Below are 230,686 nucleotides of genomic sequence, written 5' to 3' on the forward strand. Positions count from 1 at the left end.
TCTAAGGCAATCATTGAGCATCGTGCCCGGAGTTCGGGTGGCGAAGAACGCTAGCGAGCGCGAGAACGCAGCAGCTGGACGCACTGGAGAAAGTGGTTAGGCCACGTCGACGCGAGTCGGTCTCCAGGTGCGATGGACGCACCCACAATTTCTCGGTGGTGAAATCGAAGAGGCCACACCCGATCCCATCCCGAACTCGGAAGTTAAGCTCTTCGGAGCCGATGGTACTGCTAGGGCGACTTAGTGGGAGAGTAGGACGCCGCCGGGGTTTTTTTTGCCTGCATCAAGTCTTCTTGATGCAGGCTTTTTTTTTGCGTTTTTTACGACTAGTCAGGGCTCCACGTGATGGTCTCGAAACGTCTCCCTCTCTTCCTCGCCGCACTTGGACTGGGCTGTGGTCCTGGTGTTTCATCACCAGCTTCGCTCGGCACCTCTCCTCCGCCAGTGCAGCCACGTCCTTCCAGCGTAGAGCCGGCGGTCTTCAAGACATCCCTCGAGAGCGTCGGCCTTGATGGGGCATCGCTCGACCGAACAGCCAATCCGTGTGGCGATTTCTATCAGTTCGCTTGTGGGGGCTGGCTTGCTGCAAACGAGATCCCTGGGGACGAGGCCTCCTGGATGCGCAGCTTCAGCGAAATCGCGAAGCGCAACGAGCAGGAGCTTCACCGCATCCTGGAGGAGGCTTCAAAGCAAGCGTCTGCCGACGAGCTCAACCGGAAGGTCGGCGACTTCTATGGCAGCTGCATGGATGAATCCGTGCGGGAGGCAGGTGGGAGTCGACCGATTGCAGCGCTTCTCGCCCGCGCAGGCAGAGTCCAGAGCCCAGCGACCATTGGAGCTTTCATCGGAGAGCTGCATTCTCAGCGAATCTGGGCTCTTTTCGATATCGCGTCGGCGCAGGACTTCAAAGACGCGACGAAAGTCATCGCTCAACTGGATCAAAATGGGCTCGGCCTACCTGACAGAGACTATTACCTGAAGGATGATGAGCGCTCGATTGAGCTGCGTCGCAGCTATACGACGCATGTAGAGAAGATGATGCAGCTCATAGGCCTCTCGGAGCGGGGGGCGAAAGCTGCTGCAGTCGACGTCATTGCCGTGGAGACCGCACTCGCTCGGGTGTCGAAGACCCGGGTCGAGAGGCGAGACCCCAAGGGCCTGTATAACCCCGTGGATCGCGCGCAGCTTTCGAAGCTCGCTCCTGAATTCCCGTGGGCTGCATACTTCAAATCCCTCGGCGTGGCGACGACGCCTCAAGTCAATCTGACGAGCATTCCTTTTTTCGAGGGAATGAGTCCGCTACTGCGAACGGTCAAGCCTGTGGCCTGGCAGAGCTATCTCAAGTGGCAAATCGCTCGCTCTTTGGCCCCTGCTCTGTCCAAGTCATTCGCGGATGAGAGTTTCCGGCTGACCTCGACACTGACTGGGCAAAAGGAAGACCTTCCTCGCTGGAGGAAGTGCGTGCGATCGACGGATGCCGCGCTCGGGGAGCTGCTTGCTCAGCCGTTCATCCGGTCCAACTTCGCAGGCGAGAGCAAGCAAGCCGCTGAGCGCATGGTGCATGAGATCAGCCGCGCTTTCGCGACCGAGCTGGGACGCCTCGATTGGATGGATGATGCGACGAAGCAGCGGGCTCGAGAGAAACTCGATGCGATGGCGTACCTGATCGGATATCCCGATCGATGGCGCACCTATGACTTCACCGTCAATCGTAAAGAATACGGTGCCAATGTGCTCGCGGCGCGTGCCTTCGAGACACAGCGTGACCTGGCCAAGGTGGGCAAGCCACTCGATCGTGATGAGTGGCAGATGAGCCCCCCCACGGTCAATGCCTACTACGACCCGCAGCGCAATCACATGGTGTTCCCTGCGGGCATTCTGCAGCCGCCCTTTTACAGTGTGAAGTCGAGCATCCCGGTGAACCTGGGCGGTGTCGGTATGGTGGTGGGCCACGAACTCACCCATGGATTCGACGATGAAGGTTCCCAGTTCGACGGCAAAGGCAATCTTGCCGACTGGTGGTCGCCGACGGTGGGTGAGGCGTTCAAGAAGCGCACCGGCTGTGTGGCGTCTCAGTTCGCGGAGTTCGAAGCCCTCCCTGGCCTCAAGCTGAACGGCAAGTTGACGCTCGGCGAGAACATTGCCGATCTGGGCGGCCTGAAGCTCGCATTCCAAGCCTACCGAGCCATGAGGTTCGGGGCTGCAGAGGTCACCGAAGCCAGTGGCTTCAGCGAGGACCAGCAATTCTTTCTAGCCCACGCCCAGGCGTGGTGCGGCCAGATGCGGGACGAGGCGCTGCGCGTCATGGTGGCGACGAATCCTCATTCGCCGCCACGCTTCAGGGTGAACGGGCCGCTGATGAACATGCCGGAGTTCACGGAGGCCTTCCAGTGCACGGCGGGAACTCCGATGAGACCCGCCAACACATGCTCTGTCTGGTGAGCGCTCGCTCGCTCAGGCCAGCGCGACCCAGACCGACTTGAGCTGGGTGAGCTCTTCGAGCACTGCTCTCCCGTTTTCCCGACCAAAACCAGACTGCTTGACGCCTCCATAAGGACTGGCGGCGTCAAAGCGATTGAACGTATTGATCCACACCGTGCCGGCTCGCACCCGTGATGCCAGTCCGTGGGCTTTGCTGACGTCGCGGGTCCAGATTCCCGCAGCGAGCCCGAACTCGGTCGCATCGGCGATGCGCGCTGCCTCGTCCACGTCATCGAAGGGAATCACGGCCAGGACAGGCCCGAAGATTTCCTCGCGCGCGATGGTCATGTCCTCACGAACCCCTGAGAACACGGTGGGTTCGACGTAATACCCCGGTCCCCGCGAACTGCCCCCGATCTCTCGGCGTGCCCCTTCCGCCTGGCCCCGCTCGATGTAGCTCAACACCCGACCCAGGTGGGCTTCCGAGACCAGCGGACCCATCTGCGTCCCGGGATCGAGCGGGTCACCAGGCTGCATCTTGCTCGCCCCCTGCGACACGACCTCCAGCACCTGGTCATGAATCTTCCGCTCGACGAGCAGCCGGCTTCCCGCCGTGCAGATCTCGCCTTGGTTGTAGAACGCAGCGAGGACTGCAGCGCGGGCCGCAGCCGTCACATCCGCGTCGGCAAAGATGATGTTCGGACTCTTGCCCCCGAGTTCCAGCGACACCTTCTTCAAGGTGTCCGCCGCCGACCGCATGATCACCCGCCCTGTCTCCGTGCCACCCGTGAACGAGATCTTGGCGACGTCGGGGTGCTGCACGAGCGCTGCGCCGGCCTCCTCCCCGTGCCCGGTGACCACATTCAGCACCCCAGGAGGGAGACCCGCTTCGGCCAGGATGCGTCCGAGCTCCAGCGAAGTCAGGCTCGACTCCTCCGGTGGCTTGAGCACCACCGTGTTTCCCACGGCAAGCGCTGGCGCGACTTTTCGAGCCGCGAGCAGCAGCGGGAAGTTCCACGGGATGATGGCCCCGATGACGCCCAGCGGCTCGCGCAACGTATAGTTCAGGAACGGGCCGCGCACGGGGATCGTCTCTCCGTGCAGCTTGGTAGCCCAGCCCGAGTAGTAAAAGAACGTATCTGCCGCGCGAGGCACATCGATCGTCTTCGCGTTGGTAATGGGCTTGCCCGTGTCGAGTACCTCGAGGTGCGCGAGTTCCTCGAGCCGCGCCATGATCAGCTCTCCTGCCTTCCACAGGACGCGTGCGCGCTCGTTCGGATCCGTCTTCGCCCAGCCGGGGAACGCGGCGCGTGCCGAGGCGACGGCGGCCTCGACGTCCTCGCGTCGCCCGCGCGCATGGGTCACGAGGAGCTCACCCGTGGCCGGATTCTTCTTCTCGAAGGTCTCACCAGCGCGGCTATCCGCTTCCTGGTTGCTGATCCAGTGCCGCCTGGCGGACAGCGGCAGGGATTGAATGGAGCGCTCTACCATGAAGTCGATCCTATCGCTGACAAGCCCGCTCCCGTGCGAGATACTGACCCACCGCATGGACAGCACCGAAGAGCGCGCGAACGCTGCCTCTCCTCGTCAGGTCGTCACCGACCTCCCTGGTCCGAAGGCTCGCGCGCTCATGGCGCGCGGCACCTTCGACATGCAGTCCCGCTACCGGGCCGTCGTCATGGACGAAGAGCGCAGCCAAGGCTGCTGGCTGGCGGATGTGGACGGCAACGTCTTCCTGGACCTCTTCGCCAACTTCGCGCTGGGCGCGCTTGGGTACAATCACCCCGCGCTCTTGGAAGTCGCGCGGAGCCACGCCTTTGCGGCCGCGGCAGCCAACCCTACCTCCACCCCCTTCATCGCCACACCAGCCTGGTTCGATTTCATCCAGGCGATGGAGCAACAGTATGCGCCCCGCGGCATGGGTCGCATCTTCTGCGTCGATGCAGGGGGCGAAGGCGTGGAAGCTGCCCTCAAGGCGGCGTTCATCCAGCATGGCGAGCGGCAGCGCGTGGCAGCAGGGCGCCCAGCGAACCCCCTCTTGCTGCCTGACGAAGAGCAGCAAGCCATCCTCCAGGGAACACGCCGCAGCGACGCCGTCGTCGTCTCGTTTTCGGGTGCCTTCCATGGCCGCGGTCTGGGCCCCCTGTCAGCCACCCACTCCAAGGTCATCCACAAGGCGGACCTCCCCTCGTTTCCCTGGCCCGTGGCTCCCTTCCCTGCGAACCGCTTTCCCAGGGAGCGCCACGAAGAGCACAACCTCCGCCTCGAAGCGGAAGCCCTCGCCGAACTCTCCCGCATCCTCGACCAGCATGCAGGCAAGGTCGCCGCCATCCTCGTCGAACCCGTGCAGTCCGAGGGAGGAGACCGCCACGCGAGCCCAGCGTTCTTCCAGCGCGTCCAGGCCCTCGCAGCCGAAGCGGGTGCCGCGTTCATCCTCGACGAAGTCCAGACCGGCATGGGCATCACGGGCACCCTCTGGGCCCACGAGCAGCTTGCGCTCCCACGCCCCCCGGATCTCGTCTGTTTCGGCAAGAAGATGCAGATGGGAGGCTTCTTCGCCGCCCCGGCCCACGACATCTCCCAGTTCGGTCGCATGTACCAGACCCGCAACGGCGACCGCACCCGCGCAGCACTCGCGCTGGCCACCTTGCGCACCATCGACGCCGAGAACCTGCTCACCAACGTCACCGAAACGGGCGCCTACTTCCTCGCGCAACTCCAGGGACTCGCCGAACGCTACCCTGACCTCGTGACCGAGCCTCGTGGGCGAGGCTTCCTGCTGGCCTTCGATCTACCGACGCCTGCCACGCGAGACGACTTCCTCGCGCGGTGCCAGCGACAGGGCGTCTTCGCCACCTACACGGGCACGCGCTCCGTGCGGCTCCGACCGCACCTCATCACCCGGCAAGCAGAAGTAGACGAAGCCGTGTCCATCTTCGACGCCACGCTCCGAGAGATGACCCGATGATCGCCCCCGACGACGTGCCGAAGACCGACGGCGGTGACAAAACCCGCGCTGCGCTGGAGCGGTTCGCACTCGAAGCCGCTGCGGACGCTGCAGCCTTCGACGAGGGCTACCACGCCCTGAACGCCGTCTTCGGCCCTCGAGGAGAGATCGAGCGCGCCGAGGTACTCCACCGCTGGTCCTCGGGCCCCCGCTTCCCCCCCGAGGCGTGGCCGGCCCGCATCCAGAGCAGCTACCACATGGTCCTCGCCCGCGATCGCACCCAGCAGGGAGCCCTCGCCGGCGTACGCGACTGCTTCGTCACGCTCGACCTGGCCGCGCGCCGCTGCGTCGCCTTGCTCTCCCACACCCTCGTCTTGCCCCCGTACCGCCGCTCCGGCCTCGCCGCCCTGCTCCGCGCGGCGCCTGTCGGCCTTTGCCGCCAGGCCCTCACCGCGGCCGGCCTCGACCCCTCGACCTCCGAGATCATCCTCTTCGCCGAGATGGAGCCGGCCGTCGCCGAGGAACCGGACACCATCATCCGCCTCCTCGCCTACGGCAGAGCGGGCTTCTCGGTCATCCCTCCCGCCCTCTTCCCCTACGTCCAGCCCGACTTCCGTGACCTCGTCACGCTCGGCGTCCCGCCAGCGCCGATCCCCCTCCTCGCCGTCATCCGCCAGGTCGGCGAAGAGACCCGCCGCACCATCCCCCGCGCCCGCGCCGAGGGGTGCCTCCGCCAGATCCACGCCATCCACGCCTGCGACAACCGCCCCGAGGACATCCAGGCCTTCCAGGACCACACCGCCCGCGCCCTCTCTCGCGCGAGCGGCAAAGAAATCCCGCTCCTCCCCCTCCCCGTGGGGACCGACGCCCTCGCCGCCCTCGGCCCCCTCGTTCGCAGCGAAGTCCTCGCGCGCTACCCGGAGCGCTGGCGCCGCGTCGAACTCGAAGACCCCGCAGACGAACGCGCCGCGATCGCCGCCGCCTGGCCTCGCCTCACTTGAAGATCCACGCCGCCGTCTCGCCCATCTTCCCGCGGAACTCTTCCTCCCACCGCGACAGCCGGATCGACAGGAACAGCGCACTCACCGCCAGCACCACCCCGGCCACCACGTCGATCGCGTAGTGCCAGCGCAGCAGCATCGTCGAGATGATGATGTTGCCCGAGAAGAACGCCGTCACCACCGCGAGCGGCAAGAACCGCTTGTCGTACCGCGCGCTGTTGAACGCCCACAGCGCGAACCACAGCGGCGACGCCGTGTGCAGCGAAGGAAAGATGTCCTTCATCGCGCCACCCGCCTGCACCGTGTCGATCACACACTTCCAGAAGAACCCCCCATCCACGGGCCCCTGGTACATGTGCTGCAGTGCGCCGATCGGCCCGTACCCGGGCACCGCCATGTACCCGAGCTGCCCCACGCAGTAGACGATCCCCGTCCCGATCGCGAACTCCGTCGTGTGCCGGCTCGGGCGACGCAGCCACACCGCCAGCAGCATGTAGAAGCCACAGATGAAGAAGTAGCTGAAGTAGAAGAACGCGAACCACTCCACGATGGGCCGCTGATTGAACCGCTCCATCCAGAGCGCCGGCTCCACCCCGAACAGCATCAGATCGAGCTGCAAGAGCTGCAAATCGAGACTGTCTGTCCTCACGATCGGCAGCACGTCCCGCAGCGTCAGGTAGTTCATCAGCACGATGCCCGGCATCACCATCCGGTACACCGTCCTCCGGATGGCCGGCGACACGCTCGTCGCGCCGCGCGCGAAGATGCAGCCCAGCACCAGCACCAGCACGCTGGCCATCGTGCGCCGCAGACATTGCGCCTGGATCTCGCTCGGCTCCGACCGCGCGACCAGCGCCGTGATCGCGAACAGGTACCCTGTCAGGACCGCGTCCTGGATGGTGAACAGCGTCAGGATCCCCTTCAGGGCCGACGCCCCCGGCAGCTCCGACGTGCCCGGCAGCTCCGGATGCCCACCGCTCTTTGGACCGTGATCCCCGGGGGCCTTGGTGATGTCGCTCGTGAGTCTCTCGTACATAGTGATTCCCCCTACGTGGTTCGGCGAGGGCACCGGCCTCGACACAGCGCGGGGTGAACAGGGGGCTCCCCGGCGGCGACGCCTGTCTGCCACAACAGAGCAACCGCGGGGCCATCTCAGCGTCGAATTTTTCGACAGCCATCTCCCCCGAGTGCGGCGCTTTCCGAAGGATCCCGCCGCCGAGGTGAGAAGGCCGCGACGCACTTGCTGGGAAGTCGCCTCCCCAGCGCTGCGTCATCACCGCTCCGAAGAAGGCGGAGACGCCCAGGCATGCGCCTCCCCGGACCCGTCACTGCGCTCCTGCACCTCGGCCGACCACTCGTCGTCGAGCTCGGGAGGCCCTGGCCGGTCCGTATCGAGCCGCTCCGTGTCGGGCCCGTCCGTTTCGTGCTCCGGAGGCGAAGGCGCGAGCGGCGTCCCCTCCCACGTGAAGTCCTTGTCCCGGCTCCCGTACACGTACCCCCGCGGCCGACCCTCCAGCTCCCCCGCGATCCGCGTGAGCTGCTCGTCGAGGAAGCGCGGGTTCTTCACCTGCTCCCGCATCGGCCCGTTCAGGTAGCTCGCGACGATCGGGTCGTTCGGATAGTAGCGATTGAACACGTTGTACCTGAACAGCGGCTTCAACCGGTGCAGCGTGCTCGGCCCGCTGGGCAGCGGCAGAAGCTCCACGTACTTCTTGCGCTTCGCTCGCTCCTCCAGCCGATCCAGCACGAGCTGCAGACTGTTCTCCAGAAACTCGGGCGCACAGTGGTCGGCGAAGTCGTCGTACAAGAGACGCATCAGCGCCCGTGCCTCATCGATCGGGAGCTGCGCTTGCCGCTCTCGCCCCATCCGCCGCACCAGCAACATCAGCGGCAACGGCCGGTTCCCCGTCTCTTCAATCTGCTCCGGATCCCGGAAGTCTGGCTGCCGATACGGGAAGTGACGCGGATTGATCGCGTCGAATCCACCGCGCCCGTAGAACAGCACCCGCTGCCACGACACCGGCTCCTCCGGCGAGAAGTACTCCGACTCCGCCGTCAGATTGAGCCGCATCCCGAAGTACTTCCCCGGTGAGTTCGGCGCGGGCAGCGTGATCTTCCCCATCGTGTGCAGATCGAGCAGGTACTGCATCGCGATCTCCACCGGCGAGATCCGCAGCCAGTACGACAGCACCGTCCCGCGCGCCTCGGGTCGCATGTAGATGTGCGCCAGGTACACCACGCACAGGTCCGGCGAGTACGCCGGGTTCACCAGGATCGTCCCGTCGCGCACCCCACGGATCTTCCCGTCGGCGCCGCGCGCGACCAGGAAGAAGTACCGCATGTAGGTTCCTGAAGGCTCGGGCTCGAAGGGATCGTCGCGCAGGAACTTCCGGAGCACATCCTTGCGCTCCATCTCGGCCGTCGGACCGAACGTGTCCCACAGGAGCTGGTAACCCTCGTCGAACTCGGGCGCGTCGGGGTTGTCGACCGACCACAGCTCGTACTTGCGCGTCTCCCTCTCGATCATCTCCACCACGTCCTGGTGGAACAGATCCTTCATGCACAGCCGGACGCGCTTTTTCACAGGTGCTCCCTGGGCTCCCGATGGTGATGGATCGCCAGAGCGAGCCATCCATCGGGTGCCTACCAGGCCGCGGCATCGCCCCCGCAGCGACAGGTCTTCTCCTGGAAGTATGCCAAACTCGCAGAGAATTCGCGACAGGTCCTGTGCTAGCCTCACGCCTCGTGAGCCGCGCCATCCAGCAGATCCTGGAGATCGATCCGGCGCAGAGCGTGTGGACGGCCGACGGCCGACCTGATGAACCCTCACCACCGCTGCGCGACGACATCAAAGCAGACGTCGCCATCATCGGCGGCGGCTTCACCGGCATCTCCACGGCCTACCACCTGAGCCGTCGCTTCCCTGACCTGCGCATCGTCGTTCTCGAAGCGCGACGGCTCGCCAACGGGGCCAGCGGCCGCAACGGCGGCATGATGCTCAACTGGATCAACGGCGTCGGCACCGACGATCCCGCGCTCACCCGCCTGGTCTACGACACCACCCGGAGCGGCATCGAGGACATCGTCGCCCTCATCCAGCAGCACGATCTCTCCGTCCGCCACAGCCGCGACGGCTGCCTCGAGGTCTACACCGACGCCCGCCGCGCCGAAGCCGCGCACGCCCGGGTCGAGCGCCTCAACGCCATGGGCATCCCCGTCGCCTACCTCGACCGCGCGACGCTCGCTTCACGCCTCGGCATGGAGACCGCTGCCGGCGCCGTCTACGACGCCTCGGAAGGCCACCTCCACGGCGTCGACTTCCTCCGCGCGCTCAAGCCCGTCCTCCTCTCCCGGGGCGTCGCCATCTACGAACAGACCCCGGTCTGCCTCGTCACCGAGGGCTCCACCATCACCCTCACCACCCCGCACGGCACCGTCCGCGCCGCTGCCATCGTCCTCGGCACCAATGCCTACACCCCGGCGCTCGGCTACTTCCGCACCGGCCTCTTCGCCATGCACTCCCACGTCCTCGCCACCGCGCCCCTCACCCCCGAGCAGCGCGCCGCGATCCCCTGGGGCAAGGTCACCGGCTTCACCGACGACATGGATCGCATCTCCTACGGATGCATCAACCACGAAGGCGCCATCGTCTTCGGCGGTGGTGGCAACGACGCCTACGCCTACCGATACGGCGGCAGCCCCAACTTCACCGGCTCCACCGAGCGCGCCGCGCGCACCATGCAGCGCCTCCTCCACAAGTATTTCCCTGCCCTCGACGGCGTCCCCATCGCCCAGCGCTGGAGCGGCCCCCTCGGCATCACCATGAGCCGCGTCTGCAGCATCGGCGTCACCGGCGAGCACCGCAACGTGTACTACGGCGTCGGCTACAGCGGCCACGGCATCACCCTCGCGAACCTCGCCGGCCGCGTCATCACGGATATTTACGCTGGTGAAGGCGAACGCTGGGAAGGCCTGCCCTTCTACAACAAGCGCCTCACCGGCGTTCCCCCCGAACCTTTCCGCTGGGTCGGCTACCAGGCGTACACCCGCCTCACCGGCCGATCGCCCCGCCGCACCGACTGACGCACACCCGCGTCCCGCCTCTCGCTCCTTCAGCACCGACGCAACGGCCCCTGGCCTCGCCCCCGCTCCGACGATCACCCCCGCAGCTCCAGCGGTGACGACGCCGGTTCCGATCGTAAGATCGAGGAGCGAATGTTCTGCGCGCGCTGTCACCGGGAGTATGACGCGGCCCGCTTCTGCCCCTACGACGGCGCAGAGCTCCACGACGCCCCCCAGACCACCCTCTTCGCCTCGCGCCCCACCCGCCGACGCGGCGAGATCCTCGGCGACCGCTACATCATCTGCGGCTACCTCGGCCGCGGCGCCATGGCCAAGGTCTACCTCGCCGAGGACCGCCAGAACCTCCGCCCCGTCGCCATCAAGATCCTCGAACCCGCTCACGCCGGCGCCCAGCGCACCCGCGAACGCTTCCTTCGCGAAGCCCAGGCCGCCGCCATGATCGGCCACCCCAACATCGTCCGCGTCTTCGACGTCGGCCAGCGCAGCGACGGCAGCCCCTACCTCGTCATGGAGTACCTCTTCGGCGAGTCCCTCGGCGACTGGCTCCGCCGCGAGCGCGTCATGGACGCCGAACTCGCCGTCCCCGTCCTCCGCCACGCCGCCAACGCCCTCGGCGCCGCGCACCGCGTCGGCATCATTCACCGCGACGTCAAGCCCGACAACCTCTTCCTCGTCGGGCAACCTGGCGACCCCTACGCCGTCAAAGTCCTCGACTTCGGCCTCGCCAAGAACACCGCCCAGGCGGGCCTCACCGTCACCGGCTTCGCCGTCGGCACCGTCGAGTACATGTCCCCCGAGCAGGTCGTCAGCGACCTCCACGACCAGCGCACCGACATCTACGCGCTCGGCATCGTCATGTACCGGACCTTCACCGGCAGCCTCCCCTTCGCCCGCATCGAGGACGACACCGACATCCTCGCCCAGCACCTCCTCGTCGCGCCCCCGCCCCCCTCGCAGGTGAAGCCCGAGCTCGACCCCCGCATCGAGTCCGTCATCCTCAAGGCCGCGCGCAAGCACCCCGACAACCGCTACCCCACCATGGACGCCCTCGTCGAAGACCTCGACCGCCTCGCCAGCGATCGCCCCCTCCTCGCCGACGCCCCCCTCCAGCTCACCGACACGTACGAACCCCGGGGCGTCTTCGCCCGCCGCGCGACGACCTATTTCTACAAGCGCCTGGGGATGCTACCCCGTTCCCTCCAGGGCTGACCCGCCCGACCCTTCGCCATGCCCTACAACGCCGCGTTTCGCTGCTTCGCCGGCTGCCCGGGCCGCTACCCCCTCACGCAGCCCCTCTACCGCTGCCCGACCTGCAACGGCCTCCTCGACGTCGTCCACGACCTCGACGCCCTCCGCACCCGCAGCGCCGACACCTGGAAGCGCCTCTTCGAAGAGCGCTTCCGCCGCGGCCCCTGGCCCCTCGGCTCCGGCGTCTGGGGCAAGCGCGAGTGGGTCGCCCCGGGCCTCCCCGACGACGCCATCGTCTCCACCGACGAAGGCGGCACCAGCCTCCTCCGCGCCGACCGCCACGGCCGTGCCCTCGGCCTCGACGAGCTGTGGATCAAGCAGTGCGGCACGAGCCACACCGGGTCCTTCAAGGACCTCGGCATGACCGTCCTCGTCTCCGTCGTCAACCAGGCCATCCGCCAGGGTCTCCGTGTCCGCGCCGTCGCTTGCGCCTCCACGGGCGACACCTCCGCGGCCCTTGCCGCCTACGGCGCCGCCGCCGGCCTCCCCGTCGCCGTCTTGCTCCCGCGTGGCAAGGTCTCCACCGCCCAGCTCGTCCAGCCCATCGCCGCGGGCGCCCTGGTCCTCGCCCTCGACACCGACTTCGACGGCTGCATGACCATCGTCCAGCGCCTCGCCGAAGACGGCGTCGTCTACCTCGCCAACTCCATGAACCCCCTGCGCATCGAGGGCCAGAAGACCGTCGCCATCGAGATCGCCCAGCAGCTCGGCTGGAGCGTCCCCGACTGGGTCGTCCTCCCGAGCGGCAACCTCGGCAACGCCTACGCCCTCTACGCCGGCTTCCGCATGCTCAAGGACCTCGGCCTCACCGCTCGCATGCCCCGCCTCGCCGTCGCCCAGGCCGAGCGCGCCGACCCCCTCTACCGCGCCTGGACCGCGGGCCAGCGCGACGTCGCCCCCGTCGTCGCCGGCGAGACCGTCGCCACCGCCATCCGCATCGGCAACCCCGTCAGCGCCCCGCGTGCCATCAAGGCCCTCGACGAGATGGACGGTGTCGTCGAAGCCGCCACCGAGGCCGAGATCTGCGACGCTGCCGCCCGCGCCGACCGCACCGGCCTCTACACCTGCCCGCACACCGCCGTCGCCCTTGCCGCCCTCGAAAAGCTCGAACGCCGCGGCATCGTCCGACGCGGCGACCGCGTCGTCGTCGTCTCCACCGCCAGCGCCCTCAAGTTCACCGAGTTCAAGGTGAAGTACCACGAGCGCGCCTTGCCGGACGTCGAGAGCACCTGGGCCAACCCCCCGGTCCACGTCGCTCCCGACTACCACCGCGTCCTCGACACCCTCGAGCGCCACGCCGCCGCCATGACCTGAGTCCCCGCGGCCTCCATGACCCGAGGCCCTGCGGCCTTCACGAACCCCTCACCGTTCCCTGTGATCTCGACCGATTCATGACCGCCCCGCCGCGCCTCTCGAGAAGCGCTGCCCGGGCACGACCAACAGCGCGCGGGGGGAACCCACGACCTCTGAGGATCCCATGAAAATCGCCACCATCATCGCCCGCGTCTTGCTCGGGCTCATGTTCCTGGTCTTCGGCCTCAACTTCTTCTTCAACTTCCTCCCCATGCCGCCGCCCCCCGAGGTCGAGACCCCGGCCACCCAGTTCGGCGCGGCCCTCTACGGCAGCGGGTACATGCACGCCGTGAAGGTCTTCGAGATCCTCGGCGGCATCGCCCTCCTCTCGGGCTTCTTCGTCCCCCTCGGCCTCGTCTTCCTCGGTCCGATCATCGTCAACATCGCCTTCTTCCACATCTTCCTCGACAAGAGCGGCTTCGAGATGACCTTCGCCATCGTCGCCCTCGAGCTGTTCCTGCTCTACGCCTACCGCACGAGCTTCGCCCCGCTCTTCCAGGCCAAGCCCCCGAGCGATCCGCAGGCTGCGTCGAAGCCGACCCCCGCCGCGTGAACCGCGCCTTCTGAGCGCATCGGGGAGCGCCCGGCTTCCCGCCTCTGTCTCGCACGCACCCCCCTCCCGCGCGCTCCTGTCTCGCACGCACCTCCTGGCGCGCGCTCCTGGCGCGCGCTCCTGTCTCGCACGCACTTCCCGCACGTTGCCGACACCGATCGTACGGCGCGCCCATTGACGTTGCTTTCCGCGAGGTCATGAAGAGATCAGGAACCCGTCGGACGCTTCGACATCGACCCGCCACCGCGTGGTGATCGTTCGTCCTTCTCACGCTGCGCGTCCGTCCTGTCACGAACGGAGGGCCACCATGAGGATCCTGCCTGCCCAGTTAGCGCTGCTGAAGGCGAGCTTGAACGCGCGTTTTGCGCAGCACCTCGCCGAGATTCTGCGCGCCGAGCACCCCACCAAGGTGGCCGACATCTCGCCCGCCACCTTGCAGCGCGAGCTCCTCTCGCTCATCGAGCGCGCCCATGGCTACGGCCTCACGCTCGACGAGGATCTCATCGCCTTCGCCGAGCTCTCCTTCGTCGTCGGCCGCGGCTTCGACCGCCACCCGTTCATTCACGGCGTGCTGACGGACGAGACCGTGCATCCCGACGAGCGCATGGAGCGTCTCTTCGAGATGGCCGAGCCCGAGGACTGGAGAGAGGCGAGCGAGATCTACACCCTTCCTCGCTCGGAGCGGGCCGCGTGACCGGGCCGGACAGTGCCTCCGCCGACGAAGACTTCCTCCTCGCCCTCGCCGGGCTTCAGCACCTGGAGATTGTCTCGGAGAGCAGCACGGTGCCCGATGTCGCCGTGGCAGCGCAGGACGTCGGGAGGTCGCGCGTGGGGAAGCGGAGGCGGTCTTCGGCGGAGGAAGATCCTCGTGAGCAGGACTCACGATCCACCAAGCGCAGCACCCTCATCGCCGCCCCCTGCGAGGCGCCAGCGAGGAAGCCCATGCCGCACGCAAATCCTGCGTTTTTCGTCGCCTCGTTCGACTCGGACGCTTCCGACTCGGAGAGCGAGCTGGAAGACGAGACGAGAACCTTCGTCGAGCCCGTGAAGCGGAAAAGCGAAGAGGCAACGACGAACACCGAGCGGACGGTGTTCAACCACCGGAGGATCTTCAACTCGACGAAGGCCGATGGGCGGACCGTGAAAGACGGCGAGAAGGTCACGATGCGCGACGAAGACGGAAAGCGCAAAGTCCCGCCCGTGAACAACCGCATCAAGGGTCAGGCCGAATGGGACAACCTCGACCTGGAGGCGGACGCGAAGGCGATTCACGACGTGATCCCCAGGACGGTCATGAGGAAGGGTCAGGTGCGCGCCAATCAAACACATGGCGCGACCACCATCCTCTGCACCGTGATGGAAACCGAGACCGCATATCGAAAGCTGGTGTTCTGGAACAGGGATGGGCGCATGCCGCCGGCCATGCGGAAAGTGGCGCATGCGCGGGGCTACCACGCCATTCAGGCGCCCGCGGCCCATGCCGAGGGCGAGATGGTGGAGTACGTGCACAACTACAAGTTCCGAACGCTGGTCATCATGGGCTGCGACAAGCCGCATTGCGCAGAGTGCAGGGTGCTCGTGACGGGGTATCTCGAGCGCCCCTATCTCAGCCATTCGGAGAGTTCGACGAAGGTCTTCAGGACGTACAACATGAACACGCCTTTGAAGGAAGCCACGGGACGCTCGGTGCGACCGCGTGATGAGCCAGGCTTCGATCCCAACCAACGGTGAGTGGCACTGCCCAGCGGGCCGGTGCGCGGGAGGTGATGAGCGAGCTCTTCGACGTGTGCGTGGTCGACAGCCCAGCGCCAAAGGTGAAGGCGCCGGTTGCGCGCTGGCGGCCCGTGCTTCATGACCATCCCGCGGGGGGGCTTCGCCGGAGGCCGCAGCATGAAGCTCTCGATCGTCGACATCTCCCCCGTCCCTCCCGGCGCAACGCAGGCCGACGCCCTCGCCCACACCATCGCGCTCGCGCGCCATGCCGAGCGCCTCGGCTACGAGCGCTACTGGCTCGCCGAGCACCACGGCACCGCTTCCATCGCCTCGCACGCGCCCGAGGTCCTCATCCCCGCCGTGGCCGCGGCCACCAGGAGCATCCGCGTCGGCTCGGGCGCCGTCCTGCTCAACCACTACAGCCCTTACAAGGTCGCCGAGCAGTTCCGCACCTTGCACGCCCTCTTCCCGGGCCGCATCGACATGGGCATCGGCCGCGCCTTCGCCGGCCGCATCCCCGAGGTCGCCTTGCAGCGCCACCGCGCCCAGCGCCGTCCCGTCGACGACTACGGCGAGCAGCTCGTCGAGCTGATCGCCTGGGTCGGCCAGGAGATGCCCCCGAACCACCCCTTCGCCGAGGCGCCCATCCTCCCCGACGTGCCTGGCGCCCCCGAGATGTGGCTCCTCGGCTCCAGCCCCTCCAGCCCGCACGTCGCCGCCCAGCTCGGCCTCCCGTACGCCTTCGCCGGCTTCATCTCGCCCGACGGCGCGCTCGCGGCCCTCCGCACCTACCGCGAGGAGTTCGAGCCGACCGCGGCCGAGAAGGTCGGCGTGAAGGCCCCGCGCGCCATCCTCGCCATGCACGTCGTCTGCGCCGACACGCAGGCCGAAGCCGAGCACCTCGCCATGACCGTGCGTTGCATGTACGCCCGCCTCAGCCGAGGCGACCTCGGCAGCCGCCTCGCCACGCCCGAAGAGGCCATCGCCGAGCTGGGAGGCCTCCGCCACGCGACCGACGAGCCCTGGCCACGCTTCGTCATCGGTGACCCCGAGCGCGTGCGCACCGCGCTGGAGCGCATGGCGCGCGAGACGCATGCCGAGGAGATCGTCATCCAGGACATCATCCTCGACCCGGCCGCCCGCGCCCGCTCGTACGAGCTGCTCGCGCGTGCGTTCGACCTCACCCCCCGCGCGGCATGAGCGCTCGACGCGGGGGGAGGGCAGGGATCACGGCGTCGCGAAGGTGAGCGTCACGCCGCGGCCGAACTGGAGGGAACCCGAGAGCGACACGGACCCGTCGTTCTCGATGGTGCCGGAGATGGCGGTGCTGTTCAGCGCGTCCATGTCGACGGAGACCGGACCGGAGGTGCTCCCCAGGGTGTAGGCCCCGTCGACGTTGACCGCCGTGCTGAAGGGGTAGAGTTCGAAGTCGCCGGTGGTGATCGCGTAGGTCGCCCGCGTCGGTTCGAGGAGCTGGAGGCTCATGTCGCTCGACGTGAAGGCCACCGGGCCCGAGGTGAACGGCCAGATGCCGGTCACCGGCGACACCAGATCCACGGACAGCGCGTCGATCATCATGGCGCAGCTGCTGAGCGTCGAGGGGCAGTCGTACGTCGAGTAGGTGATCGTCCCGATGAACGAGGCGGGGACGGCGTGGGTGCTGAAGTTGAGCGCGGCGTTCAGCTGCAAGGACACCGTGGTCGGCCCGAGCAGGGGCGGAAGGAGAGGGTGATTCGCGCACAGTGACCCGGCGACGAAGCTGCTGCAGTTGTCGTGGAGGATGCGTGCGGAGCCTGGATCCGAAGGGTTCTGGTGCTCCAGTTCGCGCTGGGCGACGACCTCCGAGCAGAAGGTCTGGCACATCTCATCGTCGGTCAGCCCGAGGCCCTCGTAGTAGATGGTGGGGACCTCGTAGCCACAGCCCGAGTTGAACAACTCGAACTTCGCCGTGGGGTGCCAGTCGCCGAGCTCCAGCTGCTCGACCCAGTAGGAGATCAACAGATCGTTGAAGTCATGCGGCGTCGCGCCCGAGGGCGTCGAGGGATCCGCCGTGCCGTGACAGTACACGGACGGCAGACCCGACCCCGGGGGCACGGGAGGAGGCAGCTCCGGGTCGACGTTGTCCGACTCGGGACAGAGAAACTCCGGGTCGTAGACATAGGGGATCTTCGCCATCTCCTTCGGATCGCAGACGAGTGGCTCGTCGTTTTCCACCCAGGTCTCGACCTCGACGGTGACGTGCTGACAGAGGTGAGCGATCTCCGTCGCCGAATAGCCACTCTCCTGACCGGCGATGATGCATTGATCGACGCAGAATTGCTCTGCATCCACGAGCGATGCGTCGCAGAAGGTCTGGAAGCCGTAGGGATCGTTGATGCTGTGGCCATTGCAGAGCCAGAGGTAATCGGGGAGGCCCTCCTCGGGTGCGGGAGAGGGAGCGCGGCACGTGTAGATCTTCCCGCAGCTCGGGCCGTGACAGATCGTGGGATCCGGGCACGCCGAGGAGACGTAGCCGGACTTGCACGTCGGGGGCGTGGGCGGGTCGCATCCGGCGACGAGGGCGAGGGCGAGCCCGAGCGCGGTGCGCGGTAGATGGTGGAGGAAAGGCAGGGGCATGATGGACCTCTTCGGACGTGGGGAGGCTGTCGGATCGCGCCGCACGCCGACGTCGCTCTCCGCCGTCTCGTCAGCGTCGCTTCGCAGGTGGGGCGCGCGCGTCCACGCAGCGCTCCTGCGGGAGCAGGTCACCTGGGGATGGCGATCACCTGAGAAACCAGGACGTCGGACGTCGGTGGAGGCAAAGCACTCGGCGGTGTCGGTGCGACGTGCGTCATCGCAACGCGCATGCCACGCCGGAAACCCAGCAACGAACCGACGTGCTTTCAGCGACCGGCGTGGCGAAAGAAGCCCGCTGCGAACGAGCGCACCTCCGGCGTCCAGCAACGAGCGCGCAGGCGTGCGGCGTCCAGCAACGAGCGCGCAGGCGTGTGGCTTCTGGCATGACGTGAGCGCCCAAGGCGGTGGACGATGCCCAGGCATGCGCGGTGTGCACGATGCGCTGTTCCGCGCCGGTGACACGGCGTCCGAGCACCGACGTCATGAGGGCATGACACCTGTCACACGCGCGAGACAGCGGAGCTGGCCGCGCACGCCCGCACGGGTGTGCCCCCCTTCGTCGCCATGACCTCGCCGGGCGACCTGTCGAGGCGCTCACGCGCGATGGCGGTTTTTGCGGTGCACCGTCGCTGCCGCGGGCACCCCGACGTGCGCCGTCGCCATCAAGCAGTATGCCCTCCTACATCCTGCACGCTGCCGTGGGCTCCCCCGCGCGTGCCGGGGTCGATGCACGGTATGCCCTCCTACAACCGGGATCTTGCCGCGTGCATCCCCGCGCGTGCCGGAGGTTTGCCATGTGTTCCCTCCTACAACCGGGATCTTGCCGCGTGCATCCCCGCGCGTGCCGGAGGTTTGCCATGTGTTCCCTCCTACAACCGGGATCTTGCCGCGTGCATCCCCGCGCGTGCCGCGTGCAACCCCGTCGCTGTTCTGGATGCCCCGCAGCGGTCGTGGAGGCTCCCGCGGGCGCCGTCTCCCTTGCCGTGGTCGCCGTGGTCGTCGCGAGCGCCGTCACGCGCGCCTCTGCGCGACCCTTCAGCTCACCTCGAGCAGCAGCGACGACCAGGCGAGCCCCGAGCCGACGACGACGACGGCCACGAGGTCGCCGGCGCGCAGGTCGTCCCAGCGCTGCGACAGCACGATGGGCGCGCCCGCTGCGCACTGATTGCCGTATTCGACGATGTTCGCGTAATGCCGCTCCGGCGGGATGCCGCGGCGCCGGCAGACGCTCTCCAGCATCGGCAGGTTCGCTTGATGACCGACGTAGATCAGCCGTGAGGCCTGGTCGGCAGGGACCTCTTGCTGAATCTCTTCGAGGAGTGACGCCATCCGCTTGATGGCGAACTTGTGCACCGCTGGACCATTCTGCGAGAAATAGCCCATGCGGGGGATGCGCACGTCGTCACAGCCGCTCGGGCTCGCGCCGAACTGGGTCCGCGTGACGCGCACCCGCGAGGGGACCCGGGTCGACACCACGGCGGCACTGCTCCCATCGCCGAACAGGACGGCGGTGTTGCGGTCGGTGTAGTCGACGATGCGCGTCGCGTTCTCCGGGGAGACCACCAGCACGAACTCTGGCGCGGCGGGGCCGAGCTGGCTCACGAAATGGAGCTGTGTGCCGAAGGTGCTGCACGCGGTATGCAGGTCGAACGCCGGCACTTCGAGGCCCAGTGCGTGGGCGACGCGCGACGCTTCGGCGGGGATGCAGGTGTCGGGGGAGCAGCCGCCCGCGATCACCATCCCGATCTGGGAGGGCTCGATGCCGGCGCGTTCGATGGCCATCTGTGCGGCGCGGCGCCCCGTCTCGGCATTGCTGTAAAGGGCGGCTTCCTGTGCGGCGCGCAGGTCGAGGTTCCGCGTCTCGCGGATGTAATCGAGGGGCAGCACGGTCCGGCGCCGGCGGATGCCGACGCGCTCGACGATCCACGCGTCGTTGGTGCCGATGTCCAGCGCCTCCAGGAAGGCGTTGTCGATCTCGTTCTCGGGATGGAAATGACCGATTCCGTGGATGTGGAGCATGGGACGGCGAGGGGACGCAGGGACGCATGTCGTACGTCGCGCGTCGCGCAGGATGCGCAGAAGACGCGGGGCGGGCGACGAATTCGGAGTCGACCTAGCACACGGAGCGCGAGCGGGGAAAGCGCCGAGCCCGATCCCGCGCGACGCCATGACCCGTCCGTGACACGGAGGCGTGACGCGGCGCGTCCGCCGCAGTAAGCGAGGCGCATCGGTGACGGGCGAAGGGCGCGGGAGAGGCGCCCGAAGGGCGCGGGAGAAGTGCCCGAAGGGCGCGGGAGAGGCGCCCGAAGGGCGCGAGAGAAGCGCCGATCGACGCAGAGCGGCGTCGGGACGGCGGTGAGCGACGGGTCGTCGAGGTGGCCTCGGACAGCGTCGGGGCGAGCCAGGAGGAGGCGGGGCGAAGCATGGATGCAGGGATTGCGCGAGGGACGACGGACGAGGTTCTCGGTCGGCTGGAGCGGGCGTTCGCGGGGTGGTCGGAGGACGACGGGCCGCGGGTGGTGGCGACCGATGCCGATCAGACGCTGTGGGACGGGGACGTGGGCTTCGATCTCTTCGAGGCGCTGCTCGATGCGCGAGGGACGCGCGCGGAGGCGCGGGCGGCGCTCGCGGTGGAGGCGGAGGCGTGCGGGCTGTCCGTCAAACCTGGGGACGACGCGCACGCGCTGGCGGCGCGGCTGTACGAGGTGTTCGAGGCAGGCGGCTACGAGGAGTCGCGGGCGTTCGCGATGATGGCGTGGGCCTTCGCGGGCTGGTCGGAGGACGAGGTGCGGGGATTCGCGGATCGCACGTTCGCGCGGCTGCGGCTGGAAGAGCGCGTCCGGCCCGGGCTGCTCGCGGTGGTGCGCTGGGCGCAGGCGCACCGGGTGCGGGTGCTGGTGGTGTCGGCGTCGCCGCAGCTCGCGGTGGAGCGCGCGGTGGTGGCGTTCGACATTCCTCCTGCGGACGTGATGGCGATGTGTCCGAAGGTCGAGGCGGGGATCGTTCAGCCGTCGATGGCCGCGCCGCCGACGTACGGGCGCGGCAAGGTGCTGGCCGTGGAGCGGGCGCTCGGCGCTCGGGCTGGAGGGGCGACGAAGCTGCTCGCCGCCTTCGGCGATAGCGTCTACGACGCCGACATGATGCGTCTTTCCGTGGTGCCGGTGGCCGTGACCCCGGCGCCGAAGCTCCTCGCCGTGTGCGGCTCGATCCCGGGGGTCGTGGTGCTGGACCAGCCCGTGGCGCCCGTCGGTCAGAGGTAAGGGCGTGGCGTCGATCGCGCTGCGGGGGCTCAAGCGGCATTTCCCTGGCGCGGCGCGGGCCGCACTGGAGGGGCTCGATCTGGAGGTGGCGAGCGGGGAGCTGCTCGTCTTCGTCGGGCCTTCGGGGTGCGGGAAATCGACGGCGCTGCGGCTCGTGGCCGGGCTCGACACGCCGGACGCAGGAAGCATCCTGCTCGATGGGCGGGACGTGAGCCGGGTGCCGCCGCAGGAGCGGGACGTGGCCATGGTGTTCCAGGGCTACGCGCTGTACCCGCACATGACGGTGGCGGAGAACATGGGGTTCCCGCTGAAGATGCGGGGCGTGTCGCGTGAGGCGCGGGCGAAGCGGGTGGAGGAGGTGGCGGGGACGCTGGGTCTCGCCGGGCTCCTCGGGCGGCGGCCAGGGGAGCTGTCGGGCGGAGAGCGGCAGCGGGTGGCGATGGGGCGGGCGATCGTGCGGTCGCCGAAGGTGTTCCTGTTCGACGAGCCGCTGTCGAACCTGGACGCGGCGCTGCGCACGGAGCTGCGGGTGGAGCTGGCGGCGATGGTGCGGCGGCTGGGGACGACGTCGATCTACGTGACCCACGATCAGGTGGAGGCGATGACGATGGGGGATCGCATCGCGGTGATGCGCGCCGGGGCGCTGCTCCAGGTGGGGGCGCCGCGGGTGATCTACGAGGATCCGGAAGACCTGTTCGTGGCGGGGTTTCTGGGGTCGCCGGCGATCAACCAGGTGGCGGTGCGGCGCGAGGGGGATCGGTACGTGGCGGAGGGCGGGGCGCTGAGTTTGCCGGCGGGGACGCTCGGGGGCGAGCAGCTCGTCGCGGCGGTGCGGCCGGAGCACGTGCGGGTGCTGAGGTCGGACGAGGATGCTGAGAAGATGGCCTGCGTGGTGCGGGGTCGGGTGACGGTGGCGGAGCCGCTGGGCGCGGAGACGTTCGTGTACCTGGAGGCGGGAGCGCTGCGGCTGCGGGCGCGAGCGCGCGGGTTTGCGCAGGTCACAGCGGGGGATGTGGTGCAGGTCGGCCTGGAGACGGGCGCGGTGCTGTGGTTCGACCCTTTGTCGGGGGCGCGGGTGCGTCCGGTGTCAGGGGCGTGAGGCGCAGCGGCGTGGGGCGCAGCGGCGTGAGGCACAGCGGCGTGGGCAGCAGCGGCGTGGGGCGCAGCGGCGTGGGGCACAGCGGCGTGGGCAGCAGCGGCGTCGTGGGCAGCAGCAGCGTGGGCAGCGCGGGTGGGGTGAGATGGCCCTGGGCGCGGCGTGACGTGCTGCGAGCGATCGCCGGCGGGATCGCGCTGTCGCTGTCGGGGACAGGGACGGGGTGCGCGCGGCGGTCGAGCGATGGGCGGGTCGTCGGGTCGCTGTGGTTTGCGTACGGGGGGAAGAACCGGGAGGTGCTGCTGTCGCTCGTGGAGAAGTTTCACGCGAGCCAGGGGCGCTACCGGATCGAGCCGGTCTACCAGGGGGACTACTTCGAGTGTCTGGCGAAGCTGCGGACGGCGATCGCGGCGCGGGCGGCACCGGCGGTGACGCACGTGGTGGGCGAGGTGGTGCCGTACCTGGCCGAGGCAGGGGTGCTGGAGCCGGTGTCGCGGTGGCTGCCTGCGGCGGCGCAGGATCTGGTGCCGGCGCTGGCGCAAGAGGGAACGTTCCTCGGGGGCGGGGAGCGGCCGCTGGTGAGCTTGCCGTTCAACCGGTCGACGCCGATCGCGTACTACAACCGCGGGGTGTTTCAGTCGCTGGGCCTTGCGCCGCCGACGACGTGGGAGGGGCTGCGGGAGACGGCGAAGGCGCTCGTGGTGCGGCGGGGGAGCGAGACGGTGCGCTGGGGGTTCGGCTGTCCGGTGGACTGGTGGTTCTGGGCGGCGCTGGTGGGGCAGGCGGGGGGGAACGTGGTGGAGCCGAACGGGGTGGTGTCGCTCGGGGGTGAGGCCGGGGTCGCGGCGCTGCGGCTCTGGCAGACGCTGGTGCACGAGGACCGGACGATGAAGCCGCCGCCAGGGCGCGACTACAACGCGTGGCAGGCGACGAACACGGACTTTCTGGCCGGGAAGCTGGCGATGATCTGGACGTCGACGGCGTTCCTTCGCTACCTCGAAGAGAACGCGAGCCAGGCAGGTGCCGGGCGCTTCGAGGTGGGGGCGGCGCCGCTGCCGCGCGGGGTGCGGGCGTCGGTGCCGACGGGCGGGACGTTCTTCGTGATGCCGAAGGGAGCGGCGCCCGAGGCGCAGGAGGCCGCGGCGGCGTTCCTGGGGTGGATGATGGAGCCGGCGCAGGCGAACGAGTGGGCGACGCGGACGGGGTACTTGCCGGTGTCGCGGGCGGGGCTCGGGCTGCTGGAGCGTGAGGGGTTCTATGCGGCGCACCCGAACGATCGGGTGGCGGTGGATCAGCTCGCGGACGCTTCGGCATGGCCCTGGTCGAAGGAGCTGTTCCGGGTGCAGCGGGAGGCGGTGCAGCCGCGGCTCGAAGAGGCGGTGCTGATGCCGCGGGACGCCGGGGAGGCGCTCGCAGAAGCGCGGCGCGCGGCGGAGAGGCCATGAGGCCGCGTCATCCGTGGGTGCCGTACCTGCTCTTGCTGCCGACGGCGGTGTTCCTGGGGGTGTTCTTTCTGTTGCCGCTGGGGATGGCGGCGAAGGACAGCTTGTACACCTGGGATCTGCTGACGCCGCCGGTGTGGGTGGGGTTCGAGAACTACCGGGCGCTCGTCGCGAGCGGGGAGCTGTGGGGGACGTTCTCGCGGACGCTGGGCTACAGCGCGGTGGTGGTGAGCCTGTCGGGGGCGCTGGGGCTGGGGCTGGCGGTGGCGCTGGATCGGCCCGGGCGGGTCTACGCGTTCGTGCGCGGGGCGGTGTTCAGCGCGTACGTGGTGTCGTGGGTGGCGGTGGCGCTGCTGTGGATGTTGATCCTGGATCCGGACGGGCTGCTGTCGGCAGGGCTGCGGGCGGTGGGGCTCGAAGGGCGGGCGTGGCTCGGGGATCCGGCGACGGCGCTGTGGGCGCTGGCCGGGGTGAGCGTCTGGAAGATCACGGGCTACGCGATGGTGATCTTCCTGGCGGGGCTGCAGGACATCCCGCGCGGTCTGTACGAGGCGGCGGCGCTCGATGGCGCGGGGCCGTGGCGGCGGTTCCGGTACGTGACGTGGCCGCTGCTCCGGCCCTCGGCGGCGTTCGTGGGGACGACGAGCTTGATCCTGTCGTTCCAGGCGTTCGACGTGGTGCGGGTGATGACGCAGGGAGGGCCGGTGCGCTCGACGACGATCTTCGTCTACGCGATCTACGAGCACATCTTCATGAACCTGCGGGTGGGGCGCGCGAGCGCGCTGTGCATCGTGTTCTTCGTGCTGCTGCTGGGGCTGACGGGGATTCAGTTGCGGGTGATGCGGGGGGCGTCGCCGCAGGCGGGGCGGAGGGCGCGATGATCGGGGAGCGAGGCGCAGGGGCGGCGCATGTCGTGCGGTCGGGGGTGCTGGTGGCGGTGGCGCTGCTGTGGCTCGGGCCGTACGCGTGGATGACGGTGACGTCGCTGAAGACGCTGCCGGAGATCATGCGGGCGCCGGCGTATCCGTTGCCGCAAGCGGTCCAGCTCGGGGCATACCGGGAGGTGCTGGAGGTGGTGCCGGTGGGGCGCTACCTCCTGAACTCGGTGGTGATGGCGGTGGCGATCGCAGGGCTTCAGATCGCGCTGGCGCTGCCGGCGGGCTACGCGCTGGCGAAGCTCCGGTTCGCGGGGCGCGGGGTGGCGTTCGGGCTGGTGCTGGCGTGCTTGCTCATCCCGGCGCAGGTGACGTTCGTGCCGGTGTTCACGCTGCTGGGCGCGGCGGGGCTGGTGAACACGTTCGCGGCGCTGATCCTGCCGTTCGGGGTGAGCGCGCTGGGGACGTTCCTGGTGCGGCAGGCGCTCTTGTCGGTGCCGGACGAGATCATCGAGGCGGCGCGGATGGACGGGGCGGGGGAGCTGCGGATCATCTACGGGATCCTGGGGCCGATGCTGCGGCCGACGCTGGCGGCGCTGTTCCTGTTCAGCTTCGTGTTCCACTACAACGACTACTTCTGGCCGCTGGTGATGACGACCGACGACGCGGTGCGGACGCTGCCGCTGGCCGTCGCGTTGCTGCGGGAGCAGGGGACGGGGGTGCGGTGGCACGTGGTGATGGCCGGGAACGTGATCCTGAGCCTGCCGGTGCTGGCGCTGTTCGCGGTGGCGCAGCGTCACCTGCTGCGGGCGGTGACGGCGCGGGTGTGAGGGTCGAGGTCGGGTGACGTCGCCCGAAGCGAGGAGCGGTGCAGGGGTCGAGGTGCTGGAGGCGCGACGCGGCGCGGGGGAGAGAGGTGCTGCCGTGGTGTGGCCGGCGAACCCTCAGCGCGGGGGGGTGGAGTCAGGCGGAGGCGGGGCACTGCCTGAGGGCGGGACGCTGCTCGGCGCCGGGGGGCTGACCGGCACCACGCCGCCCACGGGAGGCGGGGCGTCCACGGGGGCAGGGGGACGTGCGGCGGGGTTCTTCACCGGGTCGTGCCGCGGGTACATGCGGACGTAGGTGTCGACGGCCCACACGGCCATGGCAGCGACGATGGGGCCGATGAAGATGCCCGCGGCGCCGAAGAGCTCGATGCCGCCGAAGATGCCGAGCAGGGCGAGCAGGGGGTGCATGCTGCCCTGGGAGCTCTGGGCCCAGGGGCGGACGATGTTGTCGGAGAGGCCGACGATGGCTGCTGCGACCATCATGCCGACGCCAGCGCCGTAGCGGCCGACGACGAAGAGGTAGATGGCCGACCCCACGGTGACGGGCGTGGTGCCGATGATGGGGAGGAAGGACATGAGCGTGGCCGCGACGCCGAGGAGGAAGGCGTTGGGGACGCTGAAGATGTAGAGCGCAGCCAGGGTCAGGCCGCCTTGCACGAGGGCGGTGGCGATGAGGCCGAGGATGGCGCCGTTGACGGTCTCGCGGACCGAGGCGAACAGCTCGCCGGTCTGGGGGCCGGAGAAGGGCGAGACGCGGAGCATCCAGCGCTGCAGCTCGTCGCCGTCGCGCAGGAAGTAGTAGAGCGCGACGAGGAAGAGGAACAGGTTGACGATGAAGTTGGGGACGCTGGTGGCGAGGCCGGCGATGAGGCCCGCGAGGAACGTGGCGGTGCGCTGTCCGACGTCCGAGAGCACGGACTGGATCTGCGGGCCGCCGATGTGGACGCGGTGGCCCCAGATGTCGATGCCGCTCGTGACGAAGGTCTGGAGGCGGTTGAAGGTCGCCGTCCAGTCGCGTGTGAGGAACTCGCTGACGGACCGCACCACCTCGACGGAGATGAAGACGAACGGGATGACGATGAGGACCAGCGAGGAGACGGTGACGGCGAGGGGCGCGAACCCCTTGGCGCGGCCGAGGCGCCGCTCGACGTGCGGGAGCAGCCGCGAGAGGAGCAGCGCGAAGAGGGCGCCGAGGACGATGGGGATGAGGATCCCCTCGGTCATCCAGATGAAGAAGACGACCAGGCCCGTTCGGAAAATGACGGCAAGCCAGCGTTCCCGGTCCATAGGTGAGATGGCCATCGGTCGGGAAGGTGGGCGCGTCAACGGTGGAGGGGTCGTGATCCAGGGCGAGAGGTCGCCGCCGCGCGCGGCTCTCCCCCAGCAGGGCGCCGAGCCGCTCGGGTCATCGGCTGTGCAGCGATGGCGATGCGGACCCCTCCGGTGCTCGGGGCGCGGAGCTGAGGTACAGGAGGGGCGATGTTTGCTCCCCTGAGCCCTGAGCATCTGTCGTCACCGCGGGTCTCGGCTTCCGTGAGGTCGTACGAGGAGATGCGCGCAGCGCTGGGGACGACGACGGATGGCGCGCTGGCGGTCGAGGTGCTCCAGGCAGGGAAGCATCTGCTCCTGGGTTTGGTCGAAGCTGGCCTCGTGAGCGCCGCCGCTTCGGGCGAGGCGGCGGCCGGAGCGGCGCTCGCGGCCGACGTCGAGGCGGTCGCGACGGACATGGTCGACATCGCGCTGCGCTGTCGTCAGGGGAAGGTCGACCACGCCTGGGCGATCGCGGTGCATGACGTCATCCGAACGCTGCCGCACGCCGCGCGCCTGGCGCTGCTCTCGTGCGCCGAGCGGTGGGCGGAGGGGAGCGCGATGGTGGGCGCGGCGGCCCACGTGGGGCGGTTCTACGGAGACGCGATGACCGCGAGCGCGTACGCCGAGCCTCGCGCGCTGCTGGAGGACATGGCGCGGATGCGCCGCTTCGCAGGGTCGAGCGAGCCGCTGACGAAGGCGTACGTGAGGAACCTCGTGGAATCGGCGGGGCTGCTGAAGGCGCTCCATGCGCGTGATCCGCGAGCATGCGAGGTCGGGCGTGCCCTCGTCGTCGAGTTCACGGCCTTCGTCGCTCAGGGGGTCGAGCCCGCCCTCGGCGAGACCCTCGACGCCCTGCGGGCTGCGTTCTCGGAGGGGGACTGGGAGGGCTCCCGCGAGGCGACGATCTCCGCCCGCGAGCAGGATGCGGTGGGCCGTGCGCTGGAAGCCGCCCTCGTCGAGGCCGGGTTCCCGACGCCTCCGCGTGAGCGCGTGTCCGAGGACGATCTCGCCCTGCGTGCGCCCTGGTTCCCGTTCGCGCGGCGAGGCTGGCTGGTGTGCTTCGACGCGGAGACCGGCTTCGCGCCGCACCAGGAGCACGGGGAGACCTTGCGTGTGATCGCCCGGACGCTCGGGCGTCCAGTTGAGATCGAGGAGGATGGGTTCGTCGAGGGGAGCGGCTGGCGGCTCGTGTTTCGTACCCCCGAGCGCCATGAGCTTCTCTCACCCGCCGAGGAGCCGGATGACTGGATCGATCTGGATCTGCTCTACCGCGCGGCGCAGCTCGTGGCGGGGGACGTGCCGCTGTGGAGCCTGGACACCGGCGATCAGACGGTGGCGCTCCTCTGTGCGCCGGCCGCGGCGTCCGTGGCCCTCGAGCGGGGTGGCTGGTTGAAGCATGCTGCGGTGCGCGCGCGCCGGGTGGGCGCTCGCCGCAAGCAGGGGGCATGAGGTGGTGAGGGGGCGCGTCAGTTGAGCGCGCGGCTGGCCTGCGCGAGGCTGAGCCGCTGCAAGGCGAGGGCGTCCGTCACCTGCTGGACGCGGGCGTCGACCTCGAGGGTCTCGAGGGCGGTCTGACGCTCGCTGGGGTCGAGCAGCAGGTAGTGGGCGCAGAGGTCGGCAGAGAGGCCGAGGCTCGCGTCGGGGGGGAGGCGTAGATCGAACGACTGGTCCTGGTCCCGCACCATGGCGGCGTACGCGGAGGCGGTCGAGAGCAGGGCGGCCTGGGCGGTGGGGTCGATCGCGCCGCCTCGGTCCTCGAGGAGAGTGGCCTGCGCGGTGCGGTAGGGGGGAATGAAGGGCTGCTCGGCGAGGCGCACCCGTGCCCGTCCGCGAACGAGGATGTTGTAGCGGCCTCCGGGGAGTTCGACGTGCTCGATGATCTCTCCGACCCCGGCGACGTGGTGGATGGCGGGGTGCCCGTGCTCGTCGACGCGGTTCGGGTCGGCGATGAGCACGACCGAGAGGCAGCGGTGGGTGGCGAGCGCGTCACGGACCAGCGTTTTGTAGCGCGGCTCGAAGACGTGCAGCGGCAGGAGCGCCCCCGGGAAGAGCACGACCTGGGGAAGCGGGAAGAGCGGCAACCGGGACAGGGCCGCAGCGAGATCCGTGGGAGGCGTGGCCGGCGTGGTCACGGCCGGAGGCTAGCACACCGGGACGGGAGGGCGCCCGCCATGCACAGACGTCGGCGCCTCTGTCCGGGGGCATCCTGGCGCCGTGCCGGTGGGAGACGCGCGGTGCCGAGGAGAACGCACGGTGCGGGGGGCGGGCCCGATGGGGAGGAGGTACGAGGGACGCGTGTCCGAGGCGTCCGCGCTGGCAGGCGTCGCTGACGTGCTCGTGCGCGTCGCTGATCGGCTGGTGCGCGTCGAGGGGGCGCTAGCGGAGGAGGGCGGCGATGGCCAGCTCGCGCTCGGGCGAGGGGCGCGCGAGGAGGCCGGCTGCGGCCAGGGTCTCCACGATGGTGCCCGCCTTGCGCTCGCCGCGCGCGATGAGGCAGGTGTGCGTGAGCGACAGCTTGCAGAGGGCGCCGCGGGCTCCGAGCTCATCGACGAGGAGGTCCACGAGCTGTCCTCCGATGCGCTCCTGGAGGGTCAGGCGGCGGGAGAGGGCGTCGACGACGCGGGCGATGGCGCCGATGCCGGCCACGCGGTCGCCGGGGAGGTACGCGACGATGCCGGTGCCGTGACCCGGGAGGAGGTGATGAGGGCACATCGTGGTGATGTGCAGGTCGCGCAGGATCACCAGGCCGCGCTCGTGGGCCCCGGCGGCGATGGCGCCGTCGCGGAGGAGGGCGGCCGGGTCGAGGGCGTCCCCTTGCAGGAGGTCGTCGGCGAAGGCGTCGGCCACGCGCTCCCCGGTGCCGACGAGGTCTCCCTCGATCTCGTGGCCGAGCGCACGGAGGAAGTCCTCCACGGCGCGCGCGGCGGCCTTGCGATCGATCACCTTGCGCATGGTCGGAGCCTCCGGCGGTCGGTCTGCCTCACGGGATCTCGAGGGCCGCGTGCTGGGTCAGGAGGGCAGCGGCGGTGTCCGCGGTTAGGCGGAGGGGAGGAGGGCGTCAAGATCCGAGGCGGTGTCAGGAGCGACCGGAGACGCGGCGCGGCGACCGGAGAGCGGTGTCGCAGAGGTGTGGCGAGGCTGGAGCCCGCGGTGGTGCCGAGGTGCGGCCCGCGCTCGAAACAAGGCGCGCGTGGCGCCGAGCGTGGTTGCGTTGGCTGTTGCGTGGGGGCTAAGCTCGCCGCCCCTGCCGCTCTGGCGGGTCCGATGCGACGATGAGACTCCGGACGCCCTCGGGCATGAGGCTGGTGAACCTGCTGCTCGGCGGCTGGACTGGCCTGGTCTTCCTGTTTCTCTACCTGCCCATCGTCCTGCTCATCGCCTACTCGTTCAACGCTTCCCGGCTGGCGATCGTGTGGGAAGGGTTCACGTTCCGTTGGTACCAGGACCTCTGGGGACAGCTCGTGGCCCACCTCGCCGACGAGCGGCGCTCGCCGCTCATCGAGTCGATGGGCAACAGCCTGATCATCGCCAGCGTCACCACGATGCTGGCGGTGGTGCTGGGAACGGCGGGGGGGTGGTTGCTCCACCGCTACCGCTTTCCGGCCCTGCGGACGATCTCCACGCTGATCTTCATCCCGATGATCATCCCCGAGATCATCATGGGCATCAGCCTGCTCATCTTCTTCAAGACGGTGGAGCTGGAGCTGGGGTTCGTCACGGTGATCATCTCGCACGTGACGTTCTGCTTCCCGTTCGTCCTCGTGGCGGTGCAGGCGCGCCTCGCCGGGCTGGACCCGTCGCTCGAAGAGGCGGCGATGGATCTCGGGGCGACGCCGCTGAAGGCGTTCTACCACGTGATGGTGCCTTACCTTCTGCCAGCGATCATCTCGGGGGCGTTGATGTCGTTCACGCTGTCGATGGACGAGCTGATCGTGACTTATTTTACCCGTGGACCGAAGTCGGAGACCTTGCCGATCAAGGTGTTCGGCATGGCCAAGGTTGGGCTGAACCCCATCCTCAACACCATCTCCACGGTGTTCATCATGGTGACCGCGATGCTGGTGATCTGCGCGGAATGGCTCAAGGGGACGGCGCGGCGCTCCCCGGAGTCGAGCTAGGCGCCTTACGCGCAACGAAGGAGACCGATAGGAACATGAAGCGCATCGGAGGTTGGCTGTATCTCCTGGCGATTGCCGCCGTCACGCTCCTCTTCGGGTGTGGTGAGAAGAAGAACCAGCAGGCGGCTCCCGCCGGCAGCGGGAGCGCGCAAGCCGCGGCGCCCGCGCTGAAGGAGCTGAACCTGTTCGCATGGTCCGAGTACATCCCGGACGAGGTGATCGCCGGCTTCACGAAGGAGACCGGGATCAAGGTCAACTACGAGACCTACGGGTCCAACGAGGAGATGCTCTCCAAGCTTCTCGCCGGCGGGACGAAGTACGATCTCATCCAGCCTTCGGAGTACGTGATCGAGGCGCTGGTGAAGCAGGGCAAGCTCGAGCCGCTCGACCACGCCAAGGTGCCCAACCTGAAGAACATCGTCGCCGATGTCAGGGACATGCCCCACGATCCGGGGCTGAAGTACAGCGTCCCCTGGATGGTCGGGTTCGTCGGCATCGTGGTGAACACCGACAAGGTGAAGGACCCGATCAAGGGCTTCAAGGACGTGTTCCAGGACAAGTACAAGGGCCGGATCGTCGCGCTGAACGACAACCGCGAGATGGTGGCGTGGGCGCTGATGCAGGAGGGGATCGACGTCAACCAGATCACCCCGGAGAACCTGGCCAAGGTGCGCCCCATCCTCGAGAAGTGGGTGAAGCTCGTGAAGGTGTTCGACTCCGACAGCCCGAAGACGGCGATGCTGAACGGCGACGTCGATCTCGGTGTGATGTGGAGCGGCGAGGGCGCGATCCTCGTGAACACCGACAAGAAGTTCCAGTTCGTGGTCCCCGAGGAGGGCGCGCGTCAGTACATCGACAACCTGGCGATCCCCAAGGGCGCGCCGAACCTGGCCGGGGCGCACCTGTTCATCGACTACACGCTGCGTCCCGAGGTCAGCAAGCTGATCAGCGAGAAGTTCCCCTACACGAACCCGAACGGGGAAGCGCGGAAGCTGCTCTCGGAGGCGGAGCTGAAGAACCCCGCGAGCTACCCGGACATCAAGACCAAGCAGACCTTCCGCGACATCGGCAAGGCCGCGTCGGACCTCGACAAGATGGTCACCGACCTGAAGGCCGCCTCGAACTGAGCCGTCGATGACACCGACCGCCGGGCAGCTTCCCGAGATCCAGGGCGCGCATCGCAGGCCAGGGCTTCGCGGGTGGCTGCTCTTCGCTCCGCTCATGCTCTGGCTGGGGGCGTTCGTGATCGCGCCGACCGCGATCATGCTCGTCTACAGCTTCTGTCAGCGCGACGAGCTGGGGCAGGTGGTCTTCGAGTTCTCGCTGTCGAACTACGCGCGCGTCTTCGACACGACGTACCTCAAGATCTTCACCACCTCGATCAAGTACGCCGCCATCACCACGGTCATCTGTCTGATGGTGGGCTATCCGGTGGCGTACCACATCGGCCGCGCGCGGGAGGGGATCCGGAACAAGCTCCTGATGCTGGTGATGATCCCCTTCTGGACCAGCTTCCTCATCCGGACCTATGCCTGGATGTCGATCCTGAAGGAGGAGGGGCCGCTCAACGCGATGCTCCTCTACACCAGGATGATCGCGGCGCCGCTGGACATCCTGTACACGCCGACCGCCGTGATCATCGGCCTGGTGTACTCGTACCTGCCGTTCATGATCCTGCCGATCTACGGGAGCGTCGAGAAGCTGGACAACGCGCTGATCGAGGCGGCGTTCGACCTGGGGGCAGGGCCGGTGTCGGCCTTCTCCCACGTCATCGTGCCGCTGACGCGGCCGGGGATCTTCGCGGGCGTGCTGCTGGTGTTCATCCCGGCCATCGGGATGTTCGCCATCACCGATCTGATGGGCGGCGGTCGGGTGCCCATGATCGGCAACGTGATCCAGAACCAGTTCGGTCAGGCGCGCGACTGGCCCTTCGGGGCAGCTCTGGGGATGACCATGCTGCTGCTCTTCGCAGCCTGCTTCGCGCTCAGCATGCGCAAGAGTGACGCCGCGTGAGGGCGGTCGCCGGGAGTCGAGTCGGATGGACGTGATGGTCGAGCTCAAGCGGGTGACCAAGCGATTCGCGGGCACGACCGCGGTGAACGAGGTGGACCTGACGATCCGCGCCGGTGAGTTCATCACCCTGCTCGGGCCGTCGGGGTGCGGGAAGACCACCCTCCTGCGGATGATCTCGGGGTTCGAGACGCCGACGGAAGGCACGGTGCTGCTGGAAGGGAAGGACGTGACGCACGAGCCTCCCTACCGGCGCGACGTGAACCAGGTGTTCCAGAGCTACGCCTTGTTCCCGCACATGACCGTGAAGGAGAACATCTCCTTCGGTCTGAAGATGAAGAAGGTGGCGCGCTCGGAGATGGACGAGCGGGTGCGGTCCGCCATCTCGATGGTCTCGCTGGAGGGGATGGAGGCGCGCAAGCCGACGCAGCTCTCGGGGGGTCAGCGTCAGCGGGTGGCGCTGGCGCGGGCGATCGTCTGCAGGCCGAAGGTGCTGCTCCTCGACGAGCCGCTGTCGGCGCTCGACGCGAAGCTGCGTCACGCAATGCAGGTGGAGCTGAAGCAGCTCCAGAAGAAGCTCGGGATCACCTTCGTGTTCGTGACGCACGATCAGGAAGAGGCGCTCACCATGAGCGACCGGATCGCGGTGATCAACAAGGGCAAGATCGAGCAGCTCGGGGACGCGGGGGCGATCTACCACCGCCCCAAGACGACGTTCGTCGCCAACTTCATCGGGCAAGCGAACATCCTCCACGCCTCGGTCGTGGCGCGTGAGGGGAGCCAGGCGCGGGTGCAGCTCGAAGGGGGGCTGGAGCTGCTGACCAGCGGGGAGGTGCCCCAGGGGATGGACAGCGTGCTGGTGTCCATCCGGCCCGAGAAGATCTGGATCCAGAAGGAGGCGGGAGAAGGGGAGAACTGGTTCGAGGCGACCATCGAGGACGAGCTGTTCCAGGGGCCGACCGATCAGCTCCGCCTGAAGACGGCGGGGGGGCTGACCTTGACGGCGCTGGTGGCGAACGAGAGCGCGAGGCGATCCCCCGTCCACGCCGGGGATCGGGTGTGGTGTCACCTGCACCTCGACGACATCGTGTTCGTTCACGAGGATTGACGCGGGGGCAGTGTTTGACGCGCGGCGTTGGTGATGACGGCGCTGGTGATGAGAGCGCTGGTGATGACGGCGCTGGTGATGGGCGCGGGGTGAGGTCGGGGATGCCCAGGGGGGGAGGGGTCGGGTCACCGTGGCGCGAGCGCTGCGAAGGGCGTGACCCGCAGGGTGTGTGGTGTGTGGTGCCGGCACCTCATGAACGTGGGTTCGCTGCGCGCCGGTGCGAGGTGCCCGCCGACGTGGAAACAGGCGTACGATGGGAGGCATGGCCCTTGCGAATGGGGGCAACGTGCTTCCACGTCGATTCGCACTCCTCGCCTTCACACCGCTGACCCTCGCCGCGCTTCCCGGGGACGCTCATGCGAGCGGCGCCTGGTTGCCCAGTGCTGGGCAGGCCCCGGTCGAGCAGCGGGTGGCCGTCGCGGTCGGGCCGTCTCGGACCACGGTGTGGACCAGCATGCGCTTCGATGGCAGTGCGGGGCCGGTGGGCGTGGTCATCCCGGTGCCGTCGCTCTCGAGCCTGGATCTCAGCTCGGATGCATGGCTGGAGGCGCTGGACGTGGCGACGGCGCCGCGCATCTTTCCTCCGGCGGGTGAGCGTGGGACGTGTCCGGCAGATCCCGCTGCACCCGACGCGGTGCATGTCGTGTGTGACGAGGACCCTACCCAGACGCTCTCGCCGACGGAGATCACGGTGCTGGAGGATGCGGGCGCCGTCGCGTTGTGGGCAGCGCAGGGGGGGCTCACGCTCTCGCCCGGGACCGCCTCGGCGCTGGGAGGGGTGCAAGGAAAGCGGTTCGTGGCGGCGCGGTTCGTGGCACCGGGGGGCGCGGCGCTGACGCGGACGCTGCGCGTGGTGCTGCCCGGCGTCGAGCCGGTTCTGCCGCTCGCGCTCACCCAGGCGACGGCGGGTGATGTGCTGGTGACGGCGTGGTTCATCGGGGAAGGTCGCGCAGCCCTGCCGGAGTCGATGCCGGTGTCGGTGAACGAGGAGGCACTCACCTGGAACGCCGCGACGCTGGAGTCCGACTACGAGGACGAGCGGATGGCTGCTCTGGTGGCGGCGGGCCCGGAAGGCGCGGTGCTCGAGTGCTCCAGCCACGACGCGCTGGCGAGGAACGTGTCGCTCGGTGGCGCGGTGTCGATCGAGGGGGTGGTGACGTCGTACTTCGAGCGGGCGAAGAGCTATGGCGATGGCGATGCGTCGTCGTCCGCCTGTACGGCCGCGGCGGCGGTGGCGCTGAGCTCCTCGGCGAGGGTGTCGTGGAGCTGTCCCCGGGCCGCGCAGGGGGTGGTGGACGGGATGGACTCCTGCGTGGAGAGCGGGGCACCCGGCGAGATCGATCCCGAGCGGCTGCGCTGCGGGGCGGGGGCGGATGATCTCGCGGTGGCGCTCTCGGGGATGGCCGGGCAGGAGGCGAGGCTGACGCGCTACACCCTGCGGATTCCGTCGAATCAGCGAGGGGTGGACCAGCCGCTGGACTTCACGCCGGGTCCTCCGGTGAGCCCGGTGCTCACCGCCGACAGCGTGAGTACGGAGGACTGCGAAGGGGGCGTGAGCAGTAGCTCGAGCAGCTCCAGCAGCACGGGGGGCTCGAGTTCGGGCGGCGGGACGGGCGTTCCGTCGGGGGGCGCAGGGGGTACGATCTTCTACGACGAGACGTTCGTGCCGACGTACATGGGCTGCGGTTGCTCCGGAACGGCCGATACGGCCGACACGACGTACGACGACGGGGGGTGCAGCGGGGACACCTCCGACGGCTACGAGGGGACGGAGAGCGACGACGGGTGCAGCGGCGATTCGTCGGATGGGTACTACGAGGAAGACGACGGGTGCAGCGGGGACTCGTCGGACGGGTACGAGGGGACGGAGAGCGACGACGGGTGCAGTGGCGATTCGTCGGATGGGTACTACGAGGAAGACGACGGGTGCAGCGGGGACTCGTCGGACGGGTACTACGAGGAGGACGACGGATGCAGCGGGGACTCGACCGACTCGACCAGCAGCGATGGCTGTTCGAGCGACACGTCGGACGGGACGAGTGCGGATGGGTGTAGCTCCACCGAGGGCGGGTCGAGCAGCGACACGAGCTGCGATTCGGGGTCGAGTTCGGGCAGCACGGAGTGCTCGATCGCATCGGCGAAGCAAGGCGCGCAGAAGCGGCGTGGGCCGCGGTTGTCGCCGATGGGGCTGGGGATGATGGCGGTGATCGCGCCTCTGCGGCGGCTGTTGCGGCCCCGGCGGCGGGGGGACGTGGCGCCCGGCGCGCGTGAGCGGGGGACCTCCTGACGCAGGTTCCACGCTAGGCTCAGGGCGTGGAGAGTCCGGGAGCGAGGCGCCGTGATGTGCGCATGCGCGGCTTTCGAGCGCGGATCTCGGTGACGGAGGCGCTCGCCGCGCTGGAGCGTCGGGTCGGGCAGCTCGATGCGGAGGAGGTGGCGCTGGCAGAGGCCTCGGGGCGGGTGGCGGCCGAGGAGGTGATCGCGGCGGTGAGCGTGCCTCATTTCGCTCGTGCGGCGATGGACGGGTACGCGCTGCGGGGCGAGGCGACCTTCGGGGCGTCGGGGTTTGCTCCGGTCGCGCTGCGGGTGGTGGGAGATGCGCGGCCCGGGCGGCCGTTCGCGGGCGCGCTGGGGGCGAAGGAGGCGGTGCGGATCACCACGGGGGCGCCGGTGCCCGAGGGCGCGGATGCGGTGCTGATGGCAGAGTATGCCGACGAGGGGGAGCAGGAGGGGGAGACCACCCTGTGGGCGCGGGAGGCCGTGCCTCCCGGCAAGCATGTGGCCCCCGTGGGGGAGGATCTGCTCGCGGGGGCGCGCGTGGTGGCGGCAGGGCGGAGGCTCCGGCCGCAGGATCTGGGGGTGCTCGCGTCGACGGGGGTGGCCAGGGTGCGGGTGGTCCGGCGGCCCGAGGTGCGGGTGCTGGTGACGGGGGATGAGCTGCTGCCGCCGGGGAGCATGCCGCAGGGGGCGTGCATCGTCGACGCGAACAGCCTGATGCTCGCTGCGCTGGTGCGGCGGGATGGTGGCGCGGAGGTCGTCGTGGAGTACGTGCCGGATCGCCGCGAGGCCGTGCGCGAGGCGATGCGCTCGGCGAAGGAGCAGGTGATCCTGGTTTCCGGAGGCAGCTCGGTGGGGCCGGAGGACCACGCGCCGATGGTGCTGGACGAGCTGGGGGAGCTCGCGGTCCACGGGGTGGCGGTGCGCCCTTCGAGTCCAGCAGGGTTCGGATTTCTGGAGGGAGCGCGTCCTGTGTTCCTGTTGCCGGGGAACCCGGTGTCGTGTCTGTGCGCGTACGAGCTGTTCGCGGGGCCGTCGATCCGGGCGATGGGCGGGCTGCCGTGGGCGTGGCCGCACCGGCGACGGCGCTGCGTGGTCGGGCGCAAGATCGTGTCGGAGATCGGCCGGATGGACTACGTGCGGGTGCGCATCGAGGCCGAGCGGGTGATCCCGATCATGACCAGCGGGGCTTCGATCCTGTCGTCGACGACGCGAGCCGATGGGGTGGTGCTCGTGCCGGCCGATGAAGAGGGATACGCCGAGGGGGCCGAGGTGGAGGTGCTGCTTTACGAGTGAGCGTTTCGAGAGGGGGGGAAGGGCAGTGCGCGGGGCGCTGCGCTGGCGTGATCACGGAGCGGGGCCGTGCTGGGGTGACGATGAAGCAGGAGCAGTTCCTGAGCGTGGTCGACCGGGACGAGGCGGAGCGGCGTTTCCGGGCGGCGCTGGAGCCGCTCGGGCCGCTGGGGGTCGAAGAGGTGGCGCTGGCGGGGGCGCTCGGTCGGGTGCTGGCGGAGGACATCGCGAGTCCGGTGGATGTGCCCGGCTTCGATCGGTCGAACATGGATGGGTTCGCGGTGAGGGCCGAGGACACTTATGGCGCGAGCGAGCAAGCGCCGAGGCGCTTGCGATGCTTGCCAGAGCCGGTGGTGATGGGGGTGTTGCCGGTCGGGGAGGTGACGGAGGGGACGGCGATGGCCATCCCCACGGGGGGCGTGGTCCCGCGTGGCGCTGACGCGGTGGTGATGGTGGAGCACACCCGGCTGGACGGCGATCACGTGCTGGTGGAGAAGCCGGTGACGCCAGGGCGGGCCATCACCTGGGCGGGGACGGACATCGCGCAAGGGGAGGTCGTGTTGCGGGCCTTCGATGTGCTCTCGTCACGAGAGACGGGGGTGCTCGCGGCGATGGGGGTGGACCGGGTGGGGGTCGTGCGTCGTCCACGGGTGGCGATCCTCTCGACGGGGGACGAGATCATCCGCCCCGGGACGCCGCCTCTGCCCGGGAGGATCTACGACTCGAACCAGGTGATCCTCGCGGATGCGGTGCGCGAGGCCGGGGGCGAGCCGGTGCCGTGTGGGATCACCCCCGATGCTCCCGAGGCCGTGCGCGCTGCGCTGCTCGACGCCCTCGCGGTTGCCGATCTGGTGCTGCTATCGGGAGGGACGTCCAAGGGGCCCGGGGATCTCAATGTGCAGGTGCTCGCCGAGGTGCTGGCGCCTCCCGGGATCCTGGCGCATGGCGTGGCGCTGAAGCCAGGCAAGCCGCTCTGCCTCGCGGCGTCCGGGCGGAAGGGGGTGGTGGTGCTGCCGGGGTTCCCCACGTCGGCGATCTTCACCTTCCATGAGTTTGTTGCGCCGGTCCTCCGCATTCTCGCAGGCCGCGCGCGCCCGGCTCGTCTGCACGGAGGAGAGGCGGACGGGGCGCGCACGTGGGCGCGGTTGCCGGTGTCGCTGGGGTCGGACGGCGGGCGGACGGAGTATGTGCTGGTGCGGCTGACCGAGGACGCGGAGGGGGCCGCGATTGCGTATCCCATCGGCAAGGGTTCAGGGTCGGTGACGACCTGGAGCCACGCGGACGGCTACTTCGTGATCCCCCGGGAGGTCGAGCGCGTGGAGGCCGGTGAGCGGGTCGAGATCCTTCCGGTCGCGGGGGTGCGGCCGCGGCGGGTGGATCTGGTGATCATCGGGAGTCACTGCGTGGGGCTGGATGTGGTGCTCGCGCGGCTCGCGCAGCGAGGGGTCAGCAGCAAGCTCATCGCGGTGGGTAGTGAGGGAGGGCTCGCTGCCGTGCGGCGGGGAGAGTGCGATGCGGCCGGCGTGCATCTCTACGATGCGCGGACGGACAGCTACAACACGCCCTTCCTGGAGGGTGGGCTGGTGCTGGTGCCAGGGTATGGGCGGCTGCAAGGGGTGGTCTTCCGGGCAGGGGACGCGCGCTTCGAGGGGCGTGAGGCCGCGGAGGCCGTGCGGGCAGCGGCGCAGACGCCCGGGGTGGTGATGATCAACCGCAACCGCGGGAGCGGTACGCGGGCGCTGGTGGAGCTGCTGCTGGAGGGGACAAGGCCCGCCGGGTACGCGGTGGAGGCGTCGTCGCACCATGCCATCGGCGCGGCCGTGGCGCAGGGGAGAGCGGACTTCGGCGTGGCCATCGACATCGTGGCGCGAGAGCGGGGCCTTGGCTTTCTGCCGGTGCGAGAGGAACGCTTCGATCTGGTGGTCGCCGCGTCACGGGTGGAGCGGCCCGGGGTGCGCGCGCTCATCGACGAGCTCGCCTCCGAGGAGGTGCGGGCAGCGCTGCGCGGGAGGGGGTTGCTGGCATGAGCGCGATGACGGCCGACGGGAAGGGGCGCGTCCCCGGACTGGGAGGGGTGGTGCTGTGCGGTGGGCAGAGCCGGCGGATGGGGCGTCCCAAGGCGTGGCTCGATTTCGGCGGGGAGCCGTTGCTGTCGCGGGTCGTGGGGCGGCTCGCGGAGGTGGCGTGGCCGATCGTGGTGGTCGCGGCGCCGGGGCAGGAGGTTCCGGCGCTCGCCGAGGAGGTCCTGATCGTCCGGGATGGGGTGGAGGGGCAAGGGCCGTTGCGCGGCATCGCGGCGGGTCTGGAGGCGCTCGCTCCACGTGCCGCGCGCGCCTATGTGTCCGCGACCGATGCTCCCTTCCTCGCGCCGGCCTTCGTGCGGCGCCTGGCGAAGTTGCAGGAGGGGGTCGACATCGCCGTTCCGCGTTCAGAGGGGCATCACCATCCGCTCGCGGCCATCTACGCGTGTTCGGTGCGTGCGGAGGCTGTGGCGCTGCTCGCGGACGACCGTCGACGGCCGTTCTTTCTGTTCGAGCGGGTACGCACGCGGATCGTGGCGCCAGAAGAGCTTCTCGCAGACGCGGCCCTCGTCGCTGCGGATCCGACGTTGCAGTCGCTGCGGAATCTGAACACGCCCGAGGAGTACAGGGCAGCGCTCGTCGATGCCGTGAGCCAAGCTAGTTCCTAGTCGCCTGTGGCTGTCACGCCGCGGGCACCTGGCCGATGGGCCCGTCTTTGCCGGGCACGCGCCGACGCTTCGGGGCGACGTCCGTCACTTCTCGGTGAAGCAGCGCGGGGGGGAGCACGCCATGCGCGCGGAATGCCTCCAGCACGCGCTCGGTCACGTCGGTCTGGAACTCCTGCTCGTACTTCACGTCGAGCACGTGCGCCTTGGCCCGTAGCCGCACGGCGAAGTAGTTCTCGTGGACCACCTGGTTGACCACGATCATCCATGGCTTCTTCAGGTACACGTAGCGGTTCGTGGTGAGCGACTCCTGAACCAGCTGCTTCGCGAGCGCGATGTCTTGATCGACCCCCACGAAGAAGTCGAGCTGGAGCATCATGTCGAGCGCGCCGTAGTTCCAGGACGAGACGGCTTCGGTCAGGAACTTGTTGTTGGGGATGGTCACCACGTTGTCGTCCAGGGTGATCAGCCGGACGGAGCGCAGGCCGATGGAGCGCACTTCGCCATAGGTGCCTCCGAACGTGACGCGATCACCGACCTGGAAAGGTCGATCCAGGATGATGGTCACCCCGGCCAGGATGGAAGCGGCGAGGTCCTTCAGCGCGAACCCGACCGTCACCGCCGCGGTGCCCGTCAGGGCGATGACGACCTCGCGTGACAGGCTGACCGACGCGCTGACCGCGAGGAGGATCCCCGTCAGGTAGATGGTGAACCCTGCCAGGGTGGAGATCTGGTTGATCAGCAGCCGCCGATGGGCGAAGCGATGGCCCACCCGTCCGAGCGTGCCGCGCACCAGACGCACCACGAACCAGGTGATGACCAGCACCGCCAGGCCCGTCAGGACGCCGCCGAGGCGGATGATCTCGATGAGGTTGGTGTCCTTGGGGATGTCCAGCGCGATCGTAGGATCCATCGTCGTCCCTCACGGCTCGATGAGGTGCTTGCGGAGCAAGAAGCCGTTCACGGCTCCCTGCCAGCGGGTGGTGACCCGGTAGCGGCGCTCGTCCTCGGCGAGGACACCAAGTTCCTCGAGCCGGACGAGGGCGGCCTCGCACTGCGAGACCGGATAGCGCAGCGAAAACTCGGCCTCCTCGGGGGAGACGTCGCCATGCCAGACGACGCTGGCGAGGACGAACCGCGAGGGCTCGTCGAGCGCCTCCAGATCGTCCTCGTACGGGCTGCGGAAGAGGCGCACGCGGACCTGTCCGTCGCCGTCGGGGACGAGGGAGCGAAGCCAGAAATGCAGCGCGACCCGGGGAGACCCGTTCGCGTGATCCCAGAGCAGGCGCATGTAGTCCTGCTCGGTGCTGACGAGGCGCGCCTCGCGCTCGTGCCCACCGACCTCCTCCAGCAGCAGGTCGTCGTACGAGATGCTGTAGCCGCTGCGCGCGTTGCGTGAGTGGACCAGTGCGGCGATCTCCTGCTCGGTCCAGCGGGGGAGATGCACCGTGGCGCGGAACGCTCCTTCACTCTGCCGAGCGAAGCGCAGGTAGTGGAAGGCGTAGAGGTCCATCGTGCAGAGCCAGAAGGCGCCGTCCCGCACCTGCTCGATGAGCCGTTCCAGGGCGTCCCAGGCCCCCCAGGCGCCGGTGCCGCGTAGGATGAGCCGCTCGGCGTGGTCGAGGACGATGAGCTGTGGCTCCTGGGCGCGAATCCAGGTGGCGAGAGCGTCTGCGCTCGTGCGTGCGTCGTGAGGAGCGCCGAGGGCGGCGCCGAGCTGTGCATACAGCTCTCCAGGGGAGGTGATGCGTCTGGGCAGGGGCACGCGGGTCTGGGGGACGCCTTCGGCACGCTGTGCCGCGGCGGCGAGCCAGCTCGACTTGCCAGCGCCAGCTCCGCCGACGATCAGCATCGAGCCGGTCCGGCCACCTCCACGCCAGGTCGAGAAGGTATGAGAGAAGCGCTCGAGGTCCGGGAAGCGATCGATCCCCTCGGAGGGGTCGGACAGCGGCTCCTCGGAGAAGCAGGCGACGAGATCGGGGGGAAGTCCGAGCGCGGTGAAGCGCGGGGCGTCCTCCTCGGCGCGCCGTTCCAGGCGCTTGCGGAAGAGGTAGGCGAGTACCTTGCGCGACTGCTCGAAGCCGAGGACGAACCGTCGCGCTGCGCTGCTCGCGCCAGCCAGCAAGATGACGCCGAAGGCGGCGACGGCGATGAAGAAGCCGTACCAGCGGTCGCGTGTCGAGCGTACCGCGTCCGCGAGAGCTCCCTTCGTGATCAAGCGCAGGTAGGCGTCGGCGATGTCGCCGCGCCACCGCCTGATCAGCGTCAGGAAGATGGGGATCGCGCCGAGCCAGGCGAAGCGGCGCACCTGGTGGTGGATGAACGCCTCGCCCACCAGGGCGGCCGTGAGGGACAGCACGACCCGGACGCCGAGTGCATAGCGACCGACGAAGCGCAGCGAGCGCAGCACCTTCGCGCTGGTCGCCTCGCGGATGGGCGCGTTCGGGGTGCTCGACAGCCACTTGATCGAGCGGTGGGCCGCGTTCAAGCAGAGCCGATAGAGGCCGTACCAGATGAGCAGTTCGTAAGCGATCTGCGCTTCGGGAAAGCTCGCCACCGGGCCCAGCGCGCCATGGATGCCCCAGATGGCGGCGAGGAAGATCAGCTCCGGTGACAGCGCCGCGAGCACGTCGAGCGCACGCTGGATGGCTCTGAGCAGCGGGGGTCTCCGGATCACCCGGGACGCGGCCGTCCAGCTCCTGTCGACGATGCGCCGGCGCCGCCGGAAGGCGTAAAACGCCGCCGCGAGCACGAGCAGCACGGGCGCGCCGCGGGTGATCAGGGCACCGATGACATAAGGATCCCGCAGCGCAGCGCGAGCGCGGTGTCCGAGATCATCGCGGGTGAGGGCATACCAGCGTGCCCTCGCGCCCACATGCCACGCCTCCCAGCCGAGCTGCGCTCCGCCCTCTGGACCCAGCCCGAGCACCTCGTCCCGTCGCGTCTGGCTGAGCTTTCCCAGCAGCTGCACACGCGATCGGTTCAGCTCGCGTTCGCCGGCGAGCAGCTCGTTCATGCGCTCCGACGAGAGCCTCCGGGCCTCCAGGATCAGTGCGCGCTCTCCCTCGACGAGCGTCTCGGCCAGGGACAGCAGCTCCTGGCGCTCGCGACCGAGTTCCGTGCTGCCCGTGGGCAGATCGGCGGGGAGGTTGTAGCGGGGGACCTCCGCTCGGGACGAGACCTCTCGAAGCGCGGCTTCGGTGTCCGGCTTGAGGGCCTCGAGCTGGGACATGATCCGGCCGTAGAGCGCGTCGGTCGCTGAAGCCCCGGGCGTCGCCTTCTCTGCGGCGTCCACGAGTTCGAAGATCCGGGCTTGCCTCGCGCTCGATGCGCTCGCGTCCTGGCTGCGCCGGCTCGAGATCTCCTCGCGCATCCGTGCCTGATCGCGTCGCACCTGCTCGGCGCGCGCCCGCTCGCTGGCGATGGCGCGCTGCGCTGCGCTTCGGGCTTGTTCGGCCTCCACCAGGGCCCGTTGCCGTGCTTCCTCCGCGGCAACCGCCTCCTCGGCGGCCCGGTTCCGCTCGGCCTCGGCGGCTTCTTGCTGTCGAGCGTTCCGCGCCCGCTCTGCTTCCGCTTCGGCGATGCGCCGCCGCTCCCATGCGGGCTTGCTCAGTAGCGCGATCTGCGCCTCGGCGACCTCGCGCTCCAGCTGCCGGAGTTCCTGTTCTCTTCGTTCGACCTCGGGCGATCGCGGTGGTGGCGCTTCGTGAATACCCCCGTCTGTGCCGGCGTCGCTCCCGGCGTCCACGAGTTCCGGCGTGCGTTCGGTATTCTGTTTCGCTTCGAGTTCGCGTCCGAGCTCCAGCCGTCGCCGCGTGACGGCCGCGTCGTCGGTCAAGTCGATGCCGAGCAGCGCCGTGCAGGTGAGATCCCGCTCCGGAAGGGTTCCACGGCCCAGCGCTCGTAGCGCCTGGAGCTGCTGGTCGAGCAGTTCCAGGCGCTGTGCGAGTGCGTCGAGGGCCGTCGCTTCTGGAGCGTCGGTCCCCGTTTCGGGGACGCCTCCGTCGACCACCTCGTCCTTCGAGGCTCCTGCGTCGGTGGGTATGCCCGCGTCCGACGCCCCCTTGACCGTCCCTGTATCGCCGGGAGCCGCCGATCGTGCAGTCGCGGCGAGGGCGACGAGCAGCAAGGTCGTTCCGAGGGTCGCGAGACCCCTGTGCACCGTCATCCGCCGTACCATTCCCAGCGCCAACCCCAGCAGTCTCCCCCCTGTTTTGCAAGCGCTGCGATGTCTCGCGGTGGCCGCGGGAACAACAGGACTGCATCTTGGCTCGATGGGGCCGGCCAGGCCCGAGCGCGTGTGCCTCCGCGTGGAGGCGGATCAGCCGAAGCGCATCGGCTGGAGTCGTCCCACGAAGGGGTCGTCGCTGGCGAGCTGCGCATGCGCCACCGGATCACGAGTCTTCAGCGTGCTCAGAAGCTGCTCCAGCGCGCGCGCCGAACCGAACACGTTCGACCGCGCTTGCTCTGCTGCCGAGACGCAACGCCTCACCAGGTTGCGCGAGATCTCGGGCAGCGCGAGGGCCGTGAGCGTCATCGACCACAGGCCGTCGAGTACGTTTTGAGCGGCGGGCACCTCGAGCAGACCCGCCAGCGTGAGCAGGAGGGCTCCGCGCTGTCCCGCTGGACTCGCCAGGGGGCCCTCGGCGGGCAAGTATCCGAGGTCGAGGGCACGACGCAGAGCGTCCGCTGCGCACAAGAGGGATTTCACCTCCTTTGCTGCGTGGCTGAGGAAGCTGTGGAACAGCACTTCTGCGACGAACCCTCCTTCGACTTCCGGCGCCGGGAGGAAGCGTACGAGGGCCGGTAGTTTGTCGAGGTCCTGCGGTGGTGCCGTCCCTGTCGGTACGTCTTCAGGGGGTTCCCGGTGGCTATAGAACCCACCGGAATGAAACGGGTAGAAGAGTTCGCTCAACCCCGGGAGGCCGACCCACAGCTCCGAGTACTGGGCGACTCGGTTGAGGCTTCCAGCTGCCCAGCTCAGCCCGTGTGCGGCCTCTCCGCTCACCTGCGAGACGAGGACGCCTGGGTCACGCGCTTCCAGGGAGGCGTGGACGTCCTCCGCGATCTCCGTCAGGTGGAAGTCGAGGAATCCGTCGTAGTAGTCGGCTCGCCCGTCCTGGTTCACGTCGCTGTACCGAGCGACGACCAGCGGGTGCGAAGGACCCACGAACTGCACGAACCCCGGCGAAGATTGATGCGGGTGACGCCACTGGGCCTTGCGGATTCGCTCGCTGATTTGCTCGTGTGTTTCGCCGTGACGCATCCCCTCCAGGACGGCGAGGAAGCAGTCCAGGCCTTCCGATGCGCTGACCTCGCCCTGAGCATCCTTCTTGAAATAGGTCGAGTCCCACGACGAGTAGATGTCGGCATCCGGAAACATGCGCGAGATGGCAAAGCGTGTCGTCAGCCCCGCGCACTGCGAGTTCATCATCAGTTTGTACCCCGCCTGGAGCACCCGCACCGTCGCGGCTCTCATGTCGAAGGCTCCGAGCTGGGCATGACGGTTGATGAGGAGCCCGGTGAAGAAGGGGCTCCCCATCTCCATGTGCTCGTCCCTGGGAAGCGCCGTCCGTACGAAGAGCCGGATGGGTTGGCCTGCAGGCGTGGTGAAGGGCGCCTCGAACGCCCGATAGCTCGACCTGTGGGTCGGCGGGGGTGGTGTCCCTTCAGGCAGAGCGATCTCTCGGAATCCGAGAGCGTTCACCAGAAGCCGGTTCTCACCCTCCACGAACTCGCTGGCCGAACAGATGGCGAAGTTCCAGGGGCCTCGCAGCTCGGCATAGGGAGGGGCTTCACGCAGCAGACGCCGGACCAACGTTTCCGTCTCTCGCCGGTGAGCCTCCGTGAGCGCAGGGGCGCGGAGCTGGAGCAAGTGGATCGCATGCGCGCGCAAGGCGGGCCGTGCGGTCTCGTCGTCCTGTTCGGCGTGCAGGAGCCGCAGCATCTCGGCCGTCGCTTCCTCGGCCAGGTCAGTGAAAGAAGGATCTCGTAGCGCGGTGGCGACCAGGTGGGAGAGGACCGTCAGCCCTGCCGAGCGTATCTGCGCGGCGTCGAGCACATCTCGGCGGGCCACGGGGCCACCCACGGCTGCAACCTCGAGCGCGCCACGCACCTGCGTCAGGAGGCCGGCGCCTTGCCGCGCCGAGAGGCGCTCGGGTCGTGTCGAGGTGCTCGGCTGGAGCGAGGACGTCGGGAACAGGCGTTCGAAGCCCGTCTGACGTCGTGACGAGATCCAGCGTGCGGCCGTCACCAGCGCCTCGCGTGCGTCCGTTCCTCGAGGCGCGAGGGAGGGGGTATGGCTCAACGCGCCGCTCGGCAAGAGCCAGAGCGGTGCCGCGTCTGCGCGTCCTGCCGTCAGGTCGACGGGATGAGGGGTGGTGGGGGGTTCGTCGTGCGCTTCAGGGGCTGCGACCGTCCAGGTCACGAGGTGCTCGGTAACGCTCGCGTCGCTGGCCCTGGCTCCCTTCATGATCCACCAGCGTGTACGCGCGAATTCCTGTCAGGCAACAGGATTGCGGCGCTCAGGTGTGCTCAGGGGGGTGACGGTGCTGCCGCGCAGCGAAACGTCGCTGCGGGTTCCGTGCTCGCAAACGGGTAGGGGCTGTTGTTCACGGCAGCCGACGCCTGCGTCCACTCTTCCTGGGAGGGTAGCCGCTTGCCTTCGGCCCGGCAGAGCGCCTCCGCGGCGTCGCGACGTACGCAGCGGGCTGCAGGTTCCGCTTCCGCCGGAGGACTGGCGGCACAGGGCGCTCCACTCGGGGCTGGGGCATGAGCCAGACACTGGCCTCGTTCTGCGCATGCGGCGTAGCGCGCGGCCGTGACCTCACGCTCGTCGAGGCACAGCTGTTCTCCGACCTGCGCCATCCCCTGGGGACAGGAGCCTCCTGGTGTGGGCCGCTGCCACCACAGGATGAGCGCCGAGCCCACCATCAGGATCGCGGCGCCTCCCAGGAGTGAGGTCCATCGCTGGGGCGGTGCTGCCGGCGTCGCGTCTCCTGGCCGATGAGTGCCTTCCGAATTCTGGTGAAGTGCGGTCGGGGGCTCGGGCCTTCGCGAGCTTGCGACCTCTTCGATCTGCGCGGTCGCGGCGGTTGCGGCGATTGCTGCCGTGGTCACGTCGGCCACCGAGGCGGCCGCCGTCACGGTGGTTGCGGCGTTCGAGGTGGCCACGGCGGGGGAGCTGGAGACTGGGCTTGCTGGGGACGCCTCGCCCTCGTCGGGGAGGATACCGACGGCACCGAGCTCGCTGCGCGAGAAGCCTCCTGGCTCGGAGAACCTTCCTGGGTCGGAGAACCTCCCTGGTTCCGAGAAGCGGTCGGTGGCTGCCCCTTCGTCGACGTGGCTCACCTCGTCATGGAGTGATGACGACGCGGTTACATCCGGCAGGGGGGTCCCGTCCCCTGCGACGCCCGCCGACGAGACGGACGACGGCTCTTCTCGGAGGCCGTTCACCAGCGCGAACTCACCTGAAGCCGTCCGTGCGCGAGCGGGTGGGCCGAAGGGGCGGAACGTCACGTTTCCGAAGCGAACGAGTACTTTTCCGATCTCCTGCAGAGATGGACGCTGCTCTCGGTCGACGGTGAGCATCTTCTCGAGCAGCAAGGCGATGATCGAGGGAACTTGCGGCGCGACCAGCCGGACGCGTGTGACGGTTCCGGCCAGGATCCGCTTCAGTATCTTCTCCGTGCTCGAGCCGTCCAGAGGGCGCACGCCGGTCAGCGCTTCGTACAGGACGACACCCAGCGACCAGACATCGGCGCGGTAGTCCACCTCGGGCGTTCCGAGGATCTGCTCTGGTGCCATGTAGTGTGGCGTTCCCAGGAGCGTTCCGGGCTCGGTCTGGCCTGCAATCCGAGCCGCTTCTCCTTCCACGGCGGTGATCCGGGTGATGCCGAGATCGAGCACCTTCACCCGAGCGCTGCCGACCTGTCCCAGGCCCGGCTCCACCAGGAAGATGGTCTCCGGCCTGAGGTCGCGATGGACGATCCCCAGGGAATGGGCTGCGCCCACGGCCGAGATCACCGGCAGCATGATGCGCGACATCTCGGGGAGATCGATCCGTCGCTCTCGTTGCAAGCGGGTGCGCAGGGTCTCGCCGTTCAGCAGATCCGTCACGATGGCTGGTGTCCCGTCGGCGAGCACCAGCACCTCGTGAATGGTGATCGCGCTCGGGTGCCTCAAGGCGGCAGCCGCGCGTGCTTCTCGCAAGAGCCGCTGGTTCACCTGAGAGCCGCGGGCGGCGGTGGGGGAGAAGAGTTTGATGGCGACAGGAGGGCCACCGTCGAGACGGACGGCGGACCAGACCGTGCCCATATCGTTCTCGGCGATGACGCGCGCGAGCCGATAACGCCCTTCGATGATGCTGCCGTCGTTGAGCTCGAGCCCCACGTGATCCGTCCCTCGTCGTCGCTGGCGTACCCCTCAGGGAGGGTTACGCCGTGCCTTCGTCATATGCCCGCCCACACGGTTCCGGTGCGACGGCGCTCGTTGTAGGCGTCGACCGTGAGGGCATAACGCATCAGCTCGTTGGTGACCGGGTGCTGGAGTAGCACGCGCGGCTCCTCGGTGGAGCGGCCGATTTCCCGGTCGAAGCGGCGCAGGTAGTCGATCGCCGCCAGCAGGTCTCCGGACAGGATGTACGCGATCCGGTACTCGCTGCGGCGGACGCCGATGGTGAACGAACGCGGATCGAACGCGGCGCTCACCTTGCCGACGAGTTCTTCGAGCTGCTTCCGCTGTCGCCTGCCGATGGCCCGCTGTACCGAAGGCAACATCTGCTGGGCAGCGTGCTCGCGTGCATGGGTCAGCTCGCCGGAGAAGAAGCTCGGCTCCAGGGTGCGCATGGCTGCGAGCAGCATTCCGTCGGCAGCCTCGATCGAGATCTCGTCGAGGAACGTGAAGCCGAGGGCGACGCGTGAAAGGAGCCGACCCAGCGCGAACGCCTGCTCCAGTTCTGGCAGTTCGACGAACGAGGTGGCTGCGACGAGTGCCGGTGGATCTCCGGGGTACACGCGCGCGGCCCCTTGCCAGGCTGGCGAGAGGTACAGCTCGAACGCCTCCACGCCGAGCGCGCGGGCCATCCGCTCTGCGAGGATTCTCGTGGGGTGACCGTCTCGCGGGCTCACCCGCTCCCGCGAACCAATCCCGAGGTTGCTCAGCTCGAACCGGATGGCCTTGGCTGCCACCGGTGCCAGCGCTACCGCGACGTCGACCATCGCGTTCTGTGCCTCGGGCACCAGAAGATCGTTCACCTCCTTGCCCGCGAGGACGCCGGGCGGGAGGGCTTCCGCCGGCAGCCGCCTGGAGCGCAGGCGCATCACCCGGTCCGGTCCGACCTCACCGAGGCAGGCCCGCACCTCCTCCACTGCGAGCCGTTCTTCCGCGCGCCCCTCTTTCGCGAGCGACGACTCCATCGACGCCAGCGCGAGGCTCAGGTCCGTCGCGCGGGCGAACACCTCGGGATCATTGGAGAGCGCCTCGCGCAGGACCTGCACGGCCTCGCCGTTCCGGCCGGCGGCCTCCAGGCCTCGTCCCAGCGCCGTGCGTGTTTCCGGCGGTGCTCCGGGCAGCATCGTCGCTTGTTGCAGGTGCGCGATCCCATCGCGCGTCCGCAGCAGCGAGTTCACCTCGAGCAATCCCAGGGTGGTCAACCAGCGTGGCTCGATCGCCTGTCGCCGTGACGCTGCGAAATCGAGCAGCTGTTGCAGCGCCTTCGCGTAGCTGGCCGCACCGTCCGGCGTGTCGAGGCGGTACATCCGCGAGAGCGCCGTCCACGCGCGCTGGTCCGCCGGGACGCTCACCACGGCGTCGCACATCGAGCGGATCATCCCCGCGGTGTCCCCTGCGTCTCGGCAGGCATCCGAGAGTCGCAGGGCGGCCTCTGCGCGGCTGGGGGCGTCGGGGGCGATGTCCACCAGGCGGCTCAGCGCGTGGAGGGTCACCGTGTGATCCCCACGCGTCGTCCCGATCTTGTGCAGTCGCTCCAGCGCCAGCCGGTTGTTCGGCTCGAGGAGCAGCACGGCCTGCAGCGCCTCCTGCGCGAGGGGAAGATCGGCGAGAGGCCCCTCGTACAGGTCCGTCAGCAGGAAGTACGCGGTGACCTTCGCCTCCACGTCGGGTGCGGCGATCACGGCGCGCTTCAGTGTGTCGCGCGCCTCCGCCCACACCCGCTGCATCGTCAGCAGTCGCGCCAGCAGCAGCAGCGCTTCGGGATCGTCAGGCGTGACCTCCACCACGCGACGCATCGCGGCGATGCCGATTCCTGGCTCGGGGGCTCCACCTCGCCCCTGGTGTCGCAGGATCGCCCTCCCGATCTCGGTGCCGAGCAGCACCACGGCTTCCGGGTGCGACGCCTTCTCCAGCGCTCCTCCCAGTCGGTCGGCGAGGCGGGCCGGTTCGGCCACCAGCATGTGGGCCACCGCGCGCCCGGCAGCGACGCTGTCCGGGTGGAGGCGCAACGCCTCTTCGTAGAGGTCCAGCGCTCGCCCTTGCGCCTCGGCGCTCTGCTCGTCAGCGGTCAGCTCCGCGGCGCGCACCAGGTGCTCGGCTTGCGCAGCGCCGCCGGAGGCGAGCCGTGACAGGGATGTCTGGGCGAGGATCCGGCTCCCACGATCCCCGAGCAACTGGGCCAGCCGATCGAGCCCGCGCGCCGCCAGCAAGCTTTCTGGCCAGAGGGAGAGCGCGCTCCTGTAGCCCGCGAGGGCGGCTCGGGCTGCGGAGGCATCCGAGTCCGCCTGCGCTTCTGCCAGCACCGCCTCCTCGATGTGATAGAGCGCTCGCCCCACCGGATCGTTGGTCAGCTCCTTGCGCGCGCGCAGTGCATCGAGCAACAGCGTGCGCGCCCCCAGGGCCGTCGGGTGCGCCACCGAGCCGCCGCCCACCTTGCCGGCCACGCGGATCATCGCTGCCAGCGCTGCGGTGTCCCGCGGGGCGTCGCGCAGGATGCGCTCCAGCGCCTCCATGGTCGTGCCCGGGCCGATCTGCTCTTCGAGGCTCACCACCTCCCAGAGCGCGCCAGCGCGCGCGACGCTCGACATGAACACGTCCGCCTCCGCACGCAGTACCGCTGCGAGCGAGGTCGGGGCGTCCACGATCCGGTGGAGCTGCTCCAGGAGCCGCAACGCTGGAACGTGGGAAGGCACCACGGTGATGAGGCCCTGCAAGATCTCCACGGCTTCGCGCGGGTCCGTCGCGGCGAGGACGTGCGCCAGGGAGACCCGGATCGCGTGATCCACGGACGCGGGGGGCTGCCGCTCGAGCCACCGTCCGTAGAGGGCCGCGAGCTCTGCCTCGGCGCGCGGTGCTGCTTGCGACGGTGGCCGTCCCCAGACCCCAGGGCCGTGGCCATCGGCGCGCACGTGGATGCGCTCCATCTGCTCCAGGATCGCCCAGTCCACGTCCCGCTCGGTGAGCGCGCTGTCGGCGCGCGACAGGCTCCGGAGCGCTTCGTCGTCTCGCCCCAGGACCAGCTCTTGTACCTCGGCGGCTTGCACCAGCAGCCGGGCTGCATCCTCCGGGTCCTGGGCCTCGCCCGCCAGCCCACCGAGCACCCCCACGAGCTGCTCGTAGTCCCCTGTCTCCCGCAGCAGCCGCGCAATCTCCAGCCGCGGCAGGGGGTGCCTCGGTCGCAACCGCGCGGCCTCTCGGTACGCTGCCACCGCCGATTTCGGTCGCACCAGTCGGCGCTCGTCCAGGTTCGCGATCTCGATCCAGAGTGCGAAGGTCGCCTCGGCGTCGGCCGGCGCAGCGCCGTCTCGCGTTCCCCGCATGATCAGTCGCAGGAGCGCTGCGCGCGCCTCCTCGAAGCGGCCGCCGCGCTCGTTCATCCTGACGCGCGCTCTCAGCGCGTCGGGGTCGTCCGGGTTGATGGCCAAGGCCCGCTCGATCAGCGCCGCGGCGCGATCCCGATCGCCGAGCCGCCCCTCGGTGATGTCGGCTGCGCGAAGCAACAGGCGACGCTCCAGCTCCCGGTCGCCGGTCAAGTCCGCCTCGGCGCACAGCGCTCGCGCCAGCCGCTGCGCGTCACCCGCCCGCGCCGCGTTCCGCTGCAGCGCCAGGATCGCCGTGCGGCGCTGGGGATCGATCTCCAGGATGCGCTCGACTTCCTCGATGGCGCGCGCCGGTTGACCCAGCTCGTCCTCCCAGATGGCGACGAGCTTCTCCAGGAGCCCCACCTTCCGGGCGCCGTCTTGCGTCGTCGCGGCTGCCTGGGTGTACAGGTCGATCCGCGCCCGCACGCCGCGTGGATCCTCATCGGTTCGCCAGGCCCCCGAGCGGGAGCGCGCCGGGTTCTCGTCCTCGGGCACGGGGACGGGTCTCGGGGACAGGAGCGCGGAGAGCGCGTCGAAGACCGTCGCGTTGCCGGGCTCGATCACCCAGGCAGCCCTCAGGTAGGCCACTGCCTCGTCGGGTCGCCGGAGCTGCCGCTCGCAGATCTCTGCGGCGCGGACCAGGGCCGTCACCCGCAGCGGCGCGGGCCGGTCCGAGCTGGCGACATCGATCCAGGTCTGCACACGCTGGTCGTCGCGCCCCAGCCGCGCGAGCGCCCGGTCCAGGCGCTCGCGCGTGGCCATGTCGTTCGGGTCGCGCGTGAGTGCCTGACTCGCGTGCCTCGCGGCTTCCTCTGCTTCGCCGAGTGTGTCGAAGATCTCGGACAGCCGCACGTGCTCGTACACGATCGCGTCGTGATCGGTGAGCAGCGCGAGCTGCTTCAACCGCACCCCCGCCGCACCCTCCGTGGAGCCGCTCGCTTCCAGGAGGCGGCACAGCTCGGCCAGCGCCCGGCGTGCCGTCGGCGACGACGCAGGCGCCCGCGCGGCGGCCCGTGACAGCAGCGCGATCGCGTCCGCTGGCGCCTTCAGCTTGTCGACGAGCAGCCGCCCGGCCGTGTAGAGCAGCCGCGACCCGCGCGCCTCATCGCGCTCCTGTTCTGCCTCCACGCTGAGCGCGGTCACCAGCCCCACCGTTCCGTTGTGACGGATGAGGTGGCGTCGGAGGGCGTCACGCACGGGTCCCGGGGTCGGTTCGAGCGCGACCGCAGCCTCCAGCGCAGCCAGTGCCAGCTCTGGCTTGGTCAGCTTGCGATCCAGCGTCAGGGCCCGCTCGACGTGCAGCCATGCCGACAGCCGTGTGTCGCCGTCGGTCCGCTCCCGGCCGGGCGCATACGCATCCGCGAGGCGCTCCAGGTGGCCTGCGAACTCGCCGGCGAGCGCTGTATCGCGCCCACGCGCCACCTCGCGCCGCAGCACGACCTCCAGCCCCCGCAAGGACGCGGCGTGCATCGGTGACAGCCGCAGCGCCTCGCTGAACGCCTCGCGGGCCTCATCAGGACGACCCAGCCCGTCGCAGAGCCTCGCCCGCTCCGCGAGCAGGTCGGAGCGCATCGCCTCGCTGTCCACGATCCGGAGCTGATCCTCCACCAGCTCCAGCGCCAGAGGCAGCTCCGCTCGGCTCTCGACCTGCCGACGCAGACGCGTCAGCGCTGGCTCCAGCGTCCTGCAAAGCTTTCGCGCCCGCTCGTAAGAGCGCCGCGCGCCAGGACGGTCTTGCAGCACCCGCTCTTCGTGGATGCCCAGCTCCACCAGGGCACGCGCGGCCGCGACCGGGTCGGACTCGCGCAGCCGATCGGCGCGAGCGCGCAGCTCGTCGATGATGGGAAGCTCCCCGGCGGTCCCTCGGCGTGGCGCGCCGTCCTCCGTCGGCGTCCTGGGCGAGGCTGGCGCGTGGCCCGACTCCGGCGGCTTCACGGCGGAGGCCTCGAAAGGCGACGCTGGTGCCAGCAGGGTCGCTTGCGTGCCGAGCTTCGTCGCTTGCGTGCCCATCGTGGTCGGACCGAGCCGCCCGCCTTGCAGCGTGCGCGACGACAGCCCGGGTGCCCGCGCCGGCAGCCCAGTCGGTGCTGGCGCTCCTGGTGCTGGCGCTCCTGGCGCCTTGGGAGGCGGAAGCGAGCCGCTCGTGGCGTCATCGTGCGCGCCTTGCGCCTTCGGTACCGTGAGCGCCCGCGTCGTCGTTGCGGCCGCGTCGGGGGCGACCGAGCCCGCGTTCGTCAGCGGCTTCGGGGGCATTTTCGGGGGCGGCAGTGGCGGCGGTAGTCCTGGCTGTCCACCCGCATCACGGCGAGGCGGGGGCGGCGGTCCAGGCGGCGGCTGCCCGAGCGGTCGCTGGGCCTGGGGGCCGCTCGGTGCACGGACCTGAGGCCGTTGATCGCTTCCCGGCTTCTCCTCCCAGCCCACCTCCGACACCAGGTCTGACAAGCTCAACCGTTCAATATCGTCGTGCTGGTCGTTGCCCTGGCCCACGGCGCGGATGCTACACAACCCCCCCCTGGCCGATCCAGGATCGGCTTTCGCCGGTGCGCATCAAGCCTTCGCCCACTCCCTCCCACCCGTCCCCGTTGCGTGCCGATGCCCGAGGAAGGGCTCCCTGGCGTCTGCGCGACTACACTGCACTCCTCCCCGCACCGAGCGCTTTCAGGGATTTCCTGGTGAGGCCTCGTCCGTGGCCCTGGGTTGTCCCACGTCGTCGGCGCTCGCGGGGATCGAGGGCTCTCCCTCTCCGGCCGCGCGTGCTTTTTCCCCTCGGGCACAGCGCAGGACTTCGAGCTTGACCGCCGTGCCCGCCGGACGGGCCAGCATGAGCGCCCCTCCGTTCGCTGCGATGGCCTCTCCTGCGCCCAGCGCCTCCTCGGGTGCCAGCTGATCCAGGATCTCTCCACGAGGTCCCAGCGCAGCGAGCCGCGTGGCGCCCGAGATGTTCGCGACCGTCAGCCATCCCGGCAACAAGGAAGGCACCCCGCTTCCCACGCCCTGCGCTGCGCTTCCTGGCGCCGTCCGTTCATCCCCGGCCACCACCATGGCCTCGCCCACCATCCCCAGCCCCACGAACTGCACGCTGACCTTCCCACCACTGGAGCCGCTCGGCGTGTCGTCGTCGCGGTACGCCAGCAGCACCCCGCCATCGTCTCCGCTCGCCAGATCGAAGGCCAGCACGTGTCCGCTGCGCGGCGTGATCGCGCGCGCGCTCGCCACCGGAGAGCCCGTCTCGTCGAGCGGCATCACCTCCAGCCACTGGTGCGTGATCATCTCGCCCGGGGCCTCGGTGTCCTCGTCGAGGACCTCCTGGTTTCGCTGAAGTCTGGCGGGCGTACCGACCTTCTTTGCGCCTGGTTTCGCCCCTGCGCCCCTGCTGTCGTCGTCGGCGCGCTCCTCGCCGCGGGCGACGTAGGCGAGCCAGTACCCTCCGGGGCGCGAAAGGAGGCGAGGTGCTTCCGCGTCTCCCTTCGGAGACGAGATCGGTCGAGGGCTCGTCACGGAGCGCAGGGTGGCGGTGTCCAGCGATGCCATCATGATGCGCGACTGTTTCCCGTCGCGCGTGACGTCATCCCACACCACCACGGCCCGCTCCCCGGAGGCGGCGACATCGAGCGCCAGCGACTCGTCCCTCCCCTCGGCCAGCTCGGCGCCCCACGTCACCTGGTCGCCGTCGACCTTTGCGACGCGGATCGCTCGGCCTCCCGCGTTGGGTTCCAGCATCGCGACGATCACGGCCCGCCCGGCGCTCGTCACCGAGGGCGGCTCCAGGTCCCCTCGTGAGCGCGCCAGCTTCACGAGCCGGCCCCCCGATCCATCGGCCCCCACGAAGGCGACCATCGCCATCGCGCCGGCCTCGCTCTCCTGCAGGGCCCCTACCGCGAACCCGCCCTCGAAGGCAGCCCCGCGCCCGACCTCCACCGCGAACGGCGCGAGCTGATCTTGCGCTTCTTCGCCTTCCGCCTGGACGCGCCGCTTCTCGGTGTCGATCACGAATGCCGCGCCAGCGGGTGCGCAGCGTGGTGGAGCAAGCGCCGCCTTGTCCCCGCTCTCGGCGGAGCGTGGCCCTGACGAGGCGCCCGGCGTGTCCTCCTCCGCCCCGGGGGAGCACGTCCGCCACACCACGAGCCCGGTCACCAGGGCCGCCACCACCGCTGCGCCTTTCCAGGCGAACCGATCGGGCTCCTCGTCGGGGGAAGTCGTCCCCGTCTTCGAACCAGGCATCCGGAGCTTCTGCTGCGGAGAGGGCTCGTCGGCCTTGGTGCGCTTGGCTCCCGGCTTCATGCCGCGGGTGTTAGCCCGGATTGGCGTCCGGATCGATGAGTCCGCGTCAGCACAGGGATCCCCTCGACGGGGGGTCTGCCTCGACCAGACCTCGCCTCCCGTGGAGAGTGTGGCTATCCTTACGTCGAGCCTGGGTCGCGATCATGCCGGTGGGTGTGAGCGTGCCTCAGGGTGAAGGGGCATCGCGCGCCAGCGACCCGCTGGCCGCCTCACCGCCCCGTGATCGATGTTCCAGGACCTTCTCGATCTGTTGCGCGACCTCGACGGTGTCCGGCAGGATCCTCGCTGGCACCCCGAGGGCGACGCCCTGTTCCATTCGCTGCAAGTCTTCGATCATGCTCGACGCGAGACGAGCGACCGTGTGCTGTGGCTGGCCGCCCTGGTCCATGACGTGGGAAAGGCGTTCGCCGGAGCGGAACACGCCGAGGAGGGCGCCGAGCTGCTCTCCCCGATCATCTGCCCGCGGGCCGTCTGGCTCGTGCGTCACCACCTGCACTTGATGCGCGACCCGGGCGCGACCATCCGGCGCCTCAAGGGGACGAAGGCCCTCGCCGATCTCCGGCGACTGCGGCGCTGGGACGTCGCGGGTCGTTCGCCGCACGCGACGGTGATGGCGCCAGAGGAAGCGCTCGAGCTTCTCTTCCACGGCCACGAAGGAGACCTCCACGCCCACAGCGACGAAGTCGCCCCCTGCGATGACCTGCGAAAGGAGCCGCTGGCCTGAGCGCGAGGGGCGGAAGCGTGAGCTGGGGCTTCCCCGCGCGCGCCGCGAGATCCTCCGCGCCGACATCGATCGCTGGAGTGACGAGCGCGGGCTCTGGACCCAGGAGGTCGAGCCCCCAGGGCACGCCAGGCTCTGCATGGCTGTCCGCGACGCCGTCGCGACGTCGCTGACCGACAAGCAGCGCGAGGTCGTCGAGGCTTACTTCTTCGAGGGGCTGTCTCAGGGAGACATCGCACGTCGCCTCGGGATCACCCAGCAGGTCGTGCAGAAGCGGCTCTTCGGTGCACCACGTGGCGGCCGGCTGATCGGAGGGGCCATGCATCGACTCCGCCAGGCGCTCGAAGGGATCGTCGAGCCCGCTCACGACGAGCCATGAGCGCAGAGCGATCCGGAGGCGTCCGGGGACGCATCACGTTCGAAGCTGCGCGCCTCATGGTCGAGGAGGGCGTGGACCAGTATTTCACGGCGAAGCGCATCGCAGCCAAGCGCGTCCTCGGGCGGGTGGAGGGCCGGCGCACGCGCTACCGGCCGGCCGACTTGCCCTCGAACGGCGAGATCCGTGATGCGGTGCTCGTCCTCTCCGAGCATGCCGAGGGGAGCCTCCGGACGCGCCGCCTCTTCGCGCTGCGCATCGTCGCTCTGGAGGCCATGCGCGCGCTCGCCGCGTTCTCACCACGGCTGATCGGCTCGGTGTCCACCGGGCATGTGCGGCGGGGCAGTGACATCGACCTCCATGTCTTCCCCGCCAGCGAGGAGATGCTGGAGCGACATCTGCGCGAGCTCGGATGGACCCAGGAGCGCGAGCTGGTATCCATCCACAAGGGTGGGGAATTTCGTGACTACGTGCACTACCACGTGGCGGACGTCGCCCCGATCGAGCTGACCGTCTACGAGCCGCGCGAGCTGCGCTCCCGTCCGCGCAGCAGTACCGACGGCAAGCCCATCGTGCGGCTGAGCGTCGGCGCGGTCGAGTCCCTGTGCGAGCGAGAGCACCCCGAGGCGTACCAGCGGTACCTCGCGACGGGCGCTGTGGAAGGCATGGAGCTGCTCCACAGCGCGGAAGAAGCGCCTCGGCCAGGACCCTTCGATGGTCTCCTCGACGAGGAGGACGACGCTCCCGCCCTGCCGGAACCCGGGGAAGAGGACGATCCGGAGCAGCTCTACGACCCACTGCCCGGCTTCGAGTCCATCGGCTGAGCCAGCGCCAGCGACGGCCTCGACACTGTGGTTCCGGGCACCCGGGACGATGTCGGACACAGCCGCGATCGAGGCCCTTTTCCTCGGAGCCGCCAGGGGGTACTCCCTCGGACATGCCGCTCCGCCCCGCGTCGCTCGCCGTCCGCGCTTACGACACGGTCTTCCGCCAGATTCCCGTCGACGACGCGTGGATCGAGGCGATCCGCGCGCTCGTCGCGCGAGGGCCGGTCGTCTACGTCCTGCGCAACGTCTCGCTCGTCGATCTCCTCGCACTGCACGCCTTCACGCGACGCTTCGGGCTGCCCTCCCTCGGCTTCGCGAACGATCTCGGCGCCTGGGTGCAGGCCCCTGGGCTGAGCTTCCGCCAGCCGACGCCTGGAGAGCGCATCCGTCAGGCGCTCGAGGCGGGGCACTCCGCGGTGCTCTTCTTGAAGCGCCCTCCGGAGCGGTTGTTGCCTCGTCCTGGCAGCGTCCAGCGCGGTCGCAGCGAGGGTGACGCGCCCCTGCGCGCGCTCATCGCGCTCCAGCGGGAGGCCAGAGCGGCGGGCAGAGCGCTCGACATCCCCCTCGTTCCGCAGACCTTCCTCTGGACGCAGCGGCCTGGAAATCTGCGGATCTCGTTCACCGATACCCTGTTCGGGCCCGCCGAGTTTCCAGGCGAGCTGCGCGCTGCGGCGCAGGTGCTGCTCAACTACAAGCACTGCGTCGTGCGCGCTGGTGAGCCCTTGTTTCTCGGCGCGTTCCTCGCCGAGCAAGAGGAGGCCGCGAGGACTGCGGTGGCCACCGCCGAGCCGCAGAAGCCGCGTGATGAAGACGCCGCGGAGAGGGAACTGGGCGAGGGCGGCGTCGACGGGGTACTCGCACGGAGGCTCACCTACGCCTTGCTTCGCCGTCTGGAGCGGGAGCGGCGGTCGATGGTCGGGCCTGCGCAGAAGCCCGCCGACCGGGTGCGAGAAGAGGTGCTCAGGAGTCCCAAGCTCCAGGCGGTCATCCGTGAGCTTGCGGGCGCTGGCGAGGAGGGGCGGGTACTCCTGGAGCGCAAGGCGCGGCGCACCCTCCGGAGCCTCCAGGCCGATCCCGATCCGGCGACGCTGCGTGCTCTGGAGTTGCTCGCGGACACGCTCGCGAGCCGCGTGTACACGGGCATCGATGTCGACAAGGAGGGCATCGAGCGTGTGCGGGAAGCGGCGAAGAAGGGCTCGCTGGTGCTTCTGCCCAGCCACAAGAGCCACGTCGATTACCTGCTGATGTCGTGGGTCCTGCGCAAGCACGCGCTCCAGCTCCCGGTGATCGCTGCTGGGGACAACCTGGCGTTCTTTCCGCTGGGGCCGCTGTTCCGGCGCGCGGGCGCGTTCTTCATCCGCAGGAGCTTCAAGGGGGATCGGCTCTATGCCTCGGTCGTGGACGCGTACATCCGCCGCCTCCTCCGGGATGGGCACGCCATCGAGTTCTTTCTGGAGGGGGGGCGATCGCGCACGGGCAAGGTGCTGGCGCCGAAGCTCGGCCTGCTCAACATGGTGGTGGAGGCAGGGCTCGGTCTGGAGAACCGCACCATCTCCTTCGTGCCGATCAGCATCGGCTACGAGCGGATGATGGAAGAGGGGTCGTTCGCGCGTGAGCTGTCCGGCGGCGTGAAGCAGAAGGAGAGCGTGGGGGAGCTGCTGAAGATCGGCGGTGTCCTCCAGGAGAAGTACGGACGCGCGAACATGGCGTTCGGCCAGATCCTCTCCCTCGACGAGCTGCGTGAGGCCGTGGGGCTCGCCCCGGGGGAGGTGGCGTCACCGGCCAAGCGGCGCGCGCTGGTGACCCGGCTCGCCCACCGGGTGATGAGCGAGATCAACCGCGCCACCTTGGTGACGCCTGGTTCGCTCGTCGCGATGGCGTTGCTCTGTCACAACCGGCGCGGCCTTCCGCATGCGGCGCTGCTCGCGCAGTGTGCCCGGTTGACGACGCTGGTGCAGCGTCTCGGGGCCCGGACGACGCCGTCCCTCACGCGTCCTTCGGGGGAGATGCGCGAGCTTGCCATCCGTGACGCGGTCTTGCTCTACGTGCGCGGTGGGCTGGTGCGCCAGCACGTGCCGGGCGACACCCTCACGGGCAAGGCGCGCAAGCGAGGTCGCATCTACACCGGGGACGACGTCATCTACACGGTCCCTCAAGAGAGCCGCATCCTGCTCGACCTCTCGAAGAACATCATCGTCCACCTGCTGGTCGACCGGGCGCTGATCAGCGTGGCGCTGCGCGCCGGCGCCGTGTCGGAGTCCGGCGAGGCGTGGCGACCGCCTTCGCTGAGCGAGCTGGAGGAGCGGGTGCGGTGGCTGTCCAGGCTCTTCAAGCTGGAGTTCATGTTCCGCGCCGACGCCCCCTTCGAGCAGATCTTCGAGGAGACGACGCGGGCGATGATGGTCGACGGGGAGATCGCCATCGACGCGGACGTCGTACGCTTCGGGGTGGGTCATGATGGGCTCGATGGGCGTGGCTGGGTGGGGTTCTACGCCGCGGTGCTGCGCAATTTCCTGGAGGGCTACCGCATCGCCGCCAGGGCGACGCGGGTACTGGTGCAGGAGTCTCTCCCCGAGAAAGAACTGGTGACCCGCGCGCTGCAGGTCGGCGAGCAGATGTTTCTCGGCGCCGAGATCGAGCGGAGCGAGGCGGTGAGCCGCCCCGTGATCGAGAACGCGCTCGCCGCGTTCGTCGAGCAGGGCTATCTGCGGCGTGACGATGGCAAGCTCACCCTCTCCGACGCGTTTCGAGCCGAGGAGACCGTGCCCGTCATCGAGGCGCGCATCGCCGGTTACTTGCAGCGCCGCAGTGGAGATCTCGGATGGTGATGGTCGTCTCGAAGCGCGGGTTTTCGTGGCTCGCTCCTCTGGTGTGCGCCGTGTCGCTCGGGGCGGCGGGGCTGGGTTGTGCGAGTCCGACCCCTCTCGCGCCAGCACTGCGTGGCTCGGTGGGCCTGCCGCACCGTGGCGTGCTCACCGACGGCGTGGAGCTCCCGCGCAAGGGGGACGGGTATGTCCTGCTGCGCAGCAAGGGGGCGCGCTGGGGACATCCGCGGCTCGTGGCCGCGATCCAGCGTGCAGCCGCCGAGGTGGAGCGGCTCCGCCCTGGGGCTCCTCCCCTCACCGTGGGCGATCTGTCGGCGGAGCGAGGCGGGCAGATCCGAGGTCACCGCTCCCACCGCACGGGCCGTGACGTGGATCTCCTGTTCCATGCGCTGACGCCCGAAGGAAAGCCGATCCGATCTCCCGGCTTCGTCCGATATGGCCGCGATGGCCTGGCCGAGGTCGAGGAAGGCGGTAAGACCGTGTTCTATCGGCTCGACGTGGAGCGGACCTGGTTGCTCGTGCGGGCCCTCGTCGAGTCACCGGAAGCGGCTGTGCAGTGGCTCTTCGTGGCGCGCTGGCTCGAGGCCTTGATCACCGAGTATGCGCGCGCCCGCGGCGAGGACCCGGAGATCGTGTGGCACGCCGAGTCGGTGTTGCTGCAACCCGGGGACAGCGCTGCCCACGATGATCATCTGCACCTGCGCATCGCGTGTACGCCCGAGGACGCGGTTGCCGGCTGTGAAGGCGGCGGCCCGCAGTGGTCCTGGCTCTCGCCATTCCCGGTCCTGGCGCCGCCACCCGACGAGGAGCTGGGCCTGGCGATGCTGGAGGACCTCTTCCCGTTCCCGAACCTTGGCTCGGAGGAGACCGCTCTGCCTTCAGCATCGCCCATGACCCCCGCTCCGCCGGCTTCACCCGGTGCAGGGGGCAGTGCTGCATCGACTCGTTCCGGCGCTGCCCCGTGAGCAACCTCCTCGCTCATGGCGACGCACTCTCCGTGTGCGCCGCGCTCCCTCCGGACCTGCGCTTCGATCTCGTCTACCTCGATCCTCCCTACGGCCTGGGTACGACCATGAGCGCGCGGAGCGAAGGCGGGCAGAGCCGAGGTCGGAAGTCTGCCAGGAGCGGCCCCAGCGCCTACGACGACCCCTCCGGCGCCGACGCGTTGCTCTCGATGCTGGAGCCGCGTCTCGCGGCGATCCGTGAGCGCATGGCCACCCACGCGACACTCTGGCTCCACCTCGACCACCGCGCCGTGCACGAGGCGAAAGGCCTTTGCGACCGTCTGTTCGGGCGAGGAGCTTGCCTGGGAGAGGTGATCTGGGCGCCTGGCAACGGCAGCCGGGGGGCGCGGGGTTTTGCCATCACCCACCAGACCCTGCTGCTCTATGCGCGCTCACCCAAGGAGCGCGGCCTGGTCATCTACAATGCCGATGATCCTGCGCTGCGTGAGCCTTATGCGGCGACCAGCTTGGCCATGCACTTTCACCATGAAGACGAGGCAGGACGTCGTTACCGAGAGCGCGTGATCAACGGGAAGGCCTACCGCTACTACGCGGATGAAGGACGGCGCATGGGGAGCGTGTGGACCGACATCCCGGCGATGGTGGCGAACACGCCGCTGCGTCGCGAGGCGACGGGCTACCCGACGCAGAAGCCAGAAAAGCTCCTGGAGCGGATCATCCGCGCGACCAGTCACCCGGGACAGGTGGTGGCCGATCTGATGTGCGGGAGCGGGACGAGCCTCGTGGCCGCGGCGCGGCTCGGGCGACGTTTCGTGGGCGGTGATCGCGGCGAGCTGGCCTTCGAGACCACGCGCGCGCGGCTGTCGCGGGAGAGCGTGCCGGTGGAGATCGTGCCGTGCCCTGGCTAGACACCGGACACGCGGGCTCCTCCAGCGCTCCTGTCCGAAGGTGACGCTGGTCCCCGCGGCATCCACTCGGGCTGGAACGGTCGCGGGGCGTCGCATCGGGGCACGTTGCAGGTGGCGTCGAACCTCCGTTACGCTCGGCGTTGCCGCCCGTGTCAAGCGAACCTGCGCTGAACCTCGAGACCCTGGCGCGGATCAACGCGCGAATCCAGGCTGGCGTCCCGCGCAAGCGTGTCCTCGCCGAGGCTGGGATCTCGCGGAAGACCCTGACGCAAGCGCAGACCACGTGGCTTGCGCGAATGGCCCGCGAAGCTTCGCGCAGCAAGCGCTCATTACACGAGCGATACCATGCGCTGCTCGATGCCTACCGCGTCGAAGCGCTCCTCGAGCAGAGCGAGACCGCGGACGAGACCCCACGTGCTGCTCCCCGCCCGGCGGTTGCCCGCCTTTCACCCCTCGCCACGCAGCCCCGCGTCGGCGCTCCTCCCGTCGCTTCGCCTCTCGCTGTGCAAGCGCCCGTCGCGCAAGCGCCTGTTGCGCAAGCGCCCGTCGTCACGGCGCCCGAAGGCGTGCGCAATGCGTCCGTCCCCGCAGGAGATCCCCTTTCTCACACGGTCGTCGGCGCCCTGCGCATGGGCACGGAAGCGCTGCCCTTCAAGCCTGCGCGCGCTTCAGCCCAGTCGATCTCCTCGACCCCACCGCCGGGACCTGGCCCGAGCCCTCTCCTTCCCCTGCAGAGGCTTGCCACGGCCCTCGAGGCGCCTGGAGGGGCCCGCCCCGCGGAAGACCCTCTCTCGGATACGGTCGTCGGTGCCCTGCGTATGGAAACGGAAGCGCTGCCCTTCAAGCCTGCGCGCGCTTCAGCCCAGTCGATCTCTTCGAAGCCACCGCCAGGACCCGCCCCGAGCCCTCTCGTTCCGCTGCAGAAGTCCGCAGCGGACGACGATGATCCTCTCGCTCGCACGATCGTCGGTGCTGGTCTCACGGCCGAGCACATCCTGCCGTTTCTTGCGCCTCGCTCGGGTTCGGCGGGCGCTGCCGTGGGCAGGACCAGCCCGGGTGATCCTGCCGCAGCGTCGAACGCGCCGCTCCCGTTCCGCCAGGTGCAACCGGCTCAGACCGCGGCATCCAGTCAGCTCAAGGAAGACCCGCTCAACAAGACCACCGTGGGAGCGCTCGCTCCCTCAGGAGACCCTCTTCCCTTTCAGGCCGCCGCCTCCCGGCCAGCGGTTGCGGAAGCGCCTCCACGGGCTCCGGCTCCCAATGCTCGATCTGCCACGGCATCTCCTCGTGGCGCGGTCCCAGCGCCTCTCCCAGCGCCCGCGCCGGCAGCGACGCCGCCTCCACCACCACCGAGGGCCCAGGGGGCAGACCTCGACATCTACCAGTACGCCGCCCTCTGCGCCGAGCTCGCCGTCTTTCCTGGCGCGGTCGAGGCCACCTTCCAGCGCTACGGTCTGCACGAACCGGCGCGCCGGGCTGCCGTCGATACCGCATGGAAAGCGCGGCTCCAGGCCGATGCGCGCGCGTACGCCACGTGGCAAGAGCACTACCGGCGCATCCACGCCTACTGGACCGCGCAGGTCCGCCAGGGAGGTCGTTGAGGCGTCCTGACGGCGTGCAGTGCGCCCTCGATGCCTCGGTTCGGCGGGCACGACGGAGACTCCCTGTGGGGAGCGAGAACCGATAGGATCCCAGCATGTCTGCGTCGAACGCCATCTTCACGCTGGAAGGCGACGCGCTCCCGGGGGACGCCGTCGCGGCGCATTTCGAGGCCCACGAAGCCATCTCCGAGCCCTACGCCGTCACCGTCGTCTTCAGCACGCGCGATACCTCGTTCCGGGCGGGGGCGTGTCTGCGCACGCGCGTCTGTCTGCTCGTCACGGCCGCGTCGGGGGAGACACGCTTCTTCGATGGCATCGTCGACCGAGCGCGGTTCACGCGCGTCGTCGCCGAGGAGCGCCAGTTCGAGCTACGACTTCGGCCCGCGCTCGCTGCGCTCGAGCACCGTGAAGGCTGCAGGATCTTCCAGGAGAAGACCATCGTCCAGGTGGTCCAGACCCTCTTCGAGGAGGCAGGGTTCGGCGCCAAGGTCACCTGGAACATCGCCCGCGAGTACGAGCCGCGCGAGTTCATCGTCCAGTACAACGAGTCGCACCTGAACTTCGTGTCGCGTCTCCTGGAAGACAACGGCATCTTCTACTTCTTCCGGCAGGGACCCGACGGGCACACGATGGTGCTCGGTGACGATGCGAGCGCCTTTGAAGGGGACGCTCCCGTTCACCTTGGCCTGGCGCAAGGTCTGGACCTTCCAGGCGTCGAGCCTCTCGCCCGCTTCTCGAGGACACGCGCTCTCCGCACGAGTGACGTGCACCTGCGCGACCATGATTTCCAGCGCCCTGCCGTTCCTCCCGAGGGGCAGTTAGCTGGCCAGGACGTGGTGGCGATGTCCTACTTCGAATACCCCGGCGGCTTCACCCAGGGCGCCGTGGGCTCGCGGCTCGCGGAGGTCAGGCTGCGGGAGCTGCGCCGCGACGCGGAGACCTGTGAGGGAGAGAGCGGCGCGACGGGCCTGTCGGTGGGGGCTCCCTTCACCGTCGAGGGGGCCGCGGAGCCCGGGCTCGATGGCGAGTATGTCGTCACCCACCTGACGACCCGGGGGAGTCAGACGCTCGTCGGTGGAGAAGAGAACGTCGCCCTCCGCAACGAGTTCGAGGGCATCCCCCGCGCCGTGGCCTATGGCCCACCGCGCCGCGCGCGCAAACCCAGGATCCTCGGCGTGCAGACCGCCGTCGTCACGGGCTCCAGTGCGCAGGAGCAGGCGCTCCACGTCGACGAGTACGGCCGCATCAAGGTACGCTTCTTCTGGGATCGGGTGGGGCAACAGGACCACACCGCGAGCTGCTGGCTGCGCATGGCCCAGGTGGCGCTGGGAGGCTCGATGAGCCTGCCGCGCGTCGGCTGGGAGGTGGCCGTGGCGTTTCTCGATGGTGATCCAGACCGGCCTCTCGCGCTCGGCCGCGTGTACAACGTGGAGAAATCGCCACCGTACGCTTTGCCCGGCGCGAAGACGACGAGCGCGCTGAAGAGCATGTCGTCGCCAGGAGGCGGTGGGTACAACGAGATCAAGATGGGCGACAGCGCCGGGGGTCAGGGCGTCGGCGTCCATGCGCAGAAGGATCTCAACGTCATCATCCGCAACGACAAAGTCGAAGACGTCGGCGCCGATGAAGAGCGCTCCATCGCCGTCAACGGCAGTCGCAGCGTGAAGGTGGATGACTCGGTGCAGGTGGGAGGCAACCAGCGCGTCGACGTCGGCGCTGTCCGCTCCCAGAACATCGGCGCCAACCAGGACATCACCATCGGTGGCAACGACACGAGCAACGCCACGGCGAACTTCATCGAGAAGATCGGCGGAGACCGGGCTCATTCGGTGGGAGGCAACTGGATCACGATCTGCAACGGGCTAACCCAGTCGGTGCAGGGCAACTTCACGCGTGACGTCGGCTCGCTCGAGCTCCAGGGGACGATCGGTTCGATCCAGGACAATGTCGTCGGCTCGCTCGACGAGACGGTGGGTGCCGTGAAGATCCAGCTCGTGAATGGCAGCCATGGCGAGCAGGTGAGCGCCGACAAGCAGGAGACGTACATGGCCGGCAAGCTGCACCTCACCAAGGGGCCCATGGAGGCCACGGCGGGCGGCTCCGTGACGAACCTCGTCGGCGGTTTGCACTACCGCAAGCTGGGTGGCGATCTTGTGGTCAATGCGCCGATGATCACCTTGCTGGGGGCTGTCGGCTCGCTCCGGGCGGGGGACAGTGAGTTCAAGCTCGGTGGGGGGCCGGTGGTGCTGAGCGCACCAAAGATAGAGGTCAAGTCCGCGCTCGTCGTGAAGATGAGCGCCTCGATGAAGCTCGGTTGAGCAGAGGAGAAGGGTCCCGAGCATGAGCGATCCGCACGTCCGCGTTCTCTCGACCCTCGCTGTGGAGGGCAAATCGTACCGGGTGCTCGCCTACGAGCTGGTCGAGGCCCTCGCCGAGCCCGGCTTCGCCGCCTGCGAGGTGTATGACGACGACGCTCCGCTTCCGCTGCCGGAGGAGGTCATCGGGCGACGCGCGCGCCTGACCCTCTCGCGCAGCGATGGGGCGCAGGAGCGCGCCTTCGACGGCACCATCGTCGAGGCCGAGCTCGCGCCGGACGAGGACGATGTTCCTGCTTTACGCCTGCGTGTCGAGCCGCTGCTCTTCCGGCCCGGCCTGCGCGCCGACTGCCGCATCTTCCAGGACAAGAGTGGTCCGGATCTGGTGAAGGAGGTGCTCATCGAAGCGGGTGTCCCTGCCGGTCGGCAACACTGGCTTCTCGTGGAGTCGCACCCCGTGCGCCCCTACACCGTCCAGTACCGTGAGACGGATCTCGATTTCATCCAGCGGATCCTCTTCGAGGAGGGCATCTACTACGCGGTCCGGCCGGGCGATGGGGGCGAGACGATCGCGTTCTGCGATCACCCGGACGGGATGGGCGAGATCGCGGGCGCCACGACGCTCACCTTCTTCGAGGACTTCGGTTTCGAGGGGGGGGCGGACCGTGTCGTTCACGTCTCCCAGACGGCCGCGGTCCGCAGCGACAAGGCGTACTTGCGTGACTACGATCCCGAGCGTCCCTCGTTCACGGTGGAGGGCAAGGCGGAGGGGACCGACGAGGGGCCGCACACGCTCGAGATCTACGAGTACCCCGCGCGCAGCACGGACGACGCGGAGGTCGAGCGTCGCACCCAGGTGCTGCTCGAGTCGGTGCAGGCGGAGCGGGACGTCATCCAGGGAGAGACGGGCTCGCTCGCGCTCGCTCCCGGCTTGCGCTTCACCCTGGAAGGGCACCCGTACGAGCCCCTCAACCAGGAACTGATGGTCACCCGTTCTCGCATCACGGGCACGGATCCCAGCTCCTTTCAGGCGCATGTAGGCCGCAAGCCGACGTACGCCTGCGCCTTCTGGGGCGTCCCCACGAAGACCACGCGCTACCGGCCTCCGCGTCGGCTCCGGAGTGCAGCGCTGCCGGGCGCGCAGACGGCCGTCGTGTGTGGAGCGGGTGGCGAGGAGATCCACACCGACGGTTCGGCGCAGGTGAAGGCGTCGTTCCACTGGGATCGATCGGGCCAGAAGGACGAGAACGCGAGCCGCTGGATCCGCACGAGTCAGCTCACGCTGGGCGGGTCGATGCTGCTGCCGCGGGTGGGGTGGGAGGTGGCGGTGCGGCACGAAGGGGGGGATCCGGACCGCCCGATGGTCATGGGCCGGATGTACAACGCCCTCACGCCGCCTCCGTACGCCTTGCCGGGGGGGGCCGCGAAGAGTGCGCTGCAGACGGCGACCAGCCCTGGAGGCGGCAGCGCGAACGAGCTGCGCATGTCCGACACCAAGGGGGCCGAGGAGATGTTCCTCGGTGGCTCGCGTGACATGTCGACCGACGTCAAGAACAACGCCACGGAGTCGGTCGCCAACGACCACAAGAAGACGGTCGGCGGCAACCAGACCGAGAGCGTGACCAACAGCCTGACCTCCGCGATCGGCGCCAACCAGAGCATCGAGATCGGTGGAGACCAGTCGATCAACATCGAGACGTTCCACGTCGACGAGGTCATGGGGGACCACACCCTCACCATCGGTGGTAACCGTGATCTCAAGGTCGGTGGCGACCACCGGGTCAGTGTCGGCGGCAGCAGCACGACCGAGACGGGGAGCAACCACATCGAGCTGGTGGTGGGCGCGGTCTCCCACGAGACGCTGGCGTCCCTCGATCACACGGTCGGCACCGCCCTCGTCGAGCTGGCCGTGGGGACGCGCACCGTCAACGTCGGTGGCGATCGCAGCGAGGCGATCGGCCTTGCGAAGCTGATCGCTACGAGGTCGGGGCGGGGCGTGGACGTCGGTGGGTCGCTGGACGTCAAGGCCGTGGGGGCGGTGGCGCATGTCGGTAGCGCCGACCGCGTGGAGCAGTCCGGAGGGACCTTCACCGAGCTGGCGGTCGGCGCGCAGATCGTCAAGGCCGGGGGCAACGTCACCTTCGAAGCGAGTGGGTTGCTCACGCTGGTCATGGGGGCGTCGGTCCTGTCGCTCACGCCCGCCAGCGTGGCGGTGCTCGGCCTGTCCGCGAAGCTCGACGGCGAGGTGACCGACCTGTCGATCGTGGTCATCGACAACTGAGGCGAGGGGCGCATGGCGAGACAGTTCCAGGCAGAGCTCATCCTCCCCGACATCGCGACGTTTCACGTCGCGCGGTTCGTCGCGACGCACGAGAGCGGGCGCCCACCCGAGGTCCAGGTCGAGGCCATCCTCGAAGGGGTCGTCGAGCTGGATGCGCTGGTCGGTCGAGCTGGCGCCCTGCGCTTCGGCGTGCTGGGCGAGGAGTCCCGTACCTTCCCGGGCATCATCGAGAGCGCCACGATCGTCGGGGGGACGGAGCGTGGTCTCGGCGCCCGACCCACGCACTATCGCCTGCGCCTCGTCTCCGTCCTCTGCTTGCTGGCGCGCAGTGTGGACTCGCGCATCTTCCAGCACCTCTCGGTTCCGGAGATCGTCACGCAGGTGCTCTCGGAGCATGGCGTCACCCGGGTGGAGCAGCGCCTCGTCGACACGTACGAGCCGCGCGAGTACTGCGTGCAGTACCAGGAGAGCGCCCTCGATTTCGTCTCGAGGCTCTGTGAGCACGAAGGGATTCACCTCCAGAGCGAACCGGACGCGGAAGGTGCCGAGACGATCGTGCTGTGTGACGACAGCGAGACGGCGCCGTTCATGGCGGGTGATCCGGCGCTCGCGGCTCGTCCCCGCACGGCCTTGCTGGAGGCCGAGGATGCCATCTATGCCCTCCGGCCGAAGCGTCGCGTTCGCTCGGGCAAGGTGGTGCTGCGCGACTTCGACTTCGAGCACCCCAAGCTCGACCTGACGGTGACCGCGGCGGCCAAGGAGTCCCCGGAGCTCGCCGTGTACGACTACCCTGGTGGCTACTCCTCGCCGGAGCAGGGAGAGCGGCTCGCCCGCATCCGGCTCGAGGCGGAGCAGGTGGCGTCGCAGGGCCTCGAGGTCGATGCGGTGTGTGCTCGCCTCGTGGCGGGTCATCGCTTGCGGGTGATCGACGCCGGGGAGCTCGACGGGAGCTACTTCACGGTCTCGGTCACGCACACGTTCGATGGCGGCGTCGGCGAGGGCGCTGGCAAGGCCAGCTACCTGGCCCGCGCTCGCTTGCTCCCGGAAGCCATCCCGTTTCGGCCGCCGCGTCGCACGCCGATCCCCGTCATCGCCGGCCCACAGACCGCGACGGTCGTCGCCCCCGAGGGGGCAGCGCCGGAGAGCATCCATACCGACAAGCAAGGGCGCTGCAAGGTGCGGTTCCACTGGGACCGCAGTGGCATCCAGGATGAGCGCGCGTCCTGCTGGATGCGGGTCATGCAGCTCCAGACCTCGGGGTCGCTCGTTCTGCCTCGGGTCGACTGGGAGGTGATCGTCGAGTTCCTCGAAGGGGACCCCGATCGGCCGATCATCACCGGTCGGCTTTACAACGGGGTGTTCATGCCTCCGTACGCGCTCCCCGAGGGGAAGACCCGCACGGCGCTGCGCTCGGCGAGCACGCCGGGCGGAGGTGGCGCCAACGAGATCCGCTTCGAGGACAAGGCGGGCGCAGAGGAGATCATGATGCACGCGCAGCGGGACATGAAGGTCGCCGCCGCGAACAACGCGAAGAGGCGCGTCGGGAACAACGAGACCACGGTGATCGGCAACAACGCCTCGCTCCAGGTCGGGGGAGAGCAGACCACGAAGATCACGAAGGGCGAGCAGATCACCATCGGCGCCAACCAGGTGGTCACGGTGGGGGGCGATCGCAAGGTCGAGGTGAATGCCGTGAGCGCCACGACCGTGCATGGCAACGCGACCACCACGGTGGGGGGCAACCAGTTCGAGATGGATGGGAACCCGCTGGAGGCGCTGCTCGCTCTCGCGGCGCAGGCGGCAGAGCAGTTCGCTCAGTCCCTCGCGGACAACGCCGTCGCGGCGATCCAGGCGAACGTGGACGGTGCCGTGAACCAGGTCATGGGACCGATCAACGCCCTCAACGACCAGGTGCAGGGCATTTCGGATGCGATGAAGGCGGTGGGGGATGGCGATCTGAGCGGCATGGGGGCGATGGTCGCGGGGGCGAGCCGACTGCCGGGGGCAGGTGAGTTTGCTGCAGCGCTCGGAGGTCGAGGGAGCGCCGCGGGGCGGGGAGGGGGAGGCGGTGGAGGAGGCGGCGTGGGCGGCGGGGGCGGTGGCGATGCCCTCGGAGGGCTGACCACGGCAGCGAACGGTGCTGCCGGCCAGGCGAACGCGCTGACGGCGATGGCGGCTGGCGCTGCCCGAGGGGCGATGCATCAGGCCATCGGTCAAGGGGTCGGCGCCGCTCACCAGGCGCTCGCCAGCGCGCTCGGCGTCGATGGGGGTGGTGGTGGTGGCTCCTCGATGGCGAATCAGGGGGGGCCGGAAGGAGACGTCGCCGGGATCGATGCCACCGATCGGGAGAAGGGGCCGGGGCGCGCCACGGCCCGCGTCGTGGGGACCCACGAGGAGTCGGTCGGGTCGATGAAGATCCTCGCGGCGATTCAGGACATCGACACCAATGTGGGGGCTTCCAGGTCGCAGGACGTGGGCGTCGGGACGCTTCAACTCGCCATCGGTGACTATGCCGAGACGGTGGGGGGCTCGAAGGACGAGAAAGCGCTCGGCCTGATCGTCCTCAGCAAGGCGGGCGAGAGTGAGACGGTGGGGGGCTCGAAGACGACCATGGTGGGGGGCGCGATCATCGACAAGCTGAGCGGGTCGCAGGTCATCGAGGCGGGGGGGCCTGCGACGTTCGTGGGGGCTTTCCACAAGATCGAAGCGAAGGGGGCGATCACGTTCAAGTGTGGCGCGAGCGAGGTCGTCATCGCGGAGGAAGGGATCTCGATCACGTCTCCGCTCGTGGTCTTTCTGGCGCCGAAGATCCAGCTACCGAAGAAGGTGACGGAGCTCTGATGGCCGAGCATGGACGAGCGGACGCGGTGACGACGGTGGGAGCTGCCCTGGAGGAGGTCGAGTCCCCGAGAGCTTCCCAGGTGTCGATCGAGGAGTTGCTGAGTGATGTGCCGCTCCCGGCGGAGGCCTCCCCGCCGGTGGCCTTGGTGGCCGCACCGGTCGGTGTCCGGGTCGCGCGGCTTCTGCAGGTCACGGGTCGCGTGGCCTCGCTCTCGTTGCGGGGTGAAGCGGGGCCGCTGGAGGCTGACATTGCGCCGGAGGTGGAGGTCGAGCTCGTGCAGGATGCGCTCGTGAATGGCGACTCGGTGCTCGTGGAGGTGGGCCCGGGGATCGCGCCGCTCGTCGTGGGGGTGCTGCAGACGCGCCGTCCGCGAGAGCTTCATCTGCGCGCTGGGACGGTACACATCGAGGGGGACAATGAGGTGGTGTTGCGCTCGGGTCGAGGTGCGCTGCGCATCCGGGAAGACGGCGACATCGAGGTGGTGGGCAGCCGGATCAGCGCTGCCTCGCGCGGGCTGTTCCGCATCGTGGGGCGCTTGCTCCGCTTGAACTGACGTCACGGGAGACGATGGATGTCCTCTTCGCCGTCCACCATCACCGCGCTCGATGGCCGCTCCCTCGTGCGCACCCAGGTCACGGCGCGTCTCGACGAGCCGCTCAGCGCCGGGAGCAATTTGCTTTTTTGCTCCACGTTTCAGCTCGCGTGGAACGAGCTGCGTGCGGCGCTCGGTGGGGCCATCCGCTTGCAAGGGGATCCTTTGCTCGCGGTCGCGCTGGAGCGCGAGGGGCCGACGGCGGACGACCTCGATGTGGGGTCTTACGTCGCGCGCGGTGGGGTCGGTCCTGGCTTTCTCCGTGAGGTCGAGCGGGCGCTCCGTCAGACCTTCGGCGACCGGGATGACTTCATGCTTCCTGGTCGCCTCGAGCCTTCTGCCATCCTGGCTTACGCCTACCTGTCGAAGGACCTCGCCTTCCGGACTCCGTTCGAGGTCGAGCGGAAGCTCGGGATCGTGTTCCACGGGGGGGAGAGGGTCGCTTGTTTCGGGGTGTGGGGGGCGCAGGAGGATCCGCTCCGCGCGAAGCGTGCGGCGCAGGTCGTGGTGCATCACGTGAGCGAGGGGGGGTCTTTCGTGCTGGAGCTGATCACGGACGCGGAAGCGGACCGGTTGATCGTGGCCTGCATCCCGAGAGAGCCCAGCCTTCTTGCCATGGTGGACGAAGCGCTCGCCCGCGCGAACCACAAGCCAGGCCTCTGGTCACGTCTGCGCGGCGAGGTGGCGCTGGGGAAGCGGGACGTGGTGAAGATTCCGATGATCGATGTGGATGTCCTCCGCAACTACGCGGAGATCGGTCAACGGAAGGTCCTGGACCAGGAGCACGTCATCGAGGAAGCCAAGCAGCGAATCCGCTTCCGGCTCGATGAGAAGGGGGCGATCCTGCGGTCGGCGGGGGTCATCGTGGCGCCGCGTGGAGGGCCTCGGGGGCGCCACTTCGTCTGCGATCGTCCCTTCCTCGTGGCGATGGTCCGGGCGGGCCGGAGGTACCCGTATTTCGCGGCCTGGATCGAGGACCCGGAGCTTCTCGTCGCGGTGCGGCCCGAGCCCTGAGCGCGCGGTGATCACGGCGTTCCGGGCTGGGGCTGGATCCCGTTGACCCAGCTCCCGAAGCCGTTCACGCGCAGCCCCGAGGGGGGGGTGCCCGAAGGCATGCCGCTCACCAGGCCCGACCAGCCCTGGTTGCCGAGGAAGCTGCTGTTGAACAGGGCGCGCCCACCGGAGGTCGTGGCACCCGTCCGGTTCGCCACTGCTTGCGAGACGCTCTGGCCTCCTCGCGGTTTCGTTGCGCTGTTGCAGGCGATGACGTCGACCCGAGCGCCGGGGGCGCTGCCGTTGAACCCGGCGGCGTTCAGGCGGTCTCCCAGCTCCGTCCCGCTGATGTCCTGTCCCGCCCACTCGATCTGGCCGGGCACGCCATGCGTGTCGATCATCACCTCGGTCTCGCCGGCGAGGCTGCCAGGGGTCACCTGGGAGGGCGTCAGGATCGTGGCGCCGGGATACTGCGAGGCGTAGTTGCCGTAGTAGGCGTTGATCAGGGCCGGATCGTTCGACGCGGTGATGATCGTCAGCAGACCCAGCGGGTCGATGTAGAGCGTCGGGTTCGGGACGAAGCCCACGTCCTGGACCGAGCCGAGCATCCCGAGCGGGTCGGGGGTCAGGAAGACGTGAAGGTCCGGGGCGTAGTAGCGGTTGCGGTTGTAGTGCAGGCCCGTCGTGGCGTCGGCGCGCTGGCCGGCGAAGCGCAGCGCGCCGACGTCGCCCTGGGTGCGGGCGACCTCGCCCCAGGTCGAGAGATCGAGTTCAGCGGTCTCGCCCTCGTTCCCCAAGTAGAGGTACGGGGTTCCTGCTGCATCGGCTGCCACCAGGCGGAGACCCTGGCCTTCGCTTCCCTCGACGAGCGGCGTGTGGCCATCGTCGTGGAACACGCGCAGCACCTTTCCCCCGGTGCTCGTCTGCTCCTCGACGGGGGCGTTTCCATCCCAGCCGAACCAGGTCGTGGCGCCTCCGACGGTCTCGGCGAGGCGCCTGCCGAAGGCATCGTAGAGGTACTGCACGCGTACGCCGTCGCCGCGCACGGCCTCCACGAGGCGGTCGTCGTCGTCGTAGCCGTAGCGCCACGAGTGCTGCGGGTCCGGGGCGCGTCGCTCGACGAGCCGCCCGCACCGGTCCCAGCGCAGCAGCACCTCGCCGACGTGCGTGGGACGACCGCCTGCCCCAAGGGACCAGGTGGCACCCTCGGGCAGCGCGGTGCCGTGCGGCGAATACCGGAAGCGCTCGTTCGTGCCGAGTCCCTGGGCGCTGACGGGGCGCCCGAAGACGTCCAGCTCGTAGGACCGCATCCCGGCGGCCGTGTCGGTGACCGCGGCGACGGGGCCCCGCGCGTCCCAGCGGAACGAGCGCACCCGGAGGGAGGCGCCGTCTGCGTCCTCGACCACCACGTGCTCGGGGAATCCCAGCACGTTGCGCTGCGTGCGGAGGGCCAGGCCGTCGGTCTCGCGGCGACGCAGGAGTTCTCGTCCTTCCAGGTCGCGCTCGATGTGCAGGGTCTCGTTCCCGAGCGAGGAGGTGATGGCGATGGACTCGCCGTCCTTCTCGGCGCCGTAGCGTACGTGCCAGCCTGACGAGTAGCTCCGTTCGGCGATGCGCCCGTCCGGTCCGTACTGGTAGCGGACTTCGAAGCGGAACCCGCCGGCTGCTTGCTGCTCGCGCACGAGGCGTCCCGACTCGTCGTAGCCGTACTCCACGCGCGCGATGCCCGCTTCGGCGGAGAGCATCCGCCCTGCCTCGTCGTAGGCGAAGCGCGCGCTCGTCCTGCCGCTGTGCTCTCGGGTGAGGATGCGTCCTTGTGCGTCCCTGCGCTCGACGAGGCGCTTCTCTTCCGGGTTCAGGACCAGCGCGAGCCGGTCGGCGCCGTCGTACTCGAAGCCGTAGGTCAGTCCCGCGAACGTCTGCTGGCGGATGGGGTTGCCAGCGCCGTCGTGGCGGACCGTGAACCGCTCGCCGGCGGGGTTCTCGATCCACTGGAGGCGCAGGAGCGCGTCGTACCCCATCCGGTAGCGGCTGCCGTCGGCCTTGGTCTGCTCGACCAGCGCGTCGGCCACCCAGCGGTTGCGCTGCTCGCCGCCGCCGGTGTGCTGCTGCAGCTCGGTGCGCCGCATCCGGTCGGGCAGGAAGGCGGACCGCTGCCCGCCTGGGCCCGTGAGTGCGACGAGGTCGCCGCGGGAGTCGTAGTCGAGGTGGTAGGTCGCGCCGGTCGGTGTCTCCAGGGAGATGGGTTGACCCAGGAAGTCGAAGGCGTAGCGGTACACGGCGCCGCGGGCCGTCGTGTACTTCGCGAGGTTGCCGTGGGTGTCGTACTCGAGCAGGTCCTGGCCACCGTCGGGCCAGGTGATCGCCGTGTTCTTGCCGCGGGCGTCGTACGTCGCGAGGGTCTTCCGGCCCTGCTCGTCGAGGCGCTCGACCACCTTGCCTCGTACGAGCCGCACGGAGGCGCGCGTGCCGTCGGGTCTGATCAGGGTCCGGAGGCCGGTCTCGTCGTCGTGCTGGAAGCGAAGCGTGGCGCCATCGGCGAGGGTGATCGAGGCGATCCGTCCGGAGGCGTCGACCTGGCGCCGGGTGGCGCCGAGGGAGCCGTCCGACATGGAGACGACGCGGCCGAGGGCGTCGTAACGGAAGAGGGTCGCGTTGCCGCGTGGATCGATGTAGCGCTCCACGAGGCCGAGGTCGTTGCCTGCGTAGCGGTGCACGCTGCCTGCACCGTCGGTCACCGTGGCTTCTCGTCGGCCCGGGCCATAGGTCAGGCGGGTGTGGAAGATGCCGCGCGGCTTCGCCTTCGCGTCCTCGGTGACGGCGCCGAGCTCGGCGAGGAGGTCGCCTCCGGGGCGCTCTCCCCAGGTCTCGACGCAGCGCTTTTCTCCGTGGAACTCGGCGTGGACGAAGCGGAAGACGATGCCGTCGGGGCGGTGCTCGGCGAGCAGGTAGTGGTCTTCGTCGTACTCGTAGCGGGTCGAGACGCCGCCGGCGTCGATGACCTGGACGAGGTCGCCGCGCTCGTCCAGCTCGTAGGCGACCAGCAGCTTCTGCTGCGGTTCGCCCTCGTCGTCGAGCAGGTGGAGTTCCCAGGTCCGGAGCGCGCCGTCCCGCGTCAGCGTGGCCCGGCGCCCCACGGAGTCGACGATCTCGACGATCTCTTCGTTTTCCCAGCGCAGTGCAGCGTGGTTGCCGTGGGCGTCCCGCAGCGCGACCAGCGCGTAGTTCGTTCCCCCGGGGGAGGGGCGCAGGACGCGCAGCAGGCCGTCGTCGAGGTCCACGACGATGGCGTCTCCCTCGGCGTGGAGCTTGCGGCCGTGGGGGAGCAAGAGCGTTTCGTCACCCGTCGGCAAGACGAGCGTGGTCTCGCTGCCGCGGTCGTCGATGAGCGTGAACGTTTCGCCGTGGCGCTCGCCGCGCCAGGCCAGGTTGTGCGACCACCCCCAGCCCAGGCCGCAGCGCTGGCGTACGGCGGAGGTGCGGTAGCTGCGGATCCAGCGGACCCACAGGAAGCCGGGGAGGGTGAAGTCGACGCAGGGGGGGGTGAAGAGGGTCCCGGTGATCACGTCGACGGGGTGGCCGGCGCTGGCTTGACCCTCGGCGCCTGGAGGGGCGGGTGGGCTCGGTGGGGCGGCGCCGTCGTTGCTGCCGCCTCCGCCTCCGCCGCCGTTGCCTGGTCCATTCGGTCCACCCGCGCCGGGGCCTCCCGCGCCAGGGCCCGAGGGGCCGCCGCCTGCGCCGCCTGCGCCGCTTGCGCCCGAGGCCTTGGCGCCCAGGCCGAAGGTGAGGCCCTTGTTCATCTGTCCGAGGGAGCCGGTGATCCCCGCCATGCCCAGCTCGATGAGGATCAAGGGGGCGCCCAGCCAGGGAAAGCAGGGGCCGGTGATGTTCAGGCTGACCACCTCGCGGAGCGTGCCTGGCTCGTTTCCGTGGCAGGTCTTCATGCACCCGCCCACGGTCAAGATCGGTGCTCCTTCGATCTTGGTCCGCATGCAGGGGTCGGTGATCCCTTCGGCGGTGTTGCCGAAGGTGGGGTAGGGGATCGGTAAGGGCGCGGGGGCTGCCGGGGTGAGGCACACGCTGACGGCGAAGCCGGCCATGGTGTGGCCGGAGCGGTCGGTGATCGTGTCGAGATAGTAAGCGGTGACCTTGCCCATGGCGTGGTCGATGGTCTCATGCGCGCCGAGGGGTCGGCAATTCCCGCTCGCTCAGCGCATCGCGTGGCGGAACTGCGTGGCCAGGGCGTCGTCTTCCATCATCCGGGCCGTCCAGTGGTGCTGGCTGGCCATGACGTCGGCGAGGGTGAGGCCCATCCGCGCGAGGGCTTTCGGGGCGTCGTCGGTCCGTTGCAGGACCCGGGCGACCTCGATGAAGCGTTCGAAGGAGAGTACGGTCTTCGCGCGAGCGCGCTGGGCCTGGACGAAGGCGTCGGCGTAGGCGGCCATGAGGCGGGGGATGCCGGCTTCGTCTTCTTCGTCTTCTTCGGCGATGCGCGCTTGCCAGGCGTCGTCGAGTGCCTCCCAGCCGGCTTCGTCGAGGCCATGGGCCGACAGGATGGCCGCTCGGTTCGCGGACGGGCTCGCGAGCGCCACGGCGAGGGCGGCGTAGGCCTTCACGTCGCCGGCGAGGTCCGCGCGAGGAGCCATGGGCCGAGGGTATCATCGGGCTCGCTGGCGCTGTGGCACGTTGCAGGAGGGGCTGGTCTTCCCGCGCCACGGCGGACACGTTAACAAACCGGGTACCCGTGAGCCCCTCCGAGCCTCCCTTCGACCGGCCCGAGCAGCGTCCCTCGACCGCTGGTCACGCTGCGGATTTCTCTGCGTTACATCGCATTCTGGAGGAGGCTCACGCCGAGCTGCGCCGCGCGGCTGTGCTGCTCGAGCGTGTCGAGGAGCCGCCGTTCGACCCGGTTCCTCCTGCCCGCGCCATGGAGCGCGCGCTGGCGAGTCTCTACGATGCCTTCGATGCCCGTCGGGAGCCGGGGGATGCCAGCCAGCGCGTGATCGCACACGTCGACGAGGCGGTCGCGTTCCTGGAACGTACGCGCCTCGGTGGGATACCTGGGACTGCAAGCATGCCGAGCCACGGGGGGGTGGCCAGCGCAGACCGTGGCGCCGTGGGTGACGGCAGCGATCCGGTGACACGCATCGGTGAACATCTCGGCAATGCGCGCCGCGCCCTGGCCCGTGGCTTCGGTGTGGCCGGCAGTGTGCCTGGTCCATGGCCTCGCGCCCTCCAGCCGCTCCGGGCCAGCATCGATCTTCCTCGACTGCACGATGTGGCGCGGCCGTCGCTCGTGCCTCCCCTCGACGTCGAGGCGCTGACGCCCACCCATGCGGTCGCGCTGCCGCCGCCGATTCCGCCTCCGCGATCCTTCGACGAGCTGCGGGATGCGGTGGCCACCCTCAAGCAGCGTGCGCAGGCAGCGCGCGAGAAGACCGCGGAGCCCCCTTCGCTCCGTCCCTCGGTGCCTCCTCCGATCGCGACGGCGCCGACGCCTTCGCCGCCGGGTCTGGCGTTGCGCTTCGACCCCGCGCTCGACGAGGGGGCGTTTCTGCGCGAGCGCGCCCGCACGGCGTTCGACGAGATCGCGATGGCGGCCATGCAGCGGATGCCGCTGCCAGGAGATCCCTGGCGTGGGTCGCTCGTCCTCGAGCGTCGCCTCCTGGCCTCGCTCGATCTGCTCGCGTCGCTCGGGGCTCCGGCGATCGCGCATGTGCCTCGCTTGCTCGCCGACTTCCCGGTCAAGGATCCGAGCCGGGTGTTCGCTGCCAGCTTGATCCTCGGCTCGTTCGCTGGTCGCGATGCGCTGGCGGCCGCAGAGCGCGCGCTCTTCGGCGCCAGTGGGCTCGATGAAGACACGGCCGTCGCGGTGGGCGCGGCTCTCGCCGTCGCGCCGCACGAGCTCTTGCCGCTTGCGCTCCGCTCGTTGCTCCGGGACGCCGAGCCCTGGGTGCGTGCCGTGGCCGTGGATGTTCTCGGCCGTCGTGGCCTCGCGACCGCCGAGGAGCTGCACGCCGCAACCCGTGATGATCCTCGCGTCGCGGTGCATGCGATCGTTCACCTGGCGGTGAGCTTCGGGGTCGCTCCGCAGGGGGGCTTCGAGCCTCACCTCACCGCGGACGATGTCGGGCTGCGCCATGCTGCGCTCCATGCCGTGGCGCTCGCGGGGGATCCGGGGCGTCTTGCGCGGCATCTCGATGGCGCGCCCGAGGGGGCGGACGCGGGGATTTCGGCGCTGCTCCTCGCGCTCGCGGGGGACGAGATCGACGCCAGTCGCCTCATGGAGCGGGCTCGCCAGCGGCCGACGCCCGCGTTGCTGGCGGCCCTCGGCTGGGCTGGGGCCGTTCCGGCCGTGGGTCTGCTGCTGGAGATGCTCTCCAGTGCGCGTGAGGAGCTGCGCGTCGCTGCGGCAGGGGCGCTCGACCGGATCACGGGTGCGGGTCTCTGGGAGGAGGTGGAGGTCGCTGCCGAGAGCCTCGACGTCGCCGTGCCTCCGACGCCCGAGCTCGGGGAGCCTCGGCGTCCGCGGCTGGCCCAGATCGTGAGTGATCCGCGGGACCGACCCGAGGCGCCGGCGCCGGATCGCGTGGAGCGGCCTTCCACCGATCCGGTCCGCTGGCGCGCGTTCTGGGAGGAGCGGGGGGCAGCGTTTCCCGTGCAGGCGCGTCACCGGATGGGGCAGCTCTACACGCCGATGGTTTCGCTCCGGGAACTCGACGAGGCACCGCGCTCGGTCGAGGAGCGTCGGCTCCTTCAGGTGGAGCTGGTCGTGCGCACGGGGGGGGTCGTTCCTTTCGATCCTCGTGACTTCGTGGTCACGCAGGAGCGGGCTCTCGGTGCGTGGGGAGGTCCCGCCCGGGCGGCGTCCGGGAGCCCGGGGCGCTGGTCACGGCCCGCTCGAAAGCGCGTTTGAGCCGGCAGGGGCCGTCACGACCATGGCGGCCCGCTCTCCGCCATCGCTGCCGGAGAGCGAGAGCAGGCGGTGGTGGGGGGCGTGGCCTCGCCGGAAGCCTTCGACGCCCAGCGCCAGGTGGAGGGGCACCACGGCGGCGCCGAGATGGCCGAGGCGCTGCGCTGGGCTGTCGATGTGCTGCGGGGGGCCGAAGTGGGCCTGGGTCCGGGTGAGCACGGCCTGGTGCTCGAAGTGGCGGAAGGTCTCGAAGCCGAGATCGGTCAGGATCCAGCCGACGCGGTCGGTCTCGCTGGTGAAGGGGGCGAGGGCGCTGCGGACGGCGGCGGTCAGTCCGGTGGCGCGGAAGGCGGAGACGTCGTTGTCGGGTCGCGCTTCTTCGAATCCGGTCGCCACGGTGAGCAGGCGCGCGCGCTCTTTCCAGGCGAGGCGGCGCAGGTGCGCGGGGTCGGCGAGCACGACGAAGGCGGCGCCTTCGCCCGGGAGGACGGCGGAGAGATGGTCGGGGGGTCGGAAGAGGCGTCCCGCGCGTTCGAGGCGCGCGATCCGCGCGGGATCGTAGTCGGTGTGGACGCCGCCGAGGATGGCGAGGTCGAGCTGACCGGAGGTGAGCGCGGCGGCGAGGGCGGGCAGCAGGTATCCCGGTCCTGCGGGGCCGCGCGCCGAGACTTCCAGCTCGACGTGCAAGGAGCGCTGCCGGGCCTGGCGGACCAGATCGGAGGCGATCCAGCCGCCCTGGGTGGGGTCGACGTCTTCGTCGAGGCAGAGGGCGAGGCGTGCGCGCAGGGGAGGGGTCGCGGCGTTGTTCGCGCTGCTCGCGGTGTTCGCGCCAGGGTGCAGGCCGAGGCCGTCGAGGGCTTCGGCGAGCGCGGGGCCGGCGAGGGCGAGGGCGCGCGCTGCGCCGGTGAGCCGGGGGTCGAGGGTGGGCAGGAAGCACATGGTGATCTGCTCGCCCTCGGCGTCGACGAGCGCTGCTTCGCGCATGGCGGGCATGCCCGCGCGCACCGAGAATGCCGTCTGGGGTGCGTCCAGGCCGAGGGGGGTCCGCGCTCCGACCGAGACCACGGACGCGAGGGTCATCGGGGCACCTGGCGCTCTCGGACGCGCACCCGGGCTTCTCGCAGGCGTCTCGGGGCGGGCACGCTGGCGCGCCACACGAGTTCGACGGTCACGGGTTTCTCGGGGCCAGCTTCGTACAGATCGAGGAGCACGGTGTCGAGGTGGGGGGCGAAGGCGATGGGGTCTCGGTCGGGGATGCGGAAGTCGATCTCGAGGGTGATGCGCGGCAAGGTGAAGGACACGGCGCCTCCACCTCGGGTCAAGTTGAGCAGGCGCACCAGTTCGCCGCCGACGAGCGGGGGGTCGGCGATCAGGCCGGGGGATGCGCAGAGGTTGTGCCGGTCGTCGAAGTCGTCGGGCATGAGGGGGGCCTTGAACGACTGCCAGGTCTCGTCGTAGGTGCCGGCGTACTGGCGTCGGGGTTCCCAGCTTCTGCCGACGACGCCGAAGCCCGCGGGAGGGGGGCGGGTGCGCACCGAGCGGATGGGGTGCGCTGGGTCCTCGATCGAGGGGGCTTCCTGGTGGGTGAGGGCGGAGGGGTGACGGACGACGCCTCGTCCGATGGGGTTTCGTGCTTCTTCGAGGGGGGGGGCAGGGGGGTCGTCGTCGCGACCTCCCCAGGCGTGGTCGTAGCGGAGTTCCATCTCCAGCACGGGGGCCGGGGGGGTGAGGGCGCGGCCATCTTCGACCCAGAGGCGTCGGCCGAAGATCACGAGGGACTTTTTCAGCGGGCCGACCTCGACGCGGACGTCGAAGGACGGCACGGGGTCGTCGCCGGGGGCGTGTGCCTTCGCGACGAGGACCACGTCGGTGCCGGGTTTGCGGAGGCATACGTCCGCGGGAAACACGATGCTCTCCGGCTGGGTTTTCTCCCAGGGGATGTCGGCGAAGCGGATGCCGCGTGTTCGTGCGGGGGGGGCGAGTTCGAGGGCGCCGTCGTCCTGGAGTTCGAAGGTCGCTTTGACGATCGCCGCGAGCTTTTCGCCGTCGCGATCGAGCAGGACCTGCGGATGGACCACGAACTCGGTGGCATTGTCGACGCGCGGTTGGTCCACGGTCTGGTGGTACCGTAACCCTGCGGCGGGGTGTAGTGGAGGGTGGGGGAGCTTCCATTCCTTCCGGCGGGACGACCGGGAAGGGGACTCGAGGAGGGGGGCGAGTTCCTGGCTGGACGTTCCCGGAGTTTGCAGTGAGCCTCCCGGAGTTTGCAGCGAGCCTCCCGGAGTTTGCAGTGAGCCTCCCGGAGTTTGCAGTGAGCCTCCCGGAGTTTGCAGCGAGCCTCCCGGAGTTTGCAGTGAGCCTCCCGGAGTTTGCAGTGAGCCTCCCGGAGTTTGCAGCGAGCCTCCGGGAGTTTGCAGTGAGCCTCCGGGAGTTTGCAGTGAGCCTCCGGGAGTTTGCAGTGAGCCTCCGGGAGTTTGCAGCGAGCCTCCGGGAGTTTGCAGCGAGCCTCCCGGAGTTTGCAGCGGGCCTCCCGGAGTTTGCAGCGGGCCTCCCGGAGTTTGCAGCGAGTTTCCCTCGGTGGCGGGGGGGCAACGCTTCGACAGCAAGGGAACGGTAGCATCGTCCACCCGCCAGTCGAATCCTCGGCTCCTCTCCGTGCCTTCACCGCAAGCACCGCGGTCCTGCTGCTTCCCACCCCCTGCTCCACTTGCGGAGTCCCCCGGCCGTGAGGGGTCTCCTCCCCGCTGCCTTCCTCTCGTCTCCTTGCGCTCGGCGAGTCGTCACGATGCGCTCGGCGAGATGGCTCCAGATGCCCCGGCGAGGTGCCCCCCTCCGTCGCTGAACGGATGCCGCTTGCAGAAATTGCCGTGCCGAAGTGCTCTCCTGCGCCAGACTCTTGCGCGCCGACGGGGAGGCGCAGGTGATGTCGCCCTGGCAGGTGGTCGTCACGCCAGCAGGCGGGGCGAGGAGGAAGAGAGAATGTCGTACGTGTTTCTAGCGATTGCGATCATCGGGGAGGTGATTGCGACGTCTGCAATGAAGGCCTCGAACTCCTTCACCCGTCTGTGGCCTTCCGTGATCGTCGTGTGCGGTTATGCCGTGGCGTTCTATTCGCTCTCGCATGCGATCCGCACGATCCCGCTCGGCATCGCTTACGCGCTCTGGTCCGGGGTGGGCATCGTGCTCATCACCGTGGCGGCGTACCTGCTGTACTCGCAGCGGCTCGACACGCCGGCGCTCATCGGGATGAGCTTGATCATTGCCGGGGTGCTGGTGATCAACCTCTTCTCGAAATCGACGGCGCACTGACCTCGGCGCACTGACCTCGGCGTGCTGGGGGCTGCGTGCTGGTCGGGGGGAGGGGGCCGCCGCGTCAGAGGTTCTGGATGTGGACGCGCTGGACGTCGGGGAGTTTCTCGATCTGATCGACGAGGCCGCCGATGCCGATGCTGTCGGGGAGGAGGACTTCGAAGGTCACGGCGAGGCGACGCTTTTCGTCGAAGCGGCGCTCGTACTCCATCTTGTTCACGCGCATGCCCAGGGCGCCGACGGCGTCGACGAGCTGACTCGCCGTCTGGCCTCCGGCGCCCAGCACCACCGTCACGCGGTGGCGGGTGGCGCTGTCGTTCTTGTCTTCGAAGCGCCGCAGGACCGTGAGGGCGATGACGCCGAACAGGGTCACCGTGGTGCTGACGACGAACATGCCGGCGCCGGCGGCGAGCCCGATGGCGGTCACCAGCCACAGTCCGGCGGCCGTGGTGAGGCCTTGCACGGTGGCGCCCGTGCGCAGGATCGCGCCGCCCGCCAGGAAGCCGATGCCGGAGACGACGGAGGCAGCGATGCGGGAGGCGTCGACCTCGGTGAGGTCGTCCTTTCTGTAGCCCTGGAAGTAGACGAAATGGGCCGAGACGACCATGAAGGTGGCGGCGGTCATCGCGACGAGGAGGTGCGTCCGGAGGCCCACCGGTCGGCCGTGGCGATCGCGCTCGTAGCCGATGACGCCGCCAAGGGCTGCGCCGACGGCGATGCGCAGCACGAGATCGGCCGGGCCGACGGGCATCATGAGGGGACGCGCTCCGGGGGGGCGGGCGTCATGAGGGGATGCGCTGCGGGTGGGCGGGCATGGGCTCGGGGACGAGGGGCGACATGAGGGAGACGCCTCGCGTCGCTGCGGCGTGCGTGGGCCGACGCTGCTGGCTGCCCGCGCGTTGTGTCGTGTGCCGCGGTCGGCGCGTCGACGCATCCGGCTGACGAGCGGCCAGACGAGCGGCCAGACGAGCGGCCATCGGGCTCCATGGGTTCTGGTTGTCCCCGTCGGGGGCAGGGTTGTCAACCGCGGAGCCGATCGCGGCGGGCGGCGCCACGCGAGCCGCTCGACAGGATATCTGCCCGTGCGCTAGGGCTTTTGTGGTGTCGCTCATGGACGTCCTGCTGCTCGCTGCGCTCCAGAGCGTCGCAGAGGTCCTGCCGATCTCGGCGTCGGCTCACGCTCTGGCTGCGCGGATCTGGCTGGGTCTGGAGCACGATCCCACGCCGTTTCTCGCTGCCGTCCGGCTCGCGGCGGCGGCGGCGGTGATCGTGCTCGCGCGGCAGACGCTGCTCGCTGCGCTGGGGGAGGCGTTGCGGGCCATTGCGCGGCCCGCGCTGTTCCGGGCTTCACCAGGGGCTCGGGATGCGGTGCTGCTCGCGCTGGGGTCGGCGGTGAGTCTCGGGGTCAGTGCTTCGCTGCGGCCTTATGTGACGCTGTGGGCGGAGGCGCCGCTGGCGCAGGGGCTCGGTCTGGTGGTCTCGGGGGCGGCGATCGCGGGGGCTGCGCTGGCGCCGCCGGCCGAGGAGCGGGGGGAGAGTCCTTCGCTGCTCGGGATGCTGGTCGCGGGGGTGGCTCATGGGGTGGGTCTGGCGCCGGGGGCGACTGGGATCGGGGGGGCGCTCGTGGTGCTGATCTGGCTGGGGTTGCGGCCGGTGCGCGCGCTCGAGCTGGCGCTCGCGTTGACGGTGCCGGCATTGATCGTGGAAGGGCTGCAGGCGCTGGGGGCTCCCGGGATCGGTGTGGCTTCGTTCGCGGTCGGGCTCTGTGTGGCGTTCCTCGGGGCGCTGGGGGCGGGGGTGGTGTTGCGGGGTCTTCTGGAGCGGCGGTTCATGGCGGCGCTGTCGCTGTGGATGATTCCTCTGGGGCTCGCGACGACGGCGTATGCGCGGGCGTTGCCAGGGGTGGCTTCGGGCGAGGGGCTTCGTGGGGAGGTGGTGGCGGGCGCTGAGAAGGTCGGGCGCGAGGAGGCGGCGGTCGCGGCGACGGGTGGGGAGGCGCGGAGCGGTGCGGAGGGGCGGCGTTCGCTTCCGGTCTTCGCGTCGACGGGGGATCCGCGCTAATCGTCCCTGTCATGTCCGACCAGGCACCGACCGTCGTCGCTCTCATCCTCGCTGGTGGCGCAGGCACTCGTTTCTGGCCTGCTTCGCGCGCGGTGCGGCCGAAGCAGCTGTTGCCCTTGGTCGGGGAGGAGCCGCTGCTGCGGGCGACGGTGCGGCGGGTGCTGCCGGTGTGTCATCCGGAAGCGGGGAAGACGGCGTGGGGGCGGGTGCTGATCGCGACGGGGAGCCATCTGGCAGAGGCGACGCAGGCGTTGCTGCCGGAGCTGCCGGCCGGGAATCTGCTGGTGGAGCCGGTTCCGAGGAACACGGCGCCGTGCATCGGGTGGGCGGCGGCGCGCATCGCGAGCGAGGATCCGGAGGCGGTGGTTGCGGTGCTGCCGAGTGATCACCATGTCGCCGACGTCGAGGAGTTCAGGCGGGTGCTGGGGGTGGCGGCGCGTGCGGCGGGGCAGGGGACGATCACCACGGTGGGGATCCGGCCGACGCATGCGGAGACGGGGTTCGGGTACATCGAGACGGGGAAGGAGCGGGGGGAGGGGGTGCGGGGGGAAGGGGTGCTGGAGGCGCTGCGGTTCGTGGAGAAGCCCGATCGGGAGCGGGCGGAGGGGTTCCTCGCGAGCGGGCGGTTTCTGTGGAACGCGGGGATGTTCTTCTTCCGGGCGGGGGACATGATGGCGGCGATCCGGGCCCACATGCCGGCTCTCGCTGCGGGGCTGGAGGAGATCGTCGCCGCGGCGAAGCGGGGGCCCGAGGCGGAGCGGGAGGCGCTGGGGCGGGTGTTTCCGGTGCTGCCGGCGGTCAGCATCGACCACGGGGTGATGGAGCACGTGGAGACGCTGTCGGTGGTGCCGGGGGACTTCGGGTGGAGCGATGTCGGCAGCTTCAGGACGGCGTGGGAGCTGGGGGCGAAGGACGCGGCGGGGAATGTGGGACCGGAGAAGGCGGTGCTGCTGGATGCGCGCGACAACTTGATCCTGGATCTGCGGGAGAGCCGGGGAGACAAGCGGGTGATCGCGCTTCTGGGGGTCGCGGGGCTGTGCGTCGTGGAGACGGAGGATGCGCTGCTGGTCGTTCCTCGGGAGCGGGCGCAAGACGTGAAGCAGGTGGTCGACGCCCTGAAGGCGCGGGGGGACGGGGACCTGGTGTGAGCGGGCGGTGCTCGTCGTGGCGCGAGCGCGTGGCGTGAGCGCCGTGCGAGGCGTGCGTGCGTGAGCGTCGTGAGCGCGTGGCGTGCGTGAGCGTCGTGAGCGCGAGGGGCGGTCAGAGCACTTGCGCGATGATCTCGTCGAGGCTGGCTTCGTCGACGATGGCCGTCAGGTAGGCGGCGACCTTGCCCTCCTTGTCGAGGACGACGAGGGTGGGCAGCTTGTCGATGCCGTAGTGCGCTGACGCATTGCGTTCGTCGTCGACGAGGATGGGATAGGTGAGGCCTTTGCGGGCGGCGTACTGGCTGGCGACGGCGGGGGGGTCGTCGACATTGATGCCGAGGACGACGAGGCCCTTCTTCTCGTAACGCCTGGAGATGCGCTCGAGGATGGGGGCCTGGACGGCACAGGGGCCGCACCAGCTCGCCCAGAAATCCAGAATCACCGCCTGGCCCTGGAGGTCGCGGAGCTGCATTCGCGCGCCGGCGTCGCCATTGGCGGCGACGGGAAGCACGATGTCGGGTCCTGGCTTGCCGACCAGGGAATGACCTCCGGGCGCGAGCCGCGGGAGGACGGCGAGGCCGAGCAGGGCGCTGAGCGCCAGAAAGGCGGCGATCGCCGGGTACAGGAATTTCCCAGAGGCGTCGTCCTGGCGGTGCATCGTGGTCAAGCTCATAGCAAAACTTTCGGCCCGTGCCCGAGCGTCTCTGGTACGGTCTCGCCGGTTACCATGCAGGAACGCCCCACCCATTCTCGTGAAAACCCCTCGGCGTTGCGCAAGCGGCGCCTGCCGCCCGGTCTGCTGGCTGCCAAGTGGCCGCCGGACGACAATGACTTGCCGGAGGAGCCGCCGGGCCCGGGGGGTGGAGGTGGGGCGAACTTCGGGGACGAGGGGAACTTCAAGAAGGGGCGCTTCAACCCGGTGACGGTGTTCGTCGGGGTGCTCCTCGTCGCAGGTGCGGCAGCGGCCATCTGGTTCGGCATCCGTCAGGAGAGCCAGAAGATGACCGTGGAGCAGATCGCCACGGAGAAGAAGAACATCTTCGTGCTGCCGCAGAAGGATCAGATCCCGCTGTGGAAGAAGTGGGCGACGAGCCCGGTGGAGCCGAAGCTCCAGCAAGAGGCGTTGATCCAGCTGGCGTGGGCCGATGACCCGGAGGGGCCGGTGATCGCGACGAAGGCGCTGGAGCAGAAGGATCACCGGATCCGCGGTGTGGCGTCGCAGGTGCTGGCTCATTACGGGTCGCCGCGCGCGGACGGCGCGAAGACGATGCTGCTGCAGGTGCTGAAGGAGGCCGACGAGAGCGACAAGCCGCAGATCGTCTGGGCGCTGGCGGTGCTGAAGGAGCCGGCGGCGTTCCAGGACGCGATGGGGGAGTACCGCAAGGGGCACCTCGCGAAGGTGGAGCGGCTCGGCGGGGGTGTGGCGTTCGATCCGGAGAAGCTGGCGAGCATGGTGTCGCTGGACGAGCTGGCGAAGCTCGCGACGGACGAGAGCGCGTCGGTGCGGCAGCTGGTGGCGACGGTGGTGTCGCGGAATCCGGAGCCGAAGTGGACCGATACGCTGATCAAGCTGGTCGAGGACAAGGACATCGAGGTCGCGCGCGAGGCGGCCAACGGGCTGGGGCGCATCGGCGACGACAAGGCGCGGAAGCCGCTGCTCGATGCGCTGAAGGCCGCGGACAAGGACAGCCGTCAGCGGTTCCTGGAGGCGCTGCGCGACGGTATCGGGGGCGAGGGGCTGGTGCTCGCGCTGGACAGCGTGAAGAGCGATACGCCCGAGCAGCAGTGGTTCCAGACGAAACAGATCTTCGAGATGCTGCGGCAGCTCGCAGACCCGCGGTCGGCGGATGCGCTGGTGGCGTGGGTGGAGAAGACGAAGCCGCCGCTGCACTGGCAGGGTGAGGCGGGGACGCGGCTCGCAGAGGTCGGTGATGTGCGCGCGGCGAAGCTGCTCGGGGAGCGGATGCTGGCGGACCCGACGAAGCTCTATGTGCAGGAGCGGTTCTGGGAGGCGGACGAGGGGGGTCACCTCTCGCGCACGGATCTGCCGCGGGTGGTGGCGTCGCGCATGCTCGCCGACCTGGCGGTGATCCACGGGGACAAGCGGGATGACCTGAAGAAGGCGGCAGAGGACAGCGTGATCCTCTGGATCAAGGATCGTCCGCAGCCGCATGCGAACGGGCTGCGGTTCCTGGCGACGGTGCGGTCGGAGAAGATCAAGACCCAGCTGCGGGAGTGGGCGTTCCCGAAGGATCCGCTGCCGAAGGAGGGGGCGCAGCCGCCGTTCCCGATGGCGTTCGAGACGGCGCAGAGCGCGCTGCGGTACATCGGTCGGGCGCGGGATGAGGATTCGTTCCCCAAGCTGCTGGAGCAGTTCAAGCGCAAGCCCGACAAGCAGATGGACATCACCCAGGAGGGCCTGCAGGGCGCCGGGCTGGCGATGATGGGCATGGCGCTGCGCGCGGTCGCTTATGGCGCGGCGCAGGGGCTCGCGGAGTTCGGTGATGCGAAGGCGGTGAAGCCGCTGATCGAGTTCATCGAGGACGAGACCTGGCACGAGGAGGCGCGCTCGGAGGCGTGCCTGGCGCTGGGCTGGTCGGCGGACGAGAAGACGATGCTCGAGGTGGCGAAGAAGGCGAAGGACTTCGCTGCGAAGAAGGAGCTGCGCAAGCAGTGGATCGGGGCGTGCTACGCGAACGCGCTGTCGGTGCGGCCGGTGCCGGGCGCGGGATCCGATCTGGCGGATCTTCTGACCGCGGATGTGGATCTCGGGGTGCGGATGGCGATCTCGCGCGCGATTGGCGCAGGTGGGGTCGACGAGGCGCTGGCCGAGAAGCTGATGGCGAAGATCAAGGACGAAGAGGTGCGGAACGCGGCAGCGCTGGCGTTGATCCTGGGTGGGTCGACGGACATCGCGGCGCGGACCGTGGCGATGTTCGGTGACTACGACAAGAGCGCGCTCGACGACCTGAAGGACCACTACTACCGGGCGTTCGGGTACTGGTCGGACGAGGACTTCACGCGCGGGACGCTGTTCCGGTACGTGTCGAACGCGGAGTCGGTGGCGCGCATCAAGGTGCACGAGGTGCCGCAGGACTGGACGCGGCAGCGGTTGCAGTCGCAGTTCGACAACCTGCAGTACGACAACGGGCCGCACTCGGAGACGCGCGTGGTGCTGCGCTACCGGCTGTGGCAGGCGGCGAAGGGGGATGACGCGGCCCGGAGGAAGGGCGCGATCATGACGCTGAAGTTCATGAAGGAGCGCGGTGTGCTGATGGCGCTGCGTCAGGAGGCGGGCGAGGCCGGCGCGCTCGCGAAGCAGGCGTTCCACGAGCTGATGAACCCGAAGATGCTGCCCGCAGAGGATCTGAGCGGGCTGCAGCCGAAGAAGACCGACGGTGATGCCGTCAACGTCAAGATGAAGTAGAGGTGCATCATGGCGGGATGGCGGGACGAGCTGGTCGAAGCGGTCAAGACGAAAGCCGAGCGTGAGGCGGAGGAGGTCGCACGCCACAAGAAGCGGGTCGCGGAGGCGCTGAGCGCTGCTGAGCTGGCGCTGTCGCTCGGGTCGGAGGCGCTGCGCTTCACCGGGGAGAAGCTGAAGGAGAAGGAGCAGGCGGTGGAGCTCGCGGAGGAGGCGGACAAGATCCGGCTCGCGCTCGGCGAGGTCAGCGTGACGCTGGAGCTGCTCCGGGAGTCGGCAGTGGTCCGGGTGACGTTCGCGGATGGGAAGCCGCGGGAGTTCGACTTCGCGAAGGATCGGCACATCGCGCCGCCCGACGTGGAGGAGTACATCGGTCGGCGGGCGCTGGAGTTCGTGCGGGCAGCGCAGAAGGCGAATCCCTGGTGAAGGTCGTGACATCTCCTCGTCGTCGCTGGCTGCGGGCCGGCTTGCCCTCGCTCGGGTTGGTGGCGGTCCTCGCTGCTTGTTCGGCTCCGCCCGCTGCGTCTCCGCCTGCGGTCGCGCAAGCGCCCGTGGCGGGGTCCGCCGCGGTGCCGGGACCGGTGGCACTGGCCATCGGGCCGGATGCTGCGGGGGCCGCGCGGGTGAAGGCGGACGTCGTGGCGTTGACGACGCAGGAGATGGATGGCCGGGGGACGGGGACGGAAGGGGCGCGGCTCGCGGCGGAGTTCGTCGCGCGCCGGTTCGCAGAGCTCAAGCTGTCACCGCTGGGGGATGCGGGGCCCGAGGGGCAGGCGTTCCTGCAAGCGTTCGAGGCGCGGGTCGGCGCGGAGGTCGAGGCGCCGACGCTCTCGGTGGTGCGCGGCAAGCAAGCGACGCCGGTCGATGCGAAGGCGGTGACGACGGCGGACGGGAGCGAGTCGGCGACCGTCGAGGGGCCCGCGGTCTTCGTGGGGCACGGGATCTCGGCACACGCGCTCGGCTGGGACAGCTACGCGGGCGCGGAGGTGAGCGGGAAGGTGGTGGTGGTGCTCGCGGGGGCGCCGGCGATCGAGGGGGCGGGTCAGAAGGATCCGCTGCGCGATTTCGGGAGCGCTCGGTACAAGCTGCGCACGGCGCGGGAGCACAAGGCGGCGGGGGTGGTGCTCGTCGTGGAGGGGGAGGAACTGCCGAAGGCGCCGCACGATACGAGCGGGATGGGGGTGCCGGCGGTGGTGATCACGCGGTCGGCAGCGGAGAAGCTCTTCCCCACGGCGAAGCTGCGCGACAAGGGGACGTGGCAGGCAACGAAGGCGCAGCCGGCGAAGCCGCTCGCTGGGGTGCAGCTGCGGATCGCGACGAAGGTGACGCCGAAGCTGGCGAAGGCGTGGAACGTGGTGGGGCTTTTGCCTGCGCGGGAGGGGTCGCCGCACGCGGGGGAGTTCGTGGTGGTGGGGGCGCACTACGATCATCTCGGTCACGGGGGGTCGAATTCTCGGAAGCCGGGATCGACGGAGATTCATCACGGCGCGGACGACAATGCGTCGGGTACGGCGCTGATGATGGAGGTGGCGCGCCGGATGGCGGCGCTGCCGGCGCGTCCCGATCGAGGGGTGGTGTTCATCGGGTTCGGGGCGGAGGAGCTGGGGACGCTGGGGTCGCGTCACTTCGTGGAGAATCCGCCTGCGCCGGTGGGGGCGATCAAGAACGTGGTCGCGATGATCAACGCGGACATGGTCGGGCGCTTGCGTGAGGACAAGCTGCTCGTCGATGGGGTGGGGACGTCGCCGGGCTGGGGACCGGTGGTGAAGGGCGCGAGCGAGGGCTTGAAGTTCGAGCTGGCGCAGGGAGCCGAGGGGTTCGGGGCGAGCGATCACGCGCCGTTCACGGCGGCGCGGGTGCCGGTCGCGTTCCTGTTCACCGGGGTGCACGAGGACTACCACCAGCCGAGTGACACGGCCGAGAAGATCAATGCGGAGGGGATGGAGCGCATCGCGACGCTGGCAGGTCGGATGGCGCTCGCGGTGACGCAGCAAGGGGAGCGGCTTCCCTTCGTGGATGCGCCCGCCGATCCTCACCGCAAGGGCGGTCGGTCGGGTTTCCGTGTCTCGGTGGGGACCGTTCCCGACTATGCGTACCAGGGCAAAGGGCTGCGGCTGACGGGTGTGCGTCCCGACTCGCCGGGCGCCCGCGCGGGGATGCAGGCCGGCGATGTGGTGGTGAAGATCGGGTCCCACGAGATCACCAACATTCACGACTACATGTTCTCGCTCGGTGAACTCGAGCCCGGGCGAGAGGTGGTGATCGAGGTCGAGCGGGGCGGCGCGCGGGTGCCGCTCAAGGTGATCCCGGCTCCCGGCTCCCGATGAAACATCGCTTTTCTCCCTTCGCCACGGCCAGCGCCGTGGCAGGGCTCTCGCTTTTCACGTCACTGTCGGTGTTCTCGGGCTGCTCCCGGCAGGAGTCGGGCGACGGGGAACCCGTGGCGCCGGCGGCTTCGACCGCGCAGGTGGAGGCCCAGGTTCCTGCTGGGGCCAGCTCGGGTGGGACGGAGCCTGCGTCCTATGCCGGGACAGCCCGCGCGGGGGAAGGGAGCGCTGCGGAGCCTGCGGCCGCGGTGGCGAGCGCGCAGGCCATGGCTGGGCCGCCGGATGTCGATGGCGATGGGTTCCCGGGATCGTCGAAGGGGTGTCCCGCCGACATGGTGCTCGTGGAGGGGAACTACTGCCCCGAGGTGTTGCAGCGCTGTCTCCGGCACCACGAGGAGTTCGAGCGCGATCAGGCGAAGAAGAAGCGCCGCGAGGAGAAGGGGGAGCCAGCGGGGAGCTCCACGGTGAGTGAGCGCTGCCTTGAATACGAGGCGCCCTCGGTCTGTCTCTCCAAGACGAGGCGTCCGATGCGGTTCTGTGCGGATCGGTACGAGTGGCCCAACCAGAAGGGGGAGCTGCCCGCGCTGCTCATTTCGTGGACCGATGCGAAGAAGACCTGCGAGTCCGTCGGCAAGCGGCTCTGCACCGAGGAGGAGTTCAACTTCGCGTGCGAGGGGGAGGAGATGCTGCCGTACACGAACGGGTACGTGCGTGATCCTGCAAAATGCAGCATCGACAAGCCGTACCGCAAGCGTGAGCACAAACTCCGCAAGTACGATCGGTGCATGCAGGATCCGCGCTGCAAGGCGGAGCTGGAGAAGCTCGATCAGCGGCTGCCGGTCGGTTCGCTGCCGGAATGTGTGTCTCCGTTCGGTGTTTACGATCTGAACGGGAACATCAACGAGTGGGTGATGCGGCCTGGCAAGAAGTACCCGGATCGGAGTGGTCTCAAAGGCGGCTGGTGGGGCCCGGTGCGCGGTCGCTGTCGGCCGACGGTGGGGTTCCACAAGGAAGACGACTACGGGTACGAGGAGGGCTTCCGCTGTTGCAAAGAGGCGGAGCCGTAAGGTGAGCGGGCTGGCAGCGTTTTACGAGGCCGAGGAGGCCCTGGCGGGCACGCCGTCGAGGGGTCGTCGAGCGGCCATTGCAGGCAGGGGGCTCAGCCTCTGCACCGGTGGGAGAACTTCATGAAGCGAGCCATTTCTTCGCGAATCCTGGGAAGCTTGATGGTCGTCGTGGTCGGCGCGTTCACCGTGACGTCGATCGGCTGTCGCGGGCGGGATGCGGACGATCCGGCCGGCGCTCAGGTCCAGGGGAACGCGTACGGTCAGGCGGGGCAGCAGCCGTACGGGCAGCAGCCGTACGGGCAGCAGCAGCCGTACGGGCAGCAGCAGCCGTACGGGCAGCAGCAACCGTATGGGCAGCAGCAACCGTATGGGCAGCAGCAGCCGTACGGGCAGCAGCCTTACGGCCAACCGGCGCCCACGGCGACTGCGCCGGCCGCGGCTCCGGCCAATCCGCTGGCGTTGCCTTGTCAGAGCGACGTCACCTGCGGCACGCACAAGTGCAACCTGCAGACGGGCCGTTGCTCCTTCCCCTGCGCGGCCAGCACCGACTGCAACGCAGGCTTCGGCTGTGCGGCGGGCGTCTGCATTCCCGGCGTGCAGTGAGCCCTGGGCGCCCCCGGCGTCCCGTGGTCGGGGGGAATCACCCCCGACCGGGGATCGGGGTGTGCTCGATGCGTTCGTCCAGGTGATCGAGGAGATCCTGGATGGGCGCGAGGTGCTCCGAGGTGACCTCGATGAAGCCCTCGGCCCCGAGCAGCGCCGTCGCGGCGACGCGTAGTTCGTCCGATGGATGGAGGAGCGCCGTCTGGACGGCGCGGATCTTCTCGACGGGGGTGCGCACCGTGGCGGCGATCATGTCGCTGGGGATGGGGCCCGCGGTGGCGAGCATGCGCACGGGGACGTCACCCCAGCCTGCGCGTCGAGGGCGGCTGCGACGGGGGTCGAGGTGGACGAAGGAGGCGCCGACGTCGGCTGCGCCTTCGAGGACGGCTTTGCCCACGGCGGCGTGCGAGCCGTAGAAGGTCTCGCTCGCGAACAGGCGGTTCAGGTCGATGCCGCGCTGGCGCAGTGAGGCGCGGATGACGAGGTAGCCAGCGGCGCTGCTCTGATCGACCCAGGCGGCGTGGGCGCCGCGGAGCTGCGCGAGGTCGCGGATGCGCGAGCTGGGATGGGTGAACAGTGCGGTGGCGTAGAACGCCGTCCCTCCGCGCATGGGCAGCGCGATGGGGATCGCGCGGCCTCGTGCGGTGGCCCGGAGGGCGATGATCGGTGGCAACCACGCGATGTCCACGTCGCCGGCGTAGAGCGCGTCGATGAGGTCTCCGTAGTCGGCCAGGTCGTGCATGACGACCGGGTAGCCAGCGGTCTTGCCGAGGGCGGCGCAGAACCGGTCGAGTGCCGGTCCTGGCTGTGGTGTCCAGCGAGCGCCAGGTGGTTGTCGTTCCGTGGTGGAGAGGACGACGCTGGAGGGGCCTGCAGCGTCTTCGGGGGCTGGGGCGACTCCGAGCCGGATATCCAGCCGTACCGTGGTTCTGTTCATGGGTCCGGCTCCGGTCGCCGGCGGTGCAAGATTGCGCGCGACCCCGCTCCGGTCAAGCCGTCACGGGGGAGCGCTGATCGTCGAGTTTCGTCGTTCGTGGAACTGATCGTGCGGGTCGGGGAGGCTCGGTCGGGGAGGCTCAGGCGGTGACGCCCGGCTGGATGCCGTTGAGCGCCATCAGCCGCGAGCGCTCGGCGTCTTTGTTGAGGCCCTGGTAGCGAGCGTCGAGCTTGGTGACGTCGAGCTTCAGGATGCGGCCGTAGAGGTGGAAGGCGATGGCGAGCACGCCAGGGTAACACTCCGCCTTCACCCGCTCCTCGTAGTACGGGTACGCCGCTTCGTGGAAGCTGCGCAGGTTGTAGAAGGGGATGCCGGGGTACTTGTGGTGCTCGTTGTGGTAGCTGACGTTGTTCCAGAGGAAGTTGAAGAAGTGCGCGCTCGTGCCGTAGGTGCGTGAGCTGTAGGCGTCGTCGTCGTGAGGGAGCATCTCGTAGTGCTCGATCATCGACGTGAGGCTGGCGAGCGCGGCGCCGAAGAGGAACGGCACGCCGTAGAAGAAGACGAAGACCTGGAGCGGCAGCAGGTAGAAGGCGGTGGCGATGATGGCCCACCAGCCGACCAGCTCGAGGACCATCTGCACGCGCTGCCACGCGCTGAGACGCTTCACGTACCGCGACATCTGGGTCGCGAAGTAGATGGGGTACGCGAACGAGTAGACGACCAGCAGGAGGATCTTCGCGAGCAGCGGGTTGCGCGTGTAGTCCGTGACGACGAAGTTGTCGACGTCAGGGTAGCTGTTCGTGATGCGGTGATGGTGCAGGTGGTAGTTGCGGTAGAGCGTGACGCTCATGCCGCTCGGCGCCCAGCAGACCAGCGCGATGAGGTACGAGAGGCGCTTCGAGCGGGCGCAGTTGCCATGGACCGCGTCGTGCGCGATGGCGCCGAGACCGCGGATCAGGTTGGCGATGAAGAACCCGATCAGGAGGCCGATGGGGATGGCGAAGGCGTGATCCCGCGTTGCATAGAGGACCCACGTCGCCGCACCCCAGAGTGCGAAGTGAAGCGGGATCTTCAGCAGATGCAGGGGCTTTCTCTCGTAAGCTCGACGCAACAGCTCCTGCGGTACCGCTTCCATTCCGGCCATGATTCGGCTCCTTACGACGGCGCTCCCCCAGCGCGGGGCGGAACTTCTCAAATGCGCCCCGAGAAGACAAGAATGGACCGGCGCTTCAGCAAGGTCGTGAGCGCGAATCGAACTACGCAGCCGCCTTGAGGCGGCGCCCGTTTGCCGGTAGACCCCACGGATGCCGACCCGGACCGAGACCGACAGCTTTGGGCCGATCGAGGTGGACGACGGGAAGTACTGGGGCGCCCAGACGCAGCGCTCGTTGCAGAACTTCCCCATCGGGCGTGAGCGATTTCCCCGCGAGATGGTGGCCGCGCTGGGCCTCGTCAAGAAGGCGGCGGCGATGGTCAACCACGACCTCGGGCTTCTGCCCGAAGTGAAGTTGAACCTCATCGTCGCGGCGGCGGACGAGGTGATCTCGGGGCAGCTCGACGACCACTTTCCGCTCGTCGTCTGGCAGACCGGCAGCGGCACGCAGACGAACATGAATGTCAACGAGGTGATCGCGAACCGTGCGATCGAGCTGGCGGGTGGTGTGAAGGGGTCGAAGAAGCCGGTCCACCCGAACGATGACGTGAACCGGTCGCAGAGTTCGAACGACGTCTTCCCGACGGCGATGCACGTGGCCGCCGCGCTCCAGGTCGAGGATCACCTTCTGCCCGCGGCGCGTGTGCTTCGAGCGACGCTCGCCGAGAAGAGTGAGGCGTTTCGCGATGTGGTGAAGATCGGTCGGACGCACCTGCAGGATGCGACGCCGCTGACGCTGGGGCAGGAGTTCTCGGGCTGGGTGGCGCAGCTCGATGCTTGCATCGCGGGGGTGGAGCGCGCGCTGCCCGGGCTTCACGAGCTGGCGCTCGGTGGGACGGCGGTGGGGACGGGGCTCAATGCGCATCCGGAGTACGCGGTGCGCGTGGCGGCGCAGATCGCGACGCTGTCCGGTCGAGGTTTCGTGACGGCGCCGAACAAGTTCCAGGCGCTCGCATCGCACGATGCGCTGCTCCTCGCGCATGGTGCGCTCCGGACCCTCGCCGCGAGCTTGATGAAGATCGCCAATGATGTCCGGTGGCTCGCGAGTGGTCCGCGCTGTGGGCTCGGGGAGCTCATGCTGCCTGAGAACGAACCGGGCAGCTCCATCATGCCGGGCAAGGTGAACCCGACGCAGTGCGAGGCGATGATCATGGTCTGCTGCCAGGTGCTCGGGAACGATGTCGCGGTGGGGATCGGTGGCGCGAGCGGAAACCTGGAGCTGAACGTGCTGAAGCCGGTGATCATCCACAACGTGTTGCAGTCCATCCGGCTGCTGGCGGACGCGATGCTGTCCTTCGAAGAGCGGTGCGCTCGTGGGATCGAGCCGGATCTGGATCGCATCGCGCGCGGGGTGCGGGAGAGCTTGATGCTGGTGACGGCGCTGACGCCGAAGACGGGGTACGACGCGGCGGCGAAGATCGCGCGCAAGGCGCACACCGACAGGATCACGCTGCGCGAGGCGGCCATCGCGCTCGGGATCCTCTCGGGAGAGGAGTTCGACGCGATCGTGAGGCCGGAGGATATGATCGGGCCCGGATAGCGAGCTCGGAGAGGCTATGCGGACACTCTGTATCGATGTCGGTGGGTCGGGCATCAAGGGAATCGTTGTCGACGCGACGGGAGGGCCGCTCACGGAGCGGCTGCGGTTGCCGACGCCGCGACCTGCGACGCCGGAGGCCGTGCTGCGGGTCCTGTCGGACGTGATCAAGTCGCAGGGGGATTTCGAGCGGGTGTCGATCGGGTTCCCGGGGGTGGTGGTGGATGGGGTGATCCACACGGCCTTCAACCTGGATCACGCGGCGTGGAGCGGGTTTCCGCTGGGCCAGGAGGTCGCGAAGCGCGTGGGGCGGCCGGTGCGCGTGGCCAACGATGCCGACATCCAGGGGCTCGACGTCATCCAGGGGCAGGGGCTGGAGATGTTGATCACGCTCGGGACCGGGATGGGGGCGGCGCTCTACATCGAGGGCAAACTGGTCCCCAACCTGGAGCTCGGGCATCACCCGTTCCGGAAAGGGAAGACGTACGAAGAGCGGGTCTGCAATGCGGAGCGCAAGCGCATCGGGCACGCGCGGTGGAACAAGCGGGTGCGTCAGGTGATCGCCCAGCTGGAACCGATCTTCAATTACCGGCGCCTGTACGTGGGGGGTGGAAACGCGCGCCATGTGGATCCGGACGGGCTCCCGGAGCATGTGGTCGTGATCGACAACATGGCCGGGCTGCTCGGCGGGACGAAGCTCTGGGACTGAGCGGGGGCCGTCGGGTCAGGGAGGGGGGAGGGGGAAGCGCACGCCGAGGCCGGGGAGCACGCCGGTGTCCCACCGGCCGAAGGTGGTGCTCCGCTCTCGGAACACGACTGGCTCGGCGAACACGCGCACGGTTCGCCAGTGATGCAGGGTCGTGGTGTTGGGCTCGGGGACCTGCGCGGGGGCGCCGGGCTCACCGGGATTCGCCTGCGCCTCGGGTGAGGGCTCCCGTGCTGGTTCCTCCTGCGGAGGCACCGCTGCGGCGGCTTGCTGGGCGGCGCTGAGTTGTTGCCGCACGTCCTCTACGACCTCGACCCAGTCGCGGCCGAGCTGTCTGGGGGGGATCCCTTCGAGGACCGAGTCGCCTTGGAGCTTGACGCGTTGCTCGCTGGGGACCGTTGCCGCTGGAGCTGCTGGTTTGGTGGGACCCACCAGCGTCTTTTCCGTCTGCGCAGCGGCCATTCCGGCACCTGCAAGTGCCGCTGCGAAGAGCGCCAGACCGAGTGTCCTGCTCGCACCTACCATGCGCCTACCTCCTTTTCGAGCGCCCGCAGGCGCACGGGTGAGACCCAGTTCGTGGAGGCTGGCAGCCCGGACCATGCCGGTTGCCAAGCCCAGTCGAGGTGGGCGGTGACCCACTACGGCCGGGCTACAACTAGAATAGGCTGGAAGTCGGCCAGGGGAAGGGGAGCTTCCGGCCTGAGCGTCGAAAAGACATGGCCGGATGCGTCCGTGAAGGAAGGGAGCGACCGTGCGCGATCAGCCGCGCGCGGCCATGGCCTTCTGCAAGGTGACACCCATCTCGGCAGGGCTCGGCGAGACGAGCACGCCAGCGGCTTCGAGGGCCGCGGTCTTCTCGGCCGCCGTGCCCTGGCCACCCGCGATGATCGCGCCGGCGTGTCCCATGCGCTTGCCGGGCGGTGCGGTGCGGCCCGCGATGAAGCCGGCCACGGGCTTCTTCATGTTGTTCTTGATCCACTCGGCGGCGCGCTGCTCTGCGGTCCCGCCGATCTCGCCGATCAGGATGACGCCGTGCGTCTCGGGATCCTCGTTGTAGAGCTTGAGGACGTCGATGAAGTCGAGGCCCGCGACGGGATCGCCGCCGATGCCGACGCAGGTGGACTGTCCGATGCCGAGGGCGGAGAGCTGCCCGACGGCCTCGTAGGTCAAGGTGCCCGATCGCGAGACGACGCCGATGTTGCCCTTCTTGTGGATGTGGCCCGGCATGATGCCGATCTTGCACTCGCCCGGCGTGATGACGCCTGGACAGTTCGGGCCGACGAGGATGGTGGACTTGCCCTCGAGGAAGCGGCGGATCTTCACCATGTCGAGGACCGGGACGCCCTCGGTGATGCAGATGACGACGCGGCAGCCAGCTTCGGCGGCCTCGGCGATCGCGTCGGCGGCGCCGGGAGGCGGGACGAAGATGCAGGAGACATCCGCCCCTTCGCTGCGCACGGCCTGCGCGACCGTGTCGTAGATCGGGACCTTGTCTTCGAAGCGCTGCCCTCCGCGGCCAGGGACGACGCCCGCGACCACCTTGGTGCCGTACTCGATGCAGGCCCGGGCGTGCTGCGAGCCGAAGGCGCCCGTGATGCCCTGGAAAACGACCCGCGTGTCCTTGTTGACGAGGATGCTCATCGCTGACTCATTCTCCTGATCTCAAGCCTTCGCCGCGCGGGTCGCGGCCACGATCTTCTGAGCACCGTCGGACATCGACGACGCAGACTGGATGGCGAGGCCACTCTCGTCGAGCATCTTGCGGCCCAGCTCGACGTTCGTACCCTCGAGCCGCACGACCAGCGGGACCTTGAGCCCCAGCTCCTTGGTGGCCGCGATGATGCCGCCCGCCACGACGTCGCAGCGCATGATCCCGCCGAAGATGTTCACGAAGATGCCGCGAACGTCCTTGCTGCTGAGGATCATCTGGAACGCCTTGCTCACCTGCTCCTGCGTGGCGCCGCCGCCGACGTCGAGGAAGTTCGCGGGGCGACCGCCGTAGTGCAGGATGATGTCCATGGTCGCCATGGCGAGGCCGGCGCCGTTCACCAGGCAGCCGATGTCGCCTTCCAGCGAGACATAGGAGAGGCCGGCCTTCTTGGCCTCCAGCTCGACGGGATCTTCCTCGTCGGGATCCTGCAGGCTGTCCCACTCGGGATGACGGAACGAGGCGTTGTCGTCGAAGGTGATCTTCGCGTCGAGCGCGACGATGTCACCGGACTTGGTGACGACGAGCGGGTTGATCTCGAGCAGCGAGCAGTCCTCGCCGACGAAGGCCGTGTAGAGCGACGTCATGAGCTTGTGGAACTTGCGCTGCAGCTCCTTGGCTCCGAGGTCGAGCGCGAACGCGAGCTGTCGGATCTGGAAGCCGGAGAGGCCGAGGACCGGGTCGACGTGGATCCGGATGATCTTCTCGGGGGTGCTGTGCGCGACCTCCTCGATGTCCATGCCGCCAGCGGTGGAGGCGATGATCGCGATCCGGCGGAGATCGCGATCGACCAGCAGGGCGAGGTAAAGCTCGCGGTCGATGTCGAGCCCTTGCTCGATGTAGAGCCGCCGGACCTTCTGCCCCTCGGGGCCGGTCTGCGGCGTGATGAGCTGCATGCCCAGGATTTTCTCTGCGAGCGTTGTGGCCTCTGCGGCACCGCCGCGCGCGACCTTGACGCCGCCGCCCTTGCCGCGACCTCCTGCGTGGACCTGCGCCTTCACGACGACCGTGGAGTTGCCTGTCTCCGCGATGAGCCGCTCCGCGATGGGTCCCACGTCGCCGACGTTGAACGCGGCCTCGCCCTTCGGCACGGGGACGCCGTATCGGGCGAAGATCTGCTTGCCTTGATACTCGTGGATTTTCATGAGAGAGGGCGCGACGCTAGCACAGTCGAGGTGCCCGCAGGGCAGGAGGAACGGCCGCGTGACGAGATCGACACTGGCCCGTGTTCGGCGGCGGGCTGCTGAGGGCGCGAGCTGGTGCGGGCGCGTGCGATGGTGGAGTTCCTCTGTCTTTGCCGGGCTCGCGCGCACCTGCATGGCAATCGCCGCCCTCGCTCCCCTCGCTCATTGCGGTGGCGCGCCAGAGCCCCATCCGCCGGCGGTTGGGGCCGCTTCGACGGTTCGTGACGAGACGGCCGCTCGTCGTGTCGCGCCACCTGAGGCCACGGCCTCGGCGCCGGTGCCGGTGCCGGTGCCGGTGGAAGAGGCATCTGAGGCTCTGCCGCAGGCGCCGTCGATGTGCCCGGAGGGGATGGTCTTCATCGACACGATGACCTGTCCGAAGGTCCAGCTCGAGTGCGTGAAGCAGGAGTACAACAAGGCCAACCGGATCACGATCTGCCACGAGTTCGCGCCTGGTCAGGTGTGTCTCGAGAGGCCGAGGCGGCAACGTTTCTGCATCGATCGGTACGAGTACCCCAACCAGGAAGGGGGACATCCGCCGGTGATGGTGAGCGCGTACGACGCGGTGGATGCCTGCGCTGCTCTCGGGAAGCGACTCTGCTGGGAGAGTGAGTGGGTCGCGGCGTGCGAGGGGCCAGAGAAGCTACCCTTTCCTTACGGGCTCAAGCGCGACCCGGCGCAGTGCAACATCGACAACCCGTGGCGTGAGCCGAGCCTCGCCAGGATTTACGCGACCGATCCTGCCATCCGCGGCCCCGAGCTCCTTCGGCTGGACCAGAGCGTGCCGAGTGGTGCGAAGAAGGGCTGCGTGAGCGGCTTCGGTGTTCACGATCTGACCGGCAATCTCGACGAGTGGGTTCACGCCGAAGAGCCTCGAGGTCGATCGCGGTGGGCGGGACTGAAGGGGGGCGCTTGGGGTCACGTGCGCAACGCCTGCCGGCCGATGACGACCAGCCACGCGCCGGAGTTCACCTACTACTTCATCTCGTTCCGCTGCTGTGCGGACGCCGCGCCCGATACGGAGACGACCACGGGGCCGACTCCCTGGGTGCCGCCTCCGCAGGCTGGGCGCCGTTAGCTGACGGGCGTTTCGTCATCAGGGTGGGCGCTGCGGGAGTGCAGCACCCATCCGTCGAGGGAGCGTTGAGGGATCAGCGGTAGCGCGTCGCCATGGAGCGACCCGCGCTTTGCCCGAACGGGCTCGCCGTGGACAGCGGGCGGGGACGTCGAGCAGCCGTTGCCGCCGCTCTGGCACGGCGGGCTGCCTCCGCGGGGGTCTCGGCCGCCTCTTCGCCCTCTTCCTCATAACGAGCGCTGTAGGGCGGCGGTTCGGGTCGTGCAAAGCTCACGCCCGTGTAAAGGCCCGGCACGGTGCCGAAGTTGTAGCGAGAGACCTTTGCTTCCAGGCCGACTTTGAAGCCGTCGAAGATCGCCGCGGAGACTCCCGCGCTGGCCACGATATCGGGGACGATTCCGTCGTAGGCTGGGTAATACCCCCAGAGGGACCGATTGTCGGGATCGATCGCGCCATGGATGCGGAACATCGGGTGGATCGGCTCGGAGGGCAGTACGTTGAGCGTCACTCCGGTGATCAGGTTGAAATAGTACTTGTCCAGCGTGGCTTCCTCGAACGAGCCGATGAGGGAAGGCGCGGCCTCGATGTCGATGGTCAGGTACTCGTGGGGATAGAATTCGAGATTGATGTTGAAGCCGTAGAACTTCAGATTGGGCATCGCCGAGAAGCCCGACCAGGTGGAAAAGTGCTCCTGGAGGGTCGTGATGCCAAAGCCGGCCTTCATTCCAGCCCAGGCTTCGATCTCGTTGACGCCATCCCCATCGAAGTCGTGCGGGAAACAGTCGGCCCAATCGAGATCGCAGCCGCCGAATGCGAAGATCTCGTAGCCATTATCGAATGCCCACGCCAGCTCCAGCCCAACTGTCCGGCCTGGTGTGACGTTGTAATTGAGGGATCGGGTGGGAAATGGGTTGACCCAGGGGTCCCAGTCTTCCAGGCCGATCATGCTGGTGACGATGCCACCGCGGATCCGCAGCTTGTCGAGGCTGTACTGGACCATTGCCCATTCGGGAGGTCCAATCTTGAAGCCTGGCTCGAGTTCAGACCAAGGGGGTGAACTCCAGAAGCCGCCGAGTGGCTTGATCGAGTCATTCGATGCAAGCTGCACATCGAAGTCCACCCGGACATACCAGGGCCCACTTTCCATCCGAAAAGCGATCTCGGCTTGAGCGTGCGCCGAGAAGCTTTCAGGGCCGGTACCCGTGGGGTAGCGTTCCGCCGCTACCAGCATGGAAGAGCCGCCGCCGAGCCAGAAATCGATGTCGGCAGGCATTGCATGTGCGAGGGGTAGCAGTGCGAACCTCCTTCGCCATGCAGGGTAGGCAAACCAGCGCCTGCCGAGCAAGGGAAATGACCCCATTTGCGTGCTCGACGGTTCGAGTGAGATGCGATGTAAGCTTAAGCAGTCTCTGCACAGCAACGAGCAGCGCCGCTGCTTTGTTCAATTCTATGCTGCGCGCTGAATTTGCCGACGGCAGGCCACGTTCGTCGAATTGACGTAGCCCGACGTTCAGCCGTCGCGCTGGCTCACGCGCACGGTATCAGCACCGAGCTGCGCCAGTTTGCGTTCCATGTGCTCGTACCCCCGGTCGAGGTGGTAGACGCGGAGCACCTCGGTCTCCTCTGCGGCGACCAGTCCCGCGATGATGAGAGAGGCGCTGGCGCGCAGGTCGGTGGCCATCACCGAGGCACCCGAGAGCGGGTGGCCTCCGTGTACGTGCGCCGTGTGGCCATCGACGTCGATCTGAGCGCCCATGCGCACGAGCTCGGGGACGTGCATGAAGCGGTTCTCGAAGATCGTCTCGGCGATGCGTGATGTTCCTCGTGCAAGACACATGAGGACCATGAACTGCGCCTGCATGTCGGTGGGGAAGCCCGGGTGCGGGGCGGTGGTGATGTCGACGGGTCGGAGAGGGCGGTCCGCGTCGCGGCGAATGCGGACGCAATCTCCTTCCCGGCCGACCTCCACGCCTGCCTGGCGGAGCTTTGCGGCGACGGCCTCCAGGTCTTCGAGCGGCGCTCCTTCGAGCAGGACGTCGCCGCCTGCCGCCGCTGCCGCGACCATGTAGGTCCCCGCCTCGATGCGGTCGGAGATGATGGCGTGGTCGAACGGCTCGAGTTCGTCGGCGCCTTCGATGTGGATGACGTCCGTGCCAGCGCCGCTGACGCGAGCGCCCATCTTGTTGAGCACACGGCCCAGCTCTTCGACTTCAGGCTCTCGCGCGCAGTTGACGAGCGTGGTCCGGCCTTTGGCCAGTGCGGCGGCCATCATCAGGTTCTCGGTGCCGGTCACCGTCGGGAGGTCGAAGACGACCTCGGAGCCGCGAAGGCGCTTGCATTCGGCGACGATGTACCCCCGCTCGAGCCGGATGGTGGCACCCATGGCTTCGAGTCCCTTGAGGTGTTGATCCACGGGTCGGGTGCCGATCTGGCAGCCACCCGGGAGGGAGACTTTGGCGCGTCCGTGGCGCGCCAGGAGGGGGCCCAGGACGAGCACGCTGGCGCGCATCTGCTTGACCAGCTCGTAAGGGGCCTCGGGCCGGACCTGGGACCCAGCATCCACCCGTACCAGGGGCGGCGCGCAGTCCACAGGCCTGCCGAGGAACCGGAGCAGCGCCGCCGTGGTGTCGATGTCACGGAGCGCCGGGACGTTCCGGAGCAGGCTCTCGCCATCGGACAGGAGCGTGGCGCACAGGATCGGCAGAGCGGCATTCTTTGCTCCGCTGACGTGAATCTTGCCGGAGAGGCGCTGCCCTCCCCGGATGCGGATGGCGTCCATGAGAGCCGCTATGTCATAGCTGGCCCGAAAAGGCACGTTTTGGGCGCTCCTTCGCGGAACGTGTACTACGCTGCGCTGGCGCATGCGACCGAGCGCCGCCTTCATCGCCCTTGGCCTCTTGCTGACCTCTGCGCTGTCATCGACCGAGGCGTGGTCACAGCCCTCCGTCGATATTCGTGGCTTCCGTGCTTCCGCGGATCCCGGAGCCGGCTTGTACCTGGAGCCAGCAGCGTCACCAGCCACGGGCGATGTCAGCGCTGCAGCGTGGTTGAGCTACGGTCACCGGCCCATCGCGTTGCAAGATCCCGTGACCGGGGAGAGTCGGTTCCGGGTGCTGAGCCACCAGCTCAGTGGCGATCTCGCCGCGAGTGTGGGGATCGCCGAGCGGCTGACGCTTGGGTTGGACTTGCCCGTGATCCTGTACCAGGGCGGGGATACGCCGAGTGCGGCATCTCGGCAGGTGCTCGGGACGAGCGCCATCCCGGCCCAGTCGTTCGGGGATCTGGGAGCCGTGGCGAAGTTCACGGTTCTCAAGCCCACGCGCGGTGAGTTCGGGGGGGTCGCTCTGGCGCTCCATGAACGGCTGACGCTACCTACGGGGAGCGAGGCCTCCTACGTGGGCGAGGGCGCCGTGACGAGTGAGACGCGGCTGCTTGCGGAATACAGGCTGGTGGCGTTCGGGATTCATGTCGCGACGGGCATCAAGCTCCGTGCTCAGGAAGGGCAGGTGGCCTGTGCGGACGTCACGTCGCTGGAAGCCTGTCCGGCTCGGTTCGGTCACGAGATCCCCTTCGGATTCGGGTTGACGCTGAAGCCTCAGGTGTTCGGCATCGACAAGGAAGGCCGACTGACGTTCAGCCTCGAGACGCACGGTTACGTCCCTCTGGCGCCGATCGCTCCCTTTCAGAGCAGTCGCGTGGCGGCTGCACAGGTTGGCCTGGGGGCCCGCTACACGCTGGGCAGCGTCTCGTTCCTCGTCGGAGCCGAGACGGCGCTGATCGGCGGTGTGGGCAATCCGCCTCTGCGGGCCATGCTGTCGGTGGCGTGGGCACCCCGGGTGCGCGATGCGGACGGCGATGGCATTCCTGATGATCGAGACGCCTGCCGTGAGCTTCCGGAGGACATGGATGGCTTTCAGGACGACGATGGCTGTCCTGAAGGCGACAACGATGAAGATGGGGTGGTCGATGAGGAGGACCAGTGCCCCACCGAGAAAGAGGACGAGGACGGCTTCGAGGACGAGGATGGCTGTCCGGACCCGGACAACGATGGCGATGGGGTGCTCGACGTGGTGGATGCCTGTCCCGACGAGCCTGGCCCCGACAGCAAGGACCCTGAGAGGCGAGGTTGTCCTCTCGGTGACGCCGACGGTGACGGGATTCTCGATACGGAGGATCTCTGCCCCGAGGAGCCAGAGGACAAGGACGGCCATCGCGACGAAGACGGCTGTCCGGATCCGGACAACGATGAAGATGGGTTCCGCGACGAGATCGACGCGTGCCCTGACGAGAAAGGGGTCGACAGCCTCGATCCCAAGGAGAGAGGGTGTCCTGATCCCGACCCCGACAGGGATACGATCCTCGCTCCGATGGATCGCTGCCCCGAGCAGCCCGAGACCTGGAACGGGGTCGACGATGACGATGGCTGTCCCGAAGATGATCCTCGCAAGCGGCTCAAGCCGTTGGTCGTCGTGAGAGATGGAAAGCTGGGCCCCGTCGTCGAGATGTCCGCGGCAGTGCGTTTCACACCGAACAACCAGGTGGAGCCGGCGAGCAGACCGCTGCTGGCGGCTCTGGCGACCGAGCTAGGGCAGCGCCCCGCTTGGCGTGTGCAGGTCGGGGTACGCCCCAGGGCGGGTGATAACGAGGGCGAGAGAGCACGCGAGCAGGCCTCGGCCGTCGTGAATGAGCTGCGTCGCATGGCGCGGCGGGCTGATGTCGCCAGTGTCTCGTCCTGGAGTGACGTGAAAGATGCTCCGCGTGCAGCGGCGCATGGGATGGGATTGAGGATCGTGACCGAGGGTCGACAGGTGCCGAAGCGCGAAGTTCAGGAAGGCAAGCCATGAGTGTGCGTGGCAAAGGCTCGGATGAGGACATGCACCTCGGGAGCAGCGCTGCGGAGGGGGCGGGTGCGCTCTCGCAGGACACGCCTCCCGAGCGAGCGCTGCGCGTGAACTGGGAAGAGAAGACGCGCGCATCGCCCTACCCCATCAGCCGGCTTGCTCCGCCTCATGGGCTCATCGACATGGCGCGCGAGATTCAGCAAGCCGACGCGATGCTGGGTGCGGTGACAGGGGCGAAACTGGAGGTGCTGGCACGGCAGATCCGGCTGCTGCAGGAACAAGCGCGCACCCTCCTGGAGAGCGCCCAGCGCGACGGGGATCTTCATCGGGTCGCCTGCAGTTTCAAGAAGCGACCGGGGCAGGTGTACTATCTGTACCAGCGCGCTGAGGGGAGCCGGTACTTCTCCATGCTCTCGCCCGAGGACTGGGGGCCCAACCGCCCTCACGAGTTCGTCGGCGCGTACCGGCTGGAAGCAGACATGTCGTGGACCGTCGATGGATCGTTCAACGACTAGGCTCTGTACACTCTGAAGTAGGGGCCCACAGGTCCGAACGCTTCCGATGCCCGCGTCCCCTGCGCTCTTCGCAGCTCGCGTTGTCAGGAACGGGGGACGAACTCGAGGTGCGCTGTGGCGAGCGATCCGGTGAGCCGCCGACGGGGCGGATTCACCTGTCGACGCGAAGCAGCACCTTTCCGAAGGGGAGGTTCTCTTCCAGCAGCTTGTGAGCCTGGGCCGCTTCTTCGAGCGGGAAGACGCGATCGATGATCGGCTGGATGCGCTTCGCGGCAAGCCAGGTTCCGATGGGTCGGGTGAGCTGTTTCGCCGCTTCGATCTTCTCTTCGAGCGGCCGACTTCGGAGCACCGTTCCGATGATCTCGAGGCGTCGCCGGAGGACTTCTCGTAGATCGATCTCGGTGCGTGCTCCTCCCGTGAGGCCGACCAAGATGATGCGTGCCTTCGAGGCGCAGGCACGCACGTTTTCGGCGACGTAGCCCCCGCCCACGAGATCGAGCACGACATCGACCCCTCCTTTTCCAGTGGCGTGCAGCACCTCGTCGGCGAAACGACCGTCACGGGGAACGATGCCCACGTCGAGACCCAGCGAAGTCGCGCGCTGCAGTTTGTCTTGCGTGCGCGAGGTCCCGATCACGAATGCGCCGATCGCATGCGCGATCTGGACGGCAGCGGTACCGACGCCGCTCCCGGCGGCGTGGATGAGCACCTGTTCGCCCGCGGAGAGTCGCCCGCGATGCACCAGGGCGTCGTAAGCCGTCACGAACGCTTCAGGGATGGCTGAGGCTTGCTCGTCGGTGATGTCGGTAGGGGTAGGGGACACCTCCCTCTCGTGCACGACGATCTTCTCGGCGTAGGCTCCGCCTCCGACGAGACCGTAGACACGAGCCCCAGGGGCGAACCGGCTGGCACCTGGACCCACGGCGTCGATGACGCCTGCATACTCGAGGCCAGGAACATCAGGAGGTACACCTGGAGGAGGGGGGTAGTGCCCTGCCCGCTGCAGCAGGTCCGCCCTGTTCACGCCGGCATAGCGGACTGCGATCCGCACGTGGCCATGAGGGACCTCGGGCTCCGCGACCTCCCTCAGTTCAAGAACTTCGGGACCACCCGGGGCGCGGATCACCATCGCACGCATCGATCACTCCTCTGGTGGCATGGGGGGTGGGAGGATGCTTCTCCGCACGAAGTACTCCACCCGCTCCGTCTCGACCACGCCGTCTTCTGCATCCTCTGCGGGTCGTGCTGGCGCTCCGCTCAGGCCGAGGACGAACTCCATCTGTACCTGTTCCAGCGCATCGAGCATTGCAGAGGCGTCCGCAAAGCGGTCTTCCCGATTGAGCGCCACGGCGGTCATCGCCACCGCGTCGAGGCTCGGTGGGATGTCCGGTCGGAGCATGCGCGGGCGGATCATCTTGACGCGCTGGATCTCGGTGAGAAGTGCTGCGGGCGAGTGCGCCTTGTAGGGGAGCTGGCCCGTGAGCATCACGTACAAGATCATGCCGACCGAGTAGATGTCGGCTCGAACGTCCAGATCACGGACCCCTTGAGCCTGCTCTGGAGCCATGAACGCCGGTGTGCCAGCAATCGTGGGTGCAGTTCCGGAGTTCGAGGCTTCGTTGACGGCCTCTGCGACACCGAAGTCAAGCACCTTCACCGTGAGCGGCCCGCGCTCTCCGCCAACGAGGCACAAGTTGTCCGGCTTGAGGTCGCGGTGGAGGATCCCCTCTGCGTGCGTGACCACGAGCGCGCTGAGCACCTGCGCGGTGATGTCGACGGCAAGCGTGACAGGGACCTGGCGCTCACGCGCGAGCCGCTCGGTCACGGTCTCGCCCTCGAGCCGCTCCATGACGAGGTAAGGCGTGCCATCCTCGAGCGTCCCGAGATCGTACACTTCGACGATGTTCAGGTGGCCGAAGCGTCCAGCGAGTGCGGCCTCCTTGTGGAACCGCGCGATGGCCGTCTTGCTGTGCGCGTACTGCGTACGAAGCGTCTTGATCGCGACCCGGCGCCTCAGACCTACGTGGATGGCGTCATAGACCATCCCCATGCCGCCCTTCGCGATGACGTCCAGGATCCGATAGCGACCATGGAGGAGCCGTCCCACCAGGGGGGCGTCCTTCGTGGGTCGAGGCTTGTCATCCTCGAAGTCAGGCGAGGCCGCTGACTCGGGAGGCCAGGCGGTTTCGTGGCGGCCGCTCCGAGGAGACGGTGACGAGGGAGGCGCGACGCTGGGAGGGCGGACGACCGGGGTACCGTGGATGGGGCAGAGTACGGTGTCCGAAGGGTGTGGAAGTCCGCACGCCTGGCATCGGATGAAGTGCTGCGGCGGCATCAGGACCCGGTCAGAGTAGAGTTACCTCCGCCCGTGCAGCAAGGTCGTTCGGGGGTGTCCAGTGGACCATGTAGGCTGCCGTGCAGGGGCGTGTCCAGCTCGAGTGGTCACATGTCCGGCCCGCAGGCGACCGCCCGTGGCGCCTGAGGCGACCGCCCATGGCGTGTAGAGCTGCCCGCAACGTGTAGGTAGAGCGGAGAGGCAGAGGAGATGAGTCTCCTGAGGGCTCCCCGGATGTTGGACGGTGGCGCGCGGAGAGGCGCAGCCGGGTTGGATCAGAACGCAGCTTACGGTAGGCTGGCCGGCGGCAGCGCGGAACCTCACGTGATTCGATTGCGTGCAGGGCCGTGCCGAGCCTCGTGGCCCGCAACCGCCACCTCCGAGGCATCGCAGGGTGTCCGGAGGATTGAACTCCTGAGCAGGCAAGGGAAAGTCCTTCCGAATCGTACCAGCGGTAGGGGCCACCAGGTAGGATGGGGAAAGAGACAGACGGCATGAGCACAGCGGAAAAGTTTCCCGAGGAAGCACCGGCTGGCGGAGGGGAAACAGATCCGCTCGTAGGGAAGGTCTTGAACGAGAAGTTCAAGATCCTCTCTCTGCTCGCGACGGGGGGCATGGGTGTCATCTATCGCGGGGTGCAGCTCGCGCTGGGTCGTGCCGTGGCGATCAAGGTGCTCACGCCGACCACGGCCTCTTCCCAGATCGACCCCAACTTTCATAAGCGCTTCTTCCTCGAAGCCAGCATCCTCGCGCGCCTGCAGCACCCGAACATCGTCACCGTGTTCGATTACGGCCGTGTCGAGAACATGGAGCCGGAGCGCTACTTCATGGCGATGGAGTTTCTCGAAGGCGAGACGCTCTTCCGCAGGATGAGGAAGGCGAACCGCATCGCTCCTCTCGAGGCGATGAGCATCGCCCGGCAGGTGGCCCGCGGACTCCGCGAGGCGCACAAGCACGGCGTGGTCCATCGTGACCTGAAGCCCTCCAACATCATGCTCGTTCCCGGCGAGGACATGGGCGAGCTGGTGAAGATCCTCGACTTCGGGCTGGTCAAGGTCGTGGCCGACGATTCCGAAGAGCTGACACAGCAAGGCTCTTTCCTCGGCTCGCCGAGGTTCATGTCACCGGAGCAGATCTCTCACGGGAAGGTCGATCTGCGCACGGACGTCTACTCGCTGGGCGTCATCCTCTACCAGATGCTCTGCGGCAAGGTGCCCTTCGAAGCGGCAAATTCCGTGCAGATCCTCATCGCGCATCTCCAGCAGCCCGTACCGCCGATGCGAGAGCGCAATCCAGAGGCGGATGTTCCCGAAGCGCTCGAGGCGTTCGTGATGCGCTGCCTGTCCAAGGACCCAGACGGCCGTCCAGTCAACATGGACGCCTTCATCAAGGGGCTAGGAGAATGTGCGCAGTCTCTGGGGCTGAACACCTCCTTCGGCTCGACGGGGATGGTGACCATCGACTCGGGAGGCCTCCGGGCACCGACGCCGATGCCTCCGGTGCGGGTCATGGCCGCCTTGCCGGCGTCAGGCGCCAGCGCAGACGCCGGGAGCGCCGCGGGCCATGCGTCCGGAGCTGCTGTCGCTGGACAGGCGCTGGATGGGTCGACGCACGCGCCATCTCAGGGGCGCGGGAAGGTCATCCTTCTCGCGGTTGGCGTGGTCGCCGTCGCCGGCATCGCTCTGGCGATCGGCCGACTCTCTTCCTCTACGGAATCCTCGGCGCCTCCCGCGCCACAGCCGACGGAGTCAGTCGCGGCTGCGCCTCTGAAAGATCGCAGCGCGTTTGCGTTGATGATCGAATCGATCCCCTCCGGAGCCGAAGTGGCCGAGGATGGAAAGACGCTCGGCACGACGCCGCTCCAGCTCTCCATCAACAACGAAGCGGTACGCGAGCAGCCCCGTCGCCTGACGGTGCGGCACGAAGAGTACGAACCTTATTCGGTCGTCCAGGGGCCTTCCGAGCAATCGGTACGCCTCGTCGCGACCTTGACGAAACGCGGGACGCCCGCTCCGACGAGCGCTCCCGCGGTCGCTCCTGTCAACCCTGGCCCACGGCCGTCCCGCGTGACGTCCAAGCCCGCGGCGACCTCTGAGCCGACGACCACACCCCCACCCCGGCCGCTGGACATCAAGATCGAACGATGACTTTCCGACGCTACATCCGGCCCCTCGCAGTAGCCACCCTCCTCGCTCTGTACAGCCCGGAGGTCCGAGCTGACGACCTCGCAGACGAGGCAGATCTCCACTTCTCCCTCGCGACCGAGAAGTATGCGGCGCGGGATTTTCGCGGTGCGCTCGAGCACTTCCTGATTTCCAACAGGCTCGTCCGCAACCGAAACGTCGTCTTCAACATCGCTCGTACGTACGAGCAGCTCGCGCAATATCCGGATGCCTTCCGGTATTATGTGCAGGCGCTCGAGCTCGAGCCGGACGCGTCGCGCAGGCCGCTCATCGAAGAGGCCATCGCGCGAATCAAGCCGAACATCGCCGTGCTGAACGTGGTGACCGATCCCCCCGGTGCCACGGTCTACATCAACCGGCGTGACCTCGGACCGCGTGGCAACACCCCGCGGCTACTCGGCTACCAAGGCGGCAACTTCAAGGTGATCGTCGAGCTCGATGGCTACGAGCCCGAAGAGGTCGACGGCATCCAGGCGCGGCCCGGAGAGCAAAGGACGATCAGCCTGAAGCTGAAGCGTATCGTCGGGACGGTGCGCGTCGTCAGTGAGTCCGTCGGCGCGACGGTTCGGGTCGACGATTCTACCAGCGCTCCCGTGTGCGTTGCTCCTTGCGACCTCACGCTGCCCCCAGGCCGCCACCGGCTCTATCTGACTCAAGAGGGGTATCAGACCTCGGAGCAGGACGTAAACGTGGTGGCGCGGCAAGAGGTGCTCGCGCGGTACAGGCTGAATCCCCTCTCCGGCAGCCTCGTGGTGAACGCCGACGAGCGCGACGCGCTGGTCGAGGTCGACGGAAAGCCGGTCGGCTTCACCCCCGCCGTCTTGAGCGTCCAGAGCGGCACGCGAAAGGTGCGTGTCTCGCTCCGTGGGTTCCGCCCTGTAGAGCAAACGGTCAACGTCGTGCCCAACCAGCAGACGCGGATCGACCTCTCTCTGCGCCAGCTGGAAGAGGTCGAAGCTGCTTCGCGCGTGGCCGAAGCCGTCGAGGACGCGCCTGGATCCGTAACCATCATCTCCGGCCAGGAGCTCCGCGCGATGGGTTATCCCACCATCGCCGAGGCGTTGCGAGGCACGCGCGGTCTCTACACCACGTACGACAGCTCCTATACGTGGCTCGGAATCCGAGGCGTCCAAATCCCGGGCGACTTCGGAAACCGTACCCTCATCCTGCTCAACGGACAGCCGACCAACGACAGCTGGTCGGGTATCTCGTACATCGACTTCTCCGCTCGAACCGACCTCGAAGACGTCGAGCGGATCGAGGTGGTCCGAGGTCCTGGCTCGGTTCTGTACGGTACCGGCGCGTTCACCGGTGTCGTCAACGTGGTGACCAAGGGGCGACCGACCTCGCTGGGCGCAAGCGTTGGCGCCAGCTCGGCGGAGAACAGCGTGTTCCGCGGTCGCGGCGCTGTGCAAATACCGTTCGGTCGTGACTCGGGCGTGTGGATGTCGGTAGCCGGCGGGCGTGGGCTCGGCCGGGACTATTATTTCCCGGACCTCGCCGCTCAGGGCATGCCTGCCAACTCGCGTGGCGGCGATGATTTCAACATGGGGACACTGCAAGGCAGACTTTGGGTCAAGTCACTGTCTGCCCAGTGGCTCCTCCATTCGCGCTCCAAGGCCGTTTCCACAGGCATCGTGGGAACGGGAGTTGGCGACGACCGAACGCGCTATCGCGACACCCGCGGCCTCGTCGAAGTCAAGTTCGAGCCTCAGTTCTCTCGTCAGTTCGGGATGATGGCGCGCGTTGCCTACAACTACATCAACTATCGCGGTCAGCTCAGCTACGAAGCCACGGATCAGTTCACGCACATCGCGGCGGAAGAGATCTTCAATGGTCAGTGGGGCGTCGGTGAGCTGCGGTTCGTCATCACGCCCATCCCCCAGCTACGCATCACCGTCGGTGGCGAGACACAGCTCCACTTCATGGCTTCTCAGCGTGGCGAAGAAACCGACTGCTATGTCAATGGCGCTTGCGACACCTATCTCTACTTTCCTGAGCGGCCGTACAGCAGGGATGCCTTCGACAAGCACCCGTATCAGATCTTCGCAGGCTACGCCCTCGTCGACGTGATCCCATCGGACAGGATCCGTATCTCTGCTGGTGCTCGTATCGACCAGTACAACTTCCAAGCGGTCGACGACTTCCCCTCTTACGGCTTCTCGTCGCTGCCCAGCCCGCGCCTCGCGGTGGTGGTCAAGCCTTACGAGCAAGGCAACCTGAAGCTGCTCGGTGGTCGCGCATTCCGTGCACCCAGCGTTTCGGAGCAGTTCTACCGGAACAGTGCCATCGGCTGGATCACGCCCCTTGCGAATAATCAGCAGCTCGAACCAGAACAGATCTGGAGCGGTGAGCTGGAGTTCACGCACCGGTTCTCGACGACGGTGTCGGCCACCGCAGCAGGCTACCTGACCTATCTCGATAACCTGATCGCGCAGGCTGCCGTCCCGCTCGTCTACAAGAACAGCGCTTCGGGTATTCTGGTGGCTGGCGGCGAGGTCGAGCTCCGACGTGACTGGCGCCAAGGCTGGATGGCGGCCGCTTCGTACTCCTTCTCTCAGGCTCGTTACACCAACCAGGACGAAGCTCCCTACGTCAACGTGCCGAATTCTGTGCAGCACATGGGCTCGCTTCGGGGCGCCATTCCCCTCTTCGGAAAGCTGCTCGCACTGGCAAGCAAGATTACCATCGAAGGGCCTCGATACGATGCAGTGGCCGCGGATCAGCAGCTGACCGATCCGGCCTTCATCTGGGACCTGGTGCTCTCCGGACAGCTCGACCGCGGTGGTCTGTCGTATAACGTCGGTGTTTACAATCTGGCCGACTGGCGTTACTCGCTACCGCTCGGTCCGGATTTCACCCCGAGACGCCTGCCCCAGAACGGTCGGACTTTCCTGGCCTCAGCGAACTTGAACTTTTGAGCCGTTCACGGGTGCACGTACAGGGGGGGAGGGGTGGTAGGGTATCACCGCCGTCCACCCCCCATGCCCTCTCAGAACCAGAGTTGCGATTTACACGCTGCGTCTGGCCTGCGTTTGCTGTACTCATGACACCCGATCGACCGTACACTGAGTGGTCGGCGAATCGACCGCGAGATTCCGAGGCCAACCTGTTCCTGAAGGTGTGGCCGAGGATCAACCAATGAGCCCGCTCGTCCCCGACTTCATCCTCCAGCAGGACGCTCTCGGCAAGACCGAGGGGAGCCTCACGGCGGCGGTCCTCATCGTCGACATCTCGGGTTTCACCGAGGTCACGGAACGCATGATGGAGCACGCCCGATCAGGGGCCGAGCTCCTTGCAGAGACGCTCCGGTTCTATTTCGATCCGCTGATCGCCGCCGTCCATCTGGCAGGTGGTTTCATCGTCGGCTTCGCGGGAGACTCTTTCACGGCGATTTTTCCGGAGACTCCCGAACGCAAGGTGGCGGAGTACACGCTCGGTGCGGCCATCGCGATGCGTCGTTTCTTCAACGAGCATCCAGAGCGGCAGACGCCACACGGAAGCTTCCCCTTCTCGTTCAAGCTGGCGATCACTTGGGGCCTGGTCGAGTGGGGAATCGTTCGTGTCTCCAATACACGCGCCTACCACCACTTCTTCGGCTCTGCGATTCAAGACTGCCTCTCGGTCATCCGGCACGCGCATCGGGGAGACATCCTGATCGACAGAGCGTTCTGCGATCGGATCCCACCAGCGAGCGCGAAGGCGGTGCAGGACGTCGCTGGAAGCTACAAGCTCAGCGCCGAAGTCAAGCTGGCCCCTCGGGATCCTGTTCCCCGTTCAGACGTTGCTGGCGATGGTGCTGCGTTCTTGCCGCCAGGTGTCACGGACATGCCCTTGGAGGGCGAGTTCCGCAATGTCAGCAGCGTGTTCCTGTCCTTCGACAACCTCCACAGCCTCCCGGAGCTGACGCGCCTCTTGCATGAGCTCGGAGAGCTGTATGGGGGCACCTTCACAGGGATCTACCTGGGTGACATGGGGATGAGCGCGCTGGTCCATTTCGGTGCGCCGATTGCCCACGAAAACGATAACGATCGTGCGCTCGATTTTGCCCTCGAACTGAAGAAGCGCGGCCTTCGGTCAATGCGCCTCCGCGCCGGCATCACGCGTGACGTTCGCTATGCCGGTTTCAATGGCGGCACGGAGAGCCGAGAGTTTGCGTGCCTCGGGCGAGCGACGAATCTTGCGGCGCGTCTCGTCATGAAGGCGCCCTGGGGGGCGATCTGGGCTGACGAACAAGTCTTTCGAGCAAGCGAGACGAGTTATCAGTGGACCACTGAGAACATTTTTCGGTTCAAAGGGTTCGAGCTTCCCATTCTCGTCTATTCGCTCGAGCGACGGCGCATCTCGGTCCAGAAAGAGTTCTACGATCTCGGTCTGATCGGCCGTGAGTCCGAGCTCGAGCAAATCGGTCGCGGAATGCAGCCGATTTTTGAAGGTCGCTCGGCCGGTGTCGTTTACATCGAGGGCGAGCCTGGCCTTGGCAAGAGCTACCTCGTTCAGCGTTATCGTCACAAGCTGGAGGAGCAACAGGGAGAGCGTCCGTTTTTGTGGATCGACGCTCGGTGTGATCAGACCCTGCAAAGCTCACTCAATGCGTTCGAGTTCGCGCTGAAGGAATACTTCTGGGAGTCCTCGGCGATTGGTAAGGAGGAGAAACTCACCAATTTCGAGGATGCGCTGGAGTATCTGCTGGAGCGGCTGCCGGAGAGCCAGGCCGCACTACGCCGAGAGATCGAGCGAGCGAAGTCCATCTATGCCGCGCTGATTGGCATCCGATGGGACGACTCCCCCTATGAGCGCCTCCATCCGAAGCTCAGGTATACGAGCACGCTCTCTGCGCTGAGCTTCGTGTTCCTCGCCGAGTGCTCGCTTCAGCCCGTCATCCTTCATCTCGAGGACGCACACTGGGCCGACGAGGACTCTCTGGAGGCCGTTCGCGTCATCCTCCGGGCTTGTCGTGGGTTGCCGATCGCCGTGCTGATCACGACCCGGCGCAAAGACGACGGTACGCCCGTACGGATTCCGCTCGATCCAGGGACCGCCGAGCACGTCGTCGAACTCAAGCCCCTGTCCCGAGACCAGCTGCTGGCGCTCGCGGTTCCCTTCTTCGGAGGGCCGATGCCAGACATGCTGGCGACGCTGCTCTGCGAGACCGCGGGTGGTAACCCGTTCTTCGCACAGGAGATCCTCGCGTTCTGGCTCGAAGACGGGCGGTATGGGTCGAGTTCGAGTTCGATCTCCATCTCGAACACGTTCATGCCGCCGAAGAACGTCAACAGTCTTCTGATCTCGCGCCTGGATCGGCTGGACGCGCGAGTGAAGCAGACAATCGTGGCGGCCGCGGTGCTGGGTCGAGAATTCGATCTCCGTGTGCTTCGAAAGATGCTGCCCGACCAGTCGGTGCTCGAAGAGCACGTGCGCGTCGGAGAGGCGCAGTGCATCTGGTCCGGGATGAACGAGCATCGCTTCCAGTTCAGCAACGCCCTCCTGCGGAACGCGGCGTACGAAATGCAGTCGCGCGCTCGTCTTCAGGAGCTGCATCGCCTGGCGGCGGAGGCCATCGAGGGGCTTTACGGAGAAGACCTCGAGGATCAACTGGTGGCCCTTGGGCGGCACTGGCGCCGAGCTGGTAAGATCGACCATGCCCGGCGCTACTTCCTGGCGGGTGCCCGCAAAGCGGCTGCACGTTACGCTCACGAAGAAGCGACTCGCCTCTACCGGGTCTATTTCAAGCTCTCACCCGATCCGACTCCCGAAAGTGTCGTCGTGAGGTACGAGTTCGCGAGAGATGTGCTGGAAGCCCGCGGCAGGTTCCAGGAGGCGCGCCAGGAGCACATTCGGGTGCTCACCGAGGCGCAAAAGCTGAGGGACCGCGCGACGGAAGCGCTCGGGTTCCTGGGTCTGGGCAGAGCCCACTGGGCGATGCAACAGCCCGACGAGGCACGCACCTACTGGGAGGAGGGGCTGATCGCTGCTCACGAAGGAGGAAACCTTCCGACCGAAGGCATGCTCCTCGGCAGCTTGGCCACCATCTACGCTCAGCAAGCACAGTTTGAAGTGGCGCGCGCCCACTACACACGCGCAATTACGATCGCACGTCAGATAGGTAACCGCCGTGAGGAAGGGCGCCTCCTCACCGATCTGGCCAAGCTGCATCGACAGAGTGGAAGACTCGGCGATGCGGTTACATGTCAGGAACAAGCGGCAGCAATCGAGCGTGATCTGAGCGCGGGCGTCGCGTGATCGCTCACGAGGCTCACCTGTCCCACCTCTGAACTTGCGTTGTCGGCGGTTTTGCCGAGAATCAGCGAGAGGTGTCCGGCGGCATGGAAGAGCAGGCATCAAACACCGCGCCGCTGCCGGCGCAGGCTGGGTTTCTGACGAAGGTGTGGCGTTCGCGGCTGGTAGCTGCGCTCCTTGCCGGGTTCGTCTCCGGGACCTTGGTCGTCACGTTCGACATCTCCCTTGCGGCGGTCATCTTCACCGGGAACCTCGGCAATCGTCTCCCGCTCGGCATCGGTATCTTTCTGATCAGCTCCGTGGTCGTCGGAGCGATCGTTGCCTTCGGTAGCTCGTTTCGCGCAACGATCGCCGCGCCCCAGGAGGACACGTCCGTCATTCTCGCCTCCATGGCCACCGGCATCTCCGCCGGGGTCAAGGCGATCGATCCGGCGGGAGACCCGTTCCCTACCGTCGTCGCAGCGATTGCAGTCACTTCGGCCGTCACGGGTGCCTTCTTCCTGATCCTCGGCCTCTTGCGAGGAGGAGTCCTCGTCCGCTTCATCCCCTACCCGGTGGTGGGTGGCTTCCTTGCAGGCTGCGGATGGCTGCTCGTGCAGGGAGCGCTGACCGTCATGGTCGGAGAGCCAGTTGGCTTCGACAACGCAGCGACGCTGCTGACCACCCCGGATCTCACCAAGTGCATCCCGGGCCTGATCTTCGGCGTCCTGCTCACTGCGGCGCTCAGGAAGTACAACAAGTTCGGCATGCTCCCAGGCATGCTCGTCGGCTCGATCGGGCTGTTCTACGCGCTGGTCTACCTTTCCGGCTCGACGCTGGACGAAGCCATGGCGGCGGGCTGGTTGATCGGTCCCTTCCCCGAAGGCGCCCTGTGGCCCCCGCTGCAGCCCGCCGAGCTCGCGGAGGTTCACTGGTCCCTGATCTTCAAGCGCGCGTTCGACATCGCAGCCGTCTCGCTTCTCGCCACCATCACCATCCTTCTCAGCGCTTCAGGCGTTGAGCTGGCGACAGAGGAGGAGATCGATCTCGATCGCGAGCTACGCGCGACGGGCCTGGCGAACCTCTTCGGCGCGCTTGCTGGCGGCGTCGTCGGCTACATGTCGCTGCCCGAGTCGTCGATGAACCACAAGTCGGGTGCATATACCCGACTGACGGCCATCGTGGCGGTGCTCCTGAGCGCGCTCGTCCTCGTCATCGGCGCGGAATCCATCTCCAATGTCCCGCGCCCCGTCCTCGGCGGGCTGGTCGCCTTCCTCGGCTTCTCCTTCCTCTTCGAGACCGTCTACGAAGGCTGGTTTCGTCTACGCCGCGGTGAGTACCTCATCGTCATCGTCATCCTCTTGGTGATTGCCCTCGTCGGCTTTCTTCAGGGGGTGGCCGTCGGACTCGCCGTATCTCTCGTGCTGTTCGCGGTGAGCTACAGCCGCATCGAGGTCATTCGTAACGCGATTTCCGGCAGCAATCTGCGGAGCAATGTCGGTCGTAAGGCCAGCGAGGAGAAGATCCTCGATACCTGTGGTCCTCAGATCTACGTTCTCCAGCTGCAAGGATTCATCTTCTTCGGCACGGCCTACGGCCTTCTGGATCGAGCACAGCAGCGTATTCTCGACCCGACGCCGATGCCCGTCCGCTATCTGGTGCTGGACTTCCGGCATGTGAATGGGCTCGACTCCTCGGCTGTGGCCAGCTTTCAAAGGCTGCGAAGGATCGCCGAAAGCCATCAGGTCATGCTCATGCTGACCGAGGTCCCGCCCGACATCCGGAACAGCCTCTCGCGCGGTGGAGTCGTCGTTGAGGGAGACCGCGTGTGTCGTGTCTTCTCCGATCTCGATCACGGCCTGGAAGCCTGTGAAAATGAGCTGATCGTCGAGGCCCCGCCAACGACGATCCCTCCCCCCGTGCTGTCACGCGACCTCGCCGTGGTGTTCAATGGCCCCATGGAGGTCGTCCGCTTCCTCGGCTACCTCGATCGCCTCGAGCTCCCTGCGGGGTATGACCTGTTCCGTCAAGGAGACGCCTCGAAGGATCTCTACCTGATCGAATCCGGAGAGCTGACCGCGTGGATCGCACTCGCTGGTAATCGGACCAAGCGCCTCAGAACGATGGGTCCGGGGACTGTGGTCGGAGAGTCGGGGCTCTACCTGGACGCAAAACGCTCTGCCACCGTGACGGCCAACGACGCAGCTGTCCTTTACAGACTCAGCTACGAGGCGCTGCAACGGCTCACGCTGGAGGCCCCAGAACTCGCGGCGGCGTTCCACGAGTTCGTGGCGCGTCTCCTCGCACAGCGCATTGTCGATTCGACTGCCGCCGTGAAGTCATTGTTCAACTGAATCATCGCCGATGACCTCGATGCTCGGGCTCTGAAGATCTGGGCCTGGCTTGCACGGCTGCGGCCGTACTGGCATATATCGCCCATGTCATCCAGTACCCCTTGCCGAGAACCCGGGCAGACCCAATCCGCTTCGACGTCAGGTCGACTGGTGGAGGTCCGCCGTGTGGACGAGTGCAATACGCTCGGCGAGATCTTCATGAGCTGTTTGCCCGCTTTCGGCGGCGCATACCTGCGGCGCATCTATACGATCCTCGACGAAGCGATTGGAAGCGGCTGTCCGATGACCCTCGCGGTTGCGGGGCCTGTCACGGTGTCCGGACAGCACCAGGCCTGGCTCATCCCGCTGCTCGAGACCGGATGGGTCGGCTACCTCAGCACGACCGATGCGGTGTGCTACCACGATGGCCATCGGAGTCTCGACGCGCACCGGCAGGGTGCGATTCGTGAGGTGCCGATCTTCGGCGACGATGGAGCGCTGCGTGACGAGCGCATGATCCGCGTCACGGACATGGCATTTCCGGAGGACGTCCTGCTCGATCAGGACACCTTTCTCACGGCCCATCTGGCCCAGCCCGAGTTCCAGAAGAAGATGACCGGGACCGAGCTACGCTTCCTGCTCGGGCGCATCTACGCGCAGCAGGAGCGCAAGCACAGCCTCCCGCGAGGGTTGCTGGCGACGTGCCATGACATGGCCATTCCCATCTTCGTGGGGGCCACGGCGGATGGCAGCGTGTTCTTGAACTCGATGAAGCTGTGGGCAATGAAACAAGCGGGCATCATCGACCACTATGAGCTGGACATCGATTTGCACGCCGAGGTCTTCGAGGCATGCGCCTACCATTATTGGGGCCTGTTCGAGAGCCCGATAAAAGCGCTTGGGACGATCATCCTCGGCGGTGGCGTTCCCAAGAACTTCAATCTTCAGCCCGAGCCAGCTCTGGGGCAGGTTCTGGGTCTGCCCGACATCAGTGGTTACCGCTTCGATGTCCAGATCGTCACGGCACCTCCCACGGATGGCTCCTTGTCGTCATGCACTCCCGGCGAGGCCGTTACCTGGGGCAAGGTAGACCGGGACACCTACGTTCAGACGACCGAGGGCATGCAGGCCGACTACTCGGCGCTGATGCCGTTCCTCGTGAAGGCGCTTCTGGAGAATCGCGATCGCTACGCCCGCTGGGCGGAGCGGATGGGGGAAGAAGCTCTCTTCCGCGAGCATCCCAAGGCACGTGGGTACCTGCGCCCGCGCGAAGGCTATCGCCTCTTCGAGCGCCGGGAAGCGCTCTCGCAGCGGTTGCTCGCCGAGGTCAAGAAGAACGGGGATTGGCTGTTGAGCACATTGCAGTCTCCCACGGTCGTGGCAGGTACGACCAAGTGAGAGGCACGGGCCCCGCGGCAAGCGCTGCGGGGCCGCTCTCGAAATCTTCCAGGGCTCCCTTCCTCTGCCCTTGCAGGGATGGGCACGGGGGCGAGACTTCAGCGTGCTGATGAGCGAACAGCCCGCGGCAGTGGGGTCGCCGCGGGCTGTTTCCGGGGCTCAAGAGAGAGGAGGGCTGCTGCGCGTCAGTGCGCCTTGACCGCCGTCCAGGTCTCGTCGAACAGCTTCACGTTCTCCCCGAGATCACGGTGGTACTCCAAGCGAGGCAACAGTGCCGCCGGCGGGTACATCGCCGGATTCTGTTGATCCTCTTGCGGCACATGAGCCTTCGCTGCAGCGTTCGGGGTCGCATACTGGGTGAACGCGCTCAGCCGAGCACCGACCTCCGGCTCGAGGATGAAGTTGATGAACTTGTAGCCGCCCTCAGCATTCGGGGCGCGTCGGGTCATCATCATCGCGTCGATCCACATCACCCCACCTTCGTTGGGGGTGACGAAAGCGAGGCGATCCTTGTCTTCGTTGACCTCTTTGAGGGCGTCGCCATTCCAGACGACAGCGATGTCTGCCGAGCCGCTCTTGACGTCCTGCACTGCGCCGACGCCGCCCTTGAAGCCCAGGCACTTGGAATTCGCCTTCGCCTCTTGCAGCACCTTTCCAGCTTCCCGGACCTCTGCAGGATTCGTCGTGTTGGTCGAGTATCCCTTGTACTTGAGTGTCACGCCCAACATGTCCCGCATCTCGTCGAGCAAGATGAAGGTGCCGGCGACCTTTTTCGGATCGAGGATTGCGCCCCAGGAAGGCTCGAAATTGGGCAGCTTCTTCTTGTCGTACATGAGCCCGACGGTGCCCCACTGATACGGGGCCACATACTTGTTGCCCTCGTCGAAGTTCGGACCCGAGAACTGCGTATCGAGGTTCTTCAGGTTGGGGATCTTCGAATGGTCGAGCGGGCGAAGGAGATTCTTTCGCACGAGGCGTGGTGTCGCCCAGCTGGCGGCAACGACGACGTCATATTGACTGTCGGCGCCTCCATAGGAGAGCTTGGTCTCCATCTCCTCGGAGGATTCATAGGTCGTGATCCGCAATCGTACATCGGCCGACTTCTCAAAGTCGGTGACCATCTTGTCTTCGATGTATTCTGCGAAAATCAGCAGCGAAACCTCGGTAGGAGCTTTCGCGCTCGCTGTCGCCGTCGAGCCGGCAGCCGCCGTATCCGACGGGGCTCGCGTTTCTTCTTTGGATTTGTTGCTGCAGCCAGCCAGTACAGAGAGACTGACGAGCCCAGCGACTGCGGCTGGCTTGTAGTGCTTTCGCTGCATAACCTAGTCCCTCTTCCAGCGGGTGAGGCGTTCCAGGGTGAGTACGAGTACCACGGTCCCCAGTACGAGCAGCGTAGACACCGCAAACAGATCCGTACGGAGGCCTCGCATTTGCGAGTGGTAGACGTAGATTGGAAGTGTGGACGAGCTTGGCCCGCATGTAAAGAAGCTGATGACAAAATCGTCCAGCGACAGAGTGAACGCCAGCATCGCGCCACCAACGATCGCAGGCCAGAGCAACGGCAGCGTTACACGATGGAAGTGGTACCAGGAACTCGCGTAGAGGTCGCGTGCAGCCTCACTCAGTGTGGGACCCATCAAGACGAGTCTGCTTCGAACAACGAGCGCCACGAAGGCAATCTGGAACGTCACGTGGCCAATGATCATCGCCGACATTCCGAGATTGAATGAAGGCGACACGAATCGAAGCAAATTGAATCCGACGATCAATGCTGCTGCGACGATGATATCTGGAGTAATCACCGGGACGTCGACGGCGATTTGCAGAAGCTTGCTCACCGACGAGGGCCATGGGAAGCGCTGCATTCCGAGCGCCAGCATCGTCCCCAGAATGGTCGACACGATCGTCGACGTGACGCCGAGGACGAGCGTATTCATCGTCGCCTCGCGGACTTCCCAGGCGCGCCGGTTCGTCTCGGGATCTGCCAGCAGCTGGGCATACCAGCGCAAGGAGAACCCCGCCCAGACCGAGCCTTTCTCGGCAGCGTTGAACGAGTACAACGCCACCGCCATCAGCGGCGCGTAGAGGAGCAGGAAGCCGACGCAGACGGCGATGGGGGTGAGCTTGCCCCACCGTTTCACAGGACCTCCGCGCCCTGTCCTGGCTGCCGGCGTGAGCTGTAAACGCCCACCAGGGTCAGCGCGATCAGCACGAGGCTCAGCGCGGCACCATACGGGACGTTCCTCCCCGGGCCGAACTGATGATTGATCAGGTTCCCCACCAGCCAGTGCTTCGCCCCGCCGAGCATGTCGGTAATGACGAACATGCCCATCGCCGGGACGAACGTCAGAAGAACGGCGACGCTCAAGCCGGGGACGGTTTGCGGCAGGATTGCCTGAAAGAAAACCCGTACGGGTGAGGCATAGAGATCCTGAGCTGCCTCGATCAGGGATCGGTCGAGTCGCTCCACGCTCGGGTACAGCGCAATGACGGCGAACGGGAGCGCCGCGGAGATCATCCCGATGCAGACGGCAAACCAGCTCGGAAGCAGGTCTCTGCCCGCTTCGATCCACCCCATCGTCGCGGCGAGCCGAGCCGGCGGCAGTCGGGCTGAAAGAAGGAGCTTCCAGGCGTAAGTCCGGATGACCAGGTTCGTGCAGAGTGGGATCGCCACCAGCGACAACCAGACGAGCCGCCGTCGTGGCTGGGCGTTCGCGATGAAGAATGCCATGGGGTACGCGAGCCCCACGGAGATGACGGTCGTGAACACCGCGAGCGCGATGCTTCGCAGAAATATCCAGAGGTTGGCGGAGCTGAGCCCGGTCGAAGTGAACCCGAACAGCTGCCGGAACGAGTCCAGGCTGAATGCCCAGGTGACGCCTCCATCCGTGTCGCGCTGGAGGAATGCGACCAGCACGAGGATGAGACCGGGCAGCAGCAAGAAGGAGGCAAGCCAGCCGAGCCCACCAAAGAGCAGCAATGCACCCTGCGTGAACAGGGCCCGGCGCGTGGTCAGGTTGCCGTAGGAGACCTCTCGATCAGTCATCCAGCACCTCCAGCCGTTCTTCAGGCAGGGAGAGCCACAGCGTGCTGCCCGGTTCCGCGCGGAGGCGTGGACTCACCTGCACCCGCAGAGGGCCTGGCTCCATGATCAGCTCGACGTGATCGCCGCGGTAGATGCTCTCTCGAACCACAGCTTGCACGCCGTTCTTGGCCGGCGGAGCGTCGGAGATTTCGATCCATTCGGGGTGGATGGCCACGGTCCCCGACTCCCACGAGGGGGTTTGCCGGACGGACAGCTCTCCAGCGGGCGTCATCACCCGTTGCTCGCCGCACCGCTGTGCCGACAGGAGGTTCGCTGCGCCGAAGAACTCGGCGATGAAGCGATTACGAGGTCGCTCGTACACCTCGACGGTCGGACCTTGCTGCTCGATCTTACCTCGGTTCATCACGATGATGCGGTCCGAGACGGTCATGGCCTCGTGTTGATCGTGCGTGACGAGGACGAAGGTCTTGCCAAGGGAGCGCTGGAGACGACGGAGCTCGACTTGAACCTCGGCGCGCAACTTGGCGTCCAGCGCGGACATGGGTTCGTCGAGGAGCAGGACTTCAGGCTGGTTCACCAGCGCGCGTGCCAGGGCGACCCGCTGCTTCTGGCCTCCTGACAGCTGGTGGGGGAGGCGACGCGCGAAGTCTGCGATGCGCAGCATCTCCATCCCCTGCTGCACCCGTGTATTCACCTCGGGCGACGGAACTCGACGTGACCGGAGACCGAAAGCGACGTTCTCGAAGACCGTGAGGTGCGGGAAGAGGGCGTAGCTCTGGAAGACGGTGTTCACCGAGCGCCGATTCGCAGGGAGGTGATCCACCCCCTGGCCGGCCACGACGACGCGACCTGCATCGGCCCGCTCCAGCCCGGCGATGATGCGCAGGAGCGTCGTCTTGCCGCAGCCCGATGGCCCCAGCAGCGTGATGAATTCGCCCTGACGCGCATCGAACGACACGTCGGCAAGTACCTGGACCGAGCCGAACGATTTGCGAATGTGTTCGACCGCCAGGCTGAATTCAGAAGCGGAGGCGCTCGAGGTGGGAGTTTGCACCGACGCTTGGCCTGGGGATGGGGGCGAGCTTGCGTTTGGCGCCCTGGGTCGATTGCGGTGTTGCCGCTCGTCGATTGCGGCGCCCGGGAGGGCCGACCTGACGGTCGATCCATCCGCGGGCTCCAACGCAAAGCATGGACGCCTTCCGGAAGTCAATGGCTTTTTCTCTGTGCGTGGGCGGGTTGCGCGTTGACGGGCCTGGCGACAGCTTGTCGGATCCGCAGGGCGGTGCTTTGGTGGAGGGTATGTCCATCGGGAGCCCGAGGCCCGAATTCTCCGGAACGCGACGGTTCGAGGTCGTACGCCGGATTGGGCGCGGCGGGACGGGGGTGGTCTACGAGGCCTTCGATCGCGAGCGGAGCGGTCGCGTTGCGCTCAAGCTCCTGCGCACCCTGGATCCCGAGGCGCGCCTTCGGTTCAAGGCGGAGTTCAGGTCGCTGCAGGACATGCACCACCTCAACCTGGTGAGCCTGGGCGAACTTCATGACGAAGACGGACAGCTCTTCTTCACGATGGAGCTGGTCCGTGGCGTGGACTTCATCGTGTACGTCCGACAGCACGAGGAAGGTGATGTCGAGCCGCCGAGCTCGTTGCGTGGCGCTGCGCCTGGGCTGACGACCGCGGACGGCAGCGCGGACGCCCCTGCCATCTCTCCTTCTGGCGTGCCCAGGATTTCGTCGCGGCGGCCCAGCTTCGACGAGAAGCGGTTGCGCGACGCGATGAGGCAGCTCCTGCGCGGGCTGAGCATGCTCCACGATGCGCACAAGGTGCATCGCGACATCAAGCCCTCCAACGTCCTCGTGGATGCCGAGGGGCGCGTCGTCATTCTCGACTTCGGTCTCCTTGCCGACACGAGTGCCCCGCGCCGTGATGATCCGATCGCAGGGACTGCCCACTTCATCGCTCCCGAGCAGATCGATGGTAGCCCAGCAGGCCCTGGAGCGGATCTCTACAGCGTCGGGGTGATGCTCCATCTTGCGCTCACAGGGGAGTACCCCTTCCGCAGCTCGCCGGCCATGGCGATGCGCTTGAAGCGACTCGTTGCTCCGGCGCCACCTGGCCAGCTGGCCTTCGGGTTGCCGCCGGACCTCGAGCAGATCTGCGTCGAGCTGCTGCACATGAACCCTCTCGCCCGCCCCAGCTGCCGGGAAGTCTTGCGTCGCCTTCACATCGAGCAGCCCGACGAAGATGCGCCCACGACCTCCATCCGCAACATGTTCGTCGGCCGCACCCAGGAACTCGACGAACTGGAGCGGGGGTTCGAGGTCGCACGGACCGGTCGCGCCGTGGCCCAGCTCATCGCGGGGGAGTCCGGCGTTGGCAAGACCGCGCTCTTGAAGCGCTTCCTGGAGCGGATCACGGGGGAGGCGCTCATCCTCTCGGCGCGCTGTCACGAACGCGAATCGGTCCCGTACAAGGCCGTCGACGGCATGATCGATGCGCTCAGCCTCCACCTCGCCGCGCTCCCGCAGGCTGAAGCCCGAGCGCTTCTCCCACCAGACGCGGGCCTCCTCGGCGCTGCGTTTCCAGTGCTTCGCAAGGTACACGCCATCGACGCCGCCGACGGAGCGCCTCGCGTCATCGATCCAGCAGAGCTTCGTGGGTTGACCTTTGCAGCGATCCGAGCGCTCTTCAGCGCCCTCTGCCGGCGATCGCCCGTGGTGCTGGCCATCGACGACTTGCAGTGGGCTGACGCCGACAGCCTCGCGCTCCTCGCGGAGATCATGCGTCCCGAGGAGGGACGCCGCCTGCTCCTGGTGGGCGTGGCGCGCCCTGGCACCGGCATCGACGCCGAGAGGCTGGGACGTCGCATCGGTTTGCCAGGAGATGCCGTCCATCACCTCGCCCTGGCGCGATTGCCCCCCGATGACGCCGAAGCGCTCTGTGCCGTCATGCTGCGCGGCGCTGTGCTTCGACGCCCCTTGAGCGTGCAGGCGCTGGCCGAGGAGTCGGGAGGCCACCCGCTGTTCATCGACGTGCTCGTCCGGTATCGCCTCTCCCACGAGGAACAGGACGTCCCCACCCGGCTCGATGACGTGCTCGGCGCGCGCGTCGCTCACCTCGACGCCCGCTCCCGTGAGCTGCTCGAGCTGGCCTCGATCGCAGGCATCCCCCTCCACCTGGACGCCGCAGCCCGCGCTGCGCGCGCGGACCTCGGCGAGGTGACGCGCCTGGTGGCTCGCCTGCGCGGAGCCAACCTCGCTCGCGTGGGCGGAGCAGGCCGGGACGAGACCATCGAGCCTTTCCATAGCCGCATCCGCGATGCCGTCCTCGCCGCGCTCAACCCAGACGCCGAGCGGGAGCTGCATGGCCGGCTCGCCCAGGCGCTCGAGGCCACACGTCGCTTCGATCTCACGGCCCTTGCCGCCCACTGGCGCGCCGCGGGCGATCCCGTGCGTGCCGCAGGCTACGCGCTGCAGGCTGGAGCCCAGGCCGAGGCGGCGCTCGCGTTCGAGCGTGCCGCGCAGCTCTACCGCACCGCGGTGACCCTGCTCCCGGCGGACGCCGAGGGGCGCCGCTCCGCGCTTCTCCGGCTCGGGAGCGCATTGAGCAGCGCGGGGCAAGGCGTCAAAGCCGCCGAGGCCTACATGGCGGCCTCGGAGGGCGCTCCTCCAGCCGAAGCCCTCGAACTCGGGCGACGTGCGGCCCAGAGCCTGCTGCGTGCGGGGTATGTCGCCGCGGGCCTCGCCGCCCTCCGCTCGGTCCTCACGGCGGCAGGCCTCGGCTCGCTGGACACGATCCAGGTCACGGAAGCTTCCCTGTTCGCGCGGAGGGCAGCGCTTCGCGAGCGTGGCCTCGAGTTCACCCCCCGCGACGTGAGCACCATCCCCGCCGAGGAACTCGCGCGCATCGACGTCTGCTGGTCGGCGGCGCTCGGGCTCGCCATCGTGGATCCGAGGCAAGGGGCTGTGTTTCAAGCGCAGAGCCTGCGCCTCGCACTCGAAGCCGGTGACCCCTACCGCGTCACCCGCGCCATTGCCATGGAGGCCGCCTACCTCGCCGGAGAGACGGTCCCGGGCCCTCGAGGCCTCCGCAAGGCAGAGCAGGTCGCCGCGCTGATCGCGCGGGCGAACGGGCTCGCAGACACCCTCGGGAGCCCTCATGCGCGCGGGCTGGTGCGGCTCGCGGATGGCGTCGCAGCCACCCATCTCGGCCACTGGACCCACGCCCGGAAGCGGCTGGACGAGGCAGAGCAGATCTTCCGCGAGCAATGCACCGGCGTCGCCTGGGAGCGCGGCGCCGCGCAGTTCTACGCCATCTGGGCCCTCTGGTATCAGGGTGACGGGCAAGAGCTGGCCCGGCGCGTCCCCGCCTACCTGCAAGAAGCCCGTGAGCGGGGCGACTGCTACCTCGAAGCGAGCGTGCGTTCGGCTCAGGGCAACGCCCTCTGGCTCCTGCGTGGAGAACCCGAGACGGCCCTGCACGAGACCCAGGCGGCGATCCGGAGCTGGTCCCGAGCCGGATATCATCTGCAGAGCTATTTCGACCTGCTGGCGCGGGCTCAGATCGCGTTCTACTCCGGCGAAGGACAGGCCGTGCACCGCCTCTTCAGCGAGCGCTGGTCCAGCCTGGAAGCCTCGGGCGCGCTGCTGATCCAGTCCGTGCGCATCGCCATGATCCACCTGCGCGCTTGCGCCGTCCTCCTCGTCGCTGGGGGGCCACTCGAGCGAGAGCTGGCGCTCGTCGAGGTCACCCGCGCTGCCGATCGGCTCGACGCAGAGCGAGCCACGTGGGCGGACGCGCTGGCGATGACCCTGAGAGCAGCGCTCCTGGCTGCCCGAGGCGACGACGCTGGCGCTTCCCGACACTTCGCTCAGGCGAGTGACGAGTTCGAACGTGCTGGGATGGGACTCTATGCTGCTGCTGCGCTCCGCCGCAGCGGTGAACTGACGGAAGGTTCTGATGGAGCCGCCGTGATCCTGCGGGGCGATCGCGCGCTTCGTGAGCGCTGCGTGGCCGATCCAGCCAGGATCACGGCGACGCTGCTTCCCCTGCTGGCCACGCCCTCCACTGCGTCTGATGGAACGCCTGGAAGGAGCGACCATGTTCCACCCGCCGCCTAAGCGCGCGCTCTCCGACGGGCTGCGCACGAAATGATCCCGGCATACTCGTCGGCGTTGGCCTCCTCCGAAGGGATCCAGCGCATGAAGAAGACATCGAACCCCAGGTGGTTGAGCACCGACTCGATGTCCTCTTCGGTGACGTAGGTCGCCGGCTGCTTCTTCTCGTCGGAGACCGTGGAGCGCCACTCCTTGGCCCTGCCGACGGACGCGATGATGATGTAGCCCCGGTCCCCCACGATGGAGGCCGTGTTCCTCATCAACCGCCGCCACGCGGCGCGGTTGTTCGTGAGCGCCTCGATGACGAAGTGCGCCGAAACGATGCGCACGCCGCCGGGGCCCACATCGACCGGCGGTCGACGGCGAATGTCGCACGAGGTCAGGCTGGTGATGCGCTTCCGCATCACCGTATCGCGCTCCCTGATGGCCTGGGACGAGAGCTCCGTCTCCCCCTCGAACTGGAGGGTCCTCGCGATGTACGAGTCCCAGCGCCGGTCGTCCTTGTTGTTGAGGTACTGCTGGATCAGCGTGCGGCTGTTCTCGTGAGGATCGGTGTAACAGATGCCGCTCACGTAGGGCGCGGCGGGAGGGAGATCCCAGAGCGTCCCACCCCCACCGATGACGACCATGTCGACGCCGGGGAACACCGACGAGCGCGGCCCTTGCGCCTCCAGCTCCTCTTGCGACAAGCCTTCACTCGCGCGCTGCGCTCCGCTCTCGGCCTCGAGATTCCGGATGCGCTTCCAGATCTCGACCTCGCACTCCAGGAGCGCGAGGTTCTCCGAGCCGATCTGATCAACGGGGTAGTAGATCGACGCGTACTGATCGGGCTTCCAGATCTGCGAGTCGAAGAGCACCTCCTGCGACGGGGCGATCTCCGAGTCCGGCGGCAAGTCGTCGGCTGCAAATCCGAGCGGCGACGCTGGGTTTCCAGACGGCGGAGGGGTGGTGCAGGGGGCTTTGTTGTCCAGCGTCATCGGCTTGGTCACAGCGCAACATGCTCGATGACTTGGTGTCAAGCGAAGGACCCGGTGTTGCTCGACTTACCGTTGGATGGTCAATTTTGCGCAATGAATTCCGCACGAATCGACACACCAACGAGCGCCGCGACACCGCCGCAAGATCGTTGCTGAGCAGACTGATTGTTCGCAGCGCGTGCTCAGCTCAACCTGACGTGCAGCACGGCTTCGCCTCGCTGCTTGCCATAGAGCTGCTTGATCTCGAGGCGGTACTCTCCGGCCGCCGATGCACTGAATTCCACCGCGGGAGCGCTCTGCGGCTGCCCTGTCGGCAGCTCGCGCAGAACGCGCTCGAAGATGACCTTGCCCCCGGGGGAACGGATCCTCACGTTGAAGGGCGCTGTCGCCTCTTCGTACGCCCGGAAGACGAGCCTGATCGGATCGCCCACCGATACCGGAGAGTTCTGGCAGAAGGTCTCGATGTCGCCCGAGTTGTCGACGGTAACCGGCACGCCTCGCTCGCCCTCAAGGAAACGGTCCGGAGCACCGCCTCATCGCGGGGCTCCAGTATCCTATTCTAGGCATGTTCGCTGGGATCCGGCGAACTTTGCCGCAAAAGACGTCACCACATGAGCTCGACCAGCCGAGCTGGTCGGCCCTTTCGCGCCGTGACGCAATCCTCATTTCACCTTGGCTGAAGACCATCAGTCGCGCGTCCAGCGCAACCGTGGCTGACGCGCAGCGCGCGCCTCGTCCAGCCGTCCGACGACGGTGCTGTGGGGCGCCTGCTTGACCAGGTCGGGCGTCTCGCGCGCCTCGCGCAAGATCGACACCATCGCCTCGACGAACTCGTCCAGCGTTTCTCTCGTTTCCGTCTCGGTGGGCTCGATCATCAAGGCTCCGGGCACGACCAACGGAAAGTACACCGTCGGCGCATGGAACCCGTAGTCCAGGAGCCGCTTGGCCACGTCCAGCGTCTTCACGCCCGTCTCGCGCTCCAGCTGGCTGTCCGAGAGCACCACCTCGTGCATGCAGGGCTGCGGCACGGGCGCGAGGTAGTGGTCCTTCAGCCGGGCCCACAGGTAACGAGCGTTCAGCACGGCCAGCGTGCTGGCCATCGTCAGGCCTTCGCCTCCCATTTCCCTGATGTAGGCGTACGCGCGGATGAACATGCCGAAGTTCCCCGTGAACGCCCGCAGGCGCCCCAGGCTCAGGGGCCGCTCGTGGTCCCACCCGTAGCCACCCTCCGGTCTGCGGATCAGGACCGGGGTGGGCTGGAAGGGCTCCAGATGGCTCTTGAAGCACACTGGACCCGAACCGGGTCCCCCACCGCCGTGCGGTGTGGTGAACGTCTTGTGCAGGTTGATGTGGATGACGTCCATCCCCACGTCCCCTGGCCGCGCGCGCCCCATGATCGCGTTGGTGTTCGCCCCGTCCCCGTAGACCAGCCCGCCCTTGTCGTGGATGAGCTTGCAGATCGCTGGCAGGTGCGTCTCGTAGGCCCCCAGCGTGTTCGGGTTGGTGATCATCAGCCCGAACACATCGCCGTCACCGCCCTCGCGCTCGATCGCCGCGAGAATTTGCTCCGGATGAGTGATCCCGTCCGCATTCTTCTCGATCTTGACGGCGACGAGCCCGTTCAACGTGCAGCTCGCCGCGTTCGTCCCGTGCGCGCTCTCCGGGATGAACACCTTCTTCGGCGAGCGACCCTTCGACTCGTGGAACGCCCGCATCATCATCAGCCCGCACAGCTCACCCTGCGCGCCGGCGGACGGCTGAAGCGAGCAGCCATCCATCCCGCTGATCTCGCAGAGCGCCTCTTGCAGGCGCCACATCACTTCCAGCGAGCCCTGGCTCAGCGCCTCTGGCGTCAACGGGTGCAGGCTCGCGAACGCAGGAATTCGCGCTGCCCACTCGTTGATCTTCGGGTTGTACTTCATGGTGCACGACCCGAGCGGGAAGAGCTGCGAATCGATGCAGAAGTTCCACTGGGAGAGCCGGAGGTAGTGTCGGTAGGCCTCCGGCTCGCTCACCTCTGGCAGACCGGCCGCTTCTTTCCGCGCGAGCGCACCGAAGAGCGCAGCCGGATCCACGTCGGGTACGTCGAGGGGAGGCAGCGACGCGCCGGAACGACCTGGCGCGCCACGCTCGAACACGGGGGGCTCACGAAACTTGATGCCACGCGGCTGAGGCTCGCTCATCACATCTACCTTTTAGAAATCGTCGTCACTCGCCGGAGGGAGGTGCGGGGGGCTCGGGCGTGCCCTCCTCCTTGTTCTCCTGGTCCCAGTCGCCGCCGCCGAGATCCCCCGTGCCGGTCCCGCCTATGGACGCCAGATCAGGCTTCACGTTGCGTTGCTTGATCGCGTCCCAGCCGGTCCCGACCTCGTCCTTCCCGTCGCCGATCTCGCCATCGATCCGATCGTCGACGTTCTCGCCTTCGGGCCGCGTGTACTTGAAGTACCCCTTGCCGCTCGACTGTGAGTTCGGGCCCACCACGCCGGTTTTGTACTCGATCCAGTCGAACCGGAGCACGTTGCCGGTCGCCGTGCCGTGCAGCTCGCCCCACTTCTCACGCTGCGGGCGTTGCCACTTCCCATCCACCTTGTCGCCTTCCTGGATGATGTGAAGGTGACCGTAGAGTTCGTTGTAATAGACGCCGGTCCAGTCGGCGCCGTCGGGCATGTCGCCCGCCTGGATCTTTGCCGTCTTCGGGGCCGACGTCGTGCTGCAGCCGAGCGCGGCCGGGCCCAAGATCAAGGCGCCAGCGGCCACGGCGATCCATAGCCGTCGAGATCTGTTCATGGCGGCGGAGCCTAGCACCAGCTGCCCCGACGTCTGAAGGGGGCGATGTCGGTGCGTCTTTCCCGACCCGAGAGGTGCGTACCGTTCCGGTGCGAACCCCGCTTCCCGTCCCCGTCATGCGGGGGTTCTTCCGCTGACAATCAGGCTCGCAAGGGGAAAGAGCCCACGATACGCTTGCCAGTATGCGCAGAAATATCCTACACGCTCGTTGGATCCCAGGCCTCCCGCGAATCGGTGAGGTCATCGCTCTCGCCTTGGGAGCTCTCGCCCTGGGAACGACGGCGTGCGCAGGTGACGGCGATGGTGACCGGAACCGCGACAACCCCGTAGGAGGTGGCTCCAAGCCGCTGCCGGATGCGCCCTCCTGCGTCGTGGCAGGAGGCTCCGCCACCGTCTCTGCGCCCGAGCTTCGCATGGAGCTGATGGATCGCCGCTACGAGAGCGGCTGGCTCAGCTCTCCGGTCGCCGCAGACCTCGACGGGGACGGCGTGAACGAGATCCTCGTCGCTCGCGCTGGCTACTTCACGGTCTTCGACGCCGAGGGCAACGAGCGGTGGCGCTTCGACGAGGCGGCCTCCATTGCGCCGCGCTTCTGGTCGAGCCCTGTTGTCGCCGACTTCCGCGACGATGAGCGCCTGGAGATCGTCCTCGCGGGTGGCGGTCAGGTCTGGATGCTCGACTCCGACGGCAACGTCCTTTCTGGCTGGCCGCGCGAGTGGCAGTACGAGCTCCGCAGCGTCGCCGCCGGCGACGTCAACGACGACGGCCAGCTCGACGTCATCGTCGCCAGCACGCGCCACGAGCCCGACATCCTCACGGCCTACACTGCGGGTGGCGACACGATAGCCGGCTTCCCTCCGGCGGGTGCTGGCGCGATCGGCTGCAATGTGCGCGAGAACTGCTGGATCGCTGGCGCTTACGATCAGAACCTCGCCGTCGGCGATCTCGATGGCGACGGCCGACAGGACATCGTCGCCACGCAGGACAACGCCTACACCGGCTTCTACCGCGGCAACGGTGAGCTCTTCGACTCGAACCCCATGTTCGAGGACCGCCCGAAGACCCTCGGCGTGCGCTACCTGCACGACCTCCGCCTCGCCCAGCAAGGCTTCGCGGACGACGAGTCCTCGGACCTCCAGGCCCACTTCACGAACACCGCGCCGACCATCGCCGACATCGACGAAGACGGCACCTACGAAGTCATCCTGCTCGCCAGCGTCCAGAACGCGGGACAGGACCGCCGCGAGCAAGGCGTCGGCCTCTGGGTTGTGCGCCATGATGCCACGCGCCTCCCCGGCTTCGAGACCCCCTTCCACTCCGACGAGTACCTCGGCGGCCTCTGGGATCTCGACGGCAACATCGTGGCGATGACCAACCAGGTCACCGTGGCCAACATCGATGGCGCCCGTGGCAAAGAGATGATCTACGCCGGCTTCGACGGCCGCATCCACGCCGTGCGCGCCGACGGCACCGAGTTCTGGGCCGTCACCTACACCAACCGCCCCGACGTGTTCACTGGCGGCGTCGTCGTCGGTGACCTCTCCGGCGACGGCAAGCCCGAGATCGTCTTCGCCACCTACTCCCCACAGGGCGGCCAGTCCGACCTCTTCATCCTCGATGCAGGCGGCAGCATCCTGCACCAGGTCAAGCTCCCCCGCCTCGGCTCCATGGCCGTCCCGACCCTCGCCGATGTCGACGGCGACGGCACCGTGGAGATCTTGGTCTCCACCCGCGAGACCCCCTGGGACTCCGGCGAGCCCGCGGTGCTGGTCTACAGCGTCGCCAGCTCCACCACCGGCTGCCTCCTCTGGCCCACCGCCCGCGGCAACCTCTACCGCAACGCCTGGGTCCGCGACCCCTGAGGCTTCGCCAGGCCGCCTGAACCACCGAGGCCCACGCGCTGCGCGGGCCTGCAGGCCGCCGGCTGGAAGCGGCACCCCCCTGGCGGCATGGGGGCCTGGCCGGGGCACCACTCGTCAGCGTCGCTTCCCGCTCACGTCGCCGCGAGCGCCTCGCGACAAGCTGCGACCGTCCGCGTGATGTCGTCGTCCGTGAGCGCCGCGCACAGGAACGCCGCCTCGTACTGCGACGGCGGCCAGTAGATCCCCCGCGCCAGCATCTCCCCGTGCCACCTCGCGAAGCGCTTCGTATCGCTCCCCGACGCCTCCGCCCAGGAGCGCACCGGCCCCTCGCGGAAGAACAGCGTGATCATCGACCCCACCCGCTGCACGCACGCTGGCACCCCCGCGTCACGCGCGGCCGCGCGCAGCCCCTCTTCGAGCGCCGCCCCGAGCACCTCCAGCCGCTCGTACAGCGCTGGCGTCAGCTCTGCCAGCGTCGCCAAGCCCGCCGAGACCGCGACCGGATTCCCGCTCAACGTCCCTGCCTGGTACACCGGCCCGAGCGGCGCCACCGTGCGCATCACATCCTCCCGCCCCCCGTAGACGGCGAGCGGCATCCCTCCACCCACCACCTTCCCGAGCGTGGTCATGTCGGGACGGAGCCCGAACCGCTCCTGCGCGCCTCCCGGGGCGAGACGACTCCCCGTCATCACCTCGTCGAAGACCGAGAGCGCCCCATGCTCCCGACACAGATCGATCACCAGCTGCAAGAACCCTGGCTCGGGCGGGACACACCCCATGTTCCCCACCACCGGCTCCAGGATGACCGCCGCGATCTCCTTCCCACGACTCGCGAACGCCGCGCGCAGCGCCTCCGGATCGTTGTACGGCAGCGTCAACGTCAAGCGCGCGATCGCCTCCGGCACCCCCGCAGAATCCGGCACCCCGAACGTCGCCAGCCCGCTGCCCGCCTTCACCAGCAGGTGATCTGCGTGCCCGTGGTAGCAGCCCTCGAACTTCACCACCACCTCGCGCCCCGTGAAGCCCCGTGCGACGCGGAGCGCGCTCATCGTCGCCTCCGTCCCGCTCGACACGCACCGGAGCTTCTCCAGGCTCGGGTACAGCTTCTGCAGCCGCTCCGCGAACAGCACCTCGAGCGCCGTCGGCGCCCCGAACGACAGCCCTCCCATCGCCGCCTCGCGCACCGCCTCGATCACCGCCGGGTGACCGTGACCCAGGATCGCCGGCCCCCAGGAGTTGATGAAATCGATGTACTCGTCGCCATCGGCGCTGATGAGGCGGGCCTTGCTGGCGCGCGCGATGAACACGGGACTACCACCCACCGCGCGGAACGCGCGGACCGGGCTGTTCACGCCGCCGGGGAGGACGGCGCTCGCGCGCTCGAACAGGGCCTGGGAAGCAGGACGATCGCTCATGGCGATCGGGGATAGCAGGGGCACCGCGGCGCAGCCAGGCGCCCGTGCGCCTAGGGACAGTGCTCCCGCGCGAGCCGGAGGATCATGTCCCCCACCAGCGCAGTCCAGCCAGTCTGGTGCGCCGCCCCCAGCCCCTCGCCCGAGTCCCCGTGGAAGTACTCGAAGAACAGGATCCGATCCCGGAAATGGGGATCGTCCTGGAAGAGCGCGTTGTTCCCATAGACTGGCCGACGCCCCGCACCATCGCGCTCGAAGATCGCGATCATCCGGCGCGCCAGCTCGTCGGCGCCCTCGCGCAGCGTCCGCCCACCGCAGCCACTCACCGGCGGGATGGTCAGCATGTCGCCGAATCCGTGGTCCAGCCGCTGCAGCGACCGGTAGAGCAAGTACCCCATCGGGAACCACACCGGTCCCCGCCAGTTCGAATTGCCGCCTTTCATCCGGTCCGGCGCCTCCCCTGGCTCGTACGCCACCTCGTAGCCTGGCCCCCGCCCATCGAGCCGCACCGGCTGCGTCGCGTGCTCCCGCGACAGTGACCGCGGCCCGTGCGGCGACAGGAACTCCGCCTCGTTGAACAGATGCCCCAGCACCCGACTCAGCCGATCCAGCGGCACCGCGCTCAGCACCTTCCGCCCATCCGGCCGCACGGTGATCGCCTCCGCCAGCTCGGGGTTCTTCTCCAGGAACCACTCCGTCCGCCGCCGGAAATTCGCCAGGTGCCCGTAGACCGAAGGCGGGATGACGTGCACCGCGAACAGCGGGATGAGCCCCACCAACGAGCGAATCTTCAGGTGCTGGCTCCGCTTCCCCTCCAGCAACACGTCGAAGTAGAACCCATCCTCCTCCGACCAGAGCGGCAACCGCCCATCCTCCGCGTGGTGCAGCGCGTACGCGATGCGGAGAAAATGCTCGAAGAACTTGCTCGCGAGATCTTCGTACGCCGAGTTGTCCTGCGCCAGCTCCAGTGCGATGCGCATCAGGTCCAGGCAGTACATCGCCATCCAGGCCGTCGCATCCGCCTGCTCCAGGCGCATCCCGGGCGGCAGCTTTGCGCTCCGATCGAACAGCGAGATGTTGTCGAGCCCGAGGAACCCCCCCTCGAATACGTTGTTCCCTTGCACATCGCGCCGGTTCACCCACCAAGCGAAGTTGATCAGCAGCTTGTGGAACACCCGCTCCAGGAACACCTTGTCGCCGACGCCCCGCTGCGCGCGCTCGATCTTGTAGAGCTGGAACGTCGCCCACGCATGCACGGGCGGGTTCAGGTCCGACAGCTCCCACTCGTAGGCCGGGATCTGCCCGTTCGGGTGCTGGTACCACTCCTTCACCAGCAGCTTGAGCTGCCCCTTCGCCAGCTCCATGTCGATCGACGACAGCGCGACCGCTTGAAACGCGAGGTCCCAGGCTGCGAACCACGGGTACTCCCACGCGTCCGGCATGGAGATCACGTCCGCGATCGACAGGTGCCGCCAGTGCGCGTTCCGCCCCCCGAGCCGCTCCTCAGGCGGTGGGATCGCATCGCCCCGCAGCCACACATCGACGTCGTAAGCGTAGAACTGCATGCTCCAGAGCAACCCGGCCGATGCTTGCCGGTGGATGAGGCGGCGCTCGTCCGAGATCTCCGGGCCCTGCAGATGCCGGTAGTACTCGTCCGCCTCGTGACGCCGCTGCGCCAGCAGCGCTTCGCTCCCCGCGAACGGATCGCGGTGCGGCTCCTTCGTCAACCGCACCAAGATCCGCTCTCGACCCCCTGGTGGCAGGACGAAGCGATGCCAGCTCGCTGCTTTCGTTCCTCGCCGCGCCGGGTTCACCCGGTCCCGGTCCCCCCGCACCACCACGTCATGGAACGCGTCCTTCACGTGGCGTGACCGCGACGGACTCCCGAACAGCCGCTCGTTGTGCGTCTCGTTGTCGGTGAACAGCAGCTCCGGCGACCCCTGCACGTACACGTAGTGCGTCCCGAACTCCGACGGGTGCTTCGCTTGCAGCGCCACCGCCCCCTCGTGACCCTCCAGCGCGCTGAGCTCCGGCGCTTCGCCCGCAGGCTCCGACCAGGCCCACGTGTTGCGGAACCACACATGCGGGAGCACGTGGATCGGCGCTGCCTCCGGCCCCCGGTTCTCCACGGTGATCACCATCAAGATGTCGTTCGGGTCGCGCTTCGCGTACTCGACCGTCACGTCCGTATAGCGGCTCTCGTCGAAGGCCCCGAGATCCTCCAGGTTCAGCTCGGGTTCCCGCGTCGAGCGTCGACGCCCCTCCTCCACGAGCTGCGCATACGGGAACGCGCGCTGCGGATAGCGGTACAGGTAGCGCAGGTAGCTCGAGGTCGGCGTCGCGTCCTCGTAGTAGTAGATCTCCTTCACGTCCTCGCCGTGGTTGCCCTCCGGCCCAGCGAGACCGAACGCTCGCTCCTTGAGGATCGGATCCCGCTCGTTCCACAGCGCGACGGCGAGGCACAGGATCTGGTTCCTGTCGCAGATCCCACCGAGCCCGTCCTCGTTCCACCGGTACGCTCGGCTGCGGGCGTGGTCGTGCGGGAAGTGATCCCACGCGCTCCCATCGCGGCTGTAGTCCTCGCGCACGGTCCCCCACGCGCGCTCGGCCAGGTAGGGCCCCCAGTGTCTCCAGCGCAGCAGGCGGAGGCGTGCCTCTTCGAGGCGCTGATGCTCGGCGGTCGGTGCGAGATCGGGCTGTTCCATGAGCGCCCGGCCAGGCTAACCGAGCTTCGCCCGATTCGTGCCCTGCTATTCGGTGCGCTGGATGATGTGGAAGCCGAAGGGGCTCTCCACGACCTCGCTGATCTCGCCCACTTTCAGCGAGAACGCCGCATCCGAGAACGACTTCACCATCGTGTTGCGGTCGAACACGCCGAGGTCTCCCCCGCGCTCGCCGGCCCCGGGCTCGTCGCTGTACTTCGCCACGAGCTCCTCGAACTTCGCGCCACCGCGAACTTGCAGCAGCACCTCCTGCGCCAGCTTCTTCGCCTCGTCACGCGAGCGCGTCATCTCGTCGGCGCGGCTCTTCGACTGCTTGTGCATGATCAGCACGTGCCGCGCGCCGATCTTCTGCGGCTGGCTGGCGAGCCGCCGCCGCTCCCGCTCGCTGGCCGCCTCTTCCTCGGCCTCGCGGATCGGCGCCGAGGTGATCAACCCGCCACCGACCCACTCCGGCGACGTGGCGAGCGTGGAGCAAGCGGGCAAGGTGAAGACGCACGCTGCCAGCGCCACGGCGGACGGCGCGGCGTGGACGGCGAGGAGGGCCCGGGAGAGGAGACGGCGCATCGAGGCCCGGAGACTGCCCCGCGATCCGGCGGCCCGCAAGCGTCCAGGCGCGCGATCGTCACAGACCCAGGTTGAGCACGGGAACGAACGGGAGCCCTCCATCCCCCGAGAGGTTCAAGAGCCCGAGCTGCAGGCCCCGCAGGCGCCTGGCGTGGTTGACGAGCCCGACCTGGACCCCGCGCATCTCGCCGCCCACGTTGACGACGCCAGCTTGCAGCCCCTGCTGCGACGACGAGAGGTTGAACGCCCCGACCTGCGCCCCCTGGATCGCCTCCACCAGGTTGATCGGCGCGACCTGCGCGGCCCCCGCGAACGCCTTTCCCACCCGATTGACCACCACCGCGACCTGGAACGCGCCCTCGAAGTTCTCGTCGACCAGGTTCCCCACACCGACCTGCGCGGCGCCTGCAAACCGATCCCTGGCGCGGTTCAAGAGCCCCACCTGCAGCCCACCCTCGAACCCCTCCGCCTCCGCCCCGTTCCAGAGGCCGACCTGCGCGCCCGTCTGGAGCCACGCCCCCCGGTTGATGACGCCCACCTGCACCATCCCCCGGAACGTGCCCCCGTGCGCGTTGTACAGACCGCCTTGCACCAGCCCGACGAAGTCCACGTCGGGCTTCGCCTTACTGCCGATCTCCCCGTAGCTGCCGAGGTTGACCGCCCCGAGCTGCGCCAGCCCCGTGAAGCGCTTGCTCTCGGTCACGAGCGCCACGTGCAGCCCGCCCACGAAGTCGAGGGCGCTGTAATACCCACCGGCCAGGCTGAGGACCCCCTTGAACGAGCGCGTCTCTCCCGCGAACACGCTCACCTGCGAGAGCCCTCGGAAGTCGTGCATCATGTTGAACGGACTGACCGCGATCCCACCCCGGAACGACTCGTTCCCGTTCAGGACCAGCGCCACCTCCGCGGCACCCACGAAGTGCTCGGGCGCGTTGCCGACGCCGAGCAAGAGTGCGCTGTAGGCACGGAGGGGCTCGTTCGCGTAGAGCGCGAGCTGCACCAGTCCGACGAACTTCTCCTGCCGATTCAGGACTCCGACGTCGATGCCGTACGCCACCCCCTGGTGCGTCGGCGTGCGCTTCGCAGCGGGCGCGACGGGCGCTCCCTTGGCGCGCTCCTCCTCTGCGCCAGCGGCCTCGTCGAAGGCTGTTGGCGCTGGCGGAGGATGGGACGGCGCTTCCATGACCTCTGACGTCGAGGCGGGTGGCTCCGGGGTCGGCGGCGCCGTGACGGGTCGCTCGGTGGAGGGTCGCTCGGTGGTAGGCGACTCCATGGCTGGTCGCTCGGGCGCAGACGACTCGGGCGCAGCTGACGCGGAGGCAGGCGACTCGGGCGCAGCTGACGCGGAGGCAGGCGACTCGGGCGCAGCTGACGCGGAGGCAGGCGGCCTGGTGGCAGGCGGCGCTACCGAGGGCAGGGGACCCGAGGCCGACACTCCCGGAGAGCGCGGCGGGCCTGGGTTCTCCTGAGCGTCGGCAACCGCAGTGACCAGCATGACCGAGAGGCCGACGGCGCGTGCACGGAGCCTGGGCGCTCCAGGGGATCCGACGAACATGCGGAGGTGGGATGTCACGGTGCGCCAGCGAGCTTACAATCCCTGGCGACGTGCCGCTCCTCGATGTCGTCCTCGGCTACGACTGCAACCTCGCGTGCTCGTACTGCACCATCACCGAGGGAATGCGGCGGCGCGAGCTCCCGAGCGCCCGGATCGTGCGCGAGATCGATCGCGCTGCGGCACGGGGGTTCGCGGACATCGCCTTCACCGGCGGCGAGCCCACCATCCGCCCCGATCTCCCCGCGCTCGTGCGCTACGCCCGGAAGCGCGGCTTCGCGCACGTCAAGGTCTCCTCCAACGGCCTGCGCTACGCCTACGCCGAGTACCTCGACCACCTGATCGCGTGCGGCGTCGACCAGTTCAACGTCTCGCTCCACGCCTTCGGCGACGCCGCCTACGAGCGCACGGTGCGCCGCCTCGACACGGCCCACTTGCGGAGGAAGGCCCTCGACAATCTCGTCGCGCGCGGCCTCGACCCGGTGGCAGACCTCATCCTCAAGGAGGACACCTACCGCGACCTCCGCCCCTGGATCACCTCCTTGCGCGCCCAGGGCCTCCGCCGCTTCGCCCTCTGGCTCGTCTCGCTCACCGACCAGAACCAGGGCAACGTCGACCAGCTCCCGCGCCTCTCCGAGGTCGCCACCGAGATCCGCGGCGCTTGCGACGACGCCCGTGCTGGCGGCTACGAGGTCTGGTCCCTGCACGTCCCACGCTGCTTCTTGCCTGGCCACGAGGAGCACGTCCGCCACCCGGGCGACGACCTGGTCACCGTCGTGACCCCGGACGAAGTCTTCGACCTGAAGGACTCGCGCCTCGCGGGCGGCGTGAAACCCGAAGGGTGCACCGGCTGTCAGCACGTCGGACGCTGTCCCGGCCTGCGCCAGGACTACATCGCCGTGCACGGTGCCGGTGAAGTCCGTGCGATGACCTGATCCCCGCGCGAGGTCCGCGGCAGACCGCACGAAACCTGCGCCTGGCGGCGGGCGACGTGCTGACGGCTGGCTTCAGCGAAGGATGGGCGGGATGCACATCCCACCGATGGCAGGCATCCCGCTCGGGCACAGCGGCAAGCACTGACCGCTCATCAGATCGGGCGCCTGACCCTGCGGACAGGAGGCGCTCGGCTGGGGCGATGGCTGCGGTCCCGGTTGCGGCGAAGGTTGCGGTCCTGGTTGCGGCGCGGGCTGAACGCCAGGGAGACCCGGGATGGCCGGCAGCCCGGGGAACCCAGGAATCCCCTGCGGCGAGAAGCCCGGGAGCGACGGCAGACACACGCCAGCCGCCGGGGGCGAGCCGCTCGCACAGAGCGCCGCACAGGTCCCGAGCACGCTGTCGCGCACCTGCCCCGCCGGGCACCCCGACGCGTCCGGCTGCGGCGTCGGCGACCCCGGATCCGCCACCCGGACCTTGTACGCCGCGCGGAGATGACGCTGCACGTTGGATTCCGAGATCCACCCGTACCCCCGCTCCCCCCAGCGCTCCCCCCAGCTGTTGTGGATCAGGAACTGCTTCGCCCCGCCCACCGTCCGGTACCCCTCCAGCAGCACCGCGTGGCCGCTCCCGTCGTCGTGGAGGTACTCGGGCAGCACCCCGTTCTGCAGTGACTGGCTCTTCCAGGCATCGCTGTTCACCCGGAACGACACCCACACCGCGTCGCCGCCCGCCAGCACCGCCGACAGCTCCTGCAAGTTCACCGGGCTGGTCTGGAGCTTCTCGATGGCGATGACCCGGTAGCGCCCTTGCCCATCCGCCTTCACCTGCTCGGCGCGCAGCACCGGATCCGAGTCCCCCGACCCTGGCCGCACGTTGTACGCCGCGCCGCAGTCGTCGTACGGATCCCGCATCATCTTGCAGGCCTTGATCGGATCGTAAGGCCACACCGGCTCCACCGTGATCGCCTCGCCGGTCGTGCGATCCCCGGCCGTCCCCATCTGCGGCACCGCGTACTTCGACCAGACGTGCAGCGGCGCCGTCGTCTCCTGCCGCCCCATCCGCCGGATGCCGTGGTCCATCGCGCTCGACAGCGAGAACGCCGTGCACGCCCCGACGGCCTGCTGGCTCTTGATCGGCCCCGAGAACCCGCTCTGCCGGTGGTCCACGTTCGCCGGGAGCACCCCTGAGAGGAACCCCATCCGGTTGCTCGGCACGAACGGCACCGCGCGGGTGATCGGCTGCGCCGGCCCGCACTCGAAGCTGACCCACACGTCGGGCGCGACCTCCTTGGGCGCACAGCGCCGCCCCTGGAGCGCGCGCAGCGCCGAGACGTTCACTGGCCGAAGGATGAACGGCAGCACCTGCGCCCCGGCCGGCTGCCCCGCCGTCGAGAACCCGAACGCCTGCGCCCCGGAGCCCCTCGGAGCCCCTGTCGTCCCGTGCGTGCCACCAGCGGCTGGCGCCCCCATCCCTCCCGGAGACGTCGCCAGGGGAGGCTGCCGCGGGGGCGTGGCGCGCCCCGACGAGCAAGCCAGGGTCGAGAGTGCGAGCGCGATCAAGGGCAGCGTGGAGGTGTTCATGGTCCAGCTCGGGTCGAGGGCGTTCTCCCGGAGCGTCGATCGGCTGCGCGCCGGGAGCAACGAAAGAGCAGCTTGCAGACCCAACGATTCGTCCCGCCGGAGAAGCCGTGGGCGCACTCACCCAACGAGACCTGCCGAGGGCTCGCTCAGCACAGTGCGTCAGCGCAGCCGCGCCGTCAGCGCAGCGTCTTCAGCGCATCCGCGCCGTCAGCGCATCCGCGCCGTCAGCGCATCCGCGCCGTCAGCGCAGCCGCGCCGTCAGCGCAGTGCCATCATCGGCACGAACGCCCACCCGCCTGGCCGCAGATTCAGCCGCGCCCGCTTCGTCACGTTCCGCGCCGACAGCACGAGTTCGTGTTGCCCCGCGGGCACACGGATTCTCGAGATGGCGATCTGTGCGGGCAGCGTGGACCATGCCCGCGTGTCGGGCGTGTCGGCCACGGTCAACGTCGCGCTCGTGAGCAGCCCGAGCAAGAGGCCCAGCGGGCCGCTGTCCTTGTCCACCGCCTGCGTGACCCCTTGCACCACCTCGCCGGCGACCACGCGCGTGATCGTCCGGGTGAGGGCCGACAGGATCACCGTCCCCTCGACCTTCCGCCACGCCTTGCGGACCTCGGCCTCGATGTCGATCGCCTGCTCCATCCGCACCGGCGCCCCGTCGAGCGAGAACGTCGGGATCGTGTAGCTCCCGCGCGCCGCCGTCAGCGTCGGGTAGTTCACCCACGTCACCAGCCCTTTCGCCGCGAGCGCGTTCGCCTGCGCCCGGTCCGCAGGGCTGATGTCGTTCGCCAGGATCGTCAGCGCCAGCCCGATCGGGATCCGGTTCGGCACCTTGCGCGGCGACCGCCCGAAGCCGACGACCACCAGCAGCTCCGCCTCTCCCGTCTCCGCCACCGACGGCAGCGGCCCCGCGCCGCCGATCAACGCCTTGATCCCCGGTGACTTCGGCTCGTCGCGGACCAGGGTCCGCAGCGGATCGCGCAGCGACGGGTACTGCGCGTAGCGAAGCGCGTCGTCGTAGTACAGCAGCGCCTCGCTGGCCCCCCCCGACTTCTCGAACGCGAAGCCCGCGAGGTAGCTCCCGAGCCCGATGAGCGCCGTGGTCTCCTCGTGATCGCGCAGGTACTTCTGCATGATCGCGAGCCTTCGCGCCTCGACCTTGGCGCCGCTCAGGTCCCCGAGCGCCAGGTAGTTCATCAGGTTGATCGTGTTGATGAGCAGCTTCTCGTGCGGCGGCGCCCGGTACGGCCCGGAGTCGTCCGAGAAGATGTACTTCCCGATCTCGTCGACGGCGGTCCGCGACATGTCGAGCATGTCGATCGACTTGTCGGCCGCGCCGAGATCCCGCGCGCTCAGCTTGTTCCGGTCCATCGCGAGCAGGATGTTGCCGCGATCGAGCAAGAGCAGTGGGTTGTCGCCAGTGAGCTGGGGCAGCTCGTCGTTCGACCCGACCTTCATCTCCTCGTTGAGGTGCGCCGCCGCCTGGGCGGGCTTGCCCTCATTGAGCGCGGCGAGCGCGTTCTGCACGCGGCTCTCGTGCCCGGCGCAGCCTGCCTGACCCAGCGACAGGAAGAGCGCGGTGGTCGCCGTCGAGAGCGCGTGCAGCCATCGACCCAAGGTCGCCCTCAGTTCTGGATCAGGGCCTTCGTGAAGGCGGCCTTGTTCTGCCAGAGGACGGCGCTCGTCGCGACCTCGATGAGCTGCATGAACATGAAGTACTGCACCCGGCGTTCCCCCGCGGCCCGCTCGTCGGCCGTGAACACCTTGCCGGTCAGGTAGTAGCGCGACCCGAGCTGCCGGTTGTACTCCGCGATGTTGTTGCGATCGAAGCCGCCGCCGTGCTGCTTCTCGATCTCCGCGATCATCTGCATCTGCCGCTCGACGCTCACCACCGTGACGAGCTGCGAGTTGACCATGAAGGTCTCGACGTCGGAGAGCAGCGCCATGAGCTGGCTGTCGATGTGCTCGCTGGTCTCGTTCGCCAGCGGGTAGATCGCCAGGGTGGGCCGGGACCCGTCCGCGGCCCACTGCCGGGCGACGGGTGACGACATCAGCGACTTCAGGTTCTCGTGGAGCAGCTGCTCCATGTCGCGCCTGTCGATCCCGGTGCTCATCGCGGCGTCGTCGAGGCCTTCGACCTCGCTGCCACGCACGTAGGAAGGCCCGCAGCCCGCGACGGGCAGGGCGAGGAGGGAGGCCGCGATCAAGGCGGCGAACGAACGGTTCGAGGTAGGCATGACGCGCTCCGAGGACGTGGGCTCGGGGTGCATCCTAGCAGGGAAGCTCGACGGAATGCGTCGAGGTCAGGACGGAATGTTGCTCTGCCGTCGGAGGAGGGCGAGGCCCAGCACCGCGATCGCCACGGCCGCCATCGTCCCGCCGCTGCGCCCCGGGACCGGGACCGACACGGCGCACGAGGTCCAGCGTGGATCGATGTGCTCGGCGTCGTAGCGCGCCGAGGCGTCACGCTGCCCGTCGGTCCAGTCCGGAGCCTCGTAGTCCCCTTCCTCGGCGAGCCGCAGCGCGGCCTCGGTGAGCCACTCTCGGTGTTCGACGAGACCTCCGTAGATCGGATCGTCGCAGCCGTCGGGGCCCCGGGAGGTGATCCCCAGGATCCGGCCCTGGCGATCGAGCGCGGGCCCGCCCGAGTCGCCGCTGCACGCGCCGGCGTTCCCGCGCCACTCGTTCAAGGCCACCTCGTCCGAGTCGCCGCAGCGGTAGCCCACGCACTCCACCTGGAGCCCATCGCGGCGCCGCCGCTTGCCGGCGTCCTTCACCGCGCCGCTGGTGTTCCCGAAGCCGACGGCGGAGTAGGGCTCGCCATCCTCCGCCGTGCGATCGAGGCGCAGGTCGAGGGGCGTCGCCTCCTCGGGCGAGAGCGGGCTCTCCAGCACGATGAGGGCGAGATCGTGGCCACACACGGCCCGCCCGTACGGCGGGAGCAAGAGCTCGCGGCCGCGCGTCCAGGTGGCGCCGCTGCTCCACATGTCGTCGGACGTGGTGATGTGGACCTTCACCGCGTCGTCGGTGGGGCCGAACTTCGCGCGATCACAGCGGATGAGTTCCGGCGCCGTGGCGACGCAGTGCTGCGCGGTGATCACCAGGTCGGGCGCGATGAGTGCGCCGGTGCAGGTGCGCGCCAGGCGCCCCGAGGGCCCGATCACCGCGAGGCCGACGACGGCGTGATCGCTCGCCGCGGCGTAGCCGCCCTCGATGGCGAAGCTCGCGCTCTCCACGGGCACCTCGCCGTCGACGTCGACCTCGTCGATCGCGTCGTCCGGCGCCGCCGCGAAGGCGCAGCCCGCGAGGGTCGCGCTCAGGATCAGCGCCGTGCCCGCGTGGCTGCGGGCGATGATGTGGGGGGGCAAGCGCAGGCCAGCCCGGACGCGTTCGAGCAGCATCCTCCAGGATCTCCGTCGCCAGGTACGGATCCGCGCGTCGCCGAGAGCGGCGTGCGCGTCCCGCACACGGACGCGGGAATGCACGAGGCTTGCCAGTCCCGCGGAGCCGCACCGACGACGGAAGCCGCTGGTGCATGCACCGCGAGAGGCCCGGGATCCTGCGTGCTCGCGCTTGCTGACGGCGCGAGCGAGGGGGCTCCGGATCGACCCCTTCCGGACCAGCCGCTGCGACGTACGTCCCGGTTCAGCGCGCGGGGCGCTCACCCCGTTCAGCGCACGGGGAGCACGTTCGGTGCGTCACCAGCGCTGCGCGCACGGCGCTGTCCCTGGGGGAAGGTCGGGATGGGACGGGGAGGAGGCGAGGAAGGACCCGACGTGATCCGTCGCTGAAAGGAAGCGGGGGAGGGGCTTGACGGGAGCCGGCGGCAGGAAGCCAGGGAGGCCTGAGGTGAGCCGCTGGCAGGAAGCTGGGGGGGAGGGGCTTGACGAGAGCCGTCGTCGCGGTGCGGGGCGCGAGGGCGCCCGTGTGCGCCTCAGCCGACGACGATGTTGGCGATCTTGCCGGGGACGTAGATGAACTTCTTGATCTGCTTGCCCGCCACCGCGCTGGCAACGTTCTCCAGCGCGGCCTCGCGGGCTTGCGCCTCGGTCGCGTCCTTGTTGAGGGAGATGCGACCGCGCACCTTGCCGTTCACCTGCACGGGCACCTCGATCACATCGTCGACGCAGAGCGCCTCGTCCCAGGTGGGCCAGGGTTCATAGGCGAGCGAGGCCTCGTGGCCGGACAGGCGCCAGAGCTCCTCGCCGATGTGGGGCGCGAACGGCGACACCAGGAGGATGAGCTTCTCCACCGCTTCCCGGGGCGGCGACGCCTGCGGGGCGAGGTGGTTGGTGAAGATCATCAGCGTCGAGATGACCGTGTTGAAGCTCATCGCGTCGAGGTCGTGGGTGACCTTCTTGACCGTGCGGTGCAGGAGCCGCGCCGTCTCGTCGGGGAGCGCGTCGGACAGCGGCTTCGTGCAGATGGCGTGTACCCGGTCGCGGAAGCGCACCACGCCCTGGATCTGGCCCGACTGCCAGGGTTTCACCGCCTCGAGCGGCCCCATGAACATCTCGTAGAGCCGGAGCGTGTCCGCGCCCCATGCGCGTACGATGTCGTCCGGGTTCACCACGTTGCCGCGGCTCTTCGACATCTTCTCGCCGTCCTCGCCGAGGATCATCCCCTGGTGGACGAGCTTCGTGAACGGCTCCGGGTGCTTCACCCGGCCCATGTCGTAGAGCACCTTGTGCCAGAAGCGTGCGTAGAGCAGGTGCAAGACCGCGTGCTCGGCGCCGCCGATGTACAGGTCGACGGGCATCCAGGCGTCATAGGCCTTCTGCGAGAAGATCTCCGCGTCGTTCAGCGGATCGATGAAGCGCAGGTAGTACCAGCACGACCCCGCCCACTGCGGCATCGTGTTCGTCTCGCGCGCATACCAGCGCCCGTCCTTCTGGAAGAAGCGCCAGTCCACGGCGCGCGCGAGCGGCCCCGCGGGATCGTTGCCGGGCCGGAAGTCCGACAGCTCCGGCAAGGTGAGCGGCAGCTCCGCCTCGTCGACGGCGATGGGCTGATCGAAGCGCACCCGGTGCGGCGCACCCTTGCGCGGATCGCCGTCGGGGCTCTCCAGCTCGACCGGGAAGTAGATGGGGATCGGCTCACCCCAGTACCGCTGCCGCGAGAACACCCAGTCGCGCAGCTTGTAGCTCACCTGCCCGTCGCCTCGCCCGAGCGACTTGAGCTTGTCGATGACCGCGCGCTTGCATGCCTCGGTGGTGAGGCCGTCGAACTCCCCGCTCTGCACCGCGGTCCCGTCGCTCGTGAACGCCGCCTCCAGCGCGCCGTGCAGCTCGCCATCGGGGCTGACCACCTCCACGACCGGCAGCCCGTGCACCTTCGCGAACGCGAAGTCGCGCTCGTCGTGCCCGGGCACCGCCATCACCGCGCCCGTCCCGTACCCGCCGAGCACGTAGTCGGCGATCCACACCGGCACCTTCGCGCCGGTGATGGGGTGCGTGGCCAGGAGCCCGGTGTCGACGCCCGTCTTCTCCTTGGCCGCGGACGCCAGGCGATCCCGGTCGCTGCGGTTGATGGTCGCGGCCACGTACTTCTGCGCCGCCTCGCGCCGCTCGTCGGAAGCGATCCCGGGCGTCTTGATCAGCCAGTCGGCGATGGGGTGCTCGGGCGCGAGCACCACGTAGGTGACGCCCATCAGCGTGTCGGGGCGCGTCGTGAACACCTCGAGTGCCCCGCCCGAGTACCCGTCCACCGTGAACGAGATGGTCGCCCCCTCGGAGCGCCCGATCCACGCCCGCTGCATGGCCAGCGTCCCCGAAGGCCAGTCGACGTGCTCGAGATCCGAGGCGAGCCGATCGGCGTACGCCGTGATCCGGAGCATCCACTGCCGGAGCGGCACGCGCTCGACGGGATGCCCGCCGACCTCGCTCTTGCCGTCGATGACCTCCTCGTTGGCGAGCACGGTGCCCAGCTCGGGACACCAGTTCACCGTCACCTCGTCCTGGTAAGCGAGCCCCTTCTTGAAGAGCTGCACGAAGATCCACTGCGTCCACCGCACGTAACGCGGATCGGTGGTCGCCACCTCGCGCGACCAGTCGAAACTGAAGCCCAGCATCTTGAGCTGGCGCTTGAAGGTGCCGATGTTCTTCGCCGTGGTCTCGGCCGGGTGGGTACCGGTCTTGATCGCGTACTGCTCTGCGGGCAGGCCGAAGGCGTCCCACCCCATCGGATGGAGCACGTCCATGCCCTTCATGCGCCAGTACCGTGCCAGGATGTCCGTCGCCGTGTACCCCTCGGGGTGGCCGACGTGCAGACCGTCGCCCGACGGGTACGGGAACATGTCGAGCACGTAGCGCTTGGGCCGCGTCGAGCCGGACTCCCGGACGGCGCGGAACGTCTCGTGCTCGTCCCAGTACTGCTGCCAGCGGCGCTCGACCTCGAGGTGGTCGTAGCGTGCCACCTCGCGCGGCTCGTTGCTCTCGTCGGTGGCGGTGTGTGGGGCGGCGCTGGGCTCCCCGGGGGCGCTCGGTTGCTCGGCGGACATGACGCGGACCTCATACCACCGCCGCCCTGGCTCTGCGAGGAAGCGGCCGAGCCGAATGTCGGAGAGGGGGGGCCAGGTCACGGGTCGCGCACCCGCAGGACGCCACGAGATGCCCGGTGAACGGCGCGAGGACCTGCTCCACATCGCCGTGCGAGCGCATTTCTCCGTGGACTCGCGCGCATCACACCCGCGCTGCGGGAGTACGTCCCTCCTCTGGAGACCGAGGTGTCCGTGAAGGGGGATGAAGACCGAGGTCTCCGTGGAGGCGGAGGTGCAAAACGTCGCCCGCGACGACGCGCGGACCCTCTGCGCATGCGAAGGAGGTGCAGGAGACGACGCACGGACCTTCTGCGCATGCGAAGAAGGTGCAGGAGACGACGCGCGGAGCCTCTTCGCATGCGAAGGAGGTGCAGGAGACGACGCGCGGACCTTCTGCGCATGCGAAGAAGGTGCAGGAGACGACGAATGCACCGTCGACGCGCTCCGCGTCCCACCTGAGCCGGAGCACGCCGCATCCCACCCCGGGGAGTCCCACCCCGAAGGACCCTCCGGCGTTCTCCCTCGTCCTTAGTGAGCGGCTCCCTGTGGCCGGGTCCCTGGCGACAGCCTCCCTCGACGGACGACCGGCACCCTCGACGACCGGCACCCTCGACGGACGACCGGCACCCTCGACGACCGGCACCCTCGACGGACGACCGGCACCCTCGACGGACCAACACCAGCTTGGCCTGCTCGCCAGCCTGGACCGAGGGGGCCTCCGTCCTCCTTGCTCGTCGACATTCTGGCGACATTCTGATGACGCCTTGCAGGATCTCCGTTTTCCGGGCCGCTCACGTCGGGGTCGCGGACGGATCCGGGCGGATTTATCCGCCATTCCACCGGATCCATGGGGCCCGTCGACGTTGCGTCGGAACGGTAGCCCGCGATCCTCGATTGGAGGTACAGTGGCGCTGCCAGGGCGTGTTGGCGGAAGCGAGCCCCTCCGGCGCGGATGACCGACAAATATTCTTCATGGGCAGGCCCGGGGGGCGAAGGCGCGGCGCAACCGGGTCCTCCGCACTCATCGGGAGCGTACGGAGCGGAGGTGCCCGGTTCCGGGGGACCCTTTCGACCTCTACCCGCCCCTCCACTCCAGTCTCCGGGCTCACTGACACGCCTGTCTGTCCCTTACGGACTGGGCATTCAGTCGCAAGCGGCCTCTCCTCCAGCAGCGCCAGCGGCTCACGCGCAGGCGGCGGAGCAGACCGCGATCACGCTCGTGAAGTCCGTGCTGCCGCATGCCGAGGCGTACGCCGCGCCTCCTCCCGGCCCTTCCGCAAACCCGTACGGCGCGCCGCACGCGTCGCAGCCCGGTTATGGCGCGCAGCCCGGTTACGGCGTGCAGCCCGGCTACGGCGGCCAGCCCGGTTATGGCGCGCAGCAGGGGTATGGCGGCCAGCCCGGCCATGGCGCGCAGCCCGGCTACGGCGGCCAGCCTGGCTACGATGCGCAGCAGGGGTATGGCGGCCAGCCCGGCTACGGCGCGCAGCCCGGGTACGATGCTCAGCAGGGGTATGGCGGCCAGCCTGGCTATGGCGCGCAGCCCGGCTACGGCGGACCTCAGCAAACGATGCCTGCGGTGCCTGGTCAGGCCTCGCATGGCCAGGCTTACGGTGCGCAGCAGGCGTATGGCGCTCCGCCGCCTTCGGGTCACCAGAACCCTCCGCAGTATGTGCCGGCGCCTCAGTACGGTGGCGGCGCTCAGGTGCCGGCGGCGCCAGCACCGCACTTCGCGGCGACCCCGCAGATGCCCGGGGGTCACCCTTCTTATGGTGGAGCGGGAGCCCAGGCGCCTGGTGGGTTCGGTCCTGGTCAGTTCCCGGTGAAGCCCCCGGTCGGGGCGATCGTGGTGAACGAGGACACGATGCCTCCGGGCGCCCTCCCGACGCCACGGATCACGCCCCCGGGTGCGGTGGCGATGCATGGCGGCGTGGCGATGCCGTCGCCAGGGCTCGATCTGGGCAACGTGACGGCGGCGGCGGGCCTGCCGCTGCCGACGCCGGTGATGCCGTTCGTCCCTGCGCGGGGAGCATCCCCCGCAGCGCCGCAGCCCGCCATGGCGCCGCTGCACCTGAAGACTCCCGCGCCGCCCATGGGCGCGATGGAGCCGCCACCTCCTCCCATGGTGTCGCCTCGCGGTGGAACGCAGCCGACGGGCGTGCTGCAGGCGCCGCCCGATCCTGGCTATCGGCCTCCCGCGCCTCCCGCGCCTCCCGCGGGCGGCACGATGCCGGCGCCCTCCCCGTCGACCTCCTCGTCGTCGACGCCCTTGCCCAAGTCGACCACCGTCATGGCGGTGGGCGGTGGCGGCCCTGGGCTCGGTGCGCCGCCCGGTGCAGCCCCGCAAGACGGCGCAGCGACGGTGATCCCGGCGCTGGCGGGCGTGAGCCCTGTGCCCGGAGGCGCCCAGGGGGCAAGCGCTCCAGGAGAGCTCCCACTCTTCCCCGATTCTTCCCCGCACAGCAGTCGAAGTGGCCCTGCTTCGACCGACGGCGTGCCCATCTCGGCCTCCCCGAGCACGCCTCCCGGGTCGCTGCCCTCCGGCATGCTCCACGGCGCCGTCCCTGCAGAGGGGCTGCTCGGTGGCGCGGCGTCGGGCGCAGCGGGACTCGTGCCTGGCGCGGCGACGTCGGGTGCAGCGGGACTCGTTCCTGGCGCGGCGGCGTCGGGCGCAGCTGGGCTCGTGCCCGGTGGAGCGACGTCGGGTGCAGCTGGGCTCATGCCTGGCGGCGCGACGTCGGGTGCAGCTGGGCTCGTGCCTGGCGGCGCGACATCGGGCGCAGCAGGGCTCGTGCCCGGTGGAGCGACATCGGGCGCGGCAGGGCTCATGCCCGGTGGAGCGACATCGGGCGCGGCAGGGCTCATGCCCGGTGGAGCGACATCGGGCGCAGCGGGACTCGTGCCTGGCGGCGCGACGTCGGGCGCAGCGGGCCTGGTCTCGGGTGACATCGCGACGGGTGACGTCGTCAACGTGGTCGCTGGACCCGGTGAGGGCGCGGAGGCCGTTGCGAGTCCGTGGGCAGTGCCCGGCGCGCGCTCTGACGCGCAGCTCGCGGGCGGCACTGCAGGGACTTCGGATCCAGGAGGAGCAGCGGTCTCGCCCCGGCGAGGTGGTGATGGCGGTCAGCGCAAGCTGATCATCGGGCTGGTCATCGTGCTCGTGCTGGCCGTGGGCGTGCTGGTGACCATCCTGGCGATGTCGCGAGGCGGTAGCGGTGATCCGATCTCCATCGGCTTCACCATGCCGGAGCCCGAGCCGACCGTGACCGAAACGGCGGCGGCCCCCACGGCGAGCGCCGTGGTGCCGGTCAAGATGTGGAAGCCGAAGCCGAAGAGCGACGACATCTACGACGAGGTCGATCGCGAGCGGAAGCAGCCGTGATCTGAAGCCTCGGGCGTCGCCGCGCCGCGCTCGGTGAGCGCAGGGCCCGCGTGACGCCGAGGGCCGCTCGGTGCAGAGAGCCTGCGGCGCGCGTGGCGCGTGGCGCGTGGCGTCCGCGCGGGGTGCAGGTCAGCCGTTCTTCCAGCGCAGCTCGAAGGCGAGTTCTTCGTCGCCGCCCTCCAGCTCGTGCTCGATGACGAGTTCCGCGCCGGCAGGCACCGTGAAGCGTTTGCCTGCGACCTGGATGCGAAAAGGTTCGCCTTGCTCGAGCGCGTCGGCGAGGCGCCGCAGCGTCGCGATGAACTCGTCGGTCGAACAGTGTCGGTCTACGTCTCGTTCGGTCATGTCGCCTCCGTGAGCACCACAGCGGTGGTGGCATCGTTCGTCAAGGGGCGGTGGTCCTCCGTCGCGGCCATGCTCGCCATGTCCCGGCGCCAGGCGAGGTGATGGGCGGAGGGGCGACGGGAGTGATGGGCGGAGGGGCGACGGGAGCGATGGGCGGAGGGGCGACGGGAGTGATGGGCGGAGGGGCGACGGGAGCGATGGGCGGAGGGGCGACGGGAGTGATGGGCGGAGGGGCGACGGGAGCGAGGGGAGCGACGGGGCGACGGGAGTGATGGGCGGAGGGGCGACGGGAGCGAGGGGAGCGACGGGGCGACGCGATGAAGGAGGGGCGCCCAGGGCTTTGCGGGAGCGACGGCCGCCGCTTGGTTGCCCGGATGCCTCGGAACGTGCTGGTGATCCGGGCGCTGTATGGCCACTCCCATCCCTCGGAACGTCGCTCCCTTCACCCTCGACGAGCTGGCCCGCATCGGCGGGGGTCGTGTGCTCCAGCCCGGGCCTGAGGTGCGAGGCATCTCCACGGATGGTCGGGGGCTCACGCCCGGCGCCGCGTTCGTGGCGCTGGTCGGGGAGCGTTTCGATGGGCACCAGTTCCTGGAGCAAGCGATCCGAGGAGGGGCTTCGGCGGTGGTGGTGAGCCGCGAGGTGTCGGTGCCGGCCGGGGTCGGGGTGGTGCTGGTGCCCGATACGCTGGCGGCACTCGGGGCCTTCGCGGGAGCGCACCGGGCGCGCTGGGGGTCGACGGCGCACCCCGCGGGAGCGCGGGCGGTGGTGGGGGTGGCGGGGTCGGCGGGGAAGACGACGACGACGCGCACGGTGGCGGCGCTCCTGCGCGCGGTGACGGAGGGCGTCGGCCGGGGCGCGGTGCACGCGACGGCCGGGAACCTGAACAACGCGATCGGGGTGCCGATGACGTTGCTGGGGCTGACGGAGGCGCATCGGTTCGCCGTGGTGGAGATCGGCACGAACTGTCGGGGCGAGGTGGCGACCCTCTCGGCGATTGCGCAGCCGGATGTGGGGGTCGTGACCACGATCGGGGTGGAGCACACCGAGGGGCTGGGCTCGCTGGAGGAGGTGGCGGAAGAGGAAGGAGACCTGTTCGCGTCGCTGCCGGTCGGGGGCGTGGCGGTGGGGAATGCGGACGATCCGCAGGTGGTGCTCCAGCTCGGGCGGGCCAGCGCGGGTCGGCGGGTGGGGTACGGGCAGGCCGAGGGGGCGGCGTACCGGATCACGGGGCGGAAGCCGGTGGGGCTCGAGGGCTGTGCGGTGGAGGTGGAGCGCGAGGGGGAGGCGCTCGCGCTGTGGGCGCCGCTTCTGGGAGAGGCGGGCGCGCTGGCGGCGGTGGCGGCGGTGGCGGTCGTCGAGGCGCTGCTCGGGGAGCGGCTGACGGAGGCGGTGGCCGAGAAGGCGCTGGCGGGGATGGAGCCGCTCTCCGACGGGCGGCTCGCCGCGGTGGAGCTGCCCGATGGGACGGTGGTGATCGACGACAGCTACAACGCGAACCCCGTGTCCATGCGGGCGTCGCTGCGGGCGGCGGCGGAGCTGTCGGTGTCGCTGGGGCGGCGGCTGCTGCTGGTGCTCGGGGAGATGCGGGAGCTCGGGGCCCTGTCGGCCGAGGAGCACGACGCCCTGGGGGTCGAGGCGGCGGCGGTGGGGCCGGCAGCCGTCATCGCGGTGGCAGGGGACGCCGCGCGCACGGCCAAGGCTGCGGCGGCAGCGGGGGCGGTGTCGGTCTTCGTGGCCACGGCGGAGCAGGCTGCGGTGGAGGTGCTGGCGCGGGCGAGGTCGGGGGACCTGGTGCTGGTGAAGGGGTCTCGTGGCGTGAAGATGGAGCACGTAGTGGAGGTGTTGCGTGAGCGTCGGTAGGATGTGGCCTCCGGCCCAACCGACGCATGGCGACTCCTATCCGCGTCTTCTTTGCCTACGCTCAGCAGGATCAGTCCCTGCGTGACGAGTTTGCTGCGCATCTGACGTACTTGCAGCTCCGTGGTGCGATCGCCGACTGGCGCGATCGGCGGCTGGGAGACGAGGACGCGTGGGGCGCTCGCGTGAGCGAGCACCTGAAGGGCGCGCAGGTGGTGCTGTTCCTGATCAGCCCGCACTTCCTCGGGTCCGCCTACTGCATGAGCATGGAGGTGACGTGGGCGCTGGCCGAGCACGCGGCGGGGACGATGCGTGTGCTGCCGGTGATCCTGCGGGAGTGCTCGTGGAACCAGGCGCCGTTCAGCGGGTTCGTGCCGGTGCCGCGCGATGGGCGGCCGGTGACGGCAAAGGCGGATCGGAACGAGGCGTGGACGGTGGTGATGCGCGAGCTGCGCAAGGCCGTCGACGAGATGGCGGTGATCCGGAGGGGAGGCGCAGCGCCGCGCCCCCCGGGGAAGGAGCCAGCGCCACAGGTGGTGCTGCCCGCGGTGACGGAGTGGATCGCCTCGGCGGTGGAGGCGCAGCAGGCGCAGGCGCCGGTGACGCGCGGCGATCTGGAGCTGAGCCTGGAGGCGGCGCGGCTCGAAGACGACGTGGCCGAGGTGGCGGCGCTGGCGCAGCGGCTCGGTGATCTGCACGCGGACCGGGGGCGGCACTACGACGCGCGCACGCACTACGAGGAGGCGCTCGCGTCGTTCGGTCGGGCAGGGGATGCGTGCGGCGCGGCGGGGACCCTGGAGCGGCTCGGTGAGGTGTCGCTGTGGCTCGGTCAGCCAGGCGAGGCGCGGGTGCGCTTCGAGGACGCGCTGCGGTCCTACCGGAGGGGAGCGGATCTCGGCGGGGAGGCGCGGTGCCTGGAGGCGCTGGCACGGACGGCACTGCGCGGCGGGGATCTGCCGCTTTCGCAAGGGCTGTTCGAGCGGGCGCTGGCGATGCACCGGCAAGGGGGCGACGTGGCGGGTCAGGCCGCATGCCTCGGGGCACTCGGTGATCTGGCGATGTGGGTGCGGCCGGTGAGCGGGGAAGGGCGGCCGCGCGAGGGCGCCGCGGGTGGGTTCGTGGGGCCAGGGCGTGCGCCGGAGATCGGAGAGGCGCGGCAGCGGTTCGAGCAGGCGCTGCCGCTCTACCGGGAAGCGCGCGATGTGGCCGGAGAGGCGCGCTGCCGGAGGCGGCTCGGGGATCTCGCGCTGGAGCAAGGGCTGATCGAGGAGGCCGTGGCGCGTTACGGGGACGCGCTCGCGCTGTACCGTCAGATCAAAGAGGAAGCGGGCGCGGTGTACTGCCTGCGGCGGCTGGGCGATCTGGCCGTGGTGCAGGAGCAGTTCGGGGAGGCCCAGCAGCGTTATCAGGACGCGAAGGACGTGGTGGGGGAGGCGAGCTGCTTGAAGCGCCAGGGGGATCTGGCCCTGGACCGGGCGAAGCCGCACATGGCGATCCTGCACTACGAGCAAGCGCTGGAGCGGTTCCGCGAGGCTGGGGATCCCGTCGGCGACGCGGCCTGTCTGGTGGGGCTGGCCGAGGCGGCGCTCGATCGGGGCGAGGACGAGGACGCGGTGCTGCGCTACCACCAGGCGCTGCCGATCTACCGCGAGCTGTGCGACGCGAGCGGTGAGGCAGGGTGCCTGGAGCGGCTCGGCGATCTGACGCTGGATCAGGGCAAGCCAGAGGACGCGCGCTGGTGGTACGAGCGGGCGCTGGCGCGTGCGCGGGAAGCGAGCGACGAGCTGCGGGAGGCGAACGCGCTGCTCGGGCTGGGGAACCTGTCGCTCGCGCTCTCGCGCACCGAGGACGCGGCGCGGTCGTACGAGCTGGCGCGAGGGATCTACCGGCGGTCACGCGATGTGCTCGGGGAGGCGAACTGCTCGAAGCGGCTCGGCGACGTGGCGCGGCGCGAGGGGCGCTTCGCGGACGCGCAGGCGGCGTTCGAGCTGGCGCTGTCGCTGTACACGAGCGTGCCGGCGCCCTACTCGATCGGGCAGACGCACCGGCGGCTGGCGAAGGTGGCGCCGAGCGTGGATGAGCGGCGTCAGCACCTGGAGATGGCGAGCGCGGCGTGGCTGAGCATCGAGCGGGCAGACCTGATCGCGGCGCTGCACCAGGAGTTCCCGGAAGACACGTGAGCTTCGGGCGAGGGGCTGATGCGGTTCCTGATCCATACGGCCGGGAACTTCGCTCGCTTCCCGATGCAACGAGGTCAGGCCCGAAGCGGCGAGACATGCCAGATCTCCCGAGCGGATCGCGGGGTGGCGGGGCCCCGACGAGCTTTGCTCGGCGGGGCGGCGGGGGCGCGTGCCCCCGCCGTGTGAATCAAGACGCGATGCGGGTCAGGAGGACGGTGAGGTTGTCGCTGGAGCCGGCGCGGATGGCGGCGTCGATGAGGGCCTCGCACGCGTCGGCGGGATCGGGGTGACGACGGAGCAGCGCCTGCAAGGTCGGGTCGGGGAGGAAGCGGTGCACGCCGTCGGTGCAGAGGAGAAGAAGGTCGCGCGGGCCGAGCTCGATGCTGGTGTCGGTGAGGATGATTTCTTCCTGCATGCCGAGCGCGCGCGTGATGACGGTGCGGGGGAGGTGATGAAGCTCCTCGAGGGGGACGTGGTGCTCGCGGGTGCCGTCGAGCAAGGAGTCGTCGCGGGTGATCTGCTGGAGCTGTTGCTCGTGGAGGAGGTAGGCGCGGGTGTCGCCCGCGTGGACGAGGTGGACCCAGCGGCCGGCGATGGCGGCGGCGGTCACGGTGGCGCCGATGCCGGTGAGGGAGATGAGGGTGGTGGACGCGCGAAAGACGGCGCGGTTCGCTTCCTCGAGGGCCTCGATGGAGGCGCGGCGCAGGGCGGCGTGGCCGACGCTGACGCCGGCGTGGATCCGACGTCGTACGGCCTCGATGGCGATGCGGCAGGCTTCGGTGCCGCCGCGTGCGCCGCCGAGGCCATCGAGGACGGCAAAGAGGAGGCCGGCGTCGGTCTCGATGCTGCCGGCGTGGCGCGCTTCGTTGGGGGGTGAGGTCCAGGGAGCGCGGTCACGGAGCGAGAGGATGAGGTAGGCGTCTTCGTTCGCGGTGCGGAGCGGCCCCGTGTCGGTGCGCGCGGCGAAGAGGAGGCGCGCCGGGCCGACGGGGGCGTCGCGGTAGACCATGGATGGGCGCTACACGCCGAGCGCGGCGCGCACCTCGGCGACGGGGAGATTGATCCAGCGCTGGGCCTCTTCGTTGCTGCAGTAGGAGCGGGTGAGCATGCGGTCGACGTAGAGCGTACCGCGGAGGTGGTCGGTCTCGTGCTGGAGGATGCGCGCGGGCCAGCCTTCGGCGACCCAGCGGATGGGCTGGCCGTCGGGATCGATGCCGGTGACCTCGACGCGGAGGTCGCGTTCCACGAGGGCCATGTAGCCAGCGACGCTGAGGCATCCCTCGAAGAACGTGGCGCGGCCGGCACCACCAGGGCTGGCGAGGGAGCTGCCGAGGGGGGTGAGGGTGGGGTTCACGATGGCGGTGAGCGGGAAGGGGGCGCGGCCGCGGACCTCGCGGTCCTCGACGCTGAGCTTGCCCATGAGGGCTTCGCCGTCTTCGAGGACCATGATCTGGAGGCCGATGCCGATCTGGGGAGCAGCGAGGCCGACGCCCGGCGCCTTGCGCATGACCTCGACCATGGTGCTCACGAGTTCCTTGAGCTTGCGGGTGCCGATCATCTCCGCGGGGACGGGGGCGGCCGGGGTCCGGAGCACGGGATCCCCGGCCTGGACGATCTTCGGAAGCTTCATGGGTCCACGGTGCCGCGGTGGAGGTCGCTGTCAAGCGATGCCGGCCAGGTAGAGGCGGGCGCGTGGGTGTGTGGCTCACCCCGGGCGCGCACATGGCGCACGGGGACGGGCCCGGTGCGCATCACGGCGCCCCCGTGCGTTGCCGCTCGGTGTACAAGCCCGGCCTCCGGCATGTCTTCGATCCCAGCTCCCCCCGGTCCGGTTCGCTTCGGTCGTCGACCGCTGATCATCGCGCTGCTCACGGTGTTCACCGTGCTCGCGTTCGCTGCGGTCACGTTCCGGCTCCGGCTCGATCCCAACATCGCGTCGTTGCTCCCCGAGCGCGGGGAAGCGTCGGCGCTGCGCCGGTACGTGCGTGGGTTCGGTGGGGGGGATCTGGCGTTCGTGCTGGTGCAGGCCGAGGACCCGGCGGTGGCCGAGGCGGCGTCGGCGCAGATCGCGCGCGAGCTTGCGGCGCGGCCGAGCGTGCAGCGCGCGGCGGATCGGGTGGACACGACGCGGGCGCTGGATCCGTGGCTGCTGTGGCGGCACGCGGACGCGCGGGCGCGGGAGCGGCTCGCGGCGGCGCTGACGCCCGAGGGGATGCGGGAGCGGCTGGCCGAGACGCGGGCGCTGCTCCTGGCGCCCGGGAGCGGGGCGCTGGCGGAGACGCTCGCGGTCGATCCGCTGCGGCTCGGGCAGCTGGTGGCCGAGGGGGGCGACATCGGCGCGGGGGTGCGGACGCGGCCGGATGGGGCGTTCGCGACCGATGATGGTCGCGCGCGGCTGGTGCTGGCCCAGCCGAAGGGGCAAGCGTTGCGCGGAGACGACGCGCGGGCGTTCGTGGAGGACGCCGAGGCGGTGATGGAGGACGCGCGGGTGGATCATCCCGGCGCGCGGATCGGGCTGACGGGGGGTCACGCGATCGCGGCGGCCACCGAGCAGATGCTGAACCGGGATCTGGCGTGGTCGGGCACGCTGTCGATGCTGCTGGCGTCGGTGGTCTTCGCGCTCCTGTTCCGACGCGTGCGTGCGCTCCTCGCGGTGCTGCCGCCGCTGGCGCTCGGGACCCTGTGGACCGCGGCGCTGGCCACGGTCTTTCCAGGGGGACTGAGCGCCATCGCGGTGGCGTTCATGTCGGTGGTGGTCGGGGTGGGGGTCGATACGGGGGTCCACGTGTACGCGGCGCTGCTGGAGGCGCGGCGGGAGGGGGCGTCGCCCGAGGAGGCGGCGCGGGTGGCGCGGGCACGGGCGGGGAGGCCGACGCTCGTCGCTGCCGTCACGGCCGCGGCGGCGTTCGCCGCGCTCTCGCTGTCGGACATCGCGGCGCTGAGGCAGCTCGGGTTGCTCTGCGCCGCGGGGGAGGTGCTCACGGCGATCGCGATCGTGGTGGTGACGCCAGCGCTGGGGGCGTGGCTGGAGCGCAAGCCGCCGCCGAAGGAGCAGGTGCCCCCGTGGACGGAGGGGGCCTACGCGTTGACGAAGACGCGGGGGCGCGCGGTGGCGATGGCGTTCGTGGCGCTGGCGCCGCTGGTCGCGGTCGCGCTGGGGGCAGCGCCGCCGCTGGCGGATGCGTTCATCGCGGTGCGGCCGGCGAAGCTCGCGCCGCTGCAGGTGCAGGAGGCGATCTTCGAGGCGTTCGGAGGGAAGAGCGGTCAGTGGATCGTGCTCGTCGAGGACGCCGAGGAGGAGCGGGCGCGGGGCCGAGCGGATCGGCTGGCGGAGCGGCTGTCCGAGATGCGCGAGGAGGTGGAGGCCGTCGATGCCTTGACGGCGCTCGCGCCGGCGTCGGCGACCCAGCTGGAGCGCTTTGCGGCGCGGGATGCGCTCGATCTTCCCGGGCGGGCCGATGCGCTCGAGCGCGCGCTGGTGGAGACGGGGTTCGCTCCGGCGCGCTTCGAGGGGGTGCTCGCCGGGATGCGCGCGCCAGCGCGACAGGAGCTGTCGCTGGAGGCACTGGGGGCGAGTCCGGCGTCCATTCTCCTCTCGCGCTACCTGGCACAGGATGGCGATGAGCACCTGGCGGCGGTGTACGTGCGGCCTCGGGACCGTGCGTCGATGGCGCGCATCGAGCAGGTGGTGAAGGAGGTGGATCCGGCAGCGTCGCTGACGGGCTACAGCCGGCTGGAGGCGTCGCTGAAGGTGACGCTCTCGCGCGATCTGCCGCGCATCGGGCTGTGCGCGGGCGTGCTTGTGGTGGTGGCGCTCGCGCTGTCGCTCCGGCGGAAGCGCGACATCGTGCTGGCGGCGCTGGTGGTGGCGGTGGAGATCGCGACGGTGCTCGTTCTTTCGCGGCTGCTGGACGTGCCGCTGCATGTGTACGATGCGCTGGTGATCCCGGTGCTGCTGGGGATCACGGTGGACGAGGGGATGTTCCTGCTCCACCGGGCGGGGCGCGTGGAGGCGGAGGGGGGCGATCCGATCCGGGAGACGCTGCGGCGCGAGGGGCCGGTGGTGGCGGCGACGGCGCTCACGACGGCGGCCGGGTTCGTGGCGCTCGCCACGTGCGATTTCGATGGGTTGCGTGATCTGGGGCGGGTGGGGGCGCTGGGGAGCGTGGTGGGGCTCGTGATCGCGCTGGTGGTGGTGCCGGCAGGTCTCCGGCTGTGGCCCGCGCCTGCTAGCATGGCGGGATCCGATCGCCGATGAATCCGTCGCCCCGTCTTCTTCTGGTGCTCGCTGGTGTCTCCCTGGCCGCGCCGACGTTCGCGCAGTCCGCACCGACGAGGGGGGCGTCGGCGGAGCGAGACAAGAAGACGCCTGCGCGTCCAGCGGCGGCTCCGTCCGCGCCCGCTGGAGCGGGGCAGCCAGCGCAAGGGGCCGCGGGGAGTACGGCGCCAGGGAGCGCAGGGCAGCCGGCGCAGGGGAGTGCGGGACATGCGGCGTCGACGCCATTGCGGCCGGCGGTGAGCCGGGTGGTCGATGCGATCGCGCGCGCGCTGCTGCCGGCAGGCCGCGCGGCGGTGGTGGTGACGGCGCCGCTGGTGAGCGATGCGGCAGCGCCGCGGGGGGCTCAGCTCACCGCGCTGCTCGCGGCGCAGCTCGCCGGGCGTCTCGGGGAAGGGACGCAGGCGCGTGTGGAGCCCGCGGCGCTCTCGGCTGCGCGCGCGACCGCTGCGGGGGCGCCGTGGCTGGTGCATCTCGGGGTGGAGATCGCGGTCGGCAAGCTGCGGGTGACGGCGGACGTGTACCCGGTCCCACGGACGGTGTGGGCCCGCATTCGTGATCCGGAGCCGGGGCCCGTTGCGCATGCTTACGCGGAGGCGAGCCTCGATGCGGAGGTGCGCTCGTTCCTTGCGCCGGTGTCGCTCACGGCGGCGCTGTCCGTGGAGCGCGCCAGGAACTTCGAGTCGGACGTGGTGGCCCTCGCCTGCGGTGACGTGAATGGGGATGGTGGACCCGAGATCGTGAGCGTGAGTCGTCGCCGTGTGTCGCTGCTGCGGCTCTCGGGCGGCAAGGTCGTGCCGCTTCTGTCGCGCTCGTGGGCGGATCTGGTGGGGGTGCATCCGACGCCGTGGCGAGAGCCGGTGGGGTTCGCGACGCTCGTGACCCGGGAGCAAGGTGGAGACGAGCTGCCGGGGTTCGTGGACGTGGGGCTGACGGATCGCGCGCGCAGCGTGCGTTTCGATGGGGCGCTGCAGGTGCTGGCGGAGCTGCCTGGGCTCGCGGTGCCGGACGGTGGGGGCTCGGCGTGTACCCGGGTCGGGGGGCTGAGCGTGAGCGGGGCGCTCGCGCGGTGCGTCGCAGAGGATCCGGCGCCAGCGTCGGCCACGGTGGGTGGGCAGTACGATGCGCTGGCGTCGGCGCGGTTGCTGTCGTCGAGCGGTGAGCCTCTCCTGGTGTGGGCCGGTCGAGAGCGGGGCGCCCTGGAGCTGCGGGACAGCAGCGGGCGGCGGCAGGTGCTCTCCAGTGCAGGCGCGCAGATCGCGCTCGGCGATCTCGATCAGGATGGGGAGCCGGAGGTGCTCGCCAGTCTCGACGTGCAGAATGCGATCGACGACGCCGTGGTGGTCTGGAGCTGGCCGCGGCGTGCGCAGGGGCGACCGAAGGGAGGCGCGAGCGCGGTCGCGCAGGGGGACGATCGGCTGCAGGAGGCGCTGCGGTTGCCGGCGCCCGCGGGGGTTCATGCGGTGGCCGTGTGTCCACCCGATGGTCCCGGGCGGGCACCGTTCGTGGTGGCGACGAGCGACGAGATCTGGGTGGTCCGGTGAGCATCGGTCGGCGGCGGTTCCTCGGGCAGGCGGCGCTGCTCGCTTCCGCCGCGCTGGGGCACGGCAGCGCGTACGCCATGGGGCGCACGCCGCTCGGCGGCCGGTTCGCGCTCCACGTGCCGTGGGCGACGTCGTCCCTCGATCCCCACGAGATCCGTGATCCGCTGGCCGCGCTGTTCGGAGCGGCGGTGGCCGACAGCTTGTACGCGCTCGACGGGAACGGCGTCGCATACCCGACGCTGGCTGCGGCGCTCCCTGGACGAGAGGGGACGGCTGCGGTGGTGCAGCTCCGGGAAGGTCTGCGCACGGGTCGCGGCGTGGCGCTCGATGCGCGGGATGTGGTGTTCTCCGTGGAGCGGGCGCGGGCACGCGGAGCCGCCGCGGCGCTCGCAGACGTGCCGAAGCCACGCCCACACCCGCGCGATCCGCTGGCGGTCCTCTTCTCCGGGGCCGACCCGCAGCGGCTGGCGCGAGCGCTCGCGACACCTCTGGCTGCGCTCCTTCCGCGCAGCTTCTCGCCACTCGCACCCGATGCGACAGGGCCGTTTCGGGCCGAGCTGAGCGCACGGCGGATGAACCTCACGCGGAACCTCAACGCCGCGCGCGGCGCTTCGTTCCTGGACGCGATCGACGTGGTGCGATCGGATGATCTCACCACGTCACTCCGCGAGTTCGAGGCGGAGCGGGACGACGTGGGCTGGCTCGGCGCCGGCCTGCACGCCGCGCGGAAGGGGAGCGTGCGCTTCGATCTGGGGCCGGTCGCCTGGGTCGTTCTCGTGACGGGGGCCGAGGCGGGGGCCTTCGGGCAGCCAGGCGTGGCGCAGCGGCTCGCGGAGGCGGTGCCTCCGGAGCGACTGGCCCACCTCGCGCTCGGGGCCCTGCCTGCCGCACGTGGTGATGCTGCCTGGGGAGGGCCTGCGACCGAGCTGCTCGTCGATGAGACGTCGCCTCACCTCGTGGAGATCGCGCAGGCCGTCGCGCCGGTACTCTCGCGGCCAGGTCACGAGGTGACCGCGGCGCCCGTGTCGCGGACCGAGCTGGCGCGGCGTCGCGCGCGTGGCGCGGCGCTCGCGATCGACCTCGTGCGTCCGGCGGGGAGTGGCGCGCTGGGGGCGTTGCTGGCCCTGGCCACGGCAGAAGATCGCGCGCGAGGCGTGGACCTCGCGCGTCACCCGCCTCGCCTCGCTGCGGGCACGCCGGCCCGCTCCCTCACGACGTCCCTGCGGGTGGGGGTGCTCGGAGAGATCAAGGTGGCCGGCGCGCACATGCCGGACCTGGTCCTCGGTCGAGCGGCGGGAGATGGTGGGTGGGATCTCGGCGCCAGCTACCGTCGCGCTCCGAAGCGGTGAAGCGCCGACGCGAGGGTCCACCTCCAGGAAATACAGGAGGACGGACGGCCTCGGGAGGATGGCCATCCTGGAATGGGGCCTCTTCGTCCACCCTGGGTCCCATCCTCTGCTCTATGCGGATCGGGTGTCGTGGTCCGGGAGGCCTGTCCCCCTGGCCACAGCTGCCTGACACGGATCGAAACCACGCGCCCATCGTCTCATGAGCCTTCTGCACCCTTGCAGAAGAGGCCCGCTTGGTTACTATGATCCAGGTCACGTACGTCACTGGGCACGACACGACGCTTCTCTCGTGGGGGATCGCCGCTTGATCGGGAACTGGGCGACGCAGCGTGTGGCGCATCAGGAGGCTTCTCTCCGGCGCCGTCCTCCTGTTCGGTCCTCGCGGCTCCATCGAACGGGAGGGCGTTACGGCGCGCAGGTAGCGCGCAAGCAGGTGGAGCCGCGGGACACTCGGTTCGATGGGTACTCGTCTCTACGTCGGCAATCTCCCGTACTCTGCTACCAAGACCAGCCTGGGCGAAGCGTTCGCTGCCTCCGGTGAGGTGACTGATGTCCACATCGTCATGGATCGCGAGAGCGGCCAGTCGCGTGGCTTTGGGTTCGTGACGATGGGGAGCCCTGCTGAGGCGCAGCAGGCGATCGAGCAAATGAACGGCGCCCTCTTCGAGGGACGCCCGCTTCGCGTCAATGAGGCGGAGGAGCGGACGCCCCGAGGCGGTGGCGGCGGTGGCTACAGTGGCGGTGGCGGTGGCGGCGGCTACGGTGGCGGCGGCGGCGGCGGCTACGGTGGTGGCGGCGGCGGCGGCTACGGTGGCGGCGGCGGCGGCGGCGGCGGCGGTCGTGGTGGCCGTGGTGGCCGTGGCGGTGGCGGCGGTGGCTACGGCGGTGGTGGTGGTGGCCGTGGCGGCCGCGATCGCGACCGCGATCGTTACTGAGCCAGCGTCCCCGCGGCTGGTCCGAGCTCCTCGATTCTCCGAACGTGGTCACGGCCACGTCGGTCGATCACTCCGTCGGCCAATGAGTCGACCTGTCCGTGTTCTCACGAACTGCTGATGTCGACGACACGAGCCGCTCGGCGAGGTTCGCTGCGACGGGTCGCTCTGGCTCGTCGAACGCGAGTCCGATCGACCAGCGGACCTCGTGGCGTCGCGCCTGGCAAAGCCCAGGTCCAGGCGCACAGGTGCTGAACGGGGGGATCGATGTCACGCCGGGGTCGACGAGGCCGATCATCCACGTCGGCGTGGTCGCTCCTGCCATCTCGGCCGAGCCCCTCGACCCCTCTCACCGAGCCCCGCGTGCAAGATCGCCCGCCTCGTTCATGAACGGGCTGGACAGGATCTGCGGCTCACACGTTCACGCGAGGGCAAGCAAACCGCGAGGGCCAAGGGGGAGGTGACACGCGGGTGGGGCCAGACTTGCGGCCACTCACCACCGTGATGAGGGACCGCGCGGCCTGCTGGAGAGTGATCTGATCCCCTTCCCTTCGCGGTGCACGGCTGGATCGCGAGACCGACGAGAAAGGGGGTCACGAGGGGCGTCGAGCGCCGCCTTCAGCGCATGATCGACGCCGGCGATGAGAGGGCTGCTCGAGGAGGAACTCGCCCGCTCTGCGCGGCGGTCAGATGGGTGGTGAAGGTGCTCGCAGGGAGCCGTCGAGGGCGAGTCGACCCACGTGCATGCGACCAGCGTGGCGCGGCAAGGTAGCGAGGTCGACCATCACGGCGTGCACGAGAAAGGGCGGCATCGATCGTCGTTCGATGAAATGTGCATCGGGGCTCGCTGTAGGTGCAGTGGCTCTGTCGATCTCACCGCCTCCTCTGCAATACTGCCGCCCGTGCGTCCCGGGGATGTCGTCGCCGACCGTTTCGAGCTGGAGCAGCTCGCCGGTGCTGGCGGTATGGGCGCGGTCTACCGCGCTCGAGAGCGGTACAGCGGCCGGTTGGTGGCACTGAAGATCCTGCAACCCGGGCCACCGGAACATGCGGCGCGCTTCGCGCGCGAAGCCCAGGTGCTCGCCGAGCTCAGGCATCCAGGCATCGTCCGTTATGTGGCGCACGGCCTCACCGAGGGAGAGCTCCCCTTCCTCGCGATGGAGTGGCTCGACGGCGAGGACCTGGAGCGTCGGCTCGGGCGCGGGCAGCTGTCGGTCGCCGAGGCGATCGTGCTGGGTCGGCGCGTCGCCGAGGCGCTGGCGGAGGCGCACGCCCGTGGGGTCGTTCACCGCGACATCAAGCCCGGCAACCTGTTCCTCGTCGATGGGGATCCGGGGCGCGTGAAGATCCTGGACTTCGGCGTGGCGCACGTCGCGCACACGATGATCTCGGTCACGGGGGGAGGAGGGCTCGTCGGGACGCTGGGCTACATGGCCCCGGAGCAAGCGCGCGGCTTCCGAGAGGTGGATGCGCGTGCGGACGTCTACGGGCTCGGCTGTGTGCTGTTCGAGTGCCTGACGGGGCGTCGTCCCTTCGCGGGTGAGCACGTGATGGCGATCCTGGTGAAGGTGCTCATCGAAGAGCCGCCCCGCCCCAGCCACTTTCGAGACGACGTGCCGCTCTCGCTGGACGATCTCGTCTCCGCGATGCTGGCGAAGGACCCCGCCGATCGACCGGATGACGGCGCGCGGGTCGCGGCGCTGCTGGAGGAGGCGGGGGAGGGAACCCCATCACAGCGGCCTCGCTGGACGATCCAGCCTTCTCTCACGGCAGGTGAGCAGCGGTTCGTGAGCGTGATCGTGGTCGGCGCCGAAGGGTCTGCCGTCGAGCGCGCCGATCAGCGGACGTTGACCGAGCTTGAGGTGAACGCGCCCTTCGAGCGGCTCTGGGCGGCCGTTCAGCCCTTCGGTGCGCGGCTGGAGCGCGTCGCCGATCGGGGCGCCGTGGCGACGCTCTCGGGTGAGGGCAGCGCCACCGATCAGGCCACGCGCGCGGCCCGCTGCGCGCTCGCCATGCGGGAGACCTTGCCGACGGCGCCGGTCGCCGTGGCGACGGGGCGGGGCGTGCTCGAAGGCGCCGTGCCGGTGGGCGAGGCGATCGATCGCGCTGTCGGGCTGCTACGTGCCCACGAGCGAGGGGCATCGAGTCGATCGCCGATGATCGCGCTGAGCGCGGTGCGCCTCGACGAGGTCACCGCGGGCTTGCTCGACGCGCGCTTCGACGTCAGCACGGACGCGGCCGGGTTGATCCTGCGGGGGGTGCGAGAGGCGGAGCTCGAGGTCGGGCGCACCTTGCTCGGCAAGACGTTGCCGTGCGTCGGTCGAGAGCGGGACATCTCCGTGCTTCGCGGCTTCTACGAGGAGTGCGTGAGCGATCCTCGAGCGCGGGCCGTGCTGATCACGGCAGAGGCAGGGGTCGGAAAATCCCGCCTCGGGCAGGAGCTTCTCCGGGAGATCCGGCCCGATGACGCGGCTCCCCTGTCGACCACGTCGGTCTCGGCGAACCGGCCACCTGGCAGTCCGGAGATCTGGATCGCGCGGGGAGACCCGATGAGTGCAGGCTCTCCGCTGGGGATGGCCGCGCAGATCATCCAGCGTGCGGCCGGGTTGCGGGGGGGGGAGCCGCTCGCTGTGCGCTGTCAGCGCATCCGAGCGCGGGTGGCGCGCACGTTCTCTGGCGAGGAGGCGCAGCGGATCGCAGAGCTGCTCGGCGAGATCGCGGGGACCCCGTTCTCCGAGGAAGGTCGGCCTCACCTCGCAGCCGTCCGACGCGACGCGATGCTCCGTGCCGACCAGATGCGTCGGGCCTTCGAGGAGTTCATCGCGGCAGAGAGCGCGGCACAGCCCGTGGTGGTGGTGTTCGAGGATCTCCACTGGGGGGACCTGCCCTCGATCCAGCTGATCGCGGCGGCGCTGCGGCTCGCACGGGAGCGTCCGCTGTTCGTGCTCTGTCTCTCGCGGCCGGATGCTCACGCGCTTTTCCCTCGTCTGGTCGCCGATCTGATGGCGCAGGAGATCCGACTCGACGAGCTGTCGCGTCGCGCGAGCGTGCGTCTGGTGCGGCTCGCGCTGGGGGACGAGGTGCCCGAGGAGCTGGTGGACCGGTTGGTCAACCAGGCGGCAGGGAATGCGTTCTACCTCGAGGAGCTGATCCGCGCGGTGGCCGAGGGGCGGACGGGGGAGCTGCCTGCGACGGTGCTGGCGATGGTGCAAGCGCGCCTGTCCGAGCTGCCAGCGGAAGCGCGGCGGGTCATGCGCGCTGCGGCGGTGTTCGGGCAGGTCTTCTGGAAGGGTGGCGTTCGCGCGCTCCTCGGTGGGCGTGGCGCGGCGGCAGGGGTGGACGGTTGGCTCGCCTCGCTCAGCGAGCGCGAGCTGATCGCGCCGCAGCCTTCGAGCGCCTTTCAGGGGGAGGAGGAGTACCGGTTCCGGCATGGTCTCGTGCGCGAGGCGGCCTACCAGATGCTCACCGATCGCGACCGCAGCACGGGTCATCGGCTCGCCGGTGAGTGGCTCGTCGCTGCGGATGCGCACGATGCCATGGCGCTGGCCGAGCATTTCGAGCGTGGTGAAGAGCCGGCTCGTGCAGCAACCTTCTTCCTGCAAGCGGCAGAGCAGGCCATGCAGGCGAACGATCTGGATGCGGCGATCGCGCGTGCCGAGCGCTCGGTATCTTGCGGCGCCAGCAAGGAGCTTCGGGGGGCGGCGCGTCGGCTGCAAGCCGAGGCTCATCACTGGCGTGGTGACGTCAGCGAAGGGGGGCGATGCGGTGAAGAGGCGCGGCAGCTTCTGCCACGTGGTAGCTCTGCGTGGCTCAGCGCTGCTGCCGAGGCAGCTGCGTCGGCGCTGAGCCGCGGCGCTCGTGATGATCTGATCGCGATCGCCGAGGATCTCCGCCGCGCCGTGCCCACGGAGCTGGAGGCGACGGATGTAGCGGTCCTGGCCCGGGTGGCGCAGATTCTCCTGCGGGCTGGGCTTGCCGACGCCGCCGCACCGCTGGTCGCGATGCTCGAAGCCGCGCCGCGTGAGGCGCATGCCGATCCGCACGTGGCCGGTCAGCTCGCGGCAGTGGTGGGCGTCCGGGCGTTGTTTGCAGGCGATGTCGCGGCGAGCGCCATGGCCTTCGCGGAGAGTTCTGCGCTGTTCGAGCAGGCGGGGGATACGCGCAATGCGATCACCACCCGGGTGAACCACGCCGTCGCGCGCCTCTGCCTGGGAAGCTACCCGGAGGCCGAGGCAGAGCTGCGTCGCGCTCTCCCCGAAGGCGAGAGGATGGGGCTCTACCAGCTCGTGACCTGGATCAAGCACAACCTCGGCATCGCCCTGCTCCACCAGGGGGAACTTGCGGAAGCGAGGGCGCTGGAAGAGGAAGCGATCGAGGCTGGGCTCGTGCGCGGTCACGTCTGGACGGAGGTGGGGGCTCGCTGCACGTTGGCACTGGTGCTGCTGCGCCTCGGTGAGCTGGAGGAGGCGGAGCGGGAGGCGAAGCACGCCGTGCAGGTCTGCGACGCGTCGCTTCCAGCGCGTTGCACCGCGCTTGCCGTGCTGGCGCAGACGAGGCTGTGGCAAGCGCGCGCGGGCGAAGCGCTGGGCCCCGCCACCGAGGCCATGCAGACGCTCACCGATCTCGGTGGGCTCGACGAGGGAGAAGCACTGGTCCGCCTGGTGTATGCGGAGGCGCAGCGAGCTTGTGGGCAAGAGCGGGCCGCGCTCGAGGCGATCTCGGCGGCGCGATGGCGGTTGCTGGAGCGAGCGGCGTTGATCGCGGACGAGACCTGGCGGCGCAGGTTCCTGGAAGCCGTGCCCGAGAACAACCGGACCATGGCGCTCTCGAAACGGTGGTTGGAGGCTGTCTGAGGCTTGCGCAGCGCATGCTGCGTCCTCGAGCACCATGCCGTCGTCGGTGGCCTCGAAACCTCTGTGCTCAGGCTTCGCTGCAGCCGTCCCCGATGCGCGCGCGTCAGGACAGCGCTTCGCGTGCGCTGGACGCTGTGAGAGCCTGCTCGAGCCAGCGCCGCAGCGCTTCGAGGTCGGAACAGGCGTCGATACGTGCTTCGTCCGTGACTTCCAGGGGGATCTTCCGGCTCGTCAGCACGCAGCGAAGTGCTGCTCGGGCTTCCTGCTGCCTCCCCTCGACGCACCCTCGGGTGGCGCTCTGAGCGAGGAGCTGCTCCCGGAGTTCGCTGTTCGTTGCGAGGAGGACCTCCACGATGTGTCGTTGTCGCGCGGAGAGTTCTGGATCCTCCTCGGGTCTGGCCAGATCCAGCAGGAGTTCTTCGCGCACGCTCGTCGACATCGCCAGGTACTTTAGCATGGCGAGCACCCACTCCCGAGGTCGGCGCCGCACGACCCATCTTCCGAATTCGTCCAGCGCCTCTCCCGAGCGAGCGATCAAGAAGGGGACCAGCTCGTCCTGCAGGGGGAGCTCGTTGGCGGCGATCCACAGGAAGTCCGTGCCGAAGGGATCGACGCGGTAACAACCCGGCCCCAGACGAGCCGGCACGTAGGCGCGACCGAGCCACTCCGGGAGATAGGGGGCGATGAGCCAGAGGGGCTCGTGACCCAACCAGGACGGGTTCTCCTGCTCGACGCGCTGCACCTGTCTCATCTGCCGTCGCAGCAGGGCTCTCTCCACGGCCCTCCGGTCCAGCGTCTCGGCAGCCAGCTTCAGTTCGGTCAGGATCTCTTCGTGACGTCGCGCTTCCGGCCAAGGGGCAGGCAGGTGCGTCAAAAGCTCCGTCTGGTGCACGAAGAGCAAGCCGTCGCTCTGCATCTTGCCGAGCCTCAGCTCAGGGGACTCTTGCCAGGTGATCGCACCCCCCGTGATCTGCTCGGTCTCCTCGGTGAACGTCCGCTTCGCGAACAGGTCGGCCTGACCCATGAAAGGGCGCGGTACCATGACGAGCGTGCTCGGGACCAGCGGGATGAACAGGGGCGCCCCGAATGAGGACGCGCTGGGCGGAGCCGCGCGGCGCGCTGCGCGACCTGGTCGAAGGGGGCTTGAAGCGGGGGCGGTAGTTCTCGACGGATGCTGATCATCCGGACGCCTGCGCGGTCGTGCGGTGCCTCCGGACCTCAGCGGGGCTCGGGGTCCAGCTTGCGGAGCAGCTCGGGGCTGGGTCGGACGCGGTAGTAGAGGCTTCGCTTGGGCGCCTCGGCCATGATGCCTTCCCAGGTCCTTCGGCGTGGACGCTTCATCTGATCGGCGAGACCCGCCGGAAAGCCGGTCACGGGGTCGCTCCACTCCACCAGGAGGGCATGCTGGTGAATCCGCTCGTCCCGCTTCAGTCCGTGGATGGCGACGATGTCACCGGGCTTGAAATCGTCGGCGCGTTCGGCGAGGAACTGGAAGAATTTCCTGCGCTCACCGAATGGGACACGCTCCTCTCGCTGGAAGCGCCGCACCTCGAAAAGATCAGGGCGAGTCGCTGCAAAATCTCCGAGCGGGAGGACGCCGCGTCGGTTGGGGATGCCCGTGTCGTCGAAGTCGAGCTGGCCTCGGACGCGCGCAGCCCGCATGCCTTGCCCTGTGAACCACGTGCCGGCGGCGCGCTCGTACGTATCGAGCACGAAGTCGACGCAGACCTGGGGGGGCCAGGGTTTGCCGGCAGGATCGAACACGGGATAGCTGACCTCATCGACACGGAAGCTGCTCAGTCCTCGCAGGTAGGCGCTCATCCAGACAGGCCGGAGCTGTCCATCGCGATCCGGCCCTTCTTCGCCCAGAGGACGATCGAAACGGTTTCCCTCTTCCACCAGAGCGTCGACGGTGGCGCGCATCTGCATGAGCGCGCGGCGTTTCCAGGCGGTGGCTCGTTGCGCTTCCGTCAGGAGGGCGCGCTGGTCCGCATCTCCGAGGACACAGTCGAGCCGTAGCGCTGCACCATCGGATGCGAGCACGGCCTCCAGGTGGACAGGAGCGGCTTCGAGGGGGGGTTGTGGCGTGACGCGGAGCTCGACGACGAGCGCGTGTTCCGTACGGTGCAGCACGCTGACCCGATCGAGCCCGATGTCCTCGGCGAGCGAGCGCAGATCGCGATGGAGCGGTGACCCCAGTCCGTCCTCGGTCAGGGCCAGCCGATCGCCAAAGAGGAGTTCGGCGCGTCGACCTGCGAGCGTGCCTTCTGCATGGCGGTACGTGGTGATGGTGCGCGGGGTCCGACCCTCGACGACACGGCGGAGCCGGTGCTTGTGCTTGCCGCGAAGCAGCCAGACTTCGGGCTCGTCGAACAGCTCGGGGAGACTCAAGGCGGTGACCATCGCCAGGGCATCCTGTGGTTCGCTCGTGTAGACGTAGCCGTCCCGCAGCAGGAGGGCCCGGAGACCCGCAGGGTCCCCGCGATGCCTGGATTTCAGCAGCGTCACGCGCTTGCCTCGCGGAGAACCCTCGAAGGCTCGTCGCGACGCCTGCTGTGCGGGCGTGAGCACCTCGTCGGGCGTCGGTCGAGGCTCTCGAACCAGGACCAGGGGTTCTCCGCGCGCCGTGCCGAGGATGGTGGTGCGTCGTTCCTCGAACGCCGGGGCGCCCCCCTGGTCGGGTTCACTGCGGACCGAAGCGGCGCGAGCACGGCAGAGCGAGAAGGCGACGTCGGCAGGGGCGACGTCGGCGATGCCGGGCCGAGCGACGGCGGTGGGGGGGATGGAGTGGCTCGGGTCCGAGCAGCCGGTGACTCCCCCGAGGAGCGCGAAAAGCAGAGAAACGGAGCGGGCGGTCCTCATAGGAGATGCCTGGTGCAAGGGGAAGCGGTGCAGAACGAGACACGGAGTGGCTCCGCGTGACATCTCATCAACGCCCGGAACGGGGGACCCTCATCCACGACCGGCGAGGGGGCGCTCGAGAAGAGATTTCCTTTCCGCCCCGCCCCGGCGCAGTAACCTTGGAGTCTTAGGCGGCGGGCAGCTCCGCAGGCCAGAGGTGAGGCAGCTCATGTGCGGGATCGTCGGGTACGTAGGATCCAAGAAGGCGGCGCCGATCATCGTCGAGGGACTCCGGAAGCTGGAGTACCGCGGGTATGACTCTGCCGGCATCGCCATTCATGATGGGAACGGCATCGAGATCGTGCGGGCGCTTGGCAAGCTGGCCCGACTCAGTGAGTTGCTGGAGAAGCGTACGCTCGAGGGAACCACGGGCATCGGCCACACGCGGTGGGCTACACACGGCAGACCGAGCGAGGTGAATGCCCATCCTCACTCCTCGGGCGTCGTCGCGCTCGTGCACAACGGCATCATCGAGAACTACGTCGCGCTGCGGCAGGAGCTCGAGAAGGAGGGCGTGAAGTTCTCGTCCGACACGGACACCGAGGTCATGGCCCATCTGGTGCATCGTGAGCTGACGCGAGGAGCGAAGCCGCTCTTCAAGGCCGTTCAGCGTGCCCTCGGCCATGTTCACGGCGCCTATGCCATCGCCGTGGCGAGCCGAGAGGAGCCGGACGTGGTGGTGGTCGCACGCTACGGATCTCCCCTGGTGCTCGGCGTGTGCGAGGGGGAGTCGCTGTGCGGGAGCGATATCCCCGCGCTGCTGGCCCATACACGGGACATGATCTTCCTCGAGGATGGCGACGTGGCCGAGCTTCGTGCGACGGGCATCCGCATCGAAACGGTCACGGGCGAGGAAGTGCAGCGCAAGGTGCGCCGCATCGACTGGAGTCCTGTGATGGCGGAGCGTGGGGGCTACAAGCACTTCATGCTGAAGGAGATCCACGAGCAGCCGGACGTCGTCGAGGCGACGCTGCGCGGTCGGGTCGATCTCGTGAACGGTGATGTTCATGCGACCGAGATAGGCGTGTCCCCGGAGCTCGCTCGCGAGATCCGGCGGGTATACATCACGGCCTGCGGCACGAGCCACCATGCAGGGATTGCAGGGCGATACTGGATCGAGCAGCTCGCCAGGGTGCCGACGGTGGTCGAGCTCGCCAGCGAGGTCCGGTACCGCGACCCGATCTTCTATCCGGACGATCTGGTGATCGCCATCAGCCAGTCCGGCGAGACGGCCGACACGATCGCGGCGCTCAAGGCGGCGAAGGCGCAGGGGGCCAAGGTGCTGGCGCTCTGCAATGTGGTCGACAGTGCCATCCCCCGCGCTTCAGATGGCGCGCTCTATACCCACGCCGGGCCGGAGATCGGCGTCGCCTCGACGAAATGCTTCACCACGCAGCTCGCGGCGTTGCTGATGCTCGCGGTTTACCTGGGGCGACGTCGCGGAACGCTCGACGAGGGGCGCGCCCGCGAGACGCTGCAAGCGCTCTGGGAGATTCCCAACCAGATGCGTGATGTGCTCGGGGACGCGGACTACGTGCACGCCATCGCCAAGAAGATGACGCACGCCAAGGACGTGCTCTTCCTCGGCCGCGGGCTGGGCTTCCCGATCGCGCTGGAGGGAGCGCTCAAGCTCAAGGAGATCTCGTACGCCCACGCCGAGGGCTACGCGGCAGGCGAGATGAAGCACGGCCCCATCGCACTCATCGACGAGACCTTGCCGGTGGTGGTGATCTGCCCGCGTGACGCGCATTTCGACAAGACGGTCTCCAACCTGGAGGAGGTGCGTGCCCGGGAGGGACAGGTGATCGCCATCGCCACCAAGGGGGACGAGCAGATCCTCGAGAAGTCGCAGTATCAGGTGTGGCTGCCCAAGGTGCGTGACGAGGTGCTGCCGCTCCTGACGGTGCTCCCGTTGCAGCTCATCGCCTATTACGTGGCCCATCTGAAGGGCAACGACGTGGACCAGCCGAGGAACCTCGCCAAGACGGTGACGGTGGAGTAGCGGCGAAGAGCGACTCTGCAGATCCGCTCGTGCCGGGTATCCTCCCCGGCCATGCGGATCCTGGGCAGGACGGAGCGGCGCGTCGTCGTCGCCATCCTGGTGACGGCGCTCATCCCTCTCGTCGCCAGCATCCTCACCGCGCGCGCCGTCATTGCGCGCCTGTCGGCGACGGCTTACCAGCCCGAGTTCGGGGCGCACCTCGAGCGAGGGCTCGAGGTCTATGCCGATCTCGCAACCGCCATCAAGCAGCGGATGCGGGCCGAAGCGGACGCCATCGCCGCCGTCGAGCGGCTGCGACAGAGCGCTTTCTCCAGCGCGGCGGGGTCGCTGGCGACAGAACTCGAGGCGGCTTTCTCCAGACACCCGGCGCTCGTCTCGCTGCGCGTGGAGACCTGCGATGGTGTGCTCCGCGGCGTCCGGGATCGAGAGAACCCCGTGGATCACGAGCGTGAGAAGACGCTCACCGTGCGGCGCGCGCTGGAGCGATCGGGGGCTGCGCCTGGAGATCCTTCTGCGTGTGCCGACCGGCCCGAGGAGGTCCTGCTCCTCTCGGCGACCTTCGCCACACCGAGCGCCCGCTTCGGTGAGCTGGAGGCCGCGCAGGCCTTCTCCCAGGCCTACAACCAGCTCGTGCGCGACCACCGCGAAGAGTACGTGGATCGCACGTACCTGAGAGCCTTTGCGGTGCTGATTGGCTCCACCATCGTCCTCGCCGTCGTCGCCGGGGTGTTGCTGGTGCGCCCGGCCGTGCGCAAGCTGAGGCAGCTCACGAAGGCGATGCAGCCCGTCGCCGAAGGGGATCTCTCCGTGCGTGTGGGCCTGGCCGGAGAGGATGAGATCGCGGAGCTGGGTCGCTCTTTCGATCACATGCTGGAAGAGCTTCAACGGAGTCGCACACGCCTGGAGTTTTTGCGTCGCATGAGCGAGTGGCAGAAGGTAGCGCGGCGTCTCGCGCACGAGATCAAGAACCCGCTGACGCCGATCCAGCTCGCCGTGCAGGAGTGCCATCGCCGCTACCGAGGTGGAGATGCCAGCTATGAGCGGGTGCTCCAGACGACGCTGGAGGTCGTCGAGGAAGAGGTCGGCTCGCTACGACGGCTGGTGAGCGAGTTCGCGAGTTTCGCGCGGTTGCCCCGGCCAGAACTGGAGGAGGTCGACCTCGGGACCTTTCTGCGTGAGCAAGCCGAGCGTCTCGACGCAGCCAGTACGGCCGAAGGGAGCGATGATGGCGCTGGTTGGCTCGGCGCCGTGGATGTGGAGTTCAACCTTCCAGGAGAGGCGATGCCGGTGCTGCTGGACAGGGAGATGTTCCACCGCGCGCTGACGAACATGGTTCGAAATGCGGCGCAGGCGCTGCGCGATGCACGACAGGGGCGGGCTACCGACGGCGCGGCAGAGGGCGCTACTTCCGAGGGCGGTGCTTCCGAGACCACCGCTCCAAACAAGGGATCATGGGGACAGATCTGCGTCTCCACGCACTCCGAGGGGACGGGCTACGTCATCGACGTCGATGACGATGGACCCGGGATCGACGCGGCCCTGCGTGATGCGATCTTCGATCCGTACGTCACGACCCGTCGCGACGGGACCGGGCTCGGGTTGAGCATCGTCAAAAAGATCGTCGTGGATCATGGCGGTACCATCGACGTGCTCGTCTCACCGCTCGGTGGCGCTCGCTTCGAGGTCCGTATGCCACGGGCGGGGTCGCCCGAGGCGCGGGCGGTGCTGGAGCAGCAGCAGCGCGCCGCAGAAGAGGATGAAGCGCCCGTGGCGTCGGCTCCATCGCTGCGCTAAGGGGCGGCATGCTCGATGACAAGCTCCGTGAATGTCTGACGTTCGACGACGTTTTGCTCGTTCCGGCTTACAGCGAGGTGCTTCCTGGTGAGGTGGGGGTACGCACCCGTCTGACGAGGAAGATCGAGCTGAACATCCCGCTCCTCAGCGCTGCCATGGATACCGTCACCGAGGGCAGAACGGCGATCGCCATGGCGCGGGCGGGAGGGATCGGCATCCTGCACAAGAACATGTCGCCGGCGCTGCAGGCGCGTGAGGTCGAGCGGGTGAAGCGGGCCGAGAGCGGGATGATCATGCAGCCAGTCACCGTGGGGCCCGACGAGTCGCTTCGCAGCGCGCTGGCGATCATGAAGGAGCACGACATCAGCGGCGTGCCCGTGGTGGAGGGAGAGCGACCCGTCGGGATCTTGACGGCGCGTGACATCCGGTTCGAGCAGAACCTCGACCAGCCCGTGAAGGCCCTCATGACCCAGGAGCTGGTCACGGTGCCCCCGGGGGTGCCGAAGGACAGCGCGAAGGAGCTGCTTCACCGCCATCGCATCGAGAAGCTGCTGGTGGTGGAGGGCGGTCGGTTGATCGGGCTGATCACCATCAAGGATCTTCTCCAGGCCGACTTGAACCCCGAGGCCAGCAAAGATGCAGGTGGACGGCTGCGTGTCGGGGCCGCCATCGGTCCAGGAGTGGACTGTGATGTGCGCGCAGAGGCGCTGGTCTCGGCGGGCGTGGACGTGCTCGTCGTGGACACGGCGCACGGCCATTCCCGCGGCGTCATCGACGTCGTGCAAAGGGTGAAGAGCCGTTACCCGGAGATGCAGGTGATCGCTGGCAACGTCGCCACGGCAGAGGGAACCGAGGCGCTCATCGCCGCCGGCGCCGACGCCGTGAAGGTGGGGATCGGGCCTGGCAGCATCTGCACGACCCGCGTCGTGGCAGGCGTCGGCGTCCCTCAGATCACGGCAATCGGCGACTGCGCGCGTGCCGGCGATCGCCATGGCGTTCCGGTGATCGCAGACGGAGGCATCAAGTACTCGGGCGAGGTCACCAAGGCGATCGCAGCGGGGGCGTCCTGCGTCATGATCGGTTCGCTGTTTGCCGGTACGGACGAGTCCCCTGGTGACCTCGTGCTCTACCAGGGCCGCAGCTACAAGGTCTACCGAGGGATGGGGTCGATGGGCGCCATGCGCAAAGGGTCCAAAGATCGCTACGGTCAGGGCGGGGCGGCCGACGAGAAGCTCGTCCCGGAAGGAATCGAAGGGCGCGTCCCTTACCGTGGCTCGTTGACGTCGATCCTCTACCAGCTCGTCGGAGGTCTGAGGTCGGGCATGGGCTACTGCGGGAGCCGCACGATCGAGGAGCTACGGCAAAAAGGTCGCTTCGTGCGGATCACATCCCAGGGGCTCCGCGAGAGCCACGTGCACGACGTCATCATCACCGAGGAAGCGCCGAACTACCGGACGACGTGACCCTGGTCGGCGTGGTGGCGCCACCTCCGTGGACCGCGGGACGCACATCGACCCGGTAGGCGATCCCGAGCCGGATGCCGAGCATCAGCGTGCTGCCAGCGCCGCTCGCGCACCCATCGAGCACGTCCGAAGACAGCTGCAGGGCTTCTGCTCCCACGCCAGCGGTGAGCGCGAACCCAGCGCCGGCCGAGACCCAGCCAGAGGCCCCGACGCGCAGACCCAGGTTCGCGCTGCCGCCGGCGGAGCACGTGAAGCGCGTGGGACGATCGGTCAGCCCCAGGAAACCCGAGGCGTCGAGTCCTTGCCAGGCCAGTCCGGGTCCCAGCTCGAGGCCCAGCCCGGCTCGATCGGCGAAATCCAGATTGAGTCGTAGCGCCGCCCACAGGGCTTGAACGTCACGGGATACCTCGAAGAGCCCGAACGAGGACGCAGCGCTGCGCTCGCGCCCCAGTCCGAGGTGCTGGAACGCGAGCCCCAGCGAAAACGCGGGGCGCGGAGCGATGTACGCGGCCACCTCCAGGTCGAGCCCCGCCGGGTCGACGAGGGTGAAGTCGGGGGGCTGGTCGGCGCGGGCCGCGACCCCCAGACGGCCGCCCAACTCCAGGGTGATGGGCTGCTCTTCCTGGGCGCTCGCCGCGCTGGCGAAGCAGAGCGTCGCGCCCAGGACGAGGCCGATCCGTAGGGGACTCTGTCGATGCACACCCCCGCTTATCACACCGTCGTGCCGTCCAGGTCACGCGGAGCTTGACCAGCCGACGACGCTTTGCCATGTTGCGCCGCGGAGAGGTGACCGAGAGGCCGAAGGTGCCTGATTCGAAATCAGGTGTACCCGCAAGGGTACCGCGGGTTCGAATCCCGCTCTCTCCGCCGTCGTCGGCAGTCGAATTTCTGCTGGTTCACACGTCTTCCTCACCGCGACCCTGATCCAGGGAGGTGGTGTCGGAAAGGGGAGCCAGCAGGGTTTGGCGTGCTGTGTTCTGGAGAGGTGACCGAGTGGTCGAAGGTGCACGACTGGAAATCGTGTGTACGGCAACGTACCGCGGGTTCGAATCCCGCCCTCTCCGCCATCGCTGGTGTTCAGATCGCTGACGTTGGTTCTGGACGTCAGGTTCTGCCCGGGGGCGCCTGGTAGTTCGTTGTCACGCTGACGTGACCAGCCTACCGTTTGCATTATGCGCGTGGTTCTCTTGGGAATGCTCCTGGCCACTGCTGTCGGCGTGGCGGTGAGCTGCACGCTGAACACGGATGGGACTGCAAACCCATTCGGCGGCAGCACGTCGACGGGACTGGCGGGTGGCGGAGGAGCAGGGGGCGCTGGCGGAAGCGGCGTCTGCACCTGCAGCGCAGATACGGCGTGCGCAACCTACCAATGCGTGGACGGAACGTGCCGTGTGACGTTCGCCCCCGAGGGCACGCCGGTCATGGGGACGCCCGTCGGTGACTGCCAGGACGTGGTCTGTGGCTCCTCGGGTGTGCCGATCTCGAAGGTGAACGACGAGGATGTTCCCGACGACGGGAACGAGTGCACGGTCGACAGCTGCGTCAACGGCGTGCCGCTCCATGTGGCCGAGGCCGATGGCAGCGTGTGCGGCGTGGATCAGAGCCTTCGTTGCGTGAGCGGTACGTGCACCGGTTGTGGAGACGATGCTCAGTGCCAGCAGATGAACGAGTGCATGGTGCCGCGTTGTGAGAATTTCGCCTGCGTCGGCGTCCCGAAGCCCAGCGGAACGCCGGTGAGCAACGACAGTCCGACGGACTGCAGGAAGATAGAGTGCAACGGAGCGGGGCAGACCGTGGTCGTGGCGGCTCCTGAGGATACCCCGGATGATGGCAACCCGTGCACGGCAGACAGCTGCGTCGGGATGACGCCCACGTTCACGCCACGACCCGATGGCGACTCCTGTCCCTCCAACCGAGTCTGCCATGCAGGGAACTGCGTGGCGTGCATCCAAGACAGCCACTGCACGACGCAGATGACGTGCCGTGTCGCCGTGTGCAATGTGAATACCTGTGGTGTGGAACCCGCTCCCGATGGCACGCCATGCGGGTCGAGTGGGATGAATGTCTGTTGCATGGGGAGCTGCGATCCCACGTGTCCGGACGCTGGAGGAGCAGGCGGCGCGGGAGGAGCAGGCGGTGGGGGGATGGGTGGCGCGGGCGCAGCGTCGGGTCGTTGACGCGAGCAGATTGCTACCTCCGGGCAGGTCCGGTGGGGCTTCCCATCGCGGCAGCGTGATGGACGTGTCGAGAGCGATGCTTCCCACCCGCGGGTAGCGCCAGTTCCGAGTCCGCCCTTGCACCGCTTCCAACCCCGAGTGGGGGCGGCGTGTCGCAGGGCTCTAGGTCCTTGTTTCGCCAGAGGGGGGGCTAGGCGGCGTTCGACGGCCTCGAGACAGAGAGCCCGAGACCGAACCGTCGAAGCCAGCCTGTGGGGGGACGGGTCATGGTGCTGGGGGAGCTGAACGCCTGCTCCTGCTGCATTGGCGCGCCTTCCCGTCTATGAAGAGGACTTCCGACGGCATGCCCGCGCGCGAGCCGCAGGATCCAGGTCAAATGACTCCACCCTCCCCTGGGCGGGCCTTGACAGGCTGGAGCCTGGCTTGTACAAGTGGCGCCCCTTTTCGGCCGTTGCTTTCTGGCCACCCAGGGGGTCCTTGCGCGGAGCGCCGCGCCCCTAGCCCCCAGACGTCTGGAGTTGTCGCGCGATGAATCCCGAGCCCAAGTCCTACTCCGCCAAGCCCGCAGAGGCGCGCGCGGCGCGCCGCTGGTGGGTGATCGACGCCGAGGGTAAGCCTCTCGGCCGTCTCGCCAGCCGCATTGCAACGGTGCTGCGTGGCAAGGACAAGCCCACGTTCACGCCCCACGTGGACACCGGTGACTTCGTCATTGTCGTCAATGCCCAGAAAGTTCTTCTGACGGGCCGCAAGCTCGAGCAGAAGCAGTACGTGCGGCACAGCGGCGAGCCGGGCGGCTTCCGCACCGTCCCCTACGAGCTGGTCCTGGAGCGCAAGCCCGAGCTGCCGATCACCAAGGCAGTCAAGGGAATGCTCCCCAAGAACACGCTGGGTCGAGAAATCCTGACCAAGCTGAAGGTCTACGGAGGCCCCGACCATCCCCACGCCGCGCAGCAGCCGCAGCCCCTGCCCTGGCCTGGGCAGAGCAACCAGTAGCTGAACCCTTCTGCCCCCACCCAAGCTGAGCGAAGCCATGGCTGACTCGAGAACGTACGCCACCGGGAAGCGCAAGACCGCCGTCGCGCGTGTCTTTCTGGTCCCCGGCACCGGGAACATCACCGTCAACACCCGCACCGCGGAAGACTACTTCGTCCGTGAGACCAACCGGATGGTCATGCGGCAGTCGTTGGAGCTCCTGGAGCTCATCGACCAGTACGACGTCGCCGCGACGGTCGCCGGCGGGGGACACAGCGCCCAAGCCGAAGCGATGCGACACGGCATCGCCCGAGCACTGTGCGAAATCGATCCGGAGCGTCGCTCCTCGCTGAAGCGTGCTGGGTTCCTGACGCGAGATGCTCGCAAGAAGGAGCGCAAGAAGTACGGTCAGCCGGGCGCACGCAAGCGCTTCCAGTACTCGAAGCGCTGAGCGACTCGAGTTCGTCCTTCCAGAGCCGACCGTTGCATGCGGTCGGCTTTGACGTTTTGTCTCCCGGTCATCGCTGAACCAGCCACGACTGGGCTCGGCGAGACGACAGAGGTCGAGAGGACTCTTCCGCCAGAGCGACTCTTCACCGACTGAGCGGAGGCGCTCCTCTCGGTTCCTCCCCCATGCGCGAGGACCGAGGCGACAGCACGTGCTCAATGTGCGTGAGGGCGAGGTGGATCAGGCCTGAAACGACGACGTGGTGGGGCGCCCAAAGGAATCGGGGACCTGGGCCTCACTTCGGGGTCGTTTTCAGGTCGGCGCCTTTGATCATCTCGCCACCTTCATCGTCATCCGTCGCGTCCCCAGGATCTCCTGCTGCTGGATCCTGGCCAGCGGGCGGCGGAGAGGGCGTGTTCGGCGCTGCTTCCGCGGTCGGCTCAGCCGCCGACGGGGATCCTTCAGGTTGGTCCGAGGGAGGCTCGCTCCCTCCCCCTGTCTTGGCCGGCTCGGGCGGAGGCGCTTCAGGCGGAGGCTCGGGCAGTGGGATCGCGTCGATCCGTTTGTCCAGCGCCTCTTTGGCCGCCAGAAAGGCTGCTTTGTCGACAGGCGGGACAGGCCTTTCGCCGTCCATTTGAAGCGTCAACGCGTCGAAGTACTTCCCATCCCGCTTCGCGGTGAAGTGCAGGTGAGGCCCCGTCGAGCGTCCCGTCGTTCCGACATAACCGACCTGTTGATGGGTCCCCACCTTGTCCCCGACCTTCAGTCCGGGCAGGAACTTGGACATGTGGGCGTACCCCGTGGTGACGCCGTTGGGGTGCTTGACCGTCACCAGGTTCCCGCTGGGGCCTGCAGGCCCGATGAACTCCACCACGCCCCGGTAAGCTGCGTAGATCGGCGTGCCGGAAGGCGCACCGAAATCGGTGCCGGTGTGGGGCATGGGCTTCTTCAAGATCGGATGGAGCCGCTTCGGGTTGAAGTGCGACGTGACCGGCGCCCCGGGAACAGGAAGCCGCCATCCTCCCGAGTGCGGCTGACGTCCGCGATCATCGAAGTATCCCTTCGCCTCCTGACCCGTGAACCAGTACGCGCGCACTGGCTTCTCCTCCGGGTCGACGGGGCGGTACTCCAGCGCCACGACTTTCTTGTATTTCGAGAACAATCCGAGGGCCGTTTCCTCGGTGAGGATGAGGCGGACCGTGCCTCCCTCCTTGAAGCTCTCCGTCGAGACGCGTCCGTTGAGCGCCTCGTCGATGACGTCGAGGAGTCCGTCTTCCAGGCCTGCGTACCGGTAGGACGCCGCCAGGTCCTTGCCCACGTAGAAGGAGGCGACCACCTCTTCCTCGGCAATTTTCATGTCGAGCTGCGTGCCCGCGAGCATGCCGTTCGCATCTTCACGCGCCTGGAACACCTCGCTCGGTGTCACCTCGTATTCGAAGGCGCGAATCTTCCGCGTGCCGCGGTCCATCGCCACCGTGAAGCGATCTTTGCGCCCGCTCTTGTCGAACTTGCGGACACCTTCGAAGGCCTTGAGGATCCGGTAGACCTGCGCCTTCGGTACATCCTTCTCGCCGAGGGCCACGACGAACGAGCGACGCTCCATCGTGTCGCTCACGATGAGCATCGAGCTGTCCTTGGCGAGCTCGCTGATCCGCCAGGGGCCAGGAACCGGCGTGCGCTGTTTCTTGGGGGGAGCCGTCGGCGCGGTGGCGTTCGGCTTCGAAGGGAGCGACAGGTCCTTCAGGTGATCGGCGACGAGGGCCCGCTCGTCGCGAACGGGGACGACCTGGATCAACAGCGCCACGACCGACGTGACCGTCGCGAGCCCGAAGAGCCCACCAAAGATGGCCGTCATGCGCGGCGACAGGTGCATGGCGGCAGCGGGTCGCGTCAGCGGTGGGATGCGGTTTGGCTCCGGCGTGGTGTCGGAGCCGTGCCCTCCACCGTGACCTGCTGACCCTCCCGACGACGTACGTGACGACGGCCCGAGTCCAGACGACGTCTGGGGTCCGCCTACAGGTGTCCGTGGCGTTGGTGTGAAGGCAGGCGGTCCTGCTCCTTCGAGCATCCTCCCTGCAAACGACGGGCGCGACACGGGCGCAGACGGCGCGGCCGTTGGCGTCTCGATACGACGACCTGCGGACGCCGAGGTCGGCTGCCAGCCAGGAGCGCGCGGTGCGACGTCCTCGTCCGTGTTCTCGATCTGCCGCGCCGAGCTGTCGGCATCGGCGTCGGCAGGACCGGATCCCGCTCGTGAAAGCGGAGATGCTGAGTTCCGCACCCGCAAGTGCCTATCAAGGCGCGGGCCCGGCCGCAACCGCCGTTCCCTGGGACCCCTCGGCGCTTGATCGTGAGAGGAAACCAGAGCCGACCTTCGCCCCCCTCGCGTAAGCTACGGCGCCATGGATGACCGGCTCAAGCAGCTTCTGATCCTGGGCAGGGAGCATTATGACCGGCGCGAGTACGAGCTTGCGGAGAAGGCTCTCCGGCAGGTCCTCGAGCACACCGATCATTACGCCGACGTCCACAACATGCTCGCCGTCATCCTGCACGATCGTGGAGATTTTCTGGGCGCGGAGCGTCACTTCGAACGCGCCGTTGAGCTGAATCCGAACTACACCGAAGCCCTCCTGAACCTGGCTGTCACCTACAACGATCTCGGCAAGTACGACGCTGCGCGGCTCGTCTACGCACGCATCCGGCGAAGTGATGGCCAGCCAGGCGTCCTGGACCCTTTCGCGCGCGGCAAGATCGCCAACATGCACGCCGACGTCGCGCAGGCCTACCTGGACGCAGGCTGCCGAGCCGAGGCCGTCGCAGAGCTCAAGCGGGCGGTGGCGCTGTGTCCGACGTACGCAGACCTCCAGGTCCGGCTCGGGAATCTCTACCGGGACACGGGCAACCTCGCGCTCGCTCGCGAGAGCTACGAGGCGGCCCGCAACGCCAATCCCCGCTTCGCTCCTGCCCGTGTGCTTCTCGGCGTGACGTTCCTCTCTCTGGGTCAGACGGATCAGGCGGTCGTCGAGTGGCGTGAGGCGCTCTCCATCGACCCCGAGAACAAAAGCGCGAAGCTCTACCTGCGCATGGTGGAGGGGCAGCGCAACGCCCGCTTGCGCTCGACCTCCTCGGTCCCGGCGCCGATCCCCGAGGGGCGGAGCGAGGCGCGCGCGTCGGACATCGATCTCTCCGATGCCGTCGCTCAGGCGGCGCCGCTGGGTGGGCCGACACAGGGGCGAGAGGGCGGCGACTGACCGTGGCCAGATTCTCCCTGTTGCGGGAGGAAGCACGCAGGGCCTGGCGGGAGCTACGCGGAAGCGAACTCTCACCCGAGCGCGGCGCCGCCGCCGTGGCCATCGGCCTGTTCATCGGTTCTCAACCGATCTTCGGCTGCCACACCCCCCTGGTGCTTCTCCTGTGCTTCTGGTGGCGACTCGATGCCGCCATCGCCTGGGTCGCTGCGAACATCTCGAACCCATTCTTCGCTCCGGCGCTCTTGACCGCCGAAGTGCAGGTGGGTGCCTTTCTGAAGAACGGGGAGATCCTGCGCCTCGACGAGGCCGTGAGCCACGAGGACGCCTGGGCTCAGTTCGCGGGCTACATGTTCCTGGGGGCCCCGGCCGTTGGCCTCGGGCTGGCCATCCTCGGCGCGAGCATCACCTGGAGCGTGGTGTCCCTGCGCCGCCGCTTCGTCACGAGCGCCGCCCGAGGGCCCAGCCCGTACCGGCTACCCGACGATGCGCCGGTGTGGTTCAAGGCCGTGGAGCGCATCGCCTCCCGCTACTGTCCAGAGCGAGGCTATTCCGCCGCGCAGCGAGCTCGTTTTCACTACACGCGCATCAAGCTGGTCAGCGATCCTGTTGCGAAGCTCGTGGCCGACATCGCCGGAGAACAGCCTGGCGCGCTCGGTGAGGTCCTGGACATCGGGACGGGGGCCGGACAGCTTCCCCTGCTCCTGCTCGATCTCGGACGCGCGACCAGGGTGCGTGGGTTCGACTGGGACGAGGCCAAGATCGCGGACGCTCAGCGCGCGGCGGCCGGGCTTCCTGCCGAGATGTGGAGAGCGGACGCTCGGGAAGCCGAGCTGGGCATGGCCGATACCGTCTTGCTGATCGATCTGCTCCATTATTTCCGAGTGGATGAGCAAGACCGGATCCTCCAGCGCGCGGCGGCAGCCGTCCGTGCTGGGGGGCGTCTCATCGTGCGAGAGGCTGATCCGAGCCGTCGCCTCCGCAGCGTGATGACCGCGATTGAAGAGGCCATCTTCACCGTTCTCCGGTGGAACCGGGGCGAGCGCATCCGCTTCCGACATCCCAAGGAGTACGTGGAGCAGCTCGAGGCGCTGGGGTTCCAGTGCGACGTCCGTGCCGCGTGGGGGAAGACGCCTTTCTCCAACGTGCTCATTCTGGCCACGCGCCCCGCGGAGGAGGTGGGCGCCCAGCATCCATGCTAGATCGGCGTGACGTGTCGACCGAGGCCAGCAAGCACGAAGACGGCGCCAGCCGCGAGCGTGAGGGAATCGTCGAGGCAAAGCTCGCCTCGCTGCCCGTCAAGCCGGGGTGCTACCTGTTCATCGACAAGGCTGGGGCGGTCGTTTACGTCGGAAAGGCGAAGAACCTCCGCTCGCGTGTTCGCAGCTATTTCCAGGAAGGGGGGAGCGACAACCGTTACTTCATCCCCATCCTGCGGCGCATCATCGCCGACCTCGAGACCGTCGTCACCGCCACCGAGAAGGAGGCTGCGGTCCTCGAAAACCAGCTCATCAAGCAGCATCAGCCGCGCTTCAACGTCAAGCTGCGCGACGACAAGGACTTCCTCTGGATCCGGATCGATCCGCGCAAAGAGTGGCCCCTGCTGGAGGCGGTGCGCCGTCCGACACCGGAGAAGGCCGACAGGGCTCGCTACTTCGGCCCGTATCACTCCGCCTCGAGCGCGCGCCGCACGCTGCACCTGGTCAACAAGCATTTCCAGCTTCGTACCTGTTCCGATGCGGAGATGGCCTCCCGTCGCAGGCCTTGCCTCCAGTACCAGATCAAGCGTTGCCTTGCCCCGTGCGTCTACGAGGTCGACCGCCCCCTCTACGCGGAGATGGTCCGCTCCGTGTCGATGTTCCTGGAAGGGCGCCATGACGAACTCACGGGCGAGCTCACCCAGCGGATGCGAGACGCTTCGAAGGATCTGAGCTTCGAGCTGGCCGCCATCTACCGCGACCAGCTCCGCGCCGTGGAAGCCGTTCGCGAAGAGCAGCGCGTCGTCCACGCCCGCGACGTCGATCAGGACGTCATCGGCATCTACCGCGAGGGGACCCTCGTGGAGGTCGAAGTGCTTCTCGTCCGGCGCGGTCGCCTCAGCGACACCCTCTCTTTTTCCCTCCGGAACATGGAGTTGCCGGATGAGGAGGTCCTCTCCGGCTTCCTGAGTGAGTATTACGGCGCAGCCCCTGAACTCCCCGACGAGATCCTGCTGCCGCTCATGATCGAAGGCGCAGACGGGTTTGCAGAGCTCCTCTCCGAGCAGCGAGGTCGCAAGGTCGTGCTTCTCGCCCCGCAGCGCGGGCCACGGGTCGATCTCGTCCAGATGGCCATGGAGAACGCTGCCCACGCATTCCGGGAAAAGCAGCGCAGCACCGACGACCTCGAAGCGCGCCTGGAAGAGCTGCGCGAGCGGCTCCGGCTTCCCACGCTCCCGCGCCGGATCGAGTGCTGTGACATCTCGCATCTCGGAGGGGGAGACACCGTGGGCTCCATCGTCGCCCTCACCGACGGCCAGCCGGACAAGAAGCGCTACCGCTCCTTCCGGGTCAAGAGCACCGCCGATGGTGACGACTACGGGGCCATGTACGAGGTCCTGGCGCGGCGCTTCCGACGTGGCAAAGCGGCACGCGACCGGGCCGCCATGACCGCGACGCGAGACGACGCCAGTGCCGCCGCCGCGGTGGTCTCTGTCGAAGAGATGCCTGCCGAAGAGATGCTCGCCGAGGCCGAGGAGGAACTCGCGGCGGCGGAACACGTAGCCGAACTCCCCGCGGAGCATCGGGGAGCTGGTGAGGGCCTGGAAGCACCGGGGGACCTGGGAGTACCGGCGGCTCTGGAGGCCGCCAGCGATCGGGTCGCACCTGATGCATCTGGTGACGCCGAGGCCGATGAGCATCTGGCAGCCGCCAGCGCAGCGGCCGCGCCTCCACCTGTCCGGGGAGCTGGGCAGGGCGAGGCCGCCGAGGCGCCTCCACCTGCGCCTGCCGCTCCTTCCACGGGTCCCGAGTGGGATTTGCCGGACCTGCTCGTCGTCGACGGGGGACGCGGCCAGCTCCAGGTCGCCCTGTCGGCCGCGCATGATCTCGGCCTCCACGGCTTGCCGATCGTCGGACTCGCGAAGGAACGCGAGACGGCCACGGGCGACAAGCTGGTCGATCGCGTCTATCTGCCTGGGCAGAAGAACGGCATCCCCTTGCGCTCCACCAGCTCGGCGCTCTTCTTTCTCGCCCGTGCCCGCGACGAGGCCCACCGTTTTGCCAACCACGCCCGTAAGCGGCTTGGCAAGGCGCGCCGCCTCCGGTCCGAGCTGGAGGACATTCCGGGCATCGGCCCCGCCACCCGCAAGGCCCTGCTCCGCGAGCTGGGATCCATGGAGGCCGTCCGGAAGGCGACCGACGAGCAGATCCTCGCCGTGGCTGGCGTGAGCCGACGTCACCTCACCGCCCTCCGCAAGATCGTCCCCGTGCCCGCCCCGGATGAGACCCCGTGAGGCGGCATCCATCACGGACCGACCCCTTCATGGTTGAGTCGTGTGGCGGTCTCTGCGAGCCTGAGAGCGGGGTATGAGCGGGCTCGGCAACGTCGGTGCGGGTCACACACTCGGCCGCTATCAGCTCCTCGTCCCGATCGCGCTGGGGGGCATGGCGACGGTGTGGGCTGCTCGCACCACCGGCGCCTTCCAGAAGATCGTCGCCGTGAAGCTGATGCGGAACGAGCTCAGCGACGAAGACGACTTCGAGCAGATGTTCCTCGACGAGGCGTCCCTCGTCTCCCAGATCCGTCACCCCAACGTGGTCGAGATCCTCGATCTCGGCGAGGAGGACCGCGCCCTTTACCAGGTCATGGAGTGGGTGGACGGCGAGCCGCTCCATGTCGTCCTGCGTGAATCGAGGAGCCGCGGTGGGATCCCTCTGCCCATCCTCCTGCGCGTCATGAAGCAGGTCTGCGCGGGTCTGCATGCGGCGCACGAGCTGCGCGGACCGGACGGCGCCCTCGTCGGCCTCGTCCATCGCGACGTGTCTCCTCAGAACATCCTCGTCGGCTACGACGGCATGGTGAAGGTCGTCGACTTCGGCGTCGCGAAGGCCGCGCTGAACAAGCAGACCACCCGCGTCGGCTCGCTCAAAGGCCGCGCCCCGTACATGGCCCCCGAGCAGCTCCGTGGCGAGCCGATCGACCGACGCACGGACATCTTCGCCCTCGGCATCCTCCTCTACCAGCTGCTCACCGGCAAACACCCATTCCAGGGCGACAACGAGTTCGAGACCATGCGCCGCATCACCTCCGGCGTACCTCCCACCCCACCTCGCAGCCTGGTCCCGGCCCTCTCCTCCGAGGTCGAGGCCATCGTGCTGCGCGCCCTCGCTTCGTCGCCCGGTGACCGCTTCTCCACCATGCTGGAGGTGCTGCGGTCGCTGGAGAACGCCACCCCACCCGAGGCGCAGATCAGCGCCGAGGACGTAGCCGAGTACATGCGTGCCACCGTCGGCCACCGTGGTGAGCAGCGCCGCGCAGCCATCCGTGATGCCGAGCAGAGCACGCGCGGCGAGCGCACGTCCCCGGCACGCCAGTCCTCTCTCGCCTCCGGGGCACGCCTCGCCCCCGACCTCCCTGCCTCTTCCCCCGAGCTGGCAGCGATCGTCAGGGCTGCTGCGGCCGCCGCGGAAGGGCGTCAAGCGCTTCCCGAGCCGCCTCTTCCCCCCGTTCACGTGGTGCCGGTACCACCCCCGCAGTCGACTTCATCGACGTCTCAGGGACCGCGCTCGACCGTGCTGCCGCGCATCCAGGCGATGCCCCACGCTCGCCTCCTCCTGGTCGCTGCGATCACCCTGGCCCTGCTGCTCGCCGGCCTCTCCCTCGTCCTCTTCACACGCTAGCGCGTTCCTGCGCCAGCGTGTTCACACGCTAGCGTGTTCCTGCGCCAGCGCGCGGGAGGGCGCTCTGCGCATCGGCGGTGCCGGGTCTGTACCCACCCTCGGTGCGTCACGCTCCATCGGGCAGCAGCTCGGAGATCGGCTCTCCGCAACCCGCGCAGAGCCGCTCTTCCAGCCCGAACAACTGCCGGAGGGTCGGCGCGACATCGCGCAGATAGCGCACCCCATGCGTTCCGACCACGCCTCGTGCGGGCACATGGCCGCCGCGCGCCATCAGCCACACCGCCGCGGACGCAGGCCCTCCGTGGTTGTCGAATCCCTTGTCGCGCCCGTGATCCGTGGTCACCACGAGCACCGTCCGCGCTCCGTACCCTTCCATCTCGGCGAGGTGCTGCGCCACCTCCCCGATGAACCGATCGGCGAACTGCAGCGCATCGAGATACCCCCGGTAGTCGCGCCGGTGCGCCCATTCGTCGGTGTCTCCCAGACCCACCCACAGAAAACGCGGCTGCTGCTTCACCAGATGATCGATGGCTGCGGTCGCCGTCGCGCGATCGGGCCGATAACGCGCCGTGCCAGGGAACGGCGGGGTCACATCACCCTCCGGCAGACCTGCGCTCACCATCACCCCTCGCGGGGCGGCACCAGGCGACCCCGCCGGCAGCGCTGCCGGGAGCGTGAGATCTTCCCATGACGTGAACACCGCCACGTCCTCGCGCCCGCGCACCGACGCCAGGTGACCCACGTCGTCCGCGAGCGTCCGGGTGAGGCGCGGCTTGCAGGCATTGTCCCGGCAGTCGCTCGCGGCCCCCGTCATCAGCTCCAGGTACGCTGGCATGCTCACGTAGCGCGGCCCTGACGCCGAGATCCCTCCAGGCAAGGACGGATCACCGAGCACCGTCCCCCCGTCGAAGAACAGCCGGTGCATCGAGGGCAACAGCTCCCGCGCCTCCCGCACCGCCGCCTGGGGCAGCCGAGCCTTCTCCGCCAGAGTGGGCTCCACCCCGCGGAAAATCTCCTGCCACCGCACCCCATCGAGCGTGATCAAGACGACGTTCGGCGCGTCCAGCTGTGCCCCGCTCGACGCCGGCGCATGCACGACCGCCTCGCTCGGACCGGCCGGGGCTCGGCTCGACACGAACCCGATGGTCGAGACGATCACCACCCCTGCCAGTGCGCCCATCAGCCCCTTCATGCACCGCCCCCGTGCGAGCGCCGCGTGCGGCGCTCGTGAAAACCCCTCATCCATGTCTGATGCCGCTTCCCTCGCAGATGCGCGGGCGTACTGCCGAGATCCGCCAGGTGGTGCGGAACCCGACGCGTCGTGGAGCGCATCCGCCGTTCGCTTGACGGCCACGCCTGGCCTTTCCAAGATGGCCCGCCCCCATGGAGCCCAAGGTCAAACCCAGCCGCGCGCCCGAGCTGAGGCGTTTCGCGGCGCTCGCGGCGATCTTCGTCACGAGCGGCCTGGCGATCACCTACCTGCTCCTGCCGCCCCCACCCGAGGTGCCGCCGCCCCCGCCGCCCATTCGCATCGGTGGCCTCGTCGTCCCCACGTCGGGGGACATGCTCGCGGACGCGCTCGATCTGGTACGCCGTCACGCCACAGGCGAAATCTCCCTCAAGCTTCCCGACGGCTCGTCCCGAACAATCAAGCGCAACGAACTCGGCATCGAGATCAACCGCGTCCGCCTCGCCGATCTCGTCAAGGAATCGCAGCGCCCCGGCAGCGCCCTCTTGCGCGCCCACCGCGCCGCGCGGGGCGACGCCCCGCTGGACCTCCCGCTCCCGCTGACGCTCGACACCGAGACGTCGATGAACCTCCTCCTCGATCTCAAGGCCGAGATCGACGCGCCGGCGGTCGATGCGTACGTCGATCTCCACGAGAAGCGGCTCAAGCCCGAGAAGGTCGGCCATCGCCTGGACGTCTACGGCACGCTCGACCGCCTGGACGAGGCGCTGCGGCGCGGCCTGAACACGATCGAGGCGGCCGTCGAGATCGTCCAGCCGAAGCTTGCCGCCGAGCAGCTCGGCAACGTCAAGTTCGACCAGGTCCTCGGTTACTTCGAGACCCGCTACACGCAAGGTGAGCGCGGCCGAGCCCGCACCTACAACCTCCGCCTCGCTGCTTCGAAGCTCGACGGCGTCGTGGTCATGCCGGGCGAGATCTTCGACTTCAATGGCGTCGTCGGGCCTCGTGACGAGGCGCACGGCTACCGCGTCGCCCCGGTCATCGCGCAGGGCGAGCTGGTCGACGGCCTGGGCGGCGGCACCTGTCAGATCTCCGGCACCCTGCACGGCGCCGCCTTCTTCGCCGGCCTCGAGATCGTCGAGCGCTACCCGCACTCGCGCCCGAGCTACTACATCAAGCTCGGCCTCGACGCGACGGTCGTCTACCCGACCATCAACTACCGGTTCCGCAACAGCTTCGACTTCCCGATCGTCCTGCACGAGACCGTGGCGGGAGGCGTCGTTCGCGCCGAGATCCTCGGTCCCCGTCGCGACCTGACCGTCAGCTATTTCCGCCGCATCGACGAGGTATTGCCCTTCGAAGAGGTCGAGCGCCCCACGCCCAAGCTGCCCGAAGGCGCCCGCGTCGTCAGCCAGCGCGGCATCCCGGGCTTCAAGACCACCAGCTCGCGTGTGGTCCGCGACGGCGCCTACGCCCAGCGCGAGAAGTGGACCGACAGCTACCCGCCCACCACGCAGATCGTCCACGTGGGCTCGGGTCCTTCCAGCCTCGAGGCCAAGGCCGTCGACGACAACCACCCCGAGTACACCGTCGACGAGTACCTCGTCCTCACCCAGGGCCCCGAGATCCGCAGCCCAGGCACCACCGCACCGGAGCCCGGGGGTGGCACCGTCGAGAGCCGCGAGCCTGGCCGCACGGGGGCCCGTGGATACACCGAGGCTTTGATCCGTTTCCGGGGACGTGATGGTGACGCCGACGGCGCTCCTCCCCTCATCGTCGCGGCCAGCGCGCGGACGGAGAGCGACGACGCGGCCCGTGACCGGAAGGCCGACGCCGACGAGTCCGAGAACGACCGGAAGGCCGAGCGGGCGAAATCGAAGGACGACAAGAGCAAGGGCGACAAGAAGGACGACAAGAGCAAGAGCCCCAAGAAGAGCGACAAGGACAAGAAGAGCGACAAGGACAAGAAGAGCGACAAGGACAAGAAGGGCGACAAGGGCTCCAAGAAGAAGCCGAAGAAGGACGACAAGGCCTCCTGAACGCCCGCCCGCGCGGGCTCGTCGGCGCGTCGCAGGCTGCTTCGCTCCCACGCCCGGCGGACCCCGCCCATCCCCCGGTTCCTCTGCCGCGCCTTCTCCTCGGCCTCGATCCGTGCGAGCTTTCGCGCCATCGCATGCCCACCGTCGCGCTGGCTGTCTCCGGGAGCATCGCGGCCTACAAGGCCGTCGAGGTCGCGCGCCTCCTGATCAAAGAGAGGGCCCGGGTCATCCCGGTGATGACCCGCAGCGCCCAGCAGTTCCTCGGCCCGCTCACCTTGAGCGGCATCTGCGGCGAACCAGTGCGCGAGACCATGTGGGACGCTCACTTCCCCGGCGAGCTGCACGTCGCCCTCGCCGCCGAGGCCGATGTCGTCCTCCTCGTTCCTGCCACGGCCGACCTCCTCGCGCGCCTCGCCCAGGGCCGCGCGGATGATCTCGTCACCGCCCTCGCCCTCTGCGCGCGCGGCCCCGTCCTCGCCGCGCCAGCGATGCACCCCCGCATGTGGTCCCACCCGGCGACCCTGCGCAACGTCGCCCAGCTCCAGCAGGACGGCCGCGTCGAGCTGATCGGACCGGCCGAAGGGGAGGTCGCCTCGGGCGAGCATGGCCTCGGCCGCATGGCCGACCCTGCCGTCATCGCCGCTGCGGCCATCGCCCGCGCGGCGCCGCGCGACCTCGCCGGACTCCGCCTCGTCGTCACCGCGGGCCCCACCGTCGAAGACATCGATCCCGTCCGCTTCCTCGGCAACCGCTCCACCGGCAAGATGGGGTTCGCCGTCGCCGAGCGAGCCGCTGCACGAGGCGCCGACGTCCTGCTCCTCGCCGGCCCCGTCTCCTTGCCCACCCCGTTCGGCGTGCAGCGCATCGACACCCGTGACGCCCTCGCCATGCGCGCCGCCCTCTGGCAGGCCCTCGGCCCCGACCTGACCGCGGCCGACGCCCTCATCATGTCGGCTGCCGTCGCCGACTACCGCCCCGCCGCGGCGCACGCCGCCAAGATGAAGCGCTCCGCGAGCGCCATGACCCTCGACCTCGTCCCCAACCCGGACCTGCTCGCCGAGGTCGGCGCGGCCCGCGCTGCCTCCGGTGCGGCGCGCCCTGCCCTCATCGGCTTCGCCGTCGAGACCGACTCCGACGAGCGCGTGATCGCTGCGGCCCGCGGCAAGCTGAAGACGAAGCAGGTCGACCTGGTGGTCGCCAACCACGCCTCCGACTCCTTCGGTCGCGACGACAACCGCGCGTTCCTCGTCACCTCGGACGCGGCCGACGCGGTCGGCGTGCTCCCCAAGCTGCAGCTCGCCGACCGCATCCTCGATCGGGTGGCGACCCTGTGCCGCCCGGAGAAACAAGCTCCCCGATGAGCGCAGACGCCCCGCGCGACAGCGTGCCCTCGACAGACGCCGCCGAGCCCGAGGAGACCCGCGCCTCGCTCGACGGCCGCTTCACCGATCCTCGCCAGCCACCGCCCACCTCACCGCGGCAGGCCATCCTCATCGCGGCCTCCGTCACCCTCGTCACCGCGCTCGGCGTCGCGTGGGCCTTCTCCCCCTCCCGCGCTGGCGTCACCGACCTGCTCTCTGCCCTCGCCGCCGTCTACATCCCGGGCGTCGCCCTCACCGCCCTCTGGCTTCGGCGCCGCGGCGAACTCCGCTTCGCCCTCGTGCCGCGCGGCGGCGACCTCGCCCTTGGCGCGCTGATCGCCGCGGTCCTCTACGGCACCGCGATGGGCGCGAGCCTCCTCATCACGCCGCACGGCTCCCCTCAGGAGGCCTGGATCCTCCGCCTCTACCTCCACCTCGGCGGCCCTGACGTCTCCGACCGGATGATCCTCGGTGGCGTCGTCTTCGCCATCGCTGCCCTCGAAGAGATCGTCTGGCGTGGCCTCGCCATGCGTGCCCTCTCGGGGGCTTTCGGCGCCGTTCCTGCGCTCCTCGTCTCGACGGCGTTGTACGGCGCTGCGCATCTACCGACCCTGTTTCTGCTCGCCGACCCTCAGGCCGGCCCCAACCCCCTCCTCGTCGCTGCGGCCCTCGGCTGCGGGCTCGTGTGGGGACGGCTGGTGCTTCTCAAGCATGAACGGCTCGCGCCCGCCGTGTTCGCGCACGCCTTCTTCTCCTGGGCCGTCGCCAGCTTCCCCCTCTGGCGTCCCTAGCGCGACGAGGCCGGCGCGTGGTGCGGCCGTGGACGACCTCGGGTCGACCCTGGCACCTGTGCGCGAGGCGAGGAGGAGGACGGACGTGACGACAGCCCCCGGTGTGACCCTGGTGCGGTCCTGGTGCGAGCGTGGCGGCATCCCACCCCTCCTCTCCCGCTGCTACACAGGCCGCGCCCTCCTCGGCTTCGCGCATTCTTTTCGGGCACGGTGCCGCTCGCGCGGGACCTGTTGCGCAGGTGGCTCGCCTGATTTATCCCCGCTTCATGGCCTCTCTCTCTCTGGAAGAGCTGCAAGCCGAGAACGAAAACCTCCGCGAGAAGCTCGCCGAGGCGGAAAGAGCCCGGGACGAAGTGACGGCCGAGCGTGACGTCTTACGCGCAGCCTTCATGCAAATGCCTGCCCTGTGCTCGATCATGGAGGGGCCGGAGCACACCTTCCTGCTGGCGAACGACCGCCTTCGCTCCCTCATCGGCGGCAGGGATCCCGTCGGACGACCCGTGAGAGACGCGATGCCCGAGATCATCGAAGCGGGCTACGGGGACCGACTCCAGCGCGTCCTCACCACCGGCGAACCGCTCGTGGGTGAGTCCTTCCCGGCCGACATCATCGACCCCGCGATCGCCTCGGGCTGGCTCTCGTACCAGTACGTGCCCCTGCGCCGGAAGGACGGCGAGATCTTCGGCGTCATGTTCCACGCCATGGACGTCACCGAGCAGCGCAAGCTCGAGCGACAGCAACAGATCCTCCACGAGGAGCTCGTGGCCGCGCAGCAGCAGTCCATCCGTGACCTGTCGACCCCCCTCATCCCCCTCGCCGATGAACTGGTGGTCATGCCGCTCGTGGGCAGCATCGACCCGGGGCGCGCTGGCCAGATCCTCGAGACCTTGCTCACTGGCATCACCACCCATCAGGCGGCCGTTGCCATCCTCGACATCACCGGCGTACGCGGCATGGATGAGAGCGTCGCTGGAGCCCTCATCAAGACGGCGGCCGCGGCGCGTCTCCTGGGCACCGAGATGATCCTCACCGGCATCAGCCCCGAGGTCGCGCGCACCCTCGTCGAGATCGGCGCCGATCTCGGCGCGATCACCACGCACGGCACCCTCCAGAGTGGCGTCACCTATGCCATGACCAGGGTCGGTGGCTCGTCTCGTCAGAGGACCGAGACGGCTCGCCGCATCATCACCTGAACCTCGTCGCAGCACGATCCAGCGCGGCCTCGCTCACGCGACACCAGCGCAGCCCTCGCCACCCTGCACGTCGAAGTGCGTGTGCATCCCGACGCGGACATGGTGAAGTGCGGCGCACCATGGACACGCAGACCTCGCGAGGTGCCCCTCACGGAACGAGCCCTGCAGCCCCGCAGCTCGTCCTCTCGCTGCACGAGATCGACCGCGGTGATCTCGCCATCGCGGGCGGCAAAGGAGAAAGCCTCGGCGCCCTGACGCGCGCCGGCTTCCGGGTACCGGAGGGCTTCGTCGTCACCACGACCGCGTACGATCGCTTCGTCGAGCAGGGCGACCTCGCCCCGCACATCGAGCGCGTCCTCCGCGACACGCCGGAGCATGGCGAGGCGCTCCGCAGCGTCTTCGAAGCGGCGCCCATCCCCGCCGACGTCGCCACCGCCATCGAGCAGGCCTACCAGAAGCTCGGCGCCCAGCCCCTCGCCGTCCGCTCCAGCGCGACGGCCGAAGACCTCCCGCAGGCCGCCTTCGCTGGCCAGCAGGACACCTTCCTCAACGTCGTCGGCCTCGCCGCCGTCCTCACGGCCGTCCGCCGCTGCTGGGCCTCCCTCTGGACCGACCGCGCCATCGCCTACCGCGCGCGCCAGGGCCTCGAGCGCGCCCCCGTGAAGATGGCCGTCGTCCTCCAGCGCATGGCCCCGGCCGAGGTCGCGGGCGTCCTCTTCACCGCCAACCCCGTCACCGGCGCCCGGGACGAGACCGTCATCGACGCGAACCCTGGCCTCGGCGAGGCCGTCGTCTCGGGCCTCGTCACCCCGGATCATTTCGTCCTCCGCAAGCGCCTCTTCGGCTTCCGCATCGTCGAGCGCCGCCTCGGCCGCCGCGAACTCGTCGTCCGCGCCCGCGTCGAGGGCGGCGTCGAGCACGTCACCCCCGCTCCTCTCCACGAGAGCGCCCCACGCGCCTCGCTCCCCGACGCCTCCCTGCGCGCCCTCGCCCGCCTCGGCGCCCGCGTCGCCCAGCATTTCGGCGCCCCCCAGGACATCGAGTGGGCCGTCGTCGCCGGAGAGCCCTGGCTCCTCCAGGCCCGCCCCATCACCGCACTCCCCGAGCCCACCGAGCGCCCGAAGAAAACGCCCGACAACCCCATCGCCTACTTCGCCGACATGCTCTCGGTGCGCCCGTACCCCATGGACCTCTCCACCTGGGGCCCTGGCATCTACGACGCCGTCCTGCGCTCGTTCAGCCACCTCGGCGTCACCGGCACCCGCTTCGCCGACACCTTCGTCGAAGAAGACAGCGTCATCCTGCAGATCCGCGACGACACGAAGTACCGCCTCTCGCCGCGCGTCCTGCTCGCCCCGGCGTGGTTCCTGTGGCACTGCGCGCGCCACAACCCCCTCCACTGGCGCGCGCTCCCCGCGCTCCACGAAGCCCGCGAGCGCGCCCGCGTCCTCGAATCCCGCGACCTCGGCGCCCTCGCCTGGGACGAGCTCGTGGCCACCATCCACGAGGCCCTGAAGCTCCCCTGGCCCCTGCTCGGCGAAGCCCGCAGGCGCTACTACCCCCGGGCCATGCTCGCCTTCGGCCTCCTCCAGCTCGCGCTCTGGCTCGTCGAGCACGAGGACCGCCTCGACGCCCTGCTCTCCGGCATCGACACCAAGACCCTCTCGGCGAACCGCGCCCTCGCCGCCCTCGCCGACACCATCCGCAACACCCCCGCCCTCGCCGAGACCTTCGCCCAGCACCCCCCCGAGGCCCTCTGGAGCGCCCTCGAAGCGCACGACGCCGGCCGCACCTTCCTCGCCGACGTCCGCGCCTTCCTCGACCACTACGGCCACCGCGAGGCCGTCATGTTCGCCGTCCTCGAGCCCACCTGGAAAGACGCCCCTGCCGTCGTCCTCGGCATGCTCGAGACCCTCGCCGCGAACGCCCCCCAGCCCGACACCGCGCAGCTCTCCTGGGAAGCGGCGCGCGACGAGATCCTCGCGCACCCCTTCCTCGCGCCCGCGCCCTTGCGTGCCGCCTTCACCGAGATCCTCGCCGAGGCCCGTGCCCTCACCGAGATCCGGGAAGACACCCACTTCTACGGCACCCTCCCCATGCCCATCCTCCGCCGCGTCCTCCTGGAACTCGGCCGACGCCTCACCGACGCCGCCGTGCTCTCTGCCCCCGAGGACATCTTCCATCTCCGTCTCGACGAGGTGGAGCGCGTCCAGGGCGTCTTGCCGCCGCCCGCTCAGCTCACCGCCGAGCTGAGCGCCCTCGTCGAACGCCGACGAGCCCGACGCGCCGCCCTCGCAGGCTCCCCCGTCGTCGACCCCAGGCTCTACCGCCGCACCGCCGCAGGCGCCGACGCCCTCGTCAGCGGCGTCTCTGGCAGCGCCGGCGTCGTCGAAGGGCCCGTGCGCGTCATCCTGAGCCCCGCCGACTTCAGCAAGATCCAGCAGGGCGACGTCCTCGTCGCCCCCTTCACCAACCCCGCCTGGACCCCGGTCTTCCAGCGCCTCGCCGCCATCGTCGTCGACAGCGGCGCCGCGGGATCGCACGCCGCCATCGTCGCGCGCGAGTACGGCATCCCGGCCGTCATGGGTGCGGGCGACGCCACCCGTCGCCTGAAGGACGGCGAGCGCGTGCGCGTCGACGGCAACCGCGGCGTCGTATTGCCCGCGCGCGCCCCCGAGCCCCCGAAAAGCGCCTCGGCCCACCCCGAGGAAGCGGTCTCATGACCCCGGTCCCGGCGACGAGGACCCTTCGCGACGGCCTGCTCCTCGGCGTCGTCTTCGCCTGCATCGTCCTTGCCCTGGTCGCCCTCGACCGGCGCTTCTTCCTCGACGACTACCCGCCGGACATCCGCTCCGTCGTCGGCGACGCCGCGGGCTCGCCTTCCGACCTGCTGATCATGGTCGCCTTCGTGCTCGTCTTCGGCACCCTGCTCGGCGGCCCGCTCCTCTCGCTCCGCGCCGCGCGCCGGGAGCGTAAGTCGCCCCTCGGCTTCCTCCCCGCCTTTCTCCACGTCGCCGGCCTCATCGTGCTGGTCAACGTCGTCGACGTCGTCGTCACCGACTGGCTCGTCTTCTGCACCCTCCGGCCCGCCTTCATCGTCTTCCCGGGCACCGAAGGCCTCCCCGGCTACGACGACTTCTTCTTCCACTTCAAGGCGAGCTTCCTCGAACTGCCGTCCTACCTCCTGACGATCGGGATCGCCGCGCTCGTCGCGGGCGCATTCACCCTGCTCGACCGCCGAAGACCCCGGCCAGCCTGACCGGAGCGAGCCCTCCTCGTACCGCGAGCGCGTCCTGCGGCGAGTACGCTGCGGTGCAGAGGAGGGTGGGAGCGACGCGGGAGCGCGCGCCGGCCGTGGCGCGACGAGGGGCGCACACCGGCGGTGGAGCGAAGAGGAACGCGAGCTGATGGCAGGCAGAGGAGGGTCGCGCGCTGGTGACGGCGCGTCCCTCCTCGTCAGCGGATCAGAGGTTCGCCAGCTCTTCGTCGGAGATGTCGAAGTCGGCGTACACGTTCTGCACGTCGTCGTGATCGTCGAGCGTGTCGAACAGGTTCAGACACACCTCGGCGTCGCGTGCGGACACCGCCTTCTTCGTCTTCGGGAGGTAGCCGGGACCGTACGACTTCACGGTGATCTTCGCCTCTTCCAGCGACTTCACCACCGTGTCGAGCACGTCGGTGCTGGCCACGACCTGCCACTCCTCGCCCAGATCGGTGTAGTCGTCCGCGCCGGCGCCGACCGCGATGTCCATGAGCTGGTCCTCGTTCGCCGCGTCCTTCGGCAAGGTGATGAGCCCCTTGCGATCGAAGGCCCACTGCGCCGAGCCGCCCGCGCCGAGCTGCCCGTTGTTCTTCTCGAACACCTTGCGGATCTCGGCGACCGTACGGTTCCGGTTGTCGGTCATCGCCTCCACGAGGAACATCGTCCCCGCCGGGCCCGTCCCTTCGTAGAGGATCTCCTCGTACGCCTCGCCGTCCAGCTCCCCGGTGCCGCGCTGGATCGCACGCTTGATCGTGTCCGCGGGCATCGCCTGCCCCTTGGCCTCGTTGACGGCCTTGCGGAGGCGGGGGTTGCCGTTCGGGTCACCACCGCCCATGCGGGACGCGACGGTGATCTCCTTGATGAGCTTGGTGAAGAGCTTCCCGCGCTTCGCGTCGAGTGCGCCCTTCTTCCGCTTGATCGTGGCCCATTTCGAATGGCCGCTCATGCTCCGTGCTCCGTGCTGACGGGCGACCGAGGGGGCGCGCCGCGTCGAAAAGTGGGGGCGCAAGCTACCGGGAGGGACGGGACGAGGCAACCAGTTCCCGCAGATCACCCGTGCTCGCCCGGACGACCACGGTCCGCTAGCCTCGGCCGATGCACCACGAGCTCATCCTCTTTCTGCTCTCCCTGGCGGTGCTGCTGGGGACTGCACGGCTGCTCGGTGAGCTGGTCGGGAAGCTCGGCTTCCCGCCCGTCGTCGGGGAGATCATCGCGGGCATCCTCGTCGGCAAGACCGTGTTCGGGCGGCTCGCCCCCGACGCCTCGGCCTGGCTCTTCCCCCCGGGCCCCGGCGTCGCCACCTGGCTCCAGTCCTACACCACCGTCGCCGTGGTGCTCCTCCTCGTGGTGGCCGGCCTGGAAATCGACCTCACCGTCGTCCGGAAGAGCGGTCGGGTCGTCTTCTTGACGAGCATCCTCGGCGTCATCATCCCCTTCGCGCTCGGCCTGGGCCTCGGCTACGTCCTGCCGGAGTACGCGCTCGCCGACCCGAGCCAGCGTGGCCTGCACGCGGCGTTCCTCGGCATCGCCCTCTCCATCTCCGCGCTGCCCGTCATCGCCCGGACCTTGCTCGACCTCGGCCTGATGAAGACCGAGTTCGGTCTGCTCGTGCTCTCCTCCGCGGTGATCGACGATCTCATCGGCTGGATCGCGTTCGGCGTGCTCTCCGCGAGCTTCGCCATGCCCGGCTCCGCGACCGTCGGTGGCGTGGCCAAGTCCGTGGCGATGACCGTGGGCTTCGTCCTCGTGACGCTGGCCGTCGTCCGGCCCCTCGCCGACAGGATGCTGGCCTGGATGGACCCACGCCACGACGCGCACACCGGCCGGGTGCTCTCGATGATCATGGTGCTGGCGCTGCTCGGCGCGGCTGGCTCCGAGGCGCTCGGCATGCACGCCGTCTTCGGCGGCTTCGTGATGGGCATCGCCGTCGGCGACTCCCCCCGCCTGCGCGAGCACACCCGCCAGGTGTTGCGCGACTTCGTGACCAGCGTGTTCACGCCGGTGTTCTTCGCGATGATGGCCCTCCGGGTCGACTTCATCGCGAACTTCGACGTGGGCCTGACGGCGGTGGTGCTCCTCATCGCCTGCATCGCGAAGGTCGCCGGCTGCGCCCTCGGCGCGCGTCTCGGCCGCGTGGGCTGGCGCGAGGCGCTGGCGATCGGCTTCGGCATGAACTCCCGTGGCGCGATGGAGATCCTCCTAGCCGTGATGGCGCTGCAAGCGGGGATCATCAACCAGCAAGTGTTCGTCGCGCTGGTCGTGATGGCCCTGGTGACGTCGCTTCTCTCGGGGCCCGCGATGTCGCGGCTCCTGCGCCCGACGCTCAACCCGATCGCGCGGCTGCTCGAGGCGGGTGTCGTCCGGCTGGACGTCGCCGCCGAGTCCCGTGGCGAGATCATCGCGGCGCTCTGCGGGGCGCTCGCCGAGAAGCGGGAGCGGCCCGAGGAGGCCGGGCAGTTCACGGCCGCCGTGTTGAAGCGCGAGGCGCTCGCGGGGACGGGCGTGGGCGAGGGGGTGGCGCTGCCGCACGCGGAGGTCGAGGGGCTGACCGCGCCGCTGCTTTCGCTGGGTCGGACGCAGGTGGCCGTGGACTTCGATGCGCCCGACGGGGAAGGAGCGCGGCTGGTGGTGCTGCTCCTGATGCCGCCGAAGAACTACGAGGGCAGCTTGAAGCTGATGTCCGAGATCGCGCGGTTCATGGCGCGTGAAGAGGTGCGGAAGGCGCTGCTCGATGCGAAGAACGAGCACGGGGTGATCTCGGTGCTGCGGGGTGGAGCAGAGGCGACGCCGATGGTGATGCCGGCGCGGCAGGAGGCCTGAGGGGCGCGGCAGCGTGCGCGGTGCGGGCGTGGGTCCCCCCGTGCGAGTCGCGCCTGGTAGGAGGCTTGGGGGGGCTGGGAGGGGGGAGGCGAGGGCAGGGGCGTTGGGGTGACGGGGGGCCGGCGCTCCGAGCGCACGGGGCCCACCCACGCCCGCACCGCGCACGCTGCCGCGCCCCTTGGGTGGGGAGCACGAGAAGGTACTGAGGGGGGATGGGGCGGGAGGGGCGCGGGGATCAGCGTTCGGTGGGCGGGATGGTTGAACCGTCATGCGCGTGATGCGCGGAGATGCGCGTGATGCGGTCGAGCTTGGTGCGGTAGGTGGGGCCGGTGTGGAGGCGGTGCTGTTGCCAGTGATCGAGGCAGCGGGTGACGAAGGTGCGCATCGGCGCGACGAGGGGGACGGGGAGGCCGTGGTCGTGAAGGTAGCGCTCGATGCGGGTGAGGTGCTCCCAGCCGATGCGGGTCGGTGAGCGCTCCTTGGCGAGGGGGAAGGCCAGCTCGCCGCGGCGGAAGAACTCGCGGACGGAGATCTGATCGTAGACAGGGGCGAGACGAGGGGTGCGGCCGTCGGGATAGAGCAGGGACCAGTTCTTCAGGTGGGCGTCGTCATTGCCGGAGAGAATGGCGAAGAGCACGCGGCGCATGAAATCGAGCAGGCCGTCGTGCCCGCACAGCGCACCGACGATCCGGGCAAGACCCTCGTAACTGGCCTTCCCGTACTTCCGTTCCGGGAGCACGCCGCGGACCTGAGCGAAGTCTTCCTGGTGGACGCGCGTTCCATCAGCGAGGCGGTCGTAGCGCTGGATCATGAAGACGTGCGGTCCCAGCGCGACGAAGCGAGGGTCGAGGTTCGTCACGGTGTCGGCGCGGACCAGCGCGTGGGGCGGGACATCGAGGCCGCACGACGCGTGCCCACTGCATCGTCCAGAACTCGTTTTCCGGCAGCTGTGGGAAGCGCGCTGAGCCGAACTTCATGATCCAGGTGCCGCCCAGCCCTCGCTCGGGCAACGTGAAGTGGCCGTCTTCCGATCGGATCACGGAGAACTTGAGCTGGACGCCAGCGAGAGAGAAGCGGAACTCGTCCGAGGGAGGTATCTGCGTCGTGAGGGAAAGCGCATCGCGCAGGGTCTCCGGCGTGTCCCCGCGTCGAGGTGGGTCGACCGAGGGACGCACCACGATGGCCCCCGGGAGATCTTCACCGAGGAGGGCGAGCTGCGAGGCCTCGTCGCCGTCCGGAGCCTGGGACGTGACGATCGCTTTCAGCGCTCCCTCGGGGAGGAGATTGGCGAAGAAGGGAGGCAGCCGGCCAGGATGCGCCCGCTGGCGAAAGAGCCGATGGTGGCGGCGCGCCTCGAACTGCTGGCCGAGCACGGTGCGCTCCGGATCGCTCAGGTAGTCGTCCTCCAGCACGAATGACAGAAGGCTCGATCCCCTCTCGCGGACGAGGGTGCCCACGCGGCGATCCCTCAGCATGACGTCGAGCATCAGGTGTCTCCTCCGGGCAAGTGGACGGCCATGGGAGCCCGGTCTTCACGGTTCGCTGTCGACTGGCGCGCGCTCCCACCTCTTCGAGCCGGTCGTCACCCTGATCATCCTACGCTATCCAGCATGCCGTGCTCGCGTGCGGAACGGCGACCAGGAGAGAACGAGATGTCGAACAGTGCAGTCGAGATAGCCAATCTTCTCTACCGCTATGCGGAGCTCGTGGATGGTGGTGACCTGCCAGGAGCTGCTGCTCTCTTCAAGAACGCGAGGATGAAGATCGTTGGCGCGGATGCGTTGCAAGACGATGCAGCCTTGCTGGCGATGTTGCAGGCGGTGGTGAAGATCCATCCCTGCGGCACCCCGCGGACCAGGCATCTGGTCACCAACCCGATCCTCGAGATCGATGAAGGCTCGAATCGAGCAACCTGCCGCTCCTGCTACACCGTCCTCCAGGTGACGGAGGGCATCCCCTTGCAGGTGATCGCTGCCGGTCGCTATCACGACCGGTTCGAGCGGGTCGATGGCCACTGGCGGTTTGCTTACCGCGACTACACCCTCTTCGACCTGAAGGGGGACGTCAGCGGTCATCTGAACCTCGAGCGACTGCTGTGAGGCCGTGAAGCGAGCGCTCCTCTGCGAGGGGGAGCGTGTCGATGCATCGGCCCCGATGCGCGTGCCGTCAGGAGGAGGGGCGTGTCCGATGGCACGGTCGAAGGGCCAGGCGAAACCCGGATGCTCCAGCACGTCGGCCAGAGGGGAGCGGTTGGAAGGCGCAAGGACGGGCCAGGAGCCCAGCGGCGGTCGGGGTCACGTTGGGCTCCTGGCGGCAGCCGACAGAAATCCGTGTGGCAGGAATGCGGGTGTGAGAGGGCACACGGCCGTTCCGCGTGGCAGGAATGCGGATGTAGGAGGGCACACAGTCGTTCCGCGTGGCAGGAATGTGGATGTAGGATGGCACACTGTCCATGCCTGCGGCAGCCGACAGGATGGACGCGGCAGCCGACAGGACCGACGCGGCAGCCGACAGGACCGACGCGGCAGCCGACAGGACCGACGCGGCAGCCGACAGGACCGACGCGGCAGCCGACAGGATGGACGCGGCAGCCGACAGGACCGACGCGGCAGCCGACAGGACCGACGCGGCAGCCGACAGGACCGACGCGGCAGCCGACAGGACCGACGCGGCAGCCGGTGAAATCAGATCCCCACGCGGCTCGGCGGTGGGGGCGTGACGGTGCTGACGAGCGCTTTGCCCAGCGTCGGCTAGCGCTTTGCCCAGCGTCGGGTGGCGCTCCCTCCTGCTCTCCAGGGAGCGACGTGTCTCAAGTTCGTTCTGGCAGGAACTGCTCGCAACTCTCGCGGAACGCGCGCATGTGATGGGCGCGCTGCGGGGCGACGTACACGTAAGCGCGGCCGACGGGGCACGCACGGCGCGCGAGGCAGGCCTGGGTCATGCACCCCGGATCGGGGACCGTGCGCAGGTGGGTGACGCAGGCGAGGACGTCGTAGCCCCTCGACGGATCGTCGGAGAAGGCGCGCACGGGGCAGCCGCCCAGGCAGGGGCGGTCGACGCAGGTCGCGCAAGGGCTCGGCGTCTCGTCCCGTGGAGGCAGGTCGATGCGCGCAGCGAAGAGCAGCGCCGCGCGGTAGGCGTGCCACAGACCGAACTCCGGGTGGATGAGCATGCCGAGGGGCGAGGGATGCACGGGCTCGGCGCGCTGTGCCCAGCGCTGGAACGGGTGGTACGGCGGGCCTTCGAAGGGGAACACGGGACGCGCACCGAGGTCGTGGGCGAGGGCGGTCACCGTCTCCAGGGTCCAGGCGTCGAGGCCGGCGAGCGTGGGGCGGGCGGCGCGCGCGCGCTCGAAGGCTTCCCACATGGAAGAACCCGCGTTGCCGAGCAGGGCGAGCGTGGCCGCCGGGGCGCCGTCCACGTCCGGCAGGGCGTCGTCCAGGGTCGTATGAAAGGCGCCGCGCACGCGCAGGCCACGTGACGCGCAGGCGGCCACGAGGTCGTCCCACGAGGGAGCGGCGAGCGCGGGGGTGGGTTCGGGAGGACGCATGGCCAGGACGCACGGAGCCTAGCGCAGGGCGTGTGCGGCCTCGAAGGCCATGAGCACGGCGTGATCTTCCATGCCGACGTGTGCGGCCGTTCGCGGTGCTGGCGCGGCCGTTCGTGGTGCTGGCGCGGCCGTTCGCCATGCTCGCAGCGGGACGTCCGTGGTCCTTCTCCGTGCAGCGTGGGCATTGCGAGGTGGGATTGCCTGGACGAATGATGTTTCAATGGCGCGAGATCGTGATCATTCGACGAACGCTGCGGGACCGAGGCACGAGGAGCGCATGCTATCGCTAGGCGTCGCCGGGCGGCGGACCTCCACGGGGGCGAGGTGGATGCGTGCGTCCGGTGGTCAAGGAGAGCTACGCGATGAACAAGAGCCTTCGTGGTCGTCTCGGTGCCGTGCTGGGTGGGGCGCTCGGTCTGGGGAGCCTCTCGGGGTGCATGGTGCCAGGAGGCGAGGTGGGGATGGAGGGCGAGGGCCCGATCGCACGCTCGGGGGCGCTCCAGGTGAGCCTCTCTGGCGCCGACGTGGCGTTGATGGCGCAGGACGAGGTGACGGTGACGGTGACCTTCACGAACGCCTCCACCGAGCCGGTGCGCGTGCCGCGGTGGTACACGGGCGGCGAGGCGATCCAGGAGCGGGTGCTGGAGGTCACGCGCGATGGGACGGAGGTCGCGTACCTCGGGCCGATCGTGAAACGGATGGCGCCGCGCGACGCCGACCTGATCACGCTCCTGCCCGGCGAGCAGGTGGAACGGGTGGTGGTGCTCTCGGACGACTACGACCTGTCGGTGTCGGGAGCGTACGCGGTGTCCTTCCGCGTGGACGGCGAGGCGCACGATGGCGAGGTGGGCGGCACCGCCGCAGCGGGCGCGATGAGGCCAGGAGCGGCGCTCGCCTCGGCGCGCGCTCCGGATCTCTCGCTCTGGATCGAGGGGAGGTCGAACTGGGTCCAGGAGAGCCGGGCGCGGCGGAAGGCGTCGGCGGTCGACGCGCTGACGTTCTCGGGGGGTTGCTCGACGTCGCGGCAGAGCACCATCGTGCAAGCGATGGACGCGGCCGAGACCTACGCGCAGGGCGCCCACGAGTACCTGACGACCACCACCCCCTCGGGCACGGGCCGTTACAAGACGTGGTTCGGGACCTACACGACGGCGCGGTGGGCGACGGCGCAGAAGCAGTTCCTGGCCATCCGGGATGCGTTCGTGGGGCAGGACGTGACCGTGGACTGCAGCTGCACGGACTCGGGGGTGTACGCCTACGTGTACCCGCGGGAGCCGTACAACATCTACGTGTGCGGCGCGTTCTGGAGCGCGCCGATGACCGGCACCGATTCGAAGGGAGGGACCCTGGTCCACGAGATGAGCCACTTCGCGGTCGTGGCCGAGACGGACGACCACGCCTACGGTCACACCGCCGCGAAGAACCTGGCGAAGTCGAGCCCGACCAAGGCGCTGAACAACGCCGACAACCACGAGTTCTTCGCGGAGAACACGCCCACGCTGCTGTGAAGGGGGGAGGGCGCGCGTCAGGCCGTGCAGGCGCGCGTCAAAGCGCGTAGCCGGTCTCGCCGTGCTCGGTGGCGTCGAGGCCCTCGCGCTCCTCGGGAACGGGGACGCGCAGGCCCATGAGCTTGTCGAGGAGCTTGAGCAGTCCGAACGTCACCACCGCGGCGTAGAGGCCCACGGCGACGATGCCGGCGACCTGCGGCACGAGCTGGCCCGGGTTGCCGGCGAGGAGGCCATCTTGCCCGCCGTCGTTGAGCGCTTTCCGGGCGAAGACGCCGGTGAGCAAGGCGCCGAGGAGGCCGCCGACGCCGTGGACGCCGAAGGCGTCGAGGGAGTCGTCGTAGCGCAGGCGCTCCTTGAGCAGGACGGCGCCGTAGCAGGCGGCGCCGGAGAGGAAGCCGATGACGAGGGCGGCGAGAGGCGAGACGAAGCCCGCGGCAGGGGTGATGCCGACGAGGCCGGCGACGAGGCCCGAGGCGACGCCGAGGGCGGTGGGCTTGCGGCGCTGGGCCCACTCGACCAGGACCCAGCCGCAGGCGCCTGCTGCCGCCGCGGCGTGGGTGCCGACGAGGGCCATGGCGGCGAGGCCGTTCGCGGCGAGGGCGCTGCCCGCGTTGAAGCCGAACCACCCGAACCACAGGATGCCCGCCCCGAGGAGGGTCATGGTCAGGTTGTGGGGCTGGTGGCGCTCGTGCGGCCAGCCCGTGCGCCGCCCGATGACGAGAGAGCAGACGAGGGCCGAGACGCCCGCGGCGAGGTGGACGACGGTGCCGCCGGCGAAGTCGAGGGCGGCCATCTCGAAGAGCCAGCCCTCTTCGGCCCACACCCAGTGCGCCACCGGGTCGTAGACCAGCGTCGTCCAGAGGACGGCGAAGACGAGGTACGCCGAAAACCGCATGCGCTCGGCGAAGGCGCCGGCGATGAGGGCGGGGGTGATCACCGCGAACATCATCTGGAAGGCGCAGAAGGCGAGGGCCGGGACGGTGCCGCGCGCGGTGCCGGCGAGGCCGCTCAAGCCGACGTGGTCGAAGCCGCCGATCAGGCCGGCGTGGGAGGTGCCGAAGGCCAGAGAATACCCGAAGAGCACCCATTGCAGGCTGATCACGCCGAGGGCGGCGAAGGCGTGCATGAGCGTGCTGAGGACGTTCTTGCGCCGCACCATGCCCCCGTAAAACAGGGCGAGGCCCGGGGTCATGAACAGGACCAGGGCCGTGGAGACGAGGAGCCAGGCGGTGTCCCCGGAGTCGATCTGCATCCTTCCGGGGTAGCTGGGGCCATGTTTCGCGCAGGTTTCTGCGCTGCGTCAATCCGTGATTGCGGACATCCAGCGGCGCGTCACGGCGCGAGGTGAGGGGGCTGTGAGGGACCCGCGGGAGCGTCTCAGGCGCTGCGGACGCTCAGGACGGGCTGACGGGCGTGGCGCATCACTTGCTGTGCGACGCTGCCGAGGATGGCCCGGCCGATGGCGCCGCGGCCGTGCGTGCCGATGACGATGATGTCCGCATCGATCTCGTCGGCCTGCTTGCAGATCTCCTCGGCGGTCATGCCAGCGCGGAGCAAGCCCTCGAAGGTGATGTCCGGGGATGCTGCGCGGCGCGTCTTCAGCACGTGGTCGAGGTGACGCTGCGCTGCGTCCGCGATCTGGGCCGCATCCGCCGCGGAGGGGATGTAGGCGGACCCCTCCGGGAAGGCATAGATGGGTACGCTGTAGACATGGAGGACCTTCACCGATGCGCCGAGCTTCCGGGCCAGGTCGATCGCCTGATCCAGGGCTCGGTCGGAGGTCTCGTCGAAATCATGGGCAACGAGAAGGGTCTTCATGGCGTCTTCCGGTGTCCTAGTCCCTTCCGGCCGGCTCCGGAAGGGGTAGACTTCCCGGATGACATGCTACCGCGACGACCTTGACGCTGCGCGCGCTCGCATAGAGACGCTGGAAGCCAGGATCCGGGAGCGGGAGGCCTCGCTGGAGGTCCGTGACGCAGAGCTCGCAGAGCTTCGCGCCGAGGTGGATCGAGGCAAACGGGGGCAAGAGGGCGGCCTTGCAGGGCCGCGCCTGGAGGCAGGCGCAGGGAGCCAGCGTTCGGTGCTGGTCGCGCTCGGCGCTTGCATGTTTCTCACGACGGCCGCTTACGCGATGGTGCGGCCGGCGCGCTGCGGGATGTCACGATCGCCGGTGATCGGCCATCAAGAGCTGCACGGGGACGAGAGCCCGCGGGCGCGGGCGACGGTGCGGGCGGCGAGGGCGCTGCAGGCTTCGCAAGGGCAGCAGGTCTCCGCGTCGGCGGGCCAGCTTCTCCCCATCATGGATCCGGCGCTCCGATCAGGGGACATGACGCATGCAGCGCAGCCCGTGGTCGAGTCGACGCCGCCGTCGAGGGACCCGGACGACGCGACCCACCGGATGTCGATCCACAAGCTGGCAAATCAAGCGGTGAAGGCCGCGGCGCAGGAGATGTGGCGTTGCCCTGTCCCCGTCGGCTCTGCGACCAAGTTGGGCGTCGCCTTCGTGACGTTCGAGCCGACCGGTGAGGTCGACGAGGTCCGCTTTGCGGACGAGTCCTTTGCCCGGACCTCCGCGGGGCACTGCGTCCAGGGGGTGCTCCGGGAAGTCCGCATCGCGCCGTACGAGGTGTCCCAGGGTCGGACGCTCGCGACCTCGACCTTCGTCCTCGGGGGCTCCGCCGTCCGGAGGGCCCGCTGACGGGGTTCGGGGTCCCTCACGCAGGACCCCGGAGGCGTGGCCCCAGGGCGGGGTGAGATGCAGTGTCGCTCGGGGGAGTGAGAGGATCAGTCTTGCGTTGTCTGGTGACCGGCGCCGCCGGGTTCGTGGGATCGCACCTCTCGGAGCGGCTCGTTGCGCTCGGCCACGACGTGGTCGGCGTGGACCGGTTCAGTGCGTACTACCCCCTGTCGCACAAGGAGGCGAACCTCGCACGGCTGCGAGACGAGCCGCGCTTTCGCCTGGAGGCCGTCGATCTCTGCGAGGCCGATCTGGTCCGGCTGCTGGACGGCTGCGAGGTGGTGTTCCACGTGGCGGCGCAGGCGGGGGTGCGGTCGAGCTGGGAGGGGTTCGACGTGTACCTCCGGGACAACGTCCTGGCGACGCAGCGGCTCCTGGAGGCGGCGCGGCGGCCCGGATCGACGGTGCGCAAGGTGGTCTACGCCTCGTCGTCGTCGGTGTACGGCGACGCGCCGGAGCTACCGTTCCGCGAGTCGAGCCCCACGGTGCCCTGCTCTCCGTACGGGGTGACGAAGCTCTCGGCCGAGCAGCTCTGCGAGCTGTACCGGCGCAGCTTCGGCCTGGCGACGGCGTCGCTGCGCTACTTCACGGTGTACGGCCCGCGGCAGCGCCCCGACATGGGGTTCTTCCGGTTCATCGAGGCGACGCTCTCGCGCCGGTCGATCCCGCTTTTCGGCGACGGTGAGCAGACGCGGGACTTCACGTTCGTCGCCGACATCGTGGAGGCGACGCGGCGCGCGGGCGAGGGGGGGGCGGTCGGGATCTACAACGTCGGCGGTGGTTCGCGGGTGACGCTGAACCAGGTGCTGTCGTTGCTGGGGGAAATCGCGGGGGAGGTGCGGGTGGAGCGGCGGCCGTCCCAGGCCGGAGAGATGGCCCATACGTGGGCCGACATCTCGGCGGCCGCGCGAGACCTGGGCTACGCGCCAGCGGTGACGCTGCGCGAGGGCCTCGAGGCGCAGGTGGCCTGGCATCGATCGCGGAGGTCCGACGCAGCATGAAGGGAATCATCCTTGCCGGTGGGAGCGGGACGCGGCTCGATCCGCTGACCCGCGCTGTCTCCAAGCAGCTCCTGCCCGTCTACGACAAGCCGATGATCTACTACCCGCTGTCGGTGCTGATGCTCGCCGGCATCCGGGACATGCTGATCATCACCACGCCCGACGACGCGCCGCAGTTCCAGCGCTTGCTGGGCGACGGATCGCAGCTCGGGGTCTCGTTCTCCTACGCGACGCAGCCGAAGCCGAATGGGCTGGCCGAGGCGTTCCTCATCGGGCGCGAGTTCGTGGCCGGAGGGCCGTCGTGCCTCGTGCTGGGCGACAACATCTTCCACGGCGCAGGGCTCTACGACCTCTTGAAGACCTCGCGGGAGGCGCTGGATGGGTGCGTGCTCTTCGGCTACCGCGTGCAGGACCCGGAGCGCTACGGGGTGGCGGAGCTGGACGAGCAGGGCAGGGTGCTGTCACTGGAGGAGAAGCCCACGAAGCCGCGGTCGCACATCGCCGTGACGGGGCTCTACTTCTACGACGAGCAGGTGGTCGACATCGCGCAGGGGCTCCGGCCGTCGGCGCGGGGAGAGCTGGAGATCACGGACCTGAACCGGGCGTACGTCGAGCAGGGGCGGGCGCGGTTGACGCTCCTCGGCCGCGGGATGGCCTGGCTCGACACGGGGACGCCCGAGAGCCTGCTCGAAGCGGGTCAGTTCGTGCACGTGATGGAGAAGCGGCAAGGGACGCACATCGCCTGCCTGGAGGAGATCGCGTTCCGGATGGGGACCATCGACGCCGGGCAGCTCGAACGGCTCTCGCACCGTTACGGCAAGAGCCAGTACGGCGAGTACCTGCGGGCGGTGCTCCGGGAGCCGCGCAGGACATGAGAGCGCCGAAGAACATGCTGGTGACGGGCGGCTGCGGGTTCATCGGCTCCGCCTTCGTGCGCTTCCTGCTGCGCGCGCAGGGGTCGGTGGCGCGCGTCGTGAACCTCGACCTGCTGACGTACGCCGCGAACCCCGACAACGTGGCGGAGTACGCGACCGATCCTCGCTACGTGCTCGTCCAGGGGGACATCGGCGATCAGGCACTGGTCGCACGGCTCTGCGAGGAGCACGCGATCGACACGATCGTCCACTTCGCCGCCGAGAGCCACGTGGACCGGAGCATCCTGGGGCCGCTGGTGTTCGTGGAGACGAACGTGGTGGGCACGGTGAAGCTCCTGGAGGTGGTGCGCGCACGGCCAGGGCTTCATTTCCACCACGTGTCGACGGACGAGGTGTACGGGTCGCTCGGTCCCGAGGGGCTGTTCACGGAGACGACGCGCTACCAGCCGAACTCGCCCTACGCAGCGTCGAAGGCGGCGTCGGATCACCTGGTGCGGGCCTATGCGCACACCTACGGGCTCAGCGTGACCCTCTCGAACTGCAGCAACAACTACGGGCCGTATCAGTTCCCCGAGAAGCTCGTGCCGCTGATGATCCTGAACATGCTGGAGCAGAAGCCGCTGCCGGTCTACGGCGACGGGCTGAACGTGCGCGACTGGCTGCACGTGGACGATCACGCCGAGGCGATCTGGGCGATCGTGACCCGTGGAGCGCGGGGCGAGACGTACAACGTCGGAGGGCGGAGCGAGCGGACGAACCTGGATCTGCTGCGGATGCTGATCGACGAGGTGGCGCGTCAGACGGGGACGAGCGCCGACGGGCTGGGCGCGCTGATGCGCTTCGTGGCCGACAGGCCCGGGCACGACCGGCGCTACGCGATCGACTGCGACCGGATCGAGCGGGAGCTGGGCTTCACGCCGCGTCACGATCTGGCCGGAGGGATCGCGGCGACCGTGCGCTGGTACCTGGAGAACGGCGGGTGGATCGAGCGGGTCCGCTCCGGGGCGTACCGCCAGTGGATCGAGGCGAACTACGGCGATCGCGACGCTCGGGCCGCAACGCCGACACCGGGGTGAGGGCGGATCAGCCCACTTCTTCGCGGATGGGGAGGTCGTTCCTCATGGTGCGCTGCTGCATCTGGAAGGTGAGGAACTCGCCGATGAAGCCCATGGAGAAGAACTGGATGCCGAGGATGATCATCAGCACGCCGAGGAGGAGCAGCGGGCGGTCGCCGATCTTGTGACCGAGGAACCAGAGCAGGGTCAGGTACGCGTTGACGCACACGCCGAGGGCGGCGAAGACGAGGCCCATCAGGCCGAACAGGTGCATCGGCTTCTTCGAGTAGCGCGTCAGGAAGAGGACGCTGAGCAGATCGAAGAAGCCGCGCAGGATGCGCTCGAGGCCGTAGCGGGACGCGCCGTAGCGGCGGGCGTGGTGCTTGACCGGGACCTCGGCGACGCGGAAGCCCTGCGAGGCGGCGAGGGCAGGGATGAAGCGGAAGAGGTCGCCGTAGATGGGGATGTTGCGGATGACGTCCTGGCGGTAGGCCTTGAAGCCGCAGTTCATGTCGTGGAGCTTCACGCCCGTCACCCACCGCACGGTGCCGTTGAAGATGCGCGAGAGGACGAGGCGGTTGGTGGGGTCGAGGCGCTGGACCTTCCAGCCGACGACGACGTCGTCGCCCGCTTCGACCCTTCCGAGGAGGGTGGGCAGGTCGGCCGGGTCGTCCTGGAGATCGGCGTCCATGGTGACGATGATCTCGCCGCGGGCCTTCTGGAAGCCGGCGGTGAGCGCGGTGGCCTTGCCGAAGTTCTTTCGCAGCCGGATGCCTTTGACGGTGGGATCCTTGGCGCGGATCGCGCCGATGACCTTCCACGTGTCGTCGGTGCTGCCGTCGTCCACGAAGATGAGCTCGTAAACGACGCGGCCACCGAGCGCGTCTTTGATGCGCGAGGCCAGCTCCGGGAGGCTCTCGGCCTCGTTGAGGCCGGGGACGACGATGGAGACGTGCGGGGCGCCTCCCTCGGCGAGGACCGGGCTCTGCTCCGGGGTGGTGGTGGCGAGGGGCGCGGGAGACGCAGATGCAGAAGAAAGCAGCGGCTCCAGGGATTTCTGGGTTTCGGCGAAGGGAAGATCCACGGTCACGGCGGCGGAGGATAGCAGATTGCGCTCGTCGGCGTGCTGCACACCCCCTTCGATCCCAAGGAGATCACGGGGTGTCGGAGGCGCCGGGCGTGTCGTCGTCGTCCTCGTCGTCGGAGCCCCCGGGGCGGGCGGAGGACGCGGGAGGCGCCGCCGAACCCGCTGTGTCCGGCTCTGCGGTCGCTGCCGCGTCGGGTGCGGTCGGCTCGTCCGGTGCGTCGGTGTCCGGCAGCTCCGGCACGGACCTGGGCTCGCCGGAGGTGCGGATGTACAGGTCGCGCTTGGGGCGCTTGCCCATGGTCTCTCTCCGCGTCGCGACGAGGGTGAAGTCCGCGAGAACGGAGGCGGGGAGGGCCCGCTCGCAGCGCGGGTCGACGACGAGGAAGCCGGCTGCGCTGGCGAGCCCGAACGTGCTCGCGCTGGGGGCGCCCGCGGTGCGGAAGGCGCCAGCGGTCTTGGCGTGGGCGAGCCGAGGGGCAGGGAAGTCGAGACGCTTCGGGCCGAAGGCGGGCACGGTGAGGTCGCTCAGCGCGTAGAGGCCGCTCTTGTAGTCGTCGTTGCAGCCGAGCCAGGCGACGCCGTTCGGGAACGAGGCGTCGGCGTCGGGGGCGGGGCCGAGCTCGGTGAGGAGCATCCGGCTGTGCTCGCTGCGGTTCTTCGTGTTCTGGGTGGCGTAGTGGAAGAACACGAGGTCGCCGGCGATCGAGTCCCAGCCCTTGCTGACGTGCTTCTCCCAGGCGATGTGGGTGACGCCGAGCGAAAGCATGAGGTCGTGGACCTCGCGCGGTGACTGCAAGCGGCCGTAGCTGATCCCGAACTGCCAGCCCCCCCAGTCCGAGACCGACTCGGCGCCGATGCCGAGGTGGTTGTGGTTGTCGTGGAGCAGGAGGCGCGCCCCCTTGGGAAGGGCGCGGCCGATGGACTGCCAGGTGGGGTAGACGTCGAAGCGCTCGTCGTACTTGCGCAGGTGCCCCTTGGAGAGGAGGTCGATCACCGCCTTCTGGGGCGAGCGGATCATGGCGTGGGTCTGGATGAAGTAGGCGTCGCCTCCCCAGATGATCTGCAAGCCGATGAGGCCCGCGAGCGTGACGCGGGTGGCGAGGGCGGCGACGCGCGAGGGGCCCGTGGTCTCGAAGGCGCGCCAGACGAGGACGATGAGCGTCGCGGTGGTGGCGGCGAAGAGGGGGACGATCGCCTGGAGGTAGCGGTCCTGGTGGTGGGTCCAGTACCAGGCGGCGAGGCCGACGTGCGCGTAGCCGACGATGCCCCAGAGGCGCGCGGTGCCGCGGACGAAGGGCAGGCACGCGAGGAGCAGCGTGAACAGGGACCCGAAGAGCGGGACCATCCCGTGGTAGCGCTTGTAGTCGTTCGGGATGAAGGAGAAGTCGACGAGGGCGCGCAGGGTGCGGGCCACGCCGTCCGCATCACGGGAGGGGCGCCAGAACTGGTAGTCCTTGTAGCCCCACTCGTAGAGGTCCGCGGCGTCGGGCGTCCACGGGGTGAGCGCGATGTGCTTGTAGAGGGTGGGGTAGAGCGGGTCGGTGTACCAGATCAGGTTCTTGAGCCAGTGGGGGGACGTGTAGAGCAGCCCGAAGCCCACGGCGGCGAGCGGTCCGAGGTACCAGTTGCGGCGCAGCTCGGGCGCGATCTTGCCTCGCACGCTGAGGTAGCCCAGGTGGACGGCGCGCACGGCGACCGCGAGGGCGGGGAAGGGGACCATGATGATCGCGCCGGTGTATTTGGTGAGGCCACCGCCGGCCATGGTCATCAAAAGCAGCGAGAGGGGACGCGGTGAGAGGTCCCGCCAGGAGCGCACGAGCAACGTGAAGGTGGGCAGCGCGAAGATGGCCGCGATGTGATCGGCGCCGCCGCTGACGCTGGAGTCGTAGAGGAAGACGCCAGGGAACAGGAAGCGCGCGCCGAAGCTGAGGAGGAAGTAGCGCGGCGTGAGGCCCTTGGGCAGGAGGAGGCGCAGCGTCGCGGGGATGGCGACGAGGGTCCAGAGGAAGCCGACGAACTCCATGTGCGCGGCGAGTTCGACCTTGTCGAAGAGCAAGCCGCCCGGGAGCAGGAACGCCCACGTGTAGATGAAGGTCGCGATGTGCGGGTAGGTCGCGACGGTGTAGCCCTCGGCGAAGCGGCGGATGCCGCCGTGCGCCACGTAGTCCTCGGCGAGCGCGAGGTGCTTCCAGCGGGAGTCGAACTGGATGTTGTCGGGCGTGAGGATCAGGAAGTAGACCATCGCCGCGCCGAGGAGGCCGTAGAGCAGGAAGCCCCAGGTCCAGAGGGGCGCCGGTGGGGCGCGGCGGCGTGCGTGGCGGAGGTGCCGGTAGGCGCGCGTGAGGTAGCGGCGCAAGGGCTCGAAGCCAGCGGCGATGAAGATCAGCGGGAGCGTGAAGAACAGCGCCGGGTGGTAGAGATGGAGCGCGCCGGCCAGGCTCATCGCGAGGAAGAACTCGAAGAGGCCGACGGCGAAGCTCGTGACGAGCTGCTCGACGATGGGGAGTTCGCGTCGTAGGACGCGGGTGATCGTCAGGTGCCCGGCGGAAACGCACGCGGCCGACCAGAAGGCGCAGAGCACCCAGTAGGCGGCATAGCGCCAGAAGAGCCACCGCTGGATCGGGTAGAATCCGTGGACGAAGTTGCCGAAGAAAACCGCTGCGCCGAGGATCAGGAGCGGCAACAGAACCCATCTGGCGCGCTCCAGATGGGGAGAAGCCCCAAGCATGAGGAGCTTCTAGTCCACGGACGCCGTCGATACCAGGCAGTAGGACATTCGCTGCCCGGTCGATGCCAGGCAGGAGGTCATTCGCCGCCCGGCGGCTCCTCCGGTCCTTCTTCGGTCGCGGGCTCTTCGGGCTTGTCGGCAGCACCTTTCGGTGACGTAGGGAGCTTCACCGAAGGCCTGGGCGCAGCCGTCGCGGCGCTCGTGGGGCTCGCGGTGGCAGGAGGCGGCGGCTCGGCCTTGGCGTCCTTGTTGCGCTCGTAGAGCGCGAACTTGGTGCTCTTGTGGCGGCTGACGAGGCGGTAGTCGCCGCGCTGCACGCGCGTGCTGTGCTTCGTGCGATCCGCTTCCTTGAACTCGCCCTCGTCGATGAGGAGCCAGTCGTAGACGGTGCCCTGACCCGGGTAGAAGTAGACGTCTTTCCGGTTCGAGGCGTGGGGGCCGGTGCGGTTGGTGACGCCGACGCTGGCGCCGTTCGGGAGGCTGTCGACCTGCTCGCGGAGCCAGGTGTGGGTCTCGCGCTGGGCGTCGGTGAGCGAGCGCGCGACGCGGCCGAAGCCGCCGCGGAAGGCCTCGTTGGGGACGAGGCCGCCGAACTTCCAGGAGAGGAGCAAGCTCGCCATGAGCGCGGCACCGAGCCACGCACGCGAGAGGCGGCGGGCGTCGAGGCCCAGCGCAGCCGGGGCGCGGGAGTCTTCGATCTGGCGGAGCGCCATGGGCACCAGGGCGAACGCGATGGGCATGATCACGCTCGAGTACTGGAAGGCCGGAGAGAAGACGGCGGTGCGGCTGGCGAGGAAGCAGAAGAGCAGGCCGTACGCGAGCATGAAGCGGCCGGTGCGCGCGAAGAACGGCAGGAAGGTGAGGGGCAGGAACAGCGTGAGGAAGTAGCGGACCTTGGGCTCGGCGAAGACGTGCTTCAGGACGAAGGACGGGTTGCTGAGCACGGAGACGATGAGGCCGCCGACGCCGTTCTTGTTGGGAATGAGATCTTCGTAATAGTAGGCGTAGGAGAGCGCGTTCTTGCCCGACATGAAGACGCCGGGCGACGGCATGATGAAGCGCTTGACGACGATGAAGTAGATCACGCTGGCGAGGATGGTCGCCCAGCCGACGCGGGCGTACCCGGGGCGTCGCGTGAGGATGGCGTAGACGCCGACGAAGCAGAGCAGGAGCGGCACGTCCTCGCGGAGCAGGAGCGTGGGGACGAGCATCAGCGCATACGCCCGCAGCCAGCCGCGCTCCAGGAAGTACAGCACCCAGAGGATGAGCGGCGTGAGGAGCGTGAGCGAGTGGAACTCGTACATGGTCGCCCCGTGCAGCGCCGGGTACAGGGCGTAGAGGAGCGCGATGACGAAGCTGGGCCATCGCTTGCCGAGCTTCTCCATGCCGAGCAGGTACAGCGGGATGACGCCCGCGCCGACCCACACCGCCTGCAGCACGAGGATGGACTCGGCGCGGGGGTAGAGCAGGTAGAGCGGGGAGAGGAGGACGAGGAGCGGGTCGAAGTGCGCCGAGCCGTGCCAGCCGCCGCGGATCAAGGTGCAGGCGAGGGGGCGGCCGTGGATCGACTGATAGAAGATGTTGTCGTAGTAGCCGAGGTCGATGGCGCGCGTGTTGAGCGCGTGGTGGTTGGTGATCGAGAGCCGCGAGAAGAACAGGCTGTAGCCGGCCCAGAGCGCGGTGACCGAGAGGGCCGCGGTGATGCGGGCGGCAAGGGGGCGCGGCGCAGGCGGTTCGGGATCCCGCGCGTCCCGCGCGTCGTCCTCGGCGAGGCGGGCCGGCTTCGACCAGCCGTAGACCGTCCAGCCGAGGATGCCGGCGCAGATGGCGGCGAGGAAGTAGGTGAGTTCGGGCTTGTCGACCTCGATCTTGTGGAGCGCGAGGGCGGGGGCGAAGGGGAGCGCGAGAAGGAAGCGGAGCCGTCGGTTGAGATCGCCGATGGTCTCGAGGAGGTGGAACCTACCGGTGCGGACGCGGTGCGCCACGGCGAAGGCGGCGTAGACGGCGACGAGCACGGCCATCGTGATGCCGACCCAGAGCGCCATCTGCGCGGCGGTCTCGGCGCCGAGCTTGTTCGTGGCGACCTGCGGGAGCTTGTCGCGGTGGGTGAGCATCCACAGGCCGGAGCCCGCGGTGATGGCGTAGAAGAACGGCCAGAGCAGCCAGGTGCGGCCTGCTTGGACGGCTTGATCGGCGGCGTTGTCGATGCGCGTGAGCGCGGCCGAGACGTGATTCCGTAGGCGGGCCCGCACGGGCGGGAGGTCTCGGCTACTTTGGGGCCCTTGTCAAGCGAGGCGGTGGGCTGTGTCCCCGCCTTCACCCGTGGGGGCGGTGGGGGGAGGCGCGACCTGCCAGCTCACGAAGCCGGCGACGATGTTGACCACGTAGATGACGGCGAAGACGAGGAGGCCGAAGCTGACGCCGGCGCCCGCCGAGAAGCCGAGCAGCGGGAACACCAGCGAGAAGAAGAGCTCGCGCACGCCGACGCCGGAGACCGAGATGGGCAGGAGGCCGAGCAAGCTGGCGATGGCCAGGAGGCAGGTGGCGTCGACCATGCCGAGGTCGATGCCCATGGCCTGGCCGATGATCCAGCCCTGCACGTAGTTGACGACGAAGGCGAGGGCGGTGAGCGGGAGGGTGACGAGGAGGGGGCGGCCGATGTTGGCGCGCACGGCGGCGAGGAAGCGGTCGAGGCCTCCTTCGGCGCGACCGCGGCTGAGGCGGTCGTAGAGGCCGCGGAAGAGCTTCTCGGCGAGGCCGGGGACGAGCAGGAAGAGGGGGGCGATGGCGATGAGCAGCACGCCACCCCAGGTGACGTAGGCGAGTTCGCCGACGATGACGGGGCTGTAGCGGACGACGCCGAAGGCGACGAAGGCGGCGAGCACGTAGAGGTCGCAGAGCCGGTCCATGACGATGGACGCGAGGCCCTCGGCGTAGGGGACGCCTCGATCGTGCCGGAGGTACTGGATGCGCAGCACGTCTCCGACGCGGCCCGGGGTCAGCATGCCGACGTAGACGGAGGAGAGGAAGGCGGAGAAGGCGCGCCGGGTGGGGTAGTGGATGTCGCGGGTGCGGAGGAGCACCTGCCAGCGGACGACCTTGAGGTAGACGTTGGCGGCGTTGAGGAGGGTGGCGAGGAGGATGGGGAGCAGCGCGGCAGAGGCGAGGGCACTCCGCATCTCGTCGCGGTCGGGGATGCGCAGGATGACGATGACGAGGATGACCGGGCCGAGGAGGCGGAGGGCGCTCTTCAGGAGGCTGCGTCGAGGCGGCGGTGGGGGCGCATCGGGCCCGGCGGGCGGCGGCGTGGAGGCGTCGAGCGCTGCGGCGGGAGAGGCGGGGGCGGGCTCGGCGCTCACTCGTCGGCCTGAGGCTGGAGCGGCTCGGAGAGCACCATCATGAAATGGGCCGCGGGCATGCGCAGGGTGTCGCCGAGCAGCCGGTCCTCGACACGGCCGAAGCGGTGACGGGCGAGGGACCGGAAAGCTTCGGGAGAGCGCACGAAGAGGCCGCGGTCGTTCTTTGCCAGGAAGCGGGAGAGGCGGCTCTGGTCGTCGAAGAGGACGGTGTCGAGCGAGACGACCCGGCCCCCGGGGGCGAGGGAGCGGCCGACGAGATCGAGCAGCTCGTCGCTCTCCCGGTCGTCGAGGTGATGCAGGAGGCCCATGAGCAGGACGCCTTCGAAGCGCGGGAGCTCGGCGCGGCGCGCTTCGGTGTAGGGCTCGTCGAAGAACTTCGCGCGGTCGCCGAACTGCCGGCGCGCATGGGCGATGTAGCGCTCGTCGGTGTCGAAGCCGTGGTAGTCGCAGCGGGGGAGCCGATCGAGGTAATAGGCGGGGCCGCAGCCGATATCGAGGATGTGATCGCCAGGGCGGGGGGCGAGCGCCTCGATGCAGGCGTGGCGTGCGAGGTGAGCGCCCACGGCGCGCTGCAACAGGATGTACGCCGAGGCGTCGTCGAGGAGGGCGGTGAGGGAGAAAGCCATGGACGGGCGCCGGATAGCATGACGCCCGCGCCGGGCCTAGGTGGGCGGCGGCGCCGCGCCGTCCGGGATCGCGAGCGCGTCGCGGGGAGAGAGGTGCTCGATGAGGAGGGCTGCGGCGGCCGTGAGCAGGGTGAGGCCGATCTGGGTGGCGTAGAGCAGGAAGACCACGGCGGCACCAGGGCCGGCGACCTCGGCGGGGGGATGGTACATGGCGAGGCCGGCGTAGACGGAGACCTGGAAGGCGCCGAAGTAGCCGGGGGCGTTGGGCAAGAGCACGCCGAGGTGCAGTACGCCCATGATCGCGGTGGCGCGCGCGAAGTCGGTGGGGTGGAGGCCGACGCTCGCGACGAGGAGCTGAATCGACGCGGCGATGAGCAGGTAATAGAGCACGGTGGCGGCGAGGAACCGCGCGGTGACGCTGGCCCTGGGCAGGAAGCCGAGGCCGTCGGCCAGGCGTTCGAGGATCTCCGCGATGCGCGTGGCGAGGCGAGGGGAGAGGCGGCCGAGGGTGGCGTCGACGAGGTGGCGGGCCCAGGCGCGACGCCAGTAGAACAGCCCGATGGCGGCGAAGGCGGCGGCGAAGACGGCGAGCGCGCCGTACGCGGCGACCGGGATCACCGCGACGGGAACGGCGAGGTCGCCGATGTGATCGGGGAGGGGAGAGAGAGGCTCTGCGAGCTGGAGCGCGACGAGGAGGATCACGCTGAGGACGAGGCCGTCGATGATCCGTTCGGCGGCGACGGTGCCCATGGCCGCCCAGCCGGAGAGCTTTCCTTCGCGGCGGATGAGGGCGGGGCGGACCACTTCGCCCGTGCGGAAGGGCAGGAGCAGGAGCGCGCCGTACCCGATGAAGGAGACGGTGAGCACGCGACGGAGCGGGACGGGATGGATGGGCTCGAGGAGCCACGCCCAGCGATGCGCGCGTACGTAGAGCGCGAGGAGGTAGAGCACCGCCTGGAGCACGACGAGCCAGGGGTTGATGCCCTCGAAGGCGTCGGGGGGCGGGACGACCGGGAGCGCGCCCACATGCATGAGCCACGCAAAGCCGAGCGCGACCACGACCGAGGCGGTCAGGGCGATGCGGTGGCGGTAGAGCCAGCCGCGTTCGGGGGAGTTCGTCGCGCCGTCCGCGGCTGCCATGGGACCGGAGGCGTCCCTAGCACGGGGGGCGCGCTGTCGGCATCCCGTCGGTGACACGCTCGGCTCGGAGAGCTGTGGTAGCCTGCGCGCCCATGAAAGTGGTCTTGCTTGCCGGAGGTTTCGGCAGCCGCCTATCGGAGCATACCGAGGCGCGCCCGAAGCCGATGATCGAAATCGGCGCTCATCCGATCCTGTGGCACATCATGAATATCTATGCGAGCCACGGTTTCAACGACTTCGTCGTGGCTTGTGGATACAAGGGCGAAGTCATCAAGGACTACTTTCACTCATTCTTCATCCGGCACTCCGATTACATCGTCAATCTCAAGGACGGGACGAAGGAGATTCTGAGGACCGAGGCGCCGGACTGGCGAATTGCGGTCGTGGACACGGGGCTCCACACGATGACGGGGGGGCGCATCCGGCGGCTCCGGAGCTGGCTCGGCGACGAGACGTTCATGGTGACGTACGGTGACGGGGTCGGGAACGTGGACCTCCGCGCGCTGATGGCGTTCCACCGCGCGCACGGCAAGCTGGCGACGGTGACGGCGGTGAGGCCGCCGGCGCGGTTCGGGGGGCTCGTGCTGGACGGGGTGTCGGTGCGGGAGTTCTCGGAGAAGCCGCAATCGGGAGAGGGCTGGATCAACGGCGGGTTCTTCGTGTTCGAGCCGGCCGTGCTGGATCACATCGACGAGGACGCGACGTCGCTGGAGCGGGAGCCGCTCGAGCGGCTCGCGGCGAAGGGGCAGCTCGCTGCATACCGGCACGAGGGGTTCTGGCAGCCGATGGATACGCTGCGAGAGAAGCGGCTGCTCGAGACGCTGTGGGAGTCCGGCAAGGCTCCGTGGAAGTCCTGGTGAGCGCATGCTGAACGACTTCTACGCGGGCAAGCGGGTGCTCGTGACAGGGCACACCGGCTTCAAGGGGAGCTGGCTGTGCCGCTGGCTGCAGCGCATGGGGGCGCAGGTGGTGGGCTTCGCGTTGCCCCCCGAGCAGGTGCCGAACCTTTTCGAGGCCGCAAACATCGGGCGCGGGATGACGTCGGTCTCGGGCGACGTCCGGGATCTGGCGGCGCTTTCCGAGGTCGTCGCCGAGCACCGGCCGGAGCTGGTGTTTCATCTGGCAGCGCAGGCGCTGGTGCGGAGGAGTTACCGGGATCCCGTCGAGACGTTCGGCGCGAACGTGATGGGCACGGTGAACTTGCTCGAGGCGTGCAGGCGCGTTGCGTCGGCGCGGGCCATCGTCGTGGTCACCTCGGACAAGTGTTACGAGAACAAGGAGTGGGTCTGGGGCTACCGTGAGAACGAGCCGCTCGGCGGTCACGACCCCTACAGCGCGAGCAAGGCGTGCGCCGAGCTGGTGACGTCGGCCTTCCAGCGCTCGTACTTCGGCGCGGAGGGCGGGCCTGCCGTGGCGACGGCCCGGGCCGGTAACGTGATCGGTGGTGGCGACTGGTCGGAGGATCGGCTGGTGGCGGACATCGTTCGCGCGGCGGCGCAAGGGAAGCCGGTGCTGATCCGCAACCCCAGGTCGACGCGGCCGTGGCAGCACGTGCTGGATCCTCTGGCGGGCTACCTGTCGCTGGGGCAGCGGCTCCACGAGACAGGACAGGCCCACGTGGGCGCGTGGAACTTCGGGCCCATGGAAGATCCGCTGCCCGTGGGAGAGCTGGCGCGGCGCCTGGTGGAGAGCCTCGGCCATGGGGCGCTGGAGATCGCGCCGGTGGATCCGGCAGCACCCCACGAGGCCACCGCGCTGCGGCTGGATTGCAGCAAGGCGCGGGCTCGGCTCGGGTGGCGTCCGCGGCTGGGGATCGAGCAGACGCTCACCCTGACGGCGGCGTGGTATCGGGGCTACCTGGCCGACCCGGCCTCCGCGGTGGCGCTGCTCGACACGCAGCTCGCCGCCTACGAGGCGCTCCTCGAAGGCGAGGCCGAGGTTGCATGACGCGCGCACCGAGGTCCGCGCTGGTCACGGGGGCGACGGGATTCATCGGGTCGGCGCTCTGCCGTCGGCTGGTCGCTGAGGGGGTGCGCACGGTCGCGCTGGTGCGGGCGGAGAGCGCCGTGGAGCGGCTGGCTGGCCTCGACGTCACCGTCGTCCGAACCGACACCTTCGAGCGCGATGCCCTCCGAGCGGCGCTTCGCGGGGTCGACGAGGTGGAGGCCGTCTTCCACCTGGCGGCGTACGGGGTCCATCCCGACCAGCGTGACGCAGGCCGGATGATCGAGGGCAACATCGCGTTCGTCGCGGGCTTGCTTTCGGCCCTGGAGGGTCGGCCGATGCAGCGCTTTCTCTTCGCGGGGACCTGCTCCGAGTACGGGCCGGTCGCTGAACCCGAGCGGCTCACGGAGTCGTCGCCCGTCGCACCACGTTCGATCTACGGTGCCGCCAAGGCGGCCGCGTCGCTCTTCGGGGCTGCGCTGGCGCGAACGCTCGCGCTCCCCTTCGTGACGCTCCGGCTCTTCGGGGTGTACGGCCCGGGTGAGGGAGAGCATCGCCTGGTGCCGTACCTCGTTCGCTGCTTGCAGCGTGGAGAGACGCCCACGCTCACGGGAGGTGAGCAGGTGCGTGATCTGACGTTCGTGGACGACGTGGTCGAGGCGCTCGTCACGGCCGCCGTCACGCCCGCCCTGGCGCCGTACGAGGCCTACAACCTCTGCGGCGGGAGGCCTGCACGCATCCGGGATGTGGCCGAGGGCGTGGCGCGGGCGCTGGGTCGGCCTGACGCCGATCTCGGGCTGGGACGGCGACCCTACCGGGAGGATGAGCCGATGTGGCTCGTCGGTGATGGCGAGCGGTTCATGAGCGCGACGGGGTGGCGACCCGAGGTGGACCTGGACGAGGGGTTGCGTCGGACGGTGGCAGCGCTGTCCGGTGTGGCCCCAGCGGGGGGTGGGTGATGGGCGAGACCGGCGAGCGGAAGCTCATCTCGATCGTCGTGCCCGTGTACAACGAAGAGGGCAACATCGTGCCGCTGTACGAGGCGGTGAACGCGGTGTTCGCGCCCATCGCGGACAGGTACGACCACGAGTTCGTCTTCACCGACAACCGCAGCCAGGACGGCACCTTCGCCGAGCTCTCCGCGCTGGCCGCGCGCGACGCGCGGGTGCGGGTGTTTCGATTCTCGCGCAACTTCGGCTTTCAGCGCTCGATCTACACCGGGTACGTGAAGGCGCGGGGGCACGCGGCGGTCCAGATCGACTGCGATCTCCAGGATCCTCCTTCGCTCATCGTCGAGTTCATCCGCGCCTGGGAGGAGGGCAACATCATCGTCTACGGGGTCCGCCGCGCCCGGAGAGAGGGGTGGCTGATCACCTGGATCCGCAAGGTGTTCTACCGCCTCATCGACCTCCTCAGCGAGGACCGGCTGCCCCTCGACGCGGGGGACTTCAGGCTGGTGGATCGCAAGGTCATCGGCGTGCTCCGGCGCATCTCGGACGACAAACCCTACCTGCGCGGCACGCTGGCGACGCTGGGGTTCCAGCAGAAGGGCATCCCGTACGATCGGGCCGGGCGAGTCCGTGGAGAGAGCAAGTTCTCTCTGCGGGATCTGTTCGGACTGGCGCTCGACGGCATCCTTGCCCATTCCACCGTGCCGCTGCGCGTGGCCACGTACACGGGCCTCGCCGTGTCGGTGATCACGCTGCTGGGGGTCATCGGCTACATCGTCGGTCGCATCCTGTTCGGTGCGAACTGGCCGATCGGCTTCGCCACCACGACCGTGCTCATCCTGCTCTCCTTGAGCCTGAACGCGCTGTTTCTCGGCATCATCGGAGAGTACGTCGGCAGGATTTACCAGCAGGTGCGGCGGCGCCCCCTCACCATCATCGATCAGAGCATCGAGCGCTCAGATCCCGGCGCGGACGTCGAGCACCACGTAACGCCCGTTCGAGAACGCGACGGGGTGATTTCCCAGCTCCCGCTCCCGATCGCGCCGGACCACCACGTAATCGACACGGTAGCGCGAGCGAAGTAGCTGTAGCCGCTTCTCGTCCATCTGCTCATATGCGTCGAGGTCCGACCTGCCCTTGATGGTCGAGCGGCCCGTGACGTCCTTGATGCGCTTGAACCACTCCGGGATCTCTCCGGGCATCATGGCGTTGGCCTTCCAGTCCACCACGATGGCCCTCTGCCCCCAGAACCTCAACGTGTCCATGCGGGGTGGCGTGAGGAAGAGCGCGTCCTTCGGGGAGCGCTCGCGCATCCAGGCATAGAGTGTCTGCTCGTCCTGACCCTGCCCCCGGACCAGGTTGGAACGGGCGCTGTACTCCTTCAACTGACGTACCGCGACGGGGACGACGATGGCGAGGGAAGCGAGCAACGCCACCGGAACGGCGGCACGCCGCAGCCAGCGGCCGAACCGTACCCCTCCAGCGGTAGGAGCGAGCATCTCCATCCCGGTGTGCGCGAGAAAGACGAGCAGCGGGGCTGCGCTGATGGCGAGCACGATCGCCGCGAGCGTGCGGTCGTCACGCCCGGCATTGAGCAGACAGAGGGAGCCCACGCCGCCGAACACCAGCGCCAGCGCGATGTTGGGCACGTTTCGCGCGCGTCGAGGTTCCGTCATGACGGTGACCGCACCAGCGCACGCCACCGCCTGGAGCAGCAGGATGCTGTGAGGCAAGAGCCGCCATGAGAACAGCTGGGTGGCCTTGGGGAGCTGGAACAGGGTGGAAAGGACGAGACCTCCCCAGATGACGGCGGAGAGGCCAGCGATCAACGCACCGACGCGCCGCAACGGCGCCGCGCCGCGGGTGGCGAGACAGAGCGCGCCGGCGCCGCCGAGGAGCAGCCAGGCCACGGCCGACTGGAACTCCCCCTTGTGCTTGATGGCGTCATAGTGGTGCGGAGCACGGATCTTGAAGAGTATCTCCTGCGCTGCGGCCTGATTGGGCGCGTTCGCCGCGCCGAGGAGCACAGGCAAAAACAGGAGAACGACCGCGCTCGGTACGAGGAGCTGAAGCAGCAGCCGGGGGCCCAGCCCCTCTCGACCCATCGCGAGATGCGCGATGAGCAGCGCCATGACGAGCAGGACCAGGTAGTTCGCGTGGAACAGCCCACTCAGCGCGGCGCACAGACCGGACGCAAGCCACTGCCCCCGGGCGAAGAAAGCCGCAGCTCCCAGCAACCCGAGACTCGCCAGCGTGGAGGGTTGGAAGAACTTGTCGAAGACGTAGGTCGCCGTGGCCCCGTCCGTGCGCGTCTGGAAGGCGAGGGCGAGCATCATGAGAAAGGCTGGCAATGCGCGCTTCGGGCCGCAGAGCGCGCGGAGCAGCGCGTACATGCACAGCGCGCCGGCCGCGACCACGGCCGTGTGCGCGATGCCGATCGCCCATCCCCGGGGGTCGACGGCGATGAGGCCCGCAGCCAGATATTTGAACGTGGGGTGATACTGGGTGGTCTGGGTGACGAACCAGTCTCGCTGCAGGATGCTGGGATCGAGCAACCTCAGGGAGCCGAGCATGTAGACCAGTTGATTGTCGGCACCGTAGTTATGCCCGAAGCTCAAGCCGAAGCAGACCGACGCCACCGACGCCAGAAAGACGTCGAGCGTGTTTCGAAGCTTACTGATTGGATAAGACACGGTCGCGCTCTATCACAGGTCTCGCGCCGCGGCTCGACCAGCGTGGGAAGGGAGAGAGGGCGATCGTGGGGCGGATCCGCTTCGAAAAAGCGCCGCGGTTTCGGTCGTCTCCCGGGGCACCGTGGCCACGTCATGACGCGGTGTTTCAATGACGCGATGGGACCCACGGCGAGCGCTCCGCGTATCAGCGTCACGTCCGCTCAGTCCAAGGCGTCGTCCCCTGGTCATTCATTCGAGGGCGAAATAGAGGGCCACTCCGGAAATGCAGCTTCCGGAGCCACGCGGCGCGACTGGATGACGTCAATCTGCCGTCCATCCCTCGACAATCCGTCGTCGCGTCTCGTCAATACGTCGGTCAATTCACCCACCAATCCACGGTTCAATCTGTCGATTGACATCGTGATGCGCCCATCCGGCCGTCAGCCGCGCGGAAGTCGCGAGAAGCCGCGAGAAGTCGTGAGAACTCATGGGAGCTCATGGGAATTCGAGCGTGCTCGGGGCCGGCCTCGACGGTCCACGCGACGGT

Annotated in this window: 161 protein-coding genes, 2 tRNA genes, 1 rRNA gene and 1 pseudogene; 98 read left to right on the forward strand and 67 right to left on the reverse strand. The window is 68.8% G+C overall.

All coding sequences use genetic code 11. The annotated features are described in order from the left end of the window. Positions 1 to 151 precede the first annotated feature (151 nt). Together rrf and CMC5_RS05380 are read left to right on the forward strand one after the other, a co-directional pair. Positions 152 to 268, forward strand: a 5S ribosomal RNA gene (rrf, locus tag CMC5_RS05375). A gap of 77 nt (positions 269 to 345) precedes the next feature. Next, positions 346 to 2,442 (forward strand): M13 family metallopeptidase, encoded by a 2,097-nt coding sequence (locus CMC5_RS05380; protein ID WP_063796213.1) that lies wholly within the window; start codon positions 346 to 348, stop codon positions 2,440 to 2,442. Between the two features lie 12 nt (positions 2,443 to 2,454). Here the strand turns inward: CMC5_RS05380 and CMC5_RS05385 are convergent, their stop codons facing one another. Beyond that, positions 2,455 to 3,912 carry an aldehyde dehydrogenase family protein gene (locus CMC5_RS05385; protein ID WP_082362260.1) on the reverse strand — a complete coding sequence of 486 codons (1,458 nt, stop codon included), beginning with the start codon at positions 3,910 to 3,912 and terminating at the stop codon, positions 2,455 to 2,457. Between the two features lie 55 nt (positions 3,913 to 3,967). Between CMC5_RS05385 and CMC5_RS05390 the strand changes: the two genes are divergently transcribed. Then, positions 3,968 to 5,389, forward strand: a complete 1,422-nt coding sequence (locus CMC5_RS05390) for an aminotransferase class III-fold pyridoxal phosphate-dependent enzyme (RefSeq protein WP_050429411.1) — start codon at positions 3,968 to 3,970, stop codon at positions 5,387 to 5,389. Continuing rightward, positions 5,386 to 6,369, forward strand: a complete 984-nt coding sequence (locus CMC5_RS05395; protein WP_050429412.1) for a hypothetical protein — start codon at positions 5,386 to 5,388, stop codon at positions 6,367 to 6,369. Before CMC5_RS05390 ends, CMC5_RS05395 begins: the two co-directional genes overlap by 4 nt. On the opposite strand, the gene CMC5_RS05400 is transcribed toward CMC5_RS05395, so the two are convergent. After that, on the reverse strand, positions 6,362 to 7,405 hold the full coding sequence (locus CMC5_RS05400) for a phosphatase PAP2 family protein (RefSeq protein WP_050429413.1): 1,044 nt from the start codon (positions 7,403 to 7,405) through the stop codon (positions 6,362 to 6,364). The two genes, CMC5_RS05395 and CMC5_RS05400, sit on opposite strands and share 8 nt — an antisense overlap. Positions 7,406 to 7,642: 237 nt before the next feature. Then, entirely contained in the window at positions 7,643 to 8,953 is a 1,311-nt protein-coding gene (locus tag CMC5_RS05405) for a hypothetical protein (protein WP_245678307.1), read from the reverse strand. Between the two features lie 161 nt (positions 8,954 to 9,114). On the opposite strand from CMC5_RS05405, the gene CMC5_RS05410 reads away from it, so the two are divergent. The 7 genes from CMC5_RS05410 to CMC5_RS05440 all read left to right on the forward strand — a co-directional run bounded on the left by CMC5_RS05410 (position 9,115) and on the right by CMC5_RS05440 (position 16,519). Continuing rightward, positions 9,115 to 10,452 (forward strand): NAD(P)/FAD-dependent oxidoreductase, encoded by a 1,338-nt coding sequence (locus CMC5_RS05410; RefSeq protein ID WP_245678308.1) that lies wholly within the window; start codon positions 9,115 to 9,117, stop codon positions 10,450 to 10,452. A 132-nt stretch (positions 10,453 to 10,584) separates the two neighbouring features. Then, positions 10,585 to 11,661 (forward strand): serine/threonine-protein kinase, encoded by a 1,077-nt coding sequence (locus CMC5_RS05415; RefSeq protein WP_050429415.1) that lies wholly within the window; start codon positions 10,585 to 10,587, stop codon positions 11,659 to 11,661. Positions 11,662 to 11,679: 18 nt separating this feature from the next. Then, positions 11,680 to 13,014 (forward strand): threonine synthase, encoded by a 1,335-nt coding sequence (gene thrC / locus CMC5_RS05420; protein WP_050429416.1) that lies wholly within the window; start codon positions 11,680 to 11,682, stop codon positions 13,012 to 13,014. 163 nt (positions 13,015 to 13,177) lie between these two features. Continuing rightward, a complete protein-coding gene (locus tag CMC5_RS05425; RefSeq protein ID WP_050429417.1) occupies positions 13,178 to 13,606 on the forward strand; it encodes a DoxX family membrane protein in 429 nt (142 codons plus the stop codon). A 307-nt stretch (positions 13,607 to 13,913) separates the two neighbouring features. Further along, the gene (locus CMC5_RS05430) at positions 13,914 to 14,300 is read left to right on the forward strand and encodes a hypothetical protein (RefSeq protein WP_050429418.1); all 387 of its coding nucleotides are present in this window, start codon (positions 13,914 to 13,916) and stop codon (positions 14,298 to 14,300) included. Beyond that, positions 14,297 to 15,337, forward strand: a complete 1,041-nt coding sequence (locus CMC5_RS05435) for a hypothetical protein (RefSeq protein ID WP_050429419.1) — start codon at positions 14,297 to 14,299, stop codon at positions 15,335 to 15,337. The genes CMC5_RS05430 and CMC5_RS05435 overlap by 4 nt, the downstream gene beginning before the upstream one ends. A 159-nt stretch (positions 15,338 to 15,496) precedes the next feature. Then, the gene (locus CMC5_RS05440) at positions 15,497 to 16,519 is read left to right on the forward strand and encodes an LLM class flavin-dependent oxidoreductase (protein ID WP_050435724.1); all 1,023 of its coding nucleotides are present in this window, start codon (positions 15,497 to 15,499) and stop codon (positions 16,517 to 16,519) included. A gap of 27 nt (positions 16,520 to 16,546) precedes the next feature. Here CMC5_RS05440 and CMC5_RS05445 read toward each other — a convergent pair whose 3' ends face one another. Together CMC5_RS05445 and CMC5_RS05450 are read right to left on the reverse strand one after the other, a co-directional pair. Then, positions 16,547 to 17,935, reverse strand: coding sequence for a hypothetical protein (locus tag CMC5_RS05445; protein WP_156338232.1), 1,389 nt, complete (start codon positions 17,933 to 17,935; stop codon positions 16,547 to 16,549). Between the two features lie 1,035 nt (positions 17,936 to 18,970). Then, a complete protein-coding gene (locus CMC5_RS05450) occupies positions 18,971 to 19,954 on the reverse strand; it encodes a 3-oxoacyl-ACP synthase III family protein (protein ID WP_050429421.1) in 984 nt (327 codons plus the stop codon). A 404-nt stretch (positions 19,955 to 20,358) separates the two neighbouring features. Between CMC5_RS05450 and CMC5_RS05455 the strand changes: the two genes are divergently transcribed. The 5 genes from CMC5_RS05455 to CMC5_RS05475 are packed head-to-tail and all read left to right on the forward strand — an operon-like array spanning position 20,359 to position 25,438. Next, positions 20,359 to 21,195: an HAD family hydrolase gene (locus CMC5_RS05455; protein WP_050435725.1), complete on the forward strand. Its 837-nt coding sequence runs from the start codon at positions 20,359 to 20,361 to the stop codon at positions 21,193 to 21,195. Positions 21,196 to 21,199: 4 nt separating this feature from the next. Next, positions 21,200 to 22,294 carry an ABC transporter ATP-binding protein gene (locus CMC5_RS05460; protein WP_050429422.1) on the forward strand — a complete coding sequence of 365 codons (1,095 nt, stop codon included), beginning with the start codon at positions 21,200 to 21,202 and terminating at the stop codon, positions 22,292 to 22,294. Between the two features lie 11 nt (positions 22,295 to 22,305). Then, positions 22,306 to 23,736, forward strand: a complete 1,431-nt coding sequence (locus CMC5_RS05465; protein ID WP_245678309.1) for an ABC transporter substrate-binding protein — start codon at positions 22,306 to 22,308, stop codon at positions 23,734 to 23,736. Next, on the forward strand, positions 23,733 to 24,614 hold the full coding sequence (locus CMC5_RS05470) for a carbohydrate ABC transporter permease (protein ID WP_050429423.1): 882 nt from the start codon (positions 23,733 to 23,735) through the stop codon (positions 24,612 to 24,614). Before CMC5_RS05465 ends, CMC5_RS05470 begins: the two co-directional genes overlap by 4 nt. Then, on the forward strand, positions 24,611 to 25,438 hold the full coding sequence (locus CMC5_RS05475) for a carbohydrate ABC transporter permease (RefSeq protein WP_050429424.1): 828 nt from the start codon (positions 24,611 to 24,613) through the stop codon (positions 25,436 to 25,438). The genes CMC5_RS05470 and CMC5_RS05475 overlap by 4 nt, the downstream gene beginning before the upstream one ends. A 114-nt stretch (positions 25,439 to 25,552) precedes the next feature. Here CMC5_RS05475 and CMC5_RS05480 read toward each other — a convergent pair whose 3' ends face one another. Then, on the reverse strand, positions 25,553 to 26,737 hold the full coding sequence (locus tag CMC5_RS05480) for an AI-2E family transporter (RefSeq protein ID WP_245678310.1): 1,185 nt from the start codon (positions 26,735 to 26,737) through the stop codon (positions 25,553 to 25,555). Between the two features lie 249 nt (positions 26,738 to 26,986). Between CMC5_RS05480 and CMC5_RS05485 the strand changes: the two genes are divergently transcribed. After that, a complete protein-coding gene (locus CMC5_RS05485) occupies positions 26,987 to 28,195 on the forward strand; it encodes a hypothetical protein (RefSeq protein ID WP_156338235.1) in 1,209 nt (402 codons plus the stop codon). A gap of 17 nt (positions 28,196 to 28,212) precedes the next feature. On the opposite strand, the gene CMC5_RS05490 is transcribed toward CMC5_RS05485, so the two are convergent. Together CMC5_RS05490 and folE are read right to left on the reverse strand one after the other, a co-directional pair. After that, a complete protein-coding gene (locus tag CMC5_RS05490; protein WP_050429427.1) occupies positions 28,213 to 28,878 on the reverse strand; it encodes an LON peptidase substrate-binding domain-containing protein in 666 nt (221 codons plus the stop codon). Between the two features lie 244 nt (positions 28,879 to 29,122). Continuing rightward, positions 29,123 to 29,698 carry a GTP cyclohydrolase I gene (folE, locus tag CMC5_RS05495; RefSeq protein ID WP_063796214.1) on the reverse strand — a complete coding sequence of 192 codons (576 nt, stop codon included), beginning with the start codon at positions 29,696 to 29,698 and terminating at the stop codon, positions 29,123 to 29,125. Positions 29,699 to 30,018: 320 nt separating this feature from the next. On the opposite strand from folE, the gene CMC5_RS05500 reads away from it, so the two are divergent. From CMC5_RS05500 to mobA, 8 genes are all read left to right on the forward strand, one after another. After that, a complete protein-coding gene (locus CMC5_RS05500; protein ID WP_050429428.1) occupies positions 30,019 to 30,864 on the forward strand; it encodes an ABC transporter permease in 846 nt (281 codons plus the stop codon). A gap of 35 nt (positions 30,865 to 30,899) precedes the next feature. Further along, the gene (locus tag CMC5_RS05505) at positions 30,900 to 31,991 is read left to right on the forward strand and encodes a polyamine ABC transporter substrate-binding protein (protein ID WP_050429429.1); all 1,092 of its coding nucleotides are present in this window, start codon (positions 30,900 to 30,902) and stop codon (positions 31,989 to 31,991) included. A 7-nt stretch (positions 31,992 to 31,998) separates the two neighbouring features. Further along, positions 31,999 to 32,877 carry an ABC transporter permease gene (locus CMC5_RS05510; protein ID WP_050429430.1) on the forward strand — a complete coding sequence of 293 codons (879 nt, stop codon included), beginning with the start codon at positions 31,999 to 32,001 and terminating at the stop codon, positions 32,875 to 32,877. A 25-nt stretch (positions 32,878 to 32,902) separates the two neighbouring features. Beyond that, positions 32,903 to 33,982 (forward strand): ABC transporter ATP-binding protein, encoded by a 1,080-nt coding sequence (locus tag CMC5_RS05515; RefSeq protein WP_050429431.1) that lies wholly within the window; start codon positions 32,903 to 32,905, stop codon positions 33,980 to 33,982. Positions 33,983 to 34,244: 262 nt separating this feature from the next. After that, positions 34,245 to 36,269, forward strand: coding sequence for a DUF2330 domain-containing protein (locus tag CMC5_RS05520; RefSeq protein WP_050429432.1), 2,025 nt, complete (start codon positions 34,245 to 34,247; stop codon positions 36,267 to 36,269). Between the two features lie 62 nt (positions 36,270 to 36,331). Next, complete coding sequence (locus CMC5_RS05525) at positions 36,332 to 37,555, forward strand: molybdopterin molybdotransferase MoeA (protein WP_050429433.1); 1,224 nt, start codon at positions 36,332 to 36,334, stop codon at positions 37,553 to 37,555. Beyond that, entirely contained in the window at positions 37,552 to 39,579 is a 2,028-nt protein-coding gene (locus CMC5_RS05530) for a molybdopterin biosynthesis protein (protein WP_218920230.1), read from the forward strand. The genes CMC5_RS05525 and CMC5_RS05530 overlap by 4 nt, the downstream gene beginning before the upstream one ends. Beyond that, the gene (gene mobA, locus CMC5_RS05535; RefSeq protein WP_082362262.1) at positions 39,576 to 40,241 is read left to right on the forward strand and encodes a molybdenum cofactor guanylyltransferase; all 666 of its coding nucleotides are present in this window, start codon (positions 39,576 to 39,578) and stop codon (positions 40,239 to 40,241) included. The genes CMC5_RS05530 and mobA overlap by 4 nt, the downstream gene beginning before the upstream one ends. Before the next feature lie 13 nt (positions 40,242 to 40,254). On the opposite strand, the gene CMC5_RS05540 is transcribed toward mobA, so the two are convergent. From CMC5_RS05540 to CMC5_RS05565, 6 genes are all read right to left on the reverse strand, one after another. Beyond that, the gene (locus CMC5_RS05540) at positions 40,255 to 41,151 is read right to left on the reverse strand and encodes a mechanosensitive ion channel family protein (RefSeq protein ID WP_050429434.1); all 897 of its coding nucleotides are present in this window, start codon (positions 41,149 to 41,151) and stop codon (positions 40,255 to 40,257) included. Between the two features lie 9 nt (positions 41,152 to 41,160). Then, positions 41,161 to 44,406 (reverse strand): AAA family ATPase, encoded by a 3,246-nt coding sequence (locus CMC5_RS05545; RefSeq protein WP_050429435.1) that lies wholly within the window; start codon positions 44,404 to 44,406, stop codon positions 41,161 to 41,163. Positions 44,407 to 44,559: 153 nt separating this feature from the next. Beyond that, on the reverse strand, positions 44,560 to 46,710 hold the full coding sequence (locus CMC5_RS05550) for a hypothetical protein (RefSeq protein ID WP_050429436.1): 2,151 nt from the start codon (positions 46,708 to 46,710) through the stop codon (positions 44,560 to 44,562). A gap of 62 nt (positions 46,711 to 46,772) precedes the next feature. Next, positions 46,773 to 48,629 (reverse strand): bifunctional serine/threonine-protein kinase/formylglycine-generating enzyme family protein, encoded by a 1,857-nt coding sequence (locus CMC5_RS05555; RefSeq protein WP_050429437.1) that lies wholly within the window; start codon positions 48,627 to 48,629, stop codon positions 46,773 to 46,775. 59 nt (positions 48,630 to 48,688) lie between these two features. Further along, on the reverse strand, positions 48,689 to 54,499 hold the full coding sequence (locus tag CMC5_RS05560; protein WP_245678312.1) for a tetratricopeptide repeat protein: 5,811 nt from the start codon (positions 54,497 to 54,499) through the stop codon (positions 48,689 to 48,691). Positions 54,500 to 54,709: 210 nt separating this feature from the next. Beyond that, positions 54,710 to 56,332 (reverse strand): hypothetical protein, encoded by a 1,623-nt coding sequence (locus CMC5_RS05565; protein ID WP_063796215.1) that lies wholly within the window; start codon positions 56,330 to 56,332, stop codon positions 54,710 to 54,712. Between the two features lie 226 nt (positions 56,333 to 56,558). Here CMC5_RS05565 and CMC5_RS05570 point away from each other — a divergent pair, with 226 nt between their 5' ends. The 12 genes from CMC5_RS05570 (at position 56,559) to CMC5_RS05625 (ending at position 73,599) form a co-directional block, all read left to right on the forward strand. Further along, positions 56,559 to 57,056, forward strand: coding sequence for an HD domain-containing protein (locus CMC5_RS05570; RefSeq protein WP_050429438.1), 498 nt, complete (start codon positions 56,559 to 56,561; stop codon positions 57,054 to 57,056). Next, positions 57,028 to 57,432 carry a sigma factor-like helix-turn-helix DNA-binding protein gene (locus CMC5_RS05575; protein ID WP_082362263.1) on the forward strand — a complete coding sequence of 135 codons (405 nt, stop codon included), beginning with the start codon at positions 57,028 to 57,030 and terminating at the stop codon, positions 57,430 to 57,432. Before CMC5_RS05570 ends, CMC5_RS05575 begins: the two co-directional genes overlap by 29 nt. Beyond that, positions 57,429 to 58,253 (forward strand): hypothetical protein, encoded by an 825-nt coding sequence (locus tag CMC5_RS05580; protein WP_050429439.1) that lies wholly within the window; start codon positions 57,429 to 57,431, stop codon positions 58,251 to 58,253. The genes CMC5_RS05575 and CMC5_RS05580 overlap by 4 nt, the downstream gene beginning before the upstream one ends. A 113-nt stretch (positions 58,254 to 58,366) precedes the next feature. Beyond that, positions 58,367 to 61,084 carry a 1-acyl-sn-glycerol-3-phosphate acyltransferase gene (locus CMC5_RS05585; protein ID WP_050429440.1) on the forward strand — a complete coding sequence of 906 codons (2,718 nt, stop codon included), beginning with the start codon at positions 58,367 to 58,369 and terminating at the stop codon, positions 61,082 to 61,084. Next, positions 61,078 to 62,046 carry a penicillin-insensitive murein endopeptidase gene (locus tag CMC5_RS05590; RefSeq protein ID WP_063796216.1) on the forward strand — a complete coding sequence of 323 codons (969 nt, stop codon included), beginning with the start codon at positions 61,078 to 61,080 and terminating at the stop codon, positions 62,044 to 62,046. Before CMC5_RS05585 ends, CMC5_RS05590 begins: the two co-directional genes overlap by 7 nt. Further along, positions 62,043 to 62,954, forward strand: coding sequence for a DNA-methyltransferase (locus CMC5_RS05595; RefSeq protein ID WP_050429441.1), 912 nt, complete (start codon positions 62,043 to 62,045; stop codon positions 62,952 to 62,954). Before CMC5_RS05590 ends, CMC5_RS05595 begins: the two co-directional genes overlap by 4 nt. 818 nt (positions 62,955 to 63,772) lie before the next feature. Beyond that, positions 63,773 to 64,555, forward strand: coding sequence for a hypothetical protein (locus CMC5_RS44005; protein ID WP_156338238.1), 783 nt, complete (start codon positions 63,773 to 63,775; stop codon positions 64,553 to 64,555). A gap of 95 nt (positions 64,556 to 64,650) precedes the next feature. Beyond that, the gene (locus CMC5_RS05605) at positions 64,651 to 66,873 is read left to right on the forward strand and encodes a type VI secretion system Vgr family protein (RefSeq protein ID WP_050429443.1); all 2,223 of its coding nucleotides are present in this window, start codon (positions 64,651 to 64,653) and stop codon (positions 66,871 to 66,873) included. Between the two features lie 22 nt (positions 66,874 to 66,895). Continuing rightward, positions 66,896 to 69,151 carry a type VI secretion system Vgr family protein gene (locus tag CMC5_RS05610; protein WP_050429444.1) on the forward strand — a complete coding sequence of 752 codons (2,256 nt, stop codon included), beginning with the start codon at positions 66,896 to 66,898 and terminating at the stop codon, positions 69,149 to 69,151. 12 nt (positions 69,152 to 69,163) lie between these two features. Beyond that, on the forward strand, positions 69,164 to 71,992 hold the full coding sequence (locus tag CMC5_RS05615; protein ID WP_050429445.1) for a type VI secretion system Vgr family protein: 2,829 nt from the start codon (positions 69,164 to 69,166) through the stop codon (positions 71,990 to 71,992). Continuing rightward, positions 71,992 to 72,546 (forward strand): hypothetical protein, encoded by a 555-nt coding sequence (locus tag CMC5_RS05620; RefSeq protein WP_050429446.1) that lies wholly within the window; start codon positions 71,992 to 71,994, stop codon positions 72,544 to 72,546. Before CMC5_RS05615 ends, CMC5_RS05620 begins: the two co-directional genes overlap by 1 nt. A gap of 18 nt (positions 72,547 to 72,564) precedes the next feature. Next, complete coding sequence (locus CMC5_RS05625; RefSeq protein WP_050429447.1) at positions 72,565 to 73,599, forward strand: hypothetical protein; 1,035 nt, start codon at positions 72,565 to 72,567, stop codon at positions 73,597 to 73,599. 11 nt (positions 73,600 to 73,610) lie between these two features. Here CMC5_RS05625 and CMC5_RS05630 read toward each other — a convergent pair whose 3' ends face one another. Continuing rightward, entirely contained in the window at positions 73,611 to 77,735 is a 4,125-nt protein-coding gene (locus CMC5_RS05630) for a PAAR-like domain-containing protein (protein ID WP_050429448.1), read from the reverse strand. Positions 77,736 to 77,786: 51 nt separating this feature from the next. Then, on the reverse strand, positions 77,787 to 78,224 hold the full coding sequence (locus CMC5_RS05635) for a hypothetical protein (RefSeq protein ID WP_050429449.1): 438 nt from the start codon (positions 78,222 to 78,224) through the stop codon (positions 77,787 to 77,789). Between the two features lie 98 nt (positions 78,225 to 78,322). Between CMC5_RS05635 and CMC5_RS05640 the strand changes: the two genes are divergently transcribed. Continuing rightward, positions 78,323 to 80,494, forward strand: a complete 2,172-nt coding sequence (locus tag CMC5_RS05640) for a hypothetical protein (RefSeq protein ID WP_156338241.1) — start codon at positions 78,323 to 78,325, stop codon at positions 80,492 to 80,494. On the opposite strand, the gene CMC5_RS05645 is transcribed toward CMC5_RS05640, so the two are convergent. Together CMC5_RS05645 and CMC5_RS05650 are read right to left on the reverse strand one after the other, a co-directional pair. Beyond that, positions 80,468 to 81,571 (reverse strand): hypothetical protein, encoded by a 1,104-nt coding sequence (locus tag CMC5_RS05645; RefSeq protein ID WP_156338243.1) that lies wholly within the window; start codon positions 81,569 to 81,571, stop codon positions 80,468 to 80,470. The genes CMC5_RS05640 and CMC5_RS05645 overlap by 27 nt on opposite strands. Then, a complete protein-coding gene (locus CMC5_RS05650; RefSeq protein ID WP_050429451.1) occupies positions 81,568 to 82,605 on the reverse strand; it encodes a DUF2169 family type VI secretion system accessory protein in 1,038 nt (345 codons plus the stop codon). Before CMC5_RS05650 ends, CMC5_RS05645 begins: the two co-directional genes overlap by 4 nt. Positions 82,606 to 82,739: 134 nt before the next feature. Here CMC5_RS05650 and CMC5_RS05655 point away from each other — a divergent pair, with 134 nt between their 5' ends. Together CMC5_RS05655 and CMC5_RS05660 are read left to right on the forward strand one after the other, a co-directional pair. After that, entirely contained in the window at positions 82,740 to 83,108 is a 369-nt protein-coding gene (locus CMC5_RS05655; RefSeq protein ID WP_063796217.1) for a hypothetical protein, read from the forward strand. A gap of 362 nt (positions 83,109 to 83,470) precedes the next feature. Continuing rightward, positions 83,471 to 83,800 carry a DMT family transporter gene (locus CMC5_RS05660; protein WP_050429452.1) on the forward strand — a complete coding sequence of 110 codons (330 nt, stop codon included), beginning with the start codon at positions 83,471 to 83,473 and terminating at the stop codon, positions 83,798 to 83,800. Positions 83,801 to 83,864: 64 nt separating this feature from the next. Here CMC5_RS05660 and CMC5_RS05665 read toward each other — a convergent pair whose 3' ends face one another. Next, positions 83,865 to 84,554: an MgtC/SapB family protein gene (locus tag CMC5_RS05665; RefSeq protein WP_050429453.1), complete on the reverse strand. Its 690-nt coding sequence runs from the start codon at positions 84,552 to 84,554 to the stop codon at positions 83,865 to 83,867. Positions 84,555 to 84,910: 356 nt separating this feature from the next. On the opposite strand from CMC5_RS05665, the gene CMC5_RS05670 reads away from it, so the two are divergent. Both CMC5_RS05670 and CMC5_RS05675 read left to right on the forward strand, forming a co-directional pair. Next, a complete protein-coding gene (locus tag CMC5_RS05670) occupies positions 84,911 to 85,861 on the forward strand; it encodes an undecaprenyl-diphosphate phosphatase (protein ID WP_082363401.1) in 951 nt (316 codons plus the stop codon). 11 nt (positions 85,862 to 85,872) lie between these two features. After that, positions 85,873 to 87,009 carry a mannose-1-phosphate guanylyltransferase gene (locus CMC5_RS05675; protein WP_050429454.1) on the forward strand — a complete coding sequence of 379 codons (1,137 nt, stop codon included), beginning with the start codon at positions 85,873 to 85,875 and terminating at the stop codon, positions 87,007 to 87,009. A 112-nt stretch (positions 87,010 to 87,121) separates the two neighbouring features. Here CMC5_RS05675 and CMC5_RS05680 read toward each other — a convergent pair whose 3' ends face one another. Continuing rightward, positions 87,122 to 87,682: a TlpA family protein disulfide reductase gene (locus CMC5_RS05680; RefSeq protein ID WP_245678313.1), complete on the reverse strand. Its 561-nt coding sequence runs from the start codon at positions 87,680 to 87,682 to the stop codon at positions 87,122 to 87,124. Between the two features lie 54 nt (positions 87,683 to 87,736). Between CMC5_RS05680 and CMC5_RS05685 the strand changes: the two genes are divergently transcribed. From CMC5_RS05685 to CMC5_RS46365, 5 genes are all read left to right on the forward strand, one after another. Then, complete coding sequence (locus tag CMC5_RS05685; protein ID WP_050429455.1) at positions 87,737 to 90,436, forward strand: HEAT repeat domain-containing protein; 2,700 nt, start codon at positions 87,737 to 87,739, stop codon at positions 90,434 to 90,436. 9 nt (positions 90,437 to 90,445) lie between these two features. Continuing rightward, a complete protein-coding gene (locus CMC5_RS05690; protein ID WP_050429456.1) occupies positions 90,446 to 90,859 on the forward strand; it encodes a hypothetical protein in 414 nt (137 codons plus the stop codon). Next, entirely contained in the window at positions 90,856 to 92,760 is a 1,905-nt protein-coding gene (locus tag CMC5_RS05695) for a M20/M25/M40 family metallo-hydrolase (RefSeq protein ID WP_245678314.1), read from the forward strand. Before CMC5_RS05690 ends, CMC5_RS05695 begins: the two co-directional genes overlap by 4 nt. Then, positions 92,757 to 93,827, forward strand: coding sequence for an SUMF1/EgtB/PvdO family nonheme iron enzyme (locus tag CMC5_RS05700; RefSeq protein ID WP_050429458.1), 1,071 nt, complete (start codon positions 92,757 to 92,759; stop codon positions 93,825 to 93,827). The genes CMC5_RS05695 and CMC5_RS05700 overlap by 4 nt, the downstream gene beginning before the upstream one ends. 120 nt (positions 93,828 to 93,947) lie before the next feature. Further along, a complete protein-coding gene (locus CMC5_RS46365; RefSeq protein ID WP_179955510.1) occupies positions 93,948 to 94,430 on the forward strand; it encodes a hypothetical protein in 483 nt (160 codons plus the stop codon). A 37-nt stretch (positions 94,431 to 94,467) separates the two neighbouring features. Here CMC5_RS46365 and CMC5_RS05710 read toward each other — a convergent pair whose 3' ends face one another. Both CMC5_RS05710 and CMC5_RS05715 read right to left on the reverse strand, forming a co-directional pair. Further along, the gene (locus CMC5_RS05710; protein WP_050429460.1) at positions 94,468 to 95,367 is read right to left on the reverse strand and encodes a phosphate/phosphite/phosphonate ABC transporter substrate-binding protein; all 900 of its coding nucleotides are present in this window, start codon (positions 95,365 to 95,367) and stop codon (positions 94,468 to 94,470) included. 139 nt (positions 95,368 to 95,506) lie between these two features. Further along, on the reverse strand, positions 95,507 to 96,511 hold the full coding sequence (locus CMC5_RS05715) for a fatty acid desaturase family protein (RefSeq protein WP_050429461.1): 1,005 nt from the start codon (positions 96,509 to 96,511) through the stop codon (positions 95,507 to 95,509). Between the two features lie 160 nt (positions 96,512 to 96,671). Here CMC5_RS05715 and fumC point away from each other — a divergent pair, with 160 nt between their 5' ends. Both fumC and CMC5_RS05725 read left to right on the forward strand, forming a co-directional pair. After that, positions 96,672 to 98,060 carry a class II fumarate hydratase gene (gene fumC / locus CMC5_RS05720; RefSeq protein ID WP_050429462.1) on the forward strand — a complete coding sequence of 463 codons (1,389 nt, stop codon included), beginning with the start codon at positions 96,672 to 96,674 and terminating at the stop codon, positions 98,058 to 98,060. A gap of 16 nt (positions 98,061 to 98,076) precedes the next feature. Next, on the forward strand, positions 98,077 to 98,766 hold the full coding sequence (locus CMC5_RS05725; protein ID WP_050429463.1) for an ROK family protein: 690 nt from the start codon (positions 98,077 to 98,079) through the stop codon (positions 98,764 to 98,766). Positions 98,767 to 98,781: 15 nt separating this feature from the next. Here CMC5_RS05725 and CMC5_RS05730 read toward each other — a convergent pair whose 3' ends face one another. From CMC5_RS05730 to sucC, 3 genes are all read right to left on the reverse strand, one after another. Next, positions 98,782 to 99,288, reverse strand: a complete 507-nt coding sequence (locus tag CMC5_RS05730; RefSeq protein ID WP_156338245.1) for a hypothetical protein — start codon at positions 99,286 to 99,288, stop codon at positions 98,782 to 98,784. 234 nt (positions 99,289 to 99,522) lie between these two features. Next, a complete protein-coding gene (sucD, locus tag CMC5_RS05735; RefSeq protein ID WP_050429465.1) occupies positions 99,523 to 100,404 on the reverse strand; it encodes a succinate--CoA ligase subunit alpha in 882 nt (293 codons plus the stop codon). A gap of 21 nt (positions 100,405 to 100,425) precedes the next feature. Beyond that, positions 100,426 to 101,616, reverse strand: a complete 1,191-nt coding sequence (gene sucC, locus CMC5_RS05740) for an ADP-forming succinate--CoA ligase subunit beta (protein WP_050435733.1) — start codon at positions 101,614 to 101,616, stop codon at positions 100,426 to 100,428. Positions 101,617 to 101,950: 334 nt separating this feature from the next. Between sucC and CMC5_RS05745 the strand changes: the two genes are divergently transcribed. Then, positions 101,951 to 102,733, forward strand: a complete 783-nt coding sequence (locus CMC5_RS05745; RefSeq protein WP_156338247.1) for a formylglycine-generating enzyme family protein — start codon at positions 101,951 to 101,953, stop codon at positions 102,731 to 102,733. Between the two features lie 73 nt (positions 102,734 to 102,806). On the opposite strand, the gene CMC5_RS05750 is transcribed toward CMC5_RS05745, so the two are convergent. Together CMC5_RS05750 and murA are read right to left on the reverse strand one after the other, a co-directional pair. Next, complete coding sequence (locus CMC5_RS05750; RefSeq protein WP_050429467.1) at positions 102,807 to 104,003, reverse strand: hypothetical protein; 1,197 nt, start codon at positions 104,001 to 104,003, stop codon at positions 102,807 to 102,809. Between the two features lie 237 nt (positions 104,004 to 104,240). Next, a complete protein-coding gene (gene murA / locus CMC5_RS05755; RefSeq protein ID WP_050429468.1) occupies positions 104,241 to 105,509 on the reverse strand; it encodes a UDP-N-acetylglucosamine 1-carboxyvinyltransferase in 1,269 nt (422 codons plus the stop codon). An 82-nt stretch (positions 105,510 to 105,591) separates the two neighbouring features. Here murA and CMC5_RS46370 point away from each other — a divergent pair, with 82 nt between their 5' ends. Together CMC5_RS46370 and CMC5_RS05765 are read left to right on the forward strand one after the other, a co-directional pair. After that, positions 105,592 to 107,574: a thrombospondin type 3 repeat-containing protein gene (locus tag CMC5_RS46370; protein ID WP_063796219.1), complete on the forward strand. Its 1,983-nt coding sequence runs from the start codon at positions 105,592 to 105,594 to the stop codon at positions 107,572 to 107,574. Beyond that, positions 107,571 to 108,086, forward strand: coding sequence for a DUF2452 domain-containing protein (locus tag CMC5_RS05765; RefSeq protein WP_245678315.1), 516 nt, complete (start codon positions 107,571 to 107,573; stop codon positions 108,084 to 108,086). Before CMC5_RS46370 ends, CMC5_RS05765 begins: the two co-directional genes overlap by 4 nt. Before the next feature lie 151 nt (positions 108,087 to 108,237). Here the strand turns inward: CMC5_RS05765 and CMC5_RS05770 are convergent, their stop codons facing one another. Further along, a complete protein-coding gene (locus CMC5_RS05770) occupies positions 108,238 to 109,224 on the reverse strand; it encodes an NAD(P)H-quinone oxidoreductase (protein ID WP_050429469.1) in 987 nt (328 codons plus the stop codon). Between the two features lie 3 nt (positions 109,225 to 109,227). After that, the gene (locus tag CMC5_RS05775; protein ID WP_245678316.1) at positions 109,228 to 110,193 is read right to left on the reverse strand and encodes a serine/threonine-protein kinase; all 966 of its coding nucleotides are present in this window, start codon (positions 110,191 to 110,193) and stop codon (positions 109,228 to 109,230) included. A gap of 722 nt (positions 110,194 to 110,915) precedes the next feature. Here CMC5_RS05775 and CMC5_RS05780 point away from each other — a divergent pair. From CMC5_RS05780 to CMC5_RS05800, 5 genes are all read left to right on the forward strand, one after another. Then, entirely contained in the window at positions 110,916 to 112,568 is a 1,653-nt protein-coding gene (locus tag CMC5_RS05780) for a serine/threonine protein kinase (protein ID WP_050429471.1), read from the forward strand. Next, complete coding sequence (locus CMC5_RS48335; RefSeq protein WP_050429472.1) at positions 112,565 to 115,525, forward strand: TonB-dependent receptor domain-containing protein; 2,961 nt, start codon at positions 112,565 to 112,567, stop codon at positions 115,523 to 115,525. Before CMC5_RS05780 ends, CMC5_RS48335 begins: the two co-directional genes overlap by 4 nt. Before the next feature lie 220 nt (positions 115,526 to 115,745). Next, the gene (locus CMC5_RS05790; protein ID WP_050429473.1) at positions 115,746 to 118,847 is read left to right on the forward strand and encodes an AAA family ATPase; all 3,102 of its coding nucleotides are present in this window, start codon (positions 115,746 to 115,748) and stop codon (positions 118,845 to 118,847) included. Between the two features lie 83 nt (positions 118,848 to 118,930). After that, on the forward strand, positions 118,931 to 121,177 hold the full coding sequence (locus CMC5_RS05795; RefSeq protein ID WP_050429474.1) for a SulP family inorganic anion transporter: 2,247 nt from the start codon (positions 118,931 to 118,933) through the stop codon (positions 121,175 to 121,177). Between the two features lie 150 nt (positions 121,178 to 121,327). Continuing rightward, positions 121,328 to 122,554, forward strand: coding sequence for a deoxyhypusine synthase family protein (locus CMC5_RS05800; RefSeq protein WP_218920231.1), 1,227 nt, complete (start codon positions 121,328 to 121,330; stop codon positions 122,552 to 122,554). 185 nt (positions 122,555 to 122,739) lie between these two features. Here the strand turns inward: CMC5_RS05800 and CMC5_RS05805 are convergent, their stop codons facing one another. Genes CMC5_RS05805 through CMC5_RS05820 form a run of 4 tightly spaced genes read right to left on the reverse strand, consistent with a single transcriptional unit; the run spans position 122,740 to position 126,654 of the window. Beyond that, positions 122,740 to 123,873, reverse strand: a complete 1,134-nt coding sequence (locus tag CMC5_RS05805) for a polyamine ABC transporter substrate-binding protein (protein ID WP_050429476.1) — start codon at positions 123,871 to 123,873, stop codon at positions 122,740 to 122,742. Positions 123,874 to 123,876: 3 nt separating this feature from the next. Next, on the reverse strand, positions 123,877 to 124,695 hold the full coding sequence (locus CMC5_RS05810; RefSeq protein WP_245678317.1) for an ABC transporter permease: 819 nt from the start codon (positions 124,693 to 124,695) through the stop codon (positions 123,877 to 123,879). Continuing rightward, positions 124,692 to 125,600, reverse strand: a complete 909-nt coding sequence (locus CMC5_RS05815) for an ABC transporter permease (RefSeq protein ID WP_050429477.1) — start codon at positions 125,598 to 125,600, stop codon at positions 124,692 to 124,694. The genes CMC5_RS05810 and CMC5_RS05815 overlap by 4 nt, the downstream gene beginning before the upstream one ends. Continuing rightward, positions 125,593 to 126,654 carry an ABC transporter ATP-binding protein gene (locus tag CMC5_RS05820; protein ID WP_050429478.1) on the reverse strand — a complete coding sequence of 354 codons (1,062 nt, stop codon included), beginning with the start codon at positions 126,652 to 126,654 and terminating at the stop codon, positions 125,593 to 125,595. Before CMC5_RS05820 ends, CMC5_RS05815 begins: the two co-directional genes overlap by 8 nt. A gap of 245 nt (positions 126,655 to 126,899) precedes the next feature. Here CMC5_RS05820 and CMC5_RS05825 point away from each other — a divergent pair, with 245 nt between their 5' ends. After that, positions 126,900 to 130,718: a serine/threonine-protein kinase gene (locus tag CMC5_RS05825; protein ID WP_082362267.1), complete on the forward strand. Its 3,819-nt coding sequence runs from the start codon at positions 126,900 to 126,902 to the stop codon at positions 130,716 to 130,718. On the opposite strand, the gene CMC5_RS05830 is transcribed toward CMC5_RS05825, so the two are convergent. The 4 genes from CMC5_RS05830 to CMC5_RS05845 form a co-directional block, all read right to left on the reverse strand. Continuing rightward, positions 130,715 to 131,704, reverse strand: coding sequence for a class I SAM-dependent methyltransferase (locus CMC5_RS05830; RefSeq protein WP_050429479.1), 990 nt, complete (start codon positions 131,702 to 131,704; stop codon positions 130,715 to 130,717). The genes CMC5_RS05825 and CMC5_RS05830 overlap by 4 nt on opposite strands. A gap of 170 nt (positions 131,705 to 131,874) precedes the next feature. Beyond that, positions 131,875 to 132,186 (reverse strand): hypothetical protein, encoded by a 312-nt coding sequence (locus CMC5_RS05835; protein ID WP_050429480.1) that lies wholly within the window; start codon positions 132,184 to 132,186, stop codon positions 131,875 to 131,877. Between the two features lie 192 nt (positions 132,187 to 132,378). Further along, positions 132,379 to 133,875 (reverse strand): aminomethyl-transferring glycine dehydrogenase subunit GcvPB, encoded by a 1,497-nt coding sequence (gcvPB, locus tag CMC5_RS05840; protein WP_050429481.1) that lies wholly within the window; start codon positions 133,873 to 133,875, stop codon positions 132,379 to 132,381. A gap of 25 nt (positions 133,876 to 133,900) precedes the next feature. Beyond that, a complete protein-coding gene (locus CMC5_RS05845) occupies positions 133,901 to 134,479 on the reverse strand; it encodes a hypothetical protein (protein ID WP_156338249.1) in 579 nt (192 codons plus the stop codon). 254 nt (positions 134,480 to 134,733) lie between these two features. Between CMC5_RS05845 and CMC5_RS05850 the strand changes: the two genes are divergently transcribed. After that, positions 134,734 to 136,341: an FG-GAP repeat domain-containing protein gene (locus CMC5_RS05850; protein WP_245678319.1), complete on the forward strand. Its 1,608-nt coding sequence runs from the start codon at positions 134,734 to 134,736 to the stop codon at positions 136,339 to 136,341. Between the two features lie 131 nt (positions 136,342 to 136,472). Here CMC5_RS05850 and hemL read toward each other — a convergent pair whose 3' ends face one another. Genes hemL through CMC5_RS05870 form a run of 4 tightly spaced genes read right to left on the reverse strand, consistent with a single transcriptional unit; the run spans position 136,473 to position 142,313 of the window. Continuing rightward, on the reverse strand, positions 136,473 to 137,756 hold the full coding sequence (gene hemL / locus CMC5_RS05855; protein WP_050429484.1) for a glutamate-1-semialdehyde 2,1-aminomutase: 1,284 nt from the start codon (positions 137,754 to 137,756) through the stop codon (positions 136,473 to 136,475). 50 nt (positions 137,757 to 137,806) lie between these two features. Beyond that, a complete protein-coding gene (locus CMC5_RS05860; RefSeq protein ID WP_050429485.1) occupies positions 137,807 to 140,458 on the reverse strand; it encodes an MGH1-like glycoside hydrolase domain-containing protein in 2,652 nt (883 codons plus the stop codon). Between the two features lie 45 nt (positions 140,459 to 140,503). Further along, positions 140,504 to 141,040, reverse strand: a complete 537-nt coding sequence (locus CMC5_RS42115; RefSeq protein ID WP_050429486.1) for a peptidylprolyl isomerase — start codon at positions 141,038 to 141,040, stop codon at positions 140,504 to 140,506. 58 nt (positions 141,041 to 141,098) lie between these two features. Next, a complete protein-coding gene (locus CMC5_RS05870; RefSeq protein ID WP_156338251.1) occupies positions 141,099 to 142,313 on the reverse strand; it encodes an LA_2272 family surface repeat-containing protein in 1,215 nt (404 codons plus the stop codon). Between the two features lie 332 nt (positions 142,314 to 142,645). Here CMC5_RS05870 and CMC5_RS48340 point away from each other — a divergent pair, with 332 nt between their 5' ends. Next, positions 142,646 to 143,527: a radical SAM protein gene (locus CMC5_RS48340; RefSeq protein WP_050429489.1), complete on the forward strand. Its 882-nt coding sequence runs from the start codon at positions 142,646 to 142,648 to the stop codon at positions 143,525 to 143,527. Between the two features lie 72 nt (positions 143,528 to 143,599). Here the strand turns inward: CMC5_RS48340 and CMC5_RS05885 are convergent, their stop codons facing one another. From CMC5_RS05885 to leuS, 5 genes are all read right to left on the reverse strand, one after another. Next, positions 143,600 to 145,108: a C1 family peptidase gene (locus CMC5_RS05885; protein ID WP_156338253.1), complete on the reverse strand. Its 1,509-nt coding sequence runs from the start codon at positions 145,106 to 145,108 to the stop codon at positions 143,600 to 143,602. A 258-nt stretch (positions 145,109 to 145,366) separates the two neighbouring features. After that, the gene (locus CMC5_RS05890) at positions 145,367 to 146,725 is read right to left on the reverse strand and encodes a COG3014 family protein (RefSeq protein ID WP_245678320.1); all 1,359 of its coding nucleotides are present in this window, start codon (positions 146,723 to 146,725) and stop codon (positions 145,367 to 145,369) included. Between the two features lie 8 nt (positions 146,726 to 146,733). Next, entirely contained in the window at positions 146,734 to 147,345 is a 612-nt protein-coding gene (locus CMC5_RS05895; protein ID WP_050435737.1) for a penicillin-binding protein activator LpoB, read from the reverse strand. A gap of 66 nt (positions 147,346 to 147,411) precedes the next feature. After that, a complete protein-coding gene (locus CMC5_RS05900) occupies positions 147,412 to 148,509 on the reverse strand; it encodes a S1 family peptidase (RefSeq protein WP_082362269.1) in 1,098 nt (365 codons plus the stop codon). Positions 148,510 to 149,042: 533 nt separating this feature from the next. Continuing rightward, the gene (gene leuS / locus CMC5_RS05905; RefSeq protein ID WP_082362270.1) at positions 149,043 to 151,607 is read right to left on the reverse strand and encodes a leucine--tRNA ligase; all 2,565 of its coding nucleotides are present in this window, start codon (positions 151,605 to 151,607) and stop codon (positions 149,043 to 149,045) included. A 1,258-nt stretch (positions 151,608 to 152,865) separates the two neighbouring features. On the opposite strand from leuS, the gene CMC5_RS05915 reads away from it, so the two are divergent. Next, the gene (locus CMC5_RS05915) at positions 152,866 to 155,028 is read left to right on the forward strand and encodes a TrbL/VirB6 family protein (RefSeq protein WP_050429492.1); all 2,163 of its coding nucleotides are present in this window, start codon (positions 152,866 to 152,868) and stop codon (positions 155,026 to 155,028) included. A 129-nt stretch (positions 155,029 to 155,157) separates the two neighbouring features. Here the strand turns inward: CMC5_RS05915 and CMC5_RS05920 are convergent, their stop codons facing one another. Further along, positions 155,158 to 155,373, reverse strand: coding sequence for an amphi-Trp domain-containing protein (locus tag CMC5_RS05920; protein ID WP_050429493.1), 216 nt, complete (start codon positions 155,371 to 155,373; stop codon positions 155,158 to 155,160). A gap of 408 nt (positions 155,374 to 155,781) precedes the next feature. Here CMC5_RS05920 and CMC5_RS05925 point away from each other — a divergent pair, with 408 nt between their 5' ends. Together CMC5_RS05925 and CMC5_RS05930 are read left to right on the forward strand one after the other, a co-directional pair. Then, positions 155,782 to 157,236, forward strand: a complete 1,455-nt coding sequence (locus tag CMC5_RS05925) for a UDP-N-acetylmuramoyl-tripeptide--D-alanyl-D-alanine ligase (RefSeq protein ID WP_050429494.1) — start codon at positions 155,782 to 155,784, stop codon at positions 157,234 to 157,236. Positions 157,237 to 157,262: 26 nt separating this feature from the next. Beyond that, positions 157,263 to 159,413: a toll/interleukin-1 receptor domain-containing protein gene (locus CMC5_RS05930; protein WP_050429495.1), complete on the forward strand. Its 2,151-nt coding sequence runs from the start codon at positions 157,263 to 157,265 to the stop codon at positions 159,411 to 159,413. Positions 159,414 to 159,600: 187 nt separating this feature from the next. Here CMC5_RS05930 and CMC5_RS05935 read toward each other — a convergent pair whose 3' ends face one another. Continuing rightward, positions 159,601 to 160,422 (reverse strand): PP2C family protein-serine/threonine phosphatase, encoded by an 822-nt coding sequence (locus CMC5_RS05935; RefSeq protein WP_050429496.1) that lies wholly within the window; start codon positions 160,420 to 160,422, stop codon positions 159,601 to 159,603. Positions 160,423 to 160,431: 9 nt separating this feature from the next. Further along, positions 160,432 to 161,043: a peptide deformylase gene (locus CMC5_RS05940; protein WP_050429497.1), complete on the reverse strand. Its 612-nt coding sequence runs from the start codon at positions 161,041 to 161,043 to the stop codon at positions 160,432 to 160,434. A 171-nt stretch (positions 161,044 to 161,214) separates the two neighbouring features. Here CMC5_RS05940 and CMC5_RS05945 point away from each other — a divergent pair, with 171 nt between their 5' ends. The 5 genes from CMC5_RS05945 to CMC5_RS05970 all read left to right on the forward strand — a co-directional run bounded on the left by CMC5_RS05945 (position 161,215) and on the right by CMC5_RS05970 (position 172,367). Then, positions 161,215 to 163,671 carry an MMPL family transporter gene (locus CMC5_RS05945; protein ID WP_050429498.1) on the forward strand — a complete coding sequence of 819 codons (2,457 nt, stop codon included), beginning with the start codon at positions 161,215 to 161,217 and terminating at the stop codon, positions 163,669 to 163,671. Then, complete coding sequence (locus tag CMC5_RS05950; RefSeq protein WP_156338255.1) at positions 163,668 to 165,233, forward strand: hypothetical protein; 1,566 nt, start codon at positions 163,668 to 163,670, stop codon at positions 165,231 to 165,233. Before CMC5_RS05945 ends, CMC5_RS05950 begins: the two co-directional genes overlap by 4 nt. Continuing rightward, positions 165,230 to 166,582: a hypothetical protein gene (locus CMC5_RS05955; protein ID WP_050429500.1), complete on the forward strand. Its 1,353-nt coding sequence runs from the start codon at positions 165,230 to 165,232 to the stop codon at positions 166,580 to 166,582. Before CMC5_RS05950 ends, CMC5_RS05955 begins: the two co-directional genes overlap by 4 nt. Before the next feature lie 458 nt (positions 166,583 to 167,040). Continuing rightward, positions 167,041 to 167,517, forward strand: coding sequence for an RNA recognition motif domain-containing protein (locus CMC5_RS48345; RefSeq protein ID WP_050429501.1), 477 nt, complete (start codon positions 167,041 to 167,043; stop codon positions 167,515 to 167,517). An 899-nt stretch (positions 167,518 to 168,416) separates the two neighbouring features. Next, positions 168,417 to 172,367, forward strand: coding sequence for a serine/threonine-protein kinase (locus CMC5_RS05970; protein WP_050429503.1), 3,951 nt, complete (start codon positions 168,417 to 168,419; stop codon positions 172,365 to 172,367). Between the two features lie 103 nt (positions 172,368 to 172,470). Here CMC5_RS05970 and CMC5_RS05975 read toward each other — a convergent pair whose 3' ends face one another. Next, positions 172,471 to 173,409 carry a hypothetical protein gene (locus tag CMC5_RS05975; protein WP_245678321.1) on the reverse strand — a complete coding sequence of 313 codons (939 nt, stop codon included), beginning with the start codon at positions 173,407 to 173,409 and terminating at the stop codon, positions 172,471 to 172,473. A gap of 176 nt (positions 173,410 to 173,585) precedes the next feature. After that, positions 173,586 to 175,229, reverse strand: a complete 1,644-nt coding sequence (locus CMC5_RS05980) for a hypothetical protein (protein WP_050429505.1) — start codon at positions 175,227 to 175,229, stop codon at positions 173,586 to 173,588. A 208-nt stretch (positions 175,230 to 175,437) separates the two neighbouring features. Between CMC5_RS05980 and glmS the strand changes: the two genes are divergently transcribed. From glmS to guaB, 3 genes are read left to right on the forward strand one after another with little or no spacing between them, the layout of a single operon-like run. After that, positions 175,438 to 177,270 carry a glutamine--fructose-6-phosphate transaminase (isomerizing) gene (gene glmS, locus CMC5_RS05985; protein ID WP_050429506.1) on the forward strand — a complete coding sequence of 611 codons (1,833 nt, stop codon included), beginning with the start codon at positions 175,438 to 175,440 and terminating at the stop codon, positions 177,268 to 177,270. Between the two features lie 51 nt (positions 177,271 to 177,321). Continuing rightward, positions 177,322 to 179,064: a sensor histidine kinase gene (locus CMC5_RS05990; RefSeq protein ID WP_050429507.1), complete on the forward strand. Its 1,743-nt coding sequence runs from the start codon at positions 177,322 to 177,324 to the stop codon at positions 179,062 to 179,064. An 8-nt stretch (positions 179,065 to 179,072) separates the two neighbouring features. Next, on the forward strand, positions 179,073 to 180,527 hold the full coding sequence (gene guaB, locus CMC5_RS05995) for an IMP dehydrogenase (RefSeq protein WP_050429508.1): 1,455 nt from the start codon (positions 179,073 to 179,075) through the stop codon (positions 180,525 to 180,527). On the opposite strand, the gene CMC5_RS06000 is transcribed toward guaB, so the two are convergent. Further along, positions 180,493 to 181,227: a hypothetical protein gene (locus tag CMC5_RS06000; RefSeq protein ID WP_050429509.1), complete on the reverse strand. Its 735-nt coding sequence runs from the start codon at positions 181,225 to 181,227 to the stop codon at positions 180,493 to 180,495. The two genes, guaB and CMC5_RS06000, sit on opposite strands and share 35 nt — an antisense overlap. Before the next feature lie 80 nt (positions 181,228 to 181,307). Between CMC5_RS06000 and CMC5_RS06005 the strand changes: the two genes are divergently transcribed. From CMC5_RS06005 to rpsI, 5 genes are all read left to right on the forward strand, one after another. After that, positions 181,308 to 181,394 (forward strand) — tRNA-Ser (locus CMC5_RS06005). Between the two features lie 112 nt (positions 181,395 to 181,506). After that, positions 181,507 to 181,594, forward strand: a tRNA-Ser gene (locus tag CMC5_RS06010). 111 nt (positions 181,595 to 181,705) lie between these two features. Continuing rightward, positions 181,706 to 182,704 (forward strand): hypothetical protein, encoded by a 999-nt coding sequence (locus CMC5_RS46375; RefSeq protein WP_179955511.1) that lies wholly within the window; start codon positions 181,706 to 181,708, stop codon positions 182,702 to 182,704. A 528-nt stretch (positions 182,705 to 183,232) separates the two neighbouring features. Continuing rightward, a complete protein-coding gene (gene rplM, locus CMC5_RS06020) occupies positions 183,233 to 183,697 on the forward strand; it encodes a 50S ribosomal protein L13 (RefSeq protein ID WP_050429511.1) in 465 nt (154 codons plus the stop codon). A gap of 37 nt (positions 183,698 to 183,734) precedes the next feature. Then, complete coding sequence (gene rpsI / locus CMC5_RS06025) at positions 183,735 to 184,127, forward strand: 30S ribosomal protein S9 (protein WP_050429512.1); 393 nt, start codon at positions 183,735 to 183,737, stop codon at positions 184,125 to 184,127. Between the two features lie 292 nt (positions 184,128 to 184,419). Here rpsI and CMC5_RS06030 read toward each other — a convergent pair whose 3' ends face one another. Continuing rightward, entirely contained in the window at positions 184,420 to 185,979 is a 1,560-nt protein-coding gene (locus CMC5_RS06030) for a M23 family metallopeptidase (protein WP_245678322.1), read from the reverse strand. Positions 185,980 to 186,526: 547 nt separating this feature from the next. Here CMC5_RS06030 and CMC5_RS06035 point away from each other — a divergent pair. From CMC5_RS06035 to CMC5_RS06050, 4 genes are all read left to right on the forward strand, one after another. Then, entirely contained in the window at positions 186,527 to 187,375 is an 849-nt protein-coding gene (locus CMC5_RS06035; RefSeq protein ID WP_082362273.1) for a tetratricopeptide repeat protein, read from the forward strand. Between the two features lie 2 nt (positions 187,376 to 187,377). Continuing rightward, entirely contained in the window at positions 187,378 to 188,574 is a 1,197-nt protein-coding gene (locus CMC5_RS06040; protein ID WP_050429514.1) for a DUF2062 domain-containing protein, read from the forward strand. After that, positions 188,568 to 190,865: an excinuclease ABC subunit UvrC gene (gene uvrC / locus CMC5_RS06045; protein WP_050429515.1), complete on the forward strand. Its 2,298-nt coding sequence runs from the start codon at positions 188,568 to 188,570 to the stop codon at positions 190,863 to 190,865. Before CMC5_RS06040 ends, uvrC begins: the two co-directional genes overlap by 7 nt. Before the next feature lie 73 nt (positions 190,866 to 190,938). Further along, positions 190,939 to 192,252: a serine/threonine-protein kinase gene (locus CMC5_RS06050; RefSeq protein WP_050429516.1), complete on the forward strand. Its 1,314-nt coding sequence runs from the start codon at positions 190,939 to 190,941 to the stop codon at positions 192,250 to 192,252. Positions 192,253 to 192,358: 106 nt separating this feature from the next. Here CMC5_RS06050 and CMC5_RS06055 read toward each other — a convergent pair whose 3' ends face one another. After that, entirely contained in the window at positions 192,359 to 193,498 is a 1,140-nt protein-coding gene (locus CMC5_RS06055; protein ID WP_082362274.1) for an alkaline phosphatase family protein, read from the reverse strand. A 137-nt stretch (positions 193,499 to 193,635) separates the two neighbouring features. On the opposite strand from CMC5_RS06055, the gene CMC5_RS06060 reads away from it, so the two are divergent. From CMC5_RS06060 to CMC5_RS06085, 6 genes are all read left to right on the forward strand, one after another. Then, entirely contained in the window at positions 193,636 to 195,480 is a 1,845-nt protein-coding gene (locus CMC5_RS06060) for a VanW family protein (RefSeq protein WP_082362275.1), read from the forward strand. A 134-nt stretch (positions 195,481 to 195,614) separates the two neighbouring features. Beyond that, entirely contained in the window at positions 195,615 to 196,841 is a 1,227-nt protein-coding gene (gene coaBC, locus CMC5_RS06065) for a bifunctional phosphopantothenoylcysteine decarboxylase/phosphopantothenate--cysteine ligase CoaBC (RefSeq protein ID WP_063796221.1), read from the forward strand. After that, a complete protein-coding gene (locus CMC5_RS06070) occupies positions 196,838 to 197,632 on the forward strand; it encodes a CPBP family intramembrane glutamic endopeptidase (protein ID WP_082362276.1) in 795 nt (264 codons plus the stop codon). The genes coaBC and CMC5_RS06070 overlap by 4 nt, the downstream gene beginning before the upstream one ends. Before the next feature lie 266 nt (positions 197,633 to 197,898). After that, entirely contained in the window at positions 197,899 to 198,825 is a 927-nt protein-coding gene (locus CMC5_RS06075; protein WP_156338257.1) for an STAS domain-containing protein, read from the forward strand. 119 nt (positions 198,826 to 198,944) lie between these two features. Continuing rightward, entirely contained in the window at positions 198,945 to 201,548 is a 2,604-nt protein-coding gene (locus CMC5_RS06080) for a PEP/pyruvate-binding domain-containing protein (RefSeq protein WP_063796491.1), read from the forward strand. Then, the gene (locus CMC5_RS06085) at positions 201,545 to 202,084 is read left to right on the forward strand and encodes a hypothetical protein (RefSeq protein ID WP_050429521.1); all 540 of its coding nucleotides are present in this window, start codon (positions 201,545 to 201,547) and stop codon (positions 202,082 to 202,084) included. Before CMC5_RS06080 ends, CMC5_RS06085 begins: the two co-directional genes overlap by 4 nt. A 205-nt stretch (positions 202,085 to 202,289) precedes the next feature. Here CMC5_RS06085 and CMC5_RS06090 read toward each other — a convergent pair whose 3' ends face one another. Continuing rightward, positions 202,290 to 203,033: a YebC/PmpR family DNA-binding transcriptional regulator gene (locus CMC5_RS06090; protein ID WP_050429522.1), complete on the reverse strand. Its 744-nt coding sequence runs from the start codon at positions 203,031 to 203,033 to the stop codon at positions 202,290 to 202,292. A gap of 149 nt (positions 203,034 to 203,182) precedes the next feature. On the opposite strand from CMC5_RS06090, the gene CMC5_RS06095 reads away from it, so the two are divergent. Beyond that, positions 203,183 to 204,907, forward strand: coding sequence for a cation:proton antiporter domain-containing protein (locus tag CMC5_RS06095; RefSeq protein WP_050429523.1), 1,725 nt, complete (start codon positions 203,183 to 203,185; stop codon positions 204,905 to 204,907). A gap of 235 nt (positions 204,908 to 205,142) precedes the next feature. On the opposite strand, the gene CMC5_RS44020 is transcribed toward CMC5_RS06095, so the two are convergent. Both CMC5_RS44020 and CMC5_RS44025 read right to left on the reverse strand, forming a co-directional pair. Then, complete coding sequence (locus tag CMC5_RS44020; RefSeq protein ID WP_063796222.1) at positions 205,143 to 205,766, reverse strand: type II toxin-antitoxin system HipA family toxin; 624 nt, start codon at positions 205,764 to 205,766, stop codon at positions 205,143 to 205,145. Then, on the reverse strand, positions 205,690 to 206,394 hold the full coding sequence (locus CMC5_RS44025; RefSeq protein WP_063796223.1) for a HipA N-terminal domain-containing protein: 705 nt from the start codon (positions 206,392 to 206,394) through the stop codon (positions 205,690 to 205,692). The genes CMC5_RS44020 and CMC5_RS44025 overlap by 77 nt, the downstream gene beginning before the upstream one ends. Before the next feature lie 165 nt (positions 206,395 to 206,559). On the opposite strand from CMC5_RS44025, the gene CMC5_RS06105 reads away from it, so the two are divergent. After that, positions 206,560 to 207,006, forward strand: coding sequence for a nuclear transport factor 2 family protein (locus tag CMC5_RS06105; RefSeq protein ID WP_050429524.1), 447 nt, complete (start codon positions 206,560 to 206,562; stop codon positions 207,004 to 207,006). A gap of 353 nt (positions 207,007 to 207,359) precedes the next feature. Beyond that, positions 207,360 to 207,626, forward strand: coding sequence for a hypothetical protein (locus CMC5_RS06110; RefSeq protein ID WP_050429525.1), 267 nt, complete (start codon positions 207,360 to 207,362; stop codon positions 207,624 to 207,626). A gap of 90 nt (positions 207,627 to 207,716) precedes the next feature. Here the strand turns inward: CMC5_RS06110 and CMC5_RS06115 are convergent, their stop codons facing one another. Next, a complete protein-coding gene (locus tag CMC5_RS06115) occupies positions 207,717 to 208,457 on the reverse strand; it encodes a hypothetical protein (protein ID WP_050429526.1) in 741 nt (246 codons plus the stop codon). Positions 208,458 to 208,819: 362 nt separating this feature from the next. Here CMC5_RS06115 and CMC5_RS06125 point away from each other — a divergent pair, with 362 nt between their 5' ends. Continuing rightward, positions 208,820 to 209,965, forward strand: a complete 1,146-nt coding sequence (locus tag CMC5_RS06125) for a M35 family metalloendopeptidase (protein ID WP_063796492.1) — start codon at positions 208,820 to 208,822, stop codon at positions 209,963 to 209,965. A 37-nt stretch (positions 209,966 to 210,002) separates the two neighbouring features. Here the strand turns inward: CMC5_RS06125 and CMC5_RS06130 are convergent, their stop codons facing one another. Beyond that, positions 210,003 to 211,217: an ammonium transporter gene (locus CMC5_RS06130; protein ID WP_050429529.1), complete on the reverse strand. Its 1,215-nt coding sequence runs from the start codon at positions 211,215 to 211,217 to the stop codon at positions 210,003 to 210,005. A gap of 125 nt (positions 211,218 to 211,342) precedes the next feature. Then, a complete protein-coding gene (locus CMC5_RS06135; protein WP_050429530.1) occupies positions 211,343 to 211,783 on the reverse strand; it encodes a universal stress protein in 441 nt (146 codons plus the stop codon). 58 nt (positions 211,784 to 211,841) lie between these two features. On the opposite strand from CMC5_RS06135, the gene CMC5_RS06140 reads away from it, so the two are divergent. From CMC5_RS06140 to rfbB, 4 genes are all read left to right on the forward strand, one after another. Further along, positions 211,842 to 212,663, forward strand: a complete 822-nt coding sequence (locus tag CMC5_RS06140) for a hypothetical protein (RefSeq protein WP_050429531.1) — start codon at positions 211,842 to 211,844, stop codon at positions 212,661 to 212,663. A 92-nt stretch (positions 212,664 to 212,755) separates the two neighbouring features. Beyond that, positions 212,756 to 213,703, forward strand: coding sequence for an NAD-dependent epimerase/dehydratase family protein (locus CMC5_RS06145; protein ID WP_082362277.1), 948 nt, complete (start codon positions 212,756 to 212,758; stop codon positions 213,701 to 213,703). Further along, positions 213,700 to 214,578 (forward strand): glucose-1-phosphate thymidylyltransferase RfbA, encoded by an 879-nt coding sequence (gene rfbA / locus CMC5_RS06150; protein ID WP_050429532.1) that lies wholly within the window; start codon positions 213,700 to 213,702, stop codon positions 214,576 to 214,578. Before CMC5_RS06145 ends, rfbA begins: the two co-directional genes overlap by 4 nt. Next, entirely contained in the window at positions 214,575 to 215,654 is a 1,080-nt protein-coding gene (gene rfbB, locus CMC5_RS06155; RefSeq protein ID WP_050429533.1) for a dTDP-glucose 4,6-dehydratase, read from the forward strand. Before rfbA ends, rfbB begins: the two co-directional genes overlap by 4 nt. A gap of 7 nt (positions 215,655 to 215,661) precedes the next feature. Here rfbB and CMC5_RS06160 read toward each other — a convergent pair whose 3' ends face one another. The 6 genes from CMC5_RS06160 to CMC5_RS06185 form a co-directional block, all read right to left on the reverse strand. Beyond that, positions 215,662 to 216,723: a glycosyltransferase family 2 protein gene (locus CMC5_RS06160; RefSeq protein WP_245678323.1), complete on the reverse strand. Its 1,062-nt coding sequence runs from the start codon at positions 216,721 to 216,723 to the stop codon at positions 215,662 to 215,664. A gap of 64 nt (positions 216,724 to 216,787) precedes the next feature. Next, positions 216,788 to 219,448 carry a hypothetical protein gene (locus CMC5_RS06165; RefSeq protein WP_156338259.1) on the reverse strand — a complete coding sequence of 887 codons (2,661 nt, stop codon included), beginning with the start codon at positions 219,446 to 219,448 and terminating at the stop codon, positions 216,788 to 216,790. Positions 219,449 to 219,525: 77 nt separating this feature from the next. Then, a complete protein-coding gene (locus CMC5_RS06170) occupies positions 219,526 to 221,700 on the reverse strand; it encodes a DUF2079 domain-containing protein (protein WP_050429535.1) in 2,175 nt (724 codons plus the stop codon). 33 nt (positions 221,701 to 221,733) lie between these two features. Next, a complete protein-coding gene (locus tag CMC5_RS06175) occupies positions 221,734 to 222,807 on the reverse strand; it encodes a lysylphosphatidylglycerol synthase transmembrane domain-containing protein (protein WP_245678324.1) in 1,074 nt (357 codons plus the stop codon). Next, a complete protein-coding gene (locus CMC5_RS06180) occupies positions 222,804 to 223,433 on the reverse strand; it encodes an SAM-dependent methyltransferase (RefSeq protein ID WP_050429536.1) in 630 nt (209 codons plus the stop codon). The genes CMC5_RS06175 and CMC5_RS06180 overlap by 4 nt, the downstream gene beginning before the upstream one ends. Before the next feature lie 36 nt (positions 223,434 to 223,469). Then, positions 223,470 to 224,573 carry a lysylphosphatidylglycerol synthase transmembrane domain-containing protein gene (locus CMC5_RS06185; RefSeq protein ID WP_050429537.1) on the reverse strand — a complete coding sequence of 368 codons (1,104 nt, stop codon included), beginning with the start codon at positions 224,571 to 224,573 and terminating at the stop codon, positions 223,470 to 223,472. Positions 224,574 to 224,665: 92 nt separating this feature from the next. On the opposite strand from CMC5_RS06185, the gene rfbF reads away from it, so the two are divergent. The 4 genes from rfbF to CMC5_RS06205 are packed head-to-tail and all read left to right on the forward strand — an operon-like array spanning position 224,666 to position 228,552. After that, positions 224,666 to 225,433, forward strand: a complete 768-nt coding sequence (rfbF, locus tag CMC5_RS06190; RefSeq protein ID WP_050429538.1) for a glucose-1-phosphate cytidylyltransferase — start codon at positions 224,666 to 224,668, stop codon at positions 225,431 to 225,433. Between the two features lie 4 nt (positions 225,434 to 225,437). Continuing rightward, entirely contained in the window at positions 225,438 to 226,520 is a 1,083-nt protein-coding gene (gene rfbG / locus CMC5_RS06195; RefSeq protein ID WP_050429539.1) for a CDP-glucose 4,6-dehydratase, read from the forward strand. Next, positions 226,517 to 227,476, forward strand: a complete 960-nt coding sequence (locus CMC5_RS06200) for an NAD-dependent epimerase/dehydratase family protein (RefSeq protein ID WP_050429540.1) — start codon at positions 226,517 to 226,519, stop codon at positions 227,474 to 227,476. The genes rfbG and CMC5_RS06200 overlap by 4 nt, the downstream gene beginning before the upstream one ends. Continuing rightward, on the forward strand, positions 227,476 to 228,552 hold the full coding sequence (locus tag CMC5_RS06205) for a glycosyltransferase family 2 protein (RefSeq protein WP_063796224.1): 1,077 nt from the start codon (positions 227,476 to 227,478) through the stop codon (positions 228,550 to 228,552). The genes CMC5_RS06200 and CMC5_RS06205 overlap by 1 nt, the downstream gene beginning before the upstream one ends. 84 nt (positions 228,553 to 228,636) lie before the next feature. Here the strand turns inward: CMC5_RS06205 and CMC5_RS48910 are convergent. Then, positions 228,637 to 230,040 (reverse strand): annotated as a pseudogene (locus CMC5_RS48910) (DUF6798 domain-containing protein); the annotation flags it as partial. Between the last annotated feature and the right edge of the window lie 646 nt (positions 230,041 to 230,686).

Origin of the sequence: Chondromyces crocatus (assembly GCF_001189295.1) — a bacterium.
Taxonomy (GTDB): domain Bacteria; phylum Myxococcota_A; class Polyangia; order Polyangiales; family Polyangiaceae; genus Chondromyces; species Chondromyces crocatus.

Excerpts from the sequence above, each read along its gene's own strand:
- CMC5_RS05380 (WP_063796213.1), top strand. The coding sequence starts at position 346 with ATGGTCTCGAAACGTCTCCCTCTCTTCCTCGCCGCACTTGGACTGGGC.
- CMC5_RS05385 (WP_082362260.1), bottom strand. The coding sequence starts at position 3,912 with ATGGTAGAGCGCTCCATTCAATCCCTGCCGCTGTCCGCCAGGCGGCAC.
- CMC5_RS05390 (WP_050429411.1), top strand. The coding sequence starts at position 3,968 with ATGGACAGCACCGAAGAGCGCGCGAACGCTGCCTCTCCTCGTCAGGTC.
- CMC5_RS05395 (WP_050429412.1), top strand. The coding sequence starts at position 5,386 with ATGATCGCCCCCGACGACGTGCCGAAGACCGACGGCGGTGACAAAACC.
- CMC5_RS05400 (WP_050429413.1), bottom strand. The coding sequence starts at position 7,405 with ATGTACGAGAGACTCACGAGCGACATCACCAAGGCCCCCGGGGATCAC.
- CMC5_RS05415 (WP_050429415.1), top strand. The coding sequence starts at position 10,585 with ATGTTCTGCGCGCGCTGTCACCGGGAGTATGACGCGGCCCGCTTCTGC.
- thrC (WP_050429416.1), top strand. The coding sequence starts at position 11,680 with ATGCCCTACAACGCCGCGTTTCGCTGCTTCGCCGGCTGCCCGGGCCGC.
- CMC5_RS05425 (WP_050429417.1), top strand. The coding sequence starts at position 13,178 with ATGAAAATCGCCACCATCATCGCCCGCGTCTTGCTCGGGCTCATGTTC.
- CMC5_RS05430 (WP_050429418.1), top strand. The coding sequence starts at position 13,914 with ATGAGGATCCTGCCTGCCCAGTTAGCGCTGCTGAAGGCGAGCTTGAAC.
- CMC5_RS05440 (WP_050435724.1), top strand. The coding sequence starts at position 15,497 with ATGAAGCTCTCGATCGTCGACATCTCCCCCGTCCCTCCCGGCGCAACG.
- CMC5_RS05445 (WP_156338232.1), bottom strand. The coding sequence starts at position 17,935 with ATGCCCCTGCCTTTCCTCCACCATCTACCGCGCACCGCGCTCGGGCTC.
- CMC5_RS05450 (WP_050429421.1), bottom strand. The coding sequence starts at position 19,954 with ATGCTCCACATCCACGGAATCGGTCATTTCCATCCCGAGAACGAGATC.
- CMC5_RS05455 (WP_050435725.1), top strand. The coding sequence starts at position 20,359 with ATGGATGCAGGGATTGCGCGAGGGACGACGGACGAGGTTCTCGGTCGG.
- CMC5_RS05470 (WP_050429423.1), top strand. The coding sequence starts at position 23,733 with ATGAGGCCGCGTCATCCGTGGGTGCCGTACCTGCTCTTGCTGCCGACG.
- CMC5_RS05475 (WP_050429424.1), top strand. The coding sequence starts at position 24,611 with ATGATCGGGGAGCGAGGCGCAGGGGCGGCGCATGTCGTGCGGTCGGGG.
- CMC5_RS05480 (WP_245678310.1), bottom strand. The coding sequence starts at position 26,737 with ATGGCCATCTCACCTATGGACCGGGAACGCTGGCTTGCCGTCATTTTC.
- CMC5_RS05485 (WP_156338235.1), top strand. The coding sequence starts at position 26,987 with ATGCGCGCAGCGCTGGGGACGACGACGGATGGCGCGCTGGCGGTCGAG.
- folE (WP_063796214.1), bottom strand. The coding sequence starts at position 29,698 with ATGCGCAAGGTGATCGATCGCAAGGCCGCCGCGCGCGCCGTGGAGGAC.
- CMC5_RS05500 (WP_050429428.1), top strand. The coding sequence starts at position 30,019 with ATGAGACTCCGGACGCCCTCGGGCATGAGGCTGGTGAACCTGCTGCTC.
- CMC5_RS05505 (WP_050429429.1), top strand. The coding sequence starts at position 30,900 with ATGAAGCGCATCGGAGGTTGGCTGTATCTCCTGGCGATTGCCGCCGTC.
- CMC5_RS05510 (WP_050429430.1), top strand. The coding sequence starts at position 31,999 with ATGACACCGACCGCCGGGCAGCTTCCCGAGATCCAGGGCGCGCATCGC.
- CMC5_RS05515 (WP_050429431.1), top strand. The coding sequence starts at position 32,903 with ATGGACGTGATGGTCGAGCTCAAGCGGGTGACCAAGCGATTCGCGGGC.
- CMC5_RS05520 (WP_050429432.1), top strand. The coding sequence starts at position 34,245 with ATGGCCCTTGCGAATGGGGGCAACGTGCTTCCACGTCGATTCGCACTC.
- CMC5_RS05525 (WP_050429433.1), top strand. The coding sequence starts at position 36,332 with ATGCGCGGCTTTCGAGCGCGGATCTCGGTGACGGAGGCGCTCGCCGCG.
- mobA (WP_082362262.1), top strand. The coding sequence starts at position 39,576 with ATGAGCGCGATGACGGCCGACGGGAAGGGGCGCGTCCCCGGACTGGGA.
- CMC5_RS05540 (WP_050429434.1), bottom strand. The coding sequence starts at position 41,151 with ATGGATCCTACGATCGCGCTGGACATCCCCAAGGACACCAACCTCATC.
- CMC5_RS05545 (WP_050429435.1), bottom strand. The coding sequence starts at position 44,406 with ATGACGGTGCACAGGGGTCTCGCGACCCTCGGAACGACCTTGCTGCTC.
- CMC5_RS05550 (WP_050429436.1), bottom strand. The coding sequence starts at position 46,710 with ATGAAGGGAGCCAGGGCCAGCGACGCGAGCGTTACCGAGCACCTCGTG.
- CMC5_RS05565 (WP_063796215.1), bottom strand. The coding sequence starts at position 56,332 with ATGAAGCCGGGAGCCAAGCGCACCAAGGCCGACGAGCCCTCTCCGCAG.
- CMC5_RS05570 (WP_050429438.1), top strand. The coding sequence starts at position 56,559 with ATGTTCCAGGACCTTCTCGATCTGTTGCGCGACCTCGACGGTGTCCGG.
- CMC5_RS05575 (WP_082362263.1), top strand. The coding sequence starts at position 57,028 with ATGACCTGCGAAAGGAGCCGCTGGCCTGAGCGCGAGGGGCGGAAGCGT.
- CMC5_RS05580 (WP_050429439.1), top strand. The coding sequence starts at position 57,429 with ATGAGCGCAGAGCGATCCGGAGGCGTCCGGGGACGCATCACGTTCGAA.
- CMC5_RS05585 (WP_050429440.1), top strand. The coding sequence starts at position 58,367 with ATGCCGCTCCGCCCCGCGTCGCTCGCCGTCCGCGCTTACGACACGGTC.
- CMC5_RS05590 (WP_063796216.1), top strand. The coding sequence starts at position 61,078 with ATGGTGATGGTCGTCTCGAAGCGCGGGTTTTCGTGGCTCGCTCCTCTG.
- CMC5_RS44005 (WP_156338238.1), top strand. The coding sequence starts at position 63,773 with ATGGAAACGGAAGCGCTGCCCTTCAAGCCTGCGCGCGCTTCAGCCCAG.
- CMC5_RS05605 (WP_050429443.1), top strand. The coding sequence starts at position 64,651 with ATGTCTGCGTCGAACGCCATCTTCACGCTGGAAGGCGACGCGCTCCCG.
- CMC5_RS05610 (WP_050429444.1), top strand. The coding sequence starts at position 66,896 with ATGAGCGATCCGCACGTCCGCGTTCTCTCGACCCTCGCTGTGGAGGGC.
- CMC5_RS05615 (WP_050429445.1), top strand. The coding sequence starts at position 69,164 with ATGGCGAGACAGTTCCAGGCAGAGCTCATCCTCCCCGACATCGCGACG.
- CMC5_RS05620 (WP_050429446.1), top strand. The coding sequence starts at position 71,992 with ATGGCCGAGCATGGACGAGCGGACGCGGTGACGACGGTGGGAGCTGCC.
- CMC5_RS05625 (WP_050429447.1), top strand. The coding sequence starts at position 72,565 with ATGTCCTCTTCGCCGTCCACCATCACCGCGCTCGATGGCCGCTCCCTC.
- CMC5_RS05630 (WP_050429448.1), bottom strand. The coding sequence starts at position 77,735 with ATGGGCAAGGTCACCGCTTACTATCTCGACACGATCACCGACCGCTCC.
- CMC5_RS05635 (WP_050429449.1), bottom strand. The coding sequence starts at position 78,224 with ATGGCTCCTCGCGCGGACCTCGCCGGCGACGTGAAGGCCTACGCCGCC.
- CMC5_RS05645 (WP_156338243.1), bottom strand. The coding sequence starts at position 81,571 with ATGACCCTCGCGTCCGTGGTCTCGGTCGGAGCGCGGACCCCCCTCGGC.
- CMC5_RS05660 (WP_050429452.1), top strand. The coding sequence starts at position 83,471 with ATGTCGTACGTGTTTCTAGCGATTGCGATCATCGGGGAGGTGATTGCG.
- CMC5_RS05665 (WP_050429453.1), bottom strand. The coding sequence starts at position 84,554 with ATGATGCCCGTCGGCCCGGCCGATCTCGTGCTGCGCATCGCCGTCGGC.
- CMC5_RS05670 (WP_082363401.1), top strand. The coding sequence starts at position 84,911 with ATGGACGTCCTGCTGCTCGCTGCGCTCCAGAGCGTCGCAGAGGTCCTG.
- CMC5_RS05675 (WP_050429454.1), top strand. The coding sequence starts at position 85,873 with ATGTCCGACCAGGCACCGACCGTCGTCGCTCTCATCCTCGCTGGTGGC.
- CMC5_RS05680 (WP_245678313.1), bottom strand. The coding sequence starts at position 87,682 with ATGAGCTTGACCACGATGCACCGCCAGGACGACGCCTCTGGGAAATTC.
- CMC5_RS05685 (WP_050429455.1), top strand. The coding sequence starts at position 87,737 with ATGCAGGAACGCCCCACCCATTCTCGTGAAAACCCCTCGGCGTTGCGC.
- CMC5_RS05690 (WP_050429456.1), top strand. The coding sequence starts at position 90,446 with ATGGCGGGATGGCGGGACGAGCTGGTCGAAGCGGTCAAGACGAAAGCC.
- CMC5_RS05700 (WP_050429458.1), top strand. The coding sequence starts at position 92,757 with ATGAAACATCGCTTTTCTCCCTTCGCCACGGCCAGCGCCGTGGCAGGG.
- CMC5_RS46365 (WP_179955510.1), top strand. The coding sequence starts at position 93,948 with ATGAAGCGAGCCATTTCTTCGCGAATCCTGGGAAGCTTGATGGTCGTC.
- CMC5_RS05710 (WP_050429460.1), bottom strand. The coding sequence starts at position 95,367 with ATGAACAGAACCACGGTACGGCTGGATATCCGGCTCGGAGTCGCCCCA.
- CMC5_RS05715 (WP_050429461.1), bottom strand. The coding sequence starts at position 96,511 with ATGGCCGGAATGGAAGCGGTACCGCAGGAGCTGTTGCGTCGAGCTTAC.
- fumC (WP_050429462.1), top strand. The coding sequence starts at position 96,672 with ATGCCGACCCGGACCGAGACCGACAGCTTTGGGCCGATCGAGGTGGAC.
- CMC5_RS05725 (WP_050429463.1), top strand. The coding sequence starts at position 98,077 with ATGCGGACACTCTGTATCGATGTCGGTGGGTCGGGCATCAAGGGAATC.
- CMC5_RS05730 (WP_156338245.1), bottom strand. The coding sequence starts at position 99,288 with ATGGTAGGTGCGAGCAGGACACTCGGTCTGGCGCTCTTCGCAGCGGCA.
- sucD (WP_050429465.1), bottom strand. The coding sequence starts at position 100,404 with ATGAGCATCCTCGTCAACAAGGACACGCGGGTCGTTTTCCAGGGCATC.
- sucC (WP_050435733.1), bottom strand. The coding sequence starts at position 101,616 with ATGAAAATCCACGAGTATCAAGGCAAGCAGATCTTCGCCCGATACGGC.
- CMC5_RS05750 (WP_050429467.1), bottom strand. The coding sequence starts at position 104,003 with ATGCCTGCCGACATCGATTTCTGGCTCGGCGGCGGCTCTTCCATGCTG.
- murA (WP_050429468.1), bottom strand. The coding sequence starts at position 105,509 with ATGGACGCCATCCGCATCCGGGGAGGGCAGCGCCTCTCCGGCAAGATT.
- CMC5_RS46370 (WP_063796219.1), top strand. The coding sequence starts at position 105,592 with ATGCGACCGAGCGCCGCCTTCATCGCCCTTGGCCTCTTGCTGACCTCT.
- CMC5_RS05765 (WP_245678315.1), top strand. The coding sequence starts at position 107,571 with ATGAGTGTGCGTGGCAAAGGCTCGGATGAGGACATGCACCTCGGGAGC.
- CMC5_RS05770 (WP_050429469.1), bottom strand. The coding sequence starts at position 109,224 with ATGCGTGCGATGGTGATCCGCGCCCCGGGTGGTCCCGAAGTTCTTGAA.
- CMC5_RS05780 (WP_050429471.1), top strand. The coding sequence starts at position 110,916 with ATGAGCACAGCGGAAAAGTTTCCCGAGGAAGCACCGGCTGGCGGAGGG.
- CMC5_RS48335 (WP_050429472.1), top strand. The coding sequence starts at position 112,565 with ATGACTTTCCGACGCTACATCCGGCCCCTCGCAGTAGCCACCCTCCTC.
- CMC5_RS05790 (WP_050429473.1), top strand. The coding sequence starts at position 115,746 with ATGAGCCCGCTCGTCCCCGACTTCATCCTCCAGCAGGACGCTCTCGGC.
- CMC5_RS05795 (WP_050429474.1), top strand. The coding sequence starts at position 118,931 with ATGGAAGAGCAGGCATCAAACACCGCGCCGCTGCCGGCGCAGGCTGGG.
- CMC5_RS05805 (WP_050429476.1), bottom strand. The coding sequence starts at position 123,873 with ATGCAGCGAAAGCACTACAAGCCAGCCGCAGTCGCTGGGCTCGTCAGT.
- CMC5_RS05815 (WP_050429477.1), bottom strand. The coding sequence starts at position 125,600 with ATGACTGATCGAGAGGTCTCCTACGGCAACCTGACCACGCGCCGGGCC.
- CMC5_RS05825 (WP_082362267.1), top strand. The coding sequence starts at position 126,900 with ATGTCCATCGGGAGCCCGAGGCCCGAATTCTCCGGAACGCGACGGTTC.
- gcvPB (WP_050429481.1), bottom strand. The coding sequence starts at position 133,875 with ATGAGCGAGCCTCAGCCGCGTGGCATCAAGTTTCGTGAGCCCCCCGTG.
- CMC5_RS05845 (WP_156338249.1), bottom strand. The coding sequence starts at position 134,479 with ATGAACAGATCTCGACGGCTATGGATCGCCGTGGCCGCTGGCGCCTTG.
- hemL (WP_050429484.1), bottom strand. The coding sequence starts at position 137,756 with ATGAGCGATCGTCCTGCTTCCCAGGCCCTGTTCGAGCGCGCGAGCGCC.
- CMC5_RS05860 (WP_050429485.1), bottom strand. The coding sequence starts at position 140,458 with ATGGAACAGCCCGATCTCGCACCGACCGCCGAGCATCAGCGCCTCGAA.
- CMC5_RS42115 (WP_050429486.1), bottom strand. The coding sequence starts at position 141,040 with ATGCGCCGTCTCCTCTCCCGGGCCCTCCTCGCCGTCCACGCCGCGCCG.
- CMC5_RS05870 (WP_156338251.1), bottom strand. The coding sequence starts at position 142,313 with ATGGAGTCGCCTACCACCGAGCGACCCTCCACCGAGCGACCCGTCACG.
- CMC5_RS05885 (WP_156338253.1), bottom strand. The coding sequence starts at position 145,108 with ATGAACACCTCCACGCTGCCCTTGATCGCGCTCGCACTCTCGACCCTG.
- CMC5_RS05895 (WP_050435737.1), bottom strand. The coding sequence starts at position 147,345 with ATGCCTACCTCGAACCGTTCGTTCGCCGCCTTGATCGCGGCCTCCCTC.
- CMC5_RS05900 (WP_082362269.1), bottom strand. The coding sequence starts at position 148,509 with ATGCTGCTCGAACGCGTCCGGGCTGGCCTGCGCTTGCCCCCCCACATC.
- leuS (WP_082362270.1), bottom strand. The coding sequence starts at position 151,607 with ATGTCCGCCGAGCAACCGAGCGCCCCCGGGGAGCCCAGCGCCGCCCCA.
- CMC5_RS05920 (WP_050429493.1), bottom strand. The coding sequence starts at position 155,373 with ATGACCGAACGAGACGTAGACCGACACTGTTCGACCGACGAGTTCATC.
- CMC5_RS05925 (WP_050429494.1), top strand. The coding sequence starts at position 155,782 with ATGGCCACTCCCATCCCTCGGAACGTCGCTCCCTTCACCCTCGACGAG.
- CMC5_RS05930 (WP_050429495.1), top strand. The coding sequence starts at position 157,263 with ATGGCGACTCCTATCCGCGTCTTCTTTGCCTACGCTCAGCAGGATCAG.
- CMC5_RS05935 (WP_050429496.1), bottom strand. The coding sequence starts at position 160,422 with ATGGTCTACCGCGACGCCCCCGTCGGCCCGGCGCGCCTCCTCTTCGCC.
- CMC5_RS05940 (WP_050429497.1), bottom strand. The coding sequence starts at position 161,043 with ATGAAGCTTCCGAAGATCGTCCAGGCCGGGGATCCCGTGCTCCGGACC.
- CMC5_RS05945 (WP_050429498.1), top strand. The coding sequence starts at position 161,215 with ATGTCTTCGATCCCAGCTCCCCCCGGTCCGGTTCGCTTCGGTCGTCGA.
- CMC5_RS05950 (WP_156338255.1), top strand. The coding sequence starts at position 163,668 with ATGAATCCGTCGCCCCGTCTTCTTCTGGTGCTCGCTGGTGTCTCCCTG.
- CMC5_RS48345 (WP_050429501.1), top strand. The coding sequence starts at position 167,041 with ATGGGTACTCGTCTCTACGTCGGCAATCTCCCGTACTCTGCTACCAAG.
- CMC5_RS05975 (WP_245678321.1), bottom strand. The coding sequence starts at position 173,409 with ATGGTACCGCGCCCTTTCATGGGTCAGGCCGACCTGTTCGCGAAGCGG.
- CMC5_RS05980 (WP_050429505.1), bottom strand. The coding sequence starts at position 175,229 with ATGAGGACCGCCCGCTCCGTTTCTCTGCTTTTCGCGCTCCTCGGGGGA.
- glmS (WP_050429506.1), top strand. The coding sequence starts at position 175,438 with ATGTGCGGGATCGTCGGGTACGTAGGATCCAAGAAGGCGGCGCCGATC.
- CMC5_RS05990 (WP_050429507.1), top strand. The coding sequence starts at position 177,322 with ATGCGGATCCTGGGCAGGACGGAGCGGCGCGTCGTCGTCGCCATCCTG.
- guaB (WP_050429508.1), top strand. The coding sequence starts at position 179,073 with ATGCTCGATGACAAGCTCCGTGAATGTCTGACGTTCGACGACGTTTTG.
- rplM (WP_050429511.1), top strand. The coding sequence starts at position 183,233 with ATGAATCCCGAGCCCAAGTCCTACTCCGCCAAGCCCGCAGAGGCGCGC.
- rpsI (WP_050429512.1), top strand. The coding sequence starts at position 183,735 with ATGGCTGACTCGAGAACGTACGCCACCGGGAAGCGCAAGACCGCCGTC.
- CMC5_RS06030 (WP_245678322.1), bottom strand. The coding sequence starts at position 185,979 with ATGACGGCCATCTTTGGTGGGCTCTTCGGGCTCGCGACGGTCACGTCG.
- CMC5_RS06035 (WP_082362273.1), top strand. The coding sequence starts at position 186,527 with ATGGATGACCGGCTCAAGCAGCTTCTGATCCTGGGCAGGGAGCATTAT.
- uvrC (WP_050429515.1), top strand. The coding sequence starts at position 188,568 with ATGCTAGATCGGCGTGACGTGTCGACCGAGGCCAGCAAGCACGAAGAC.
- CMC5_RS06050 (WP_050429516.1), top strand. The coding sequence starts at position 190,939 with ATGAGCGGGCTCGGCAACGTCGGTGCGGGTCACACACTCGGCCGCTAT.
- CMC5_RS06055 (WP_082362274.1), bottom strand. The coding sequence starts at position 193,498 with ATGGATGAGGGGTTTTCACGAGCGCCGCACGCGGCGCTCGCACGGGGG.
- CMC5_RS06060 (WP_082362275.1), top strand. The coding sequence starts at position 193,636 with ATGGAGCCCAAGGTCAAACCCAGCCGCGCGCCCGAGCTGAGGCGTTTC.
- coaBC (WP_063796221.1), top strand. The coding sequence starts at position 195,615 with ATGCCCACCGTCGCGCTGGCTGTCTCCGGGAGCATCGCGGCCTACAAG.
- CMC5_RS06070 (WP_082362276.1), top strand. The coding sequence starts at position 196,838 with ATGAGCGCAGACGCCCCGCGCGACAGCGTGCCCTCGACAGACGCCGCC.
- CMC5_RS06075 (WP_156338257.1), top strand. The coding sequence starts at position 197,899 with ATGGCCTCTCTCTCTCTGGAAGAGCTGCAAGCCGAGAACGAAAACCTC.
- CMC5_RS06080 (WP_063796491.1), top strand. The coding sequence starts at position 198,945 with ATGGACACGCAGACCTCGCGAGGTGCCCCTCACGGAACGAGCCCTGCA.
- CMC5_RS06085 (WP_050429521.1), top strand. The coding sequence starts at position 201,545 with ATGACCCCGGTCCCGGCGACGAGGACCCTTCGCGACGGCCTGCTCCTC.
- CMC5_RS06090 (WP_050429522.1), bottom strand. The coding sequence starts at position 203,033 with ATGAGCGGCCATTCGAAATGGGCCACGATCAAGCGGAAGAAGGGCGCA.
- CMC5_RS06095 (WP_050429523.1), top strand. The coding sequence starts at position 203,183 with ATGCACCACGAGCTCATCCTCTTTCTGCTCTCCCTGGCGGTGCTGCTG.
- CMC5_RS44025 (WP_063796223.1), bottom strand. The coding sequence starts at position 206,394 with ATGCTCGACGTCATGCTGAGGGATCGCCGCGTGGGCACCCTCGTCCGC.
- CMC5_RS06105 (WP_050429524.1), top strand. The coding sequence starts at position 206,560 with ATGTCGAACAGTGCAGTCGAGATAGCCAATCTTCTCTACCGCTATGCG.
- CMC5_RS06110 (WP_050429525.1), top strand. The coding sequence starts at position 207,360 with ATGCCTGCGGCAGCCGACAGGATGGACGCGGCAGCCGACAGGACCGAC.
- CMC5_RS06115 (WP_050429526.1), bottom strand. The coding sequence starts at position 208,457 with ATGCGTCCTCCCGAACCCACCCCCGCGCTCGCCGCTCCCTCGTGGGAC.
- CMC5_RS06125 (WP_063796492.1), top strand. The coding sequence starts at position 208,820 with ATGAACAAGAGCCTTCGTGGTCGTCTCGGTGCCGTGCTGGGTGGGGCG.
- CMC5_RS06130 (WP_050429529.1), bottom strand. The coding sequence starts at position 211,217 with ATGCAGATCGACTCCGGGGACACCGCCTGGCTCCTCGTCTCCACGGCC.
- CMC5_RS06135 (WP_050429530.1), bottom strand. The coding sequence starts at position 211,783 with ATGAAGACCCTTCTCGTTGCCCATGATTTCGACGAGACCTCCGACCGA.
- CMC5_RS06140 (WP_050429531.1), top strand. The coding sequence starts at position 211,842 with ATGACATGCTACCGCGACGACCTTGACGCTGCGCGCGCTCGCATAGAG.
- rfbA (WP_050429532.1), top strand. The coding sequence starts at position 213,700 with ATGAAGGGAATCATCCTTGCCGGTGGGAGCGGGACGCGGCTCGATCCG.
- rfbB (WP_050429533.1), top strand. The coding sequence starts at position 214,575 with ATGAGAGCGCCGAAGAACATGCTGGTGACGGGCGGCTGCGGGTTCATC.
- CMC5_RS06165 (WP_156338259.1), bottom strand. The coding sequence starts at position 219,448 with ATGCTTGGGGCTTCTCCCCATCTGGAGCGCGCCAGATGGGTTCTGTTG.
- CMC5_RS06180 (WP_050429536.1), bottom strand. The coding sequence starts at position 223,433 with ATGGCTTTCTCCCTCACCGCCCTCCTCGACGACGCCTCGGCGTACATC.
- CMC5_RS06185 (WP_050429537.1), bottom strand. The coding sequence starts at position 224,573 with ATGGCAGCCGCGGACGGCGCGACGAACTCCCCCGAACGCGGCTGGCTC.
- rfbF (WP_050429538.1), top strand. The coding sequence starts at position 224,666 with ATGAAAGTGGTCTTGCTTGCCGGAGGTTTCGGCAGCCGCCTATCGGAG.
- rfbG (WP_050429539.1), top strand. The coding sequence starts at position 225,438 with ATGCTGAACGACTTCTACGCGGGCAAGCGGGTGCTCGTGACAGGGCAC.
- CMC5_RS06200 (WP_050429540.1), top strand. The coding sequence starts at position 226,517 with ATGACGCGCGCACCGAGGTCCGCGCTGGTCACGGGGGCGACGGGATTC.
- CMC5_RS06205 (WP_063796224.1), top strand. The coding sequence starts at position 227,476 with ATGGGCGAGACCGGCGAGCGGAAGCTCATCTCGATCGTCGTGCCCGTG.